The 230,686-nt window shown below is 53.2% G+C and carries 222 protein-coding genes, 1 tRNA gene, 1 pseudogene and 2 riboswitches (1 of these 226 cut by a window edge); of the genes and pseudogenes, 172 read left to right on the top strand and 52 right to left on the bottom strand.

Going from position 1 to position 230,686, the window contains the following annotated elements:
• Positions 1-143: 143 nt before the first annotated feature.
• The 5 genes from CHM34_RS07155 to CHM34_RS07175 all read right to left on the bottom strand — a co-directional run bounded on the left by CHM34_RS07155 (position 144) and on the right by CHM34_RS07175 (position 1,952).
• Entirely contained in the window at positions 144-362 is a 219-nt protein-coding gene (locus CHM34_RS07155) for a hypothetical protein (protein ID WP_094263930.1), read from the bottom strand.
• Positions 359-592 carry a DUF7667 family protein gene (locus tag CHM34_RS07160; RefSeq protein ID WP_094263931.1) on the bottom strand — a complete coding sequence of 78 codons (234 nt, stop codon included), beginning with the start codon at positions 590-592 and terminating at the stop codon, positions 359-361. Before CHM34_RS07160 ends, CHM34_RS07155 begins: the two co-directional genes overlap by 4 nt.
• Before the next feature lie 218 nt (positions 593-810).
• Positions 811-1,335: a helix-turn-helix domain-containing protein gene (locus tag CHM34_RS07165; protein WP_094263932.1), complete on the bottom strand. Its 525-nt coding sequence runs from the start codon at positions 1,333-1,335 to the stop codon at positions 811-813.
• Positions 1,336-1,407: 72 nt separating this feature from the next.
• Positions 1,408-1,713, bottom strand: a complete 306-nt coding sequence (locus CHM34_RS07170) for a helix-turn-helix domain-containing protein (RefSeq protein ID WP_094263933.1) — start codon at positions 1,711-1,713, stop codon at positions 1,408-1,410.
• Positions 1,713-1,952, bottom strand: a complete 240-nt coding sequence (locus CHM34_RS07175) for a helix-turn-helix domain-containing protein (protein ID WP_094263934.1) — start codon at positions 1,950-1,952, stop codon at positions 1,713-1,715. Before CHM34_RS07175 ends, CHM34_RS07170 begins: the two co-directional genes overlap by 1 nt.
• Before the next feature lie 172 nt (positions 1,953-2,124).
• Between CHM34_RS07175 and CHM34_RS07180 the strand changes: the two genes are divergently transcribed.
• The 3 genes from CHM34_RS07180 to CHM34_RS07190 all read left to right on the top strand — a co-directional run bounded on the left by CHM34_RS07180 (position 2,125) and on the right by CHM34_RS07190 (position 4,338).
• Positions 2,125-2,448: a helix-turn-helix domain-containing protein gene (locus tag CHM34_RS07180; protein WP_094263935.1), complete on the top strand. Its 324-nt coding sequence runs from the start codon at positions 2,125-2,127 to the stop codon at positions 2,446-2,448.
• A gap of 104 nt (positions 2,449-2,552) precedes the next feature.
• Complete coding sequence (locus tag CHM34_RS07185; protein ID WP_094263936.1) at positions 2,553-2,999, top strand: ImmA/IrrE family metallo-endopeptidase; 447 nt, start codon at positions 2,553-2,555, stop codon at positions 2,997-2,999.
• A gap of 190 nt (positions 3,000-3,189) precedes the next feature.
• Entirely contained in the window at positions 3,190-4,338 is a 1,149-nt protein-coding gene (locus tag CHM34_RS07190; RefSeq protein ID WP_206093763.1) for a site-specific integrase, read from the top strand.
• A gap of 100 nt (positions 4,339-4,438) precedes the next feature.
• Here CHM34_RS07190 and CHM34_RS07195 read toward each other — a convergent pair.
• The 5 genes from CHM34_RS07195 to guaB form a co-directional block, all read right to left on the bottom strand.
• Positions 4,439-4,528 (bottom strand) — tRNA-Ser (locus CHM34_RS07195).
• 136 nt (positions 4,529-4,664) lie between these two features.
• Positions 4,665-5,939, bottom strand: coding sequence for a serine--tRNA ligase (gene serS, locus CHM34_RS07200; protein WP_094263938.1), 1,275 nt, complete (start codon positions 5,937-5,939; stop codon positions 4,665-4,667).
• Positions 5,940-6,443: 504 nt separating this feature from the next.
• Positions 6,444-7,037 (bottom strand): pyridoxal 5'-phosphate synthase glutaminase subunit PdxT, encoded by a 594-nt coding sequence (pdxT, locus tag CHM34_RS07205; protein ID WP_094263939.1) that lies wholly within the window; start codon positions 7,035-7,037, stop codon positions 6,444-6,446.
• Positions 7,038-7,391: 354 nt separating this feature from the next.
• Positions 7,392-8,585: a D-alanyl-D-alanine carboxypeptidase family protein gene (locus tag CHM34_RS07210; protein ID WP_169713640.1), complete on the bottom strand. Its 1,194-nt coding sequence runs from the start codon at positions 8,583-8,585 to the stop codon at positions 7,392-7,394.
• Between the two features lie 243 nt (positions 8,586-8,828).
• Positions 8,829-10,286, bottom strand: a complete 1,458-nt coding sequence (gene guaB / locus CHM34_RS07215; protein WP_094263941.1) for an IMP dehydrogenase — start codon at positions 10,284-10,286, stop codon at positions 8,829-8,831.
• Between the two features lie 299 nt (positions 10,287-10,585).
• A riboswitch (Lysine riboswitch) is annotated at positions 10,586-10,773 on the top strand.
• A 176-nt stretch (positions 10,774-10,949) separates the two neighbouring features.
• On the opposite strand from guaB, the gene CHM34_RS07220 reads away from it, so the two are divergent.
• Together CHM34_RS07220 and CHM34_RS07225 are read left to right on the top strand one after the other, a co-directional pair.
• Positions 10,950-12,407, top strand: coding sequence for an amino acid permease (locus tag CHM34_RS07220; protein ID WP_276207688.1), 1,458 nt, complete (start codon positions 10,950-10,952; stop codon positions 12,405-12,407).
• A 322-nt stretch (positions 12,408-12,729) separates the two neighbouring features.
• The gene (locus CHM34_RS07225; RefSeq protein ID WP_094263942.1) at positions 12,730-13,803 is read left to right on the top strand and encodes a YaaC family protein; all 1,074 of its coding nucleotides are present in this window, start codon (positions 12,730-12,732) and stop codon (positions 13,801-13,803) included.
• A 329-nt stretch (positions 13,804-14,132) separates the two neighbouring features.
• Here the strand turns inward: CHM34_RS07225 and gyrA are convergent, their stop codons facing one another.
• From gyrA to dnaA, 7 genes are all read right to left on the bottom strand, one after another.
• Entirely contained in the window at positions 14,133-16,583 is a 2,451-nt protein-coding gene (gene gyrA, locus CHM34_RS07230; RefSeq protein WP_094263943.1) for a DNA gyrase subunit A, read from the bottom strand.
• A 35-nt stretch (positions 16,584-16,618) separates the two neighbouring features.
• A complete protein-coding gene (gene gyrB / locus CHM34_RS07235; protein ID WP_094263944.1) occupies positions 16,619-18,532 on the bottom strand; it encodes a DNA topoisomerase (ATP-hydrolyzing) subunit B in 1,914 nt (637 codons plus the stop codon).
• A 42-nt stretch (positions 18,533-18,574) separates the two neighbouring features.
• A complete protein-coding gene (gene remB, locus CHM34_RS07240; RefSeq protein WP_094263945.1) occupies positions 18,575-18,847 on the bottom strand; it encodes an extracellular matrix regulator RemB in 273 nt (90 codons plus the stop codon).
• Positions 18,848-18,851: 4 nt separating this feature from the next.
• Positions 18,852-19,964 carry a DNA replication/repair protein RecF gene (gene recF, locus CHM34_RS07245; RefSeq protein WP_338048651.1) on the bottom strand — a complete coding sequence of 371 codons (1,113 nt, stop codon included), beginning with the start codon at positions 19,962-19,964 and terminating at the stop codon, positions 18,852-18,854.
• A 24-nt stretch (positions 19,965-19,988) separates the two neighbouring features.
• Positions 19,989-20,204, bottom strand: coding sequence for a S4 domain-containing protein YaaA (yaaA, locus tag CHM34_RS07250; protein ID WP_094263947.1), 216 nt, complete (start codon positions 20,202-20,204; stop codon positions 19,989-19,991).
• Positions 20,205-20,243: 39 nt separating this feature from the next.
• Positions 20,244-21,380 carry a DNA polymerase III subunit beta gene (dnaN, locus tag CHM34_RS07255; RefSeq protein WP_094263948.1) on the bottom strand — a complete coding sequence of 379 codons (1,137 nt, stop codon included), beginning with the start codon at positions 21,378-21,380 and terminating at the stop codon, positions 20,244-20,246.
• Between the two features lie 297 nt (positions 21,381-21,677).
• Positions 21,678-23,024: a chromosomal replication initiator protein DnaA gene (gene dnaA, locus CHM34_RS07260; RefSeq protein ID WP_094263949.1), complete on the bottom strand. Its 1,347-nt coding sequence runs from the start codon at positions 23,022-23,024 to the stop codon at positions 21,678-21,680.
• Positions 23,025-23,633: 609 nt separating this feature from the next.
• Here dnaA and rpmH point away from each other — a divergent pair.
• The 8 genes from rpmH (at position 23,634) to rsmG (ending at position 30,405) form a co-directional block, all read left to right on the top strand.
• Entirely contained in the window at positions 23,634-23,768 is a 135-nt protein-coding gene (rpmH, locus tag CHM34_RS07270) for a 50S ribosomal protein L34 (protein WP_094263951.1), read from the top strand.
• A gap of 109 nt (positions 23,769-23,877) precedes the next feature.
• Positions 23,878-24,267, top strand: a complete 390-nt coding sequence (gene rnpA / locus CHM34_RS07275; RefSeq protein ID WP_094263952.1) for a ribonuclease P protein component — start codon at positions 23,878-23,880, stop codon at positions 24,265-24,267.
• Entirely contained in the window at positions 24,264-24,473 is a 210-nt protein-coding gene (gene yidD / locus CHM34_RS07280) for a membrane protein insertion efficiency factor YidD (protein WP_094263953.1), read from the top strand. Before rnpA ends, yidD begins: the two co-directional genes overlap by 4 nt.
• 116 nt (positions 24,474-24,589) lie before the next feature.
• Entirely contained in the window at positions 24,590-25,327 is a 738-nt protein-coding gene (gene yidC / locus CHM34_RS07285) for a membrane protein insertase YidC (protein WP_439116315.1), read from the top strand.
• Positions 25,328-25,357: 30 nt separating this feature from the next.
• Entirely contained in the window at positions 25,358-25,987 is a 630-nt protein-coding gene (gene jag / locus CHM34_RS07290; RefSeq protein WP_094263954.1) for an RNA-binding cell elongation regulator Jag/EloR, read from the top strand.
• A 320-nt stretch (positions 25,988-26,307) separates the two neighbouring features.
• Positions 26,308-27,684 carry a tRNA uridine-5-carboxymethylaminomethyl(34) synthesis GTPase MnmE gene (gene mnmE / locus CHM34_RS07295; protein WP_094263955.1) on the top strand — a complete coding sequence of 459 codons (1,377 nt, stop codon included), beginning with the start codon at positions 26,308-26,310 and terminating at the stop codon, positions 27,682-27,684.
• Positions 27,685-27,702: 18 nt separating this feature from the next.
• Positions 27,703-29,589 (top strand): tRNA uridine-5-carboxymethylaminomethyl(34) synthesis enzyme MnmG, encoded by a 1,887-nt coding sequence (gene mnmG, locus CHM34_RS07300; RefSeq protein WP_094263956.1) that lies wholly within the window; start codon positions 27,703-27,705, stop codon positions 29,587-29,589.
• 96 nt (positions 29,590-29,685) lie between these two features.
• A complete protein-coding gene (gene rsmG / locus CHM34_RS07305) occupies positions 29,686-30,405 on the top strand; it encodes a 16S rRNA (guanine(527)-N(7))-methyltransferase RsmG (RefSeq protein ID WP_094264225.1) in 720 nt (239 codons plus the stop codon).
• A 102-nt stretch (positions 30,406-30,507) separates the two neighbouring features.
• Here rsmG and CHM34_RS07310 read toward each other — a convergent pair whose 3' ends face one another.
• The 3 genes from CHM34_RS07310 to CHM34_RS07325 all read right to left on the bottom strand — a co-directional run bounded on the left by CHM34_RS07310 (position 30,508) and on the right by CHM34_RS07325 (position 35,502).
• Positions 30,508-32,163, bottom strand: a complete 1,656-nt coding sequence (locus tag CHM34_RS07310; RefSeq protein ID WP_094263957.1) for an FAD-dependent oxidoreductase — start codon at positions 32,161-32,163, stop codon at positions 30,508-30,510.
• A gap of 270 nt (positions 32,164-32,433) precedes the next feature.
• Positions 32,434-33,624 carry a ParM/StbA family protein gene (locus CHM34_RS07315; RefSeq protein ID WP_094263958.1) on the bottom strand — a complete coding sequence of 397 codons (1,191 nt, stop codon included), beginning with the start codon at positions 33,622-33,624 and terminating at the stop codon, positions 32,434-32,436.
• Positions 33,625-35,223: 1,599 nt separating this feature from the next.
• On the bottom strand, positions 35,224-35,502 hold the full coding sequence (locus CHM34_RS07325) for a hypothetical protein (RefSeq protein WP_094263960.1): 279 nt from the start codon (positions 35,500-35,502) through the stop codon (positions 35,224-35,226).
• Positions 35,503-35,681: 179 nt separating this feature from the next.
• Here CHM34_RS07325 and noc point away from each other — a divergent pair, with 179 nt between their 5' ends.
• The 6 genes and pseudogenes from noc to CHM34_RS07355 all read left to right on the top strand — a co-directional run bounded on the left by noc (position 35,682) and on the right by CHM34_RS07355 (position 43,219).
• Complete coding sequence (noc, locus tag CHM34_RS07330) at positions 35,682-36,497, top strand: nucleoid occlusion protein (protein WP_094263961.1); 816 nt, start codon at positions 35,682-35,684, stop codon at positions 36,495-36,497.
• Between the two features lie 1,402 nt (positions 36,498-37,899).
• On the top strand, positions 37,900-39,399 hold the full coding sequence (locus CHM34_RS07335) for a reverse transcriptase domain-containing protein (RefSeq protein WP_169713641.1): 1,500 nt from the start codon (positions 37,900-37,902) through the stop codon (positions 39,397-39,399).
• A gap of 263 nt (positions 39,400-39,662) precedes the next feature.
• A pseudogene (locus tag CHM34_RS07340) lies at positions 39,663-40,379 on the top strand (ParA family protein); the annotation flags it as partial.
• Positions 40,372-41,235 (top strand): ParB/RepB/Spo0J family partition protein, encoded by an 864-nt coding sequence (locus tag CHM34_RS07345; protein ID WP_094263964.1) that lies wholly within the window; start codon positions 40,372-40,374, stop codon positions 41,233-41,235. The pseudogene CHM34_RS07340 and the gene CHM34_RS07345, both read left to right, overlap by 8 nt.
• A 185-nt stretch (positions 41,236-41,420) precedes the next feature.
• The gene (locus CHM34_RS07350) at positions 41,421-42,584 is read left to right on the top strand and encodes an aminotransferase class V-fold PLP-dependent enzyme (RefSeq protein WP_094263965.1); all 1,164 of its coding nucleotides are present in this window, start codon (positions 41,421-41,423) and stop codon (positions 42,582-42,584) included.
• Positions 42,585-42,673: 89 nt separating this feature from the next.
• Positions 42,674-43,219 (top strand): DUF4446 family protein, encoded by a 546-nt coding sequence (locus CHM34_RS07355; RefSeq protein WP_094263966.1) that lies wholly within the window; start codon positions 42,674-42,676, stop codon positions 43,217-43,219.
• 150 nt (positions 43,220-43,369) lie between these two features.
• On the opposite strand, the gene yyaC is transcribed toward CHM34_RS07355, so the two are convergent.
• The gene (yyaC, locus tag CHM34_RS07360; RefSeq protein ID WP_094263967.1) at positions 43,370-43,972 is read right to left on the bottom strand and encodes a spore protease YyaC; all 603 of its coding nucleotides are present in this window, start codon (positions 43,970-43,972) and stop codon (positions 43,370-43,372) included.
• 98 nt (positions 43,973-44,070) lie between these two features.
• On the opposite strand from yyaC, the gene CHM34_RS07365 reads away from it, so the two are divergent.
• The 14 genes from CHM34_RS07365 to CHM34_RS07430 all read left to right on the top strand — a co-directional run bounded on the left by CHM34_RS07365 (position 44,071) and on the right by CHM34_RS07430 (position 55,728).
• Positions 44,071-45,111 (top strand): YkvI family membrane protein, encoded by a 1,041-nt coding sequence (locus tag CHM34_RS07365; protein WP_094263968.1) that lies wholly within the window; start codon positions 44,071-44,073, stop codon positions 45,109-45,111.
• A gap of 179 nt (positions 45,112-45,290) precedes the next feature.
• Positions 45,291-45,797 carry a lysophospholipid acyltransferase family protein gene (locus tag CHM34_RS07370; RefSeq protein ID WP_094263969.1) on the top strand — a complete coding sequence of 169 codons (507 nt, stop codon included), beginning with the start codon at positions 45,291-45,293 and terminating at the stop codon, positions 45,795-45,797.
• Between the two features lie 26 nt (positions 45,798-45,823).
• Positions 45,824-45,955 (top strand): hypothetical protein, encoded by a 132-nt coding sequence (locus tag CHM34_RS19970; protein ID WP_276207689.1) that lies wholly within the window; start codon positions 45,824-45,826, stop codon positions 45,953-45,955.
• A 5-nt stretch (positions 45,956-45,960) separates the two neighbouring features.
• Positions 45,961-46,155 (top strand): DUF951 domain-containing protein, encoded by a 195-nt coding sequence (locus tag CHM34_RS07380; RefSeq protein ID WP_094263971.1) that lies wholly within the window; start codon positions 45,961-45,963, stop codon positions 46,153-46,155.
• A gap of 162 nt (positions 46,156-46,317) precedes the next feature.
• A complete protein-coding gene (ychF, locus tag CHM34_RS07385) occupies positions 46,318-47,418 on the top strand; it encodes a redox-regulated ATPase YchF (protein WP_094263972.1) in 1,101 nt (366 codons plus the stop codon).
• 258 nt (positions 47,419-47,676) lie between these two features.
• On the top strand, positions 47,677-47,970 hold the full coding sequence (rpsF, locus tag CHM34_RS07390) for a 30S ribosomal protein S6 (protein ID WP_094263973.1): 294 nt from the start codon (positions 47,677-47,679) through the stop codon (positions 47,968-47,970).
• 45 nt (positions 47,971-48,015) lie between these two features.
• The gene (gene ssb, locus CHM34_RS07395; RefSeq protein WP_094263974.1) at positions 48,016-48,465 is read left to right on the top strand and encodes a single-stranded DNA-binding protein; all 450 of its coding nucleotides are present in this window, start codon (positions 48,016-48,018) and stop codon (positions 48,463-48,465) included.
• A 38-nt stretch (positions 48,466-48,503) separates the two neighbouring features.
• Entirely contained in the window at positions 48,504-48,731 is a 228-nt protein-coding gene (gene rpsR / locus CHM34_RS07400) for a 30S ribosomal protein S18 (RefSeq protein WP_094263975.1), read from the top strand.
• Positions 48,732-49,152: 421 nt separating this feature from the next.
• Complete coding sequence (locus CHM34_RS07405) at positions 49,153-49,464, top strand: MazG-like family protein (protein ID WP_094263976.1); 312 nt, start codon at positions 49,153-49,155, stop codon at positions 49,462-49,464.
• Positions 49,465-49,472: 8 nt separating this feature from the next.
• A complete protein-coding gene (locus CHM34_RS07410) occupies positions 49,473-50,378 on the top strand; it encodes a DUF2232 domain-containing protein (protein ID WP_094263977.1) in 906 nt (301 codons plus the stop codon).
• 103 nt (positions 50,379-50,481) lie between these two features.
• Positions 50,482-52,437, top strand: coding sequence for a DHH family phosphoesterase (locus CHM34_RS07415; RefSeq protein WP_094264226.1), 1,956 nt, complete (start codon positions 50,482-50,484; stop codon positions 52,435-52,437).
• Positions 52,434-52,880: a 50S ribosomal protein L9 gene (gene rplI / locus CHM34_RS07420; protein WP_094263978.1), complete on the top strand. Its 447-nt coding sequence runs from the start codon at positions 52,434-52,436 to the stop codon at positions 52,878-52,880. The genes CHM34_RS07415 and rplI overlap by 4 nt, the downstream gene beginning before the upstream one ends.
• A gap of 79 nt (positions 52,881-52,959) precedes the next feature.
• On the top strand, positions 52,960-54,312 hold the full coding sequence (dnaB, locus tag CHM34_RS07425; RefSeq protein WP_094263979.1) for a replicative DNA helicase: 1,353 nt from the start codon (positions 52,960-52,962) through the stop codon (positions 54,310-54,312).
• 129 nt (positions 54,313-54,441) lie between these two features.
• On the top strand, positions 54,442-55,728 hold the full coding sequence (locus CHM34_RS07430) for an adenylosuccinate synthase (RefSeq protein WP_094263980.1): 1,287 nt from the start codon (positions 54,442-54,444) through the stop codon (positions 55,726-55,728).
• A gap of 56 nt (positions 55,729-55,784) precedes the next feature.
• Here the strand turns inward: CHM34_RS07430 and rlmH are convergent, their stop codons facing one another.
• From rlmH to CHM34_RS07470, 8 genes are all read right to left on the bottom strand, one after another.
• A complete protein-coding gene (gene rlmH / locus CHM34_RS07435) occupies positions 55,785-56,264 on the bottom strand; it encodes a 23S rRNA (pseudouridine(1915)-N(3))-methyltransferase RlmH (RefSeq protein WP_094263981.1) in 480 nt (159 codons plus the stop codon).
• A 110-nt stretch (positions 56,265-56,374) separates the two neighbouring features.
• Positions 56,375-57,556: a S1C family serine protease gene (locus CHM34_RS07440; RefSeq protein ID WP_094263982.1), complete on the bottom strand. Its 1,182-nt coding sequence runs from the start codon at positions 57,554-57,556 to the stop codon at positions 56,375-56,377.
• Between the two features lie 170 nt (positions 57,557-57,726).
• The gene (locus tag CHM34_RS07445) at positions 57,727-58,527 is read right to left on the bottom strand and encodes an MBL fold metallo-hydrolase (RefSeq protein WP_094263983.1); all 801 of its coding nucleotides are present in this window, start codon (positions 58,525-58,527) and stop codon (positions 57,727-57,729) included.
• A 155-nt stretch (positions 58,528-58,682) separates the two neighbouring features.
• On the bottom strand, positions 58,683-59,435 hold the full coding sequence (yycI, locus tag CHM34_RS07450; protein WP_094263984.1) for a two-component system regulatory protein YycI: 753 nt from the start codon (positions 59,433-59,435) through the stop codon (positions 58,683-58,685).
• Positions 59,422-60,792: a YycH family regulatory protein gene (locus CHM34_RS07455; protein WP_094263985.1), complete on the bottom strand. Its 1,371-nt coding sequence runs from the start codon at positions 60,790-60,792 to the stop codon at positions 59,422-59,424. Before CHM34_RS07455 ends, yycI begins: the two co-directional genes overlap by 14 nt.
• On the bottom strand, positions 60,789-62,600 hold the full coding sequence (locus CHM34_RS07460) for an ATP-binding protein (protein ID WP_094263986.1): 1,812 nt from the start codon (positions 62,598-62,600) through the stop codon (positions 60,789-60,791). Before CHM34_RS07460 ends, CHM34_RS07455 begins: the two co-directional genes overlap by 4 nt.
• Positions 62,601-62,605: 5 nt before the next feature.
• Positions 62,606-63,310, bottom strand: coding sequence for a response regulator YycF (yycF, locus tag CHM34_RS07465; protein ID WP_094263987.1), 705 nt, complete (start codon positions 63,308-63,310; stop codon positions 62,606-62,608).
• A 29-nt stretch (positions 63,311-63,339) separates the two neighbouring features.
• Positions 63,340-64,212 (bottom strand): gluzincin family metallopeptidase, encoded by an 873-nt coding sequence (locus CHM34_RS07470; protein WP_094263988.1) that lies wholly within the window; start codon positions 64,210-64,212, stop codon positions 63,340-63,342.
• Positions 64,213-64,418: 206 nt separating this feature from the next.
• Between CHM34_RS07470 and CHM34_RS07475 the strand changes: the two genes are divergently transcribed.
• Together CHM34_RS07475 and CHM34_RS07480 are read left to right on the top strand one after the other, a co-directional pair.
• Entirely contained in the window at positions 64,419-65,168 is a 750-nt protein-coding gene (locus tag CHM34_RS07475; RefSeq protein ID WP_094263989.1) for a YheC/YheD family protein, read from the top strand.
• A gap of 201 nt (positions 65,169-65,369) precedes the next feature.
• Complete coding sequence (locus tag CHM34_RS07480) at positions 65,370-66,101, top strand: hypothetical protein (RefSeq protein ID WP_094263990.1); 732 nt, start codon at positions 65,370-65,372, stop codon at positions 66,099-66,101.
• Between the two features lie 148 nt (positions 66,102-66,249).
• Here CHM34_RS07480 and murQ read toward each other — a convergent pair whose 3' ends face one another.
• Both murQ and CHM34_RS07490 read right to left on the bottom strand, forming a co-directional pair.
• A complete protein-coding gene (murQ, locus tag CHM34_RS07485) occupies positions 66,250-67,167 on the bottom strand; it encodes an N-acetylmuramic acid 6-phosphate etherase (RefSeq protein ID WP_094263991.1) in 918 nt (305 codons plus the stop codon).
• 72 nt (positions 67,168-67,239) lie between these two features.
• Positions 67,240-68,637, bottom strand: coding sequence for a PTS transporter subunit EIIC (locus CHM34_RS07490; protein WP_094263992.1), 1,398 nt, complete (start codon positions 68,635-68,637; stop codon positions 67,240-67,242).
• A gap of 339 nt (positions 68,638-68,976) precedes the next feature.
• On the opposite strand from CHM34_RS07490, the gene CHM34_RS07495 reads away from it, so the two are divergent.
• From CHM34_RS07495 to CHM34_RS07505, 3 genes are all read left to right on the top strand, one after another.
• Complete coding sequence (locus CHM34_RS07495) at positions 68,977-70,746, top strand: ATP-binding protein (protein WP_094263993.1); 1,770 nt, start codon at positions 68,977-68,979, stop codon at positions 70,744-70,746.
• A 74-nt stretch (positions 70,747-70,820) separates the two neighbouring features.
• The gene (locus tag CHM34_RS07500; RefSeq protein ID WP_094263994.1) at positions 70,821-71,318 is read left to right on the top strand and encodes a YwhD family protein; all 498 of its coding nucleotides are present in this window, start codon (positions 70,821-70,823) and stop codon (positions 71,316-71,318) included.
• A gap of 288 nt (positions 71,319-71,606) precedes the next feature.
• On the top strand, positions 71,607-71,840 hold the full coding sequence (locus CHM34_RS07505) for a hypothetical protein (RefSeq protein ID WP_094263995.1): 234 nt from the start codon (positions 71,607-71,609) through the stop codon (positions 71,838-71,840).
• Positions 71,841-72,098: 258 nt separating this feature from the next.
• Here the strand turns inward: CHM34_RS07505 and CHM34_RS07510 are convergent, their stop codons facing one another.
• Positions 72,099-74,156 carry a transglycosylase domain-containing protein gene (locus CHM34_RS07510; RefSeq protein WP_240511922.1) on the bottom strand — a complete coding sequence of 686 codons (2,058 nt, stop codon included), beginning with the start codon at positions 74,154-74,156 and terminating at the stop codon, positions 72,099-72,101.
• A gap of 334 nt (positions 74,157-74,490) precedes the next feature.
• On the opposite strand from CHM34_RS07510, the gene speE reads away from it, so the two are divergent.
• From speE to argS, 4 genes are all read left to right on the top strand, one after another.
• Positions 74,491-75,318 (top strand): polyamine aminopropyltransferase, encoded by an 828-nt coding sequence (gene speE / locus CHM34_RS07515; RefSeq protein ID WP_094264228.1) that lies wholly within the window; start codon positions 74,491-74,493, stop codon positions 75,316-75,318.
• A gap of 15 nt (positions 75,319-75,333) precedes the next feature.
• On the top strand, positions 75,334-76,206 hold the full coding sequence (speB, locus tag CHM34_RS07520; protein ID WP_094263996.1) for an agmatinase: 873 nt from the start codon (positions 75,334-75,336) through the stop codon (positions 76,204-76,206).
• Between the two features lie 117 nt (positions 76,207-76,323).
• Entirely contained in the window at positions 76,324-76,752 is a 429-nt protein-coding gene (locus CHM34_RS07525) for a YwiB family protein (protein WP_169713642.1), read from the top strand.
• A gap of 1 nt (position 76,753) precedes the next feature.
• Complete coding sequence (gene argS / locus CHM34_RS07530) at positions 76,754-78,475, top strand: arginine--tRNA ligase (RefSeq protein WP_094263998.1); 1,722 nt, start codon at positions 76,754-76,756, stop codon at positions 78,473-78,475.
• A 212-nt stretch (positions 78,476-78,687) separates the two neighbouring features.
• Here the strand turns inward: argS and CHM34_RS07535 are convergent, their stop codons facing one another.
• Positions 78,688-78,870, bottom strand: a complete 183-nt coding sequence (locus CHM34_RS07535; protein ID WP_094263999.1) for a hypothetical protein — start codon at positions 78,868-78,870, stop codon at positions 78,688-78,690.
• 265 nt (positions 78,871-79,135) lie between these two features.
• On the opposite strand from CHM34_RS07535, the gene CHM34_RS07540 reads away from it, so the two are divergent.
• The 9 genes from CHM34_RS07540 (at position 79,136) to kamE (ending at position 90,978) form a co-directional block, all read left to right on the top strand.
• Positions 79,136-80,419 carry a M14 family metallopeptidase gene (locus tag CHM34_RS07540; protein ID WP_094264000.1) on the top strand — a complete coding sequence of 428 codons (1,284 nt, stop codon included), beginning with the start codon at positions 79,136-79,138 and terminating at the stop codon, positions 80,417-80,419.
• 378 nt (positions 80,420-80,797) lie between these two features.
• Positions 80,798-81,667, top strand: coding sequence for an EcsC family protein (locus CHM34_RS07545; RefSeq protein WP_094264229.1), 870 nt, complete (start codon positions 80,798-80,800; stop codon positions 81,665-81,667).
• A gap of 72 nt (positions 81,668-81,739) precedes the next feature.
• The gene (locus CHM34_RS07550) at positions 81,740-83,131 is read left to right on the top strand and encodes a sigma-54 interaction domain-containing protein (protein WP_094264001.1); all 1,392 of its coding nucleotides are present in this window, start codon (positions 81,740-81,742) and stop codon (positions 83,129-83,131) included.
• Between the two features lie 186 nt (positions 83,132-83,317).
• Positions 83,318-84,382, top strand: a complete 1,065-nt coding sequence (kdd, locus tag CHM34_RS07555) for an L-erythro-3,5-diaminohexanoate dehydrogenase (protein ID WP_094264002.1) — start codon at positions 83,318-83,320, stop codon at positions 84,380-84,382.
• A gap of 16 nt (positions 84,383-84,398) precedes the next feature.
• Positions 84,399-85,745 carry a lysine 2,3-aminomutase gene (gene kamA, locus CHM34_RS07560; RefSeq protein ID WP_240511923.1) on the top strand — a complete coding sequence of 449 codons (1,347 nt, stop codon included), beginning with the start codon at positions 84,399-84,401 and terminating at the stop codon, positions 85,743-85,745.
• 1 nt (position 85,746) lies between these two features.
• A complete protein-coding gene (gene kamB / locus CHM34_RS07565) occupies positions 85,747-86,850 on the top strand; it encodes a lysine 5,6-aminomutase reactivase subunit KamB (RefSeq protein WP_094264003.1) in 1,104 nt (367 codons plus the stop codon).
• Positions 86,843-88,471 (top strand): lysine 5,6-aminomutase reactivase ATPase KamC, encoded by a 1,629-nt coding sequence (gene kamC / locus CHM34_RS07570; protein ID WP_240511943.1) that lies wholly within the window; start codon positions 86,843-86,845, stop codon positions 88,469-88,471. The genes kamB and kamC overlap by 8 nt, the downstream gene beginning before the upstream one ends.
• A 169-nt stretch (positions 88,472-88,640) precedes the next feature.
• A complete protein-coding gene (kamD, locus tag CHM34_RS07575) occupies positions 88,641-90,242 on the top strand; it encodes a lysine 5,6-aminomutase subunit alpha (RefSeq protein WP_094264005.1) in 1,602 nt (533 codons plus the stop codon).
• A complete protein-coding gene (kamE, locus tag CHM34_RS07580; protein WP_094264006.1) occupies positions 90,217-90,978 on the top strand; it encodes a lysine 5,6-aminomutase subunit beta in 762 nt (253 codons plus the stop codon). Before kamD ends, kamE begins: the two co-directional genes overlap by 26 nt.
• Before the next feature lie 243 nt (positions 90,979-91,221).
• Here kamE and CHM34_RS07585 read toward each other — a convergent pair whose 3' ends face one another.
• Both CHM34_RS07585 and CHM34_RS07590 read right to left on the bottom strand, forming a co-directional pair.
• Positions 91,222-91,770: a hypothetical protein gene (locus CHM34_RS07585; RefSeq protein ID WP_094264007.1), complete on the bottom strand. Its 549-nt coding sequence runs from the start codon at positions 91,768-91,770 to the stop codon at positions 91,222-91,224.
• 26 nt (positions 91,771-91,796) lie between these two features.
• The gene (locus CHM34_RS07590) at positions 91,797-92,309 is read right to left on the bottom strand and encodes a M57 family metalloprotease (protein WP_141201656.1); all 513 of its coding nucleotides are present in this window, start codon (positions 92,307-92,309) and stop codon (positions 91,797-91,799) included.
• 215 nt (positions 92,310-92,524) lie between these two features.
• On the opposite strand from CHM34_RS07590, the gene CHM34_RS07595 reads away from it, so the two are divergent.
• The 25 genes from CHM34_RS07595 (at position 92,525) to CHM34_RS07715 (ending at position 121,490) form a co-directional block, all read left to right on the top strand.
• Positions 92,525-93,097: an LOG family protein gene (locus tag CHM34_RS07595; RefSeq protein ID WP_094264009.1), complete on the top strand. Its 573-nt coding sequence runs from the start codon at positions 92,525-92,527 to the stop codon at positions 93,095-93,097.
• A 414-nt stretch (positions 93,098-93,511) separates the two neighbouring features.
• A complete protein-coding gene (locus CHM34_RS07600) occupies positions 93,512-95,614 on the top strand; it encodes a (Fe-S)-binding protein (protein ID WP_094264231.1) in 2,103 nt (700 codons plus the stop codon).
• A gap of 186 nt (positions 95,615-95,800) precedes the next feature.
• Positions 95,801-97,543: a VanW family protein gene (locus CHM34_RS07605; RefSeq protein ID WP_094264010.1), complete on the top strand. Its 1,743-nt coding sequence runs from the start codon at positions 95,801-95,803 to the stop codon at positions 97,541-97,543.
• Between the two features lie 293 nt (positions 97,544-97,836).
• A complete protein-coding gene (locus tag CHM34_RS07610) occupies positions 97,837-99,018 on the top strand; it encodes an acetyl-CoA C-acetyltransferase (protein ID WP_094264011.1) in 1,182 nt (393 codons plus the stop codon).
• Between the two features lie 153 nt (positions 99,019-99,171).
• Positions 99,172-100,029, top strand: a complete 858-nt coding sequence (locus CHM34_RS07615) for a 3-hydroxybutyryl-CoA dehydrogenase (protein ID WP_094264012.1) — start codon at positions 99,172-99,174, stop codon at positions 100,027-100,029.
• Between the two features lie 45 nt (positions 100,030-100,074).
• On the top strand, positions 100,075-101,217 hold the full coding sequence (locus CHM34_RS07620) for an acyl-CoA dehydrogenase (RefSeq protein ID WP_094264013.1): 1,143 nt from the start codon (positions 100,075-100,077) through the stop codon (positions 101,215-101,217).
• A 122-nt stretch (positions 101,218-101,339) separates the two neighbouring features.
• Positions 101,340-102,482, top strand: a complete 1,143-nt coding sequence (locus tag CHM34_RS07625; protein WP_094264014.1) for an acyl-CoA dehydrogenase — start codon at positions 101,340-101,342, stop codon at positions 102,480-102,482.
• A 175-nt stretch (positions 102,483-102,657) separates the two neighbouring features.
• Positions 102,658-103,170, top strand: coding sequence for a DinB family protein (locus CHM34_RS07630; RefSeq protein WP_094264015.1), 513 nt, complete (start codon positions 102,658-102,660; stop codon positions 103,168-103,170).
• Between the two features lie 85 nt (positions 103,171-103,255).
• Positions 103,256-104,215 (top strand): methylmalonyl Co-A mutase-associated GTPase MeaB, encoded by a 960-nt coding sequence (meaB, locus tag CHM34_RS07635; RefSeq protein WP_094264016.1) that lies wholly within the window; start codon positions 103,256-103,258, stop codon positions 104,213-104,215.
• Positions 104,212-104,856: a TetR/AcrR family transcriptional regulator gene (locus tag CHM34_RS07640; RefSeq protein ID WP_094264017.1), complete on the top strand. Its 645-nt coding sequence runs from the start codon at positions 104,212-104,214 to the stop codon at positions 104,854-104,856. The genes meaB and CHM34_RS07640 overlap by 4 nt, the downstream gene beginning before the upstream one ends.
• Position 104,857: 1 nt before the next feature.
• Positions 104,858-108,118 carry a fused isobutyryl-CoA mutase/GTPase IcmF gene (icmF, locus tag CHM34_RS07645; protein ID WP_094264018.1) on the top strand — a complete coding sequence of 1,087 codons (3,261 nt, stop codon included), beginning with the start codon at positions 104,858-104,860 and terminating at the stop codon, positions 108,116-108,118.
• Between the two features lie 231 nt (positions 108,119-108,349).
• Complete coding sequence (gene rpoE / locus CHM34_RS07650; protein ID WP_094264019.1) at positions 108,350-108,784, top strand: DNA-directed RNA polymerase subunit delta; 435 nt, start codon at positions 108,350-108,352, stop codon at positions 108,782-108,784.
• Positions 108,785-109,159: 375 nt separating this feature from the next.
• Positions 109,160-110,776: a CTP synthase gene (gene pyrG, locus CHM34_RS07655; RefSeq protein WP_094264020.1), complete on the top strand. Its 1,617-nt coding sequence runs from the start codon at positions 109,160-109,162 to the stop codon at positions 110,774-110,776.
• A 437-nt stretch (positions 110,777-111,213) separates the two neighbouring features.
• A complete protein-coding gene (locus tag CHM34_RS07660; RefSeq protein WP_094264021.1) occupies positions 111,214-111,585 on the top strand; it encodes a response regulator in 372 nt (123 codons plus the stop codon).
• A gap of 59 nt (positions 111,586-111,644) precedes the next feature.
• Positions 111,645-112,037 carry a 3-aminobutyryl-CoA ammonia lyase gene (gene kal, locus CHM34_RS07665; protein ID WP_094264232.1) on the top strand — a complete coding sequence of 131 codons (393 nt, stop codon included), beginning with the start codon at positions 111,645-111,647 and terminating at the stop codon, positions 112,035-112,037.
• Between the two features lie 83 nt (positions 112,038-112,120).
• On the top strand, positions 112,121-112,948 hold the full coding sequence (gene kce / locus CHM34_RS07670; protein WP_094264233.1) for a 3-keto-5-aminohexanoate cleavage enzyme: 828 nt from the start codon (positions 112,121-112,123) through the stop codon (positions 112,946-112,948).
• Positions 112,949-113,247: 299 nt separating this feature from the next.
• Entirely contained in the window at positions 113,248-114,102 is an 855-nt protein-coding gene (fba, locus tag CHM34_RS07675) for a class II fructose-1,6-bisphosphate aldolase (protein WP_094264022.1), read from the top strand.
• 61 nt (positions 114,103-114,163) lie between these two features.
• The gene (gene fsa / locus CHM34_RS07680; protein ID WP_094264023.1) at positions 114,164-114,817 is read left to right on the top strand and encodes a fructose-6-phosphate aldolase; all 654 of its coding nucleotides are present in this window, start codon (positions 114,164-114,166) and stop codon (positions 114,815-114,817) included.
• Positions 114,818-114,975: 158 nt separating this feature from the next.
• Positions 114,976-116,235, top strand: coding sequence for a UDP-N-acetylglucosamine 1-carboxyvinyltransferase (gene murA, locus CHM34_RS07685; RefSeq protein ID WP_094264024.1), 1,260 nt, complete (start codon positions 114,976-114,978; stop codon positions 116,233-116,235).
• A gap of 195 nt (positions 116,236-116,430) precedes the next feature.
• Positions 116,431-117,396, top strand: a complete 966-nt coding sequence (gene glpX / locus CHM34_RS07690; protein WP_094264025.1) for a class II fructose-bisphosphatase — start codon at positions 116,431-116,433, stop codon at positions 117,394-117,396.
• A 72-nt stretch (positions 117,397-117,468) separates the two neighbouring features.
• Positions 117,469-118,737, top strand: coding sequence for a transcription termination factor Rho (rho, locus tag CHM34_RS07695; protein ID WP_094264026.1), 1,269 nt, complete (start codon positions 117,469-117,471; stop codon positions 118,735-118,737).
• A 115-nt stretch (positions 118,738-118,852) separates the two neighbouring features.
• Positions 118,853-119,842: a M23 family metallopeptidase gene (locus CHM34_RS07700; protein WP_094264027.1), complete on the top strand. Its 990-nt coding sequence runs from the start codon at positions 118,853-118,855 to the stop codon at positions 119,840-119,842.
• Positions 119,843-119,990: 148 nt separating this feature from the next.
• The gene (gene rpmE / locus CHM34_RS07705; RefSeq protein ID WP_094264028.1) at positions 119,991-120,188 is read left to right on the top strand and encodes a 50S ribosomal protein L31; all 198 of its coding nucleotides are present in this window, start codon (positions 119,991-119,993) and stop codon (positions 120,186-120,188) included.
• Positions 120,189-120,417: 229 nt separating this feature from the next.
• Positions 120,418-120,978 carry a thymidine kinase gene (locus CHM34_RS07710; protein ID WP_094264234.1) on the top strand — a complete coding sequence of 187 codons (561 nt, stop codon included), beginning with the start codon at positions 120,418-120,420 and terminating at the stop codon, positions 120,976-120,978.
• Positions 120,979-121,007: 29 nt separating this feature from the next.
• A complete protein-coding gene (locus CHM34_RS07715; protein ID WP_094264029.1) occupies positions 121,008-121,490 on the top strand; it encodes an Asp23/Gls24 family envelope stress response protein in 483 nt (160 codons plus the stop codon).
• Between the two features lie 191 nt (positions 121,491-121,681).
• Here CHM34_RS07715 and CHM34_RS07720 read toward each other — a convergent pair whose 3' ends face one another.
• The gene (locus CHM34_RS07720) at positions 121,682-122,737 is read right to left on the bottom strand and encodes a CPBP family intramembrane glutamic endopeptidase (protein ID WP_094264030.1); all 1,056 of its coding nucleotides are present in this window, start codon (positions 122,735-122,737) and stop codon (positions 121,682-121,684) included.
• Positions 122,738-123,004: 267 nt separating this feature from the next.
• On the opposite strand from CHM34_RS07720, the gene prfA reads away from it, so the two are divergent.
• From prfA to CHM34_RS08015, 58 genes are all read left to right on the top strand, one after another.
• The gene (gene prfA, locus CHM34_RS07725; protein WP_094264031.1) at positions 123,005-124,072 is read left to right on the top strand and encodes a peptide chain release factor 1; all 1,068 of its coding nucleotides are present in this window, start codon (positions 123,005-123,007) and stop codon (positions 124,070-124,072) included.
• A gap of 130 nt (positions 124,073-124,202) precedes the next feature.
• Positions 124,203-125,111, top strand: a complete 909-nt coding sequence (gene prmC / locus CHM34_RS07730; protein ID WP_094264032.1) for a peptide chain release factor N(5)-glutamine methyltransferase — start codon at positions 124,203-124,205, stop codon at positions 125,109-125,111.
• A gap of 54 nt (positions 125,112-125,165) precedes the next feature.
• Complete coding sequence (gene spoIIR / locus CHM34_RS07735) at positions 125,166-125,864, top strand: stage II sporulation protein R (RefSeq protein ID WP_094264033.1); 699 nt, start codon at positions 125,166-125,168, stop codon at positions 125,862-125,864.
• A gap of 108 nt (positions 125,865-125,972) precedes the next feature.
• Complete coding sequence (locus tag CHM34_RS07740; RefSeq protein WP_094264034.1) at positions 125,973-126,437, top strand: GNAT family N-acetyltransferase; 465 nt, start codon at positions 125,973-125,975, stop codon at positions 126,435-126,437.
• An 81-nt stretch (positions 126,438-126,518) separates the two neighbouring features.
• Positions 126,519-127,601, top strand: a complete 1,083-nt coding sequence (locus CHM34_RS07745; RefSeq protein WP_240511924.1) for an L-threonylcarbamoyladenylate synthase — start codon at positions 126,519-126,521, stop codon at positions 127,599-127,601.
• Positions 127,602-127,717: 116 nt separating this feature from the next.
• Positions 127,718-128,278, top strand: a complete 561-nt coding sequence (locus CHM34_RS07750) for a manganese efflux pump MntP (RefSeq protein ID WP_094264036.1) — start codon at positions 127,718-127,720, stop codon at positions 128,276-128,278.
• A gap of 10 nt (positions 128,279-128,288) precedes the next feature.
• Positions 128,289-129,017 (top strand): ZIP family metal transporter, encoded by a 729-nt coding sequence (locus CHM34_RS07755; protein ID WP_169713643.1) that lies wholly within the window; start codon positions 128,289-128,291, stop codon positions 129,015-129,017.
• A gap of 68 nt (positions 129,018-129,085) precedes the next feature.
• On the top strand, positions 129,086-129,730 hold the full coding sequence (locus tag CHM34_RS07760) for a low molecular weight protein arginine phosphatase (protein WP_094264038.1): 645 nt from the start codon (positions 129,086-129,088) through the stop codon (positions 129,728-129,730).
• Positions 129,731-129,813: 83 nt separating this feature from the next.
• Entirely contained in the window at positions 129,814-130,263 is a 450-nt protein-coding gene (gene rpiB, locus CHM34_RS07765) for a ribose 5-phosphate isomerase B (protein WP_094264039.1), read from the top strand.
• 5 nt (positions 130,264-130,268) lie between these two features.
• On the top strand, positions 130,269-130,853 hold the full coding sequence (locus CHM34_RS07770) for a TIGR01440 family protein (RefSeq protein WP_094264235.1): 585 nt from the start codon (positions 130,269-130,271) through the stop codon (positions 130,851-130,853).
• A gap of 241 nt (positions 130,854-131,094) precedes the next feature.
• Complete coding sequence (gene glyA / locus CHM34_RS07775; RefSeq protein WP_094264040.1) at positions 131,095-132,342, top strand: serine hydroxymethyltransferase; 1,248 nt, start codon at positions 131,095-131,097, stop codon at positions 132,340-132,342.
• A 422-nt stretch (positions 132,343-132,764) separates the two neighbouring features.
• Entirely contained in the window at positions 132,765-133,394 is a 630-nt protein-coding gene (gene upp / locus CHM34_RS07780; protein ID WP_094264236.1) for a uracil phosphoribosyltransferase, read from the top strand.
• 303 nt (positions 133,395-133,697) lie between these two features.
• Positions 133,698-133,919, top strand: a complete 222-nt coding sequence (locus tag CHM34_RS18945; protein WP_169713644.1) for an AtpZ/AtpI family protein — start codon at positions 133,698-133,700, stop codon at positions 133,917-133,919.
• On the top strand, positions 133,919-134,422 hold the full coding sequence (locus tag CHM34_RS07785) for an ATP synthase subunit I (protein WP_169713645.1): 504 nt from the start codon (positions 133,919-133,921) through the stop codon (positions 134,420-134,422). The genes CHM34_RS18945 and CHM34_RS07785 overlap by 1 nt, the downstream gene beginning before the upstream one ends.
• Positions 134,413-135,147: a F0F1 ATP synthase subunit A gene (gene atpB, locus CHM34_RS07790; RefSeq protein ID WP_094264042.1), complete on the top strand. Its 735-nt coding sequence runs from the start codon at positions 134,413-134,415 to the stop codon at positions 135,145-135,147. The genes CHM34_RS07785 and atpB overlap by 10 nt, the downstream gene beginning before the upstream one ends.
• Positions 135,148-135,179: 32 nt before the next feature.
• Positions 135,180-135,398, top strand: a complete 219-nt coding sequence (gene atpE / locus CHM34_RS07795) for a F0F1 ATP synthase subunit C (RefSeq protein ID WP_240511944.1) — start codon at positions 135,180-135,182, stop codon at positions 135,396-135,398.
• Between the two features lie 94 nt (positions 135,399-135,492).
• Positions 135,493-135,978, top strand: a complete 486-nt coding sequence (gene atpF, locus CHM34_RS07800) for a F0F1 ATP synthase subunit B (RefSeq protein WP_240511925.1) — start codon at positions 135,493-135,495, stop codon at positions 135,976-135,978.
• Complete coding sequence (locus tag CHM34_RS07805) at positions 135,975-136,520, top strand: F0F1 ATP synthase subunit delta (protein ID WP_094264044.1); 546 nt, start codon at positions 135,975-135,977, stop codon at positions 136,518-136,520. The genes atpF and CHM34_RS07805 overlap by 4 nt, the downstream gene beginning before the upstream one ends.
• Before the next feature lie 28 nt (positions 136,521-136,548).
• The gene (gene atpA / locus CHM34_RS07810) at positions 136,549-138,069 is read left to right on the top strand and encodes a F0F1 ATP synthase subunit alpha (RefSeq protein ID WP_094264045.1); all 1,521 of its coding nucleotides are present in this window, start codon (positions 136,549-136,551) and stop codon (positions 138,067-138,069) included.
• A 43-nt stretch (positions 138,070-138,112) separates the two neighbouring features.
• Positions 138,113-138,982, top strand: a complete 870-nt coding sequence (gene atpG / locus CHM34_RS07815; RefSeq protein ID WP_094264046.1) for an ATP synthase F1 subunit gamma — start codon at positions 138,113-138,115, stop codon at positions 138,980-138,982.
• A gap of 96 nt (positions 138,983-139,078) precedes the next feature.
• Positions 139,079-140,488 carry a F0F1 ATP synthase subunit beta gene (atpD, locus tag CHM34_RS07820; protein ID WP_094264047.1) on the top strand — a complete coding sequence of 470 codons (1,410 nt, stop codon included), beginning with the start codon at positions 139,079-139,081 and terminating at the stop codon, positions 140,486-140,488.
• A gap of 25 nt (positions 140,489-140,513) precedes the next feature.
• A complete protein-coding gene (locus CHM34_RS07825) occupies positions 140,514-140,918 on the top strand; it encodes a F0F1 ATP synthase subunit epsilon (protein ID WP_094264048.1) in 405 nt (134 codons plus the stop codon).
• Positions 140,919-141,901: 983 nt separating this feature from the next.
• Positions 141,902-142,276: an NADH-quinone oxidoreductase subunit A gene (locus tag CHM34_RS07835; protein ID WP_094264050.1), complete on the top strand. Its 375-nt coding sequence runs from the start codon at positions 141,902-141,904 to the stop codon at positions 142,274-142,276.
• On the top strand, positions 142,267-142,785 hold the full coding sequence (locus tag CHM34_RS07840; protein ID WP_094264051.1) for a NuoB/complex I 20 kDa subunit family protein: 519 nt from the start codon (positions 142,267-142,269) through the stop codon (positions 142,783-142,785). Before CHM34_RS07835 ends, CHM34_RS07840 begins: the two co-directional genes overlap by 10 nt.
• A complete protein-coding gene (locus CHM34_RS07845) occupies positions 142,782-143,477 on the top strand; it encodes an NADH-quinone oxidoreductase subunit C (protein ID WP_094264052.1) in 696 nt (231 codons plus the stop codon). Before CHM34_RS07840 ends, CHM34_RS07845 begins: the two co-directional genes overlap by 4 nt.
• A 4-nt stretch (positions 143,478-143,481) precedes the next feature.
• On the top strand, positions 143,482-144,582 hold the full coding sequence (locus tag CHM34_RS07850; RefSeq protein ID WP_094264053.1) for an NADH-quinone oxidoreductase subunit D: 1,101 nt from the start codon (positions 143,482-143,484) through the stop codon (positions 144,580-144,582).
• Position 144,583: 1 nt separating this feature from the next.
• Positions 144,584-145,558 carry an NADH-quinone oxidoreductase subunit NuoH gene (nuoH, locus tag CHM34_RS07855; protein WP_094264054.1) on the top strand — a complete coding sequence of 325 codons (975 nt, stop codon included), beginning with the start codon at positions 144,584-144,586 and terminating at the stop codon, positions 145,556-145,558.
• An 85-nt stretch (positions 145,559-145,643) separates the two neighbouring features.
• Positions 145,644-146,075 carry an NADH-quinone oxidoreductase subunit NuoI gene (gene nuoI / locus CHM34_RS07860; protein WP_094264055.1) on the top strand — a complete coding sequence of 144 codons (432 nt, stop codon included), beginning with the start codon at positions 145,644-145,646 and terminating at the stop codon, positions 146,073-146,075.
• 14 nt (positions 146,076-146,089) lie between these two features.
• Positions 146,090-146,587: an NADH-quinone oxidoreductase subunit J gene (locus CHM34_RS07865; RefSeq protein ID WP_094264238.1), complete on the top strand. Its 498-nt coding sequence runs from the start codon at positions 146,090-146,092 to the stop codon at positions 146,585-146,587.
• Complete coding sequence (gene nuoK, locus CHM34_RS07870) at positions 146,587-146,892, top strand: NADH-quinone oxidoreductase subunit NuoK (RefSeq protein ID WP_141201659.1); 306 nt, start codon at positions 146,587-146,589, stop codon at positions 146,890-146,892. Before CHM34_RS07865 ends, nuoK begins: the two co-directional genes overlap by 1 nt.
• Before the next feature lie 43 nt (positions 146,893-146,935).
• Entirely contained in the window at positions 146,936-148,801 is a 1,866-nt protein-coding gene (nuoL, locus tag CHM34_RS07875) for an NADH-quinone oxidoreductase subunit L (protein ID WP_094264057.1), read from the top strand.
• Positions 148,801-150,327 carry a complex I subunit 4 family protein gene (locus CHM34_RS07880; protein ID WP_094264058.1) on the top strand — a complete coding sequence of 509 codons (1,527 nt, stop codon included), beginning with the start codon at positions 148,801-148,803 and terminating at the stop codon, positions 150,325-150,327. The genes nuoL and CHM34_RS07880 overlap by 1 nt, the downstream gene beginning before the upstream one ends.
• A 4-nt stretch (positions 150,328-150,331) precedes the next feature.
• On the top strand, positions 150,332-151,852 hold the full coding sequence (locus tag CHM34_RS07885; protein WP_094264059.1) for an NADH-quinone oxidoreductase subunit N: 1,521 nt from the start codon (positions 150,332-150,334) through the stop codon (positions 151,850-151,852).
• A gap of 573 nt (positions 151,853-152,425) precedes the next feature.
• On the top strand, positions 152,426-152,671 hold the full coding sequence (locus tag CHM34_RS07895; protein ID WP_094264061.1) for a DUF1146 domain-containing protein: 246 nt from the start codon (positions 152,426-152,428) through the stop codon (positions 152,669-152,671).
• A gap of 78 nt (positions 152,672-152,749) precedes the next feature.
• Positions 152,750-153,493 carry a YwmB family TATA-box binding protein gene (locus CHM34_RS07900; RefSeq protein WP_169713646.1) on the top strand — a complete coding sequence of 248 codons (744 nt, stop codon included), beginning with the start codon at positions 152,750-152,752 and terminating at the stop codon, positions 153,491-153,493.
• Positions 153,494-153,513: 20 nt separating this feature from the next.
• Entirely contained in the window at positions 153,514-154,815 is a 1,302-nt protein-coding gene (gene murA / locus CHM34_RS07905) for a UDP-N-acetylglucosamine 1-carboxyvinyltransferase (protein ID WP_094264063.1), read from the top strand.
• 130 nt (positions 154,816-154,945) lie between these two features.
• Positions 154,946-155,968 (top strand): stage II sporulation protein D, encoded by a 1,023-nt coding sequence (gene spoIID, locus CHM34_RS07910; protein WP_240511926.1) that lies wholly within the window; start codon positions 154,946-154,948, stop codon positions 155,966-155,968.
• Between the two features lie 136 nt (positions 155,969-156,104).
• The gene (locus CHM34_RS07915) at positions 156,105-156,788 is read left to right on the top strand and encodes a M23 family metallopeptidase (RefSeq protein WP_094264064.1); all 684 of its coding nucleotides are present in this window, start codon (positions 156,105-156,107) and stop codon (positions 156,786-156,788) included.
• A gap of 182 nt (positions 156,789-156,970) precedes the next feature.
• On the top strand, positions 156,971-157,264 hold the full coding sequence (spoIIID, locus tag CHM34_RS07920) for a sporulation transcriptional regulator SpoIIID (RefSeq protein WP_141201660.1): 294 nt from the start codon (positions 156,971-156,973) through the stop codon (positions 157,262-157,264).
• Between the two features lie 416 nt (positions 157,265-157,680).
• Complete coding sequence (locus tag CHM34_RS07925; protein ID WP_094264066.1) at positions 157,681-158,640, top strand: DNA-directed RNA polymerase subunit beta; 960 nt, start codon at positions 157,681-157,683, stop codon at positions 158,638-158,640.
• A 114-nt stretch (positions 158,641-158,754) separates the two neighbouring features.
• Positions 158,755-159,276, top strand: a complete 522-nt coding sequence (locus CHM34_RS07930; protein ID WP_094264067.1) for a CDP-alcohol phosphatidyltransferase family protein — start codon at positions 158,755-158,757, stop codon at positions 159,274-159,276.
• 50 nt (positions 159,277-159,326) lie between these two features.
• The gene (locus tag CHM34_RS07935) at positions 159,327-160,610 is read left to right on the top strand and encodes an NAD-dependent malic enzyme (RefSeq protein WP_439116317.1); all 1,284 of its coding nucleotides are present in this window, start codon (positions 159,327-159,329) and stop codon (positions 160,608-160,610) included.
• Between the two features lie 375 nt (positions 160,611-160,985).
• Positions 160,986-161,420 carry a 3-hydroxyacyl-ACP dehydratase FabZ gene (gene fabZ / locus CHM34_RS07940; RefSeq protein ID WP_094264069.1) on the top strand — a complete coding sequence of 145 codons (435 nt, stop codon included), beginning with the start codon at positions 160,986-160,988 and terminating at the stop codon, positions 161,418-161,420.
• A gap of 291 nt (positions 161,421-161,711) precedes the next feature.
• Entirely contained in the window at positions 161,712-162,776 is a 1,065-nt protein-coding gene (wecB, locus tag CHM34_RS07945) for a non-hydrolyzing UDP-N-acetylglucosamine 2-epimerase (RefSeq protein WP_094264070.1), read from the top strand.
• Between the two features lie 101 nt (positions 162,777-162,877).
• The gene (locus CHM34_RS07950) at positions 162,878-164,080 is read left to right on the top strand and encodes a glycosyltransferase family 4 protein (RefSeq protein ID WP_094264071.1); all 1,203 of its coding nucleotides are present in this window, start codon (positions 162,878-162,880) and stop codon (positions 164,078-164,080) included.
• Positions 164,081-164,234: 154 nt separating this feature from the next.
• The gene (locus CHM34_RS07955; protein WP_094264072.1) at positions 164,235-165,287 is read left to right on the top strand and encodes a Gfo/Idh/MocA family protein; all 1,053 of its coding nucleotides are present in this window, start codon (positions 164,235-164,237) and stop codon (positions 165,285-165,287) included.
• Entirely contained in the window at positions 165,284-166,393 is a 1,110-nt protein-coding gene (locus tag CHM34_RS07960; protein WP_094264073.1) for a DegT/DnrJ/EryC1/StrS family aminotransferase, read from the top strand. Before CHM34_RS07955 ends, CHM34_RS07960 begins: the two co-directional genes overlap by 4 nt.
• Positions 166,394-166,408: 15 nt before the next feature.
• Positions 166,409-167,728 carry a nucleotide sugar dehydrogenase gene (locus CHM34_RS07965; RefSeq protein ID WP_240511927.1) on the top strand — a complete coding sequence of 440 codons (1,320 nt, stop codon included), beginning with the start codon at positions 166,409-166,411 and terminating at the stop codon, positions 167,726-167,728.
• A gap of 11 nt (positions 167,729-167,739) precedes the next feature.
• Positions 167,740-168,480, top strand: coding sequence for an acyltransferase (locus CHM34_RS07970; protein WP_094264074.1), 741 nt, complete (start codon positions 167,740-167,742; stop codon positions 168,478-168,480).
• Between the two features lie 21 nt (positions 168,481-168,501).
• A complete protein-coding gene (locus tag CHM34_RS07975) occupies positions 168,502-169,965 on the top strand; it encodes a lipopolysaccharide biosynthesis protein (RefSeq protein WP_094264075.1) in 1,464 nt (487 codons plus the stop codon).
• A 6-nt stretch (positions 169,966-169,971) separates the two neighbouring features.
• Entirely contained in the window at positions 169,972-171,372 is a 1,401-nt protein-coding gene (locus tag CHM34_RS07980) for an O-antigen ligase family protein (protein WP_094264076.1), read from the top strand.
• 29 nt (positions 171,373-171,401) lie between these two features.
• On the top strand, positions 171,402-172,514 hold the full coding sequence (locus CHM34_RS07985) for a glycosyltransferase family 4 protein (protein WP_169713647.1): 1,113 nt from the start codon (positions 171,402-171,404) through the stop codon (positions 172,512-172,514).
• Positions 172,515-172,528: 14 nt separating this feature from the next.
• Entirely contained in the window at positions 172,529-173,803 is a 1,275-nt protein-coding gene (locus CHM34_RS07990) for a glycosyltransferase family 4 protein (protein WP_094264078.1), read from the top strand.
• Positions 173,804-174,087: 284 nt separating this feature from the next.
• On the top strand, positions 174,088-175,011 hold the full coding sequence (locus CHM34_RS07995) for an SDR family oxidoreductase (protein ID WP_094264079.1): 924 nt from the start codon (positions 174,088-174,090) through the stop codon (positions 175,009-175,011).
• A gap of 271 nt (positions 175,012-175,282) precedes the next feature.
• A complete protein-coding gene (locus CHM34_RS08000; RefSeq protein WP_094264080.1) occupies positions 175,283-175,936 on the top strand; it encodes a sugar transferase in 654 nt (217 codons plus the stop codon).
• A 433-nt stretch (positions 175,937-176,369) separates the two neighbouring features.
• A riboswitch (SAM riboswitch) is annotated at positions 176,370-176,484 on the top strand.
• Positions 176,485-176,554: 70 nt separating this feature from the next.
• Positions 176,555-177,547 carry a methionine ABC transporter ATP-binding protein gene (locus CHM34_RS08005; RefSeq protein WP_094264081.1) on the top strand — a complete coding sequence of 331 codons (993 nt, stop codon included), beginning with the start codon at positions 176,555-176,557 and terminating at the stop codon, positions 177,545-177,547.
• Complete coding sequence (locus tag CHM34_RS08010) at positions 177,537-178,193, top strand: methionine ABC transporter permease (protein WP_240511928.1); 657 nt, start codon at positions 177,537-177,539, stop codon at positions 178,191-178,193. Before CHM34_RS08005 ends, CHM34_RS08010 begins: the two co-directional genes overlap by 11 nt.
• Positions 178,194-178,230: 37 nt before the next feature.
• On the top strand, positions 178,231-179,034 hold the full coding sequence (locus CHM34_RS08015) for a MetQ/NlpA family ABC transporter substrate-binding protein (RefSeq protein WP_169713658.1): 804 nt from the start codon (positions 178,231-178,233) through the stop codon (positions 179,032-179,034).
• Positions 179,035-179,103: 69 nt separating this feature from the next.
• On the opposite strand, the gene CHM34_RS08020 is transcribed toward CHM34_RS08015, so the two are convergent.
• The 3 genes from CHM34_RS08020 to CHM34_RS08030 form a co-directional block, all read right to left on the bottom strand.
• A complete protein-coding gene (locus tag CHM34_RS08020) occupies positions 179,104-179,745 on the bottom strand; it encodes a YigZ family protein (RefSeq protein ID WP_094264083.1) in 642 nt (213 codons plus the stop codon).
• Positions 179,746-180,425: 680 nt separating this feature from the next.
• The gene (locus CHM34_RS08025; protein ID WP_094264084.1) at positions 180,426-181,520 is read right to left on the bottom strand and encodes an LCP family glycopolymer transferase; all 1,095 of its coding nucleotides are present in this window, start codon (positions 181,518-181,520) and stop codon (positions 180,426-180,428) included.
• 335 nt (positions 181,521-181,855) lie between these two features.
• Positions 181,856-182,815, bottom strand: a complete 960-nt coding sequence (locus CHM34_RS08030) for an LCP family protein (protein ID WP_094264085.1) — start codon at positions 182,813-182,815, stop codon at positions 181,856-181,858.
• A 123-nt stretch (positions 182,816-182,938) separates the two neighbouring features.
• On the opposite strand from CHM34_RS08030, the gene CHM34_RS08035 reads away from it, so the two are divergent.
• The 14 genes from CHM34_RS08035 (at position 182,939) to prfB (ending at position 198,022) form a co-directional block, all read left to right on the top strand.
• The gene (locus tag CHM34_RS08035; RefSeq protein ID WP_169713648.1) at positions 182,939-185,242 is read left to right on the top strand and encodes a S8 family peptidase; all 2,304 of its coding nucleotides are present in this window, start codon (positions 182,939-182,941) and stop codon (positions 185,240-185,242) included.
• 95 nt (positions 185,243-185,337) lie between these two features.
• Entirely contained in the window at positions 185,338-185,556 is a 219-nt protein-coding gene (locus tag CHM34_RS08040) for a hypothetical protein (protein ID WP_094264087.1), read from the top strand.
• Positions 185,549-186,751, top strand: a complete 1,203-nt coding sequence (gene metK, locus CHM34_RS08045; protein ID WP_240511929.1) for a methionine adenosyltransferase — start codon at positions 185,549-185,551, stop codon at positions 186,749-186,751. The genes CHM34_RS08040 and metK overlap by 8 nt, the downstream gene beginning before the upstream one ends.
• A gap of 182 nt (positions 186,752-186,933) precedes the next feature.
• Positions 186,934-187,374 (top strand): hypothetical protein, encoded by a 441-nt coding sequence (locus tag CHM34_RS08050; RefSeq protein ID WP_094264089.1) that lies wholly within the window; start codon positions 186,934-186,936, stop codon positions 187,372-187,374.
• Between the two features lie 347 nt (positions 187,375-187,721).
• Complete coding sequence (locus tag CHM34_RS08055; protein WP_094264090.1) at positions 187,722-189,431, top strand: DEAD/DEAH box helicase; 1,710 nt, start codon at positions 187,722-187,724, stop codon at positions 189,429-189,431.
• Complete coding sequence (locus CHM34_RS08060; RefSeq protein WP_094264091.1) at positions 189,428-190,150, top strand: ComF family protein; 723 nt, start codon at positions 189,428-189,430, stop codon at positions 190,148-190,150. Before CHM34_RS08055 ends, CHM34_RS08060 begins: the two co-directional genes overlap by 4 nt.
• Positions 190,151-190,269: 119 nt before the next feature.
• Positions 190,270-190,542 carry a non-specific DNA-binding protein Hbs gene (hbs, locus tag CHM34_RS08065; protein WP_094264092.1) on the top strand — a complete coding sequence of 91 codons (273 nt, stop codon included), beginning with the start codon at positions 190,270-190,272 and terminating at the stop codon, positions 190,540-190,542.
• A gap of 137 nt (positions 190,543-190,679) precedes the next feature.
• Positions 190,680-191,456, top strand: a complete 777-nt coding sequence (locus tag CHM34_RS08070; RefSeq protein WP_094264093.1) for a basic amino acid ABC transporter substrate-binding protein — start codon at positions 190,680-190,682, stop codon at positions 191,454-191,456.
• An 11-nt stretch (positions 191,457-191,467) separates the two neighbouring features.
• Positions 191,468-192,154, top strand: coding sequence for an amino acid ABC transporter permease (locus CHM34_RS08075; protein WP_094264094.1), 687 nt, complete (start codon positions 191,468-191,470; stop codon positions 192,152-192,154).
• Between the two features lie 4 nt (positions 192,155-192,158).
• Positions 192,159-192,881 carry an amino acid ABC transporter ATP-binding protein gene (locus CHM34_RS08080; protein ID WP_094264095.1) on the top strand — a complete coding sequence of 241 codons (723 nt, stop codon included), beginning with the start codon at positions 192,159-192,161 and terminating at the stop codon, positions 192,879-192,881.
• Positions 192,882-193,011: 130 nt separating this feature from the next.
• Positions 193,012-193,209 (top strand): cold-shock protein, encoded by a 198-nt coding sequence (locus CHM34_RS08085; RefSeq protein WP_094264096.1) that lies wholly within the window; start codon positions 193,012-193,014, stop codon positions 193,207-193,209.
• Between the two features lie 204 nt (positions 193,210-193,413).
• Positions 193,414-193,968, top strand: coding sequence for a ribosome hibernation-promoting factor, HPF/YfiA family (hpf, locus tag CHM34_RS08090; RefSeq protein ID WP_094264097.1), 555 nt, complete (start codon positions 193,414-193,416; stop codon positions 193,966-193,968).
• Between the two features lie 247 nt (positions 193,969-194,215).
• Positions 194,216-196,765, top strand: a complete 2,550-nt coding sequence (secA, locus tag CHM34_RS08095; RefSeq protein WP_094264098.1) for a preprotein translocase subunit SecA — start codon at positions 194,216-194,218, stop codon at positions 196,763-196,765.
• A gap of 128 nt (positions 196,766-196,893) precedes the next feature.
• Positions 196,894-198,022 (top strand): peptide chain release factor 2 gene (gene prfB, locus CHM34_RS08100; RefSeq protein WP_141201661.1). Its coding sequence is split into 2 segments (ribosomal slippage): positions 196,894-196,965 and positions 196,967-198,022, totalling 1,128 coding nucleotides; the frame shifts between segments, so codons are not numbered across the junction.
• A 305-nt stretch (positions 198,023-198,327) separates the two neighbouring features.
• Here prfB and CHM34_RS08110 read toward each other — a convergent pair.
• On the bottom strand, positions 198,328-199,122 hold the full coding sequence (locus CHM34_RS08110; protein ID WP_169713649.1) for a YwqG family protein: 795 nt from the start codon (positions 199,120-199,122) through the stop codon (positions 198,328-198,330).
• A gap of 322 nt (positions 199,123-199,444) precedes the next feature.
• On the opposite strand from CHM34_RS08110, the gene CHM34_RS08115 reads away from it, so the two are divergent.
• From CHM34_RS08115 to CHM34_RS08215, 21 genes are all read left to right on the top strand, one after another.
• Positions 199,445-200,590 (top strand): conserved virulence factor C family protein, encoded by a 1,146-nt coding sequence (locus CHM34_RS08115; protein ID WP_094264102.1) that lies wholly within the window; start codon positions 199,445-199,447, stop codon positions 200,588-200,590.
• Between the two features lie 326 nt (positions 200,591-200,916).
• Positions 200,917-201,702: an enoyl-CoA hydratase/isomerase family protein gene (locus CHM34_RS08120; protein ID WP_094264103.1), complete on the top strand. Its 786-nt coding sequence runs from the start codon at positions 200,917-200,919 to the stop codon at positions 201,700-201,702.
• Positions 201,703-201,884: 182 nt separating this feature from the next.
• On the top strand, positions 201,885-202,478 hold the full coding sequence (locus tag CHM34_RS08125) for a hypothetical protein (RefSeq protein ID WP_094264104.1): 594 nt from the start codon (positions 201,885-201,887) through the stop codon (positions 202,476-202,478).
• A 199-nt stretch (positions 202,479-202,677) separates the two neighbouring features.
• Positions 202,678-203,010, top strand: a complete 333-nt coding sequence (cccB, locus tag CHM34_RS08130) for a cytochrome c551 (RefSeq protein ID WP_240511930.1) — start codon at positions 202,678-202,680, stop codon at positions 203,008-203,010.
• 105 nt (positions 203,011-203,115) lie between these two features.
• The gene (gene argC / locus CHM34_RS08135) at positions 203,116-204,201 is read left to right on the top strand and encodes an N-acetyl-gamma-glutamyl-phosphate reductase (protein WP_094264106.1); all 1,086 of its coding nucleotides are present in this window, start codon (positions 203,116-203,118) and stop codon (positions 204,199-204,201) included.
• A 57-nt stretch (positions 204,202-204,258) separates the two neighbouring features.
• Complete coding sequence (argJ, locus tag CHM34_RS08140; protein WP_094264107.1) at positions 204,259-205,509, top strand: bifunctional glutamate N-acetyltransferase/amino-acid acetyltransferase ArgJ; 1,251 nt, start codon at positions 204,259-204,261, stop codon at positions 205,507-205,509.
• A gap of 71 nt (positions 205,510-205,580) precedes the next feature.
• Positions 205,581-206,393 (top strand): acetylglutamate kinase, encoded by an 813-nt coding sequence (gene argB, locus CHM34_RS08145; RefSeq protein WP_094264108.1) that lies wholly within the window; start codon positions 205,581-205,583, stop codon positions 206,391-206,393.
• The gene (gene argD, locus CHM34_RS08150) at positions 206,365-207,558 is read left to right on the top strand and encodes an acetylornithine transaminase (RefSeq protein WP_094264109.1); all 1,194 of its coding nucleotides are present in this window, start codon (positions 206,365-206,367) and stop codon (positions 207,556-207,558) included. The genes argB and argD overlap by 29 nt, the downstream gene beginning before the upstream one ends.
• A complete protein-coding gene (locus tag CHM34_RS08155) occupies positions 207,536-208,612 on the top strand; it encodes a carbamoyl phosphate synthase small subunit (protein ID WP_094264110.1) in 1,077 nt (358 codons plus the stop codon). The genes argD and CHM34_RS08155 overlap by 23 nt, the downstream gene beginning before the upstream one ends.
• On the top strand, positions 208,605-211,850 hold the full coding sequence (gene carB / locus CHM34_RS08160; RefSeq protein WP_094264111.1) for a carbamoyl-phosphate synthase (glutamine-hydrolyzing) large subunit: 3,246 nt from the start codon (positions 208,605-208,607) through the stop codon (positions 211,848-211,850). The genes CHM34_RS08155 and carB overlap by 8 nt, the downstream gene beginning before the upstream one ends.
• Positions 211,847-212,800 (top strand): ornithine carbamoyltransferase, encoded by a 954-nt coding sequence (argF, locus tag CHM34_RS08165; RefSeq protein WP_094264112.1) that lies wholly within the window; start codon positions 211,847-211,849, stop codon positions 212,798-212,800. Before carB ends, argF begins: the two co-directional genes overlap by 4 nt.
• A 302-nt stretch (positions 212,801-213,102) precedes the next feature.
• Positions 213,103-213,936 (top strand): 23S ribosomal RNA methyltransferase Erm, encoded by an 834-nt coding sequence (gene erm / locus CHM34_RS08170; protein ID WP_240511931.1) that lies wholly within the window; start codon positions 213,103-213,105, stop codon positions 213,934-213,936.
• Positions 213,937-214,204: 268 nt separating this feature from the next.
• On the top strand, positions 214,205-214,669 hold the full coding sequence (locus CHM34_RS08175; protein ID WP_240511932.1) for a hypothetical protein: 465 nt from the start codon (positions 214,205-214,207) through the stop codon (positions 214,667-214,669).
• Positions 214,666-215,067 carry a hypothetical protein gene (locus CHM34_RS08180; RefSeq protein ID WP_338048649.1) on the top strand — a complete coding sequence of 134 codons (402 nt, stop codon included), beginning with the start codon at positions 214,666-214,668 and terminating at the stop codon, positions 215,065-215,067. Before CHM34_RS08175 ends, CHM34_RS08180 begins: the two co-directional genes overlap by 4 nt.
• 50 nt (positions 215,068-215,117) lie before the next feature.
• Positions 215,118-216,314: a glutathionylspermidine synthase family protein gene (locus tag CHM34_RS08185; RefSeq protein WP_094264114.1), complete on the top strand. Its 1,197-nt coding sequence runs from the start codon at positions 215,118-215,120 to the stop codon at positions 216,312-216,314.
• 62 nt (positions 216,315-216,376) lie between these two features.
• Positions 216,377-216,814 (top strand): DUF350 domain-containing protein, encoded by a 438-nt coding sequence (locus CHM34_RS08190; protein WP_094264115.1) that lies wholly within the window; start codon positions 216,377-216,379, stop codon positions 216,812-216,814.
• Between the two features lie 400 nt (positions 216,815-217,214).
• Positions 217,215-217,517, top strand: a complete 303-nt coding sequence (locus CHM34_RS08195) for a helix-turn-helix domain-containing protein (RefSeq protein WP_094264116.1) — start codon at positions 217,215-217,217, stop codon at positions 217,515-217,517.
• A gap of 114 nt (positions 217,518-217,631) precedes the next feature.
• The gene (locus tag CHM34_RS08200; protein ID WP_141201662.1) at positions 217,632-217,928 is read left to right on the top strand and encodes a hypothetical protein; all 297 of its coding nucleotides are present in this window, start codon (positions 217,632-217,634) and stop codon (positions 217,926-217,928) included.
• A 35-nt stretch (positions 217,929-217,963) separates the two neighbouring features.
• Positions 217,964-218,179, top strand: coding sequence for a hypothetical protein (locus tag CHM34_RS08205; RefSeq protein WP_094264118.1), 216 nt, complete (start codon positions 217,964-217,966; stop codon positions 218,177-218,179).
• A gap of 172 nt (positions 218,180-218,351) precedes the next feature.
• A complete protein-coding gene (locus CHM34_RS08210; protein ID WP_094264119.1) occupies positions 218,352-218,984 on the top strand; it encodes a transposase in 633 nt (210 codons plus the stop codon).
• Between the two features lie 1,338 nt (positions 218,985-220,322).
• Complete coding sequence (locus CHM34_RS08215) at positions 220,323-220,589, top strand: metal-sensitive transcriptional regulator (RefSeq protein ID WP_094264120.1); 267 nt, start codon at positions 220,323-220,325, stop codon at positions 220,587-220,589.
• A gap of 46 nt (positions 220,590-220,635) precedes the next feature.
• On the opposite strand, the gene CHM34_RS08220 is transcribed toward CHM34_RS08215, so the two are convergent.
• From CHM34_RS08220 to CHM34_RS08250, 8 genes are all read right to left on the bottom strand, one after another.
• Positions 220,636-220,890 carry a metal-sensing transcriptional repressor gene (locus tag CHM34_RS08220; protein WP_094264121.1) on the bottom strand — a complete coding sequence of 85 codons (255 nt, stop codon included), beginning with the start codon at positions 220,888-220,890 and terminating at the stop codon, positions 220,636-220,638.
• Between the two features lie 31 nt (positions 220,891-220,921).
• Entirely contained in the window at positions 220,922-221,713 is a 792-nt protein-coding gene (locus tag CHM34_RS08225) for a sulfite exporter TauE/SafE family protein (protein ID WP_094264122.1), read from the bottom strand.
• A gap of 63 nt (positions 221,714-221,776) precedes the next feature.
• Positions 221,777-222,004 (bottom strand): sulfurtransferase TusA family protein, encoded by a 228-nt coding sequence (locus CHM34_RS08230; protein ID WP_094264123.1) that lies wholly within the window; start codon positions 222,002-222,004, stop codon positions 221,777-221,779.
• Positions 222,005-222,132: 128 nt separating this feature from the next.
• Positions 222,133-222,561, bottom strand: a complete 429-nt coding sequence (locus tag CHM34_RS19550) for an MBL fold metallo-hydrolase (protein WP_206093765.1) — start codon at positions 222,559-222,561, stop codon at positions 222,133-222,135.
• Complete coding sequence (locus CHM34_RS19555; protein ID WP_206093766.1) at positions 222,537-223,286, bottom strand: rhodanese-like domain-containing protein; 750 nt, start codon at positions 223,284-223,286, stop codon at positions 222,537-222,539. The genes CHM34_RS19550 and CHM34_RS19555 overlap by 25 nt, the downstream gene beginning before the upstream one ends.
• A 23-nt stretch (positions 223,287-223,309) precedes the next feature.
• A complete protein-coding gene (locus CHM34_RS08240; protein ID WP_206093767.1) occupies positions 223,310-223,705 on the bottom strand; it encodes a DsrE/DsrF/DrsH-like family protein in 396 nt (131 codons plus the stop codon).
• 23 nt (positions 223,706-223,728) lie between these two features.
• Positions 223,729-224,295 carry a sulfurtransferase TusA family protein gene (locus tag CHM34_RS08245; RefSeq protein ID WP_094264125.1) on the bottom strand — a complete coding sequence of 189 codons (567 nt, stop codon included), beginning with the start codon at positions 224,293-224,295 and terminating at the stop codon, positions 223,729-223,731.
• Positions 224,296-224,309: 14 nt separating this feature from the next.
• Positions 224,310-224,612, bottom strand: a complete 303-nt coding sequence (locus tag CHM34_RS08250; RefSeq protein ID WP_094264126.1) for a rhodanese-like domain-containing protein — start codon at positions 224,610-224,612, stop codon at positions 224,310-224,312.
• Positions 224,613-225,045: 433 nt separating this feature from the next.
• On the opposite strand from CHM34_RS08250, the gene CHM34_RS08255 reads away from it, so the two are divergent.
• Positions 225,046-225,531, top strand: coding sequence for a DsrE/DsrF/DrsH-like family protein (locus CHM34_RS08255; protein WP_094264127.1), 486 nt, complete (start codon positions 225,046-225,048; stop codon positions 225,529-225,531).
• An 82-nt stretch (positions 225,532-225,613) separates the two neighbouring features.
• On the opposite strand, the gene CHM34_RS08260 is transcribed toward CHM34_RS08255, so the two are convergent.
• On the bottom strand, positions 225,614-226,183 hold the full coding sequence (locus tag CHM34_RS08260) for a class I SAM-dependent methyltransferase (protein ID WP_094264128.1): 570 nt from the start codon (positions 226,181-226,183) through the stop codon (positions 225,614-225,616).
• Between the two features lie 222 nt (positions 226,184-226,405).
• Here CHM34_RS08260 and CHM34_RS08265 point away from each other — a divergent pair, with 222 nt between their 5' ends.
• Both CHM34_RS08265 and CHM34_RS08270 read left to right on the top strand, forming a co-directional pair.
• A complete protein-coding gene (locus CHM34_RS08265; RefSeq protein ID WP_094264129.1) occupies positions 226,406-226,933 on the top strand; it encodes a hypothetical protein in 528 nt (175 codons plus the stop codon).
• A gap of 151 nt (positions 226,934-227,084) precedes the next feature.
• On the top strand, positions 227,085-228,338 hold the full coding sequence (locus CHM34_RS08270) for an MFS transporter (RefSeq protein ID WP_240511933.1): 1,254 nt from the start codon (positions 227,085-227,087) through the stop codon (positions 228,336-228,338).
• A gap of 449 nt (positions 228,339-228,787) precedes the next feature.
• On the opposite strand, the gene srtD is transcribed toward CHM34_RS08270, so the two are convergent.
• The 3 genes in view from srtD to CHM34_RS08285 are tightly spaced (at most 28 nt apart) and all read right to left on the bottom strand, a layout consistent with a single transcriptional unit that may run on beyond the window.
• Positions 228,788-229,396, bottom strand: a complete 609-nt coding sequence (srtD, locus tag CHM34_RS08275) for a class D sortase, LPxTATN-specific (protein ID WP_094264130.1) — start codon at positions 229,394-229,396, stop codon at positions 228,788-228,790.
• A 20-nt stretch (positions 229,397-229,416) separates the two neighbouring features.
• Positions 229,417-230,130 (bottom strand): cytochrome c biogenesis CcdA family protein, encoded by a 714-nt coding sequence (locus CHM34_RS08280; RefSeq protein WP_094264131.1) that lies wholly within the window; start codon positions 230,128-230,130, stop codon positions 229,417-229,419.
• Between the two features lie 28 nt (positions 230,131-230,158).
• On the bottom strand, positions 230,159-230,686 hold the 3' portion of the coding sequence (locus tag CHM34_RS08285; protein WP_094264132.1) for a TlpA family protein disulfide reductase. Its footprint extends 96 nt past the window's final position; the window shows 528 of its 624 coding nt (coding positions 97-624); the start codon falls outside the window, past its right edge; it ends in the stop codon at positions 230,159-230,161.

The following is a 230,686-nucleotide window of genomic DNA, read 5'->3' on the forward strand; positions in this document are numbered from 1 at the left end:
TTGGAGCTTGAGTATTTCCGGTCGGTGCATCCAGAATCCGTTTGTAATCCACGGCCATGTGGCATTCCTCCTTGGAGATTTGATTTACGCGGCGGGTTGGGGCGGAATCGGCGGGAGAGGACGGGGGTTTCAATTACCGGCTTTCATCCTGACCCGGCTCCTTCCCCCGGGGACAGTTGATCCAGTAGGTCGTCCCGGATCGCCATCATCATGGCTAAATGGTTTTCATCATTCTGGGTCCAGGGGCGTTGCCTCATCAGTCCCAGTGCCTTTTTTCGGATCGTCAGCAACCGTTCCACTTCCAGATCCACAGCCTCCACCACATAACCCCATTCCTCTTTGTCAAACTGAACATTGATCATGTTTTTCCTCCCTCTCCCATTTCCATGAGCTTTTCATTTGCTTCCCGGGCCAACTTCGCATCACCGGCAATGAATGCAGCGGTCGTCAAATTCCTGTAAAAGGCGATCTTCCAGGCTCGGTTCATGATGTAGTCCTTGATGAGATCCATTTCTTTCTGTTCGGGTTTTGTGAGCGGTCGTTTCTTCTCGACAGTCCGGAGCATCGCCAAGCGTTGGATCGTGGGTAGCACTCCGGTTCCTCCTTTTGCTGTACGCTCTTGATGTGGTATTATTGGAGGTAATCAAATGTTTGTTTATCGGCCTGCTTTGTGGGAAGCAGGTCTTTTCTCGCCTCCGAAACGAACTTCCAAAATCCATTGGCGAAGTTCTTTTGGATAAGCTAGCCATTCTTGCGGCTTGATCCGCATGGACTCTCACCTCCTTCGTGTGGTATAATGTCTTTAGTCACTTATCGGGCGCCCTTCGGGGCGCTTTTCTTTTTGATGTAGCCCCGCTCTTCCAGCTTCCGCCGGTGCTCCCTCCACATGTCGGTCCAGGATAGACCGTATTCCTGACAGTAGACGGCGACCAAATGGCTAAGACACACGATAACGTCGATCGATTCGATCAGCGTATCCTTGATATCATCGTGCCGGCCACGGTCCGGTCGGTTCACCGAGCTCGTCGCTGAGATTTGTTCCATCGCTTCCTGCAGCTCCTCCAGCGCTTTCTCCCGGACGGCTGACCTGTGGAGGTCAACCCCGTCCAATTTAGGAATCCACCCTTCCCCCAATACTTCCTGAGCGGCTGCCATTGCATAGAACCCATCGTCCAATAACTTTGTCGCCTTCCTCACAACGTCTCTGGGCATCTTCCGCCGACCTGCCTCAATTTCGGATATCATTGATCGGCTCAGGTTCAACTCCTGCCCCAGTTCCTGCTGAGTGACACCGGCCTCATTCCTTGACTGTTTCTGAACAACTCCAAGTGTCATTTTTCTAATATTCCTCCTTTTGTGTCATTTACAGGATTCTACGTCACAACCCCATGTGTTACGGTTTACTTATCACCGACCTTCGCATTGTTGATGAAGCCAATTTTCCAACGCTTTTCTGGGAATTAGCTTCCGATGACCAACTGAGACCACCGGAAACCCTGGAATGTGTATCATTTCGTACAGCTTAGAGCGAGAAACGCCAAGTGCTTCCGCAGCCTGATCAATGCTGTAAACCAAAACATCGGTTTTCTCTTGCTCTCGCTGTCCTCGTTCTACCAGCTGTATCACCTGTTCGTTAAGATCGGCGATGGACTTCAATAATGAAACCAGTTGGTCGTCTTCTCGCTCCCGGTTAGGTAAGGGTGTGATGGTCATTAGATCGCCTCCCTATTTGCAGCGTTTTTTGTACGCTTAACGCGACCGTTTTGGGTATAAAAAAGAGCCATGTCGAACAATAATACAGATGCTATTCGATTCGCGACCTGCCCACTTGGATTTTTATAGCCAAGCTCGATTTCACATAGATAGTTATGAGAGATTCCTACAATTTCAGCAAGCTGTTTTTGAGTAAATCCAGCTTCAGTTCTCAGTTTAATAAGCCATTTGCGTTTCAAGAATGTTACCCCCTTCCATTCGCATATCGCGACCTTTTCAACATCATTATATTCTCGTATCGCGAACAATGTCAAGCTTTTTTTTTTAAAAAAATCGCGTTTCGCGAACTCGCTTTATGTTCGCGCTTCGCGACATTATAATAGAAATAAGATAATAAAAGGCGTGATGAAAATGATTGGAAAACGAATTGCTCAAGAAAGAAAACGAAAAAAGTTGTCTATGCAAGAAATGGCTGATCGTTTGGGGATCGCTAAAAGCACCTTTGCCGGATATGAATCGGATTACCGACAACCACCTTTAGAAATAGTGAAGAAGCTGGCTGATATTTTTGAAGTATCAACAGATTATCTTCTCGGAAGAATAGACAATCCAGAAGGATATGAAACGATTGCAGCCCACCGATCCGATGATCCCATGGATGATTTACCACCGGAAGCCCAACAGGATATTGAGAACTTCAAGGAATTTATACGTAAAAAATATGGTTTAGAGTGAAAGTGGACACAAAAACAAAACTCACTACGAACAATATTATAGACAGGGGAACATATGATCGCTTGTTTTGTAAGGAGACTCTCTTGAATTAAAGGAGGGAATGGATGACCTCAGACCTCTTTCAACTATCTCAACAAGAAGGGATTATCATCGAGTGGTTTAAATTTAGCTCAACACTTGAGGGATTATACTGGTTCACAAAAAACAAACGACCCGTTATCGGTCTTTCGGACTCCTTACAAAATAACCAACCCCGACTCCGCTCAGTTTTAGGCGAAGAATTGGGTCATCATTTTACCAGTATGGGAGAAGGGATTACGCAATCCCATTACCGTTATTCTGATCGATTAAATGTAAACCGTATTGAACACCGCGCCTTATGTTGGGCGGCAAGTTATCTTATTCCTTTGGACAACCTCTCTGATGCAATACATAGTGGTTTGACTGAATACTGGCAGTTAGCAGAGCATTTCGTTGTAACTGAAGATATGATTGATTTTCGGGTTCGAATGATGGATGTGAGAAGGCTATTTATATCAGGAGGCTTCTAAGTGATAAAACACATCTGTGACCAATGTAGGAAAGAAATCAACATTGGATATTTACCCGATTCCTGGTTGAAAATTATTCAACAAATTTCCGATGACCACTTTACTGATCTGCACTTTTGTTCATGGGAATGCTTATCATACTACCGGAAACAGGAACAAATTTAATAAATTGGTGCGTAGGAGGGGTTACATGCATGTCCGAAAACGAGGAAATAAATGGTGTTTTGTCTTAGATGTTGGTCGAGATCCTCAAACAGGGAAAAGAAAACAAAAGTGGTTCTCTGGTTTTAAAACAAAGAAAGAAGCTCAAAAGGCCATGACAGCAAAACTGCATGAATTGAACCAAGGGGCATATATTGAACCATCTAAAATTACTTTGGCAGATTACTTAAACCGATGGTTAAATGATTATGCTCGTATCAATTGTTCTCCCCGAACTCTCGAAGGATACGAATATATAATTGAAAAGCATTTGATACCGGATTTGGGAAATATCACATTAGACAAGCTGAAGCCTATGGATCTACAAAATTATTATGGGAATAAGTTAATCAACGGTCGGAAAGATGGTTCTGGGGGATTATCCCCCCGATCAGTACTTCATCATCACCGAGTACTCCACGAAGCACTTGAATACGCTGTAAGGTGGCAAGTGATAGCTATTAACCCTGCTAAAGCAGCCACACCACCCAAACCACAGAAAGCACAGGTGAATGTTCTTAACAAAGAAGAAATCCATCAACTCCTTACGGCATCCAAAGGAACTCCCTACTACGAGCCGATTTTTTTTGCCGTCAACACTGGTATGAGAAGAGGAGAAATATTTGGTTTAAGGTGGAAAGACATCAATTTTGAAAACAATATAATTAGTGTTCGTCAAACTCTACAACGTCTTAAAAGTGAGGGACTCAAATTTCGAGACACAACCAAAACCGATGGAAGCCGGCGAACAATTTTCGTTTCAGAATCAGTTATCGATATGCTTAAGAAACTGAAAACCAAACAGGCAAAAAACAAGATAAAAGCAGGACCTTACTACAAAAATTACGATCTTGTCTTTGCAAAGAATGATGGGTCGCCTATTGATGTTGATTACTTTTCTAAAGCATTTGGTTTACTGATAAAACGGATAAATCTTCCGCATATTCGGTTTCATGATCTTCGTCATACTCATGCAACACTTCTCTTGCAACAGGGAGAACATCCAAAGGTGGTATCTGAGCGGTTGGGCCATTCCACCATCGCGATCACGATGGACACCTACTCTCATGTCATGCCCAATATGCAAAAGGAAGCCGCCCAGAAATTGGACGACTTCCTTTTTAAAAATGGAGGATGAAAACACTTTATCATGATAAAGGTTTGCAATCTGTTTGCAATCCGTGCTTTTCCGAAGTATTTTCATCCTATCCCAAAAACGCTATAACCCTTGTCATTATTGGCGGAGAGGGTGGGATTCGAACCCACGGAGGGCGTAAACCCTCGGCGGTTTTCAAGACCGCTGCCTTAAACCACTCGACCACCTCTCCGTATGGCGACGGCTACGCCATGATATTATACGGTCGATCCCCCGGAAAAGTCAAGGGGGATCGCCGATTCGTTCTAGAGACGTTGTGATGGAGCACGTTCTTGGCGAGTCCGAAAAGAGGCTTTTTCACAACGCTTCTAACCGATCCGCTCCGATCCTCCCATATAAGGACGGAGAACTTCCGGGATCAGGATGCTTCCGTCTGCCTGTTGGCCATTCTCCATCAGAGCGGCTACGGTTCGGCCGACGGCCAACCCGGATCCGTTCAAGGTGTGGACGAATTCCGGTTTGGATTTTGTATCCCGGCGATAACGAATATGGGCCCGACGGGCCTGGAAATCCTCGAAGTTGCTGCACGAGGAGATTTCCCGGTAGGTTTCGGAGCTGGGCATCCACACTTCCAGATCATATTTTTTAGCGGCGGTAAAACCCAGATCCGCAGTACACATCAAGAGGACGCGGTAAGGAAGCCCTAACAGCTGAAGCACTTTTTCAGCATCCTCAACCAATGACTCCAGTTCATCATAGGAGTCTTCCGGCCGTACCAGTTTGACCAATTCCACCTTGTTAAACTGGTGATTCCGGATCAGCCCCCGGGTATCTCGGCCCGCCGAACCCGCCTCCGAACGAAAGTTGGCGCTGAAGGCGACAAATTTTTCGGGAAGATCCTTCCCATCCAGGATCTCATTCCGGCGATAGTTGGTCACCGGAACCTCCGCTGTGGGAATCAGATAATACTCCGTATCCTCCACAGCGAAGGAGTCCTCGGCAAACTTGGGAAGCTGACCGGTCCCCATCATGCTGCCCCGATTGACCATATAGGGAGGAATCATCTCCGTATAACCGTGTTGTTCGGTATGCAAATCCATCATCCAATTCATCAGAGCGCGCTCCAGTTTCGCTCCCAACCCCTTGTAAAACACAAACCGTGAACCCGTTACTTTGCCAGCCCGTTCAAAATCCAGCAGGTCCAACTCCTGGGCCAGATCCCAGTGGGGTTTGGCCTCAAAATCGAAGCGGGGAATCTCCCCCCAATAGCGGACCGGGACGTTGTCTTCCTCACTGTCTCCGACCGGCACACTCTCATGGGGAATATTGGGCAGGGTATAAAGGACTTCTTCCAGCTCCTCCTCCACCTGACGCACCTCTTCATCCAACGCTTTGATCCGGTCACCGACACGCCGCATCTCCTCAATTTCCGCCTCTGCGTCTTCCCCTGCTTTTTTCTTGCCGGCGATCTCCTTGGAAACCGTATTGCGCCGGTTTTTCAGCTGTTCCGTCTGCTGGAGCAGTTCACGGCGACGCTCATCCAGGCGGGTCACAGAATCCAGACCCCCGATGTCTTCTCCTCGATGTCGCATTTTTGCCCGAACCTCATCCATCCGGTTGCGCAACATCTTTAAATCCAACATCGCGTATCTCCTCCGATCCTTCAAAAAAATAGAACTCCCATCCCAAGGGACGGAAGTTCCGCGTTGCCACCCTCATTGACCGGACGGATCCACCGTCCCGGGTCCTCTCGAGAGCGGGATAACGACCGCCAACCGGAAGCGCTTCACGGCCACGCCGTTTTCACGCCCGGCTCCGAGAGGGATTCCCGGGACGGGCAGGGCGGTTTACACCAGCCACCGCCTCTCTGTAGCCGCCCAGTCCCGGTACTCTTTCTCATCCGCACCTTTGATCGAATCCAGCCATTCTTATACGGTCAGGTGTGTTAATTAACCATAGGCGGGGAGATCGTGTTCTGCCACGCTAGAGCCCCTTCAGGAAACTTTGATCTGTTTGATCCCTTGCTGGGAGTGGTCGGGTTGGTAGGCCGTCTCCGATCTCTTGCAAAAAACGCAAAGGATCTATGCCGGCCTACCACCCTCCCAACTTGATTATCAGATGGGGCACTAGTTAATCAACCGTCACTGTTATACGGTATTGGTCTTCTCCGTCCGGGATTCCTTCACCATCTCCGCAAAGTAGGAATGAAGCCGGTGATCCTCTGTCAGTTCCGGATGGAAGGACGCACCCAAAAAAGGACCCTGCCGCACAATGACGGTCCGGCCTTCCAGGGCGGAAAGAACATCCACTTCCGGACCCGCCTCGGAAATATATGGCGCGCGGATAAAGACCGCCTCATAGTCCTCCGCGACACCTTTCACATCGAGGCGGGCTTCAAAGCTTTCCCGTTGGCGTCCAAAGGCATTCCTCCGCACAGTAATATCCATCAGTCCCAGATGGGAACCTTCCATCCCTTCAATCCGCTTCGCCAAGAGAATCAATCCGGCGCAAGTTCCGAACAGGGGTCTTCCTTTCCTCCCCATCTCTTTCACGGGTTCCATCAGATCGTACTGATGCATCAGCTTACTGATGGTGGTCGACTCCCCGCCGGGTATGACCAGCCCATCCAGTCCTTCCAGTTCATGATTCCGCTTCACCGGAACGGCTTCAACACCGGATTGTTCCAGCATCCGAACGTGTTCCCGAACCGCCCCCTGCAGGGCGAGCACTCCGATTTTCAACCGCACATTCCTCCTGTCGTTCCGCTTACCGGCCCCATCCGAAGTCCGATCGACCCCAGCCATCCCAGAAAACGTCTCACTGGATCATCAGCCGCTCCAATAAAGGAAGCTTCCGTCCTTCGATATCTTCTCCAGTATTCCCGGTATCCTGTCATCGTAAAAATCATTTTTTTACTGGATCGCTAACGGTCTTGTATTTCGACACTCCATCCTAACTCATTTTAGCATAGAATGGGAGGGTTGGGGGGATATTGAGTTCCGCCGCGATTTTGCCCCCCAAAGAACCAGTGCCTGGAAATCCATTTGAGAGGACGATCAGTCGGCGGAACCCGATCAAAATCGCTTAAAGGAGTACTAAAACAGCGAAGCGAAAAAGTCACCGGCTCGGCGAAAGAAAAGCCGGATCCAGCCCGCCTTTTCCACATCCCGGCCGATCACCAGAGGAATGGGCTCCAACCCGGGAATTTCCTTTCCATTGTACAAAATTTTCGCCTTCCCCACCACCGTTCCCGCGGATAAAGGCGCTTGTAAATCGCCGGAGATCTCCACCTGATAACGGATATGTTCCTTATTTCCTTCCCTTACAGGAAGAACCAAGGATTCCTCCGCCAGGAGGCCGACTTCCGGATCAACGCCCCCGTCGACGGAAACCTTTCCATATCCGGGAATAGCATGATCCGCCTGAACGACTTTTTGCATTTCATATAGATCAAAACCATAATCCAACAGTTTCGCCGTCTCTGTAAACCGTTTCTGTTTGGAGGAAGTCCCCATTACGACAGAGATGAAGCGCATCCCATCCCGCTCAGCCGTTCCTGCAAAACCGTAACCCGCTTCCCGGGTGTATCCCGTCTTGAGACCGTCAATCCCTTGATAGGAGTGGGACAACCCCGGTACCATCCGATTCCGGTTCACGAGCACCATTTCCCGTTTTTCCCCAGGTCGGAAGGTGTAACGGGGTTGGGATATTTTATCCACTACATCGGGGTAGTCCAACAACAAGCGACGGCTCAGCCGTCCGATATCCTCCGCCGACATCTGATGCTCTCCCTTCACCTCGGGAGGCCGGGGGTAGCTGTGCCGGGGCAGACCGGTACAATTGACAAAATGAGTCTGTTCCAAACCCATCTCCTTCGCCTTTCGATTCATCCAACTGACGAACGTTTCCTCGCTTCCGGCGAAATGTTCCGCCAGAGCGACAGCGGCGTCATTGGCGGAATGAATCGCCATCGCGGAAAAAAGCTCCTCAACCGTCCGTGTCTCCCCTGTCTTCAGATAAACCTGCGACTCACCGATCCGGGCCACATTTCGGCTGACTCGGACAGGATCGTCCCATTCGGCTTGTCCTTGATCAATTTTCTCCAAAATCAGATACTCGGTCATAATCTTGGTTAAGCTGGCGGGTGCATAGGACTTGCCCGCATGATGTTCCGCCAAAATTAAGCCGGAATCCATCTCCATCAAAATATAGGATCGAGCTTCCAATTCCGGCAGGGGTTCCGCCGCTTCTGCGGGAACGGCGGAAACCATCCACAGCCAAACGATCAATAAGCAACAACCCATCGCCATCCATGGTTGAGGTATACTCCTCAACCATCCCCGTTTCCCGCTCACTCCTTAGGGATCACCTCTTTAAAAGGATAGAAAATGATACCACTTCCAACGACACATGAATAGTTTACCGAAAGGAAGACCGGTTGAAAACGGGGATAAAGCCGAGAACAAAAAACCGTAAAAAAAAGCCCCCCTTGCGCTAATAAGGGCAAGAGGGCTTTTTCAAAAGTCTTTCGGTCACAGGTTGTAATTGGGCGCTTCCTTCGTAATCTGCACGTTGTGGGGGTGGCTTTCCTGGAGAGAAGCACCGGTGATGCGGATAAACTGGGAATGGTCCTTCAACTCGTCCAGATTTTTGGTTCCGCAGTATCCCATTCCGGCCCGCAAACCGCCCATCAACTGGTAAACCGTGTCGACGAGGGGGCCCTTAAAGGGGACCCGGCCTTCAATTCCTTCCGGAACTAACTTCTGCTGGTTTTCCTGGAAGTAACGATCTTTGCTCCCCGCTTTCATCGCACCGATGGAACCCATGCCCCGGTACACTTTAAACTGGCGTCCCTGGTAAATCTCCGTTTCTCCCGGGGATTCCTCGGTACCGGCAAACATGCTTCCCATCATGACGGCGTCCGCTCCGGCGGCCAAGGCCTTGACAATATCGCCGGAAAAACGGATACCTCCGTCAGCGATAATGGGGACATTGTGCTTCCGGGCAACCCTGGCACAATCATAGATCGCGGTGATCTGCGGTACACCGATGCCCGCTACCACCCGGGTCGTACAGATGGACCCGGGACCGATCCCCACTTTGACGATGCTGGCTCCGGCTTCGATTAAGTCTGCAGTGCCTTGACCGGTAGCGACGTTGCCTGCCACAATCACCAAGCCGGGGTACTCCCGGCGCAGGTCGGCCACCGCGTCCAAGACTCCCCGGGAATGACCGTGGGCGGTATCTAACACCAATACGTCCACTTCCGCTTCCACCAAGGCGGCCACCCGTTCCTTCATATCCTGGGATACGCCGACAGCGGCTCCTACCAGCAGGCGGCCTTGCCCGTCTTTGGCGGACTGAGGGAACAAGGTTGCCTTTTCGATATCTTTAATGGTAATGAGTCCTTTGAGCACTTTCTCCTCATCCACCAGAGGCAACTTCTCAATCTTGTACCGCTGCAGGATTCCTTCCGCTTCCTGCAGGGTGGTGCCCACCGGAGCGGTTACCAAATCTTTTCGAGTCATCACTTCAGAGATCGGCGTGGAATAATCGCGGACAAACCGGAGATCCCGGTTGGTGAGGATTCCGATCAACTTCTCATCCCGGTCCACAATCGGTACCCCGGAAATGCGATACTTGGCCATCAGGGACTCGGCATCGGTTACTCGATGATCCGGATGCAGATAAAAGGGATTGGTGATGACGCCGCTCTCGGAGCGTTTGACCCGATCCACTTCCTCTGCCTGCTCCTGGATTCCCATACTCTTGTGGATGATACCGATCCCTCCTTGACGGGCCATGGCAATGGCCATCGGAGCTTCCGTCACGGTATCCATCCCGGCGCTCAACAGCGGGGTATTCAGACGGATCGTTTCCGTCAGGCGAGTGGAAAGATCCACATCCCGCGGCAATATCTCGGATTTGGCCGGCATCAGTAAAACATCATCGAAGGTTAAGCCTTCTTTAGAAAATTTATCCTCACGCATCGACATCCAATCCCCTTTACGTAAGATCCACTTTCTAATATTTTTGCCAGTCTAACAAAGCCCAAAAACCGTGTCAAGATGCGTCACTACGGTAATTGAAGCCGTTCAGACAACCGGGAAACCAAAGGATATTTTTCTTTAAAAACTTAAATGGAAAATAATATATAAAAAGGATTTTAAAGGGGTTTTTGATTTTGGCGGGGCAGGGTGTGAGCAATCTTTACCATTGTCGTCTTTCGATTTTTCCTTTATACTGAAACCATTGTAGATCAATCGAATATCAAATCCTCATCATCAAACGATGGGGTAGAGGTTGCGGCTTTCATCAGTATTCCGTACGAGGTGCGGAGAAGACTGTCGACTCCGGAAGAAAGGGAATGCCGCCGAAGTTTCCCCGTATTCTCCGAACGGGGAGGCTGGGTCTGTCACCGAAAGGGACAGGACTGTCACGTGACCGTTGCGGTACTCGTGATGCGCTATCTTCATGGAAGGTTGATGCGGATTTTCAGGGTACCGTCGAAAAAGGTTTTCGACGGTATTTTTTGTTTCCACTCCTTCCGCAGATGGCGACTCGATGCCGAGTGCCTGCCACCCACCACTCTCAAACCCCTTTTTTCGACCTGTTGTTGAATTCGTGGGTTGACTGCAAAGGAGTGACTTATTTTGAGCGATTCACCCAACCGGCTGAAGCGGAAGCTTCAGGCGCGACATCTATCCATGATCGCCATCGGGGGCTCGATCGGGACCGGACTGTTTCTCGGAAGCGGCAGCGCGATCCATACCGCCGGCCCCGGGGGTGCTCTCGCCGCTTATATGGCCGTTGGACTCATGGTTTATTTCTTGATGGCCAGTCTGGGAGAAATGGCCTCGTACTTGCCGGTCTCCGGGTCTTTCAGCACTTATGCAGCCCGGTTTGTCGACCCCGCCCTGGGTTTTGCCTTGGGCTGGAACTATTGGTACAACTGGGCGATTACAATCGCCGCCGAATTGTCCGCCGCAACCCTGATTATGAAGTTTTGGTTCCCGGACAGTCCTTCCCTCCTGTGGAGCGCTTTGTTTCTCATTCTGATCACAGGACTCAACTATCTGTCCGTTAAAGGGTACGGCGAATCGGAATACTGGTTTGCTCTGATCAAAGTGAGTACAGTCATCATCTTTATCGTCGTCGGGCTTTTGATGATCCTCGGGATCATGGGGGGCGAAGCCGTCGGATTCCGTAATTTCACCATCGAAGATGCCCCCTTCCACGGCGGTTGGCTGGCCGCTCTCAGTATTTTCATGGTCGCGGGATTTTCCTTTCAGGGAACGGAGATGATCGGGGTGGCCGCCGGGGAAAGCGAAAACCCGGGGAAAAACATCCCGAAAGCGATCCGGCAAGTGTTTTGGCGAATCCTTCTGTTTTACGTTCTCGCCATTTTCGTGATCGGATTGCTCATCCCTTACACCCATCCCAACTTGGTGAATGAAAGCATCACCAGTATCGCCGTCAGCCCGTTTACCATGGTGTTTGAAAAAGCGGGTCTGGCTTTTGCCGCTTCGGTGATGAATGCCGTTATTTTGACAGCGGTTCTTTCCGCAGGCAACTCCGGGATGTACGCTTCCACCCGGATGCTGTGGGTTTTGGCTAAAGAGGGGAAGGCTCCCCGTTTTCTGGCCAAGGTGAATAAGCGGGGGACCCCAGTGAATGCCTTGCTTGTCACCGCTTCCGTAGGAATGGTCGCCTTCCTCGCTTCCCTCTTCGGCGACGGAGCCGTCTATGTCTGGCTGTTGAACGCCTCCGGCATGTCCGGCTTCATCGCCTGGGTGGGGATCGCGATCAGCCACTACCGGTTCCGTAAAGCGTATGTCGCTCAAGGACGGGAGCTGAACACCCTGCCCTTCCGGGCCCGGTGGTTCCCCTTCGGTCCGCTTTTCGCATTCGCTCTCTGCACGATCGTGATTCTCGGGCAAAATTACTCGGGCTTTACCCAGGATCCGATCGACTGGTACGGAATCCTGGTCTCCTATATCGGACTTCCTCTCTTTCTGCTGGTATGGCTCTCTTATAAGTTCGTCAAGAAGACGAGGATCGTCCCCTTGCAGGATTGTCGTTTCGACGGAGAAGAGACCTCTGCGAAGTAGGGCCTGTCTAGGTGGATCAGCTCCTTTCGGCAATCGACCAGACACACCTTTAAAACCGATCAAACAAACGGCTCCGGCCACCCGTTCAGGGCGGCCGGAGTTTTTTTCGGCGAAAAAATGCTTCCCTCCTTTCGGTATGTCGGGGCGGTACTTTGCCTCATAAGTCCTTGGATTTCTTCACAATTTATATTCAGGTATGTTGATGACCCATATAACTTGGACGTGTCTAGTCATTCGCTTATAAGTAGCTGGCATGCGATTTCCAGTGCAGCAACCTTTACACTCTCAAGGGAGCACAAGTTAGCGGAGGAGGATCCGATCGGTGGATGTTCGCCCGATCCGGCGCATTTCCTGCGATTTTCCGGAACAAAAGATGTGGAATCTGTTTCTCATCCTGGAAAACGAGACGACTGTCAGACGGTTCCTGACGGAAAAGTATCGACGGATGGGGTTAGAACATCCGGAGAAGGCTTCCTTCCATACGGCCCATCCACTCATCTATTACATCAAACAAGGCCGGGATATCTACCGTTCCGCCGGTCACAGCGGGGTGTTCATCCGCCCGCTCCTCTCCTATTACGGAATGATGAATCTGGCCAAAGCATGGATGTTGTCCATGGATCCGGAATACCCCCGGAACACAGCAGTCTTGCGACACGGAGTATCCACCCGTAAACGGAAAAGAAGGGGGTTTTCCTTCCTTTCCGACGAAGTTCGGGTCCAACGGAACGGTCTGTTTGCTGAATTGGCCCGCTGTGTACAGGTTCCACCCTTAAACGGGGAAAGCTGGGCGATGAGGGATCTTTTTTCCATCCTGCCGGAACTGCAGGACGGCTACCGTCAGTTGTTCAGAAAGGCGACTCTCTTTCCCGTTGTCGTCCCCGATCCACTGTCAAAGAGGAACTTACGGGAGATGCCCTTCTTTTTGGAAGAAAGCATTCTGGACACGTTTCACCGAACCCCCCGCAGTTTGGTGGAATATCTGAACCGGAACCGATCCGATCCCGAGGTCTTTTTTTCCTGCGGGGACAACCCAGTCACCGGGGAAAAACTGTGCCTGAGCTGGCACCATCCCCGAACCGATCATGTCGACAGCTGGGAAAAGGGATTTTCCCACCCTTTGTTCCGGGAAGACGGAAAAGGCGGTTATTACCTGTTTTCCGGTAATAACCGCCTGTTATCCGCTCTGCCCGAAGCATTGGTCCATTATCTGATCCTGTTTGCTCTCAGTATGTTGTGCCGGTATGAAACCCCTCTTTGGGGGGAAATGATCTACGGCCTGGCCGCTGAAGACATGGTTTTGATCCAGGAGTTCCTGGATGTCAGCCAGCGTAAATTCCCCAACATGATCCTGAATCATCTGTTTGAGGAGAAATTGATCTTTACCTCTTCCTAGAAGCCTTGTGATTTAGCACGACCTTGGTGGGTCAGGGTGGGGTTCCACACACCGTTTCGTTGTTCTGACGAGCCAAAGGCACTCCGTGTTGAACCCCACCCTCCCGAACAGGGGACTTTTTCACCATGCTTCTAGTACCCCTTCAGGCAACTTTGATCTGTTTGATCCCTTGCTGGGGGTGGTCGGGCTGGCAGGCCGTCTCCGATCTCTTGCAAAAAACGCATAGTGAGACCGGGAAGCGGAGCGACCTTGGCGAGACTTGTGCTCTCCTGAGTGCAAAGGATCTACGCCGGCCTACCACCCTCCCAACTTGGTTACCAGATGGGGCACTAGGATTCCTCTCCCTCGGCTTCTTCTTCATGGGTAGCGACCCGGGCCACGGTGGCCACCTCTTCTTCGTCCTTGAGGGAAATCAGCTTGACTCCCTGAGCATAACGGCCCATGGAGGAAATTCCGGAAACATTCATCCGAATCACCACACCGGAAGTGGTGACGATCATCAAATCTTCTTCGGAAGAGACGACCTTCAGACCGACAACCTGTCCTTTGCGTCGGGTCACTTTTTGCGTCTTGATCCCTTTTCCGCCCCGGGACTGGGTTCGGTACTCGGACATCGGGGTCCGCTTCCCGTAACCCTTGGAGGTCACAATCATGACATCATTTTCAGCGTGGACGATATCCATGCCGACCACTTCATCTTTCTCCGCCAAGGCGATTCCCTTCACCCCGGTCGCGGTTCGGCCCATGACGCGGACATCGTGTTCCGGGAAGCGGATCGACATTCCCATCCGGGTTCCCATAATGATCTCCTCACGGCCGTCCGTGAGGCGAACGCCGATCAGTTCGTCGCCTTCTCGGAGATTAATGGCAAAGAGACCGTTCCGCCGGATATTTCCGAACTCTTCCAGGGATGTCTTTTTAACCACCCCGTGCTTGGTCCCGAAGAAAAGATAGCAATCCGAGGTGAACTCCTTCACTGGGATGATGGCCTCGATATACTCTCCCTGATCGATTTGGATCAGATTGATGATCGGCGTTCCGCGGGCCTGACGGGAGAGCTCCGGAACGTCAAAGGCCTTCATCCGATAGACCTTGCCTCTGTTGGAGAAGAAGAGCAGGTAATTGTGGGAATGAGTGACGAACAGGTGTTGAACAAAGTCGTCTTCCCGGGTCCCCATGCCGGAAACCCCTCGGCCTCCCCGTCGCTGCGCCCGGTAGCTGGATAAGGGCATCCGCTTGATGTAACCCCGGTGGGTGAGCAGAATGGCCACCTCATCCTCCGGAATCAGATCCTCGTCCGCAATCTCCTCGGTATTCAGCAGGATCCGGGTCCGGCGCTCATCGGCAAACTTTTTGCGAAGGGAAACGAGTTCCCTGCGAACGACATTCAGAATTTGCTTCTCGGAAGAGAGAATCTTTCTCAACTTGTCGATCGTTTTGAGAAGTTCGTTATACTCACTTTCAATCTTTTCCCGTTCTAAACCGGTTAACCGCTGCAGTCGCATATCCAGAATCGCCTGCGCCTGCTTTTCCGACAAACCGAAAGACTCCATCAGCCCGTCCTTGGCTTCCTGGGTCGCCCGGGAACGGCGGATCAATTCGATCACTTCATCGATATGATCCAGAGCGGTCCGCAGACCCTCCAAAATGTGAGCCCGCTCCTCCGCCTTTCGCAGATCATACTCCGTCCGGCGGCGAATCACTTCGATCTGATGTTGCAGATAATGGTGAAGCACCTGCTTCAGATTGAGTACGACCGGTTTCCCGTCCACCAGAGCCAACATATTCACGCCGAAACTGGTTTGAAGCGCGGTATGCTTGTATAGGTTATTCAGCAGGATGCGCGGATTAACATCCCGCCGCAGTTCAATAATGATACGCATCCCTTCCCGGTCGGACTCATCCCGCAGGTCGGTGATGCCGTCGATTTTTTTGTCGCGAACCAGTTCGGCGATCTTCTCCACCAGTTTCGCTTTATTCACCTGGTAGGGAAGCTCCTCCACCACGATCCGCATCTTACCGTTATTGGCTTCTTCGATCCGGGTTTTCGCCCGGATGCGAATGCTGCCCCGACCGGTCCGATAGGCCTTTTTGATGCCGTCCCGGCCCATAATCATTCCGGCAGTGGGAAAGTCCGGCCCCTTGATATATTCCATCAACTCATCGATGGTGATCTCCGGATTTTTGATCATAGCCAAAAGACCGTCAATCACTTCTCCCAAATTGTGAGGCGGAATATTGGTGGCCATCCCCACAGCAATCCCCGACGCCCCATTGACGAGGAGATTGGGGAAACGGGAAGGGAGTACCAGGGGCTCTTCCAGACGGCCGTCGTAATTGGGCCCGAAATCGACGGTCTCCTTCTGAATATCCCGAAGCAGCTCCAGGGTGATCGGGGCCATACGGGCTTCGGTGTACCGCATCGCCGCCGGGGAGTCCCCATCGATGGAACCGAAGTTTCCGTGTCCGTCCACCAGCATATTCCGGTAGGAAAAATCCTGGGCCATGCGGACCATGGTATCGTAAACCGCCACATCCCCGTGGGGATGGTAGGAGGCCAAAACGTTACCGACCACATTGGAGGATTTCCGGAAACCCTTATCCGGCGTCAGACCCAGCTCGTGCATCGTATAGACGATTCGCCGGTGAACTGGCTTTAATCCGTCTCTCACATCCGGGAGCGCCCGGCTGACAATGACGCTCATGGCATAGTCCAGGAAGGAATTTCGCATCTCCTGGCTGATATTGATCTCGTTAATCCGTTCCTTTTCTTCAGGCATGAAGCTTCCCTCCGCTTTATTCTAGGTCGCCCGCTTCAGATATCCAGGTTGCGCACTTGTTTGGCATATTCCTGGATAAACTCGCGCCGCGGCCCCACTTTATCCCCCATCAGGGTTTCGAAAACGCGGTCGGCATCCATGGCGTCCTGGAGGGAGACCTGCAACAGGGTCCGGCTCTCCGGGTCCATGGTTGTCTCCCAGAGTTGGGTGGCGTTCATCTCACCCAGACCCTTGTACCGCTGGATCTCCACCTTCCCTTTACCTGTCAGATTTTGAACAAATGCCTCTTTCTCCTGATCATTGAAGGCGTAAAGGATTTTTTTCCCCCGGGAGATTTTATACAAAGGCGGTTGGGCGATATAGACAAACCCTTCCTCAATCAAGGGACGCATATAGCGGTAGAAGAAGGTGAGGAGCAACGTCCGAATATGAGCGCCGTCCACGTCGGCATCAGTCATGATGATAATCTTGTGGTACCGGGCTTTCTTCAGGTGAAAATCGTCCCCGATCCCAGTGCCGAGAGCCGTTATAATCGTGCGAATCTCATCATTGGATAACGCCTTGTCCAGACGCGCTTTTTCCACGTTGAGGATTTTCCCCTTCAGGGGAAGAATCGCCTGAAACATGCGGTTTCGTCCTTGTTTGGCCGTACCGCCGGCAGAATCCCCCTCCACCAGATACAGTTCAGTCAGATCGGCTTTGCGGGAAGTGCAATCCGCCAGCTTTCCCGGCAAAGAACTGACTTCCAGGGCGTTTTTACGCCGGGTCAGCTCCCGGGCGCGTCGGGCCGCTTCCCGGGCCCGAGCGGCCATCACCGATTTTTGGATCACTTTTTTGGCGATATTCGGGTTTTCCTCCAGGAAGGTCAAAAAGTGTTCCGTAAACAGGGATTCCGTCGCTGTACGAGCCTCGGAGTTCCCCAGTTTGGTCTTGGTCTGCCCCTCAAACTGCGGATCCGGGACCTTGATACTGATAATCGCGGTTAATCCTTCCCGAGTATCATCCCCGGACAGGTTGCTATCGTTCTCTTTCAACAGATTGTACCGGCGGGCATAGTCGTTGACTACCCGGGTCAGGGCCGACTTGAACCCAGCTTCATGGGTCCCGCCCTCATGAGTGTGAATGTTATTGGCATAGGAATAAATGTTGCCGGAGAAACTTTCATTGTATTGGAGAGCGATTTGCACGACCATGGAATCCTTTTCCCCTTCGATAAAAACCGGAGGTTGGTGAAGCGTGTTCCGGTTCCGGTTCAGATGTTCTACAAAGGAAGCGATTCCTCCGTCATATTTGAACTCCTGGGACTTGCCTTCCCCCCGTTTATCATTCAGGTTAATTCGAATCCCGCGGTTAAGGAAAGCCAGCTCTCTGATCCGGTTTTCCAGGATATCATAGTCATACTCCGTTGTCTCCGTAAAGATCTCCGGATCCGGCTGAAACGTAACTCGGGTGCCCGATTCCTCGGTTTGACCAACCACCTTCAGATCGGCTTCCGGAATCCCTTTCCGATAACGCTGTCGATAAATGTTTCCTTCCCGATGGACTTCCACTTCCAGCCATTCCGAGAGGGCATTGACGACGGATACCCCCACACCGTGCAGACCGCCTGAAAATTTATAACCGTCTCCGCCGAACTTCCCGCCGGCGTGGAGAACGGTCATAACCACTTCCACTGCGGGCCGCCCCATCTTAGGTTGAATGCCTACAGGGATTCCCCGTCCGTTATCCACAACGGTGATGCTGTTGTTTTCATTGACGGTCACACTGATTGTATCGCAACGTCCGGCCAAGGCTTCGTCAATACTGTTGTCCACAACTTCCCAGACCAAGTGGTGGAGACCGCGACTGCTCGTGGAGCCGATATACATCCCCGGTCTCCGCCGAACCGCCTCCAGTCCCTCCAACACCTGAATCTGGGATTCATCATAGTTGGTCTTGTCTATGGTCACCTCAGGTCACCTACTCTTTTTCAGTCCTTTTTTTGTCGGCTGTCAGGATCTATTCCTTCCTAAAGACCGGTTGCCTCCCTGTTGAGCGCGTTTCATCAGTGTCAGGGATGAAATGGGGGAAGCATAGATCGCGGTCTCGGTTACGACATAGGATTTGATCTCTTCGACGGTGGAGATCACCTCCAGCCGACCTTGGCTGCGCCCTTCTTCCAAAAAGGGGGTCAGCGTTCCGGAAGATCGTCGGATTCCGGCATCCAGGATCGTAACGACTTCTCTGATGCGAATCATTTTATTGCCGCCCAAATGGATAAACACCGTCTCACCTCAGTTCGGAAATATTACCCTGTCGCACGCGGAAAATACGAGCCCTGTCAAGAGTCTCTTCATCAATCCCTTCCAATCCGGTGGCAGTGACAAAGGTTTGCACCTTGCCCCGGATCGCCTCCAACAGATGGGTTTTACGGGAATCGTCCAGCTCGGAAAGAACGTCATCCAGGAGTAAAATGGGATAAGTGCCGGTCTCCTGCCGGATCAGTTCGATTTCCGCCAGCTTGGTAGAGAGTGCCGCCGTCCGTTGTTGACCCTGGGATCCGAACGTGTGAAGATCCGTCCCGTTGACCGACAGGCGAAGATCATCCCGGTGGGGACCGATCAGAGTGCTTCCCCGGTGGATCTCCCGATCCCGAAGCTGTCCCAGCTCCTGTCTCAAAACGTCGGCATACATCTCTTCGTCCATGTCCGGATCCACTTCGGCGGAGGGAAGGTATTCCAGGCAAAGGGTTTCCCGCCCCTGAGTGATGGAATGGTGAATATCCCGAGCCCAATGGGAGAGTCGTCCGATAAATTGATATCGCCTTTTCCACAAGTGTGTACAATACTCGATCAGCTGCTCATCCAACACTTCCAACAAACCGGACTCTGGCCGCCGGTCTTTGGCCAGCTCTTTCAAAAGGCTGTTACGCTGGGTGAGCAACTTGTTGTAACGGGTCAGATAGTGGATATAAGCAGGATGGACCTGACCGATCTCCATATCGAGAAACCGTCGTCGAACCTGGGGGCTTCCCTTTACGATGGACAAGTCTTCCGGGGCGAACAAAACAGCGGTGAGGGAACCGATATATTCACTGAGGCGGCGCTGTTCCAAACCGTTCCGCACCACTTTTTTCCCTCGGGGATGGAGGCGGACTTCCAGCCGTTGAGACCGGTCCTCCCGCACCACCCTCGCCTGAAGGCGTGCGACGGATTGTTCCCACCGGATTAGTTCCTTATCCTTGCGAGTGCGGTGGGATTTTCCGATCGAGAGAACATAGAGGGATTCTAAAATATTGGTCTTCCCCTGGGCATTGGGCCCGACAAACAAGTGGAGCTCGTCCGGGCAATCCAGCTTCAGGCGGGAAATATTGCGGAACTGAAACAGTTCCAATTGCTCCACATACAATCGGATCCCCTCCCTCCGCTAAGAACGGACCAGCCGTACGGTATCAAACCCCTCGATCTCTATCGAGTCCTGTGGATAAACTTTCCTCCCTCGACGAGTCTCAAGTTCGCCGTTTACCCGTACCTGGTTTTCCGCCAAGTAAATTTTGGCCTGTCCCCCGGTGTCCAAGAGATTTAATTTTTTCAGCAACTGACCCAGGGTGATATATTCCGTATGAATCAAAATTTGCTGCACGCCATTCACTCCAAACCGTCCGAGACTAAAAAGAAACAGCTAGCGGGTCCGGATGGGGACAATCAAATGAAGAGCGTCTTCCCGATCTGCCGGTTGGATGACAAAAGGGGTCATCGTCCCCGTAAAATGAATTTGAATCTCGTCGGAGTCGACCGCTCTCAGAGCCTCCAACATAAATTGGGCGTTAAAGGAGATGCTCATCTCTTCCCCGTTCACTTGAGCCCCCACCTCTTCTAATACGCTGCCCACGTCTTGGGAGGCGGAGTGAACTTGAACCGTGTCTTCTCCCTTCATCGTCCATTTTATCACATTATCCTGGCCATCCCGACTGATTAATGCAGCCCGGTCCACCGATTGGAGCAATTCCTTCGTATTGAGGAGGACCTCCGTCTTTCCGCTGTTGGGAATTACCCGGTTGGTATCGGGATAAGTTCCGTCCAGCAGCCGGGAGAAAAAGAGGAGGTTGTCCGCTCGAACCATGACTTGGTTTTCAGAGAGGACAACATCGACCCATCCCGTCTGGTCCGCCAAAATCTTCCCTAATTCGGATAAACTTTTTCCAGGTACAACAACGTTTTCCACAGACAGGTCTTCCGGGGCTTCCACATCGGCTTGCCGCCGGGAAAGGCGGTGGCTGTCGGTAGCGACAAAGGTCAGTTTTCCCGAGGAGATTTGCCAAAGGACACCGGTCAATACTCCCCGTGCCTCGGAAGTAGAAACAGCAAAGCCGGTTTGACGGATCATGGATTTCAGTAAGTCCGCCGGTAAGCTGAACATCCGGTCTTCCCTGAGTTGAGGGAGGCGGGGATACTCCTCCGGATCGAGACCCTTCAGCTCAAATTGAGCCTGTTCCGATCGCAAGATGGTTTTCCACTGTTCATCCACAACCCAGTCAACGGATTTTCCGGGCAGCTTTCGCACGATATCGCTGAAAATCCGTCCGGGAAGGACGACACTACCTATTGTTTCCACTTTTACTTGTTCCTTATCATCCTTCTTAACGGGGACGCAGACTTGGATGGTCAAATCGGAATTACTCCCCGTCAGCCAAAGGCCGTCCTCGTCCACAGAGGCTTTAACCCCCGTCAGAATGGGAACAGTCGTCTTTTGAGACACCGCTTTAGAGACTTGAGAAACGGCTTCTACCAAAGCGGAACGGGAGATCCTGAATTTCATGGGAATCCTCCTCACCTTTTATCCACATTCGGCGCCCCTATGTCATTCAATCATTGAATCCACTGTCGGAAAAGACCCTGGAATCAAAATAGGACAAGAGGCGGAATCATAATCTCACGTATATTACATATATATTATATGTTAAGTGCCGTCGTCGTCGTAGTAGGGGCTGTGAATATGTGTATAACTGCCTTCAACCCAAGTAAGACAGCCTATACACGCTGTGGATAAGTTGTGCATAGGCTGGTCATAGTTGTCCACATTGTTCACAGGTCCATCGATCGAAAAAATATGAAGTCAGTACTGATTCAGTTTTTGTTGGATGTCGTGAATCGCTTTTTGCATGTTTTGATCCATAGAAAGTGTGCGGGAGATTTTTTCATGGGCGTGAATCACCGTAGAGTGGTCCCGGCCGCCGAACTCCTCACCGATTTTGGGCAGTGATGCGTCGGTCATTTCCCGGGACAGATACATGGCGATCTGCCGGGGAAGGGCGACGTTTTTGGTTCGTTTTTTTCCCTTCAAATCTTCCACTTTCATGTGATAGTAATTGCTGACCGTTTGTTGAATTTCCTGGATTCCAATCACGTTGGGACGGGAGTCCTCGATAATATCCTTCAGGGCTTCCGCGGCCAGCTCTATTGATACCGGTTGGTTCATCAGAGCGGAATAGGCGACCACCCGGATCAGCGCCCCTTCCAGTTCCCGGATGTTGGTGTCGATCCGGTCGGCGATAAAGGCCATTACTTCACTGTCGATATCCAAATGGTCGGCGATCGCTTTTTTGCGCAGGATCGCAATGCGCGTCTCCAGGTCCGGCGGTTGGATGTCGGTGATCAATCCCCACTCAAACCGGGAGCGGAGCCGGTCTTCCAGGGTGGGAATTTCCTTGGGAGGCCGGTCACTGGAGATGACAATCTGTTTGCTTTCTTCGTGCAGGGCATTGAAGGTGTGGAAAAACTCTTCCTGGGTCTGTTCTTTTCCGGCGAGAAACTGAATATCATCGATTAACAAGATATCCACATTCCTGTATTTATTGCGGAAGTCATCGGTTTTGTTGTCCCGAATCGAATTGATGAATTCGTTGGTAAACTTCTCCGAGGAGAGATAGACCACACGGGTATGGGTCGGGTTGGACAGGATGTAATTGCCGATGGCGTGCATCAGATGCGTTTTTCCCAATCCGACTCCCCCGTAGATGAAAAGCGGGTTATAGGCTTTCGCCGGGGCTTCCGCTACTGCGAGAGAAGCGGCATGGGCAAAACGATTGCCTGAACCGATGACAAAGGTATCGAAACTGTACCGGGAATTGAGTTGAGTATTGGGGGTGTCAGGCTGGGATGGAGGGTTTTCCACGGCTGCGGCACTTTCCTCCTCCGCGTCGGGCATCACTGCCGAATGAGTGATGAATTGTACGCCGATGACGGAACCCGTCACCTCCTGAAGGGTTTCCCGCACTAAGTTGGCATAACGGGATTCCAGCCAATCCCGGGCAAATTCATTCGGAGCGGAGACAATCAGTGTTTCGTCCCGGTAATCGACAGCCTCCGTTGCCTGGAGCCAGGTTTCAAAACTGGGTTTGGACAGGCGTTCACGGATCAGGTCGAGAGCATTTGCCCACAGTTCTTGAATGTGTGTATCCACAGGTATCCCCCCTTTCCGTTATCTATCGCGGTGATGATTTCGTTAAAAGAATCCACAGGGTTGGTTACGGAATCCACAGGGAATAGAGCCGTTTTCCACATTATCCACACCCTGTGGAAAACATCTATCCCCACCTCTGTGGATTTCGTTGTGAAGTTATCCACAGGGTGTGGATAATGAAAGGTGGAAACCGAGTTATCCACTATGGAAAGCATCAACATCATATCAAATTTGTCCGGACGTCACAACGATCGGGGAACTTTTATCCACAATCCACAGGGGTGTGGATATTTTTTGTCCACAGGGATGAATTTGTGGATAATATGGGGATAACCCCGTGGATAATTTTTTGGATAAAGGAATCCGATCCACATGTGGATAACAAATCTGTGGATCAAGCGGATTCCTCAGTCGGTTATCCACATGTGGATACTTCCTTCTCCTTTTCTTGACAACTGTTCGTTTACCCCGATATAATGATTGAGAATGTCATTCGTGCGAGCCATTATGCTCCATGAGAGATTTACTTTATTGGATAGAAGGGAGGGTGCCTGGTTACTGACTCGCTCCATTGAGCGAAACGGGTTGGAATAACCAGGTGATCAGTATATGAAGCGCACATTTCAACCTAGTAATCGCAAACGGAAAAATGTTCACGGCTTTCGCCAGCGCATGAGCACGAAAAATGGCCGTAAGGTGTTGCGCAACCGCCGTCGAAAAGGCAGAAAGATCTTGTCCGCATAGGCCACTTTTCTGAGGTGGCCTTTTTTCCTATGGAACGGACACGTTTATTTCCGCTCATAACCGACCCATACTGGAACCAGGGTATGGTTCCGGGAAAGGGGGGCTTCGGTTGCAGAAGGAGCATCGGTTAAAGCGGCGCAACGATTTCCGGCGCGCTTTTCGCACAGGTACGTCTACGGCCAACCGCCAGTTTGTAGTCTATCGTTCGGCGAGAAAGGAAACGGGTCCGGTTCGGATCGGGATTTCGGTCAGCCGCAAGGTCGGTAACGCTGTTGTCCGTAATCGAATCAAGCGGCTGGCCAAGGAGATTACGAGACAGTGGACCGATCATTTGCCGAAGAGCACGGATATTATCCTGATCGCACGGAAACCGGCGGCTCGAATGGATTATCACCAGATGAAATCCAGTCTGCGCCATGTTATGAAAAGAGCGAAATTGCTGCCGAAAAACTTTTCCGATTCAAAACCGGATTCCCCGCGCGAGGTGAACAGCCGATGAAGGTATTGGCGATTGGATTCATCCGTTTCTACCGACGTTTTCTCTCTCCGCTGACTCCTCCCACTTGCCGATTCGCTCCGACATGTTCCCAGTACGGACTGACCGCCATCTCCCGGTACGGCTTTTGGCGCGGGGGGTGGATGACGGTCAAGCGTATTTTCAAATGTCATCCCTTTCATCCCGGGGGGTATGATCCGGTTCCTTGAACCCGGTCTCCCGGGTATTCCACATACATCCTGATCGATCGCCTCTTCCGGTTGTTTCCCGCAACAGCTTAAGGGTTACACTCGGAAACAGGTTGGAATCGAAGGAGGAGTCCTTTTTGCTTAGACGACGTCTCATTCTGGGCATTGTTCTCATCGCGGCTTTCTTGACTTTGGCCGGATGTGCTCCGTCACCGGATCAGATGAAACCCATCGATCCCGAGACGGCGGGTTTTTGGGAAAAGTATTTTGTTCTGCCCTTATCCATTATCTTGGATAAAACGGAAAATATATTGGGCAGCTACGGTTTAGCGATCCTGGTGGTCACCATCATGGTTCGTCTCCTGGTCCTGCCCTTGACGCTCAAGCAGATGAAGAGTTCCCGAGCGATGCAGAAACTGCAGCCGGAGATGAACAAGCTGCGGGAAAAATATAAAAACAACCAGCAGAAGCTGCAGGAAGAGACGATGAAGCTCTTCCAGAAGCACAATGTGAACCCCTTGGCGGGGTGTCTTCCGATCTTGATCCAGCTGCCGATTTTGATCGGTTTCTATCAAGCTATTATGAAAAACCAACATATTGCCCAGTCAGATTTCCTGTGGCTGCAGTTGGGACATGCTGATCCCTACTATATCCTGCCGATCGTTGCCGCCGGGACGACTTATTTGCAGTCCGTCGTCATGGGGATGAGCGAGAACCCTCAGGCCCGGGCGTTCATGTTTATCATGCCGATCATGATTTTCGTGTTGGCATTCAGCTTCCCTGCGGCTCTGGCCTTGTATTGGGTGTACAGTAACCTGTTTACCATGGTCCAGTATTATTTCTTGGGTGATAAATTCAAGATGAAGCAGGGATAAATTCAAGGTGAAGCGGGAGGGTGCGACCCGTTGAAGAAGGTGACCGTGACGGGAAAGACGGTGGACGGGGCGATCGAGGAAGCCCTCGATCGCCTGAATACCACCCGGGACCGAGTAAAGGTATCCGTGTTGGAACAACCCAGTAAAGGATTTTTGGGTCTGATTGGTGTGCGTCATGCCAAAGTGGAAGTGGAAGTGCTCCCCACACCTGTGGATGAAGCGGTCCGTTTTCTCGAAGATGTTCTGTCCGCGATGGGGCTTGATGAAGTGCAGCTTGCTGTTGAACATCGTTCGGATCACGTCCTTATTAATTTCAAGGGAAACCAGCTGGGTATCCTGATCGGCCGTCGCGGCCAAACGCTGGATTCTTTGCAATACCTGGTCAATATCGTGGGTAATCGCTCTTCCGGCGAATACGTCAGGATGGTTCTGGATGCGGAAGGTTACCGGGACCGGCGCAAGGAAACACTGAGGGAGTTGGCGGACCGCATCGCAAAACAGGTGATGCGAACCAAAAAGCGGGTGACTCTCGAACCGATGAACCCGATGGAACGGAAAGTGATTCACAACCAGATCCAGAAATACGACCCGCTGACGACATTCAGTGAAGGCAACGAACCCAGACGCAAAGTGGTCATCGCGTTAAAGTCCGGCCGATGATCCGGATGAGTTTGTCACCAACTCCCGCCAGGGGAGTTTTTTTGCATGAGTAAACGGTATGATATGATGCAAGTTGAGGAGATTCTATATTAGTGCCCCATCTGGGAACCGAGTTGAGAGGGTGGTAGGCTGGTGTAGATCCTTTGCACTCAGGAGAGCACAAGTCTCGCCAAGGTCGCTCCGCTTCCCGGTCTCACTATGCGTTTTTTGCAAGAGATCGGAGACGGCCTACCAGCCCGACCACCCCCAGCAAGGGATCGAACAGACCAAAGTTGCCTGAAGGGGCACTAGTAAAGCCGGATGTTTTCGAGGTGAACGGGATGGAAACGGATACGATTGCGGCCATCTCCACTCCGGTCGGTGAAGCCGGGATCGCTGTGATCCGGGTCAGCGGACCGGAGTCGATCCCGATTGTGGATACTTTGTATAAAGGAAAGGCGTCGTTGAAAGAAGCCGACACTCATACGGTTCATTACGGACACATTTTGGAACCGAAGAGCGGAGATACGATTGATGAAGTGTTAGTCACGGTGATGAAAAAACCCCGGACGTTCACCCGGGAAGACGTGGTGGAGATCAGTTGTCACGGGGGAATGGTTCCAGTGCAGGGAGTGTTGGAGGCTCTTCTCTCTGCAGGGGCGAGACTGGCGGAACCCGGAGAGTTTACCAAACGGGCTTTTTTAAACGGTCGTATCGATCTGTCCCAGGCGGAAGCCGTGATCGACCTGATCCGTTCCAAAACGGACCGTGCCGCCCGAGTGGCGATGCATCAGGCGGAGGGAAGGTTATCTCGGTTGGTTCGGCGACTGCGCCAGGAGATTTTGGAGATGCTGGCCCATTTGGCGGTGAATGTGGATTATCCCGAATACGACGCGGAAGAGATGACTGCCCAGTTGTTGTTGGATCGGGTGCGTTCGATCGGAAAGGAAATTGACGGGTTATTGGTTACGGCCCGTCAGGGAAAGATCTTTCGGGAAGGAATCGCCACCGTGATTATCGGGCGGCCTAACGTAGGGAAGTCCTCCCTGCTGAATGCCCTGGCTCAGGAAAATAAGGCGATTGTAACGGAAATTCCCGGAACGACCCGCGATGTGATTGAAGAATATGTTAATGTGAGAGGGATCCCCCTCCGCCTGGTGGATACTGCCGGAATTCGGGAAACGGAAGATGTTGTTGAGCGAATCGGTGTGGAACGATCCCATCAGGCGTTAAACGAAGCGGATTTGGTGTTGCTTCTTCTCAACTATGCGGAGCCTCTCGACGAAGATGACCGTCAACTGCTTCGTCTGATTCGGGAGCATTCAGCGATTGTCGTCGTGAATAAAACCGACCTGGAACCGGAACTGGATGTGGGTGAAGTGAAGGAATTGATCGGGGATCTTCCTCTGATCACGACTTCACTGAAGGAAGAGAGGGGATTGGACCAGTTGGAGGAGGCCATCTCCGATCTCTTTATGGAAGGGAAAGCCCGGTCTGCCGATGCCACTTATGTGAGCAACGCCCGTCATATCCATCTGCTGCAGCAGGCTCGCCAAAACGTGGATGATGCCATTCGGGGGATTGAATCAGAAATGCCCCTTGATATGGTGGAGATCGATTTGAAAAATGCTTGGGAATCTCTGGGCGAGATTATCGGGGATGCCGTGGCGGAGGATTTGATCGATCAGATTTTTTCCCAGTTTTGTTTAGGAAAATGAGAAAAAGGAGGGAACAAGATGCCCCGTTCAGGTGATAACTTTGACGTGATCGTGATCGGTGCGGGTCATGCGGGGTGCGAGGCGGCATTGGCTTCCGCCCGGATGGGCTGTTCGACGCTCCTGTTGACCCTCAGTCTTGACACGATCGCCTATATGCCCTGCAATCCTTCCGTCGGAGGTCCGGCCAAGGGACACGTTGTCCGGGAAGTGGACGCTCTCGGCGGTGAAATGGCCAAAAATATCGATAAGACTCATATCCAAATGCGAATGCTGAATACCGGTAAGGGACCGGCGGTTTATGCACTGCGGGCTCAGGCGGATAAAGTTCTGTATCAGCAGGAGATGAAGAAAACCCTGGAAAGCGAACCCCATCTGGTTCTCCATCAGAATATGGTGGAGCAGTTGATCGTCCGGGACGGGGTTTGTTCCGGGGTGAAGACGCGAACCGGAGCCGAGTACTTTTCTAAGACAGTCGTATTGACGACTGGGACTTACCTTCGGGGGAAAGTGATTATCGGGGACCTGACCTATGAGAGCGGTCCCAACAATCAACAGCCGGCAATCAATCTGGCTCACAATCTGCATGAGCTCGGTTTCGACACCGTCCGCTTCAAGACAGGAACCCCGCCCCGGGTGAACAAGAATACCATTGAGACGGATCGGATGGAAATCCAACCGGGAGACGATGAACCCCGGGCGTTTTCCTACGAAACGACTAATTATCGGATGGATCAGCTGCCTTGTTGGCTGACCTACACCAATGAAAAGACTCACGACTTTATTCGTGACAATCTGCACCGAGCTCCGATGTACTCCGGCAAGATCGAAGGGCAGGGTCCGCGCTACTGTCCTTCGATCGAGGATAAGATCGTACGCTTTGCCGATAAGAACCGGCATCAGATTTTTTTGGAGCCTGAAGGGCGAGAGACGATGGAAATGTATGTCCAGGGCCTCTCCACCAGTTTGCCGGAGGATATCCAGCAGTCCATTCTCCGCACGATCGACGGATTGGAGAAGGCGGAGATGATGCGTACCGGATATGCGATTGAATACGATGCCATCGTTCCGACTCAATTGTGGCCCAGTTTGGAAACGAAGCGGGTGGAAAATCTGTTTACGGCCGGTCAGATCAACGGAACCTCCGGTTATGAGGAGGCGACGGCCCAGGGGATCATGGCCGGGATCAATGCCGCTCGCAAAGTCCAGGACAAAGATCCGGTGGTTCTTGATCGATCTCAGGCTTATATCGGGGTGTTGATTGATGATCTGGTGACCAAGGGAACCAACGAACCCTACCGACTGCTTACCTCCCGGGCGGAATACCGGCTTCTCCTCCGCCATGATAACGCCGATTTGCGGTTGACGGAGCTGGGCTATGAGATCGGCTTGATCTCCGAAGAGAGATACGCTCGCTTTACCGCCAAACGTGAGGCGATCGATGAGGAAATTGAACGTCTGCGGCAAACCAAGGTGAAGCCGACCCCTGAGGTGCAGTCCCTGCTTCGGGAGCTCGGTTCCAGCGAATTGGATAATGCCGTAGAGCTGTCCAAACTGATTCGGCGGCCGGAGATCAAGTATGAACACATCGTCCGGATGGCGCCCCCCGAACGTCCAGTGGCCCCCGATGTGGCGGAACAGGTGGAAATTCAGTTGAAGTACGAAGGGTACATTAAAAAGTCGCTGCAACAAGTGGAAAAGATGAAAAAGATGGAGAATAAGCGGATTCCCGAATGGGTGGATTACGATCAGGTGACAGGAATTTCTTCGGAAGCCCGGGAGAAATTGAACCGGGTCCGTCCCTTGTCTCTGGGGCAGGCCTCCCGGATCTCCGGGGTGAATCCGTCGGATATTTCCATCCTGCTCGTCACGATCGAGCAGGGCGGGACGTCCCGCGCCAGCGTTTGATTGGTAAAGGTTCCGGCTCGGTCTTCGACGGCCGGGCCGGTTTTTATACAGGCTCTTCCTGGTCCTGTAAAAGCCTGCGCATACGAGGAGTTGGATATGGATTACCGATACGAGCTGGGTGAGCAAATGTCGAAGTGGGGGCTTCACTTGTCCGATGAACAGTGGGACCGGTTTGCTCTTTATTTCAGGCGGCTCACCGAGACCAATCAAAAAATGAATCTGACGGCGATTACAGAGGAAAAAGAAGTTTATATCAAACACTTTTATGATTCGTTAACCCTGGTTTCCCGCTTGCCGATGGATGAAATCGATTCGGTGATCGATGTGGGGACAGGGGCGGGTTTTCCGGGTCTCCCCCTGAAGATCGCTTACCCCCGGATTCGTCTGGTGTTGCTTGATTCGCTCAAGAAAAGGATCGTCTTTTTGAAGGAATTGGCCCAGGAGCTGGAGTTGGAGGATGTGGAGACGATTCATGGCAGGGCGGAGGAGACGGCACGCGACCCCCTGTTTCGTGAACGCTTCGATTTGGCCACCGCTCGAGCCGTTGCCAAACTGAATGTGCTGTCGGAATACTGCTTCCCCTTTGTCCGTGTCGGAGGTCGGTTTGTAGCGATGAAGGGACCGGATGTGGAAACGGAAGTGCAAGGAGCCAAGAGAGCGGTGCAAAGGTTGGGCGGAGGGGGGATCCACACGGTTTCCTTTTCCTTGCCTGAGGAGATGGGGAATCGGAATATCCTGATTCTCCCGAAAGAGAATCCGACGCCAAAGGCCTATCCCCGGAAGCCGGGAACCCCCCTTCGTCAACCGTTAACATAATCGCTAACCCGTTGCTCCCCCTTCAGTGGGGGGAGCTTCGTTTATAAAGTGGCAGTACTTTGATTCCGTATAAAGCCCCCTCCATCAGAGGGGGCAGAAAGATTAACCCAGGTTGTTGATCAAGTTGTGGAGTCCGCGCAGAGCGATCTTTCTCCTTTCCACTTCTTCGCTCTCGGGATTGCCGGAGGAAGAGCTGAAGGGACCCATAAATTCTTCGTAGGATTGGCCGAAAGGGTCTTCAATGTCGATTTCATCTCGTTTCAACGTGTCTGAACTGCTGTTTCGCAGCACATTTCGTGCCGCTTCCTGTTCCGTGAAAGGAGAAGATTCCCGCCGATGGCCTTTAGCCTGACTGAAGGGTTGAAGCCCTTCGGAGGAAGGCTGTGGTGTCTCCGCAGGTTTGGAGGGGGCGGGTGCGTTTTGTAAACGGTCTGAGCGCCGTAATCCCTGGGGCGGTTTGGCCGGTTCCTCGGTGGAGGTATCTGTTCGTTCCTGCTGGACGGAACCGGTTTTTTTCTTCGCAGCAAGGGGTTTCTCCCGCTGGGATCGGTTTTGTTCAGGGAGATCCGCTTCTTTTGGACGTTCCTTTTGAAAAGGTTCATAGGTGATAGGGGGCCCGGAGGCCTCTTCCTTCCACTCTTTGGAACGGAGGGGCCGCTGTTTTTCTTCACGAGTCTGTGAAGGGTCCTGGGCCGGTTTTTCCTTTGCTTCCCAAACGACAGAACCGGGGATTTCGGAGACGTTTTTTCGCTTATGCTGATGAAAGGGTTCCAGTTTGCCGGTATTTTGGCGGGGGGCTTCTCTCTTCTTCGCCGCACGGCGATTTTTTAACCGGCTTTGGTCCATGGGAATCACCATATTGCTGGAGCCTTTTTGAAAGGGTAATACGGTTTCCCGCTTTTTTTCATCCGGTTTTTTGTCCGGTTTGGGTATCACCGGGTTTTGTTCTTTTTCCGTTTCCTCTGCGGAACTTTCCTTTTCTTTCGGCCTCTTATCCTCAGGTGGAGAAGAAGTTTTGGCCGAAATTCGATGTCCCCGGGTCATTTTCCGACGCCTTTCGATTTCCCGTTCTCGGAAAGGGGAGGATTGCCAAGGCGATTCCGAAGGAGACTCTGTTTCTTCTTTTACATCCGGTTCAAAGGATGAATCTTCCCGGGATGGTAAAGGAGAACGGTGCAGCATTTTTTTCCGTGTGAACATTTCCCGTTCCCTCAGCATTGGATGGTGAACCGGCCGGTTAATGATGTTTTCCGTCTCTTCGGAGGTCTGCTGGACCTCTTCCGGTTCATCCGATTCGGATAGCTCCCCTTGGGAGGACGGTATCCGGTGGTCCGAATCGGGTGTTTCTGCGGAAACGGGAGTTTTTTCTTCCGCTGTGGACTCTGGTTGATCTGCGGAATCAACCGTCTCCTCCAATGGCTCCGGGCTGTAGAGATCCGGTTCCAATTCGGATTCCGTTCCCTGCAGGATATAGACGGAATGGTGGGATTCAACGTTGACTTGTTGCGTTTGAACGTCTTCGTCTGCTTCTACCGGGTCTTCCGCCGGCTGAATCAATTGTGCCTCCAGTTCTTCGACGGGTTGTCCGTGGGGGGATCCATGAGTGGATGAACTGCACATGACAGATGCGATCGCCCCCGGGTTCAACTTTAATAATAGAGCGGTTTTTCCCATGCGAGCGGCGTGTTCTGCGGAGGATGTTCCCGCTTGGCCGTTACTGATGATAATGATGTCGTAATCTCCGCCCGAGTATGCCATAACTGTCCCCCTCCATTTTCTGCTCTGGTTTGGGTCCAGATCCAGCGGCTCCTGGCGGAAGCTGAATTTTTATCGGTCGGCGTTGGCCGTGCGGAACATGTGTGGCACGATTCAACCGATGGCGATCCAGACCCGGTCTCGGACAAAAAAAGCGATTCTTCGACGTCTTCTTCGATAAAATCGCTTTAAAAAATCAAAAGCTATGTACTATGTAAGCCCCCAGGATGGAAAGCCCTGGGGGTTTTGTACAAGAGAATCCGTGATTCGGAATTATTTTTTGTTTCGTTTCCCGCGGTTGACCGGTTTTTCTGCGTTATTGGGTACTGTAAACTCTTCCTGAATGGTGGCGGCCACTTCCTGCTGAGTTTTCAGCGGTACCGACTTGGATTTGGATTGGGTGAATTTGCAAAGACCGAAGGCATTGGCAAACTGGGCTTCGATTCCATAATCCTCTGCAAAGATCAGCTTATCTCCGAAGCGATCCCGGTAGTGGTTCTTGAAGGGGATGGAGGATCCGCCGGTCAGAATGATATAGGTGATATCATCGGCGTAATCCAGACGGGTCCAGACTTCATCAACCAACGAGGAGCCGACTTCCTGGATGCATTCTTTGACGATCTCGGAGACGTCGTATACTTTTCCTTTGAAACTGATTTCCCCGGAGCGGATCACCCGGTTGAGACTCCAAATGGGATATTCTTTGCCTGAGCTTTCGGAGTCGACTTCCCGGGAAAACTCGGTCAGGCGTTTGGAGAGCAGCTGGTAGACATTGATCATCGCATGGCGGGAAGTGAAGCTCTGTCGTTTGATGATCGTTTCCCCGTGGAGAGTTTCCACATCGGAGGTACCGAAGCCCAGGTCGTTAATACTGACTTTTTGAATGAACAAGTCTTCGTTGAGAAGCTGACCTTCCCGGTCCAGGGCGATGTGAAATAAAGTAGCCATCGGTTGGCTGATCACGTACAAATTTTCGCGCTTGATTTCGAATTCGATTTTCCGGTAGGGGAGGTTGCCCTGTTTGATTTCAAAACTGTGCTTACCGACGAGGCGGCGTTTCAGTTCTTCCTTGTAATCGATGTAGCTGTCGGTCGGGAGAGCGACAGAGACGACGGGTTCGTTACCTCCGTTTCCTTGAAGCATCAGTCCGGTACTGACGCGGAACATGATCAGATATTCCTGTTCCCGGAACCAAGTGGGACTGAAGAGGCGGCGTTCATGGGAGTCAAACAGTTCATCGTCGGCGGATTGCTCGATGGCGAGCTTACCGACGAACCATTCCCGGCTTCCCTCTTTTTCCCGATAAATAATGTTGTGGGGATCGTTATTGTAAGTGATCTCACCCACACGGTTCGGGACGACCATGTTCCGGATAAACATCTTGAGGAATTTGCCGTTGTTTTGGCTGACCACTTTGGTACCGTAATATCCTTGGTCGTTTCCTATGTAGATCGGTCCGCTCATTACCGAATCCTCCTATTTTTTTGTCGAAAGACGTCATAATTCTCTCCATTGATTTTATCAAGCAAAGTGGACAAGGGTCAATAAAAACCCGGTGAGGATTCCCCCCCATTTCCGGTGCTTTTAAGCGAGTTTTTGCGATGGATGGCGGATCATGTCGGGAAATGTCTTTTTTATCATTCTCGGAAATGAAACATTCACAATAGAACGACCAAGGGAACCATACTATTTATTAAGAACGAGTCGGTGCAGATCCGTATCGGAGTGTTCCTGTATGAGGAGTTGACCGGCCTTTTTCCCGCTTCCTTGAAGGTTGCAAAAAACGAATGCAGCCCCCCCTACAAGGAGAAGGGTGTCCCGCCCAGTCGCAACGCTTCTTGCCCTCACTTCCATGGCTTCGCTTTCGTATGACGCTACCGACCGGCAAAAATGCAAAACTGGTCGCCTCGAAAAATAATCCGTTCGGTAGTGTCGTAAACTTGCTGTTGTTGAACCCGCTGCCCGCTTTCTGTCCCCATCTGATTTCCTCACTGAGCAAGCGGGCGTTGCGATTTCGATCTTCGTGTCATATATCATCGGATCTGTCATGTTGCATCAAGTCGTTTGATTGGGCCAATAATCCTTCCCGTGCCGCTCAACCCCGACCGATCAAAAACGCACTCAGTCACAACGCTTCTGGGGCGTATCGGATCATGAATGATTCCGGTTCCTCTCTTCGCAGATGGTAAACGGTCCGTGACCTTTTCTGCGGAGGAAACCAACGACCAAAGAAAAACAAAGTGTTCCTTGAAGCATTGTGAAAACAATCAAGCGGCGTTGGTCCGAAACCGCTCTGATGGCGTCCTGCAGAATGTAGTCACTGGCCGCTTAGAAATCTTCCTGCTATGGACAGGGGACAACGCCTGTGTACATGTCCCTGCAGGCTGATTTTCCGCTGAGTGGGCAGGACAGCAAAGTCGCTATTTCGGGTAAACGCTTCCCCTCTTCTCAACATTTCAATCACCACGTTTCTAGACGGCTTGGCTATTCGAAAACTCCGCCGGCTCGGTCAGACATATGGCGGCGAGGCGAAAGTGTGGGATTTATGTTCTACCGAGTGCCCATATGGTTACACTGGAGGCCGGCACCCATACCTTTTCGGCGATTGACCAGACATGCCCCGGAAATGTTTCACGTGAAACATTCGGTTGTCACGATTCTGATATGGTATTCGTCACTGCATAGGGGATTTATCTTTGCGACCGCTTTCCCCTGGAGTTTATCTTTAGCAGATCTTAAGTGAAGGGAAAATTACATGGAAGATAGCCAATTCCCACCATTTTCGCTATACTTTATGTATGGGAAAAAAGAACATGAAGCATGCGAGAACCTGAGAAAGGGGGAGGCGGATGCTTCGTATCTACTAATTCCTCGACTTTATCATCGAACGGTGCGGCCGTTGTACAATCACCTTCCGACGAGTGGATTCATCCTTGTGACTTTGTGACAAAAGCCATGCATGATCCCGGTATGGACAAACTATCCAAGATCCGCTCGGGAAAAGGGTGATTCCGGATTTGTATGGAAAAATGACAGATCAGTGGAAAGATGATGCACGTGCGATCAGTCATGACAGGCGAGGCGATCCCCTTTGCAGATCTGGACGTACAGAGGATGGTCAAGAATCATGCCTGAGGAAAAAACATGGTGGTTCTGGATGGGGAAAAACGGGTCCCATGCACGACTGATAAGGGTGAGAGTGCCGGTGAACGTGTTGTCCAGGTCAATTCCTGTCAAACCGGCCAACGATGCGTAAGTTGTGTTGAGATCGTCAAAAACATGGCCGAACGAGTGAAAAGAAATGGGATGTCCATACGGCCATCGATATTCTACCACTTGCAAGACAAGCCTCTTAAAACTGGATTGGGCCCGGAGTGGGCCTTCGTGGAGAGTACGGCAGGGGTCGGCTCGATGAAACGAGAAGCTCGCTGATTTTAATGGCGAGAGGTTCACGTCAAATAGAGAATACACACGGGAGTTGTCCGCGTGAACTTCCAGTACAATTAGGTGGTGTCCATGAAATGAAAGAGCCGTTTCATCGGTTGTTCGGCATGGTTGAGAAGGAAGAAAATGATGAAGTAAAACAATTGTCGGCGGATATGATTCGGCCCAGCCCTTATCAGCCGCGAACCATTTTTGATGATGAACGCATCGATGAGTTGTGTCGGACGATTCGCATCCATGGAGTGATTCAGCCGATCATGGTTCGACACGTTCATGGAGGTTATGAACTGATCGCCGGAGAACGCCGTCTCCGTGCCGTGAAAAAGTTGGGGATGAAGTCGATTCCCGCAGTTGTTCGGGAGATGAGCGATACCGAGGCGGCTTCTGCCTCCCTGATTGAAAATCTTCAGCGGGAAGGGTTGACGGCGATTGAGGAGGCGATGGCTTATCATAAACTGATCGAATTACACGGTTTGACACAGGAAAGCTTAGCCCAGCGGTTAGGAAAAGGTCAGTCTACAGTTGCCAATAAGCTGCGTCTCCTCTATCTTCCTGAGGACGTGCAAAAGGCGTTGCTCAACCGGGTCATTACGGAGCGTCATGCTCGAGCTCTTCTCGGTCTTAAAGATCAGGAATTACAAAAAAAATTATTGAAAGAGATTGTGGAAAAGGAACTGAATGTAAAACAAACCGAAGAACGGGTCCGAAAGTATACAGAGCAGAAAAAGAAAGCCCCCAAGCCGAAGAGGAAGTCCTTTTCCCGGGATGTTCGGATCGCGATGAACACGATTCGTCAATCTGTCGATATGGTGAAGGAGACAGGATTGGTGGTATCGACGGATGAGCAGGAAACAGACGAGTTTTATGAAGTGTTGATTCGGATTCCGAAGTAACAGCTGAACATGGTTCGTCGATGCAGAAAGCGGGTCACCGGTTTGGGTCATAGCGAGTTTTACCCACATCGAGGTGAACCCTTTCGGAGTGGACCGATTATATATCTTTACGGGTTGCATAGCGTGACACGGGAGCGACCCGAGCGATCCTTGTATGAGAATGTGTATAACGGAGTGAATGGGCAAGGTTCCGACCGACGTTTTCTGCCATGCTTCCAGGGCGTGTCTGGTCAATCGCCGAAGATGCGGAGGGGGCTCCAGCGCAGCGATTTTATACTCGGGGGAGCAGTCTTGCCTGGGCCGCTTCGCTCCTCGGTCTCGATGCTCAACCACCCCGCGGAATTTTCGGGGGGTCGTATCGTTATAGCGGCCACCTTGCTTTTCTTTGGTCGGCGGTTCGGTCGGAGAAAAGGTCGGGGACCATTTACCTTCGGGAAGTCCATCCGGCGGAGTTGGGAACCGCTCCCGCACTCTGTTGTCGCTCATGATCAGACACGCCCTAGAAGTCCGGTGAAAAAGCCCCTTTCAGGGAGGGTTGGGTTCCACACGGAGTGCCTTTGGCTCGTAAGAACAACGAAACGGAGTGTGGAACCCAACCCCGACCCACCAGGAACGCATTTAATCACCAGTCTTCTAGTCAAGTGAATGTCATGGGATCAAGCGGTGATTGACAGCAGTAAAAGGGTGGTTGGTGGTCATTGTTTTTCATGGATCCAATTCCTTTTTAAGCGGCTGTCCGCTGGTCTAGAGAGCCTGACGGTTCGGTAGTAAATAAAAGGAAACGAGGTGTCAATCATTGAGTCGAGTTGTCGCGATTTCCAATCAGAAAGGCGGGGTCGGTGTGCGTCCGTAAGGGACTGTGAGTAATGCCTCCATGGAGGTTGGGATTAGAGAGAGATCCCATGGTCCATCGGCTTACCCGAGGTGGAAACGCCAAAGGGGAACATAGCATGCCGGTAAAGCCCGTCGGTTGAGAAATCAGCGATTAGCCGGATGGGCAAGACCAATGAAGTGATACGGTTAAGGCTACACTGCCTGAAGCCCAGTCTCTTGGCCCTAAGCCGCCGGGGTGTGCGAAAGCTGATTGAGACGTACACGGAAAGGAATTATAAAGGATTTATCTGCGTCCTTTGTACTCTCTATTCCTTTCCCAGCGCATCGGAGATGCGTCAAAGAGACGAACGGGAACCTAAGTCACTTCCCTGGTGCTCACGGATCCTAAACGGAGATCGCCTAAGGCGGAATGCTCATCGAAGAGCTATGGGCAAATGGACCTCACCCAAGGGTTCCCTGAATATCCGCTAAGGCGACGGAGCCCCCGTAGTAGTCTGGGACAGGGAGAGCCTGTTACATGGCGAAGGGGGGCAGGTCGTTCCAACGGTGGATTATGGAGGTATGCGAAATGCAGAGAGCCGAAATAATCTTATCGTTGCTGAGTCGGAAAGCGCGAAACGATGAAAACTTTGTCTTCCGAAGATTGTACCGTCATTTGTTTAATCCAGACTTCTACCTGAATGCTTACCATTCGATCATCCACAGTAAACCGGAAAACAACATGGTCGGGGTGAATGGTAAAACCATTGACGGGTTGAAGCCCGCCGTGGTGAACGCGATCATCGACAGGATGAAAACCGAGACCTATCATCCCCAACCGGTTTGGCAATCCGGCATCCCGAAGAAAAACGGCGGACAGAATCGCATGGCAGTCCCCACTTTTGAAGACCGGTTGGTTCAAGAGGTGTTGAGGAGCATATTGGAGGCGATCTACGAGCCTTGCTTTTTGGACACATCGCACGGTTTCAGACCCGATAGAAGCTGTCAGACGGCTCTGCATGCGATTAAGGCATCCTGCCGGGGTTCGAATTGGATCATCGAGGGCCACCTCCAACGTTTCTTCGACACCGTCAATCATGATAAACTGATGGAACTCCTCTTCAGGAGAATCGATGACGGGAGATTTCTGGAGCTGATTCACCGGTTTCTCAGAGCAGGGTATTTTCAGTTGGGACGGGTTTATACTTACTCCACCGTCACAGGCACTCCTCAAGGAGGAGTCCTCAGTTCCCTGCTGGCCAATATTTATCTCCACGAACTGGACAAGTTCATGCAGGACTTATCGTCTCCATATACCGAGAGGGAAATAAAAAAGAGGAACCGGGAGCACCGGCGGCCGAAGGATGGTGGCTGCACCCGGGTGGGATATACGAGATATGCCGATCATTTTATGGTTGGTATCATCGGTTCAAAGCAAATGGCTCGAACGATCCGGGAGGATATCCGGACTTTCCTCAAGGATTCACTCAATCTGGAGTGGAATCCGGAAAAGTCCCGAATCACCAACCTTGCGGAAAAAAGAGCAAGGTTCCTGGGATATGAGATCACCCGATCGATCAGCCGGAGTCAGCTGATTGGGAGCTCTCCGGGGGTTAAGAAGAGAAGGGCTCTGGAAACCATTCAACTGTTGGTACCGGGGGATGTGATTCGTGAACAGATCCGATCGTTCAGTAAGAATGGGAAGCCGATCCATCACAAGGCCAGAATTCATCGGTCGGTGCCCGATTTAATCCGCCAATACAATGCTGAAATTCGGGGATTGTACGATTACTACCGTCTGGCGACGGATGTGAGCGCCAAACTGGGAAAGTTCAGGTATTTCCACTATTATAGTCTGGTGAAAACCATTGCCCGCAAGGAGAAATCTTCGGTTAAGAAGGTTTTGGACAAGTACGGGATGGACGTAAAACGGAAGCAGGGTACAGGGACAAAAAAGCTTCTCGGAGTCACGATTCAGAGCAAAGACGGCAAGAAAAAAGTTCTGACTTACTTTAATGAACCGTTGCAGAAGAAGGATGATCCGATCACTGTCGGTGTATCTAAACGTTACGATCTCCGGAGGGAGTAAGAAAACCCGAGACAGGTTCCGGACATCTTGAATTGTGCGGCTATCGAGCAATCATGGTTAGTATTTATGGCCAAAAGGGAAAACCATTCCTCCATAATGAGATGGTTCTGAGAAGCCCGGACAGGGAAAGTTCTCATCGTTTGCGACTGATCCCTCGGGAACGGCTGGAGAGCCGAATACATTGAAAGGTGTACGTTCGGTTCGGAGGGGGGGCACAGAAACCTGCCATGGTGACATGGTAAGGCGCTGGGTTCCTACCCTACAAAACGACGACAGCGATCAACTTGGGTGCCTGTATCGCGAATCAAGGGAAGAAAACGCTGATCGTTGATATCGATCCGCAGGGAAATACCACTTCCGGTCTGGGGGTTAACAAGGCGGATGTGGACGATTGTATTTACGATGTTTTAATCAATGAACATCCGGTCTCGGATACGATCATTCCATCGGGGATTCATCAGTTGGATTTGGTTCCTGCCACTATCGAACTCGCCGGTGCGGAGATTGAACTGGTGCAGACGTTGTCCCGGGAACACCGATTGAAACGGTCGTTGCAAAAGATACGGAGTCAATACGATTATATCTTGATCGATTGCCCGCCTTCTCTCGGTGTCTTGACGATTAATTCCTTAACCGCTTCGGATGCGGTTTTGATTCCGATTCAGTGTGAGTTTTATGCATTAGAGGGGCTGGGACAACTTTTGAATACCATTCGTATCGTTCAAAAACATTTAAACAAGAAGTTGGAGATCGAAGGGGTTCTCCTAACCATGTTCGACGGCCGAACCAATTTGTCTGTCCAGGTGATGGATGAGGTGAAGAAGTATTTTCAGCAAAAGGTATACAATACTGTGATTCCGCGAAATGTTCGCCTGAGTGAAGCACCGAGCCACGGTATGCCGATTCTTCATTACGATGCGCGCTCCCGCGGTGCGGAATGCTATAACGATCTGGCGAAGGAAGTGATTCGAAATGGCTAGCAAGGGCTTGGGGAAGGGTTTAAGCGCCGTATTTTCCAGTACGACCGTCGAAGATGGCGATGCGGTGGATGAAGTATCCATCGATGAGCTTCGCCCGAATCCCTATCAACCGAGGAAACAATTTGACCCCTCAACATTGGAGGAACTGGTCTCGTCCATTAAAGAGCATGGTATCGTACAACCTTTGGTGGTTCGAAAAAGTATCCGCGGGTATGAAATTGTGGCTGGGGAGCGCCGTTATCGGGCCGCCAAAGAGATTGGACTTTCCGGGATTCCCGTTGTCATACGGGAATTTTCCGATGAGCAGATGATGGAGATTGCACTAATTGAAAATCTCCAGCGGGATGATCTCAATGCCATTGAAATCGCCAATGCTTACAAAAAATTGATGGATCATTTTTCCATCACGCAGGAAGAATTATCCCAAAAGGTCGGAAAAAGTCGCCCCCATGTGGCCAATTTTCTGAGATTGTTGCAGTTACCGGAACCGGTTCAAGAGAGTGTTTCACGTGGAACATTATCGATGGGACACGCTCGAGCTCTTCGAGGAATTAAAGACAGGGATCTTTTGCTGAAGCTGGCTAAAAAGGCGGAAAAGGAAAAAGCCAGTGTCCGTCAACTGGAGGAGTGGGTGCAGAAAATCGGCGAATCCCGGTCCAAAAAGAAGAAAAAGCCGGGGCAACGGTCCAAGGACCCTGCCTTTAAACGATATGAAGATATGTTGCAAGAAACCTTTAGTACTCCAGTTCGAATCAGACAAGGACGGCGAAAGGGGCGTATCGAAATCGAATACTTTTCCCAGAGGGAGTTGGAGCGCTTAATTGAACTGTTGCAAAGGGATCAGATTTTGGATTGAGTAAAGGGAAGTCCTTTGCAAAAGTTGCCGGCGGGACCGTCGGTTTCTTGTCTGGTGAAACCAACCCGGCCTGGGCATCGATGAATCCCCATGAGGTGCTTAAGGAAAGGAGTCGATCCGATGCCAAGGCTGGGTTTGCTGTTCCTATGGTTCGGTGGTGTCCATTTGGCTCAGGGAATTGAACAATGGAGTGTGAGAGCGTGATTTATCTGGACAATGCCGCCACGACATGGCCGAAACCGGAAAGTGTGGCGGAGGCGATGAAACGGTGTGTAGCAGAATATGGAGCCAACCCGGGACGGGGAAGTTACCGGTTATCCCGTCAAGCGGGGGAAACCGTGGAAAAAACCCGGTCTTTGCTGGCTCGGTTGTTTCGGGTCGATGACCCGAACAATATCTTTTTTTGCGCCAATGGAACACATGCCATCAATCAGGCACTGAAGGGGGTACTGAATCCGGGAGACCATGTAATTACCACCTGTTGGGAACACAATGCCGTTACCCGACCCCTGGAAATACTCCGAAAAGAAGTCGGGATCGCAGTAACCCATGTCCCAGCGGGGAAAGAGGGAACGGTCGATCTCGCAGAAGTGGAAAAGGCCGTACGACCAGAGACCCGGATGATCCTGTCCACCCATGCTTCCAATGTCACAGGAGCGGTTCTACCCATTGAATCCCTGGGCCGAGTCGCCCGCAAAAACGGTGTCTGGTTCTTGGTGGATGCGGCACAGACAGCCGGTGTCCTGGATATCGATGTCCAGCAAATGGGGATCGACCTGCTTGCTTTTCCCGGACACAAAGGGTTGTTCGGCCCTCAGGGAACCGGTGGTCTCTATGTAAATCCGGAGATTCCGATGGTTCCTGTATTCCAGGGTGGAACGGGGATCCGATCGGAATCGGTAGAGCAACCGTTCGACCGTCCAACAGGATTTGAAAGCGGGACGGTGAATACTCCGGGGATCGCCGGTTTGGGAGCGGGAATTCAGTTTTTGCAAGAGACCGGCATTGAAAGAATTCACCGCCATGAAATGAAGGTGGCGGAGCGGTTGCGGGAGGGACTGAAGGAGATTCCGGGCGTTACTCTTTATCCCTCCCATTCTGTTACTCTGCCGCTCATCTCCTTCAACATGGAAGGGCTGGACGGGAATGAAGCGGCGGTGATCCTGGATCAACACTATGATATTGCTGTTCGGGCGGGTTTTCACTGTGCGGCTGTTGCTCATCGCACGCTTCAAACGGAAGTGTTCGGGACGATCCGGGTCAGTCCCGGTTATTTCAATACGTTGCAGGAGGCAGAGGCGTTTTTGGAAGCGGTTCGTGAGATTGGAGAGGCTTTTGCCGGTGTTTGACAGGGATTTGGACTGGTAATGCCACAGCGTTCCCCTTTGCAGAAAAAAGCCTTGCAAACGGGGTACCAAACTGAGAAAGGTTGTTTCGATTGGAATCGATCAAAATGTTATGGACGACACATTCGGCGGAAATTGTACTCGGAATCGCGGGGATGCAAGCTTTTCTGCTGGTCTTATCGTTGATCGTCTTGATTCGGTTGAACGGACAGAAAAAAACGCTGCGAATCCTGTCAGGAAAGTTGGAGGACGGAGAAAAACTGAAAGAGCTGCTGGAATCAGAGGAATTCGACGGAGAGGATATTCGGTCTTATTTGCGTCATCTGCACAGCCAAACCCGGCGGTTGAAGGGAAAGGTCGGGCTGATTCGCTACAACGCCGTCGGGGAGAGAGCTTCGGATATGAGTTTTTCTCTGGCGTTGCTGGATGAGCAACAGGACGGAGTTGTCATCAGCAGCCTTTTTAGCAGTCAAGGCCCGTCCTATATTTATGCCAAGCCTGTTCAAGGAGGTCGCTCCTCCTATCGGCTTTCCTCCCACGAAGAACAGGCGATCGAACAGGCGATGCATTCTTCTCAAGAGCCGGCGCCTTTAGAACCAAGTAAAAGAGAGGAACCTCAACTGGTGACCTCCCGTTAAATGCGATGACTTTCCGTACAAAAAAAGCGCCTCACGCGGGGCGCTTTTTTTGTGATCAGTGGACGGTGAATGGTTTCTAAAACGTATTTTCGGTGGGAAAGAGAATGAGTTGTTGCCTTTTTGTCGCCCTGAGGATGGGGAGAACGAATCTCATCGGTCGGATACCGATTTTTCGTTGCTACCCGTTATCCGGGCAATAGCCAATATAGCGGAGGAGATGATGTTGGCCATTTTCATCACCACAGACAGCCGGGTGTTTTGTAAAACGAAATACTCCATAAATCCGGCCACGTTTACGATTCCGGTAACATGGACCTGACCTACCTCCGGCAGATCTTTGTTGACTCCTGCTCCCGGTCGCAGAGGACCGTTACCCACTTGAATCCATCCGACGCTGGACAGTTGCCCCAAGCAAGCATCTACTGCGATCACCCGCGGATTGTTCAGCTCGTTGTGCATTTGTGACAGCGTCGACCGCAGATTGACGGCGTGTACAGGCTCGTCCAATGTACCGTATATATGCATGTGGGGAGGTGCCATCTTTTCCAGTTGGGATCCGACTAGGGGGCCCAGGGAGTCCCCTGTGGAACGGTCGGTCCCGATACAGACACAAGCCAGTTCCTGAGCGGCGGGATACAGGCCGATCATATGGGACAACCACTCGGTGCATCGTCCTTTGGCACCGGGGTGGGTAAATTTGATACGGGGCGGGACGGTGGAAAAGGATTCCGGAACGGGAACCGGCTCACGCATGGCAGTCGACCTCCGAAAGGAAAAGGTGATCCTTACCAGTATACGGATAGCAAACACCAAATATACATGTAAGGACAGCCCGGACAAGGGGGATCGCAATGCGTTTTCATCTGTGGCATTCCGTCAAAATAAGCATGACCGTCGTGGGTACGACGATCGGGGCGGGCTTCGCATCCGGGAGGGAGATCTGGGAGTTTTTCGGTTCCTACGGGGAGGGAAGCAGTACCGGGGTTCTCCTGTCGATGGGCCTCTTTTTTGCGGCGACGGTGATTATTCTTCGGATCAGTTGGGAGAAAAAGACCACCCATTATTCCGAATTACTGGCCCACGTGATCGGAACTAAATTGGCTAAGGGATTCGACGGTGTGGTCTTGTTATTTCTTCTTACCAGCACTTTGGTTATGGTAGCGGGCAGTGGAGCCACCTTTCAGGAATGGAACAGCTCTTTTTTAACCGGAGTCTGGGTAATGGTCGGGGCAGTGATGGTGATTGTCTGTTTTGACTTGAAAGGGCTCATGTCAATGAATGCGGCGATCATCCCGATTATGACAGCGGTATTGGTATTGGTTTGTCTTCATTTTTTGAACAGCGGAAGCCCCTCCGGACTGTGGACGGGCTCGGAGACGGAAGTGCTTCCGGTGTGGCCTTCTGCCATTACCTACGCCGCTTTCAACATGATTTCCCTGTTAGCGGTCTTGTCCACGATGGGCCAACAGATCCGCCATGTCGGGGAAATTTGGGTGGCAGGAGGGATCAGCACCCTTTGTCTGGGTCTGATTGCTTATCTGTATAATTATTCGTTGATGCGGGTGGAAAGTCTGATCTCTCAATATGAGATTCCCCTTTTTGCTCTGGTTCGGGATTACTCCCCGGTCTGGGTGATCACCATTTCCTTGATCTTATGGTTGGCGATCTATACAACCGCCGTCAGCAATATCCACGGCTTGATTTTCCGCGTGTCCGGTTATGTTTCTCTTCCCCGTTGGGCGGTGGGAGGGGCTGTCCTTTTGTTGTTAGTTCCCTTGAGTCGGTTGGGTTTTGTCAACCTGATTACCTTTCTTTACCCTTTATACGGTGTGATCAATCTGTTTCTGCTCACGATGCTTCTCTTGTACCCCTTTTCCCGGGAAAAGGAATAAGGCGTTCAGAGAGAAGAGAATCCGGATGTAAAAAAAAACGTTGCCTGGGACACTCCGTTGCAGTTTCAGGTACAAAATCTTCCCCGGACCCTTCCGCTTCCGGGATTGCTGAGTCCTCGAAAGATGTAACATCCCTCCGTTACAATAAAAGAGATGACCGATAGACAGGAGGGGTTCCGATGATCTACGGGACGGCTAAAAGGCTGGTTCAAACGGTTCTCCGGCTGTATCACCGCGTGGAAGTGGAGGGAATGGAACGGGTGCCGGAGGTCGGCTCTCTCATCCTTGTGGGGAATCATGTAAGTTATCTGGACCCTTTTTACATCGGAGCTGTTTTGCCGCGAAAAGTTCATTATATGGCGAAAAAGGAATCCTTCTCGCGTCCCTGGACCTGTTGGTTTCTCCGCCGCGTGGGGGCATTTCCCGTCAATCGGGAAAAACCGGATATCCGCTCTCTCAAAACGGCCTTGAATCGCTTAAAAGAGAAGAACATGGTCGGTATTTTTCCGGAAGGGGGACGAAGAGAAGAGGATCCGATGCAGTCGTTAAAAAACGGAGCAACTTACCTGGCTTTGAAGGAAGGTGCCCCGATCCTGCCGGTCTATATTGAGGGGACGGACAAGGCTTTGCCCCGACAGGGCAAATGGATCCGTCCGGCCCGGATTCGGATCCGTTCGGGGAGTTGATCCGGCCCGGGGCGATGGAGGGGCGGGTGAAGGAAGAACAGGAACGGATCAGCCGGGATATCGTCGATTCCTTTCACCGCATGGCCCGTAAGAAGCGAATTCCGTTGAAACCGGTCCTTGGGCTTTTTATAATGAAGGATAAAAGAGAGGTGGGCTGAGGTCGATGGAGCGAAAAACCTTCCAATTGGGAGATGTCATTGAAATGAAAAAGCCTCATCCCTGCGGTACCAACGCATGGAAGGTGATCCGCATGGGGATGGATATCCGGATCAAATGCACGGGGTGCGGACATAGTGTGATGTTACCCCGTTCTCGGTTTGAAAGGCGAATGAAAAAGGTGTTGAAGCAGGCGGAGTAACCCGCTTTCGGTCGGCGGCGATGCTTTGGTATCCATCGGAGTACCGTTAAAGGTGCTTTGGCTGCGTTTCATGACTTTTCGGCCCGGTTTTGCTATCATGGACGAGGATTGGATGGCGGCGGAAACGCAACCATGACGACTGACCGAAGGAGATGAACGAGCATGCCGTTGACGACGGGCATTGTCGGCCTGCCCAACGTAGGCAAGTCGACACTGTTTAACGCGATTACCCGGGCCGGGGCGGAGTCGGCCAATTATCCGTTTTGTACGATCGATCCCAATGTGGGGGTTGTCGATGTGCCTGATGAACGCTTGGGACGATTGGCGGAAATGTTTAACCCCCGACAGATTCTGCCTACTTCCTTTCAATTCGTGGATATTGCCGGCTTGGTTCAAGGAGCCAGCCGCGGTGAAGGGCTGGGTAATCAGTTTTTGGCCCACATCCGGGAAGTGGATGCCATTATCCACGTGGTACGCTGTTTCGAAGGTAATGAGATTACACATGTATCCGGGTCCGTGGATCCTGTAAGTGATATGGAAACGATCAACCTGGAGTTGATATTGGCTGATTTGGAAACGGTGGAGCGGCGGATGGACCGTGTCGCCCGCCAGAAGAAGAGCGGCGATAAACAGGCGATGCAGGAATATGATGTGTTACAGCGGCTTCAGGAAGCTTTGGCCGATGAAAAGCCGGCCCGTCACCTGGACTTGGAAGAAGAGGAGATGGAACGGATTCGTTCACTCAATCTGCTCACTTTGAAGAAGGTATTATATGCCGCCAATGTGAGCGAGGAGGATGCGGCGAATCCCGACCAAAATCCCCGGGTGCGGAAGGTGATGGAACAGGCCGCCGCCGAAGGTGCCGGGGTCGTTACCATCAGTGCCCAATTGGAAGCGGAGATCGTGGAATTGGACGGAGAGGAGCGAGAAGCGTTCCTGAATGAAATGGGGCTGGAATCTTCCGGGCTCGATCGGTTGGTGGCGGCGGCGTACCGTTTATTGGGGCTGATCACCTATTTTACTGCCGGGGAAAAAGAAGTCCGGGCCTGGACGGTCCGGGAAGGGGCGAAAGCGCCGCAGGCGGCAGGAGTGATTCACTCCGATTTTGAACGCGGATTTATCCGCGCGGAGGTTGTCAGTTATGAGGATCTGATGGAGGCGGGTTCCATGGCCCAGGCGAGGGAACGGGGACTGCTCCGTTCCGAAGGGAAGGATTATGTCGTTCAAGACGGAGATGTGATTCATTTCCGATTCAATGTCTAGGAACGTTGTGAAATAGCCCTTTTTCGGGAGGGTGGGGTTCCACACGGAGTGCCTTTGGCTCGTCAGAACAACGAAACGGAGTGTGGACCCCACCCCGACCCGCCAAGGACGAACTCCATTATAACGCTTCTAGTCCTTTCGATGTGAATTCTTGTCAAAGGGTCGTTCTTCTGATAGAATATAGAATCGTGAATGCAGACATTCACTCCTTGCCCTGCTTTCAAGGGGCCGTTACAGTCCAGGAGGAGGTGGAAAACGATGCACAAATATGAGCTGATGTTCATCACTCGTCCCGATTTGGACGAAGAGAAACTGAACAGTATCCGTGAGAAGATTGAAGGTGACATCACGGCAAACAACGGTGAAAACGTGGAGACGGAACATTTCGGTAAACGTCGACTGGCTTACCTGATCGATAACTACCCGGAAGGTATTTATACCGTTGTCACCTTTAACGGAAACGATGACACCGTGAAAGGATTGGATCGCCGGATCAAGCTGAACGATGATGTGATCCGTCATATGGTAATCAACATCGATGATAAAAAGTAAGGGCATGCCGCGGAAAGAAAATCGGCCCAAAGGGAGAGGTTGCCGATGTTAAACCGGGTGGTTTTGATCGGTCGTCTGACGCGGGATCCGGAGCTCCGTTATACCCCTAACGGCGTGGCTGTTACCAGCTTCAATCTGGCGGTCAACCGCCGGTTTACCAATCAACAGGGGGAACGGGAAGCGGACTTCATCGATATCGTCGCTTGGCGGCAGTTGGCGGAAACCGTCGCCAACTATATGAAAAAAGGGCGTCAGGTGGCTGTCGAGGGGCGTCTTCAGATCCGTAAGTTCGAAAATCAGGAAGGGCGCCGAATAAAAGTGGCCGAGGTTGTCGCGGAGAACGTTCAGTTTTTGGAGCCCCGCTCCAGCTCCGGATCTTACAATCAGGGTTACGACAACAGCGGCGGATTCGACTCGAACCGGAGTTCGTCCAACGATCCCTTTGCGGATGACGGAAAACCGATCGACATTTCCGACGACGATTTGCCCTTTTGATACAGAACCGGAAAATAGGTTGAGAGGGGGTTTTTGCCATGGCGCGTCGCCGCGGAAACAAGCGCCGTAAGGTTTGTTACTTTACGGTAAACAAAATCGAGTACATCGATTACAAAGACGTCGATCTGCTGCGGAAGTTCATCAGCGAGCGCGGCAAGATTCTGCCGCGCCGGGTCACCGGTACTTCTTCCAAGTACCAACGCCAATTGACCCGTGCCATCAAGCGGGCCCGTCAGATGGCCCTGTTGCCGTACGCTACGGACTGACAAATCCAGATAAGGCGCATCGTCGTCGAAAGGAACGGAAAAACCCTGCACTCCAACGAGTTGCAGGGTTGTCTTTCATATCAGGCCGGCGACCTGCAGCATGCGCTCTTCCCTGCTCAATATTTGGTTCATCAACGACAGTTTTTTTTTCAAACCTCTCAATCACAATGCTTCTAGTGGATGGACAGAGAAAAAAGATGGTATCCGGGAAAAGAAGGAAATCAGCCTGCTTGTGTTGAACATACCTCCTAGTCGATGTTGCGGACGGGCGTCCCCGCTGAAGGGTTGAATAAGAGTCACCCGTCCGCCTTCGCTTGTTCAACGTCGTTTTCCCTCTCTGTTCATCATACACAGAGGGCTCGGTTCAGATAAAACACTTCCGGACAGGGAGCCCGAGCCCCTTTTAAAGGAGTGCTGATTGATGAGCCGGCCGGAGCGCAGCGTACATATCGCCAAGAGTGTCAAAGTGATTGAATGGTTGAAGACGGAGTTGTTGGATCAAGTAGCCAACCTGTTTAAGGGGCTGCATTATGCGAACCAGTCTTTGATATCCGACAGCTTGGCCAGTCTGGTCGTCGCCACCTATGTCCTCGCACGGCGGGTCGGCTTTTCTTACCGGGAAGTGGATCAAGCCGTCACTCGCAAATTGCGGGAACATACCCGGGAACGGCACCAGCTGGAGGATTGGTATGGGGATTTATCCCAGCTGGAAGAATATATTGGCAAGAGGTGACGGTTGTTTTGTCCCGTTTCTCCGATATTCGTGACGGGCTGATGGCATCAGGCCTGTTTCTATTACTGCTGCTTTTGCTGATCACTCCGTTATCGCTGATCAGTGTATGGTTTCTCCCTCTTCCCTTCCTTCTGGTGACGGCCAGGAACGGGTGGCATTCCGTCCTGTTTTCTGCCGCTCTCTGCAGTTTCTTCTCCTTGTTGTTCACCGGACAACCCCTGTTTTTGCTCCTGGTTTTTTTCTCCGTTATGACAGGAGGGGTTATGGGTTTTCTCTATCGCAAAGAGACCTCTACCGGAACCGATGTCGCCCTGGGGGGATTGGTGGCGGCCTGGGTCGGGCTGTTGCTGTCGGGGTTGGCCGTGGCTTTTTTCACCGACGTTTTGGCCCATATTCAAACCATCTGGCGGGAACAGTGGGAAATGACGCAGGAGATGTTCCGTTCGGCCGGAGTGGATGAGCCTTTCGATCCGGATGCCGTCAAGATGGTGATCCCCGGGGTCTCCATGTTGTTCACTCTTCCTTTTCCGTTGCTCAACCTCGTTTTGGGCCGCCGTCTTTTGATGAGGAAGGGATTGCCCGGGAAATACCTCCTTCTTTTTCGAAAGTGGAGGCTGCCTCGCGGCTTTTTCTATTTTTATCTTCTCTCTCTGGTGGTCCTGCTTCTGTTCAGTGAATCGGAATCAGTAGGGATCGCCTTTGGAAATATCGTGATCGTCTTGTATCTCCTTTTTTTCATTCAGGGACTCGCTTTCACCGTATTTTTACTGCACCGTTTTCAACGGGGAAAGGGTTGGGCCTTTGCTGCTGTTTTTTTGTCCTTTCTTCTCCCTCCAGTCATGGTGGCGGTTCATTTCCTGGGCATTCTGGATACTGGAACCGCTATACGCAACCGGTTGGAGGAAAAGAGGTAGCGGGGATCGCCTATGAATAAGTTGTCAGCTGGGGTAAAATAGAAATCAGATGCGCATATCATACGGTGAGTAAGCAAAAAGGGTTTCGGGGTTGAGGGATGTTATGCCGAACTTCATTACTAAACGTTGGCACGGTTATCACATGATATTTGCCATGTGCTTCAGTTTGATCCTGATTGCGGTATTGGCCACATTTGATTGGCATTATGCTTTGCTGGGGCTGGTCGTGTTCCTGTTCCTGGCGTGGATTCTGTATGAAGCGGAACAGCGTTTTCGCAAGGAGTTCGTCGATTACGTTCTCACATTGTCCTATCGCGTCAAGGGCGCGAACCAGTCCGCCGTTGACCGGATGCCGATCGGGATCCTTTTGTATGACCGAAATGATCGAGTGGAGTGGCATAATCCCTTTGTCAAGGAGATGACGGGCCGGGATCAGTTGGTCGGTGTTTCCGTTCCCGAAGTCTTTCCCCAGTTAAAAGGGCGCAAGAGTGCTCCTGAACGGATGGAAGTGGGTGAACGAACCTATCAGGTGATCCACCGCAGTGAAGAGCGCCTTTATTTCTTTCGCGACATTACCCGCCTGGAAAAATTGGAAAAGCGATATGAAAGGGAACAGGTGGTTATCGGCTTTCTCCATATGGATAACTATGAGGAAGCGGGAAGCGGAATGGATGATCAGGAACGGACTCTGCTTTTAACCAATGTGACCACAGCCATCACCCGCTGGGCTCAAAAATACGATATCAGTTTACGCAGTTTTGATTCCGACAAGTTTTTCATGGTATTTCAGCGGGAATCCTTGGAACGGTTGATCGACAGCCGCTTTGATATTCTGGATGTTGTTCGGGATATGACCCGACAGAACAAAATTCCGATTACCCTGAGCATCGGAGTGGCGGCCGAGGGGCCGTCCATGGTGGAACAAACCCAATCGGCTCAGGCATCCTTGGATATCGCCCTCGCCCGGGGCGGGGATCAAGCGGCCCTTCAGGACGGAGATCGAACGGTCTTTTTCGGGGGGAAATCCAATGCCGTGGAAAAACGGACCCGGGTTCGTGCCCGGGTGATCTCTCATGCCCTGTCCAATCTGATACGGGATAGTGAACGCGTTCTGATCATGGGTCATGATCAGCCGGACATGGATGCTCTCGGATCGTCGATCGGGGTGCTGAAGGCCGTTCGAAATGTGGGGAAGGAAGGCTATATCGTGATCGGGGATTCCAATCCCTCCATTGACGGATTGGTGGAAGCGATCCGGGGTCATGAGTTGGAGGAGGCCCTGGTCAGTCCGGAACGATCTTTGCAATTGATGAATGAAAATACCCTGTTGATTTTGGTGGATACACATAAACCGGCGCTTACCATTGAACCCCGGTTGGTCGATAAGGCGGCGCGGGTGGTTGTGATCGATCATCATCGCCGGGGAGAGGAATTTGTCCGCGATCCGGTGTTGGTTTATCTGGAGCCCTACGCTTCCTCCACCAGCGAATTGGTAACGGAGCTGTTGCAGTACCAGGATGAGCGGATGACGATGGACACATTGGAAACCACGGCTCTGATGGCAGGAATTGTCGTGGATACCAAGAGTTTCGCCTTCCGATCGGGTTCCCGCACCTTTGAAGCGGCGTCTTTTCTCCGCCGTCACGGGGCGGATCTGAGTTTAGTGCAGTCCCTGTTGAAAGAGGACTTGAACCGTTTTGTCAAACGGGCCGAGATTGTCAAAAATACCGAAGTATTATACGATAAAATTGCGATCGCTGTCGGGGAAGAGGGAGAGAGTTACAACCAACTCGTGATCGCCCAGGCAGCGGATACCCTGCTCAATATGAAGGGGGTCAGCGCCTCTTTTGTGATCGGGCTTCGGGCCGACGGAAAAGTGGCGATCAGTGCCCGGTCCCAGGGAGAGATTAACGTTCAGCTGATTATGGAGGAACTGGGAGGCGGGGGGCATCTGACCAATGCCGCGGTCCAATTGGAAGAGGTGACGCCGGAACAGGCCCGCCAACAGCTGGAGGACGTATTGAGGCAGGCATACGAGAAAGGGGGCGACACCGGATGAAAGTGATCTTTCAACAAGATGTTAAGGGGAAAGGAAAAAAAGGGGAAGTCAAGGAAGTAGCCGAGGGTTATGCCCGTAACTATCTCCTCCCCCGCAAACTGGCCGTCGAAGCTTCTTCAGGAAATATGAAAGCACTGAAGGAACAGCAGCGGCGGGAAGAAGCCCGAAAAGAGGAAGAAAGGGCCGAGGCGAAACAACTGGCTGAAAAACTGGAAAAGGTGGATTTGACGCTGCGGATGAAATCCGGGGAAGGCGGTCGCCTTTTCGGTTCGGTGACGTCCAAGCAGATCAGCCAGCACTTGAAAAAAGAGCACGGGATCTCTGTGGACAAGAAAAAAATTCAATTGAGCGAACCGATCCGTACCCTCGGCGTTACTCAAGTACCTGTCAAGCTGCACCCGAAAGTGACTGCGACGCTTTCGGTTCAGGTTTTGGAAGAATAGACCGGGATGACATCGACGGCGCTCCACCCGGGGTGGGGCGCCTTTTTCAGTGCCGGACGGTTGGAGAGGATGATGGAAGATGAGCGAACTGTTTGCGGATCGGATGCCTCCCCACAACCAGGAAGCGGAACAGGCGGTACTGGGTGCCGTTCTGATTGAACCCTCCGTTCTGGTGACGGTGACGGAACGGGTTCGGCCTGAAGACTTCTACCGTCAAGCTCATCAACGTCTGTTTCAGGTCATGATCGATCTGTCGGAAGAGGGACAGCCGGTGGATCTGGTGACCCTGACTTCTGAGTTGCAGAACAGGAAATCACTAGAGGAAACAGGCGGTGTGTCATACCTGACGGATTTGGCTTCAGCCGTGCCCACCGCCGCCAATGTGGAATATTACGCCCGGATTGTGGAGGAAAAAGCCATTCTTCGGCGCTTGATCCGAACGGCGACGGAGATTGCTACCTCCGGGTACACCGGAGGCGAAGAAGTGGCTACGGTGATTGATTCCGCGGAAAAGAAAATACTGGAAATTTCCCAACGCCGTATGCGCCGCGAGGGATTTATCCCGATCCGGGATATCCTGATGGATACCTTCGAGCAAATCGAATCCCTTCACTACAATCAGGGTAAACTGACAGGTCTCCCTTCCGGGTATACGGATTTGGATCGGATGACATCCGGATTTCAGAGTGCCGATCTGATTATCCTGGCGGCGCGTCCCAGTATGGGCAAAACCGCCTTCTCCCTCAATGTCGCCCAAAATGTTGCCGTCCGATCCGGACAGCCGGTCGCCATATTCAATCTGGAGATGTCCGCTCCCCAGCTGGTACAGCGGATGCTGGCGGCGGAAGGGAACATCGATGCCCAGGTATTCCGTACCGGACATCTGGAGGAGGAGGACTGGGAGAAGCTGACCATGGCGATCAGCACATTGTCTGAGGCGCCGATCTATATCGACGATACCCCGGGGATCAGCGTATTCGACATCCGGGGCAAATTGCGCCGGCTTCAAGCGGAGCACGGCCTCGGATTGGTCCTGATTGATTATCTGCAACTGATTGAAGGTCGGGGACGGGACAGCCGCCAACAGGAGATTTCGGAGATATCCCGTTCGCTGAAATTGTTGGCCCGGGAACTGAATGTCCCCGTGATCGCCCTTTCCCAGCTTTCCCGTGCCGTCGAACAGCGGCAGGATAAGCGTCCGATGCTGTCCGACCTGAGGGAATCCGGATCCATCGAACAGGATGCGGATATCGTTTCTTTTTTGTATCGGGATGACTACTACAATGAAGAATCGGAGAAAAAGAATATTATCGAAGTGATTCTGGCCAAGCACCGGAATGGTCCGATCGGTAAAGTGGAACTCCTTTTCCTCAAGAATTACAATAAATTTCTCAGCTTGGACCTCCGTCACGGTCAGGAAATCGAGGCGTAAAAACGAATAATAAAAAGGATATTCGTTTAATTGTTCGTTTTTTCGTTGACATTCCCACCGTTTCCCTGTAAACTGGAGGAGGATTCGACGATGAACGGATGAATGAACCGCCGTGAAGGAGGACTGCCCATGTCGTCGGTGGTGGTTGTAGGTACCCAGTGGGGTGACGAAGGAAAGGGGAAAATCACGGATTACCTGGCGGAAAAGGCGGAAGTGGTTTCCCGATACCAGGGGGGAAACAATGCCGGACACACGATCGTATTTGCCGGCAAGCGGTACAAGTTGCACCTGATTCCTTCGGGAATCTTTTACCCGGAAAAAGTGTGTGTCCTGGGGAACGGGATGGTCCTCCATCCCGAAGCGTTGGTGGAGGAGCTGACCTATCTGCGGTCCCATGGGGTTTCCCCCCAGAACCTGCGCATATCGGATCGGGCCCATGTGATCATGCCCTACCACATTAAGTTGGATATGGCGGAGGAAAGCCGCAAGGGAGCGGGCAAGATCGGAACAACCGGGAAGGGGATCGGACCGGCCTATATGGATAAAGCCGCCCGTACCGGAATCCGCATTTCGGACCTTTTAAACCGGGATCGGTTTGCTGAGAAGCTGGAGAAGAATTTGGAGGACAAAAACCGTCTGTTGGAACGGGTTTACGATACGACGGGATTCACTTTTGAAGAGGTGTACGAGCGGTACTTGACTTGTGCCGACCAAATCCGCCCGTATGTGACGGATACTTCCGTGGTGCTGAATGATGCCGTCGACCAGGGGCGGCGGGTTCTTTTTGAAGGAGCACAGGGAGTCATGTTGGATATCGACCAAGGGACCTATCCTTTCGTCACTTCCTCCAACCCTGTTGCCGGCGGGGTTTGCATCGGTTCCGGCGTCGGCCCGACCAAGATTCATCATGTGATCGGTGTGGCCAAGGCTTACACCACCCGTGTCGGCGATGGTCCTTTTCCCACGGAATTGAAGGATGAAGTCGGTGATCAGATCCGGGAAGTCGGGCGGGAGTACGGGACGACCACGGGTCGGCCCCGCCGGGTCGGCTGGTTCGACAGTGTCGTCGTTCGGCATGCTCGCCGGGTGAGCGGAATTACCGGCCTCTCCCTTAATTCTTTGGATGTGCTCACCGGTTTGAAGACGGTCAAAATCTGTACCGCCTACCGGTACCGGGGGAGAAAGCTTGAAAATTATCCCGCCAATCTGGATGTGCTGGCGGAATGCGAACCCGTCTATGAGGAGCTTCCCGGTTGGGATGAAGATATTACTGGGGCGCAGGCACTGAGTGACCTTCCTTTGGCGGCCCAACACTATGTGGAACGGATCACCCACCTGACGGGAATCCCCCTTTCTCTCTTCTCTGTCGGTCCGGGCCGCGAGCAGACGATCCAAGTGCGGCCGGTGTATGCATAAATACGGAGAACGAAAAGCGATGGCCGATCGCGGAATCCGCGGGCCATCGCTTTTTATTACTTATGGTAGGTTTCTCCCCGGTTGATCTTAAAAGACCGGTAAAGTTGTTCCACCAGGATCAACCGCATAAGCTGGTGGGGGAAGGTCATTTTGGAGAAAGAGAGTGTAAAGTCGGCGCGTTTGATCACTTCTTTGGATAAGCCGTAGGAACCGCCGATGATAAAGGTTAGTTTGCTGCGGCCGTAGGTGGCCAGCTGATCAATGTGGTTGGCCAGTGTTTCCGAAGAGAGGGTGACTCCGTTAATGGCTAAGGCTATGGTATAGGTGTCCGGGGAGAGATAACGCAGGATGCGTTCTCCCTCTCTATCGAGAATCTGTCTCACTTCATTGTCACTAAGCGGTTCCTGACCCTTTTCCTCGTGGATTTCTTTCACTTCCGTTTTGGCGTAGGGGGTGAGCCGCCGGATGTATTCTTCCACCCCGGTACGGAGATAACGTTCTTTTAGCTTTCCGACGGCGATAATTTGTATCCGCATGGGAATCCTCCAATCCGTTCTCCGGTTGCTCGTTCAGTTTAACACGGAAGGCGTTTGAAAACGAAGAAGCCCCGCCGTTCCTTGACGGCGGGGCTTTCAGTCTCCGTGTATTAGTCGGCTTCTGTCAATTCGACGGTTTTGGTCAACTTCTTTCCATCCCGATAAAGAGTGATCTTGATCGATTCTCCGATCTCTTTTTCCTTCCACAGGTAGGAGCGAAGTTCGGAACTGCTCCGGATCTTTTGATCATCCAAAGCGACGATGACGTCGCGGGCTTCCAATCCGCCCTTGTCGGCGCCGCTGCCGGGGACAACCTCCAGCACCACGGATCCCTTGGTGACGTTATCCGGCAAGTTAAGCTCCGATTCCCAGGCCTGACGCGGGACCGCTTCCAGGTCTTCCAGCCCGATTCCCAGATAGGGACGGCGCACTTCTCCATAACGGATCAAATCGTTGATAATCGGTTTGGCATCATTGGCGGGAATAGCGAAGCCAAGGCCTTCAATTCCCTGTTGAGCGATCTTCAGGCTGTTGATCCCGATGACCTGACCGGCGGCGTTTACCAGGGCCCCTCCGCTGTTCCCGGGGTTAATGGCGGCATCCGTCTGGATCACATCCATGGACATGGTGTCGGAAATGCGGAAGTTGCGTTGAGGGGAACTGATAACACCGGTCGTGACGGATTGGGAAAATTCAAGGCCCAGGGGGTTTCCAATCGCGATAGCCGGTTCACCGGCTTTCAGTTTGTCGGAATTGCCGAATTCGGCGACGGTATCCACTTTATCGTCCGGCATTTGCAGAACCGCTAAGTCGGTCGCTTCGTCACCGCCCAGCACTTCCGCCTCGACGGGCTTCCCTTCGTTGTTTTTTTTCGGGATGACCACCCCGACTTTACTGGCCCCTTTAATGACGTGATAGTTGGTAACGACCAAGGCTTTGCCGTCTTCTTTTCTAAAAATGATGCCGGATCCCGTTCCCTGCTGTTCAGGTTCCTGGCTGAAGGGATCGCGGTTCTGAGTATAGTTGATGACTCCGACCACAGCGGGTCGTACTTTTTCCACTGCTCGGGTGATATCGTTGTCGACATTGACGCTGACGGTCTTTTCGGCTCCTTTCTCTTCTGCTAGAGAAGGGCCTTTGCCGAGAAAGAACTGCTCCGGGAGAACTCCTGCTCGCACAAGGACCGGTGATACGGTCAGGACCACCATTCCGCCGATGACGGCGGAAACGAGGGCGGTAATGAATATCACCACTCCGCGGCGGATACGGTCCGAATGATCATAATACCCCACGGCTTCATGCCTCCTCGCTTCACATATCAGTCGGTCAATTCCCTCTTCATTATGCGAATAGGCTATACATATTATACTATTTCCCGAAGGGGAAGTAGGCAAGTGGCTGACCGTTCAAAAATGTGTGACAAAGTTTTGTCCGCCCCGTAACGGCAACCTGGTGATGCGGGTTATCGTTTGGGGCGGATCCTGCGAAGAGGGGTGGCCCGGGACGGGTAGGTGTCCCGAAGATGGATATCGGTTCCCACTTTGAGTCCGTGTTCTTCCAGAATTCCTTTGACTGTGAGATGAGCCAACTCCGTCAGGTTGTTATCCTGGCTCAAATGAGCCAAGAAGACATCCTCTCCGTTCCCTTCGATGATTTCCAACAACCCTTCAGCGGCGTCCTCGTTGGACAGGTGGCCGACATCGCTCAAAATGCGCCGTTTTACATTCCAGGGATAGGTCCCCATCCGCAACATGTCCACATCGTGATTGGATTCAAAGATCAAAGCGTCAGCCGCCTTCACTTTTTCGATGATCCGCCGATTGATGTACCCGACATCTGTCACCAGTCCGAGGGTGCATTGTTTGTTGTGAAAACAGAAACTCATCGGTTCCGCCGCGTCGTGGGAAATGGGGAAAGATTCCACCGTCAGATCCCCCAGTTCCAGGACAGAGCCGGTGGCGAACACATGTCGCTGGGAATCGTCGATATGGCCGACACTGGAAGGCAGATGAGACCATGTGGCCTCATTCGTATAGATCGGCAACTCGTATCGGCGGGCGAAAACTCCCAGTCCTTTCACATGGTCGCTATGTTCGTGGGTAACGAGAATCGCATCCAATTGAGCGGGGTCGGCTCCGACGGAGCGGAGCAGCTTTTCCAGCTGTTTCCCACTCAACCCCGCGTCGATTAAAATCCGGATGTGTTCTGTCTCCACATAGATGGCGTTTCCTGTACTCCCGCTGGCAAGTATGCTATACCTCATCCCGTTTTCTTCCTCTTTCTCTAAAAGCTTTGTGATTGAGCACGTCCTTGGTGGGTCGGGGTGGGGGTCCACACTCCGTTTCGTTGTTCTGACGAGCCAAAGGCACTCCGTGTGGAACCCCACCCTCCCGAACAGGGGACTTTTTCACTATGCTTCTAAGGCTTTTTGGTGTTCATCGCCGTGTCGCTTCCACCGGTCAGAGCATTGACATAGTAGGTTTTGTCCACGGTTTTAATCCGCCAGACCGGGTGAAGGATGCGCACCTCCGCATCGTATGACGGACCGTGGTAGCCCAATTCCATACTGGTAATGGTAGATCCTTTTTGTATCCGGCGGTTTTCGATCAGACTGAGCAGAGCGGTGTGGGAGGTCACCCCCTGCTGAGGTGAACTGTTTTCGTCATTGATTTTAAAGCGGACCAGGTGCAGGGATTCCACCCGGTCCCCCTTCATCCGCACTTGAAGGCGGGCATCGAATAAGGGGCGGTCCCCCCAATACTGATAATAAACTTTGCGATCGGACGAGGATTCTCCGGGGTCGTACTGGAAATCATCGAAGTGATCCACATATCGGCGGAGCAACCTGTTTAGCCGGTGGAGCGATGTCCCTGCTTCCGGAGCGGGTTGGAGGTTGCGTTCGTAGCTTCCGTCGGTGTTGGATTCCCAGTCGTTGTCCGGAGGAGCCGGTTTGGCTTCCAGATAAGTGACCCGGGGAGGTTCCGAGGGGAGGTCCGTGGTTACGGTGATTTCTTTGTCTTGAAGCAGCTGGGCGAGTTCCCGCCGAGTGTCTTTGGCGCTGTTGATGTTGTCCGACTGTTCGTTTCTTGCTTGCAGCAGTTGCGCCGCTAGAAACAGATTTAAGGCGAGGAAAGCGAGGATCAGGATGGTTTTTGCTTTACTCCAGTCCATCGGTCTCTCCCCCCGCTTCCGCTGTCGGGATCATCTTACGCTCATCATCATTGAGAACGATCACCCAGCACGGAATCAATTGGACTCGGTCGGATTTGGACACCGCTTGGTAACCGGGGTGGATCCATCGTATATCCAACAGATCGATTCCTTTTTCCTGCAAGGCATCCAGCAGTTCCTCCTGGTTGGGAAGTTCATCGATGTTCTGTTTTGGATCGGTGGACAGATAGCGGAGCGAGCGCTCATAAGCCGTGATCCCCTTGCCCGTGGTGCTTAAACGGATGGTACCGGGATTGCTGCTGTCTTTGTCGGACCAGTACACGGGGGAATGGTCCACGAACAGACGGAAAATATAATCGGGCAATCCGCTGTTTTTATCCAGTTCCACGGTGTCCAGCAGATAATTGCCGGTCCAGCCGCTGTGTCGGTTCATAAACTGGTTGATGGCGTTCAGATCTTCCGTCAGGGTGGACTTGCGGTTGGTGTTGGTCGCCGGGTCGTTATAGACCATGTTTCCTGTCCGGGTATTGTGTTGCAGGTTACTGCGCCCGTCTGTATAGATGTAGGTGTTGTCCAAAACCAGACTTTGACGGGCCAAGTCCGGATCGCGAAACAGAATCTGTTTCATGTGTTCCGGCTTAATCGGTCCCTTGAGACGGAAGGTGTAGCGGTTCATCGCCGGTCGGTTTTCCGGAAGATAAAAAGGACAAGGGATGCCTTGATTCTCTTTGTCCCACTCGGAGCCCCCATCGGAAAAAACGGGTTCCAACGGGCCGCCGGTTTCATTCCCCATGGTTCTGATCCAGTCGTCGAAGGACTGGACCTTTATCGTAGTCTGCATGACTTCCTGTTCCCGGTCGGAGATGAACCAGGCGAACAATTCCTTCGACTGGTCTTCTTCAAAGATCCAGATGCGGCTGACGGATTCCAATTCCGGCAGTTGGGTGTTGAAAAGGGTTTGAACCGTTCCCGGGGGAAAGTCATGGTTGAAGCGAAGCTCAAGCCCTGTCCGCTTCTCGATCATTTCCTTCCAAAGAGAAGGGGAAGGATCGATGAGCTCGGCACTTTCGGTCTCCGCACGATCCAACTTTTCCAAAAGAGACTCGTATTTTTGGCGGTCCCCCTTTGGAAGGACTTTTCGGTGTTCTCCTTTTTGGTGAAGGATGAACTCCTGAGGAGCGGCCAGTTCATAAGCCTTTTCCTTTTGGAATTTTTCACTTCCAATCGGAGGCGGTTTCAGATAGTAGTTTTGACGGCTTTCCTCATAGGAAGGGGAGCTGTACCACAATAAACCTGTCTGAACGAAGCTGGCCGCCACCAATAACACCAGCAGGGCGGATTTGGCGTACTTGATCATCGAACCACCTCCGGTTCACAAGGGGGAAGGGTAAAGGAGACGGTGGTTCCTTCACCGTATTGGCTTTCGATTCCGATTTCCCCTCCATGGCCTCGGATCATTTCCCGGGCGATGGACAGCCCCAGACCTGTTCCCCCCATACTGCGGGATCGGGCCTTATCGACACGATAAAAGCGGTCAAAAATTCGTTCCAGATCTTTTTTCGGAATCCCGATCCCGGTGTCGGCGACGGAGACGGTGATAAACCCGTCGCTCCGTTTGCGGGCGGACAGTGTGATACTGCCCCCCGCTTGGGTGTATTTGACGGCGTTGGAGAGAAGGTTATCCAACACTTGGTCCACCTGATCCCGGTCGGCATAGACCCGGGGCAGGCGGTCGGAGATGGACAGGGTGAAATCGATCTCCTTTTGTTCACATTGAACGGAGAAGCGATCCGCCGCGTCCTCCAACACTTCAGACAGAAGCAGGGGTTGTTTGTGGAAGCGGACCTTTTCCGCGTCCAGGCGGGAGAGTTGGAGCAGATCGTGGATCAGCCGCGTCATCCGTTCCGCTTCCTGACGAGTGACCCGCAGGAAACGGGAGGCCAGTTCTTTCTCTTCCATCGCTCCTCCCTCATCCAGGGCCTCCAAATAACTTTTGATGGTGGTCAGGGGCGTCCGAAGCTCATGGGAGACGTTAGCGACGAACTCCTTGCGTTGTCGGTCCAGCTTCTCCTCTTCGGTCACATCCTGAAGAACGACGATAAGCCCTACCGTTTCCCGTCCGGGTCGGCGGATCGGGGTGAAAGTGAGTTTAACTACGGTCAGATGTTCATCCTCTGAGTCATTCAGTTCCAGATATGTCTCCCGCTCTTCCGCCAAGGGCGGGGTTAGGGGTTGAGCCAGAGGGAGGACTTGGTTGATCGATTCTCCATGTTGAAAGGATCGGTTGAGAATCTCTTCGGCACGGCGATTCATCACAATTACCCGCCCCCGGCGGTCGGTGGCGATGACACCGTCGCTCATGTTGGCCAGGACGGATTCCAGTTTTCCTTTTTCCTCTTCCTTTTGTGAAAGGGCTTCCCGGAGGTGATGGGCCAGGTGGTTGAAGGAGGAGGCCAGTTGGCCGATTTCGTCCTGGCTTTTTACATCCACTTTCCGGTCGAAATTCCCCTCCGCCATCACCGTCGCCTGTCGGGTGATTTCCTTGACGGGATTGGTAATCGTTCGGGCCAATACGACTCCCAGGATACCGGTACCCACCAGGGACACCAGGGTAATTTTGATCAAATAATTATTGATCGTACGGATAGTCTTATACATTTCTTCCATCGGGGCTTCGATATAAATCGCCCCGATGACCAGTCCGTCCTCCATGACCGGGTAACTCACCAGCATTTGGCGCTGGCCGTTGGGGCTGGGACGGATTTGCACGTCGGATTGAACATCTCCTTGCAGAACCCGGGAAACTTTGACGTTTTTCTGACCGACCAGGGATTTATTATCGGAACTGGTGCTGAGAACGATTCCGTCCTGGTCCACGACTTGTACGACATCGGTCTTGTTGTCCAGTGTGAACAGCGCCTGAATCAGTTCGTCGATTTTTTTGCGCTGGTTTTGGCTGTTTTCCCGACTCCCCATCGCATCCGCCACTTTGTCTTGAAGCAGTTCGGCCTGGGTCTGAAGCCGGTTGCGGAAGTTGCCCTCATAGTACTGTTCCACGTTGCGGAAGAAGTAGACCCCGATCAACTGAACGGCGATCAAAAGCAGTAAAATATAGATGATCACTACTTTCCACTGAACGCTGTTGAAAATTCGCAGCCATTTCATGGGGGTCACCGTTCAGCGTCAGGATCCCGCATGGTATAGCCGATGCCCCGCCGTGTGATGATGTACTGGGGTTGGCTGGGATCGTCTTCGATTTTTTCCCGCAGGCGCCGGATCGTGACATCCACTGTGCGCACGTCGCCGAAATAATCGTATCCCCACACCGATTGCAGGAGATGCTCCCGAGTCAGCACCTGATTGATATGCTTGGCCATGTACAGAAGCAGTTCGAATTCCCGGTGGGTCAGGTCGACGGGATTTTTGTGTTTGCTGACGATGTAACTGTTTTGGTCGATGGTGAGGGCGCCGACGGCGAGGGTGTCGTCGGTGGAGGGCGGTTGGCTCCGGTCTCTGGACCGCCGCAGATTCGCCTTGATTCGAGCCAGTAACTCCCGGTTGCTGAAAGGTTTGGTTACATAGTCGTCAGCTCCGATTTCCAGCCCCAACACTTTATCCACTTCCGAATCTTTGGCCGTTACCATGATGATCGGCATCTGATGGACTTGGCGCACCTTGCGGCAGACCTCGATCCCGTCCGTTCCGGGCAGCATCAAGTCCAACAGAATCAGATCGGGAGGCTCTTCAGATACGCGGGTGAGAGCCTCGTCCCCATCATAGACGCACTCCACTTGGTAGCCTTCTTTACTTAGATTAAACTGCAAAATATCCGCAATGGGACGCTCGTCTTCCACGACGAGGATTTTGATACTCATGGCGGGGTGCCTCCCATAGGAGAGTTTTTCTAACGGACGAATCGCTTCCAATGTCGGTAGGATTCCTCGGTCGACTCGCCAAAAACTTGTTCCCAGGCGGCATCGAAGGAATCCCCCCGGGAAAGTCTCCGGTGCAGGTCGCGAAGGCGGCCTTCTCCTTTTCGCTCCACTGTGGTGCGCAGAAGTAAAAAGGCTTGGCGGTAAGCCAGAGATTGATTGGGCAATTGTTCAAACCGATGGACCAAATCCTCGTAACGGTAAGGGGATTGCCCATTCAGTCGGTTGGCGGGGGTGGCTCCTTCGTATCCCAATTCCCGGTATTCCACCCACTGAGCGTAAGCTTCCGTATACCATATCGGGTAATTCCCGCCGGTAGCCTTATCCAAGTACAGGTGGGCGATTTCGTGATAGAGAGGGCCTTTTTCGCGGAAGAGCCGGGCCCATTTTTCCGGGGCCTTTTTGGCCGAGGGGAATCCTTCATGCCAAACCTCGGGGTTTAAAAGATAAATCGCCCCGGAAAAATAAACACCGGTTGCACTTTGCTTTTTTTTCCAGGAAAAATGCGATTGAAGAGAGTCGCGGTCAGGAAACAGAAAAACGGGCACCGGATGATTCAGTTGGAAGTGAACCCGTTTTTCAAAGGTTTTAAGCATCTGTTCCGCTTCCCGGGAGATCAGCCGGGCCTGGGTCCTCATCGCTGATGGATAATAGATCTTGACCCGGGTGGTTTCCAGTACTTCACCGTCCCGAAACCGCCAAGCTTCCAGCCAATGATTTCCCTGATGAAGGACCGGTTGAGCGATCACTTGTCCCTGATGACTCCACCCAAAGAAAAAGAGAAGGGTAAAGGATATGAAAAAAAGGAACAGACTTCGGGTCGATCGGTGAATGGTCGCATTCATTTTCGCACAATCCCTTTACAGAAACAATCCAAGGCTTCAGCTCCTATTTTAACACATTAAAAAGGCGGGACCATCCGGCGCTTTTTGCCGAAAAATAGGCTTTCCTTGCTGGCTCCTGTTTCCGAGTGAAGGAATAGACTGTAAGGGGTTGAATCCGACGGTTCGATTCCGGACGAAGGTATTTACGAAAAACGGAGGCATCCGGTATGCGCAGATATCGTCAAATCGCCAGTAAAGCGCTGAAAACAAAAGTGATGTTGGAGAACCCGATTCTTGCCCCATATATCCCTTTCACGACTTGGTATTCCGAAGCCTCTCTGAAACGGATGCTTTCCTCTTATCCTACGGTCTTTGTCAAGCCGGACAAGGGGGGCGGAGGAGCAGGGATTATCAGAGTCCGTCGGGTGACGGAAAGAGGGTATCAGGTGAATTTTCACAGGACCGGCCGTATGGTTGATGCGGAACATCTTCACGCTGTAATCAGCCGGTTGCAGCGAATTGACAAGAGATATTTGATTCAACAGGGAATCGATTTGGCCCGAATCAACGGGAGGCCGGTGGATATCCGGGTGTTACTGCAAAAGCCGGGCCGGCGCTGGATCGTCAGCGGAATGATCGCCAAGGTGGCGGCCCGGGGCCAGTTTGTAACCAATCATTGCAAAGGGGGACAACCGATTTCCGTGGAAAGGGCCTTGTCTTTGTCAGGGAATACGGGGAATCCCCTTCCGTCCGACCGGACAGAGGAATTGGAAAAAATGGCTTTGCTGACGGCATGGGTATTGGATTCCCGGTTTCCGGGACTCAGGGAACTGGGGATCGATGTAGGTGCGGATCAAGAGGGGAAGCTGTGGATCTTTGAAGTGAATACCCGCCCTCAGTTCCAGATGTTCCGGAAAACCGAAAGAAAAAAAGAGTACAGGAAAATTTTAAACCATCATCGCAGGCTGGTCCGTTAGAAGAACGGAAACTTGTCCAAATTCGACAAAATATTCCGTTGACGGTGAAGGCGGGCGTTGATACTATATTTGGCAAAAGAAGGATTTGCATCCGAAATGAGAGAAAAAGATGCGGTGCTGCCTTGCCTTTTGGTTCGCCTCTATCATTTACCGGCCATGTTTGAAAGCGCATTTCACTTTTTCTGAAGGGTGGGTTCAAGCATGACGATTACTGTAGGTGTTTACTTGGGAAAGAAAGACCGTTTTCTGCGCAACTGGTACGATATTCTCCCCAGAGGGCAGTTTCCCCTATTGGTCAAGTACTGTATCCAGTCGTATCTGAAAGGGGTTTATTTCCCCCTGGATACGATCTGCGACCGGGAGAGTTTCAAGGAAAGGATGCGCCTGTTGAAGGAGTTGTCCCCCACTCAGCGAAATGTCACATTTACTCCGGAAGACGGTCCGGTTTACCAATGGGTGGATGGAGTGGACAACGGGTATCGGAGCGAAGAGATTAAGAGCATTCTGAAAGATACGATCATACATACCCTGTTGGACGAGTTTGAGCGAACGCCTCTCGCTTTCCAACATGAGCGAAGGCGTTACGGCGGATATTGGAACGGTTCTCATGAGGGGACGCCTCCTTACATGTACATGCGGGAAAGGGATAAAAAATCCCCTCGCTATGAAGGCGTCTGGGAAGGGAGAGAAAACCGTCTGCCTTCCGAAGGCAGAGAAAGTTGGGTGGCCGATCGTTTCCCCGAAGAGGAGAAGGTTTCCTATCCGGGCCTCAAGCGGGAAGAACCGGTTTTGAGGAGGGATCCGATCGAGATCGAAGAGATGTACCGATCCGAGGAAGTAACCCAGCGATCCTCCGCGGATGATCATTCCCTCGACGGAAAAAAGGAAGCGCCTTACCGGGGCTTTCACCATTGGGTGGATCGCCTCGGCTAAGGCGTGTCTGAACTCCCGACTAATCAACGACCGGCGATTGGCTAACCGGGTGCAGGAGTCGATTTTCGATTTTGCGCCGGGTGGCTTCTGCGGATGTGATGCGGTCCGCGCCCTTTTCTACGTCCAAGGGCTTTAAATGACAACGCTTCTAGTCCCGGGTTTCGTTGTCGAGGTCCAGAGCGAGGCTGACTCGTCCTTCCGCCTGATGCAGCCGTTTTCTCGCCGTTTCCGGGTCTGTTCCCGTCAACAGCGTAACGATGGCGGTTTTGGTTTCTCCTTCACAGGCCCGGTAAGCCTGTTCCACCTCTTCCCGAGTCGCTCCGGTGGCGATGCGGATGATCCGCCGGGAGCGCTCCTCCAGCTTTTGGTTGGACGGATTCAGGTCGACCATCAGATTTTGATAGGCTTTTCCCAGACGAACCATGGTGGCTGTGCTCAGCATATTCAGGATCATCTTCTGCGCGGTTCCCGATTTGAGGCGGGTGGAGCCCTGTAATACTTCCGATCCGGTATCCACTTCAATCGCCACGTCTGCCCACTGTCCCATCCGGGAGCCGGGGTTGCAGGTGATCGAGGCGGTTCCGGCACCGATTTGGCGGGCATATTGAAGAGCTCCCAAAACATAGGGAGTTCTCCCGCTGGCGGCGATCCCCACCAAAAAGTCGCAGGAAGAGAAATTCCGGGACTGAAGATCGGCTTTCCCCCGGTCCATGGAATCTTCCACACCTTCCACTGCGAACCGAAGGGCCTGTTCGCCTCCCGCGATGATTCCCTGAACCAGTTCCGGGTCGGTGCTGAATGTCGGAGGGCACTCCGAGGCGTCCAAAATTCCCAGACGTCCGCTGGTTCCCGCTCCGATATAGAAGATGCGTCCGCCGCCTTTGACCGTCTTTACCATTTCTTCGACGGTCCGGGCCACCTGAGACAGGGATTTCTCCACCGCCTGAGGTACCCGGAAGTCCTCCCGGTTCATCGCCTGGACGATTTCCAGAGAGCTCATACGGTCCAGATGACGAGTCGATTCGTTGATCTGTTCGGTCCTCAGGTGAGATAAATCTTTTTCCATTGGGTTCTCCTCCTTGCCACAGCGGGACCCGCCGGCCTTGAAAACAGCCAGGCGGGTTTTCCTCTCGTCTGATTAGGATGAAGGGTTCGGTTTGAAACTTGTCGTTGTTTGATTTCCATAACCTTGATCGATTTCCCTATTGAAGCCAAAGAGATAAGTGAACAGGAATCCGGCCCCGTAGGCGATGAGAACCCCGGTAAGGTAGAGCAGAACCTGGCCGGGGGCGATTAGAAGGGCGGCGGGCAAACCCGATACGCCGATGGCGACGGTGGCGATTCCCAGGGCTCCTTGGAAAGCTCCGCCTACTGCCGCACCGAGGCAGGCGGTGATGAAGGGGCGTCCCAGGGGAAGGGTCACCCCGAAGATAAGGGGTTCGCCGATCCCCAGGATACCGACGGGTAATCCGCCTTTAATTACATTGCGAAGGGTTTGGTTCTTGGTTTTGATGTAGACGGCGATCGCCGCTCCTACCTGTCCGGCTCCTGCCATCCCCAGGATGGGCCAGAGGGGATCCAGCCCGGTTTGATCCAACAGCTGCATGTGAATCGGGGTCAGCCCCTGATGCAGCCCTGTCATGACTAGAGGCAGAAAGGTTCCCGCCATGACGGCTCCAGAGACGATGCCCCCGACAGCGCCACCCGTTTCCAGAAGGGCTGTCAAACCGCCGGTGATCAGGTCGGACACGAATCCCCCCACCGGTTGAAACAGGATGTAGGTGGCGAATCCTGTGATCAGGACCGATACCGTCGGTGTTACAATGATATCGATCACGGACGGGACAAACTGGCGGACACTCCGTTCCACCACCGAAATGAACCAGGCCGCCAGTAATGCACCGATCAACCCTCCCCGTCCGGGAAGGAGGGATTCGCCGAAAAGGGTGATTTCGGAGATATCCGGCAGGATGATCAATCCCCCCGCTACGCCTCCGAGTGCCGGTGTGCCGCCGAATTCCCGGGCGGTATGGATCCCGACGAAGACAGCCAGGTATGTGAAGATCACTTTACTGATAGCGGACAGCATGACGACCCATTGGTTTTTGTCGCTGACATCGAAGGAGTAAACGATGACATTGGTCAGACCCATGATCATTCCGCCGGCGACGATGGCCGGAATCAAGGGAATGAAAATGTTGGCCAGCTTTCGCAGGAAGAGTTTAAAAGGAGTCTGGTTCTTATCCTGCACAGCCGCTTTGTAGTCCTGGACTTCCCCCGCGGGGATGCCTGTCTTTTGGGACAGGATTTCAGCCACTCGGGTCACGGTTTTCGGACCGAGGATGATTTGTAGTTGTCCGGACTGCTCCACAACCCCCATGACCCCCGTCATGGATTCCAGTTCTTCCCGGTGAACATGTTCCGGATTCTCCAGGGTGAGGCGAAGTCGGGTCATGCAATAACTCAGAGAGGTGATATTCCTCTCCCCGCCGACCTGTTCCAGGATCGCATCGGCCAACAGCTGTTCTTGTTTCACACGACTGTCCCTCCTGATTTTGTGATCACATCCATTGCTAAATGGTACGGGGGGTTCGCATAAAAGATGACACCAGGTCCTATCGGGAGTGGAATATCCGTTGTGTGAATTTTAACATGAAAAAAATTCTGAGGTTTTATCAGGATTTGATAGATTTTGTCGAATCGGTGTTCTCAGGGAGGAATTTTGAAGAAGATCATGGAACCCTATCGTTATTTTCATATGACATATCGTGTCTATCTGTCTGATCATTCATTCATTTCTCGGTGGGGCATTCCCTTCCGCCGATTTCGGGAATGTACAGGTTGGATGGAGGGTGAAATGGGGGGGTAAAAACCGTTGACCGAATGGCTAATCACCCTGGTTGAAGGATTGAATCGGTTTTTTTCCGATCCGGCGGCGCGTTGGACCGGTATCATCCTGTGTGCTTCGGCGTTGCTGGTACTATTATTTGGGAGCCGTTTTGCGGACAAGGTGCCCTTTTATCTGTATCCGGTATTCGTGTTGCTGTTATTGACCGCTCTGGATGTCTTGACCGGTGATTGGTCGATCCTCTGGGTGTATCTGGTGTCGCTGGGATTGTTAAATAAGCACCTGACAAGGGAGAGGGCCATCTTGTCCACCTTGGTCTTTTTCGGCGTTTACATGTGGGTGCAATCCGGGGGAAGCGTTTGGGAGCCATGGGGACAGCCGCAAAATCTGGTGAATGATGCGATCCTCTTTGTCTTTTTCGGCTGTCTGGGCGGTTTTCTGCGGAGAACCCGCAAGAGAACGGAAGAGATTCAGGGTGAGAACCGGCGTTTGGTCGAAAAAGTGGATGAGGCCCAAAACCGGATGCATGAATATATCGATGAGCTGGAAGAGACATCCCGTCGGGACTACCTGACCAGTTTATACAATTTCAGCGGTTTTCAGGAACAGGTGGCGAGGAGTTTGTCCCGATGCTGTATCGAGGGTCATTATTATCACGTGATCTGCGTGGACCTCGTCGATTTTCAGCAAGTGAATATGAGAGAGGGAATCGATGCGGGGGATCAATTGTTGGTGCAGATCGCCCGCCAGTTAAAGCGGAAACTCCCTCCGTATGCCCAGGTGGCTCGGTATGACGGGGATCAATTCGCTGTCGGGCTGACCGGGGACGATTCGGCGATGCGCCTCTGCTTGGAGACAGTGGAAAAGGTGATCGGGGGATTAAGGGCAGAACGCTCTCTGGTCAACTACTGTATCGGTTCGGCCTCTTATCCCGGAGACGCCCACAATGCTACAGAACTGATCCGGTTGGCGGAGAGCCGCCTTTCTATTGAACAACGGCGAATTCGCCACCGTGAGGAGGAAAGAAGGCGTCACCTGGAAAAGCTGTCCGCCGTGGGACAGCTGGCAGCCGGCTTGGCCCATGAAATCCGCAATCCATTGACATCGATCCGCGGCTTTATCCAGATATCTGCCTCGGAGTCACCGGAAGTGAAAAAGTGGGAATCGATCATCCTGCCGGAAATCGACCGTATCAATGACTTGTTGAAGCAGTTTTTGCATTTGTCCGAGTCGCGTCCGGCCCGTCACACCCTGTTCAATCTGGATCGCCTGATCGACGATGTCCTTCAATTACTCCACCCCAAGGCTATTTTGATGGGACACGAGCTGACACCGAAGCCGCCTTCTTCACCGGTTATCATCGAGGCCGACGCGGAGCAACTGAAACAAGTACTGATCAACCTGGTTCAGAACGGTCTTGAATCTCTGAACGACAAAGGTGTGGTTTGTGTGCGGTGGAAAGAGTTGCGAGACCGGATCAGTATCCGGATTCAGGATACGGGGGCCGGCATTCAGCCGGAGCATATGTCGCGGATCTTCGATCCTTTCTTTACGACAAAGGGGGATGGGACCGGGATGGGCTTGTCCATCTGTCACCGGATCATCTCCGAACACGGAGGGCAGATTCATGTGACGAGTCAACCCGGTCGGGGAACGACCTTTAATATTCATCTCCCGGTCCGGCAGTTGACCCATAAGGATACGTCCGAGGAGGATTTGGATTCCGAGCGCCGGGAGGTGGGTCTGGCTCGGGAAGAGGCCGCGGAGCGGGTGAGTTTGCTGAAAACCCTTCAATGACGGATATCCCGGCTTTTGCATGAGATTCCTCTTCTGAGATACAATGATGGAGAGATAAAGGGGGGCGATTCGTCTTGAAGAAAAAGAATTCCGGATTCAATATCATCAGCGGAGATTCAACCACCCACGGCGGTTATTATACAGGGACGCTCAACCTGAGCAATCTTTCCTCCGTTCTGATCGACGGGGACACGGCCAAGATTGATCTCGGTCTGATTCACGCTAAAAGCTCCGTCGAGCGCCGGATCAAATTTATTCCCGACAAGGACGAAGTTCCCGATGGAAAGGACTACTGGGTGGTCTGGGTGGCGATCGACCGGGATGAAAACGGACTCCGCTACGCCGGAGCCGCGGCCTGTTACATGCTGATCGACAGGGAAGCCAAACGCGGGTGGAAGAACCTGGCGGATCATGTCAATCGGATGGATGATGCTTTAAAGCGCCGAATCAAGTTGGATCCTTTGGGAGAAAAAGAGAAAAAAGCGTTGAAAGACCTTTTAATCGAAAACAATGAAGACTTATGGAATAATTCCTCAGAGGAACTGAAAAAAGCCTTGGCCGCAGAAAAATGAACGCTGTGTGAACAAATGGGGCTTTGCCTTGCCCCTGTATCAGACCTGGGGTAAACTTAGATCCAGGTTTACGGAACCGCCCACAGTGGATATCGTGGGAAAAGAGGGCGTTGTCCGAATCGTAAACGAATGAGGACATGAAAGCCTGATCAAGGAACCGATTTCTAGGACATCCAAGTAGCGGGCCCAGTCGGCCCGCTACTTGGATTTTTCAAGATAAAGACGGGTGAATCCCCCATATTCCTTTCCTCCATGGTACACCCTAAGGGCTGAAAGGAGGGGGTATCGATGATCGAAGGATTTCAGGGGGAGGAGCATTACGCCCGCCATGGCGGGACCCGCTTTTCCCCGAATGCTCCTGCGGAGGAGATCAATCAGTTCGTCAGAGAACTTCCGGAGGAACGGAAGGAGACTTTTTACGAACTGTTGAAGGAACTGAGTGAAGCCGGTCTGATCACCCTGCATAACGACGGCGTTCTCGCCGATGGAGAGGGGGAAGTCGGAGGCAGCGACGAGTGCTAGGGCGTGTTTGGTAAATGGCCGAAAGTAGCGCCGAGTCGGAAATCGGCTCCCGCTCCAGTTATCGTAATGATCAGATAGGCACTAGAAGCGTTGTGACCAAGCCCCTGTTCGGGAGGGTGGGGTTCCACACGGAGTGCCTTTGGCTCGTCAGAACAACGAAACGAAGGGTGGAACCCCACCCCGCCCCACCAAGGATGTGCTAAAATCACAACGCTTCTAGGCCCTGTGAGAAGTCCCTCATACAAATGGTGGTCCGGATTAGCCGGACCACCATTTTTTAATGCGTTCCCACAGGGAAGGGGATTTCGAAGGTTGCTCAGGTTTTGCCGGATGGAGGGAGCAGGCTTGTGTCGGCTCTGTTCCGCGGATGAAATAGGTTTTTACGGAATGGGGGCAGCTGTTGGTAGCCAGACTTTCCGTTTCCGGGTCCACCTTGACGGAGACGACTCCCTTCGGAGGTGAAAAGGTTCTGGGTGGGGATCCTTTCAGCGCTTCCCGCATATAGGTTCCCCAGATGTTGTGGGTTTGGCGGGAAGTCCCCCGGGGGAGCGGCCTGGCTCGATCGTAGCCGATCCAGACGGTGGTGGCTAAATCCGGTGTATAGCCCGAAAGCCAGGAATCCCAATCCGTACTGCCCGTTTTTCCCGCTGCCGGTCGGGGAAGCATCTGTTGGATTCGGGAGGCGGTTCCTTCCGGGGAGAACACTTTTCGCAACATATGGGTGAGTACGAAAGCCGCCGGTCGGGGGACCGCTTGTACCGCCCGGCTCCGGGATTGGGCCACCAGGTTTCCGTCAGCGTCTTCGATTCGTAAAATCGCCGTTGGAGGATGATAGACTCCACCCGCCGCCAGTGTGGTGTACACCTGGGCCATTTCATAGGGGGAGACGGCACTGCTGCCTAGAGCCAGGGAGGGAACCGCCTTCAGGCGGCTCTTCATCCCCATTCGCTTCGCGGTCTTTACGACTGCCTTCTCCCCGAGAGAGAGGTGGGTGTGTACGGCGTAAATATTGTCGGAGGTGGCCAGGGCCTCCTCCATGGTGATCAGCCGGTTGGCGTAACGGTTATGGTAGTTTGTCGGGCGGTAGACTCCGCCTTCATATCGAAAGGCTGTGGGTTTGCTCTCAAACCGGGTGATCGGGGTGAAACCCCGCTCCAGAGCAGTCAGATAAAGGATGGGTTTAAAGGTGGAGCCGGGCTGTCGCTTTCCGAAAACTCGGTTATACTGGGAGCGGGAATAATCTTTGCCTCCCACCATCGCTCTAATCTGTCCTGTTCCGGGTTGGATACTGATCAAGGCTCCCTGCAAACTCCCTTGATCCCCCAAATATTGGTCGAAGGCCTGTTTCGCCTTTTTTTGCATTTCCAGATCCAGTGTCGTATAGATGTTGAGTCCTCCGCTGCGAACTTGCGCCTCGTCCAGGCCGAACTGGCTGATGGCTGTTTGTACGACATAGTCCCGGAAATAGGGAGCTTTGGCAGGAGTCGGTTCAGGCGGTTTCGCATAGACAAGGGTTTGTTGTTTGGCCTTGGTCGCCTCTTTCTCGGTGATGGCGCCCGACTGCACCATTTGATCCAGAATGGCATGTTGACGCTTGGAAGCTCGGCGGGGATTTTCCAGCGGAGAGTACCATTTGGGCCCTCGGGGGATTCCGGCCAGCATCGCACTTTCCGCTAATGTCAGGTCGCCGGCTTTTTTGCCGAAGTAGGTTTGGGCCGCCCGTTCCGCACCGTAAGCTCCGTTGCCGTAGTAGATTTTATTGAGATACATTTCCAGGATTTCATCCTTGGAGTAATGCAACTCCAACTGGGCGGTTAAAGCCGCTTCTTTCAGTTTACGGGAAAAGGTCCGATCGTGAGTCAGGTACAGATTGCGGGCCAGCTGTTGGGTGATCGTGCTGGCTCCCTGGGTGACTTGTCCGGACTTCAGGTTGGCCCAGGCCGCCCGAAGGATTCCTCGGGGGGAAAACCCCCAGTGCTCATAAAACCTCCGATCTTCCACGGCTAGAGTGGCGTCAATCAGAGAGTCGGATACCTGGTCCAGCCGTACAGGCTCCCGGTGTTCTCCTTTATCCAGATGGTCGATCACCTGACCCCGAATGTCATAAATCTGGCTTGTCATCCGAATTTCCGGTGGGGGGAGGGGTTTCGACTGAAGATAAAGAATCGTGATCAGAGCCATCGCCGCCGTGGCGAGAAGGGTGATAAGGATCCATCGGGCGATCCTTTTGCCCCGGTTCCACCAACGGACGAAGGGTATTTCCTCCCAATGCCGGGAGGAATCCGGCGGCAGGGAACGGTCCATATCATCGCCCATCCCGACTCACCCCCCTGTCTTATGGGTTCATCTGCGAAGCAAAACGGGTAATCCGAGCTGACGGATGACAACAGCAGAAATGATTCGGACCTACATTTTCCTGTATCATACGGCTCTTTCAATCTCTTAGTATGGTTGAGCTTGCGAGGGGATATACACCCTGCATTTCTTTCCGAAAGAGAGGGTTTGTGTCCGGTCTTCAGTTGGATTATCCTATAGGGAGGTTTATCGTGCCGCACCCCCGGAGATAGGGATCAAACAGATTCAAGTTGCTTGAAGAGGCCATGGATTGGGACCATCGGACAAGTTGGAAGGGAAGAGTTGAACCATGGATATGGAATTGTGGTACACAGAGAAACAGACACCGGATTTCGGTATGACTTGTAAAATCAATCGAACACTGCACCATGAACAGACGGAATATCAAACCTTGGATGTCATCGAAACCGGTCAGTTCGGCCGCATGCTGGTTCTGGACGGCATGGTGATGACGACAGATCGGGACGAATTCGTCTATCATGAGATGCTGACTCATGTAGGGATGGTGACCCACCCTCATCCGAAGCGGGTTTTGGTCATCGGCGGCGGTGACGGGGGAGTGATCCGCGAGGTGTTGAAACATCCCGCAGTGGAAGAGGCGACCCTGTGTGAAATCGATCGCCGGGTGGTGGAAGTCTCCCAGGAGTACTTTCCGGGCATCGCCGGAGCTCTCTCCGATTCCCGGGTCAACCTATGTTTTGAAGACGGAGTCCAACATATCGAAGCTCACTCGGACACCTATGATGTGATTCTGGTGGACTCGACAGAACCGATCGGACCGGCGGCGGGTCTGTTTCAAGAGTCCTTTTATCGCGGAATTTACCGGTCTTTGCGCCGGGATGGTGTGATGGTAGCCCAGACGGAATCCCCCTGGTTCAACCGGGACCTGATCGCCCGCGTTTACCGCGATATTTCCGGCTTGTTTCCGGTTACCCGGTTCTATACTGCCAGTATTCCCACCTATCCCAGCGGTTTGTGGAGTTTTACCCTGGGATCCAAGGAACGGGATCCTTTGGCTGTGGATCCAACGGAAACAGCACCGCCGGAGACGAAATATTACCATCCATCCATGCACCCATCCTTGTTCCAGCTGCCCCGATTTGTAGCGGAACTGACGGAATAAAGGGAGGAAGAGACGATGCGGTTTGACGAAGCCTACTCCGGTAACGTGTTTATCGGAGCCACACCGAACTTGGAAGAATCGGATACGGTGATATACGGAATGCCGATGGATTGGACGGCCAGTTTCCGCCCCGGCTCCCGTTTTGGACCGAAACGGATCCGCGAGTCCTCTCTGGTGCTGGAGGAATACAGTCCGTCCCTGGATCGGGATTTATCGGAGCTGAAATATTACGATGCCGGGGACATTCCGCTCCCCTTCGGGAATCCAGAGAAGAGTATCGCTCAAATCGGCGGTTTTGTGGCCGAAGTGCTGAAACAAAAGAAGATGCCGGTGGGTCTTGGCGGGGAACACTTGGTGACTTGGCCCGCAGTGAGGGAGGTCCACCGAGTTTATCCGGAGCTGGCCGTCATCCAGCTGGATGCCCATGCCGATCTTCGGACGGATTACGAAGGAGAGATTCTCTCCCATGCGACACCGCTCAGGAAAATCGTCCAACTTTTGGGTGCGGAGCATGTCTTTCAATTCGGGATCCGCTCCGGAACCCGAGAGGAATTCCAATACGCCGAAAAGGAGAAGATCCCCTTCTATCCCTTCGAGGTGCTGCGTCCTCTGAAGGAAGTGCTTCCCCGTTTGCGCGGACGTCCCGTATACGTCACCGTGGATATCGATGTCCTGGATCCCGCCTTCGCCCCGGGAACCGGAACCCCGGAACCCGGAGGGATTACGACGGTGGAATTGCTGAAATCGATCGAGGCCATCGCCCGTTCCGGTGCGGAGATTGTCGGAGCCGATCTGGTAGAGGTGGCTCCGGGCAGCGATCCCACTGAGCAAACACCGGTGGTGGGAGCGAAAGTACTGCGCGAGATGCTGTTGGGTTTCAGCCGGTGACTGTAAAGACGGAGTGAGTGGATTCGCTTCCCTCCGCTTTTGGAAGGGAAGTTTGTTGTTCATTGGAAGCAGAGGGGTTGTCGTGGTAAACTACAATACATCGGAAAGGAGCGCCCGTTGTTGATACCGATCCGTCTGGAGATTCAATCCTCCATTGATCCCGGGGAAAGGGAGGATGTCCAGTCCATCGAGCAAGATCTGAAAGGACATTTTGAAAAACGGGACAAACACTGGGTTTTGCGATATACGGAGAAACCGGGTACCGAGGAAGAGGTACGCACGACGGTCAAGGCCGGGGAGGAAGAGGTCGTGGTAATCCGGCAGGGAATGGTCGCTTATCGGACGACTTACCGGCCGGGCTCAAGGACCTACAGCCTGATTGAAACCCCAGGCGGCACGTCGGAGATGGAAATCAATACCCTGGACTATCAATGGACCGGGGACGAGGGGAGCGGATCCATCCGCTTTTCCTTCCAACTGCGCATGGAGGGAGAGGAGATGGGCCGCTACCAGCTACAGATCCAGTGGACGGAGGTGCCCGCTTAGAATGAATGCATTGGAACGGATGAAAGAAACGTTGAAACAGGAAATCCGGGATGCGGTGGTAAACGCCGGCCTGGCTGCTCCGGAACAAGTTCCGGAAGCCGTGTTGGAGGTGCCTCGGGAGAAGTCCCACGGGGATCTCGCTACCAACATGGCGATGCAGCTGGCCCGGATTGCCAAAAAAAATCCGCGGCAGATCGCCGAGGAGATCATTTCCCAAATCGATCGGGATAAGGCCTTCGTCAAAGAGATTCAGGTCGCCGGCCCCGGCTTTATCAATTTTTTCATCAACCGTTCGTATCTGACGCAAGTGTTGATAGAGATGGCGGAAGCGAAGGACCGGTATGGCCGGACGAACACTGGCGAAGGGGAACGGGTGCTGGTGGAGTTTGTCAGCGCCAACCCCACGGGAAATCTCCATTTGGGCCATGCCAGGGGTGCCGCCATCGGGGATGTCCTCTGCAATGTCCTGGAGACGGCCGGTTATGATGTGACGCGGGAATACTATGTGAACGACGCCGGGAATCAGATGAACCTGATGGCTCTCTCTCTTCAGGCCCGTTATTTGGAAGCCTTGGGCAAGGAGGCTCCTTTTCCCGAAGACGGGTACCGCGGTCAGGATATCGCAAAAATCGGCCGAACATTGGCGGAGGAAGAAGGCGATCGGCTGGTCCGAATGGACGAGGAGGAGCGCCTTCATTACCTGCGGCAGTACGGATTGAATCACCTGCTGGCTAAGATCAAAGAGGACTTGGGCCGCTACCGGGTTCATATCGACAGTTGGTTTTCCGAAACTTCCCTTCACGAATCGGGGGCTGTGGAGGAAGTGACGAAGGAGTTGTCCCGGCGGGGAAAGACTTATGAAAAGGACGGGGCGCTCTGGTTGAAATCCGCGGAATACGGAGACGACAAAGACCGTGTTCTTATCAAACAGGATGGGGCCTTTACCTACATTACCCCGGACATCGCTTATCACCGCGATAAATACGAGCGGGGCTTCGACCGGATCGTCAATATCTTCGGAGCGGATCACCACGGGTATGTTCCCCGGATCAAAGCGGCGATGGCCGCATTGGGTTTTGATCCGGACCGGATGGCCTTCCTGATTACGCAGATGGTGAAGCTGTATCAGGGCGGCGAACGGGTAAAGATGTCCAAACGGACCGGAAAGGCGATCACGATGGTCGACTTGATGGAAGAGGTCGGAGTGGATGCTACTCGCTACATTTTTGCGATGAGAAGCCCGGATTCTCATCTCGACTTCGATATGGATCTGGCTGTCTCTCAGTCCAATGAAAATCCGGTTTTCTATGTACAATACGCCTTCGCCCGGATCAACAGCGTTTTCCGCCAGGCTTCAACGCGGGGGATTCCCTTGGAGCAGAGTGTGATCCGGGAATCAAACAGCCATGGAACGATTTCGATTCCTCGGGTGGATCCGGACAGTCTCTGTGCTCTCCGGGAGGAGCAGGAATATGACCTCCTGCAAAAACTGGCGGAATTCCCCGGCGAGATTGCCGTCGCCGCAGAGCAGATGGCTCCCCACCGGGTGGTTCGTTACCTGCACGAACTGGCGACTCAGTTCCACAGCTATTACAATGCTCACCGGGCCATCAGTGAAGACGAGCGACTGACCCGGGCCCGCCTGACCCTTTTCGCCGGAGTGGCCCAGGTATTAAGCATCGGCCTCGCCATGATCGGTGTCAGCGCCCCGGAAGAGATGTAAAAGGCATCAATAAGCAATCCCCAAATGCAGTATCCGCTTTGACAAGGCGGGAATATCCCGAGCCCCTGGGGTCTCGGGTTTTTTATGTACGTAAATGGAGGAAGATTCGGTCATAAAAAATCCGCCGAACATTTGACGTCGGCGGAAATTCCGATGCTTCTATCTATCTCTCAGTCCGGTGTATGAACAGTCCTCCTGTCAGGTGTGCGCGATCAGATGCCGAAGAACAACAGTCCACAAGCCATAAACGCACCTGCAACCGCAAAAGAATAGATCAAAGCAATCACCTGGTTGTCGCTGGACATTTTCTTTCCCACCTTCTCATCTTCCTTCATCCACTCCATGAAGGGTTTGGTCACTGTCCGATACAGGAGTGGGGTCGCTGAACAGCCCATCGAATCATAACATCTTCTTCCCGGGATTTCAAAGAGAAAATGACTCCCCTTTTATAGACGGTTCATGGGGAATGATAAAAATTTTGAATCGATCAGTAGCCGAGAAAATAAAGAGGATAAAAGAAGACGGAATTCATTGAAAAGTTAAATCGATTCCATATATGATCAATAGTGGACAAGGTGGTATCCAAAATGGGGAAAACCGTTCGCTCGGGTTTTCTCGGAAGGCGAACAGGTGATCCGCAGACGAAAGGGGAGGAGATCGATGAAAGTCAGGCGATGGACAGCGGTAGGGGTGGCCTTCCTGTTGGCAGTCGTTTCGATGCCCCTGGCGGCGATGGGGGAGGAGTCCAGTCCTTCATCGGAACCGAAGGGGGAGAAACGCAGTTTTTATCGGGTGGATGGAGTGGATACCCGGGAGGAGCGGACGGAGTTGGTCCGCGCCGGGCTTGCCATTGAGGAAGTCGGGGATGACTACGTCGTCGTGATGGCGAATTCCAGAGAGGCGAAGAAAATCAAAGGGCTGGGTTTTGAGCCTGAACTGCAGATGATGCCGATGGACTTCCCGCCCGGTGATTCGGAATACCACAACTATGACGAGATGGTGGCGGAAATTCAGCGAACGGCCCGGGAGCACCCCGACCTCGTCAAAACGTTCAGTATTGGACAATCCTATGAAGGACGTGAATTGTGGGCGGCGAAAATCAGCGACAACCCGGACCGGGACGAAGACGAGCCGGAAGTGCTCTTCGTCGGTCAACATCACGCCCGGGAGCATTTGACGGTGGAGATGGCTCTGTACATCCTGAAGTTATACACCGACTCCTACGGCAGTGACTCCCGCATTACCGATCTGGTCGACTCTCGTGAGATTTTTGTGGTATTTAGTGTGAACCCCGACGGAAGCGAATACGATATCCGGGATGACAGCTACAGCTACTGGAGGAAAAACCGGCAGCCCAACGGAGGTTCCCGTTATATCGGTACGGATTTGAACCGCAATTTCGGCTACAAGTGGGGGTGCTGCGGCGGTTCCAGCGGTTGGCCGAGCAGTGAGACCTATCGCGGCGATTCCCCCTTTTCGGCTCCGGAAACCGCCCGTCTTCGGGACTTTATTCAGAGCCGCGTAGTGGACGGTGAACAGCAGATCAAGACAGCGATTACCTTTCACACCTACAGTGAGCTGATTCTTTGGCCCTATGGCTACACTTATGATGATACCCCGTCGGATATGTCTGCCGACGACTATGCTGTTTTTGAGACGATGGGCCGGGCCATGGGACGGACGAACGGATATACGGCACAGCAGTCCAGCGATTTGTACATCACCGATGGCGATATGGTGGACTGGGCTTACGGTGACCAAGGCATTTTCGCCTTTACTTTCGAAATGTATCCCAAAACGTCCAATCCAGGCTTTTACCCGCCGGATGAAGTCATCGATCGGGAGACGAGCCGCAACCGGGAGGCGGTTCTTTACCTTACCGAACAAGCGGAGTGTCCGTACCGGACAATCGGAAAAGAAGGTCAGTATTGCCAGGCCGAATAAAAAGGAATCCATAGATAGCCAATGGGGAATCCCGTAACCGGGGTTCCCCAAGTTAATGAGGCAGACCCCCTGCCCAATATCTAGTGTCCCATCTGGTAACCAAGTTGGGAGGGTGGTAGGCCGGCGTAGATCCTTTGCACTCAGGAGAGCACAAGTCTCGCCAAGGTCGCTCCGCTTCCCGGTCTCACTATGCGTTTTTTGCAAGAGATCGGAGACGGCCTGCCAGCCCGACCACCCCCAGCAAGGAATCAAACAGATCAAAGTTTCCTGAAGGGGCACTCGTTGATTTCAACTGACTTGCAATCAAAAGGAATTTCCCGCCGAATCGTCGAAAACGATTTTGAATCTTTTTCCGAGGTGATCAAACTGAACCGGCCGATGATCATCGAATCCGAAGAATGGTTGGAAACGGAACTGAAGCGAATTCAACGATGGGAAAAGGAGCAGAAAGACCTCTGGTTTTGGGAGAAACTCCTTCGACTTCCCTTTTCGTTGCTGGATCGAATCTTGCCCGGGCGGATTCACCATTGGGCGGGAAATTTGCTTGACGAACTGGGAACTTATATCCAGACTGGCGGTCAGTACCTGATTACCGACGACCATGTACTTAACCGACTGGCCGCTCGCGCATCTTTACCGGAGGGGACTCTGACCTTGTACAGCGCTTCCAGTCTGCCGATTCGCTGTATGAATGAAGTATCTGAAGAGCTGAAAACATCCCGCGGTCGGATGGCCAAATACCAGGGAGCGACGACAGGGGTCGGCGGCGTTTTTACTTTGGCCGCGGACATTCCCACTCTTCTCGGTCTGTCATTGAAAGTGCTCCAGGAAATGGCTCTCGCTTACGGTTATGATCCGCGTCGAAAGGAAGAGCGGGTGTTTATTATCAAATGCCTGCAGTTCGCATCCTCGGATTATGTGGGGAAGCAAGCGATCCTGAAGGACTTGTCCGCGTTTCACCGGGGAGGTGCCGAACGGGAGTTCATCGCTCGACTTCAGGGATGGAGAGAGGTGATTGCCACCTATCGGGATCATTGGGGATGGAAAAAGATGTTTCAAATGATCCCTGTCGCCGGGATGATCTTAGGAGCGTACATCAATCGGTCAGCGGTGGAGGAAGTGGCGGAAACCGGACAGATGCTTTATCGGAAACGCCGAGTGCTGGAAAAAATGGATACTATCAGGGGGGAAAGGGATGCTGGAGAAAAGGGGGTCCCGGAGAATAAAGAGAAAGAGGGTGGGCGGTGACCGGCATCAAAAGTGACAAAATTCCGGCATGGGGATGAAAATTCGGCAGTTTGTCCGGAGAGAGGGGTCATCATGTCCGACTTCTTTTTAAATGAAGGGATTCTTCGGGAAATTTTACATAGCATCGATGAAGGGATCCATGTAGTCAATGCTGAGGGAGTGACTGTTTTTTATAATGATGTCGCCTCCAGACTGGATAATTTGGCGGTGGAGGAGGTATTGGGGACGCATGTGCTGGAAGTGTTTCCTTCTCTCACACCGAAAACGAGTACACTGCTGAAAGTACTGGAGACGCAGGAGTCGATCCGAAATCAGCAACAGACATATACCAACCGGTACGGGAAACGGATTGTGACCATGAACACCACCCGCCCTTTGAAAATGGGGGGACGGTTGATCGGAGCTCTGGAAGTATCCAAAGATATCACCCGGATTCAGGAGTTGTCGGAACAGGTGATCGATTTGCAGACCCGGATGCGGGAAACCGGAGGAAAAGGCAAGGAACAGAGGCCGGCGCTGTACCGGTTTGAACAGATTGTTACCCAGGACCCTGTCTTGTTGCAACAGATTCGCCGGGCAGAGAAGGCGGCGTCCACTCGTTCTCCGGTATTGGTGGTCGGGGAGACGGGGACAGGGAAAGAACTGATGGTACAGTCGATCCACACTCGCTCCCCCCGCAGAGATCAACCTTTTATCGCCCAGAATTGTGCCGCGATTCCTTCCTCGTTGCTGGAGGGAATTCTGTTCGGAACGGTGAAGGGAGCCTTTACCGGGGCTGAAGATCGTCCGGGATTGTTTGAACTGGCGGGCAACGGGTCATTGTTCCTGGATGAAATCCAGGCGATGCCGATCGATCTACAGGCCAAACTGCTTCGAGTACTGGAGGATCGAGTGATCCGTCGGGTGGGCGATGTGCAAATGCGCCCGGTCGATGTCCGCATTCTCGCCGCCATGAATGAGGACCCGGAGAAAAGCGTGAAGGAAGGGCGACTTCGAGAAGACCTTTACTACCGCATTCACGTCCTCCGCCTTCAATTGCCGCCTCTGAGAGAGAGGAAGGGGGACATCCCTCTGTTGACCCGCTATTTCCTCAAAAAGTATAATTATCGGTTTGAGAGGCTGGTCACAGGGATTTCCCCTGAAGTGGAGAAACGCTTCCACCAGTATGATTGGCCGGGGAATGTCAGGGAACTGGAGCATACGATCGAAGGAGCGATGAACTTGGTGGAGGGTGATCGGATTGATTTGGAGCACCTTCCGCGGTATTTGGAGCCCGGAGGCGACTCCGGCGGTGGAGATTTCATCGACCATGATCTTCCCCTGCCCCGGTTGGTCGCTCAATTTGAGGAGAAGGTGATCCGGAAAGCGATGGACGCCTGTGACGGAAATATTCGCCAAGCCGCGATCCGACTGGGAGTCCCCCGACAAACGCTTCAGTACAAACTGCGGAAATGCCGCGGTTAGTAGGTGGAACGCTTCCCTTCGGTTTGTTGCCAATCAAAGCGGGATACACCCTCCGATTTTACTGAAGTGCCGAATATTCGGCACTTTTTTTATGGATGGGGACCGGAATTTCCTGCGATATCCGGGTGCTCCCATTTGGCACACTTTTTGCAAAAGAAAGGAGGGTGAAAAGAAGGGGGTGACCAGTTGGAAAAGACGGCAAAAGAGAAACGGGGACACCTCTACGGTTTGCACCGGGTGCTGAACCCGAAGGGAGTACTTCCCCAACCGGCTTGGAAGTTGGATGCATCGCCCGAGTGTTACGACAATGAGTTAACGATCGATGTATCTTATCTCAACATTGACTCCGCTTCCTTTACCCAGATAAAAGAGGAATGCGGCGGAGATCCGGAGGGAATCAGGGAAAAAATACAGACCATCGTGGCGGAACGGGGAAAAATGCATAATCCGGTGACGGGTTCCGGGGGGATGTTAATCGGGAGCGTTGATCGGGTGGGATCGGCTTTTCCCGATTGCGGCGTTCGGCCGGGGGACCGGATCGCCATCTTGGTATCTCTGTCGTTGACTCCGCTTCACCTGGATCGCGTCGAAGAGGTGGACCTGTCCACCGGCCAGGTGAAGGTGCGGGGGAAAGCCGTTCTCTTTGCGAGCGGTCCGTTTGCCCGCTTGACTGAGGATCTGCCGGAGGGGTTGTCACTCGCGGCACTGGATGTCTGCGGGGCTCCCGCGCAAACGGCGCGGATCGTCCAGCCGGGGCACCAGGTGGTCGTACTGGGGGCCGGAGGGAAGTCCGGATTGCTTTCCCTTTATCACGCGAAAAAAAAGGCCGGCTCCCAGGGAAAGGTGATCGCTCTGGAAGCGAAACCGGAAGCCTGTAAGGATCTGCGCACTTTAGGGTTTGCCGATGAAGTGATCGAGGCGGATGTGCGGGATCCCGTCGGTCTATTGTCTCGGGTGGAGCAAGCGACGGCAGGGGCTTTGGCTGATGTCACCGTCAACTGTGTCAATGTCCGAGATACGGAATTGTCCGCCATTTTGGCCACCCGTGAAGGGGGGACGGTCTACTTTTTCAGTACGGCGGTTCGTTTTACTGCCGCCGCCTTGGGGGCCGAGGGGGTGGGAAAGGATGTTCACATGATGATCGGTAACGGATACGCACAGGGACACGCGGAACTTACCCTGCAAACGCTTCGGGATTGCCCGCCGTTACGGGAGTTGTTTGAGTCCAGATATGCAGGAGGCGGGCTGTAGGAGGCCTGGGAGCCGGATGATCGGGTTCATCTTCAACCATGGAAAGGAGAGGAAAGCCATGCGGGATTGGCGCGAAGTGGAGCTGTGGAAGGATGTTACGGAGGAACAGTGGAATGATTGGCTCTGGCAGCTGACGCATACGATTCGCAACCTGGAAGACCTGCAAAAGGTGATCAACCTCAAGGAGGAGGAAGTAGGGGGCGTCGGCATCTCCCACCGGACGATCCCCTTGAATATTACGCCCTATTATGCCTTGCAGATGGATCCCGACGATCCGAAGGATCCGATCCGGATGCAGTCGGTGCCTATCTCCACCGAGTTGGAACAGACGCGCTACGACATGGATGATCCCTTACTGGAGGATACGGATTCTCCGGTTCCGGGCCTGACCCACCGCTACCCGGACCGCGTCCTCTTCCTGGTGACCAACCAGTGTTCCATGTATTGCCGCTATTGTACCCGCCGCCGTTTTTCCGGGCAGATCGGAATGGGAGTCGGGCGCCCTCAGATGGATGCCTGCATCGATTATATCCGCCAACACCCTCAAGTGCGGGATGTACTCCTTTCCGGCGGAGACGGTCTTTTGATCAATGACCGAGTGCTGGAGTATGTTTTGAAACACCTGCGGGAGATTCCTCATGTGGAGATCATCCGGATCGGAACCCGGGCTCCGGTGGTGTTTCCGCAGCGGATCACGGAAAACCTGTGCCGCATTCTTCGCAAGTATCATCCGGTATGGCTCAACACCCACTTCAACCATCCCAAAGAACTGACTCCGGAAGCGAGACGATCCTGTGAGATGCTGGCGGATGCCGGTGTTCCCCTGGGGAACCAAGCAGTGATTCTGGCGGGGATCAACGATTGTCCCCATATTATGAAAAAGTTGAATCATGAACTGGTGAAGACTCGGGTTCGACCCTACTATATCTACCAGTGCGACCTGTCTGAGGGGATCGGCCACTTCCGTGCCCCGATTTCCAAAGGACTTGAAATCATGGAATACCTTCGGGGGCACACTTCCGGCTATGCGGTTCCCACCTTTGTCGTGGATGCACCCGGTGGCGGCGGAAAGATTCCGGTGGCGCCCAACTATATCATTTCCCAAAGTTCCGGCAAGACGATCATGCGCAACTTTGAAGGGGTGATTACCTCCTATCCGGAGCCGGAACATTATGAAGAACACAATGCCGATCACTGTGAGTACTGCCAGGAAGCCGAGGGGAAAAATGTCGGGATCTCCTCTCTGATGGCCGACGAGCGGATCAATCTGGAGCCGAAAGTGTTGGACCGGGAGGATCGGCGCGGGGATTTCGAACGGAAAAAGAAAAGGGTTCGTGAACCCTCCACGGCATCGAAAGTGTAAGATGCTGAAGCAGCTGGCAGAGGAGGGAGTGCGTTCCCTGGCCATCTTCGGCTTGGCGAAAAACGCGGGGAAGACGACGGTGCTTAACGCACTTACACAGGAGGCTGAAGATGTTGGTCTCCCCTTGGGGGTTTTGAGTGTCGGTGTGGACGGAGAGGAACGGGATGTCTGGAGTTTGAAGGAAAAACCCGCTGTCCGGGTCACGGCTGGGACCCTGGTTGCAACCGCTTCTTCCCTGTTGGACTTTCAGGCGGGGGGATGGGAGTTGCTGGAGAGTCTCCCCTTTCACTCTCCCTTGGGGAGGGTCACCGTCGCCCGGGCGCTGCGCCCGGCCAAAGTCAAATTGGCGGGAGTCACTCGGTTGGAGGCGGTCCGAGAGGTGAACCGGTGTTTCCGTCTTCGGGGAGTGCGTTTGACATTGATAGACGGAGCGTATGACCGGAAGGCCGCGGCAGAGCCCGGGATCAGTGATGCGTCGATCAGTGTGGCAGGAGCGGGAATGGCGAAAACCCTGGAAGGGGTGGTCCGGAAAGTGGAGACGTTTATCGGGATCTTCACCCTGCCGGACAGCGGCGAAGACGAGACCTTGCGGGAAGCCGGCCTTACGGCTCTTCGGGAAGGGCGGTTGGCCGGGGTGTGCGAGGGGAAAGTGGAGACACTCCCCTTTTCCTCTCTTCTCCTGCGCTCGGATGACTGGGAGGAGTTGATCGGCCGGGGTGCATGGACGGTGCTGGCTATTCCCGGTTCCCTGACGGACGCAACGCTGGAGCGGATCGCCGCCGCATCCCCTCTCACATTGCTTTTGCCCGATCCCACTCGGTGCTTCGCTTCTCTATCCGCTGTCCGCCGTTATTATCGGCAGGGAGGGGAGATTCGTTACCTTTCCCCGGTTCGTTTGGCTGCAGTGGCGGTGAATCCGGTTTCTCCGGAGGGGCACGCCTTTGATCCTTCGGAGTTGAAGGAGCGTGTCAGCGAGGTCTGTAATCCGATTCCGGTGGTGGATGTCCTCCGGGATGATTTGACCGCTCATTCTCCGTTCAGGAAAGGTAAAACCGGGAATAGCGGAGAGCCGGCCGCGGGGGGTGAGCTCAGTGTGGATGGATGAACCGACGGAAAAGGCGCTGCTGTGGCACCGGGTGTGGTCCCGCTTCCAGCCTTCCACCCCGATGGGGCAGCAGGCCAAAGGGTTGCTGTCCCCTTTTATGCCCGGGGAAGAGCGGCAGTGGCAAGCGTCCCTGTCGGAACAGGAGCGGATCATGGAATGCAGGAAGAAACGCCCCGACTGGGCCAGCCGGGTGGAGGCCCACCTGTGTCGCCTGCCGGATATCCGACCGATTTTAAAACGGATGCGTCGGGGAGGGACTCCCGGGGTGGCTGATTGGTTTCGGGTGAAACAGTTTCTATGGGAGGGTCGGGCCTGCCGGCGCCGGTTGGCGGAAGCGGGGTTGGAACGCGCTCTTCCCGGGGATGAAGGGCGCTGGGAAGCGGTTTTGCGCCAACTGAATCCGGAATCGAGACTCCATCCCTCTTTTTCCCTGAGCGACGCTTATGATCCGGAGCTGGCCGATCTCCGAAATCGCTGGTCGGAGTGGGACCGCCGCTTCCGGGAGGCGGGGGAACAACAGGCGGACAATGTGGAACGGGATTATGGAATCCGTCGCAACCTGGAGGGGGAGTGGGTGGTGGACCGAAGGTTTGCCGACCTGCCCCGTCTGCAGGCGGACCCCCGCTTACGGATGGTCAGGGGGACCCCTTTTGAATGGATTTTTCAACCGGTGCAGACAGAAGAGGAAAAAGAGGCCGGCGCCTGCAGAGAATCGTTACAGCGGCGGCTGGAGGAGAAAGAAGCGGAGGTACTCCACCGCCTCGCCGATCGTTTGAGAGCGGAGACGGATTTTTTGGAGCAGGCGGTGCGGGAGGTCAAGCGGTTCGATTTGCAATGGGCCCGGGTACGGGCCGCGGAGACGTGGGAGGGGACCTGCCCCACCCTTTCTCAAGGGGAGTACCGGCTGGAAGGAGGGGTTCATCCGGCGGTTCAGGAGTCTTTGCGGGAAGAAGGGGACGGCCTTACCCCGGTGGACATCCGGATACGCCCGGGAGCGACGGTGATTATCGGCCCGAATATGGGAGGGAAGACGCTGGCCCTGCAAACTCTGGGTGTCGTGGTGGCATTGGGGCAGTACGGGTTTCTGGTTCCGGCGCGTTCCTTGGCGATGCCTTTGGTTCCGTGGATGGCCGGAGTCATCGGGGAGGGTCAGCAGGCGGAGGCGGGATTGTCCACTTTTGGTGCGGAAGTGGACCGTCTGGCGCGGCTGTTGAATCGACCGTCCTCCGGTTTGCTTCTGTTGGATGAGATCGGCCGGGGGACCAACCCGGTGGAGGGGGCGGCCCTTTCCGCCGCTTTGACCTGCTATCTGGCGGAAAATCGCCATTGGGCGGTCCATGTCACCCATTATCAAGAAGTGATGCAGGTGGAGGGAATCCGGGCGTATCGGGTCGCCGGGCTGAAGCAGGATGATCTACCCGAGCCGGGGGAAGGGGAGTGGAAACGGGAACTCCGGTCCCGGATGGATTATCGGCTTCTCCCTTGGTCCGAAGGGGACGAGGTGCCCCGAGAAGCATTGGGTATCGCCTCTCTCCTCGGTCTGCCTGAGGAGATCATCGAAAGCGCAAGACAAAGCATGGAAAGAGCCGGAAGGGATGAAACCGGAAACCCGGACTATTGATCAACTAGTAACTGGGGTGGAAATAGGGGGGCGTGTTTTGCCATAGCGAGACCGGGGAGCGAAGCGACCCTAAGCGTGACTTGTGCCCTGGGTGCAACGGGAGCATGGTAGAACACGATCTCCCCGAGATATAACTCATCCGAAGGATCCATGGAAGGGGGGATGGGCGATGGAGAAATTGAGGATCGATCCGGAGAAAATCGCCTGTGCGCGTCAGGCGGCGGGTCAAATCGCCGCCGATGTGGACCGCTATATCGGAGAGCGCACGACAGTAGCGGTGGAGCGGACCGTCCTTCGCCTGATGGGTGTGGATGGAGTGGATGCCGAAGGGGTGCCCTTGCCTAATGTGGTCGTGGACCATTTAGAGGAAAAGGGTGTATTAGGATTGGGAGCCGCGTACTGGGTGGTCAATGCCTTGATCCAGGACGGAGGGAGTCCACAGAAGATGGCGGAGCGAGTGGCGGCGGGACGGTTGGATCTGACGGAACTGCCTCGTGAGGAGGAAGAAACGCTTCGCCGGCGGGGGGAAGAATTGGCCCGGGAGGGGCTGAACCGGGTACGGGCCCGTCGAATCCAGAGAGACCGGCTGGTCGGCGAATGGGGGGAAGGGCGGCAACCTTATCTGTACGTGATTGTGGCTACCGGAGACATTTATGAAGATGCCATTCAAGGAAAATCCGCCGCTCGCCAGGGAGCGGATATTGTCGCCGTCATTCGCAGTACCGGTCAGAGCCTGATCGACTACGTTCCCTACGGAGCCACCCGGGAAGGATACGGAGGGACCTACGCCACCCAGGAGAACTTTCGCATCATGCGTAAAGCGTTGGATGAAGCGGGAGAAGAGGTGGGCCGTTATATCCAGCTGTGTAATTACTGTTCCGGGTTGTGCATGCCGGAGATCGCTGCCATGGGCGCATTGGAACGGCTCGATGTCATGCTGAACGACGCTTTGTACGGAATCTTGTTTCGGGACATCAATATGCAGCGGACCTTGATCGATCAGGCCTTTTCCCGGATGATCAACGGGTATGCCGGAATTATGATCAATACCGGCGAGGATAACTACCTGACTACCGCTGATGCCGTGGAATCCGCTCACACCGTGTTGGCTTCCCAATTTATCAACGAACAGTTTGCTCGTCTTTCCGGCCTTCTTCCCGCACAGATGGGACTGGGCCACGCCTTTGAGATCAATCCGGATCTGGAGGACGGATTTCTGCTGGAACTGGCCCAAGCCCAACTTTCCCGGCAAATATTTCCTGAAGCGCCTCTCAAGTACATGCCGCCCACCAAGTATATGACAGGCAATATCTTTAAAGGGCATATCCAGGATGCGATGTTTAATCTGGTCAGTATTTTGACGGGGCAAGGGGTGCAATTGCTGGGGATGATGACCGAAGCGATGCACACTCCGCACATCCACGACCGGAAACTGGCTATCGAAAATGCCCAATACATCTTTAACAACGCCCGCCATCTCGGGGAAGAAATTCAGTATCGGCCTGGGGGGCGCATCGAGGGACGGGCGGAGGAGGTTTTGGAGCGAGCCTTATCCATGCTGGAGGAAGTGGAAAAAATCGGCTTGTTTCAGGCTTTGGAGCGGGGAATGCTGGCCGATGTGAAGCGGAGCATCACCGGGGGCAAAGGACTTACCGGGGTGTTAACCAGGGAAACGGGATACTATAACCCTTTTGAAGAGGAATTGCGGCGGCGGGTGGGACTTCCGCAACGGGAGGGTTGGTTCCATGAACGTGGACTTCACGCGGATTAAACCCTATGGGGATACGATGAACGATGGAGCGGTCCAGCTGAGCTTTTCCCTCCCTGTCCCCTGCGGGGAAGAAGCCCGGGAAGCCGCCCGCAGGCTGGCCTCCCAAATGGGGTTGGAGGAACCCCAAGTCTACCATATGGCGGATTTGGGGGAGAACTTCACTTATTTCATTGTATACGGAGCATGTATTCATACGGTTGATTTCTCTTCGATTCGAGTACCTAAAGTGGATTCAAAACAGATGGATTATTACCGGATTAATCAATTCATCCGGGAACGGATCGGGCGTAAAGTGGTGGTGATCGGAGCCTGCACCGGCACGGACGCCCACACGGTCGGCATCGATGCCATCATGAACATGAAGGGATACGATGGGGAATACGGTTTGGAACGATACCCGGAGATGGAAGCTTACAACCTGGGCAGCCAGGTACCCAACGAGGAAATGTTGGCCAAGGCGATGGAACTGAATGCCGATGCTCTGCTTGTGTCCCAGGTGGTTACCCAGAAAGGGGTTCATATCGCCAATTTAACCAACTTAGTGGAATTGGCCGAGGCGGAAGGGATCCGGAACCGGCTCCTCCTTATTTGCGGCGGACCCCGCATCAATCACGAAATGGCTCTGGAACTGGGATACGACGCCGGTTTCGGCCCCGGCTCCCTCGCCCCCGATGTCGCCTCCTATATCGTTCACGAGCTGGAGCGCCGAATCAGAGAAAAAGCTAAAGCCCGGTAACCGGTGAAAAACGGAATTCGAACATTTGTTCTTGTATCAGAGAGATGGATGTCGTATAATGAATGTATCTTCTCACTGTTGGACCTTCCGGAATAGAGGTTTGACAGCTCCTTTCACTTTTTGATCCTGTTTATTTGTTAAATGGCTTCGGCCATTTTCTTTTTTTATAAAATTTTATTGATTTAGAGACACCCCGAACCAGAAAAGGCTCAGGGTGTCTCAGTGTACGAATCGTCGGATCCCTTATTTTTTGATGTCGGTGATCAATTGGTTTTTGCTTTGTAATCCGGCCAATCCTTTTTCCACTTCTGCAGGAGGTGTCACGCGTTGGCCCTCCACTTGAAATTTTCCCTGGTAAGCACCGACGATCACATAACTTTCCTCATTCGTGACAGGTCCTTCGTAGGTTCTCAGGAAGAGAACATAGTCCTGTTCTTTTTCCATCACCCGGTTGTGTTCGACGGTCCAATGTTTCCCCTCACGCATTCCGCCGGTTTCCAATACGCGAATCACTTTGGACTTCGGCTTTCCGGCGAGGATGGAACCAACCTTTACCCGGCTCAGTGTAAACGGAACACCCTGATGATTCCATGTCCTTTTGTTCAGGGTCTTTCCTTCGATAATCAAATCGGCTTCTTTTTTCAATTCATCAACATCGGAATAGGTATGGGGGATCGAAACCCCCATGTCCACTTCCTTCGGGGCGAAAAAGGAAAAGTAGACGCCCCCGATCAGTAAGGCTCCCAAGAAGAAAACAGCGAGCGGATACATCTTTCCTTTGATGCTGTCCATCATCGGTTCCTCCTTTTTTTCTGCGGTTAATAGATGGCGTTGACCCCGGCGATGTCGTCACGGGTGGGGCTGTAGACCGTGCGTCCGTCATTGGAGTACATCACAGCTCCGCCCCGTCCCAAGCTGTCTTCGTGGGCCAGACCGATCGCATGCCCCAGTTCGTGAGTAATCACGCCCTTTCGTTGGAGCGAGGAGTAGCTGTCAGTGTAATGCGTGTTGATTTGGATGTCCGCTTTCAGAATGGTACGGCCGGATACCTGACTCAAGTTGCACAATCCGCTCCAGGAAACGTTTCCGAAATTCCCGGCGGTGGTGGTGATCCCCGCGTTGGATCCGCCGTAGGTGAGATTGACCGGTGTCGACCGGTTCCAATCGTTTTTACCGTTTTCGCATTGGGTGGTGTAATCCCCGTGCATGTCGCATTCGTAGGAGATGGAGGTGCTGGACCATTGGTATCCCCACAGATTGTAAGCGAAAGCGGGGGTCCAGGAACCGAAGACGAGAACAGCCAAACCAAGCAGAAGGGTCAGTTTTTTCATGAAGAATACTCCTTTACCTATTTTTCCTACATTCGAATAATTCCTTATAAGGAATCTCAATCCTTCCCGATGAGATTTTTTATTAAAAAAATAAAAGGTAATAAAAAAGAAAGAATATTGGTTTTTCTCCCTGTTTGTTACATTTACGTTTCCGATCACCCTTTCTATAATGGTTGGGGGCCCAAGGGTTCTCGGATTTCAACGGAGGGATGATAATGGAAAGCATCGGTGTGTTTTGTGGATCCAGTTCCGGGTCGGCTCCTGTCTACACCCAGGGTGCAAAAGATCTCGGCAAAGCATTGGCAGAAGCCGATACAACACTGGTTTACGGTGGGGCCAGTGTCGGCTTAATGGGAGTCCTTGCGGATACCGTCCTCGAAAATGGTGGAGAGGTTATCGGAGTGATTCCAAAGAACCTGGTGGACCGGGAGATCGCTCATACGAAATTGACCGATCTGCATATCGTCGATTCGATGCATGAACGGAAAGCCTTGATGTCGGAGCTCTCCGATGGGTTTATCGCGTTGCCCGGCGGGAGCGGAACGCTGGAAGAGTTTTTTGAAGTCTATACATGGGCGCAATTGGGCCACCACCAAAAACCTTACGGATTGCTCAATATCCATGGCTTTTATGATCCTTTGATTCAATGTTTGACCCATATGACCCGGGAAGGATTTTTGAAGGAAGCGTATCGAACCATGGTCCTTTCTGAAACGGAACCCCGGCGGCTACTCAACCGGTTCGATCAATATCAGGCTCCTGGAGTGGTGAAATGGGTGGACGCGTGAGCCATTTGTCACGAAAAGTAATTCGCCTACCGGTTGGGGAGCCTGGGGCGGATTACTTTTTTTGGATCCGATGCGGGGACTCGACATTCTTTCGATCGGACAGTACGATGGAATGGGTGCCTTTTGGACATGGTCCGATCCCTCGATTTCAAAAAACGGAATGTTTTGATTGAATGCAGATAACTTTCGGCCCGCCTGAAAAAAATGAATGAATACCCACTCATTTTGTGTTACAATCATTGCAAACCGATCATTGCCAAGGTTCTGTCAGCATCCGTTGAAACCGCTGTCAATCCGTTGGGTTCGGTGCCGCAGAGGATATGAAAACAGCTTCGCTCTTGAAAAGTTCGGGGCGCTTTCCCAGTGGAAGGACGCTCTTTTCAGACAGAAATCCGAGTAAAGGAGTGGAAAACGGTGGATGCTTGGCAAATCGCCAACCTGATTTTATTTATCGCTGTTGTCGGATACGGGGTATACCTATTCGCCCGGGTGGTATACACCCGTTACATGTACGTTCGTCTAGGAAAGCCAGTGGACTTTTCCGGGGATATGAAAGCCCGTTTCAACGAAGTTTGGGTGAATGTGTTCGGACAGAAGAAACTTTTAAAGGATAAGAAGAGCGGGTTCATGCACGTGGTTATGTTTTACGGGTTTATCATCATCCAGTTTGGAGCGATTGACCTGTTTATCAAAGGGTTGGCTCCGGGCAGCCATTTGCCTGTGCCCGCTTATCCTGCCTTCACTTTTTTACAGGAGATTACGACCTTTGCTGTTCTATTGGCGACGGGTTACGCTTTTTACCGCCGATTTATCGAAAAATTGGCCCGCCTCAAAAGAGGATGGAAAGCGGGATTAGTTGTGATTTTCCTGACCGCTTTGATGTTCACCATTCTGATGAGTGCCGCCTTTGAACAGCTGTGGCTGGGTCATCCGGTTTCCTGGGCGACTCCGATCTCCTCCGCGATCGCCGTCCTTTTTACCTGGATGTCCTCGCAAGCGGCCGGTGTGATGTTTTATATTTTCTGGTGGGCTCACGCTCTGGTACTGCTGGCCTTCGCGGTGTATGTGCCTCAGTCGAAGCATTTTCACCTGTTGGTGGCACCGATCAACGTCTTTTTGAAGCGGCGGGAGGCTCCAGCTAAGCTGAAACCGATCGATTTTGAAGATGAGTCACTCACGGAGTACGGCATCGGCAAGATTGAGAACTTCAACCAAAAACAGCTGATCGATTTGTATGCCTGCGTGGAGTGCGGCCGTTGCACCAATGTCTGTCCCGCTTCCGGGACCGGGAAAATGTTGTCTCCGATGGACCTTTTGGTTAAGATGAGGGACCATTTGACGGAAAAAGGGGCGGCGATCACTTCCCGTTCCCCCTGGATGCCCTCCTTTGCTTTCAGCGGACCCAACGCGGCGGCGGAAGTGGCGGCAACCAGGGAAGAAGACGGCTCCTACGAGTACCCCGTGGCATTGATCGGCGACGTGATTACCGAAGAGGAGCTCTGGGCCTGTACCACTTGCCGTAATTGTGAAGACGCTTGCCCCGTCGCCAACGAGCACGTGGATAAAATTATCGATATGCGCCGTCATCTGGTTCTGACTCAAGGGAAGATGGATGCAGAGGCGACCCGTACTTTCCAAAACATTGAACGACAAGGAAACCCCTGGGGAATCAGCCGCAAAGAGCGGGATAAGTGGCGCGACGGATTGGACGAAGAGATCAGGGTTCCGACGGTGAAAGAGGAGAAGGATTTTGAATATCTGCTCTTTGTCGGCTCGATGGGTTCTTATGACAAGCGAAGCCAGAAGATCACCCGGTCCCTGGCCCGATTGTTAAACCATGCCGGCGTCAAATTCGCCATCTTGGGCAACAAGGAGAAAAACTCCGGCGATACCGCCCGCCGGATGGGCAACGAATTCCTGTTTCAGCAACTGGCGACGGACAATATCGCCCTGTTCCGGAAACATAAAGTGAAAAAGATCGTGACCCCCGACCCTCACGCCTATAACGTTTTTAAGAACGAATATCCTGATTTCGGGCTGGAGGATGCGGAGGTATACCATCACACCCAACTGCTGGCCAAACTGGTTCGGGAAGGGCGGATCCGCCCGAGCCGGGAAGTGAAGGAACGGGTCACTTATCACGATTCCTGTTATTTGGGTCGTTACAACGAGGAATACGACGCTCCCCGATTCCTGTTCCAGTCGATCCCCGGCATCGAGCTGGTCGAGATGGAACGCAACCGGGAAAACGGTATGTGCTGTGGAGCCGGCGGCGGGATGATGTGGCTGGAGGAGGATTCCGGTGTACGGGTGAACACCGCCCGGACGGAACAGGCCCTCTCTGTCGAGCCGAGCCTGATCGGCAGTGCCTGTCCTTACTGCCTGACCATGATGAGTGATGGGACCAAAGCCAAGGAAATGGAAGACGATGTGAAGACGATGGATGTGGCTGAAGTGTTGGCCCTCTCCGTCGACTTCGATCAAAAACCGGATCCGGTGGCTGAGGGCGTTCGGTGACGATCGTTCAATCCTCCAAAGGAGGCTTTCTCCTTTGGAGGATTTTTCATTTTATAAGTAGGCCCTTGGTCCTGTTTTTATATTGGATCTGATTTTTAAATTGATGCCGTCTGGGGGGTGTGCTAGGGTTGGGTGGGGCAATCCTTCCTTTTCGCCTGAAAATCCAGCATAGGATAGGTTCCCATCATGAATGATCACTACAGGGTGCTGGGTATCGACCGGGATGCATCCCCGGATGAGTTAAAAAGGGCTTATCGCCGGCTGGTGCAAACCTATCATCCGGATGTGAACCCGTCTCCGGAAGCGGAGGAGAGGTTGAAGGAAGTCCGTGAAGCTTACGAGGCTTTGAACCGTATCGGTCCGGAGGAGACAGAGTGCGGCAACGGGATGATGGATGAGAGCGGATTTGCCTTCGAAACAGCGGGAGAGAATCGCTCCTTTGAACGTGACGGATCGGCGAAAGGGGCTTCAGAGGCTGGGGAATCGGGTGTAAATCCTTCAGATGGTTTCGATATATCCGATCGAAAAAGACAGAAACCGACGGCTGTGGGAGGGGCATTTATTTTATTATTCGTTTTATTAACGGCCTGCGGTCTCTATGTTCAGTTCTTTTCGGAATCGAACCATCTGGTTTTGACCCGTGAAGGGCGGCAATGGAAGCTGGATCTGAATCAGATCGGATACGATGGGGAGAATGCGTCCAGTATCGACGAAAAACAGTTTGATCGTTGGTTGGACCAGGTTCGGAAGGAGGTGGACCGGCCGGCTGAAAACGCTGAAGTCAAGCGATTGGGGGATCCGATCCGGCCGGGGCGCAAGGGAAAAGTCATGGATGTGGAGATGATCCGGGAGAAGTGGTTGCCGATCCTGCCGAAACTGGTTAACCGGCCGCAGTCCATTCCCATGAAGGTTGATAGGCCGACGGTGACGAAAAAGGATTTACAGCGAGTGGACCAAAAGCGGTTAAGCTCTTATACGACCTATTTTGATGGAAGCAATCAGTCCCGGATCCACAATATTCGCCTTTCCGGGAAGGCTTTAAACAATCGTGTCCTCAATCCCGGCGAGATTTTCTCATTTAACCGGGAGGTGGGGCCCCGAACCAGGGAGCGGGGCTACCTCCCCGCCCCTTCTGTTGTCGAAGGGAAGTACTGTAGCGGTGTTGAGGGGGGCGTTTGCCAGACTTCTTCCACTTTATTCAACAGTGTGGATCGGGCAGGATTGACGGTTGTTTCCCGCTTTTCGCATTTCAATACAGACACTTATGTATCGGCGGAACGGGATGCTACGGTATCCTGGGAACGTCTGGACTTTCGTTTTCGCAACCCCTTGCAGGAACCCATCGTTCTGAAAATCCAGGTAAAAGATGAGTCGATCACCGTCCAGGTATACTCCACCCCGGAAGCGAAAACGGAGATTCGCCACATAAAAAACGCTCCTCGAACTCCCGAATATGCGGGCCCGGACCAACCTTCGGCGGAACCTGATTCGGATGACAGCGAAGGGGGCGATTCCCGTGATGAAGATGAAAATGGGGACGGCGAGGCATCCGGCGAGGAGGAAAGAGAAGCAAGCTCCTCCACTGGAGGAAGCAGGACCGGTTCATCCACCGGGGGCGATTCCGACGATGCAACGGAAGGCCGTAATGAAAACGGCGAATCCGCCAACGGGGACGAAGGCGACACGACGCCCGATGAGAATGACGATACCGGTTCCACCGGCGAAGACAGCGGTGGAGAGTCCGAAACCGGCGGTGAAGGAGGTTCCGATTCCGGAGAAGATGACGGTGGGGCTTCCGAAGGTGATGATGAAAACCCGGATGGCGACCGTGATTCCACCGGCGGAGATTCCGGTACGGATAACCCGGGGAGTGACGCCGATGATTCAGAGGGTACGGCCGCCTCGGATCCATCACGTCAGACCTGTTGAGAACTGAAAACAAAGTCCGACACGGCTTCTCGACCATGGAGCGAAGCCCGGAACCAATCCCCGAGTGACGAAAAGTCTCTCGGGGATTTTTGGATCGTGTTGCTTACCCCCGTAAGGGTGGCAGGCCGACGGAGATCCCCAAGGAGCATCATGATTTCCAATAGAAATTACCGAAACATTCTTGTCAATCGGGAACAAACAGAGTAATCTTTATATTGAAAGCGTTTTTATTTTGTCGGTAGTCCGAACGAGCGCTCGATAGGAAACGGAGACTTCCGTGGAGGTGCTTGCAAGTGGAAGAAACGGTGGTGTTAGGCGGTGCCAGGACTCCCTTCGGAAAATTCGGAGGTGCGTTGAAGGACGTGACCGCGGCGGAATTGGGTGGAACAGCGATTCGGGGAGCTCTCGACCGGTCCGGAGTTCCGGATGAAGCCGTGGAGGAAGTGATCATGGGGATGGTGTTACAGGGAGGGGCGGGGCAGGTCCCGTCCCGGCAGGCGGCTCGCCATGCGGGCTTGTCCTGGGAGGTACGGTCGGAGACGATTAATAAGGTTTGCGCTTCGGGAATGCGCAGTGCCACTCTGGCCGATCAGATCATCCGTTCCGGCGGAGCCGATGTTGTAGTGGCCGGCGGGATGGAGAGCATGTCCAATGCTCCTTACATTCTGCAGGGAGCCCGGTGGGGGCAGCGGATGGGAGACGGGAAAATGGTGGATCTGATGATTCACGACGGTCTATGGTGCGCTTTCGACGGGGTGCACATGGCGGTTCACGGCAGCCATACAGCGGCGGAATACCAAGTCACCCGAGAGGAACAGGACCAGTGGGCTTGGCGCAGCCACCAACGGGCAGTGGCCGCTATAGACTCCGGAAAGATGGCGGAAGAGATTGTTCCGGTGTCGGTTCGGGGGCGTAAAGAAGAGGTTATGGCAGAGGTCGATGAAGCGCCTCGGCGCCATACGAGCTATGAGAAGCTGAGCACCCTGAAACCCGTTTTTCTGCAGGATGGGACGGTTACCGCCGGGAATGCCCCCGGAGTGAACGACGGGGCTTGCGCCATGATTCTCGCCTCCGGAAAAAAAGCACAAGCTTTGGGAGTGAAGCCGGTCGCCCGCATTCTCGGGCATGCGGCCATCGGTCTCGAAGCCAAGGACTTTCCGGTGACTCCGGCCTACGCGATTAAAAAACTGTTGCGCCAACAAGATCTCACACTGAATCAGATTGACCGGTTCGAGGTGAATGAGGCCTTTGCCGCCGTAGCGCTGTCCAATGGCAAGATCCTGGATTGGGATGAGGAAAAAGTGAATGTGAACGGGGGCGCTGTGGCTCTCGGACACCCCATTGGCGCCAGCGGTGCCCGCATCGTCCTTACCCTGATTCACGAACTTCGCCGTTCTGGAGGCGGGCTGGGCATTGCCGCTATTTGCAGCGGTGCGGCACAGGGGGACGCCGTCCTGGTCCGTGTAGACGGTTAGCACCTCGTCTGATTTCCAGGGAAATAAAGTTGCCGCCCGGAACGGGACGTCCTTTTAACCCGGGCAGTTTGTTTCAAAACAGATTTTAAAAGAGAGAAAAAAGCGGATAAAATCCGCCGGAGAGAAACCGACAGGGAACGGAGGAGGATGAGTATGAACATCCAAAAAGTGACCGTCATCGGTGCGGGACAAATGGGCAGCGGGATCGCCCAGGTGGCGGCCGGAGCGGGTTTGGATGTCAAGCTTCACGACATTGAAGAAGAGTACGTACAAAAAGGCTTGCAAAGGATCGGTAAAAACCTGGCTCGTCAGGTGGAAAAGGGGCGCTTGACGGAAGAGGAGAAAGAAGGGGTTCTGGGACGGATTCAGGGGACCAACCGCCTGCAGGAAGCGGCGCGGGAAGCGGATATCGTGGTGGAAGCGGTGGTGGAGAATCTCCATGTGAAGACGGAGCTGTTCCGCCAACTGGACCCACTCTGTCCGGATCACGCCATCCTTGCCAGTAACACCTCTTCCCTGCCGATCACAGAGATTGCGGCAGTGACTCAACGGCCGGAACGCGTGATCGGAATGCATTTTATGAACCCTGTCCCTGTCATGAAACTGGTAGAAGTTATCCGCGGGCTGGCCACCGGTGAAGAAGTTTACCGGACGGTGGATGAGCTGGCTCGCAGGATGGGGAAAAGTCCGGTGGAGGTGAACGATTATCCCGGCTTTGTCTCCAACCGGATTTTGATGCCGATGATTAACGAGGCCATTTACACCGTTTATGAAGGGGTTGCGGAGCCGGAGGCCGTCGACCAGGTGATGAAGCTGGGGATGAACCACCCGATGGGCCCCATCACTTTGGCGGACTTCATCGGATTGGACACCTGCCTTTACATCATGGAAACGCTGTACGAAGGGTTTGGCGACCCGAAATACCGCCCTTGTCCCTTGCTTCGCAAATACGTGAAGGCGGGATGGCTGGGCCGGAAAACCGGACGCGGTTTTTACAACTACGAAAGGTGACACCCCGTGTCCCAAGGACAGGTTGTCGATTAGGGAGAGATGAACATGGAATTTCAATGGACAGAAGAACAGAAGATGATGTGGAAAACGGTACAGGAATTCGCTCGCGCCGAAATCACTCCTTACATCGAATCCATGGATGAAGAAGATCGCTTTCCCCGGGAAGTGTTGCGGAAGATGGGTGAGCTCGGGTTGATGGGGATTCCCGTCCCCGAAGAATGGGGAGGGGCGGGCTCCGATTTCCTCTCCTACATTCTCGCCCTGGAGGAAATCTCCAAAGTGAGTGCCACGGTCGGAGTGGTTCTGGCGGTTCACACATCGGTGGGGACTTTTCCCATCCTTCGTTACGGCACGGATGAACAGCGCAAGAAATATGTGACCCGGCTGGCTTCCGGGGAGTATCTGGGCGCTTTTGCCCTCACGGAGCCTCATGCCGGCTCCGATGCTTCCCAGATCCGGACCCGGGCGGTTCGGAACGGGGATCGCTACATTTTGGACGGAAGTAAAGTCTTTATCACCAATGGCGGGGAGGCGGATACCTATATCGCTTTCGCTGTGACCGATCCGACAGCGGGGGCCAAAGGTGTGACCGCTTTTATCGTGGAAAAGGGGACCCCCGGGGTGACGGTCGGTAAAAAAGAGAAAAAAATGGGTCTGGGTGGCTCCAGTACCTGCGAAATAATTTTCGATCAGGCGGAGATCCCCGCGGAAAACCGGTTGGGAGAAGAAGGGCAGGGGTATGAGATTGCGCTGTCCAACCTGACCGGGGGGCGGGTCGGAATCGGGGCTCAGGCCTTGGGAATCGCCGGTGCGGCTTTGGAAGCGGCCACTTCCTATGCGAAAGAACGAAAGCAGTTCGGCCGTCCACTCGCCAAGCTGCAAGCGATCCAGTTCAAGCTGGCGGATATGGCGACCCGGATTGAAGCGGCCCGTCTCCTCGTTTATCGCGCCGCTCTTTTGCATCAGGAGGGACATGATTGCAAAAAAGAGGCCTCCATGGCCAAAAAGTTCGCCTCCGATGCGGCGATGGATGTCACTACGGAGGCGGTCCAGATTTTCGGGGGTTACGGATATACCCGGGAATACCCGGTGGAACGTCTGTTTCGGGATGCGAAAGTGACCCAGATTTATGAGGGAACCAACGAGATTCAACGTGTGGTTGTGGCTAAGGAACTGTTGCAGGACTGATAAAGGCCGTCTGTTGAGGAGCATCCGGAGGAAGGGATCGGCGACGGTCGGATGACAGCGGGTTTTACTGCTCCCGCTACCGGCTGCCGCAGCACACAACGGGTAGGAGGAGCGTTGGGCCGATGCAATTTCAATTGAGTGAAGAGCACGAAATGATGCGGAAGATGGTGCGGGATTTCGCCGTCAAGGATGTGTCTCCGACAGCGGCGGAACGGGATGAAAAAGAGGTTTTCCACCGTTCTATTTTCGATCGGATGGGTGAATTGGGTTTGGCCGGAATCCCGTGGCCCGAGGAAGTGGGAGGCGCCGAGTCCGACTTTTTGAGTTATGTAATTGCCGTTGAGGAGTTATCACGGGTATGCGCCTCCACCGGGGTTACCTTATCCGCTCATATCTCCCTGGCGGGATGGCCGATTTATACATTCGGCACCCGGGAGCAGAAACAGCGTTTCCTGCGTCCGATGGCGGAAGGGAAAAAGCTGGGGGCCTACGGATTGACGGAGCCGGGTTCCGGTTCCGATGCCGCCGACATGAAGACCTTCGCCGTCCGGGATGGAGACGATTATATCTTGAACGGAAACAAAATCTTTATCACCAACGGAGGAGAGGCGGAAATTTATGTTGTTTTCGCCGTTACCGATCCGGATCAAAAGCATCGCGGTATTACCGCCTTTATTGTAGAGAAGGGGACTCCCGGTTTTTCCATCGGCAAGAAGGAGAAGAAACTGGGCATCCGCTCCTCTCCGACGACAGAGATTCTCTTCGAAGACTGCCGGATTCCGGCTGAAAACCGGCTGGGTGAGGAAGGTCAGGGCTTTAAGATCGCGATGATGACCCTGGACGGAGGCCGTAACGGAATTGCAGCCCAGGCGGTGGGGATCGCTCAAGGGGCCTTGGATGCGGCCCTGGATTACGCCAAGGACCGGAAGCAATTCGGTCAGCCCATCGGCCGATTACAGGGAATCCAGTTTAAACTGGCGGACATGGCTACCCAGGTGGAGGCGGCCCGGTTGCTTACTTATCAGGCCGCTTGGCTGGAGAGCCAAGGCCTTCCCTACGGAAAAGCCTCCGCCATGGCCAAATTGTACGCCGGCGATATCGCGATGGACGTGACCACAGAAGCAGTGCAGGTATTCGGCGGTTACGGGTATACCCGGGAATATCCGGTGGAGCGCATGATGCGGGATGCTAAAATCACCCAGATCTATGAGGGGACCAATGAAATCCAGCGGGTTGTCATCGCGAACCACCTGCTCCGGGATTGATGGAGAAAAGGCGGTTTCTCGGTGATCGAGTCATCTTTGACCGGGGGCGGGGATTCCCCATTCCAGGTTCTACACGGAGTGCCTTTGGCTCGTCGAAACAACGAACGGAGTATGGAACCCCACCCCGACCCATGAAGGACGTTCTAAATCACAATGCTTTTAAAAGGAGGAGTCGATGCGATTCGATTTACATCCGGATGAGAGGATGGCTCCCACTGTCGGCCTGTTACACGCTGCGGTGAAGGATACCTATCAGCGGTTAAAGCGGCTGGTGGAAGACATGAACCAGGAAGAGATCGATGATCGAGGACCCTTCGGCGACCAAAACAGCACCGGTCAACTGTTGCGGCATCTGGCGGTCGTCGATCTGCATTGGGTTTACCGGATCAAAGGGGAGCCGGTTCCCGCTCATTTGAAGGATGTCTATGGACCGATGAAGGACGATCAGGGCCGGCTGCCCCTGGTGAGCGGAATCGCTCTGGAGGAGCTACTGTCCCGGTACGACCGGGTGCAGGAGATGTTTCGGGAGGCCTGTCTCGGCCTTTCTGACGCTGACCTGGCTCGAAAGGTTCCCTACGAAAATGGAGCGGATGCCACCCTGCGCTGGGGCATCTGGCATATTGCCGATCACAGCCGATACCACCAGGCTCAAATCGCTTGGCTGAAAAAGCGGAAAAGGCAGGACTAGGGTTAGGGATCAAACCGATCAAAATGCCCGGAAGGGGATGTCGATTTCCCGATAGCCAAAGCCGGACCGAAAGGGGGGGGGAGCCGTGCGGGAATGGGCGGAACGGATCCGCCGGGGGGATCGACGAAAAATCGCCCGGGCGATCAGCTGGATTGAAAACGGGGACGAACGCAAGGAGGATTTACTGGAGGCGATTTATCCCTATACGGGAAATGCGTATCTCGTCGGAGTGACCGGATCACCGGGAGCGGGAAAAAGCTCTCTGGTCGACCGGCTGATCGGCTTGCTCAGAGAAGAGGGGATGAGTGTCGGTGTGATCGCTGTCGATCCTACCAGTCCGTTTACAGGAGGAGCTCTGTTGGGTGATCGAGTTCGCATGACCCGACATGCTCTTGACGAGAAGGTGTTCATCCGAAGCATGGGAACCCGGGGCAGCTTGGGCGGTTTGGCCCGGGCGACGAAGGAAGCGGTCCGGGTATTGGATGCGGCGGGGACCGATGTCGTCTTTATTGAAACCGTCGGCGTCGGCCAGTCGGAGATTGAGATCATGCATATGGCGGATACCGTCGCCCTCATTCTTACCCCGGGCAGCGGCGATGCTGTTCAGGTGTTTAAGGCGGGGATCATGGAGACGGCGGATCTGTTTGTGATCAACAAAGCGGAATTAGACGGAGTCCGCAAGCTGGTCCGCGACGTGGAGGAAATGCTTCACCTGGCCAAAGGAAATGAGGACTGGATGCCCCCGATTGTAAAGGCTTCCAGCAAAGAGGGACTGGGGATTGATCAGTTGTGGCGGGAATTGGGTCGCCACCGGGATTATCTTCGGCATTCCGGCCAGTGGAGGATCCGCCGCCTTTCCCGGTTGCGCCGGGAGGTGCGGGAAGTGATGGAAGGCCAGTTGCGACGCCGTCTGGCAGAGAAGATGACAGACCCTGCTTTTCTGCGGGATCTGGATGCGGTTCAGTCCCGGGAAAAAGCGCCCCACCGAGTGGCTCGGGATTGGTTGGACACCCTGTTCAGGGGAGAAGGGGGAAAAGAAGAGTGACCCGGAATTCAGAGAAAATTCCCTCGATGATTAAAAATCGGCGTCTGGTAGAGCGTCGACGGCAACAGATTATCCAGGCGGCATGTGATCTGTTTGTACGAAAGGGCTTTCACAAGACCACCACCCGGGAGATCGCCCGGGAATGCGGTCTCTCGATCGGGACGATGTACGAATATATCCAGACGAAGGAAGACGTTCTTCATCTGGTTTGCGATTTTATCCATTCGGAACTGGAATCCCGGCTGCGGGAAGCCCTTGCATGGACCGGAACCGGCCGGGAAAGTTTGACAAGAGCTGTCGCCCAACACTTTAAGGTGATGGAGGAGATGAGCGATTACGTTCTCCTGATCTACCAGGAGACGAAATCCCTTCCCAAAGAAGCAATGCGATCCATCCTGAAGCGGGAAGAGGAGATTACTGCCCTGTTTGAAGAGGTTTTGTCCAAAGGAGTCGGTGATGGAACGCTGAAGCTGGCCCCTTCCTCTATCAAGCTGATGGCTCATAACATCGTCGTCCTCGGGCAGATGTGGACCTTTCGGCGTTGGGCTCTGTCCGGCCATTACACCTTAGAGGAATATACGGAACGGCAGACGGCTCTCTTGTTACATGAGATGACTGACGAAAACGAGGGAGGCGAATGAGATGAACCCGGAGGTGTATCGACCGAATCATCCGGTGCGCTTCGTAACGGCGGCCAGTCTGTTCGACGGGCACGATGCATCGATCAATCTGTTTCGCAGGCTGTTGCAAGCCGGCGGAGCGGAAGTGATTCACCTGGGACACGACCGGTCCGTTGACTGGATCGTGAACGCCGCGATTCAGGAGGATGTTCAGGGGATTGCCGTCTCTTCCTACCAGGGGGGACATATGGAGTTTTTTAAATATATGATCGACCGGCTCCGGGAGAAAGGTGCGGATCACATCCGCGTTTACGCCGGCGGTGGAGGAGTGATCGTTCCCCGGGAAATCCGGGAGCTGGAAGATTACGGAGTGGCCAAGGTCTTTTCCCCGGAGGATGGTCGACTTATGGGGTTGCAGGGGATTATCAACCATATGGTGAAGGAGTGCGATTTTCCGACGGTTCGCGAAGCAACCTGGGAGCCGGAAGAGGCGTTGCGGGGAAATGAACGGGCAATTGCCCGTCTAATCACGGTGGCGGAACGGGCGGCCTCCGAGGACTCCGCCCGGGAGGCAGCGGCGGCGGCGCTAACGGCACTGTCCGAAAAGAGGGAAGAGTGTGGGAAAGTGCCGGTAATCGGCTTGACGGGAACCGGAGGAGCCGGAAAAAGCTCTCTTACCGATGAGCTGGTCCGGCGCTTTCTGGAGGATTTTCCGGAGAAGAAAATCGCCGTTCTCTCCATCGATCCTTCCAAACAGAAAACCGGGGGAGCGCTGTTGGGCGACCGCATCCGAATGAATGCCGTGCATCACCCTCGGGTCTACATGAGGAGCCTCGCCACGCGCCGAAAGCGTTCAGAGCTTTCCGGGGCGATCGAAGATGCCATTTCCGTCGTGAACCGTGCGGGCTTCGATCTGATCCTGGTGGAAACCAGTGGGATTGGTCAGGGGGACGCGGATGTCATCGAAGTTTCCGATCTCTCCGTTTATGTCATGACCTCGGAGTTCGGAGCCCCTTCCCAGCTGGAAAAAATCGAAATGTTGGATTATGCCGATCTAATTGCGATCAACAAATTCGACCGCAAGGGCTCCGAGGATGCTCTCCGGGACGTTCGTAAGCAATATAAGCGGAACCACCATCTGTTTCACGCCCCCGACGATGAGCTTCCCGTCTACGGGACCATGGCCAGCCGGTTTAACGATCCCGGTACCAATCTCTTTTACCAGGCAATGATCGATCGCCTGTCCGCCAAACTGGACTTAGGATGGGAATCCTCCATGGATGTGTCGGGGCAGAAGATGGAAGTGCTTCATATCATCCCGCCGGAACGGACCCATTACTTGCGGGAGATTGCCAACACGGTCCGCCGATATCAAGAATATGTCGAAGAACAAGCGGGATCGGCCCGGGAATGGTACCGGTTGAAGGGTGCCCGGGAGCTGTTGGAGAGCGAAGGAGATGGGGAGGAAGCGACAAAAAAGCTGGAACAGATGGAAAAACAGGTGGAGGAAAAACTGGACCCGGAGAACAAACGCCTCCTGGAAGAATGGCCGCGAGTGAAGGAAAGATACCGGCAGGAAGAATTCATCATCAAGATCAGGGACAAGGAAATCCGTTCCCCTCTCTTTACCGAAACCCTCTCCGGCAACCGGGTTCCCAAGATCGCTCTTCCCCGCTACGAAGACTGGGGAGAGATCCTTTCCTGGAGGATGAAGGAGAATGTTCCGGGTGAGTTCCCCTTTACCGCCGGGGTTTTCCCTCTGAAGCGGAGCGATGAGGATCCGAAGCGGATGTTCGCCGGGGAAGGGACCCCGGAGCGGACCAACCGGCGTTTTCATTATTTATCCGAAGGGGAACCGGCCAAACGGTTATCTACGGCTTTTGACAGTGTCACCCTCTACGGGCGCGACCCTGATGAGCGGCCGGATATCTATGGTAAGATCGGGGAATCCGGGGTCAGCATCTGTACCTTGGAGGATATGAAAAAGTTGTTTGCCGGGTTTGACCTATGTGCGCCGAATACGAGTGTTTCGATGACCATCAACGGACCGGCCCCGATCCTTCTGGCCATGTTCCTCAATACAGCCATCGACCAACAAATGGACCGGTTCCGGGAAAAAGAGGGACGAAAGCCCCGTGTCGAGGAAGCGGAGGCCATTCGGGAACAGGCTTTGTCCACTGTGCGGGGGACGGTACAGGCGGATATTCTAAAGGAGGACCAGGGGCAGAATACCTGCATCTTCTCCACGGATTTCGCGCTGAAGATGATGGGGGATATCCAGCAATTCTTCATTGACCATCAAATCCGCAATTATTACTCCGTCAGTATCAGCGGCTACCACATCGCGGAGGCCGGGGCCAATCCCATTTCCCAGCTCGCCTTCACCCTGGCCAATGCTTTTACCTATGTCGAGTATTACCGGAGCCGCGGAATGGATATCGACCGGTTCGCTCCGAACCTCTCCTTCTTCTTCAGCAACGGGCTGGATGCGGAGTACACAGTGATCGGCCGGGTGGCCCGCCGCATCTGGTCCGTCGTGATGAAACGGTTGTATGGGGCCAATGAACGAAGCCAGAAGCTCAAATACCACATCCAGACCTCCGGACGCAGTCTTCACGCTCAGGAAGTGGACTTCAACGACATCCGTACTACCCTGCAGGCGTTGATCGCCATTTACGACCAATGCAACTCCCTGCACACCAACGCCTATGACGAAGCGATCACCACCCCGACAGAAGATTCCGTTCGCCGGGCGATGGCGATTCAGATGATTATCTCCAAGGAATTGGGGCTGGCCAAAAATGAAAATCCCCTTCAGGGTTCCTTTATCATCGAAGAGTTGACGGACTTGGTGGAAGAGGCCGTCCTTCAGGAATTTGAACGAATCAGTGATCGGGGCGGGGTGCTGGGGGCGATGGAGACCCAGTACCAACGGGGTAAAATTCAGGAGGAGTCCCTTTATTATGAGACAAAAAAGCATTCCGGGGAACTGCCGATCGTGGGAGTCAATACCTTCCTCAAAGAGGAACCCGGGGAGGGAGAACCGGAATACGAACTGACCCGGGCCACACCGGAGGAAAAGCAGCTGCAGATTCACAATCTCCGCCGATTCCAGGAACAAAACGAAGAGCGGGCGAGAGAGGCTTTATCGCGGTTAAAACGCGTCGTCCAGGAAAACGGCAATATTTTCGCCGAGCTGATGGAAACGGTCCGATTCGCCAGTCTGGGGCAGATCACGGATGCTCTCTTCGAAGTCGGCGGTCAATACCGGAGGAATATGTAGGAATCAGCGTCCGATATCCTTTGGAAAGCGTAAAAGGTCGGGCTTTTTCCCCTGCCGTCCCCAGAGGGGTCTGGGAACGGCAAAGGCCCTCCCCCGGAAGTCATCTTTTCTCCGGGGCGGGGGTCTTTTTCCATTCTGATCCTCTCCATCTGGTTGACTTCCCTTATGTTTTGGTTAAAATAGACATACGTAAAATGATAAGATATCGGATGATGGAAGGATGTGCCTGCAATGCCTGGTCATTTGGCTGAAAAACTGTCCGACGAAGAGGTTCAGGAGACCGCGATGGTCGACTTGGCATTTCATATATTGAAGGAAAAAGGGGAGCCGATTCTTTATCGGAACCTGATGGAAGCCGTTTCGGGGCTGAAAGGGTTTTCCGAAGAGGAAGAGAAGGAATATATGGCTCAACTCTATACCGAAGTCAACATCGACGGTCGATTTATCTGTGTCGGCAAAAGCCTGTGGGGACTCAGACGTTGGTATCCCACGGAACAGGCCACCGATTCCGCCGTTGCCCAAAACGTGAAAGACGATGATTCCGCTGAGGAATTGGAAGCGGAGGAATTATACGAAGAGGGTGACGGGGATTCCCCCGAAGACTTTGACGAAGACTTTGAGAATGACGGGGATTATGACGCTGTTGACGAGGAAGACCGAACTTGACAAAGGTTGGGCGGATCGTTAAACTATCAGATGGGCTAAAAGTGATTCTGTCAAACGAAGGATAATGCTCCACTTTACCCGAAAACCTTTATGGGTTTTCAGGGTGAACTTTATTTTTGTAAGGATAAAGTTCGGGTAGCGGAACACAGTTACTGGAGCGTAAACAAAACGGTTCGGAGCCGATGGTCCGAATACCGATTTGGGAGGAGCCTTCGGGAGGCGACCCTTTGGGTCGTCCAGATGAGACGAGAACCCGCTCGATCGACGGGTTAACGATTTACACACCAAAGTGCCCCCTAAGCACAGGGAGGCACTTTTTTTCATTTCAGCGCAATCATTGGGAATCTTAATGGAAGAACTGGAGGAGGCCGAATCATGACTAAGTTTATTTTCGTTACCGGCGGTGTCGTCTCATCCCTGGGCAAAGGGATTACCGCGGCATCCTTGGGCCGGTTGCTCAAAAATCGGGGATTGACGGTTACGATTCAAAAATTCGATCCTTATATCAATGTCGATCCGGGCACCATGAGCCCTTATCAGCATGGGGAAGTTTTCGTTACCGATGACGGTGCGGAGACGGACCTGGATTTGGGCCATTATGAACGGTTTATCGATATCAATCTATCGCAAAATAGCAATGTCACCACCGGAAAAGTTTATTCCGCTGTGATTAACAAGGAACGGCGCGGAGACTATCTCGGCGGGACGGTACAGGTGATCCCCCACATTACCAACGAGATTAAAGACCGGGTTTTCCGCGCCGCCCGGGAGGCCCGCCCTGACGTGGTCATCACCGAAATCGGAGGGACCGTGGGGGATATCGAAAGCTTACCCTTCCTGGAAGCGATTCGTCAGATCAAAACCGAGGTCGGTCGGGATCATGTGATGTATATCCATTGTACCTTGGTTCCCGAATTATCGGCGACGGGCGAGTTGAAGACGAAACCGACCCAGCACAGCGTCAAGGAGTTGCGCGGCATCGGTATTCAGCCGAACGTGATCGTCTGTCGGACGGAACGAAAGTTGTCCGAAGACATCCGGCGGAAACTGGCCCTCTTCTGCGATATCGATCCCGATGCGGTGATCGAGTGCCGAGATGCCGAGACCCTGTATGAAGTGCCGTTAATGCTGCAATCCGAAGGATTGGACCGGATTGTGGCGAAGCACTTGGACCTGGACGGCGGCGAAGCGGATATGAAAGAGTGGATCGATCTGGTGGATCAGGTGAAAAATCTGACTCACCGAACCAAGATTGCGATTGTCGGCAAATACGTCGCTTTGCGGGATGCTTATATGAGTGTCGTGGAATCCCTCAATCACGCCGGTTTTTACAACGATACCGAAGTGGATCTGATGTGGGTCAATGCCGAAGAGGTGAACGATACCAATGTTAGTGAAGTATTGAAGGATGCCGACGGCATTCTCGTTCCCGGAGGCTTCGGTGACCGGGGAATCGAGGGGAAGATCGCGGCGATCCGTTTTGCCCGGGAACAGCGGATACCGATGTTCGGGATCTGTCTGGGAATGCAAGTGGCCTGTGTAGAAGGAGCCCGCAACCTGCTGGGGCTGGAAGGAGCCCATAGTTCGGAATTTGATCCGGAAACTCCTCATCCGGTTATCGATCTGCTTCCGGAACAGAAAGATATTGAAGATCTGGGCGGTACGATGAGATTGGGACTCTATCCCTGCAAGCTCGCTCCGGAGAGCCGGGCCCAGGAGGCTTACGGGAACGGACTGGTGTATGAACGGCACCGTCACCGGTACGAGTTTAACAATGAGTACCGGGAGAAATTGGCGGAGGCCGGGTATGTTTTTTCCGGGACCTCTCCCAATGGACGTCTGGTGGAGATTGTGGAATGGAAGGATCATCCCTGGTTTCTCGGGTGCCAGTTCCATCCCGAGTTCACCTCCCGCCCCAACCGGCCGCAACCTCTGTTCCGGGACTTTGTCGCGGCGGCGTTGAGTGTAAAACTGAAAACAGCCCAAGTATAAGGAAGACGTTCCGATTTTCAGAACACCCGCATGAAAACGTGCGGGTGTTTTGCGTCGCTCTTCATCAGAAGTTTTTAATCCGTACTATTGAGGATCCAGTATCCCTGGAACCCAACCCCGACCCACCCGGAGTCCACTCAAATACAATTGCTTCTAGAAACATTTTTAAGGGTGGAAAAAGAATGGTTCGGGGAAATCCTGCTCGGTGATCAGATATCAAGAAGTAGTCCGACGGCGTTTTTTAACAGAAAAGTGCAGGAAATCGGTTGTCTCGTACGAATTATAAGTAAAGAGGGCAGACGGGATCGGTTGATGTTGATCAGGCGCACACTGTACCCGAGAAGTGGACGGTTTATGCTGTCCATCAAAGTTTCACGATCAGGGAGGGGATTGTTATACGAGGGTTACAAGGGGATCTTCAAAAAGGAGGAAGTGAGATGTCGCTTTCCGACAAAAAGGTATTGGTTGTCGACGACCAGTACGGAATCCGGGTCCTGCTGAAAGAGGTATTCTCCAGAAAGGGCTTTCAGATTTATCAGGCCGCCAACGGAAAAGTGGCACTTGATATCATCCAAAAGGAAGATCCGGACTTGATTCTTTTGGATATGAAGATGCCGGGAATGGACGGGTTGGAAGTATTGCGGCATCTTCGCCGGGAGGACAGGGCCACCAAGGTAATCATGATGACGGCTTACGGTGAGCTGGACATGGTAGAGGAAGCGTCGGAGCTGGGAGCGCTGGCCCATTTTACCAAACCTTTTGATGTCGAAGAATTGTGTAGCGAGGTCGTTCGGCAGTTGTCGCCCTGAAGGCATTTCGGATGGACTTATACGCGTTTTACGATTTGAACGGAACGGAGGCGAGGCTGATGAACGAAGCTAAAATACGTCTTCGCATGAATCAGGCGGATGCTCACTACGGAGGTCATTTGGTGGACGGAGCCCGGATGATGGCTCTTTTCGGGGATGTGGCAACGGAGCTTTTGATTCGCCATGACGGGGATGAAGGCTTATTCGTGGCCTATGACAATGTGGAATTTACCGCTCCGGTCTACGCCGGAGACTACATTGAAGCGGTGGGGCGGATTGAAAAGGTGGGCAACACTTCCCGCCGCATGGTTTTCACTGCGTATAAGGTGATTGAGGCCCATATCGATCCCGACTCCCCTTCGGCGGCGAGAGTCCTGGAACAGCCGGCGGTGGTCGCCCGCGCCTCCGGTACCTGTGTAGTCCCGAAAGAGAAGCAACGGTTTCACTCCTGAACGAATCATCTTTCATGCCGGCGCAACCGGTCCCATACCGATGGGAAGAGAAAGAGGAAACGGGAACAATGGGAGGGACTCGGATGAATCCTTTGATCATCACCGCCGCCTTGGTGGGAGCGGAAGTCTCCCGGGAGGATACACCCCACCTTCCGGTAACCCCAGAAGAAATCGGAGAGTCGGCGGCACAAGCCCGGGAAGCAGGGGCTTCCATCGCTCACATTCATGTCCGGGATAAAGCGGGCCGGCCCAGTCAGGATCGGGAGCTGTACCGACAAGCGATCCGAGAGATCCGCAAACGCTGTGATATCATTATCCAGGTGTCCACCGGCGGTGCTGTCGGGATGACGGCGGAAGAACGATTGCAGCCGGTCACTTTGCAACCGGAGATGGCCACGCTGACAACGGGGACGGTGAACTTCGCCGATGGAGTGTTTTACAATCCCCCTGGAGATATTCGGCGGTTTGCGAAGGAAATGCGGCATTACGGGGTGAAGCCGGAGTTTGAAATCTTCGATGTGGGAATGGTGGGGACAGCGAAGCATTTAGTCGAAAAAGGATGGGTAACGGGTCCCCTTCACTTCGACTTTGTCATGGGGGTTCCGGGCGGGATTCCCGCCGGAGGTAAGCATCTGTTGCACTTGATCGATCAGTTGCCGGAAGGATCGACCTGGTCTGTGGCCGGTATCGGTCGCTATCAGTTGCCTATGTCCGCTTTGGGTATCGCTCTCGGAGGACATGTGCGGGTCGGTCTCGAAGACAACCTTTATTACCGCAAAGGGGAATTGGCGACCAATACCCAGCTGGTGGCCCGGGTTCAGCGGATCGCTTCGGAACTGGAACGGAAAACAGCCGTTCCCGAGGAGGCCCGTTCCATTCTGGGTCTCCCGTCTCTCAAAGAGGTCCGTTAATGTAGTTTCTTCACCTCATCGTACTTTTGCATTTTTCCGGGTCTTTCGCGAGGGGACAGTGATTTCCAATTGATGGATGACTATCGGAACCCTGGCGACAGTGTTATAATGTCAAGATAAGTGGTGGGCTCTTACGCTTTCCATGGGACCGGGTTGAACGGATGCGAGTACATATCGCGGGCTTGCCGGGGGTAACGCGAAACGTTCACATCCGTTTCAGGGAGACGGTCAGGGGGTGAGGCAGAACCGCCTGAGCGTTGAAACCGGAAAGAATTTATTACTTCTAGGAGGAACAACCTATGTCTTTAGTACCGATGACAGAATTCTTGCCCCGCGCGAAAAAGGAAGGATTTGCGGTCGGACAGTTCAATATGAACAACCTGGAGTTTACCCAGGGGATTGCCGCGGCGGCTAAAGAAGAGAAGTCTCCCTTTATCTTCGGGGTGTCCGAGGGAGCCATGCGCTATATGGGCTTGGAGTACGTCGTGGCCATGGCCGAGATCGCAGCCAAGGAATCCGGTGTTCCCGTCGCGTTGCATCTGGATCACGGAAGCAGCTTTGAAGTGGCGATGAAATGTATTCAAGCCGGGTTTTCTTCGGTGATGTTTGACGGATCCCATTATCCCTACGAGGAAAATATCCGCCTCACCCGGGAAGTCGTGAAAGCGGCTCATGCTGTCGGTGTTTCCGTCGAAGGAGAGCTGGGCACGATCGGCGGAGTGGAAGATGATGTCGAGGTGGATGAAGAAGATGCCGCCTTGGCTAAACCGAGCGAAGCGATCCGCTTTTGGGAGGAGACCCGGGTGGATGCCATGGCTATCGCAGTGGGAACCGCTCACGGAATGTACAAAGGCGAGCCGAAAATCCGCTTCGACATTATCGATGAAGTAGCGAAACAGATCGATGCGCCGATCGTTCTGCACGGTGGTTCCGGAGTACCTGATTCCGCAATCCAGGAATCCATCGTTCGCGGAGTGGGCAAAATTAACGTAAACACAGAAAGTCAAGTGGCTTGCACCAACAAAGTTCGTGAATTGCTGGATTCCAAACCGGAAATGATCGACCCCCGCAAATACCTGGGACCCGGCCGGGACGCGATCAAGGAGACGGTCATCGGCAAAATGCGTCTCTTCGGAAGCTCCGGAAAGGCTTAATCACCGTCCGTTCCGTTCCCTGGTGTCTGAAGAGGTCCGATCGACAGGAGGTGTAGCCGAGATGAAGTTTTTCATCGATTCGGCGGATGTAGAACAGATTCGTAAAGTCCATGAACTGGGGATATTGTCCGGCGTGACGACGAATCCGAGTCTGGTGGCCAAATCGGGGAGAAAATTTACCGATGTCTTAAAGGAGATCGTGAACATCGCGGAGGATGTGGAGTCGGTCAGCGCGGAGGTGCTGAGCGACGATGTTGACGGTATGCTGAAGGAGGCGGAACCGCTCACGGCGATCTCCGATAAGATTACGATTAAAGTCCCCATGACCTTGGAGGGGTTAAAGGCGGTTCGCCGGTTTTCCAAAAAGGGAATCCCCACCAATGTCACTCTCGTGTTTTCCGCCAATCAAGCCCTGATGGCGGCAAGGGCCGGAGCCACCTATGTCAGCCCCTTTCTCGGCCGTCTGGACGATATCAACCACGACGGTGTGGAGTTGATTGAACAGATTTCGCGTATTTTCGTGTTTCACGATTTGGATACGGAGATCATCGCCGCCAGTATCCGCCATCCGTTACACGTTTCCCAGGCGGCGGAAAGCGGCGCCAATATCGCAACATTGCCGTATGCGGTCATTGATAAGCTGGTGTCTCACCCCCTGACCGATCAGGGAATCGAACGCTTTAAACGGGATTGGGAACAAGCCCAACAAGGCTGAGGATCAGACGAGAGTGATCCGATTTACCGGGTTTCCGGCAGTGTAAACCGTGAATGGCTGCCGGTTTCCCGTTTTTTTAAAAGAAATCATGGTCTTTTTTAAAAAAGCGGCGATTCGGTAAAGGGAAGACGAGCGCAGATCGGAAAGGAAGTGTCTGCGTGGAGAAGTTGATGATTAGGGGTGGTCGCCCCCTTTTTGGGGAAGTGACGGTGAGCGGAGCGAAGAACAGCGCTGTAGCGTTGATTCCCGCGGCACTGCTCGCTCCATCGACGACCGTGTTGGAAAATCTCCCCCATATCCGGGATGTGGAAATCTATGAGGAGATTCTGAAGGAAATGGGGGCGGAAGTAGAGAGTCGAGATGGGGAACTCCACATCGATGCCGCCGACCTGACCAACCTCCCGATAGCCGACGGAAAAGTGCAACAGCTCCGTGCCTCTTATTATTTGATGGGGGCGATGTTGGGCCGTTTCGGCGAGGCCACCGTCGGATTGCCCGGAGGATGTAACTTGGGCCCCCGCCCGATCGACCAGCACATGAAAGGGTTTGAGGCTTTGGGTGCGGAAGTGAGCCACAAAGATGGAGCGATCTATCTGAGTGCTCCTGAACTGGTCGGTGCCCGGATTTACCTGGATGTCGTCAGCGTAGGGGCTACAATCAATATCATGTTGGCGGCGGCTCGGGCCCGAGGTCAGACGGTGATTGAGAACGCGGCCAAAGAACCGGAAATTATCGATGTGGCAACCCTGTTGACAGCGATGGGAGCCCGAATCAAAGGGGCGGGAACGGACGTCATCCGCATCCTGGGAAATCAGCAGCTTTCGGGATGTCGCCACTCCATCATTCCCGACCGTATCGAAGCCGGTACCCATATGGTCGCCGCAGCGGCCACCGGCGGGGAGGTGACCATTCATCATCTGATTCCCAAACATATGGAACCGGTCACCGCTAAGCTAAGGGAAATGGGGGTTTCCATCGACGAATGGGACGAATCCTTACATATCCGGGGCGGCAGTTCATATCAGTCTATCGATATTAAAACATTGCCCTATCCCGGATTTCCGACGGATTTGCAGCAACCTTTTACCGCCTTGCTCACCCGAGCGGAGGGAACCAGTCTGATCACAGACAACCTTTATTCTTCCCGTTTTAAGCATGTTGATGAAATGTGTCGTATGGGGGCCGACATTCGAGTCGAAGGACGAACCGCCGTGGTGGAAGGAGGCCGTTCTCTCCGAGGAGCCGAAGTGCAGGCATCCGATTTGCGGGCCGGTGCCGCTTTGGTAGTGGCGGGTTTAATGGCGACAGAAGTGACAGAGATTACCGGCCTGGAACATATCGATCGCGGATATGAGAAATTGGAAGAGAAGCTGAAAGCCCTCGGTGCAGAAATCTGGAGGTTGTCCGAACCCGACTAAAGGAGGTCTGTCCTCATATTTCCTTCCCGGTTGTCTTCACTCTCTCAGGAAGAATAGTGTAACATATAGGAGTAAATATGTTGTACTTTTGAGAGGTTTAACGGTGGGAAAGAGGGTCGAAATCGGCATGACGGGGATTCAGACCGCCGATGGACCCCTCTATTTTTTGAGAATGGAGTAACCGGAGGGATCGGAATGGAAAGAAGTTTAACGATGGAATTGGTTCGGGTGACGGAGGCGGCGGCGCTGGCTTCCGGTCGGTGGATGGGATTCGGTAAAAAAGATGAGGCGGATGATGCGGCTACAACGGCCATGCGAAAAGTGTTTGACACGATTCCGATGCGAGGAACCGTCGTGATCGGAGAAGGAGAAATGGATGAAGCCCCGATGCTCTACATTGGCGAGCGCTTGGGATTGGGGTATCTGCCGGAAGTGGATGTGGCCGTCGATCCCCTGGAAGGGACCAATATCGTCGCCAAAGGCTCCTGGAACGCTTTGTCTGTCGTGGGGGTGGCGGATCGGGGGCACCTTTTGCACGCTCCTGACATGTATATGGATAAGATTGCCGTGGGGCCCGGAGCGGTCGGACATGTGGATATCAATGCCCCAGTGGAGGAAAACCTGACGGCAGTGGCCAAAGCTCTGGGGAAAGATATGGGGGATTTGGTAGCCGTGATTTTGGACCGTCCCCGTCACGCTCAACTGATTGAAGAGGTGCGAAAGACAGGCGCCCGGATCAAACTGATCTCCGACGGAGATGTGGCGGCGGCTATCAATACGGCTTTCCCCGATACCGGTGTCGATATCCTTCTCGGGTCCGGGGGCGCACCGGAGGGTGTTTTGGCCGCTGTTTCATTAAAATGTCTGGGTGGCGAAATTCAGGGCCGCCTTTTGCCGGAAGACGAGGAGCAATATGACCGTTGCCGCAAGATGGGTCTGGAAGATCCTCGGCAGGTCCTCCACATGAAGGATCTAGTCAAAGGGGATGACGCTATTTTTGCCGCCACCGGCGTTACCGACGGGGAACTTCTGAAAGGTGTTCGATATAAAGGGACCCAAGCCGCCACCCATTCCCTCGTGATGCGCGCAAAAACCGGAACGGTGCGTTTTATCGACGGCAAGCACCGGTTGGAGAAGAAGCCCAACCTGGTCCTGGAATAAGCCCTATTTGAACCGGTTATCATGGATAGGGCAGAACGAGACTCGGAAAAGATAGTGTGGTGAAGGAAATCGATGGAGCTCTCGCTGAGCGATCTAGAACATCGACGATTAACGGAATTATACAAGCTGGCTAAAGAATACCACATCTCTTACTACAGCCAGATGAAAAAAAGAGAATTGATCTTTGCGATTTTGAAAGCGAAAGCGGAAAAAGCCGGCCTCTTTTTCATGGAAGGGGTTTTGGAAATTCTCCCTGAGGGATATGGGTTTTTAAGGCCGATCCATTACTTGCCTTCATCGGAGGATATATATATTTCCGCCAGCCAGATCCGACGATTTGACCTGCGGACCGGAGATCTGGTTTCCGGGAAAGTCCGTCCTCCCAAGGAAAATGAGCGGTACTTCGGCCTCCTTCATGTAGAGGCCGTCAACGGAGAGGACCCCAATTCGGCGTCGGAACGCCTTCATTTCCCCGCGTTAACCCCTTTGTATCCCCAGCGAAAATTGACTTTGGAGACAGAACCGGATAAGTTGTCCACCCGCATCATGGATTTGATCGCGCCGGTAGGTTTGGGTCAGCGGGGTCTCCTCGTCGCTCAACCCAAGGCGGGAAAAACGATGTTGCTTAAGGAAATCGCTAACAGTATTACGACGAATCATCCCGAGATCGAATTATTCGTTCTCTTGATCGACGAGCGCCCCGAAGAAGTGACGGACATGCAACGGTCCGTTCAAGGGGAGGTGGTCAGCTCCACCTTTGATGAGATGCCGGAAAACCATATCAAGGTGGCGGAACTGGTTCTGGAACGGGCTCAGCGACTGGTGGAGCATAAGCGGCATGTGGTGATCCTGATGGATAGTATCACCCGGTTGGCCCGTGCTTACAACTTGGTGATTCCCCCCAGCGGGCGCACTCTCTCCGGAGGGATTGATCCGGCGGCTTTCCACCGACCCAAACGCTTCTTCGGAGCCGCCCGAAACGTGGAAGAGGGAGGAAGCCTTACGATCCTGGCCACCGCCTTGGTGGAAACGGGTTCGCGGATGGACGATGTCATTTATGAAGAATTTAAGGGCACGGGAAACCTGGAGTTGCATCTGGATCGAAAACTCTCGGAACGGCGCATTTTCCCCGCCATCGATATCCGCCGCTCCGGCACCCGCCGTGAAGAACTGCTCCTGACGCAAACGGAATTGGAAAAGCTGTGGGTCATGCGCAAATCGATGACCGACGGCGCTGACTGTACCGAAGCCTTCCTGCGCAAACTGGCTCATACCCAAACCAATGAGGATTTCCTGGCTACGCTGGAATCCCAGCCCCGCCGTTCATCCAACGCTTCGTAAGCCCTTTCGGATGTTCCGACTGGTTTTGTTCCGGAAAGAACATATCGGCAGATCCTTCCGCATAGGATGAAATCGGATCGGTTTTTCGGTCCTAAATCCTATGTGAGGTGGTGTGATGCCGAAGAAAAAACCGTGGGTGGCTTCTTCCCTTTCCTTGGCGACAGCTTCATTGTTCGTCGGAAACGGGACAGAGACCGCTCAGGCCGAGGAAACGGTAAAAAGGACGGTTCCGGATTGGGAGAAGGAACAGATCGCTCAAGACGTGTTGTATCAGTATCTCACTCCCATCTCTTCCGTATCCGAGGGGAACCTGGCTGTTGATGCGGAGAAGAAACCGCTGATCCACAAGGTGAAAGAAGGGGACACCTTGTATGGAATCGGAAACCGGTACGGTGTCGACAGTCAAACCCTGGCCTCCTACAATAAGATCGAAGATCCCCGAAAGCTTCAGGTCGGCCAGCGGGTAAAGGTTCCGGTGGAGCTGAATCGGATCCGTGTTAAAGAAGGAGAAGGGCTTACCTCAATCGCCCGGAGGCACAGCGTCTCCGTCAGCACTCTGAAAAAGGCCAATCCCGATTTAAAATCGACGAATGCCCTGTATGTGGGGCAAGTTCTCGTCGTTCCCAAACCCTTTGAGCCGAAGATAGAGAAGCAACCTGAGCAGTCGGAAAAGAAAAAACAACGGGTGACGTTGGCTTCCGATTCGTCCTCCGATCAGCCATCCAACCAATCCCATTCCTTTCGATGGCCGGTCAAAGGCGAGATTACCAGCGGTTACGGGTGGCGTAACGGAAAAATGCATCAAGGGATCGACATCTCCAATACAAAACAAAAACAAAACGTGATTCGCGCCTCTCTCGGAGGTGAAGTGGTACGAGCCGGATATGCCGGAGGTTACGGAAACCTGGTGGTCCTTGACCACGGAAACGGGTGGACGACCTATTACGCTCATCTCAGTGGAATCAGCGTCAGCAAAGGGGAGTCTGTTTCCGCCGGCGGGGACTTGGGACATATGGGAACAACAGGGAATTCCACCGGTGTGCACCTTCATTTTGAGATCCGCCGCCATGATCAACCGATTAACCCATTATCCGTTCTTCCTTAAAGCGGTCGGATCAAACGGCATTATTTTTGATTCCATGGTAAAGAATCCTCGCCTTCTCTTGCATTTCCTTCGGCTGAATGCTATAATGTTTAAGTGTTTGCATTGAAACGTCTATTAGGCAACCGGATGGAAAAGAGGTGAGGAATCGATGAAAGCGGCAATTCATCCTGAATACAAGAAAACGACCGTAACCTGCGCGTGCGGTAATACTTTTGAAACCGGGTCCACCAAGGAAAACCTGCGCGTCGATATCTGCTCGGCATGCCATCCCTTTTTCACCGGGAAGCAAAAATTGGTCAGCGCAGGCGGTCGCGTGGATCGGTTCAAAAAGAAATACAATCTGTAAACGGCAAGCTTGATATAGATACGGATCGGAACGAACAGGCAGGCATGAATGGTGCTTGCCTGTTTTTATGTGTGCCGGACTTTTTGAAATCCCCTTGATTCATGATCCCAGAGGATTGTTTTTGTGCTACAATGTCTGTTGATGTTTGGATAGCTTAGGGGGAACGAGAGTGACAAGGAATCAATCCAATACCCAGGGTGAAGGCTGGATCGAGGTGATCTGCGGGGGGATGTTTTCGGGGAAAAGCGAAGAATTGATCCGCCGCATCCGTCGAGCCCGGATCGCCAGACAGGAGGTGGCGGTATTCAAACCCAGTGTGGACAGCCGTTACCGCCCGGAGGCGATTACTTCCCACAACGGTGTACATACAGAGGCTGTTTCCGTTGCCGGGGCGGCGGTGATCCCGGAGTATGTCGCCCCGGAAGTGACCGTCGTTGCCATCGATGAAGTCCAGTTTTTTGACGATGCGGTGGTGGAGGTGGCGCAAACCCTGGCTGATCGAGGTGTTCGGGTTATTTGTGCAGGTCTGGATCAGGACTTTAGAGGCCGACCTTTCGGGCCGACACCGATTTTAATGGCGGTTGCTGAATATGTAACGAAGCTTCAGGCGATCTGCATCCAGTGCGGTGGGGCGGCGAGCCGGACACAGCGGTTGATCGACGGTTTTCCGGCGGAGGAGGATCAACCCACCATTCAAGTGGGAGCTTCCGAACAATATGAAGCCCGGTGCCGCCATTGTCATCAGGTAACCCGGCGGCAATCATTACCGAAAAACTTTTCACCTTCTTGACGCAAACTATCGTCAGGGAGGTGTTTTTTTTGACTCGAACTGCGGCATGGTTTGGGGCTGTTCTCGGATTGCTTCTTTTGTTTTCGGCCTGTACGGGTCCCCTCCAGCAAGGGAAAGAGGTTTCGCCGGGGACGAAAAACGAAAAGGGTTACCGGTTTCGAACGGATAGCTATCGATATATGCATGATGACGGGGAATTCGGGGTCAAAAACTCCAACCCCAATCTGGCGATCGGAGAGTGGTCCAATTCCTCGAAAGGGGATAATCCGACACGTCGGATGAGGCAAGCGGCGGAGCAGGTCGAAGGAGTTCAAGACGTTCGCGTGAATGTGACCGGCGGGCATGCGGCTCTTCAAGTCACTCCGGAAAGGAATGTCCCTTCGGAAAGGTACGGGGAACTACAGGAGAAAGTGCTTCGAAGAGTCAGCTTTGAAATGCCCCGCTACGAGATTCGGGTTCGGGTGGGGCGAAGCAAGTGGAACCCGTTGCGATACCTTCCCTTTGCACAGTGAATACACAAAATGCCCGACCTCCCCGGGCCGGGCGGGACAGGGGTTAAGGGGTGTACACCTTAACCCTGTTTTCTTTCTTATTCAGCTCCGATCTTCACATCTTCCCACTCGATATCTTTTTCCCCGGCTTTGATTGTTTTCGACGGTGTACCGGGCGACTTTCCACGTTTCATCCGTCTGTTCCAGGTCAATCATAAGTAACTCAACAGACCCAGTGTCATATTGTAGGTCGCATGGACGAACATCGTGGTGGATGTATTGTAACGCTGTCGCATCAAACCGAGGACGAGTCCGACCAGAAAGACGACGAGAGTGGAGATGCTGAAACCGTAGTTGCTGTGAACCACGGAGAAGAGAATGGCAGTCAGGATCAGGCCGAACCGGGGTTGAAGCGCTCCCCGGAAGATCGCTTCTTCACCCAGAGCGGCGGAAAGACCCAGGGTGAGGATCCCCAGAACGGAACCGAACAAGGGGCCGATCAGCTGTTCCGTCAGCTTTTCCACGTTGGGATCGCCGGCGATCCCCGCTGTCTGGGCGATCGTTTCCAACAGGAGGGCACCCCCCACCAACAAGAGACCGGAACCGATACCGATGAGGGATTCTCTCAGTGTCGGCCGAACGAGTCCAAGGCGGTTGAGTGTCTCTTTCCAGCTTCGTCTCCAGGAAAGCCAACCCACACCGATCAGAGCGATGATGAAAAAGGTGATCTGCTGAGCCCACAGTGAGGGGATCGGATTGCCCATTTCCTGGGATTCGGTCCATTGGGCCAGGTTCTGGATACCGACAGCCACAAAAAAGAAAAAATAGATCCAGATCAGCATCGATGAGGAAAGGGCGACGGTGTGAACCCGGTTTTTCGGATCGATGGGAATCACCCGGGAAATCCAGCGCCGCAGGGCGGGAATCAAAAGGAGAATTCCAAGCAGGGACGGAATCCAGATGCTGAAACCGACAAAGGGAAGCACGTCGACCATTCGCTGGATGAGGGCGGGGTCCACTCCCGCCTCCGGGACGGGAGTCGTCCTCACCTCCCCGGCGGATCGGGCGAGAAGGCCGAATAAACTGAGCAGGATACCCGCCAGAATAAAGATGCCGTACATCAAGGAAAGGATCACATAGGCGGTAATGGCTAAACCGGTTCCCGTCCGAGCATGTTGTTCCGATTGTTTGAGGTTCTCCGACAGGTTGGCCAGCCACAAAAGAAATAATAACGGAAGAAATTGAAGGACGGTCGCGATGATCTCCATAATCAGTCTCCTCGCAATCAAAGCATGAGGGCTTATCGTTCCGGTTTTCCCTCGGCATTACGCGATTTTTCTGTCCTTTACCTAAGCATTATCATAACATAATCAAGGGAATGAGAAATGGATTCAAGGGAAATCGGCTCCGTTTTGACGAAAAAAAGGAAATCACCTATAATAGATACGTTATCCAGATGTAAGGATTTCAAGCGGGTTTCCCGCCTAGTCGGAGAAGAGACTGTCCCATTTTAAGGGATGACGGGAGTGAGCGGTGTGCTGGAGCGATTGGAATCGATCCGGAAGCGATACGAAGAACTCAACCAACTGCTTAGCGATCCCCAAGTGATTGGCGACGCGGAGAAATTGCGTAAATACTCTAAAGAACAATCGGATCTGGAACCGAAAGTTCAGGCGTATCATGAATATATGGATGTGACCGGCCAGCTGAAGGAGACCCAGACGATGATGGAGGAAGAATCCGACGCCGAGATGCTGGAAATGGTGAAGGCGGAGCTGGATAGCCTCACCCGGCGCAAGGAGGAGCTCGAAGAGGAGATCCGTCTGCTTCTGTTGCCGAAGGACCCCAACGATGATAAAAACGTGATTGTGGAAATACGGGGCGCCGCCGGAGGGGAAGAGGCCGCTCTCTTCGCCTCCAATCTCTACCGGATGTATTCCCGGTATGGTGAAAGACAGGGGTGGAAGACGGAGATCCTGGATGCCAATACTACCGGTCTGGGAGGGTTTAAGGAAGTCGTCTTCTCAGTCCAGGGGAAAGGGGCATACAGCCGTCTCAAATATGAGAGCGGTGCCCACCGGGTACAACGCGTTCCCGCGACGGAATCCGGCGGCCGGATTCATACCTCCACCGCCACGGTGGCTGTTCTGCCGGAAGCGGAAGAGGTGGAGGTAGATATCCAAGAAAAAGACCTCCGCATCGATACGTTTTGTTCCAGCGGCCCCGGGGGGCAAAGCGTCAATACGACGCAGTCGGCGGTACGGATCACCCATTTACCGACGGGGATTGTCGTTTCCTGTCAGGATGAAAAATCCCAGATCAAAAACCGCGATAAGGCGATGCGCGTTCTCCGTGCACGGATTTTGGATAAAATGCAACAGGAAGAGGCCGCCAAGTTGGCTGACGCCCGAAAAAATCAGGTAGGCACTGGAGACCGAAGCGAGCGGATTCGCACCTATAATTTTCCTCAAAGCCGGGTTACCGATCACCGGATCGGTCTCACCCTGCATAAACTGGATCTGGTGTTAGACGGAGATCTGGATCAAATTATCGATACCCTTACGCTGGAAGAGCAGTCGGAGCTTTTAAAGAAAGCGGAGTAATTAACGTATGAATCAACGTGCCTGTCAACAATGCATAGGATCAGACAGCTCCAGTGAGCCGGAGCAGCATGCGCGGATGAAAGAACCGGTCTTGCCTGTTTTCTGAAGGAGGACAAAGAACTTGCCAAGGATGGATACCGTCGGGGAAGCCTATCGTTGGGCTTCCTCTTTTTTGGATAAAAATGGTGTGGAAAGCTCCCTTTTCGAAGCGGAACTGCTGCTTCGTACTGCATTGGGCTGGGATCGAACCCGCTTTTTTACGGAATGGGATGCTCCTTTGAACCGGGAAACGTTTCAGCGGTTTCGCGAATGGGTGGAACGCCGGAAACAAGGTGTTCCTTTACAGTATTTGACGGGAGAGCAGGAATTTTATGGACGAACGTTTCGCGTCAATCCTTCGGTATTGATTCCCCGCCCCGATACGGAAGTGTTGGTGGAGGCCGCGTTAAAGACCATGGATCAGAAGGGTCCGACGGGAAGAGCTGTGGATATCGGGACGGGAAGCGGGGCTCTGGCAGTGACCCTGGCGGCGGAGAAGCCGGATTGGGAATGGTGGGCTCTGGATCGTTCGTCCGAGGCTCTTGCCTTGGCCCGAGCCAACGCGGAGTTTCACGGCATGGAAGAAAAGATCCGCTGGTTGCAGGGGGACTGGTTGACCCCTCTCATGGAGAGGGAAATGATGGTGGATGTGATCGTATCCAACCCGCCTTATATTCCTTCGGCGGATATCGACGGTTTGGAAAGACAAGTCAAGGATTATGAACCGCGGTTGGCACTGGACGGAGGAGAGGACGGTCTTGACCCTTACCGCCGTATTTTGGAGCAGGTACCGGATGTTTTGAAGTGCCCGGGTTGGATCGCTTTGGAAGTGGGTGAGGGGCAAGGTGCAGCGGTGGCCCGTTTGTTGCACCGACTTCCGGGAGAAGTCCAAACTTCGGTCATTCCCGATCTGGCTGGGCGAGATCGGGTGGTGACGGGACGAGTCGATGATTCGCCGTTGACATTCGGTTCCGCAGCGATTCCCCATGGAGGGGGTTAAACCTTCTTCAGCCTGTCCATACTGAATGGTAAATCGGCTGAGGAGGTATGAATGATGCGGGTCGGTACTTATTCGGTTCTCCTTTTTCTATCTATCGGGTTTTTCTTATTGATCCAATCCGTCTCAGGCGCTGGATCGGGCATCGTCTCGTATGCCGCTGCCGGGGCACAGAGTGAAGGCGGGGGACAGAATATCCCCGACGAGGCGATTCGTCTGCGTATTTTGGCTAACAGCGACCGTTTGGAAGACCAGGCGTTGAAGCGCCGGGTACGGGATGCCGTATTGGCGGAGATCAAGGCTTGGGCGGACAAGCCGGACACGATCGGTGAGGCGCGCCGGCAGGTTCGTTCTCATCTGTCCGATTTTCAAAAGATCGCTGATCGGACAGTTCGTCAACAGGGGTATGATTACGAGGTCCAAGTGGATTACGGGCGGATTCCTTTTCCGACAAAGCTCTATGGGGACCAGGTGTATCCCGCCGGCAAATATGAAGCGTTGCGGATTACGATCGGGGAAGGGAAAGGGGATAATTGGTGGTGTGTTTTGTTTCCGCCTCTCTGCTTTGTCGATATGAGCAACGGGGATGCGGTGCCCAAATCTGAACAGCGCACCGCTTCCGCGGAAGCGGTTGCCGCCGAACAGGCGCTGGCGGCCCCGGAACGTTCCCGACAATCTCCGCAGGGGAAGCCGGTAGAAGTGCGGTTCTTTTTCCTGGATTCCCTGAAAGATTTTTTCTCCGGATTGTTTGATTAATTCTCCGGTCGACCCGTGTGGTCGGCTTTTTTTGTAAAGACCGTACTATTCACCGCTTTGTCCGCATACGATGGAAAAAGAAAATCCGATTGCGGGAGGCGGTCGAAGATGTTCACTGTGAGAAAAGCGACAGCGGAAGATATCGAGTCGATCACGCATTTGCTCAGAACAGCGGGAACGAACGATGAAGGCGTGGACAAGCATCTGGACCATTTTCTCATCGTAGAGGATCCCCGGGTTCAGCCGCCTCGAATCGTGGGTACGGCGGGGATCGAGATTTACGGAAATCGGGGGCTCCTGAGATCCTTTGTGATGAAAACGGACTCCTGGAATGCCAAGGTGGCACTCGAATTGATCGGTGTCATTCTCGCCCATACCGGCCGGTCGGGCCTGAAAGAAGTCTATTTGATGGCGGGGATCGCCCAACATATTTTCGAACATTTCGGCTTCCGTTCCGTGGAGTGGGAGGATCTGCCCGAGTCGATCCGCCGGTCGGATCATATCCAAAAGATGGAGAAAGAGGCGGCGGGAAGACCCATGGTGTATTGCAACCGTCAACAGGACGGGGCCTGACGGGAAACGAAGGCCGGGCGGTGAAAAGTTTTCCGATGTGGTATCATGATAGGTAAACAGGTTGGAGTAGGTGAAGCGCCGTTGCAGAAACAGACGCAGTGTTGGAGGGTGAAGGAAAGCAAAGAAGGGAAATCCCTCAGGGATCATCCCGGAATACAAAAGGCCGCCGCCATGATCCGGGAGGGTCGGTTGGTCGCTTTTCCCACAGAAACGGTCTATGGTTTGGGAGCGGATGCCACCTCCGGAGAAGCGGTAACATCGATCTTTCAGGCGAAGGGGCGCCCTTCGGATAACCCGCTGATCGTTCATATCGCCGGGGCGGATCAGTTGGACGAGCTGGTCTCGGAAGTGCCTTCGACCGGGAAGCAGCTGATCAGGCGGTTTTGGCCCGGACCTCTGACGGTGATTCTGCGTCACCGCGGAACCGTCGCCCCTCCAGTAACCGCAGGACTGGATACCCTGGGCGTGCGTGTACCGTCTCATCCCGTTGCGCTGGCTCTGTTGCGGGAAGCACAGCGGCCTGTGGCGGCGCCCAGCGCCAATCGCTCCGGAAAGCCGAGTCCCACCCAAGCGGAACATGTCTGGTATGATCTGTCCGGAAGGATTGATGCTTTGCTGGACGGGGGGCCTACCGGTGTAGGGGTGGAGTCCACGGTCGTCGATGTCACCCGGGAGGTGCCCGTTCTCCTTCGCCCCGGTGGAGTCACGTTGGACATGATCCGGGAAACAGTGGGGGAAATCAGGGTGGATCCGGGGATCCGGCGAGAAGGAAGGGCTCCCCGCTCTCCGGGGATGAAATATCGCCATTATGCTCCCCGGGGGGAGCTTTGGGTGGTCGGCGGCTCCGGAAAGGACCAGATGCAAAAGGTACAGGCCTTGGCAGATCAGGCCCGCCGGGAGGGGCGGAAGGTGGGTATTCTCACGACCGATGAACACCGGGAGGCTTACCGGGCCGAATGGGTTTTTTCCTGTGGACGGCGAAGCGAACCGGAGACCGTCGCCCGAGGACTTTATGGCTGTCTGCGCCGGTTTGATGAGGTGGGAGCCGAATGGATCGTGGCCGAGGCCTTCCCCCCTACAGGGGTGTTTTTCTCCGTGATGAACCGGCTGATGAAAGCGGCGGAAGGTCAAGTGCTTTCTTCCGGGGAGGAAAGAAAGGCGTAACCTCTAGAAGTAAATCGGGTTTACAAGCAGACTCCTTTCCGCCTGGGACGGGTTCTTTTTCCTCGTTTCTCCGCATACCCTTGTCAAAGACAAGCTTTCGCGGAGGAGGAGCCGAGATGGAACTATCCCTGCCTCAATGGGGGCAACTGTTCACCCTGCTGATGATAGCGATCGCCTTGGGTATGGATGCTTTCTCCCTGGGTGTCGGGGTGGGGGTGAGAGGAGTCCTGATGCGGCAGGTATTCGCTATGAGCGGTATCATCGGATTTTTTCATATCATGATGCCTCTGCTCGGGATTTTGATCGGTCACGTGTTGAGCTCCCTGGTGGAAAACATCGCGGTGATGGCCGGGGGAGGGCTTCTCTGCTTTTTAGGGGGCCATATGGTGGTTCATGCCCTTAAAGGAGAAAACGAGTCCATCCTCAGCGCAACCACCCCGGGCGGGATTCTTCTGTTCTCCTTCAGCGTCAGCCTGGATTCCCTGTCCGCGGGACTTTCTCTGGGTCTGTTCGAAGCGGATGCCCTGGTGGCCGCCTCGATGTTTGGAATCATCGGCGGGCTGATGAACGCAGCCGGACTGCTCCTGGGCCGCCATGTCGGAACGTGGATCGGAGAATACGGGGAAGCGGTGGGAGGAATCATCCTCATCCTCCTCGGTCTCCGGTTCCTGCTGTGAGGCGGCGATCATGACCGAGGCGGTTCTGTTCAGCGCCTTATCCGGATGTGCCACCTTGATCGGCAGTTTGTTGGTTCTTTGTTTTCGAACGCCGTCCCCGTCGATGATCGGTCTGTCCCTGGGTCTTTCCGCTACAGTCATGCTTTTGGTCGCTCTGTTCGATCTTTTGCCCGCGGCTGTGTCGATTCAGGGAAGCTGGGCTCATGTCATGTTGGGAATGGCCGGCGGCTTGTTGGCGATGGTTTTGATCCACCATACGGTTTCGATGCCGGAGCGAGGGGAATATGAAAATCGATCCGAAGATTATCGGCGGTTGGGTCTTTACCTGGCAGTGGCGATTATTGCTCATCATACACCGGAAGGTGCCGCAATCGGAGTCGGCTTCGGTACCGATCGGGAATTGGGTCTGATGCTGGTGCTCGCCATGGCGATTCACAATATCCCGGAGGGAATCGGGCTGGCCGCCCCTTTGCTGGCCTCCGGCCGACCGACTCTGTCGGTGGTAGTGATCAGTCTTCTGTCGGGGGGTACTCTGCCTTTGGGAACCTGGTTCGGGGTTCATTATCTGACAAATTCTCCGGATATTGTGACCGTCGGACTTCTGTTTGCCGCGACGACGATGATTTGGGTGGTCACCCAAGAGGTTTGGCCGAGGGCCTTTCATGTCCATCGATGGGCAGCCGGTATCGGTGTTGGTTTGGGCTTGTTGTTGACGATACTGATTCACGGTATTCACTGACGGGACGCATGTCCCGGGTCTCTGACGGCGATACTGAAAAAGATTCCGTATGTGGAGGTGGTCCCATCATGAAGGTGTTGTTCGTCTGTACCGGGAACACCTGCCGGAGCCCGATGGCGGAGGCGTTGCTTCGGAAGATGGCCCGGGAAGCGGATTTGCCTCTGGAAGTCCGTTCCGCAGGTGTCGCTGCTGTCCCGGGGGCGAAGGCTCCGGAGCATGCCGTCACCGTGATGAAAGACTGGGAAATCGATCATGCTTCCCATCGTTCGCGCCCGGTTTCTCAGCAATTACTCCAGTGGGCGGATTTGGTGCTTACCATGACGGCCGGCCATCGTCGGATGATGGCTCAGGCATATCCCGACTATATGGACAAGATGTACACCCTGAAGGAATGGGTTCACCGGGAAGGCGGGGAGGATTCCCTGGAAAAGATGGACCGTCTCCAGGCGGAGATCGAAACCCGGAGAGCCTTACTGTCATCGGCTTCTTCCGAGGAAGATGAGGCACGGGTAAGGCGATTGCAAAAAGAGTTGCAAGATCTGGAGGCGAAACGAGAGGTCTTGTTACAGGAGACAAGCCTGGCGGAAGGAACGGAAGACGTGGTTGACCCCTTCGGCGGCGATGAACAGACATACCGCCGCTGTGCAAAGGAGCTGGCACGCCTGGTCCAGGCTTTGGTTGACGGTTGGGAAAAGAGAGGGAGCGGCCGCTGATTGGAAGCGGTGTTTTTTTCTTTTTACTCAAACCTTCTCCAGGGTTTATACTGTGAAAAGAATCAAGGGAAGGGAGCGGTAGGATGCGAGTGGTGATCGGATCGGACCATGGAGGTTATCAATTAAAGCAATCGATTGTGTCGGTGTTGAAGGAGATGGGTATTTCATACGAGGATGTGGGTTGTGATTGTCCGGATTCCGTCGATTATCCGGATTATGCTCTCCCGGTGGCGGAACGGGTGGCCAAGGGGGAATCCGATCGAGGCATTCTCGTTTGCGGAACCGGGATCGGAATGTCGATCTCCGCCAACAAGGTGAAGGGAATCCGGTGTGCTGTTGTCAGCGATGAGTTTTCCGCCCGGATGAGCCGGGAGCACAATGATGCCAATGTATTGGCCTTGGGAGAGCGGGTTGTCGGTCCCGGACTTGCGGAAGCGATCGTCCGTACCTGGCTGGAGGCGGAATTCAGCGGCGGGCGTCATGGACGCCGGGTAGAGAAGATCGGCGCCTTGGAGGGAAGTGAGACCTCATGACGGGAATGGCGGATGTTAAAGTCCGTCAAGTGCGCCAACAAGTGGAACGGGTGATCCGGGAACTTCTGGAGGAGATTCCCTTGACGGAGCGTCATCTGCTGGTTGTTGGGGTTTCCACCAGCGAAGTGGCCGGCCGGCGCATTGGGACCTCCGGTAGTGACGAAGTGGCCGCCGCTGTTTTCGAAGGGATATCCTCCCAACAGCGGAAGTCCGGCTGCCACATCGCCTTTCAATGTTGTGAGCATCTGAACCGGGCCCTGGTGGTGGACAGAGGGACATTGGATGCCTTCGGCCTGACAGAAGTCAGCGCTGTTCCCGTCCGCCAAGCGGGGGGAGCGATGGCCTCCTACGCCTTTCGCCATCTGAGGGATGCGGTTCTGGTGGAGAAGGTTTTCGCCGATGCGGGGATTGACATTGGCGATACCCTGATCGGCATGCATTTGAAGCCGGTGGCGGTACCTGTGCGTCCTTCGGTGAAAAACATCGGAAAAGCTCATGTTACCATGGCTAAAACCCGTCCCAAACTGATCGGGGGCGCCCGGGCGGTCTATGTGCGGGACTGTGAAGAAACATCCGGACAGGATCGGTGATGAAAACAGGGAGTAAGGCAAGCGAGCCCCCAATCTGCTCCGTAAGGTTCTTAGAACAAACTCGATGGTTGATTCACTCATAACGGGGCGTGTGCAACCGGAGTGTGGCAGAACATGATCTCCCCGCCTACAGAATAAAGTTATCGGGGGCACGAAACAGGATGTGAATCCAACGAAGGATTCGAGTCGTTTTGTTACAATGAATAGGTAAACGGTGTCTATGTAAAGGAGGAATCATTCGTTGGAACACGTCAAAAAAACGGATTCGGAAGTGGCTGCCGCAATTGCTAAAGAGCTTGGGCGGCAACAGGAGAAAGTGGAACTGATCGCATCAGAAAACTTTGTCAGTCCAGCGGTTTTGGAAGCCCTGGGTACGGTACTCACCAATAAATATGCGGAAGGTTATCCCTCCAAACGGTATTACGGAGGGTGTGAATATGTGGACGAAGTGGAGGAGCTGGCTCGCGAACGGGCGAAAGAGCTCTTCGGTGCAGAACATGCCAACGTGCAGCCTCACTCCGGTGCCCAAGCCAATATGGGCGTCTATTTCTCGGTCCTTGAGCCGGGAGATACGGTATTGGGTATGAATCTGGCCCATGGCGGACATTTGACCCACGGCAGTCCGGTCAACTTCTCCGGTAAAATGTATCATTTCGTCGCTTACGGTGTCGATCAAGAAACCCATCGCATCGATTACGACGAAGTTCGCAAACTGGCATTGGAACACCGGCCGAAATTATTGGTGGCGGGGGCCAGCGCCTATCCCCGGGAGATCGACTTTGCCCGGATGAAGGAGATCGCCGAGGAGGCGGGCTGTCCTCTGATGGTGGATATGGCCCATATCGCCGGCCTGGTGGCTACGGGACACCATTCCAATCCCGTCCCTCATGCCGACTTCGTCACGACGACCACCCATAAAACGCTGCGGGGACCCCGAGGCGGGATGATCCTTTGTAAAGAAAAGGATGCCAAAAAGATTGACAAATCGATTTTCCCCGGTATTCAGGGTGGGCCGCTTATGCACGTGATTGCGGCAAAAGCTGTCGCTCTGAAGGAAGCCTTGGGCGATGGGTTTAAACAATATTCCCAACAGGTGGTGGACAACGCCGCTCATTTGGCGAAATCCCTGTCCGAACGCGGAATTGAACTGATCTCCGGCGGAACAGACAACCACTTGATCCTGATCGACGTCCGCAACTTGAACCTGACCGGGAAAAAGGCGGAACATCTCCTGGACGACGCGGGGATTACCGCCAATAAAAACGCTATCCCCTTTGATCCGGAGAGTCCCTTTGTCACCAGCGGACTCCGGATCGGTACCGCCGCAGTGACCTCCCGTCGAATGGGGGCGGAGGCCATGGAAGAGATCGCCGATATCATGGCCCTGGTGCTCAAGAATCCCGACGATGACCAAGCCCGGCAACAGGCGCAACAGCGAGTGGCCTCCCTCACCGATCGGTTCCCGCTGTATGCAGGGGTGAAAGTGTAAAGAATCCAGCTCATCGATGGCTCCAAGAAGCCCGCTCCCCGACTCCGGGAGCGGGCCTTCCTGTTAAAGACGGCATCTTCTAAGTATGATCCAAATGATTTTTAATTTTGATCATATGCATTCTCCTTATAGGAGTCATGGCACGATAAAATAAAAAGACTATCCTCAATACCGCGTTCTGATGCCAATCCGACCTCTTGAGGGTCGGTTTTTCATGACCGGTGGCCCGTGGACAATTGGGACAAAGACCAGTACAATGTTTGAGGTTGCAATAATGTATCCCCAATCTTCCGGCGAAGGACAGCCATCCGCCTTTTTCAAAGGTTGTTTAGAGAACCCGCTTTGTTCCATTAGCCGAATGAATCGCGCGGAAAAGGGTGGGGGAAGATGGTTAAGGAATCTGTGGAGGGAGTGTGCCGATGATGGGCCATGTATATGTTTTTGATCATCCGTTGATCCAGCACAAATTGACGTACATCCGGGAGAAGAGTACGGGAACCAAAGAATTTCGCGAACTCGTCGAAGAAGTATCGGCGCTGATGGCCTACGAGATTACCCGAGAGATGCCTTTACAGGAAGTTACCGTGGAAACACCGGTTCAAAAAGCCCAATGCAAGGTACTGGCCGGGAAAAAGCTCGGACTGGTTCCGATCCTGCGAGCGGGACTGGGGATGGTGGACGGAATCCTGCGCCTGATTCCGGCGGCCAAAGTGGGTCATATCGGACTTTATCGGGATCCGGATACCTTGGAACCGGTTCAGTACTATGCTAAAATGCCGTCGGATATCGGGGAGCGGGAACTGATTGTGATCGATCCGATGCTGGCGACAGGCGGATCGGCGGCAGAGGCGATTCAAATGATCAAAGACATGGGTGCGAAAAACATCAAACTGATGTGCCTGATCGCGGCTCCGGAAGGGGTTCAACGGGTACAGCAGGCCCATGATGATGTGGATATTTATGTCGCCGCTGTCGATGAAAAATTGGATGAAAAAAGCTACATTGTTCCCGGACTCGGGGATGCGGGGGATCGCCTGTTTGGAACCCGGTAAGGAAGGCGGGCCCTCCGGCCCGATACGGCGGCCGCGGAAGAAGTCTTTACAAAGGGAACACAAAAAGTGGCTTCCATATCGTTTGATCCCAATTCCGTTCACTTTTGCACACTTTGTTCGGGACTCGAACATGATGTGACAGATTGTTCAACTTTGGTTTTTAGAAAGCGTTGACATCGCTTGCTGGGATTTGTAGTATTTAAACCGGGAGTAGCTAGGTTTTAGGGTTATTTTGCGCGAATCAATCCTTTTTCGCGCTAAAGCGAACCACCGCCGGAGATGGGAAGCGGAGGTCGGTTATTTGTGAAGAAAAGCACAGATAACCCATGGAAAATGATCGGCTTGATCGGATCTGTCGGCTTGGAAGTATTCGTTCTAATTGTCGGCGGAGCATGGTTGGGCCGGAAGTTGGATGCCCATTTTCAAACCGAGCCGGTCTGGCTGGCGGTTGGTGTACTGGGCGGCCTGATCATCGGAATGATCAGTGCGGCTATCACCATTCGCACACTCGCGAAAAAGATGTGATGCATGCTGGAAATCCCCTGAACCCGGCTCTCGTTCTCCGCGGTGAATCCTCTACCGACGAGGGAGGGTGCCAACTGAGCCGGAAACCTCACCTAGACGCCATTCATGAAAGAACTCGCCGCGTCACCCTTCTCACTTCCGCCGTACTGACGGTGATTTTGCTCCTCTGGGCGACGACGCCTGCTAAACCTTTCTTTGCCGGTATGTTTCTCGGCGGTTTGGTCAGTCTCTACAATATTCTCCATATCGCCCGAAAACTCCGTCAGGTCGGAGAACGTATGTTGACGGGGGATGGACGGCGGTCGGGGATCGGGATGGCCAGCCGATTCCTGATGTTGGTTCTCCCCGTCGCACTCGCAATCCGCTATCCGGAATGGGTCGATGCCCGTTCCATTTTCCTGGGTTTACCCATCGGCTACGCGGTCGCCGTTGTGGTAGAGTATAGGAGACAAGCCAGAGGAAAAAACATCGGGGAAAGGGGTGAAAATGACGGATGGAATTGACGCCGAAAGTAGAGTTTATGAATCTCACCTTTGATGTTACAGTGATGATCGGAACCTTATTCACCGCCCTTATCGTCTTCTTGGTTGCGATCCTGGCCACCCGGAGCCGGAAATGGAGGCCGACCGGCCTGCAGAATGTGGTTGAGATGCTGATCGACTTTTCCCGGGGCATGACCCGTATGGCCTACGATGATAAAACCGCGGAAAAGTACCTCGCCTTTACGTTCACCCTGTTCCTCTTCATTTTTGTCGCCAATGAGATCGGAGTGCTGTTGATGGTGACGGCGGAGGCCCATCAGCCGATCCCGTGGCTCGGCCTTACGGAAGAGGCTTTGGAAGAGAATCACGGGGTGTCTTGGTTCCGATCTCCGACGGCGGATTTGAACGTCACCCTGGCGATGGCGATTGCAGTCGCCCTGTACAGCCACTTTGCGGGGATTCGCTCCAGCTTTAAGAACTATGTGGGCCATTATCTGAGTCCGCTTCTCCCCATTCATCTGATTGAGGAATTTTCCAAGCCCCTCACTCATGCGATGCGTTTGTGGGCCAATATCTTCGCCGGGGAAATCCTGATCACGGTCATGCTGACGATGGGGTCCCCCTGGATTACCGGAGCACCACTTTTGGTTTGGATCGGATTCTCCCTCTTCGTCGGAGTGATCCAGGCCTACATCTTTACCGTGTTGGCAAACGTATACATCTCCCAAAAGCTGGCTCATCACTAATTGAAATATTAAGGAGGATTATTCACATGGATTTGAACTTTCTCGCAGCGGGTATTATGGTCGGTTTGGCTGCCATGAGTGCAGCGATCGGTAACAGTCTGTTGTTCAGCAAGTACATTGAAGGGATTACTCGTCAACCGGAAGCCCGGGGAACTCTGTTCGGCCAAACCATGATCCTCTTCGGTTTGATCGAAGCTCTGCCGATCATCGGCGTCGGTCTCGGCATCATGGTGTTCTTTGGTCTGCTTTAATCACAGATTGTAAAAGAGTGGCGGGGAAGACGATTCCTTCCCCGCCACCTGTTCGATTAATATGGATATTCGGGTTTGAAGGGAGTGACTCGGATTGGAATTTCACTTGGGAACGATGTTGTTCCAGGTCGTCGTCGTCATCATCCTGATTTTTTTGATCGCCCGCTACGCCATGCGCCCGATGCTGAATGTGATGAAAGAGCGGCAGGATCACATCGATCAGCAAATCACCACCGCCGAGGAAAACCGGGCGGAGGCGGAAAAACGGGCCGCTGAACAGCGGGAAGCGCTGACGGAAGCGCGCCGGGAGGCCAAGCAGATCATCGAGCGGGCCAAGGCGCAAAAGGAGCGCGAAGCGGAGGAGATCATCAGCAAAGCCCAAGAACAGGCCGACCGGATGATTCAAGACGCCACTTCGGAAATTGAGACGGAAAAGGAAAAAGCCCTGAGCGAGCTTCGGGACGAAGTGGGGCGGCTCACGGTGATGCTGGCGTCCAAGGTGATGGAAAAAGAGCTGGATTCCAAAGAACAATCCAGGCTGGTTGACAGCTATCTGAAACAGGTAGGCGAACTGCAATGAGCCAGACAATCGTAGCGAAACGTTACGCCCGCGCACTGTTTCAAGCCGCTTCGGAACGGAAGAAAACGGCTGAGGTAGGGAAGGAATGGTCGGAAGTGGCTGCGGCCGTCAATGCTTCGAAGGAATTGAGAGCATGGTTGGCTGATTCGGTTGTAACCGCCGATCAAAAAAAAGAGGTGCTTCATCAGCTTTTTCCGAAGCTCTCGGAGTTGCCCCGCAACCTGCTCTTTCTTCTGATCGACCGACGCCGGGAAGGGTTGATCCAGCGGATTGAAACGGAGTATACCGCCTTGGTCCATGAATCGGAAGGTGTCGCGGAAGCGGAAGTGATTACCGCTCAACCGCTGAAGAAAAAAGAAGAGAAAGAATTGGCCAAGGTATTTCAACAGCGGATCGGTAAAAAACTGGTGATTACCAATCGAGTGGATGCGGAGATTTTGGGCGGCATCATCGTCAAGGTCGGCGATCGTCTGTACGACGGCAGCCTGTCCGGCAAACTGGACCGATTTCGGAAACAGTTGGCTGAATCCCGTGTAGGATAGATTCGGATATGAGGCTAGGGGTGAAATCATGAGCATCAAGCCTGAAGAGATCAGTTCTCTGATCAAACAGCAAATCGAGCAGTACCAAGGTGAAATCGAGGTCGTCGATGTGGGTTCGGTCATCCAGGTGGGTGACGGGATTGCCCGCGTTCACGGCTTGCAGAACGTGATGGCCGGAGAGCTCCTCGAGTTCCACAACGGCGTGATGGGTATGGCCCTCAACCTGGAGGAGGATCATGTCGGGGTGGTGATTCTCGGGCCTTACGAGGATATTCGCGAAGGAGATCAAGTGAAACGGACCGGTCGTATCATGGAAGTTCCGGTAGGGGAATCCCTGCTGGGCCGGGTCGTGGATCCCCTCGGTCAACCCCTGGACGGAAAGGGCCCCATCGAAACGACGGAATACCGTCCTGTGGAATCCCCCGCTCCCGGCGTCATCGACCGCAAATCCGTCCATGAGCCGGTACAGACCGGAATCAAGGCGATTGACTCCATGATCCCGATCGGCCGCGGTCAGCGGGAGCTGATTATCGGCGATCGCCAAACGGGTAAAACGACGATCGCCGTGGATACGATCATCAATCAAAAAGATCAGGACATGATCTGTATCTATGTGGCGATCGGGCAAAAACAATCCACTGTGGTCGGCATGGTGGAAAAACTTCGGCAAGCGGGGGCCCTGGATTACACCATCGTCGTTTCCGCCAGTGCTTCGGATCCGGCACCGCTCCTCTTTTTGGCCCCCTATGCGGGTTGTTCCATGGGTGAACACTTCATGCACCAAGGAAAACACGTTCTCTGCGTTTATGACGACCTGTCCAAGCAGGCCGCCGCATACCGGGAGCTTTCCCTGCTCCTGCGCCGCCCGCCGGGCCGCGAGGCTTTCCCCGGGGATGTTTTCTATCTCCACTCCCGTTTGCTGGAACGGGCGGCTAAGCTGTCCGACGAACGGGGCGGAGGATCGCTGACCGCACTGCCCTTTATCGAAACCCAGGCCGGCGATATTTCCGCTTATATTCCGACCAATGTGATCTCCATCACAGACGGTCAGATCTTTTTGGAGTCCGATTTGTTCTATTCTGGTGTGCGCCCGGCGGTGAACGTCGGTACATCGGTTTCCCGGGTGGGCGGCGATGCCCAGATTAAAGCGATGAAAAAGGTATCGGGTACTCTGAAGCTGGATTTGGCCCAATACCGAGATCTGCAGGCCTTCGCCCAGTTCGGTTCCGATCTGGATAAAGCCACTCAGGCCAAACTGGCCCGCGGGGAGCGGCTGGTGGAGATTTTGAAGCAGGATGAGAACCAACCGTTGCCGGTGGAAAAGCAGATTATCTCCATTTATGCGGCGACACGCGGGTATCTGGATGATATTCCGGTGGAGGATGTCCGCCGGTTTGAGGCTGAGCTTTTCTCCTTTGTGGACAGTGAACACACCGACGTCATGAAGCAGATCCGGGAGAAAAAAGTGATGGACGAAGAGATCGAAGAGGGCATGAAAAAAGCGGTTTCGGAGTTCAAGAAGGGATTTGCACCCTCTGACCGACAATAAAGGCTGGATCGGATAGACAGGGCGGAAAGGCGGTGAATAAGCGATGGCAGAGAATATGCGGGATATCAAGCGGCGGATCCGTTCCGTCCAGAACACAAAGCAGATCACCAAAGCGATGGAAATGGTGGCGGCGGCCAAGTTGCGCCGGGCCCAGGAGCAGGCGGAATCCGCCCGTCCCTATGCCGACAAGATGAAAGAGGTTATCGCCTCCGTCGCCGCGGGAACAAAAGGGGCCCAGCATCCGATGCTGGTCTCCCGTCCCGTTCAAAAGACCGGGTATCTGGTGATCACCTCCGACCGGGGCCTGGCCGGAGGTTTTAATGCAAACCTCCTGCGAAACCTGGTACGTGATATCGCCAAGCGTCATCAGAGCCGGGACGAATACGCCATCTTCGTCGTCGGTCGAAAAGGGCGCGATTTCCTGAAGCGTCGGGGTTATCCGATCATCGAAGAGGTGACGGGTCTTCCCGATTCGCCGCTTTACCGGGACATTCAACCGATCGCCCGGAAAGCCATCGGGCAATATGCGGAGGAAATCTTCGACGAGCTGTACTTGGTCTACAACGAATTTATCAATCCGATTACGCAACGTCCCGTGGAAAAACGCCTCCTTCCCCTGAGCGACTTGGACGGGGCTGAGGAGAAGGGACTGAAAACGCTCTACGAATATGAGCCCTCCGCGGAGGAAGTGTTGGCGGATCTGTTGCCCCGATACGCGGAGACTTTGGTATACAGCGCCCTGCTGGAGTCGAAAGCCAGCGAGAACGGTGCCCGGATGACGGCGATGGGAAGCGCGACCGACAATGCTACAGAAGCGATCGATACGTTGACCCTGCAATACAACCGGGCGCGTCAAGCGTCCATCACCCAGGAGTTGTCCGAAATCGTCGGCGGCGCTAATGCACTGGATTAAACCATCGACCAGCCAGTTGAAACAACGAGCAGCCGGTCCTCAAAGGACAAAAAAGCCGTTGATTGGATCCGAGCTGCAGCTTAAGGAGGGAATCGGATGAGCACCGGACGCGTCATTCAGGTGACGGGGCCTGTCGTCGATATCCAGTTCGAACAGGGCCACCTGCCTGAAATCAACAACGCGATCACGATTGAACACAAAGCCGAATCGGAGAGTGAACAGGATATCGACCTGACCGTGGAAGCGGCCCTCCACTTGGGGGACAACGCGGTTCGCTGCGTGGCCATGGGTTCCACCGACGGATTGGTCCGCGGCATGAAGGCCGCAGATACCGGTAAGCCGATCACGGTCCCGGTGGGACGGACCACCCTGGGCCGGGTCTTCAACGTGTTGGGTGATCCGATCGATGAAGCGGGCGAAGTGAAAAAAGGGGATACGGCCCCGATTCACCGCTCTGCACCGACCTTTGAAGACCTCTCCACTCAGGAAGAGATCCTGGAGACGGGGATTAAAGTCGTCGACTTGCTCGCTCCCTACGCGAAGGGCGGTAAGATCGGTCTCTTCGGAGGAGCGGGTGTCGGAAAAACCGTTTTGATTCAGGAATTGATTCACAATATCGCCCAAGAGCACGGCGGTTTGTCTGTCTTCGCCGGCGTCGGTGAGCGAACCCGTGAGGGGAACGACCTTTACCACGAAATGAAGGACTCCGGCGTCATCGACAAGACGACGATGGTGTTCGGTCAGATGAACGAGCCGCCGGGGGCGCGGATGCGCGTCGGGTTGACCGGTCTGACTATGGCCGAACACTTCCGCGACGAAGAAGGGCAGGATGTGTTGTTCTTCGTCGATAACATCTTCCGCTTTACCCAGGCCGGTTCTGAAGTGTCCGCCCTGCTGGGCCGGATGCCCTCCGCCGTGGGTTACCAGCCGACACTGGCCACGGAAATGGGCCAACTGCAGGAACGGATCACCTCGACGAAGAAGGGCTCCGTCACTTCGATTCAGGCGATTTACGTCCCTGCTGACGACTATACCGACCCGGCGCCGGCGACTACTTTCGCTCACTTGGATGCTACGACCAACCTGGACCGGGCATTGGCGGCTAAAGCGATTTTCCCGGCAGTGGATCCTCTGTCCTCCACCTCCCGGATGTTGGCTCCGGCAGTCGTTGGACAGGATCAATACGAAGTGGCCCGGGGTGTACAGGAAGTGCTTCAGCGATATAAGGAGTTGCAGGACATCATCGCGATCCTGGGGATGGATGAACTGTCCGAAGAGGATAAGTTGACGGTGGCCCGTGCCCGCCGCATCGAGAAGTTTCTGGCCCAGCCCTTCCACGTGGCCGAACAGTTCACCGGGATGCCCGGTAAATTCGTACCGGTTAAAGAAACCGTGCGCAGCTTCAAGGAAATCCTGGATGGAAAACATGACGAGCTGCCGGAAGACGCCTTCTATATGGTAGGCAGCATCGACGAAGCTGTGGAAAAGGCGAAAGAACTCGCCTAAAGCGGGGTAGAAGGAGAGAGTGTCCGTGAGTACCATGCAGTTGGACATCGTGACACCCGAGCGGAAAGTCTACTCGGAGCAGGTGGAGATGGTCGTCGCACGGGCCCTGGAAGGGGATATCGGCATTCTTCCCAATCACGCACCCTTTATCAGCCCGCTCCAAGTCACGGCGCTGAAGGTGAAAAAGGATGGGGAGGAAGTTTTTATCGCCATCAACGGCGGCTTCATGGAAGTTCACGATAACCGTGTCACCATTCTCGCCGAAACCGCCGAACTGCCCGGCGAAATCGATATAGACCGGGCTCAAGCCGCCAGGGAACGGGCAGAAGAGCGATTGGCGAAGGATAAACAGGAAGATATCGACTTCAAACGGGCCCAGCTGTCCCTGCAACGGGCGATGGTTCGCATCCGTGTCGGACAGAGCCGGTAACGGCGATGCCTTTCCGGGATGGGAATCCGTTCAGGGGAGCGGAAGGCTTCCATCAGAAACAAAAGGCTGTCGACTCAGAAGGTCGGCAGCCTTTTTTGTATGACACAGGACTGTTGAAAAGCAGGTGTCGTGTTCTGCCATAGCGAAACCGGGAGCGAAGCGGTTCAGGGTAGACTTGTGCTCTTTAAGTGCAATCGGGAGCGGCTTCGGGTCAATGCCGCCGTTCATTATTTCACAATACTTCTAGAAGCATTGTGAAAAAAGTCCCCTGTTCGGGAGGGTGGGGTTCCACACGGAGTGCCTTTGGCTCGTCAGAACAACGAAACGGAGCGTGGACCCCCACCCCGACCCGCCAAGGACGTGTTCAATCACAATGCTTCTAGGGGGCAGAGTGCAACAGGAGCGTAGCAGAATACGGTCCTCTTGGGACATCTATAGTCCATCAGCATCCTTATTCGCATCTAAGGCTTATGGCGATGATAGGTCCAAAGAAGGATGGATTCCCCGTATGGACGTAGACTGCGTCTGTGGTACAATGAAAATGCAGAAAGCCCCTGGGAACGTTGTGAAAAAGCTCTTTTAGGGAGGGTTGGGTTCCGCCTGAAGTGCCTTTAGCTCGTAAGAACAACAAAACGGAATGCCGAACCCAACCCCGATCCGTCAAGACGTGTTCAATCACAACGCTTCTGAAGGTCGGCAATTTTGAAAACGCTGTCATGATGCTGTTGAATCACCGGAAACAGGGCCTTTTCCCGGTGGAGACGATTCTTTGTCAAACGGCCCGTGATTCGATTCCCCTATGGTAGGAGGAGGAATCATTTGGTATAATCACTTGGTGGGAACCATAAAACTTTTGGCTGTAGTTGATTGCATTCGAGTGAATCCTTTCGGCAGTTTGAGAAATCTGATTAATCGAGTTTTCCTTACCCTTCCCTCACAGGGGAAGGGTCACTGTTCTGCATATCGGGGACGGGGGGACGTCGATGGATTATGCTGAGAGTTATGTAATCGTGACCGTCTTTATCCTGTTGGGTGTGGCTTTACCGGTGGCCGCTTTGACGATGGGGCGCCTTCTGAGACCCCATCAACCGACGACTGATAAAGGGATCAGTTATGAGAGCGGAGTGGACCCTACCGGTGACAGTTGGATTCAGTTCAATGTGAGGTATTATCTGTTTGCATTGCTGTTTGTCATTTTTGATGTGGAAACGGTCTTTCTCTACCCTTGGGCGGTTGCTTATAACGATCTCCGCACCGATGTGGGTCTGTTCATCCTGGTTGAAATGCTGATTTTCGTCTTCTTCTTAGTGATTGGCTTACTTTACGCCTGGAAAAAGAAGGTGTTGGAATGGACGTAAAGTTGGAAAACATTCAACCGGAAGCGGAAAATGAACTGCAACGAAACGTGTTCACTACGACTTTGGAAAATGTAAAGGCCTGGGCACGAAGCAATTCTTTATGGCCCATGACCTTTGGGCTGGCTTGTTGCGCCATCGAGATGATGGGGACCGGGGCTCCTCATTATGACCTGGATCGCTTCGGTTCCTTTTTCCGGGCATCGCCTCGGCAGTCCGACGTCATGATTGTGGCCGGGACGGTGACCAAGAAGATGGGCCCGCTTTTGCGCCGCCTTTACGATCAGATGCCGGAGCCGAAATGGGTGATCGCCATGGGCTCCTGTGCCACGGCTGGAGGTCCTTATATCAAATCCTACGCTGTAATCAAAGGGGTGGACCAGATCGTACCGGTGGATGTCTATATCCCCGGCTGTCCTCCCAATCCGGCGGCACTGATTTACGGGATCCATAAGTTGCAGGAAAAGATCCGCTATGAAGCGAGAACCGGGAAGAGGGTGACGAATCGGTGACCGATCGAGAGAGAAACGGGCAACGGGATCGGGGGGAACGGGAGAATCCAACTCCAAAAGAAGCCGGCAATCGCGAAAAGGATGCCGGCGAGGCGAAAACAAAAGCCGCCGCTGCCGCTAAAGCGAAAGCCGCCGCCGCTGGTAAGGCGAAGGCCGCAGGAGCCAAACGCCCTTCCCCGCGAAAAAAAAAGAAGGAAGAGCCGCTGGAGCCCTCTCCAAAACAGCCGTTGCTGGATCAATACGTCCAAACGGTAACGGAGAAGGTTGGGAAGGAAACGGTGGAGGAGTCCTACATCAACCGTCCCAACGGTCACTTGCCGAGTATGGTCATTAAAAACGACCGCTGGGCGGAGACCGCCCGGCTGCTCAGGGAGGAGGAAAGCTTCGCCTTCGATTATCTGCAAAATCTATCCGGCGTAGACTATGAGGAGCACATGGAGGTGGTTTACCACCTTTACTCCATGAAGCATCGTCAGGGACTGTGCATCCGGGTAAAGACGGATAGAGAAGGCGCCAGTGTTCCCTCGGTGACGGAGATCTGGCCTGCTGCCGGTTGGAATGAGCGGGAGGTTTACGATCTGTTGGGGATCGACTTTCCGGGTCATTCGGACCTTCGGCGCATCCTGATGCCGGACGACTGGGTGGGCCACCCTTTGCGAAAAGATTATGAACCCTACGACAGGGAGGTCTGATGCCGTGATCCGAACCGAAGAGATGCTCTTGAACGTCGGTCCCCAACATCCGAGTACCCATGGTGTCTTTCGCCTCCTGGTTAAAATCGACGGCGAGAAAATCACCGAAGCGGAGCCTGTCATCGGTTATCTGCATCGGGGGACAGAAAAGCTGGCGGAAGATCTGACCTATACTCAAATCATTCCTTATACCGACCGGATGGATTACCTGTCGGCGATGACCAATAATTACACTATTGTCCATGCGGCTGAAACATTAATGGAAGTGGAAATTCCGGAACGAGCGGAATTTCTCCGGGTGATCGTGATGGAATTGAACCGGATTGCCAGCCACCTGGTCTGGTTCGGGACGTACCTGCTGGACCTCGGGGCGGTCAGTCCCTTTCTGTATGCCTTCCGGGAGCGGGAGGAAATCTTGGATCTGTTTAACGAGCTGTGCGGTGCCCGGATCACCTATAATTACATGCGGGTCGGAGGCGTCAAATGGGATGCCCCCGAAGGATGGATCGACAAGGTGAAAGCTTTGGCCGATAAGATGAAGGAAAAGACAGAGGAGTATGACCGCTTGGTATCCGGCAATGAGATCTTTATCAACCGCACCCGGGGAATCGGGGGTTACAGCGCCGATGACGCTTTGGCCTACGGGTTGTCCGGGGTGAACCTTCGGGCGGCGGGAGTGAAATGGGACTTGCGCAAGGACCGGCCCTACTCCATTTATAATCGGTTCCAATTCGATGTACCCGTTGGAGAAACGGGTGACCTGGAGGATAAATACCGTTGCCGGATGGAGGAAATTCGCCAATCGATCCGTATTTTGGATCAGGCCGTGGAGCACTTTCCCGAGGCCGGTCCCGTTATGGCCAAAGTGGGCCGCGTGATCCGCGTGCCGGCAGGGGAAGCGTATACCCAAATCGAATCTCCGCGAGGTGAACTGGGCTGCTATCTGGTCAGCCGGGGGAAAGATAAGCCTTATCGGCTGAAATTCCGCCGCCCTTCCTTCAATAATCTGCAAATTCTTCCCAAATTGCTGAAGGGTGAAAATGTGGCTAATCTAGTCGCCATCCTGGGCGGTATCGACATCGTATTGGGGGAGGTGGACGCTTAAAATGAGTGCGATGACTTTTCTCGGCCCGGTCGTCCTCCTGTTGCTCGTCCTTGGATTCGTTACGATAGCGATTCTGTTCGAGCGGAAAGTACTCGGCTGGATGCAGGGGCGGGTCGGGCCCGTGCAGGTCGGACCCTGGGGGCTTTTGCAAACCGTTGCCGATGTCTTGAAGCTCCTGCTGAAAGAGGATATTATCCCGGGTAAAGCGGACCGGATTCTGTTTAAAATCGCGCCGGTGATCGCTTTTGTTCCGGCGTTTGCCGTCCTCGCCGTCATTCCCTACACCGACCGGATCGTTTTTGCTGACATCGGGGTGGGGCTGTTGTACTTTATCGCCATTTCCAGTATTACGACCATCGGCATTTTGGTCGGGGGCTGGTCTTCCAACAACAAGTATGCCTTGTTGGGTGCGATGCGTTCCGCCGCTCAGATGATCAGTTATGAGATTCCCTTGGTGATGTCGGTAGTCGGTGTCATTATGGCCGCCGGTTCCCTCAATCTGACAGAGATCGTCAAAGCCCAGGAAAGCTTGTGGTTTATTCTCCCCCAATTGATCGGGTTTGTGGTCTTTTTTGTCGCATCGCTGGCGGAGTTGAATCGGACGCCCTTCGACCTGCCGGAGGCAGAATCGGAGCTGGTGGCGGGATATCATGTGGAATACACCGGGTTCCGTTTCGCCTTCTTCATGTTGGCGGAATATGTTTATGTCTTCGCCATGGCCGGATTGACCACGGTTCTCTATCTCGGAGGGTGGAACCCTCTGTTCGGCTGGACGTTCCTTCCGCCGATCGTCTGGTTTGCGGCGAAGTTTTTGCTTATCGTCTTTATCCTTTTCTGGATTCGGGCGACCCTCCCCCGGATCCGGCTGGACCAGCTGATGCAGTTAGGGTGGAAGGTCCTGCTCCCTCTGGCTCTCGTCAACATCTTTTTATCCGCGCTGTTCAAGGAAGTGTCCGGGATCGGAAACTTCTTTTAGGTGTTTGAAAAAGGTCGGAACCGCCAATGGAGGACTGTTGATTATCCAGCAAATGGTGTGTAGAAAGCGATTGGAGGAATTCCCCATGATGGGTTTGCTCAAGGGGATGGGTGTCACCCTGAAAACGATGTCCAAGAAGAAAGTCACCTATCAATATCCGGATGAACCGGTGGGAATGCCGGACCGTTTCCGGGGAGTTCAGCACTTTGACCCGGAAAAGTGCATTGTGTGTAACCAATGTGTCCGTGTCTGCCCTACGGATTGCATTACGCTCACCGGACGTAAACACCCGGATCCGGGTAAACGGGGTAAAATCATCGACACCTATGATATTAACTTTGAGATTTGCATCCTGTGCGATTTGTGTACGGAAGTCTGTCCGACGGAAGCGGTGGTCATGACGAACCATTTCGAGTTGGCTGCTTACAGTCGGGATGATCTGTTCAAAAACATGGAATGGCTCCACGAAAACAATACGGAAATCCGGAGCGAGAACAACGTCAACGCAAAGAGGTGAACCGAGTGATTTCAATGAACGGCGAATTTATCGCCTTTTTCCTCCTGTCGGTCATGGCCATCGCCGGGGCGGTGTTTATGATCAACTTCACACGGGTCGTTCACATGATTCTGGCGTTGGCCTTCACCTTTCTCGGAATCGCGGGCATCTTTGTAACCTTAAACGCCGAATTTCTAGCAGTCGTTCAAGTCCTGATCTACACCGGGGCTGTCTCGATCCTGATGCTCTTCGGGATCATGTTGACCAGACACCGGGATGAGACCCGGGACGGAGGCCGCCCTTGGCACGCTTTTCTGTGCTTTTTGGGTGTGGGTGGTTTTTTCGCCCTCTTGATGCGGATTATTTACGGAAGCCCCTTCAACGGGGAGACAGCGAAAACGGAAACCTTCTCCGTATCCGGGCTGGGGGAGTCGGTGTTCAAGCAGTACGTGATTCCCTTTGAGGTGACCTCAATCCTTTTGCTTGTCGCCTTGGTCGGAGCCATCATCTTGGCCAAAAAGGAGCGATCCTGATGCCGGTTTCATCCTACCTTGCCCTGGGTGCGATCCTGTTTTGTGTCGGGCTCTACGGGGTACTGACCAAACGAAATGCCGTCATGGTCCTGTTCTCCATCGAACTGATGTTGAACGCGGCCAATATTAACCTGGTCGCTTTTTCCAAATACGGGCTTTATGCCAATCAGACCGGACAGGTGTTCACGTTGTTTACGATTACCGTGGCCGCTGCCGAAGCGGCGGTGGGGATCGCCATTTTGTTCGCCCTCTACCGCAACCGAAGTACGGCGGAAGCGGACCGGTTCCAGTCGCTGAAGGGGTAAGCGCCCCGGATTTGAACTTTACTAACGAAGGACGGGTGATCCCATGTTGGAAAATGCGTGGACGATACCCCTCTTTCCCTTGGTCGCCTTTTTCCTCCTTCTATTCGGCCGGAAATCATGGGGGGAAAAAGCGGCGGCCTGGGTCGGCAGTCTGGCGGCATTCGCTTCCCTGGCCGTCTCCGCCGGGGTTTTGGCGGAGCGTTTAAGCGGAGCGGAAAACAGCCTGCTTTCTTTTTCGTGGCTGACCCTGGGAGAAACGGTCATTCGTTTCGGGATCGAGGTGGATCCACTTAACGCCCTCATGCTGCTGATCGTCAGTCTGATCAGCTTTCTGGTTCACGTCTATTCCTACGGTTATATGAAAGGAGACGGACGGGTTCCCGTTTTTTATGCCTACCTGAGCCTGTTTACCTTTTCCATGCTAGGCTTGGTCGTATCCGCCAACCTGCTCCAGCTCTACATCTTTTGGGAGTTGGTCGGGGTCTGTTCCTTCCTGTTGATCGGTTTTTGGTATTTCAAGCCGGAGGCGAAGCAGGCCGCTAAAAAAGCTTTCGTTGTCACCCGGATCGGGGATATCGGTTTGTTTCTGGCATTACTGCTCGCCTTTTGGTATACCGGGAGTTTGGAGTTGGGCCCCATCTTCGCGGCTGTGGAAGCGGGTCAGGTACCGGCGGAGATGGTGACACTGATCGCCGTGTTGATCTTCGTCGGTGCTATCGGTAAATCAGGCCAGTTTCCCTTACATACCTGGTTGCCTGATGCGATGGAGGGACCGACCCCCGTCAGCGCCTTAATCCATGCGGCGACAATGGTGGCCGCCGGAGTGTACTTGGTCGCCCGGACCTTTCCCCTGTTTGAGGCGTCTCCGGTCGCATTGGATACAGTCGCTTATGTAGGGGCCTTTACGGCGATTTTCGCCGCCTCCATCGGTTTGGTGCAAAACGATATCAAGCGGGTGTTGGCCTACTCCACCGTCAGCCAGCTGGGTTATATGATGCTGGCTCTCGGTTCGGCGGGTTATGCGGCGGGCGCTTTTCATCTGATGACACACGCCTTTTTTAAAGCCCTTCTCTTTCTCGCCGCCGGGGCGGTGATTGTGGCTTTGCACCATCAGCAAGACATTCGTAAAATGGGTGGGCTGTGGTCGACTCATCCGGGAATCGGTTGGCTTTTTTTGATCGGTTGTCTGGCGATCTCTGGGATTCCCCCTTTCTCCGGGTTTTTCTCCAAGGACGAGGTGTTGGCTTCCGCCTGGATGGACGGACGGCCGGGTGTTTTCGCCGTCGGTGTGGTTGCCGCTTTTTTCACCGCCTTCTACATGTTCCGCCTCTTTTTTCTGGTCTTCACCGGTTCCTTTCGCGGGGAAGGAAACCGGGGATCTGTGCCCAAATCCATGCTCTGGCCGATGGGCATACTGGCGGTTCCGGCTGTAGCGGCAGGTTTTGTTGAATATCCGACACCTTTTTTCAGCCGCTGGTTGACGGAGGGAACCGGTCTCGCCGCAGAGGCGGGGGGAACAGTCCCGCTGTGGTTGCCCGTATTGGCGACGCTGGCCTCCTTGGCGGGGGTAGCGCTCGCATGGGCGATGTATGTCAAACGGGTGCTTCCGGCGGATGACTTAACCAAGCCCATCCCATGGGGGTACCGTTTGTTAAAAAACAAGTATTTTATCGACGAGATCTATGCAAAAGGAGTGGTCCTTCCGTACCGGTGGCTGGGAGCCTTCCTTCGCGGTTTTGACCGGTTTGTAGTGTCGGGTCTGGTCCGATTTTCCGCCGGGATTTTCCGTACCGTCGGCAGGATCGGCTCGGCGATCCAAAACGGTCAGGCGCAGACTTACGCCCTTGTCAGCCTGGTCGGTCTGGTCCTTCTCATTATCGGCTTGACAGCGGGGAGGTTGTTTGGATAATGGATTCCCTCATCAAAATACTTCCCACATGGATCGCCTTTTCTCCTCTGCTCGGGTTTTTCTGTCTGCTCTGGGTACCCCGGAATCGGAGCGGATGGGTAAAAGGGGTCGGGATGTTGTCGACTCTCCCTCCTTTACTCCTGTCCCTGTTTTTATACCAGAGGTTTGACTTTGCTTCCCGAGAGGTGCAGTTTTCCCATACCTTCGATTGGTTTCACATTCCTCTGCCTCAGGGGCAGACATGGAGTTTTTCCTACAGTATGGGTGTAGACGGTTTGTCCATGCCTCTGGTGGTGATGACTGCGGTCATCGCCACCCTGGCCGCAACGGCCTCCATGTATGTCAAGAAACGGACCAAGGGTTACTTTCTCCTGTTCACGCTGTTGGAGGTGGGGATGCTGGGCGTGTTCATGGCCCGGAACCTCCTTCTCTTTTTCCTTTTCTTTGAGGTGACCCTGGTGGCTACTTTCTTCTTGATCGGGATCTGGGGTCTGGTTCACCGGGAAAAAGCGGCCAACCAGTTCCTGTTGTACAACGGGTTGGGATCGGCTTTCATGCTGATCGCCTTTATCGGGATCATGGTCCTGTTCCAAACCCTGGATTTTTCCCGGTTACAAATGGTGTTGAACAATCCCCAGACCCAGATGGCACTGGCATCCCAGCCGCAGTTTCAAACCCTGATCTGGGGCATTTTCATCGCCTTGGTGATCGCCTTTGGCATCAAATTGCCTATCTTTCCCTTCCATACCTGGATGCTGAAGGTACACGCGGAAGCACCGCCCTCGGTGGTGATGATTCATGCCGGAGTATTGTTGAAGATGGGCGCCTACGGATTGATCCGGTTCGGGGTGGAACTGTTTCCGTCTCAGCTGAGGGAAGCCGCTGTGGTCTTGGCTGTGCTGGGCCTGATCAATATTCTGTATGGAGCCGTCTTGGCCTTTGTTCAGCAGGACTTGCGCCGCGTGTTGGCTTACGCTAGTGTCAGCCACATGGGAATCATCCTCTTCGGGATTGCCTCTCTCAACGTGGAAGGACTGTCGGGAGCGGTTTTCCAGGCGGTTTCTCACGGTTTTATTTCCGCCTTGATGTTCTTTTTCATCGGCAGTTTATATGAGCGAACCCGCACGACGCGGATCGAGGAGCTGGGAGGGCTGGCCCGGTCCATGCCTGTTCTCTCCGGCGTTTTCCTCGCCGGGGGCTTGGCCCTGTTGGGCTTACCCGGCATGTCCGGCTTTGTTGCCGAGTTTCTGGCCTTTCTCGGTCTGTTTCAGACCCAGCCGATCCTGGCCGCCTGCGGGGCGATCGGTTTGATTTTGGCTGCCATTTATACATTGAGGGCGGTGCTTGGTACCACCTTCGGCCCGGATCGCGGGACATGGAGCGGTCCGGCCGATATCCGGACGTATGAAGCGGCTCCGATGTTCATCCTGCTGGCTCTGATCGTTCTGGTCGGCGTCTATCCCGGAGTGTTGGGAGACCCGATGCAGACCACGCTGCAATTGATCGTGTCCAGGATAGGAGGGTAGGGAAATGGAAAAATATTTATTGGATTACAACTGGACCGTGATGGCCCCGGAACTGATCATCGCCGGTGCCGCTGCCCTGCTCTCCATCATCGATCTGTTGATGAAAGAAAAGCAGGATAAGCGGGTATTGGCCAGTCTCGGTTTTGTAGCGGTATTAGGGGCCCTCTATTTCACTGTCTCCCGGTTTGGACAACAACCCTACGAAATCCTGGGAGACACCTACCGGATTGACGATTTTGGCCTCGTGTTCAAAACACTTCTGCTGACGGGGACGGCCCTGGTACTGGCCGTTTCCCTTCAGGAAGCGAAGCGGAAGGAGATCACTGCCCAGGGGGAGTATTACTACCTTCTTCTTACCGCTCTTCTCGGGGGGATGATCCTCACCTCCTCCGCCGATTTGATCACCCTATTTGTCGGTCTGGAGCTTTTGTCCATCTCTTCCTACATCCTGGCCGGGATTCGCAAGCGGCGGACGGACTCCAATGAGGCCGCATGGAAATATGTCGTTCTCGGCGGGGTGTCTTCGGCCTTTATCCTGTACGGGATGTCCTTTGTCTACGGGTTGGCCGGGACGACTAACCTGTATACCGCCCAGGAACGAATGGCGGAAGCAATGGGCAACGGGATGGAGTCTTTTGTCTATCTCTCCCTGTTCCTGATGCTGTTCGGATTCGGATTTAAAGTGGCCTCCGCTCCTTTCCACATGTGGGTACCGGATGTGTACCAGGGAGCCCCCACTCCGGTTACCACTTTTCTGGCCGTCGTCTCCAAAACCGCCGCCTTCGCTTTGATGATCCGGGTGATCCTGGGGGGATACCTGTTTCTGTTCAACAGCCGGACCGCCGAAGGACTGGAACTGCTGACGACGGCGCTGTTGGTCCTGGCCGGTCTGTCCATGGTGATTGGCAACACCGTCGCCCTTCGGCAATTCAACAACAAACGGTTGATGGCCTACTCCAGCATCGCCCATGCCGGGTATACGCTCGTACCCTTGGCCACTCTGGGACCGATGCTGTTCGAAAGTACCGTCTATTATCTGACGGCGTATCTGTTGATGACTTTGGGGGCTTTTACCGTGATCGGCATTGTGGAACGGAACGCGGGTACCGGGGATATTTCCGCCTTTGCCGGTCTTTCCCGGCGTTCCCCCCTGACGGCGGCGGCCATGACGATTTTCCTGATCTCTCTCTCCGGAATTCCGGTCACCGCCGGGTTTTTCGGCAAGTTTTACATCTTGATCAACGCCGTCGCTACTCAGCACTTCTGGATTGCCGCCATCATGTTGGCCACCACCGTCGTCTCCTATTTTTACTACTTCGGGATCGTTCGAATGATGTATTTCCGCCCGCCTGTCCTTGAAGGAAAGGTGAAGGTTCCACCGGCATCAGCCCTGGTGATCGCTGTCGCCATGATCGGTACGGTCGTATTGGGAATCACTCCTCAGTGGGCGTTGGAACAGCTCGGTGAGGTCAATTGGGCCGCCGCTCTCTCTCCTCTGAACGGAGGAGCGCCTCCAGCACAGTGAAATCAGTTCCTGCACCCCGTTAATCGTTCTGTTAAAAATCGATTATCCGCCGTAACATGCGGTGGGTAATCGATTTTTTATGATTTAAAACCTCTGGCGGCCCGACCGTTTTTGACAACAGGAAATCCTCTCTTTTGAAAAAATTTTATATTAAGTTTTGAAATTTCCCCTAAATATCGAATGAATAGCGGATTTGCCGGATCCACTTACGCTCCTGAAAAAAGGGTTTTTGTGTTCGGCATCGAATATTTATATCGGGAAAAGGAGGGATGAAAGAAGCACCGATTTTTGCAGTAACAGGAGTGAGACGGAACGCATCCCCTTGCCCTAGAAGCGTTTTGAAAAAGCCTCTTTTCGGGAGGATTGGGTTTCACACGGAGTGCCTTTGGCTCGTCAGAACAACGAAACGGAGGGTGGAATCCTATCCCGGGCCACCAAGGACATGCGCTCAATCACAACGCCTCTAGAGAAATTAACCGATCGATGGATCAGGGAAAGGGGACGTTGCTTTCAAACGCGTTTTAAGGTAGCATAGGAATATCGTGAACTTACTATCAAAGGAGTGCATACGTTATGGATGAAGCGACAGGCTTCTTCGGAGTCACTGCACTCATTAATATCCTGCTCTCCCTGGCCAGTATTGGATTTAGTTGGTGGGTCCTGACCAACCTGCGGCTGGACCTGTTCCTCAAAGAACCGAAAGGAGCGCAAGCCAAGGCGCTGTATATCATCCTTTCCATTGTCCTGGGACATTCCCTGGCCTCTTTTCTCATCGATTATACGAGCTGGTCCCGGATGGTCGGCCAACTATTCGGTTGATCGATCCCCCTTCATCCTGTATATCCTCTCTTTGTATCGTGAACAATGGATGGAAAAGATACGGGGAGAGGATCAGCGATGTGGAAAAAGAGAGGACTTACGGGAATTATTATTCTGTCCATTCTGACAACCTTTCTTGTGGGATCTTCACCGATGACCCGCGAGGAAAGGATCATCGTCCGTGCTCTCGAGGAGGCAGGGGCGAAGCCGTCGCTGTATATGTGGCACCATGGCGGCCGGACAAAAGACTTTTACCCCAGGGAATCAGTCTCCACATGGGTAGATGCGCTGACCGACGATTTGGACATCGAGTCGGCCCGACGGGTGACAGAGGCCGATGGCCAACGTTGGACCGCTTCGGGGGTTTGGAAGCGAAACATACACATAGAATTAAACGTTATCAACGATAGGCCGCGGGAACGTTTTGTACAACCATATATATCCATCCGGCTGATGGGTCGCGGTCTTTCTGACGCTCATCTGTTTCGCGCTCGGAATCATCTGATTCGCGTTTTGCAACAACATCATCTTGAACCTCGTACTCATTTTTCTGTTCAAGGAACGATTCAACCGCCAACGAGAAGAGAGTCCCTTCGAAAAGAAAAGATTATCGCCCGGGTATTGATGCGGCTGGGAGCCGATGAAGTCGAATCAATGAAGTCGGAACGAACAACCAGTGTGTCCGCGTACACCCCTCTTTTTAACGGGGGTTTGGAAACGAGGGGTGGAACCATGAATATTCAGGCGGCCGTTAAGACCGGTACCGATGAGAAAAGTGTTATTTTCACCCTCGGAACCCCGATCATCACGATAGAATATTAGTTGACGCGGAGGGAAGTCATTTGGAAAAGATCATTGTACGGGGCGGTAATCGCCTGAAAGGGCGGGTCAGAGTGCATGGGGCGAAAAACGCCGTATTGCCGATTATCGCCGCATCCATTTTGCCGTCTCGCGGGGAGATCCTGATTCAGGACATTCCTTTGTTGGAGGACGTCAAAACGATCACCCAGCTTTTGTCCAGCTTGGGGATCTCGACTGAACTGAAGGAGGATTGCGTGCGGATCGACGCCCGGCACGTGGAGACCACGGAAGCCCCTTATGATCTGGTTCGTAAAATGCGGGCCTCGTTTCTTGTAATGGGGCCGCTTTTGGCCCGCAAGAAGCACGGTCGCATCCCGTTGCCCGGGGGTTGTGCCATCGGGAGCCGACCCATCGACCAGCACTTGAAAGGACTGGAAGCGATGGGAGCGGAGTTCGAAATCGGGCAAGGCTATATCGAGGGCCGAGTGCCGGACCGGTTGCGGGGAGCGCGTATTTATCTGGATGTGGCCAGCGTCGGTGCTACGGAAAACATTATGATGGCTGCTGCCCTCGCCCAAGGCCGGACTGTCATCGAAAACGCTGCTTGCGAACCGGAAATCGTTGATTTGGCCAATTTTATTAACGCCATCGGCGGCAAGGTGCGGGGAGCCGGGACGGATACCATCCGCATCGACGGTGTGGACTTTCTGCGCGGAACGGAGTACTGCGTCATTCCCGACCGGATCGAAGCCGGAACCTATATGGCCGCAGCAACGATTACCCGGGGGGAAGTTTTTGTGGAAGGAGCCATCTCCGAACACCTGAATCCCTTTATCGCTAAACTGCGCGAAATGGGGGTTCAAGTGTTGGAAGGGGAAAATGGCGTCCATGTCCGCGCCGAAGGGGAACTGAAACCGGTAGACGTAAAAACCCTGCCGTATCCCGGATTTCCGACGGATTTGCAATCTCAGATGATGGCCATCCTGATGACGGCGAAAGGGAACAGCCTGTTGACGGAAACCGTATTTGAAAACCGGTTCATGCATGTGGAGGAAATGAAACGGATGGGCGGCAAGATGAAGATCGACGGACGATCCGTCATGATCGAAGGAGGGCAGACGCTCTCCGGTGCCAGGGTGAAGGCGACGGATCTCCGTGCGGGAGCTGCTCTGGTGCTGGTCGGTTTAGTGGCCAACGGCGTGACGGAAGTAACGGAACTGCGTCATATCGACCGGGGTTATGTCCGGCTGGTGGAGAAGTTACAGGGATTGGGAGCGGATATCGGACGTGTGACCGAAGAGGAAGAGGAGCAAAGCCTGAATATCGAGCACTCATATGCCTAATCCATCACAGGAGAACCGCGGGAAAACCGCGGTTTTTTTTATCCCTCAACGGTTCTATCATCTTTTTTTTCACCATAGGGTGATAGGGAGGTTGTCCTCTCTGGATGAATGGAACAGGAGGCGGGGTTTTGTGCACAAAGGGATGATCCTGTTGGTTGCCCTTCTCATCAGTGTCATGATCGCTGTTCCGGCTGTGCTAGTCAGTCTGGACTCTTCTTCCGGGAGCGAAGATCGGCGGATAACCGAAGATCCCGGTGGAGGGACGGGTCCTGATGTGAAGGTGTACCTGACGGAGGAAAAGAGAGTGGTCGAGCTGCCCCTCGAGGAGTATATCCGTGGAGTGGTGGCGGCGGAAATGCCCGCCGATTTTCATCTGGAGGCGTTAAAGGCTCAGGCCCTGGCTGCCCGGACCTATATTGTGGACCGGCTGAATCGGGGGGACTTCTCCGATATGAAAGAGTCGGGGGCTGACGGGGCACAGGTAACGGATACCGTTCAACACCAGGTGTTTAAGACCGACGAACAGCTTCGGCAAAACTGGGGGGATCAATATGACGAGTTTTCCCGACGCATCGATGAGGCGGTCCGGGCAACCCGGGGAAAAGTGATCCAGTATGACGGGGAACCGATTTACGCCGCTTTTTTCTCCACCAGCAACGGTCGCACGGAAAATTCCGAGGATTACTTTGCTGAAAGTTATCCCTATCTCCGCAGTGTTCCTTCTCCTTGGGACGAGAAGTCTCCCAAATACAAGGATCAAAAAAAGATGTCAGTGAAGGAGTTTTTGGGAAAATTGGAAGAGGAGTCGGGGAATGAGTTGGCGCTTCCCGCTTCCGGTGGAAGCAAATGGATTCAAGTGGAGAAAAAGACGGAAGGAGGGCGGATCGGAGAGATTCGTGTCGGAGATCAGACTTTTACCGGCCGCCAGATCCGTGAGGCTCTCGATCTCTCCTCCACCGATTTTTCCTGGAACATTCAAGGGGATTCCATCACCTTGACCACCCGGGGTTACGGCCATGGAGTGGGGATGAGCCAATGGGGGGCCAATCTGATGGCCATGGAAGGAAAAAAGGCGAAGGAGATTGTTCAGTACTACTATCAAGGAGTCAAGATCGGAAACGCTTCTTCCATTCTAGCCAAAAAAGAGGAATAATCAGGAGAGACGGAGAGGGAAAAACGAACCCATGTTTTTCCGCTTCCGACTGGTGTGAGAAAATACGAAAAAATGTTCGGAACCGGGTATAAAAAGAATTTTCCGTGTCGAGAATGGTTTCTGAGGTGATAACCCAATGAAACCTGAAGACAATCGACCGGTAAAACCGGTGAGAAAAATCTCCAGTCTCAAATGGAAGCGGTTATTCGCCAAGAAGTGGTTTTTCCCCGCCGTCTACTTAGCTGCTGCAGCACTCATCCTAAGCCTGGTATGGTGGTATCAGGGTGCCCAGGATTCCGGGGTGACCAAACCGAATACCGGGTTGGAGGAAATCGAGCTGCAACAGGAACCCCACCCCGGGGAGGATGCGGAGGAGTTGAAATCACCGCTTGCCGGAAATGCCGATGCCGAACAGACCATGGGATTCTATGATGAGTCGGGTTCAGAAAAGTCGAAAGAGGCATCCCTGGTCCAATATGCGAACACCTACTGGCCGCACACCGGAATCGACTTTGCGCGGAAAGACGGAAAGACATTCGATGTCGTTGCCGCCATGAGCGGGAAGGTGCTGCGGGTGGAGGAAAATCCCCTGACCGGACACCAAGTGGAAATCCAGCACCCGGACGGATGGGTCACGGTATACCAAAGCTTGTCCGATGTTCAAGTGAAACAGGGGATGGAAGTTGCCCAAGGGGAACCGATCGCCAAAGCCGGTCGGAACAACTTTGAAAAAGAAGCCGGAAACCATCTTCACTTTGAAGCACGGAAAAACGGCGAATCGGTCAATCCCGACCGGTATCTGAAAAATAACGACGAATAATTTTTCATATGATTGAAGAGCACCGTCTTTGATGAAGACGGTGTTTTTTTCGCCTTGGACGATCAGACAGAAAAATACGGCAAAAAACGAGCGATTGGGCTTGTCACGGCTTGTTAGATGAGAATAACCGGCCAAACCGCTCATATAATGTACCAGACATTGAGAAGAGGGAGGCGAGGGGAGTGCACGACTACATCAAAGAGCGGACGGTTAAAATTGGGCGATACTTCGTGGAAACCCGAAACACGGTCCGCAAGATCGCCAAGGAGTTCGGGGTTTCCAAAAGCACAGTGCATAAGGATCTCACGGAGCGGTTGCCTGAAATCAATCCTGAATTGGCTAATCAGGTAAAGGAAATACTGGAATATCATAAGTCGATCCGACACCTTCGTGGAGGTGAAGCGACAAAAATCAAATACAGAACGACGCAACCGGAAAAAGAGAGAAAAGTACTGGAAACAACCGTGAAAATGTGAAGGCTTCCGCATGGAGCACACCCCGCCGGTATCGTATGAAAAACCCGTGATGTGCACAAGCCCCCTACATATCGCCGAGGGTTGGAACCGGGTTCAGCTTTCACCCTGCGATTTTCAAGCTGTTAGACACGATCAATATGGATTGGGTGGAAGGTTGTGGGGTTCCACCTGGTTTCTTTTTGGCGGATTCATCCTATTTCTAGAGTGTATCAACGAACTTCTTTCCTGAATTCCGTTTACATAGAGTAGACTTCACTGACCAGTTACGATATATTCTATCTATAGAGGAAGGTTTGCTGGTTTATATATTAAAGTTTGTACATATATAGGAACGATGGTGTTTGGGGTTTTTCGCATGGACGAGCCGATAGTCGTCACGGCCCAAAGAAAATGTTCCTCGGAGAGGATAAGACATCATGCAGCAAAAAGATGATCAAAAGAAACCCTTGGAGTGGGAAAAAGACAAGGAAAACAGCCCCCGGGAAGAGGGAGACCAGGTGAGAGAGGGGTCTCCCTCCAAAGAAGGAGCGGAAGAGCAGAGATTCGATTCCGACCGGGAGAAGGAAATCTCACCCTCCGGTCGGGAAGCTCCTGAAGGGGGGCAGGAAACGGATCGGGACCCTAGCTCTTCCGCCGGGGATTCGGTTTCGGATCAATCCGGTGAGGGAAAGGAAACCTCCGGAGTCGCCGCGGAAAAGAGGCCTGACTCCGGCAATCACCCTGAAGAACGGGGACAAAGCGGAAAAAAAGCGGCGGATCAGGACCAAGGGAGAACGCGTGCAAACCGGTCGAAGCCCGAGAAGGGGATCCCGCCGGCGGAGGATTCCGGCCGGGGGGACACCCAGCAGGCACGGGTTGACCGGAAGGATGAGGTCCCTTCGGAAAATCAAAAAGATCCTGACGGAGGGAAGTTGTCGGCCAAAGAGAGGGATAAAAAAGAGCCGGATGGGTCAGCCTTTGTAAATAACCGTTTCAAGGATTCCGATGCAAAGGGAGAATCCGATCCACCCCGGAAAAAACCGGCGGGAGAGCTGATATGGCGGAAAGAGGGTTCTGTACCTGCTGCCGAGAAATCTGAGCAGGAAGACCAGGATCCGGTGACGGACAAAGAACAGGCGCCGAGTTTATCGGAATCCCGGGATGAAGTGAGCGAGTCGGAACAGGAAACGATACGGAAAGAGGACGAATCCGAACCGCGCAAAAAATCCCTCCGTCAGCGGGTATTATTCTACGTTTTTTTGATTGTCCCCGCCGCGAGCCTGGTTGCGCTGGTGATTGGACTGATGATCGGTTACAGTGTTGTGGGTGACGATCCCGCCTTTGAAGTGTTTACCCGGGATCTGTGGGAGCATTTATACAATTTAATATACGGGTAGAAGGACCCGTCCCCGCCGCCATTTGCGGCGGCTTGGCGGGGTCTTTCACGTTATGATCGATCCAAAACGGGATACCGGGTATAATACCTTAGGAAGCCAAAGGAGGGACCCCGATTGAACTTGCCCAACTTGCTCACTTTATTTCGTTTTATTTTGATCCCCCTATATTTGGGATTGTTTTTCTCCGATGTGCCCCATCGGATGTTGTGGGCGTTCGGGGTCCTGCTTTTGGCAGGTCTGACCGATGTAATCGACGGGTATTTGGCGAGGAAAAACGGTCAGGTGACACAGTTGGGGATCATGTTGGACCCCTTGGCGGACAAATTGATGATGTTGGCGGTTTTTCTTTCCCTGCTCATATCCGGCAGGATCACTTTAACCGCCGCGGCAGCCATTTTTATCCGGGATCTCGGTATGATTATAGCTTCCGCTATTTTCCACTTCCGCGGAAAAATCACAGTGCCCGCCAATGTCATGGGAAAACTGACAACGGTCCTATACTATGTTGCGCTGTCCCTGCTCATATTCGATGTTCCCGATGCGGAAAAATTCCTCTGGGGAGTTATCGCCTTTTCTTTTCTGACCTCCCTCATCTACCTCTTCCAATTTAAACTGATTAACCAGCGATCGATGTAATGGATTTCGGAGGTGTCCTTGTGGTTGATAAAAATATTATTCGGGCGTTGATGGTGGAGACTCCCTCCATTCCCGGCAACTTGGGAAGGCTGGCGACGGCGATCGGTATGGCCGGAGCGGATATCGGGGAGATCGAGACAGACCAGGTGGGCCCGACGTCGACCATGCGCAAATTTACGGTTCACTGTGAGGATGACGACCAGCTCAAGGACGTGTTAAAAGCGATTGAAGAACTGGGGGGCGGCATTCGGCTTCATGCCGTCTCCGACGATGTTCTTCGGGCTCATGAAGGCGGCAAGATTCAGATGAAAAGCCGTTTGGATGTGCGTTCCCTATCCGATCTGCGCCGGGTGTACACCCCGGGTGTCGCCGATGTGTGCCGTCTGATCCAACGGGAACCGCAAAAAGCGCAAATTTACACCAGTATCGGTAATACGGTGGCCATTGTTACCGACGGAACCGCGATTTTGGGGCTGGGCGACATCGGGCCGGTACCCGGGATGCCGGTGATGGAGGGAAAAGCCGCCCTTTTTGATCGATTTGCCGGCGTAAGCGGGGTTCCGATTCTGGTGGATACGAAAAATCCCGACGAAATCATTCAAACTGTCAAACATATTTCCTCTGGGTTTGGCGGCATTCTTCTGGAGGATATCGGTTCTCCTCACTGTTTTGAAGTGGAGGAGCGTTTAAAGAACGATCTGCAAATCCCGGTGATGCACGATGACCAGCATGGAACCGCCGTTGTCACGCTGGCCGCTGTCATATCCGCCTGCAAAAGTGCCGGTGTCGACCTCAAAGATGCAGAGGTGGGCCAGATTGGCTTGGGGGCGGCGGGTTTGGCGATCTGTCGCATGTTTATGGCTTATGGAGTGAAAGAAGTGTACGGCGCGGACAAGTCCGACATGGCCAAAGAGCGTTTGATCGGATACGGAGGGCATGTGTGCGATTCACTGGACGAGCTGATGGAGACTTGCGATATTGTGATCGCTACCACGGGAGTGCCGGGTTTGATCAAACCCGAACAAGTGCGGAAAGGACAGGTTCTTTTGGCTTTGTCCAACCCGAAGCCGGAAATCGAACCGGAGGAAGCCCTGAAGGCGGGAGCCGCTTATGCGGCTGACGGACGTTCCGTGAACAATGTTCTCGGGTTCCCGGGGATTTTCCGGGGAGTGCTGAATGCCCGTTCCGGCCAAATCACACATCCGATGCTGGTGGGAGCGGCTGAAGCCATTGCCGGGTGCACCAAACCGGGGGAGTTGGTTCCTCATCCCCTGAACCCCCTCGTTCATGAGGAAGTAGCCCAGGCGGTGGAAGCCGTAGCCATTCGATCCTAAAATCAAAAAAGAGCACCAAAGGGAATTCCTTTGGTGCCTTTTATTTGAACCCCCTGTCACTAGTAAACAGGGGGACATTTTTTATTGTAATGCGGAGATTTCTCTTTCATACATAAAAAACGATCGACAAATAACAATCTTTGGCCGGCTCCGGCGCTGTTTTCAAAAAACCTTCTTCTTTTGTGATACAATCGGGAATGTCTCGAGGGACGGCTTTCATTACCGTTGGCCCAAGCGGTACGGCCTTTAGGGCCGATCCGAGAAGAACTTTTTCATTTTCCAAAAATGGGATTGAAATCCTTGGTTAATTGTGGAGTGAAAGCTTTCCTTTGTTATAATGGAGACGCATCAATTTGATGGGAAGGAGCAAGCAGCATGGAGATGGATGTAAACCGGATTCAAGAGATCATTCCCCATCGATCCCCTTTTCTGTTGGTGGACAAGATTCTGGAGTGCGAAGAGGGTCAACGGGCGGTGGGTGTGAAAAACGTTACCGTCAACGAACCCTTTTTTGAGGGACATTTTCCCGGATACCCGGTCATGCCCGGTGTTTTGATCGTGGAGGCCCTCGCCCAAGTAGGGGCTGTCGCCGTGCTGGGAATGGAAGAAAACCGGGGAAAGTTGGCCTTTTTTGCCGGCATCGACCAACTTCGTTTTCGCGGACAAGTCCGCCCCGGAGATGTGCTTACTCTGGAAGTGGAGATGCTGCGCCTCCGGTCCTCCTTGGGAAAAGGGAAGGGAACAGCCCGAGTGGGAGACCGTACCGTCGCTGAAGGAGAACTCCTCTTTGCTCTCTCGGATCGCGACTGACACGGATACCGTCCGCATCCCGTTATCGTGAATGATCAGACCGACCGACTAAGAGCGCACTCGATCAGAACGTTACGCTTCCAGCAAACCAATGAAGAGCGATGAAGAAAACAGGAAATCGGAGTGAGCGGCAACGATCCGGATCTGCTATGGGAGTTTCGTACCTTTTTATAAAGGGTTTGTAAAGGGCGCAACTTCTCCTGACAGCTTTGCGTTTTCCTTTATCAGGGCCGCTTTTTCGAAGTATGGCCCTTCGGAAGGGAAACTGCACTGTTGCAGGAGGGATCGAACATGAAAGTGGTTACGGTGGTCGGTGCCCGACCTCAGTTCATCAAAGCGGCCCCCGTTTCCCGGCATTTGCGGGAGCGCGCGCAGGAGATCCTGGTTCATACAGGCCAGCATTACGATACGGCGATGTCCGATATCTTTTTCGATGAATTAGAAATACCTTCTCCGGATTACCACCTGGGGATCGGTTCCAAGTCCCACGGAGCACAAACCGGGGAGATGCTGACCAAGGTGGAAGAAGTGCTGGAAAAAGAGACCCCGGATTGGGTGTTGGTCTACGGGGATACCAATTCCACCCTGGCCGGGGCCTTGGCGGCCTCCAAACTCCACATTCCCGTAGCCCATGTCGAGGCTGGGTTGCGCAGTTTTAACCGTCGCATGCCTGAGGAGATCAACCGGGTCTTGACGGATCATATTTCACGAGCGCTCTTTTGCCCGACACAGACGGCGGTGGACCACCTGGAAAAGGAGGGCATCCGGCAGGGGGTTCATTTCGTCGGGGATGTGATGGTGGATGCTCTCCGTTTCAACCGTACCCTGGCACAAGAGAGATCCGATCTTCCGAATCGGCTCGGCTACGGTTCGGGCTCCTATATCCTGGTCACTCTGCACCGAGCTGAAAATACGGATCATCCTCGACGGCTCAAGGAGATAGTAAACGCACTTAATGAACTCCCCCTGCCTGCTGTGATGCCGCTTCATCCCCGTACCCGGGGCCAACTGGAGCGTTATGGATTCACCATCCGCAATCCGTCGGTTCACGTGATCCAGCCGGTGGGTTATCTGGACATGGTGGCACTGGAAGCCTCCGCGGGCAAAATCCTGACGGATTCCGGCGGAGTGCAGAAGGAAGCTTTCCTGATGGAAATTCCCTGTATCACGATGAGAGATGAAACCGAATGGACGGAAACGATCCGGCAAAAAACCAACATACTGGTGGGAGCGGACAAGAGGAAAATACTCGAGGCTGTGGAGAACTTTACAGTGAGTTTTTCCCTTGTCGAGCCGGTCTTCGGCGACGGAAAAGCGGCGGATCGCATCGTTAAACAACTTCTGAATGAACCGTGAGGCCAACCTATGTTGCGGCCCCGGCTTCCGAGGAAAGGCCCTGTATGGTCTTTTCTCCGAAGCCGGGGTTTGCGGCAGGAAAGGAAGATTGTTGAACCGCTATGAGTCTAAAAGTACTCGTTATTTCTCACATGTATCCCAATCCGTGCAATCCGACGGCGGGGATTTTCGTCCACAACCAGATCAAATCGATGGCGGACGAAGGGGTCGAATGCCGGGTCGTTTCCCCGATTCCCAGGTTTCCGTTTTATCCGAAATGGAGGCGGTATCGGGAATTTCCCCGAACGGCCACAATGAATGGAATTCCGATCCGTTACGTGCCGACGTGGATGTTCCCCGGCGGCCTGTTTTTTTTCGGTTACGGGTACCTTTACTATAAAGCGTTGGTCGGTACCATCGCCAAAATCAGAAAAAGCTTCCCCTTTGATCTCATCCACTGCCATACCATTTATCCTGACGGTTACGCCGGAGCGATGCTCAAAAACATCTTTTCCGTCCCGGTTGTCACTACAATCCACGGCTCCGATGTGAAGCTGTATCCCTATCGGAGCGACGGCGTTTATCGGCGGACGGAAGAAGCTTTGCGGATGAACGATCATATCATTACCGTGAGTGAGCAGTTGAAGCGGGACGCCCTAAAAATCGCGGCGGGAGTGGAAGTAACGACTATCTACAACGGGTTTGATCCGCAGTGGTTTTATCCCCGGTGCCGGGAGGGAGCAAGGAAAAAATTGGGTCAATCCGAAAACGGTCCATCGATTCTGTATGTGGGTAATCTCTATCCGGTGAAAGGGGTGGATTACCTGCTGGAGGCTTTTGCGCGGGTGGTTCCCTACCATGACGATGTAACCCTTCATCTTGTCGGAGACGGCCCTTTACGTTCAGAGTTGCAAAAACAGGCCAGGGAAAAAGGAATCGCCGATCAGGTCCGCTTTGTCGGGCGAAAGCCGCACGAAGAAATCCCCTGGTGGATCAATAGTTCCGATATTGTCGTTTTATCCAGCCTCAGCGAAGGGATGCCCTCGATTCTGCTGGAAGCGATGGGTTGCGGGAAACCCGTGGTAGCTACGGATGTCGGGGGAATTTCCGAAATTCTTCAGCACCGGCGGACCGGTTTTCTGGTAAAGCCCAAGCAACCGGAGGAAATGGCCCGCTTTCTGTCAATCCTGCTGATGGAAGACGAAGGATTGGTATATGACATGGGGGAACGGGCCTTTACGGAATCGGGTGCCCTCACTTGGAAAAGAAACGCCCAGCGAGTGAGGGAGTTGTACATACGCGTTCTCGAAAGAGGAACAGATTGAGATTTTGTTAAGACTGGTTAAAGAGTCATTAGAAGGGATACCCAGGACATTTCAATTGTGTTACATTGAAACTGATATTTGTAATCTGTTTGTAACAATGGAAGTGCGACTGGGAGATCCTGAAGAGAAACCGGACGAGAAATGAGGGACTGGTGTGATACGATACGGGATCGTCGGCTGCGGCCACATCGCAAAGAAGCATGTGAACGCGATTCGTGCCGTTGAAGGAGCAGAGCTCGCGGCGGTTTGCGACAAAGATCCCGACCGCCTGTCTTTCTGGAACGAAGAGGTGGCGGGTTTTACCGACATGGAAGCGATGTTGTCTGCGGTACAGCTGGATGTTGTGAATATCTGTACCCCCAGCGGTTTGCACCCGTCGCTCACCATTCAGGCGGCAGAGGCGGGAAAGCATGTGGTGGTGGAAAAGCCGATGGCCCTCACCCTGAAAGATGCCGATGCCATGATCCGAGCCTGCGAGCGGAACGGGGTGCGGATGGCCGTGGTGCATCCCAACCGTTTTCGGCCGGCCATGCGGGAGTTGCGAAAGCGCGTCGAAGCAGAAGCCTTCGGTACTTTCAGCCATGCCAATGCTACGGTCCGATGGAACCGGGATCAGGAATACTATGACCAGGCCCCCTGGCGGGGGACCCGGGCCATGGACGGCGGTGTATTGATGAATCAGGCGATTCACAATCTGGATCTCCTGTTGTGGATGATGGGAGAGGTAGAGGAGGTTTTCTCGTATCAGGCCACCCGTCTGCGGAATATCGAGTCGGAGGATACCTCCGTCTCCGTCCTCCGCTTTAAAAACGGTGCCCTGGGTGCGATTGAGGCGGCAGTCACCCTTTATCCCCGCAATCTGGAAGAATCCCTCGCTCTGTTCGGGGAAACGGGGACCGCGGTGATCGGTGGACCGACGGCCAACTGGATTCAGACCTGGAAATTTGCCGACGAGACGGATAGCCGAGCGGCGGAGACCATCCACCGAATCAATGAGGATCCCTATGGAAAACCGGGGCACCAGTGTCTGATCGAGGATATGACAGAAGCGGTCCGTACCGGCAGACAACCGGCGGTGACAGGATCCGACGGGCGCCGTGCTCTCGCCCTCATCGTCGCTTGCCAGGAGTCCGCCCGGACGGGACGACCGGTCCAAATGGATACATGGCAGGGAAAGACCGTCGCCGAGGAGGGGAGCGGCAAATGAGGAAGACACCGTTGTTGGACTTGAAGGCCCAGTATCGGACGATCCGCCGGGAAGTGGAGCAGGCGGTGATGGGTGTGCTGGAAAGCGGACGCTATATCTTGGGTCCGGAAGTAGAGGCCTTTGAACAGGAGGTGGCCCGCTTTACCGGAACTCGATACGGGATCGGTGTGGCCAACGGAACCGATGCTCTTCTTCTCACACTGGATGCCGCAGGAATCGGTCCCGGGGACGAGGTGATCACATCCCCCTTCACCTTTTTCGCTACAGCGGAAGTGATTTCCCGGCTGGGGGCGAAACCGGTTTTCGTCGATATCGATCCAAATACCTACAACCTGGATGTCTCGCAACTGGAGGCGAAACGAACGGAAAAGACCCGAGCGATTGTTCCAGTCCATATCTTCGGCCAGCCGGCGGATATGGATGAAATCAACCGCTTTGCTGAAGCCTGCGGTCTTTTTGTTTTGGAGGATGCCGCGCAAGCTTTCGGTTCCGATTACAAGGGGCGAAAAGCCGGGTCCCTGGGGCATGCCGCCACTTTCTCTTTCTTCCCGACCAAAAACCTGGGAGGTTACGGAGACGGAGGGATGGTGGTCACTGATAATGAGGAGCTTACGGCAGGAATCCGGAGCCTGCGGGTTCACGGCCGCAGTCACCGATCGAAATATCACAATGCCCGGATCGGATACAACAGTCGCCTGGACGAATTGCAGGCGGCGGTGTTGCGGATAAAGCTGAAATATTTGGAATCCTGGAATCGCGCCCGCCGCGAAAAGGCCCGCCTCTACGATCGAATGCTGAAGGGGCTGCCGGTGGTTACCCCGACGGCCCGTGAGGACCGAACCCATATCTATCATCTTTACATCGTTCAATCGGAGGACCGGGATGCTTTGCTGAAAGGCCTGCAGGAAAGGGGAATCGGTGTCGGGTCCTATTACCCCGTTCCGCTCCACCTGCAGGAAGTGTATCGGGATCTGGGGTATCAGGAAGGGGATCTTCCCCGGGCAGAGGCCATTTCCAAACGATCCTTCGCTCTGCCCCTTTATCCGGAGATGGATGAGGAGATGCTGCAAGGTGTGGTCGAGGCGGTAAAAGCCTTCTATCGATAAGGAGGTCCGGGGATCATGGCCGTGGGCATGGAAAGCGCGTTGGCAAAAATCAAAGACAAATCGGCGATTATCGGCGTTGTCGGATTGGGTTACGTAGGGTTGCCCCTGGCAGTGGAAAAAGCAAAAGCGGGTTACCGGGTGATCGGTTTTGACGTTCAGCAGAAGCGGGTGGACATGGTTAATCAGGGGATTAACTATATCGGAGACGTCGTCGATGAGGAGTTGGCCTGGATTGTGGATCAGGGTCAATTGCAGGCGACTACGGATTACTCCGAAATGAATCAAGTGGACGTTGTTGCCATTTGTGTTCCCACTCCCCTGGATCCGTACCAACAGCCGGACACCTCCTATGTGGAAGCCTCCACCCGGGAAATCGCGCAACGTTTGCACCGGGGGGCCCTGGTGCTTCTGGAGAGCACCACTTATCCCGGTACGACCGAGGAAGTGGTCCAGCCAATTCTGGAGGAAGGGGGACTGAAGGCGGGAGACGATTTCTACCTGGCCTTTTCCCCGGAACGGGTTGACCCCGGCAACAAAGTGTATAACACGAAAAATACACCCAAAGTCGTGGGCGGGGTAACCCCGGCCTGTACGGAGGCGGCCGCCGCTCTCTATCGCAACGTACTGGAAGGGGAAGTGTTTGAGGTATCCAGTCCCGCAGTGGCCGAGATGGAAAAGATTTTGGAAAACACGTTCCGCAATATTAATATCGCTCTGGCCAACGAGATGGCGATTCTGTGCAATAAGATGGGGATCGATTACTGGGAAGTGATCGAAGCCGCCAAGACCAAACCCTACGGATTTATGCCCTTTTATCCCGGCCCCGGACTCGGGGGGCATTGCATCCCGATCGACCCCTATTATTTGACGTGGAAGGCCCGGGAGTACAAATACCATACCCGATTGATCGAACTGGCCGGAGAGATCAACAATTACATGCCGGACTTCGTCGTGGAACGGACGATGAAGATTCTGAACCGGTACGAGCGGTCGATGAACGGTTCCAAGGTTTTGGTTCTCGGAGTGGCTTACAAACGGGACATCGACGATATGAGGGAATCACCGGCGATCGACATCATCCGTCGCTTGGAGAAATACGGAGCGGAAGTTCGAGTGAACGATCCCTACATTCCTGCTTTCCAAATCGACGGAAAGTCCTATGAAAGCGAGAAAGTGACCTCCGGCTTACTGAAAGAAGCGGATATCGTCTTAATCACTACTGATCACAGTATCTATGATTATTTCTTAATCGCCGAGCAGGCGAAGGTGATTTTCGATACGCGCAATGCATTGAAGGGTTTGGCGGAGATCCGCGCCGACTACGAAAAAATTTGAGGGGTGCCGCGATGAGCCATATCATCCATCCGACTGCGAAAGTTGGCGATGGGGTAGCGATCGGTCATTTCTCTGTTATTGAAGAAGGTGTGGTTTTAGGTGATAATGTGACCGTCGGCCATCACGTGACGGTCCATGCCGGGACGGTCATCGGATTCGGAACGGTGATCGCCGACCATGCCGTGCTCGGCCGCTCTCCCCGTCCGGCCGCAACGAGCACGGTCCAAGTGGATCCGGCTCTCCCGGTGCTGGAAATCGGGGACAAGAATACCATCGGGGCGGGTGCGGTTCTCTACCGTGGCAGCCGGTTGGGCCACGATACCCTGGTGGGTGATCAGGCATTTCTGCGAGAGGAATGCATCATCGGCAACCATGCGCTCATCGGGCGCGGTGTGGCGGTGGAAAACCGGGTGGAGATCGGATCCCATACAAAAATCCAGACCGACGCGTACATCACCGCCTATACCCGTTTGGAAGACCATGTCTTTATCGCGCCGGGGGTGGTCACGACCAACGATAACTTTATGGGCCGAACCGAGAAGCGTTTCCGTCATATTCGGGGCCCTACGGTGCAGCGGGGGGCCCGGGTGGGGGGAGGAGCGATCCTTCTGCCCGGCGTGGTCGTGGCTGAGGAGAGCTTTATCGCCGCCGGCGCGTTGGTCAACCGGGATACGGAACCGGCCTTTGTTTATGCCGGGATTCCCGCTAAACCCCTGCGGCCGGTTCCAAAGGAGGAGATGCGCGGAGGTTAGAGAGAGGTAAAGGGGCAAGGTATGCTAGCGAAAATTAAACAACTGTTCTCCGACTCGACGGCTTTTGCCATCGCTTTGATGGGGAACAAGATCATCAGTTTCCTGTTGGTTCCGGTTTATACCCGTCAGTTGGCTCCGTCGGAATTCGGGGATTGGGATCTGACCAACACGATCGCCATGGTTCTTACTTATTTCTGTATTTTGGGGACGGATACCGCCTTTGCCTTCTATTTCTTCGAAGCGAAGGACGATAAGGACCGGCAGGGCTATTTTACCGCCGCTGTCTTTTTCCCTGCTTTGATCAGCCTGATTTTTCTCCTTGTTATCTTTGCGATCAGCCCGACGACCGCCGGTTGGCTTTACGAAGATCCGAGCGGATACCCGCATCTCCTGACACTGGCGGTCCTTGTGATTGTCTTTAACGTGATCATTCAGCAGACTTTGGCCTATGCCCGCTACGACCGTCGAGTATGGACCTTTAATATCGGAAGCATGAGTTTTGTGATCGGGTCCAGCCTGGCCAGTGTCTACTTCGTCGTCGTGGAACAGATGGGCGTAGTGGGGATCTTCTACGGACAGATCCTGGCCCAGTCGATCGTGGCGGCGGTTCTGCTCTGGCATTTCCGGGATAAATTCACCCGGTCGGTCCAGCAAAAGCATTTGCGGGACCTGTTGAGCTATGGCCTGCCACTGTTGCCGGCTTTGATCGCCTTCTGGGTGATGAATGCCGTCAGCCGGCCGTTGATTTACCACTTGGTTTCCTCCGAGGCGGCCGGGGTGTTCGGTTTGGCGATCCGTTTCGCCAGCATTATCGCTCTTTTGACAACTGCTTTTCAACTGGCCTGGCGCCCTTTCTCCGTTTCGATCAAGGATCGGGAGGATGCCAAGTTGATCTACAGCTTACTGGGCCGGGCTTTTCTGGTGGTGGCCACTTTCTGTATCCTGTTCCTCACATTCTTCATCGAACCGATCATCCGGATTGTCGCCGGAAAACCGGAGTACTTCGGGGCTTATCCCTATGTCTGGATGCTGGCGACGGGAACGATTCTTAACACGATGCACCTGCTCGTCGGAGTCGGGTTGATGATCCAGAAAAAGACCAAGGAAGTCTCTAAGACATTCCTGGTGGCCGCCGTTCTCTATCTGGCAGGCAACTTTGCTCTCATTCCCCTGATGGGGCCCTGGGGGACTGCGGCTATGAACGTCGTCACCTATCTGTACGCCGTGCTGTCCATTTATCGAAAGGGACAGAAGGTATATCCCGTCGACTTTCGGTTCCGCTCGATGCTGATCTATTTCGGCGTCTATGTGACCGTTTTGTCCGGAATCACTTATGCTCAAGTGAATGAATGGACCGGTTTGTGGATCTACTATCTGGTAGCGGTTCTTTTCATGGTTGCTGCGGTATTCCTGACAGGGCTGTTTAATATGGAGTCGATCTCCTATTTGCGCAGCCGGTTGCCGAGTATCGTACGAAAAAGGTGAGTGCCGATGAGTTCACTGCTTCTGCCGGGACAACGACAATTGAATCGTCTGTTTCATTGGATGGTGGTGTTTGCGGTATTGGGGCCGACGCTGGGTTTTCCGTTACCGGGGTCGGAATATAAGATGACGTTGTTCCGGATTGCTTTCATTCTGCTGGCGGCCGGTTTAACCGTCCGATGGGTCCGGGAAAACAGTCTGCCCTCCTCCCATATGTATCCTGTTCGCTGGTATCCCGCCTTTTTCGCCTTTTGGCTGATCTATGCGGCGGTTTCATTAACCTGGGTGGGTCATATGGGATATGGACTGCGTTATGTCATCTTTCTCGGGATGATGTTGCTGTTATGCTTGTCCTTCCCCTATTTCCTGAAGACGATCCAATACATGCAAAAAATGGCCAAGGTGCTGTTTGGAGTCTTTGCCACCATCGTTGTCTACGGATTGATTGAAGCAGTCACTTATTGGCATTTGCCCGCTTCCCGCTATGAGTTCGGGGAAGTCTCCCCGAATCCGACTTCTTTTTTTACCAATCAGAACGATTTTGCCACAGCCATTACCCTGGGGCTTCCCTTTTTGGTGACGGGGATGTACATGATCCCGATACACCGGAAGACAAAGGGATGGATCTATGCCACGGGAATCATCGCCCTTTGTTGTCTGTTCCTAACCGGTTCCCGGAGCAACAGCGGGTTTGCCCTGCCCTTGGCCGCAGTGGCTTGGGCGGCACTCGTTCCCGTCTCAGTGGAACGAAAAAAACTGAGCACAAGGAATGTGCTCCGAGGGCTGACGCTTTTATCCCTGGCCGCCGTTATCGTGTCGGCGCTCCTCTCTTCTGTTTTGTCCCAACAAACCCGGGATAAATTGGAGAGTACCCGGGGGATTTTCCAGGATATCCAGGGATCCTGGGAACTTCCCGAAACCGGGGAGAAACCGGGGTTTGAGGAACCGGCCTCCGAGGACAAAAGCATTTCGATCCGGGTTTTCCTGATCCGAAACGGACTGCAATTTTTGCAGAACAGCCACTTTTTGGGTGTGGGCGCCGGTAATGTTGAATATTACATGAAAGGGGCCCCCGGTGTGGAGGACAAGAAGAACATGCACAACTGGTGGATGGAAATTCTGGTCAACTTCGGAATCCTGATCTTTGTCCTCTACATGGCTTTCTATCTCTGGATGTTGTGGCGGCTCTTTCGGCTGTCCCGGGTGAAGGTTTATCCGGAGCTGTCCCCTTTTGTCCGCTGGGGGGCGGTCTCCAGCCTCGTTGCCCTGGTCGGCTATGTGTTCGGGGGGATGTCTCCCAGCACCGCCATTCACTTTACCCCGATGTGGATCGTTTACGGATTTGCACTGACGGTGATCGCTGTGGGAGAGAGGCAGAAAGAAAAGCGGGGATGGAATGCTCCCGCATAATCATCCGCAGCAGGGGTGAGAGCCCGGAGATGAATGAAAAAGTAATGATTCTCAGTTCCGTACACGGATACAACGATTCGCGGATATTTTACAAACAGGCGGTCTCATTGGTTCGGGCGGGTTATCAGGTGGAACTCCACGCCCGGGCCGATTTCGGAGAGCGGGTCGAACAAGGGGTGCGGATTGTGGGAATGCCTCCACCCCGGAACAAATGGGATCGTCTGCTGGGAGGGTGGCGTCTCTTCCGAAGAGCCTTGGCCAGCGGAGCGGATCGATTCCATTTTCACGATCCGGAACTGCTTCCCTGGGGGGTGTGGCTTCGTTGGAGAACCCGGCGGCCGGTCATCTACGATGCTCATGAAGATCTGCCCAGGCAGATTCATACCAAGCCGTGGATTCCCGGACCTCTGAAGGGGATTCTGTCCAGAGTGGCCCATTGGGCAGAGAAGGGGATGGCTCGACGCCTTTCCGCCGTGGTGACGGCGACAGAGTCCATCGCTGATCAATTCACCTCCGCTCCCCGGGTGGAAGTGGTTAAAAACTATCCCCTGCCTTTTGAGATCCCTGCCGGGGAGGAAAACGACGGAACCAACAGAATCCTGTATATCGGAGGGATTTCTTATCTCCGGGGTTATCGGGAGATGATCGCGATGATGGATCATCTGCCTGAAGGTCTGGAGGCAGAGCTGCACCTGATCGGCCCGTTGCAACATATCGATCCGGATAACCGGGAGAGGGACCGGTTAAGGAGAAAACGGATCTACCTCCACGGTCGGATTCCGTTCCAGGAGGTGCAGAGCTGGCTGGCCCGAGGCAAGGTGGGGTTGGTCTGTCTCCACCCTGTGGACAATTATAAGGAATCGCTGCCGATCAAACTGTTTGAATATATGGCCGCCGGATTGCCGGTGGTGGCGACGGATTTCCCCCTTTGGCGACAAATCGTCGTTGAGAGCGGGTCCGGTTGGATGGTGAATGCCCTGGACCCCCGGGACATCGCCGAAAAGGTGACCGGGATCCTCACGGATGATCGGTTGCGGCGACGGATGGGCGAGAACGGCTGCCGTGCCCACCGGGACGTTTATAACTGGTGGAACGAGGAAAAGAAGTTGATCGGCCTGTATCAGGATCTATCCGGAAACTAAGGAAGTGAAATGCGTTGCGTATCTGGATGGCTAACCACTATGCTGTACCGCCCAATCTCGGAGGAATTACCCGACATTATGAAATGGCTCGGGAATGGACGGGGAAGGAAGGAGCCGAGGTGACGCTGTGGCTTTCCTCCTTCAATCATTCCCGGCGCCGGTTCATTGACAAGGAGTCCAAAAGGGAGCTGGAGGAAGTTCCGGTTCCGGGTTTTCATCTGCGGTGGCTTTGGTCTTTTCCGCATATCCGCAACGATTTTCGGCGGGTGCTCAATATGGTTAGCTTTGCTGTGCTCTTCTTCTGTACCGGCTTATTCCAGGCGCGGCCGGATTTGATTTTCGCTTCCTCCCCCCATCTGTTGACCCCTTTTTCCGGTTGGCTCCTCTCCCGTTTCAAGCGGTGTTCCTTCGTCCTTGAAGTACGGGATTTGTGGCCCGACACCCTGATCAAGATGAACGGACTTCAAAACCCGATCGTCATTAAACTACTTAACTGGATGGAGTCCTTTTTGTACCGGCGGGCGGATAAAATCGTTGTATTGACGGAATATCAGCGTAAATTCATTACGGCCAAAGGGATCGACCCTCGAAAGATTTCCCTGATCCCCAACGGGATCGCCGTTGATTCCTGGAAGGAAGAAGCCCCCCGTGTCCAGGAATACCGTCGCCGGATGGGTATAGCCCCGGATCAGTTTACGGCGCTTTACGCCGGCGCCCACGGTCCTGCCAATGCACTGGAACATGTCGTCAGGGCCGGTGCTTACCTTCCTGACGGCTATGCCCTTGTGCTGATCGGGGACGGACCGGAAAAGGAACGATTGAAGCGGATCCAAGAGGAAAACGGCCTTGATCGGGTACATCTGCTGGATCCCGTCCCGAAAAGGGAGATTTATCATTACATCCGGGCCGCCGATTGCGGGATCATATCCTTGGCGGACAATGAAATTTTTCGCGGGGCTCGGCCCAATAAATTGTTTGATTACATGTTTATGGGCCGGCCGATCATTACCACTGTAGATGGAGAAGTGCGGGAAATCGTGGAGGAAAACGGTGTCGGAGTCTTCAGCGGCGCTGAAAACCCTTCCGGTCTGGCTGAGGCCATGATGCGATTGCGGCATGCCCCCCGGGACGAGAAGGAAGCGATCGCCAAAAACGGCCTTCGTTATATCGAACGGTTCGGCGATCGGAGCAAGTTAGCCCATCACTTGTATACAGAACTGAAGGTGTTGGTAGGATTTTCGGTATCCCGCGGGATTCAGTCCGCCTCCAGAGAGGGGAAAGAATGGTAAGTTTGTCGCAGGGAGAACCTTACCGGCGGGAAATCCGTTATCCTTAAAGGAGGCCGATTCCGTAAACCGTTTCGTGCCTCTTCAGGCAACTTGGATCCCTTGCCGGGGTCAGGCTGGCAGGCTGTCTTCGATCTCGCAAGTCAATGCATCATGAGATCCGGATCAGAGGAGTGCGAAACGTTGCCCCCTGAGCCGGCCTGTCGCCTTCCCCGCTGGGTTTCAACCGGGGCACTCGGTACCTGAGAATCGGATGATGATGGATCCGGTGAGAGGGAGTTATAACAATGAAAGTATTGGTGACTGGAGGAGCGGGCTTTATCGGCTCCCATATTGTAGATCAATTGTTGGCCGGCGGATATCGGCCTGTAGTCGTGGACAACTTGAGTACGGGCAGCGAGAATTACCTGCGTTCGGAAGTCCCTTTTTATCGAATGAATATCCAGGATGAGCGCTTGTCGGAAGTATTTCGGGCTGAGCGGCCGGATGCAGTGATTCATCAGGCAGGGCAATCGTCGGTTTCACTTTCCATTGAAAATCCGGCAGGGGATGCTGAGACCAATATTCTCGGTACGATACGCCTGCTGGAAGGGTGCCGCCGGTATGGAGTGAAAAAATTGGTTTATGCATCCTCCGCGGCTGTCTACGGGAATCCGCAGTACCTGCCGATCGATGAAAAACACCCGGTTTCCCCTTTATCCCCCTATGGTATTTCTAAATACACTCCGGAAACATATCTTCAGGCGTACCGCGATTTATACGGTTTGTCGTATACCGTGTTCCGGTATGCCAATGTATACGGAGTTCGCCAGGTCCCTCACGGAGAGGGGGCTGTCATTTCCATCTTCATTGATAAACTGCTTCGTGGAGAACCGTTAACCATCTTTGGTGATGGGGAGCAGACCCGGGATTACATCTATGTGGAGGACATCGCTTCGGCCAATGTGGCGGCCTTGGAAAAGGCGGACGGCGAAACCCTCAATATCGGAACCGGAATCAGCACCTCCATCAATGAACTGATCCGCGTTTTCGAGAAAACGTTAGGCCGGAAAATCGATCGAGCGCATGGAGCGGAGCGGCCGGGGGATATTAAGTACAGTTATTTCGATAACACTCGTGCACTTCGCCTGTTGGATTGGGCTCCCAAAACCGATTTGGAATCAGGCTTAAAACGGACTTTCGAATACTACAGTCAAGCCTGTATGCAATAGTTCGGTCACTTTCCCGGATGTGAAGAGACGGCGGTACGGCAGAAGTGATCCGGCCGCTCCGGTGTTTCTGTAATCTCCGTGTAAAGTTCCTGTAAAATACATGTCCAAATGTATTGTAAATCCCGGCTTTCTACAGTATACTTGATATCAGTTAAGATTGATGGAACACGGAACAGACGGAGCTTAATCCCGGGTTGAAACGCTTGTCATGCTTCGCGCGGCATCGCGGGATTCGACATTCATATTCACATACGGCAGGGGTGGTTTGCGGATGCCTTCTAATGCCGAGGCTTTTCATACGGATTCGCAAGCGCAAACCGACGGTTTGCGGGATACATCTTCATCCGGGTTTTATTCGGTGGCGAAACGGAGCTTTGAGCTCATCTTTTCAATTGCACTTTTATTGTTTACTCTCCCCGTACTGGTATTGACCGGGTTGGCCATAAAATTGGAGTCGAAGGGACCTGTTTTTTACAAACAGGAACGTATAGGCCTTAATGGGCGGCGCTTTCATATCGTCAAACTGCGTTCCATGCGGATCGACGCTGAAAAAAACGGTCCGCAGTGGGCTTCCAAACAAGATCCCCGCGTAACGCGGGTCGGACGTTTTATCCGTAAAACGCGGATTGACGAGGTTCCCCAGTTGATCAATGTGATCCGCGGGGATATGAGCCTGATCGGCCCCCGTCCGGAAAGGTTCGTGTTTATCGAACAGTTTTCCAAAGAAATCCCCGGATTTAGGCAGCGCTTGTCGGTCAAGCCCGGATTGACGGGCTGGGCACAGGTTAACGGCGGGTATGACGCTACGCCGGCGGAAAAGTTTTCGTTGGATATGTACTATATTCAGTGTCGGTCTTTTACCCTCGATATGAAAATCCTGTACCGTACGGTCTGGGTCGTTCTCTCCGGAAGCGGAGCCCGTTAAGAAACAAGGGTTGCCCATTGAGGGCAACCCTTTCCTTACGCTCTATAATCAAAAGTTCATCCCTTGTTGGATCAATGGAAAACAAGGGGATTTTTAGCTCTTAAAAAATCATACGCAGGGACAGGAAAAACAACATCCAGAGAGGAATGCTCATCAGAGCGGCGTTGAAAATGCCCAACCATAAAGTTTTCCCAACTACGGTGTAGTTCATTTAGGGCACCCCCGAGTACCTCTTAGTGATTCTTATTATACGGCAATCCGAGGGTGAATAGTGGAGTTTTCGTCATTTGTAAACGAAATGTAATGTCGGAGTTAAATTAGTAACAATTGAGTAGGGAAACTCCTTGGATATTTTATTTAGATAATTTTTCTTGTTGACGCTGTTTTCGGTTTCGTGCTACGATTTCCTTTGAACAACTTTAAACGTCGTGTTCTCTTATCTAGAGAGGTGGAGGGACTGGCCCGATGAAGCCCGGCAACCGACCGTGGGGATTAAAAAACGGTTAAGGTGCCAATTCCTGCAGAACCGGAGTTCTGACAGATGAGAGAGGAAACAGCATTCCATTCCTTTCTGCATCTGGCGGAAAGGATTTTTTATGTATAGGCGGTGATGATTCCATGATTCATCTGAAGGATATCAACAAAACGTTTCAATCGAATAGAGACACGGAGCCGGTAACCGCCTTGTCCGATGTCAACTTGCACATCGAACCGGGTGAGATTTACGGCATCATCGGGCGCAGCGGAGCGGGGAAAAGCACACTGTTGCGGCTGGTCAACGGTCTGGAGACACCCACCTCCGGTGAGGTGTGGGTGGGAGGCCGGGAAATCTCGCAGATGAAGGAACGGGAATTGCGTACAGCCCGGCAAAAAATCGGTATGATCTTTCAACATTTCAACCTGTTGTGGTCTCGGACCGTCTGGGATAATGTAGCCTTCCCTCTGGAAGTGGCGGGAAAGTCCAAGGCTGAGATCAAGAGGAAAGTCGGCGGACTCCTGGATCGAGTCGGTTTGTCCGAACGGGCCGGATCTTATCCCTCCCAATTGAGCGGAGGGCAAAAACAGCGTGTGGGAATCGCCCGGGCCTTGGCCAATGAACCGGATGTCTTATTGTGTGATGAAGCCACTTCCGCTGTGGATCCGGAGACGACCTCTTCCATTTTGCAGTTGCTTCGGGAGATTAACCGGGATACCGGAATTACTTTATTGCTGATCACCCATGAGATGAGTGTCGTCGAGGCGGTCTGTCAAAGGGTGGCTGTGATGGAATGGGGCCGTATCATCGAAACCGGGGACGTCCAGGAGATCTTCAGGAATCCACGTCATTCGATCACCAAACAGTTCGTGAAACAGACACTGCTCGAGTCTGAAGACGGGGACCGGAAGGACGACGAAGGCGTTGTGGTTCATTGCTCCCTGTCCGTTTTCACTGAAAAATGGAGTCAACTGGAATCCCAAAAGGGACTATCGGTTCATGTGTTGGAAGGTGAGCTTTCCTCCACCGACGGGATCGCTCTTCGGCTGGCAGGCCGTCGGGAAGAAGTAGAGAAAGCGGTAGGAATTCTTAAAGGAGAAGACGCGGGAACGGAGGTGATGGCCGGTGTTCAGTGAAGTAAACTGGGACTTGATATGGGAAGCGACTGGACAGACAATCTATATGGTGGGAATCTCCACCCTGTTTACGGCACTAATCGGGATTCCCTTGGGAATCCTGCTGGTCATTACCGACCGGGGCCGGATTTGGCCGCAGCCTTGGCTGCAAAGAATCGTCGGAACCGTTGTCAACTTATTCCGAGCGGTTCCCTTTATTGTTCTGGTCCTCTTTTTGTTTCCGGTCTCGGAGTTCCTCGTCGGGTCCACCCTGGGGGCTACTGCCGCCACAGTTCCTCTGATCGCCGGTGCTGCTCCCTTTTACGCCAGAATGGTGGAGACGGCGATTCGGGAAGTGGATAAGGGTGTGGTGGAGGCCGCCCAGTCCATGGGTACGACCCGCTTTCAAGTCGTAACCAAGGTTTTGCTTCCGGAATCGACCCCGGCCCTCGTCTCCGGCTTAACAGTCACCTGTGTCACACTGGTCAGCTTTTCGGCCATGGCCGGTGTCGTCGGCGGCGGCGGGTTGGGAGACGCCGCTTACCGGTACGGTTTTCAGTCTTTTAACCAGGGGATGTTGTACGTTTGCGGAATCCTGCTGGTGATCATGGTTCAGATTGTACAATGGTTCGGTGACTGGATCGCCCGCCGCTTGGATAAACGGTAAAATCTCAAATGAAAGAAGGAGGCGTCATGATCCGATGATCAAACGAATCGCCATGATCGGTCTGTCCGCCGTTCTGTTGGCCGCATTGGCGGCCTGTGGAGGCGGTGCGGCCGATAATGAGAAGAAGACTTTGAATGTGGGGGCAACCCAGGTGCCCCATGCGGAAATTTTGGAACATGTGAAGCCGCAATTGGAGAAGGAAGGAATTCAATTGAAAATAAAAGTATTTCAGGATTATGTCCTTCCTAACAAAGCGGTGGAACAAGGAGAGTTGGACGCTAACTTCTTCCAACACCGTCCCTGGATGGAAGCGACCAATGAGGAGCAGGGATGGCATTTGAAAAAGGTGACAGGGGTCCATATTGAGCCGATGGGCGCCTATTCTGAGAAGATCGACAAACTATCTCAGCTGAAGGACGGAGCGACTGTCGCTCTGCCGAATGCCACCAGTGAAATGACCCGCGTACTTCTGCTGCTGGATAAAGAAGGCCTGATCCAATTGGATAACCGCAAAGGGGATAAAACCTTGAAAAACATTGAGGAAAACCCGAAAAAGCTCGATTTTAAACCCCTGGAAGCGGCAACCCTTCCCCGGGTGTTGGATCAGGTGGATATCGCCGTCATCAACACGAACTATGCCCTCCAAGCAAACCTGGATCCGCAAAAGGATGCTTTGTTCCTGGAGGATTCCGATTCCCCTTACGTGAACATCCTGGCGGCAAAAGAAGGGAACGAAGATAGCGAAGCGATCCAAAAGCTGTCCGAGGCCTTGAATTCACCGGAAGTGAAGAAGTTCATCGAAAAGAAATATAAAGGCGCTGTCGTACCCGCCTTTGATTAAATCAACACATCAGGAATAACCCCCCTGTACGCCATACGGCACAACAGGGGGTTGTCTTTTTCATCTCTTTCATTTTACGGTTCGGGGACGGTAATCCACTTCTCCGTATTCGACGCTCCCTCGCCCGCTGGTCTGCTCGGCGACCAAATCGATCAAGGGTTGTTCTTCCCCATTTGGGACCCATATTTTCCAACGGACCTGATCCGTAAACCGGGGCGGTTCCATCTCATATCCCGTAGCGATGAGTTCATGTTCCAACTTTCCCATGGCCGGGTAATCGGCGGTAATTTCCAAAGATCGGTGAAGATACCAATCCACTTGACCGGCTGCATCCAGGCCTTCCGTCGCTGCCCGGTTGTAGGCCCGGATGAGACCGCCGGCCCCCAGCTTGATTCCTCCGAAGTAACGGGTGACCACCACCGCCGTGTCTGTCAGACCGCGAGAGCGGATGGCCTCCAGGATTGGACGGCCGGCGGTACCGGAGGGCTCCCCATCATCGGAGGAGCGTTGCACTTCCGATAACCGGCCGACCACATAGGCGTAGCAGTTATGAGTGGCATCCCAATGGGTTTTAGCGATTCCCCGGACGAAGGAGGAGGCTTCTTCTTCGGAATCGACACGATTCACATAAGTGATAAAGCGTGATTTTTGAATCCGGATTTCGGTTTCCCCATATCCTTCGGGGGTCGTATATCGGTGGGTCGCTGCCATCGGTTGTTGCCTCCTTTGTCGAGAATGTTTGTTCCGGGTCATCTCTCCGGGAAGTCCCGCTTGATTTGGGAACCTTTGTCGAAAGGGTAGTCGCGGAGTTGATCCCTGATTTATGCTGGGAAACACCAACGGATACTTGTCCGGTTGAAAGGATGGATGGGATCATGTTATTTATGACCAGCATACCGCCGATTTACCGGGATTGCATCTTGATTCATCGATATACGGGTTGTTACCACGTGAAGTCTCCGATCGTCATGTGCGGCTTTCCCCCCAACGGAGAGAACGGGTTCGAAGAGAATCCCGCGGGATCCAGGGGGAACGGCAATGACCGTAAGATCGAGAGTCATCGGTTGAAGGCGGGATGGAGACGAGGGAAATACAAGGGCCCGCCAAACAAAAAAGGCCAATGTTCCATTGGCTCTGAATACCCATCCGGGCATTTAAAAGGAGTCGTATACCACCTAAGCGACTTTTGCCATCCTACCCAGCGTAGAATCTAGGGAGGGCGTTTAGGGGCAACATGCTTCCTTGTGACGCTTCCGAACGGCTTTTCCCCTGTCCGACCGGAAGGGAGCGGCCATCTCCTACTTCCCCGCAGGAGGGCAACGGGAGCCGTGGCGGTACACGATTCCCCCGCCCGAATGTGGCTAATCAACACGCCTAAAGATGGATATCGGTCAGTTGGGGTTCTGGGGTGATCGGTTTCCGGAAGGTGACGGTTGTTGTGTTGGCTCCGTTTCCTGTTCCACCTCGGGAGGGAGTTGAATCGGCTCGATCGGTTCCGGTTTCAGCTCCAACTGCTTCCTCAACAGGTTACTAACCCGTTGGCGTTCCTCGTCATTCACGATATAATACCAATGTTTCAGCCGCGTGTTTTTGCCTTTAAGGGTTACATTTTGAATGTTTTTCTTCGGGATTTCTTTGTAGATGGACTGAAGGTGAGGGATTTTTTTCGGATCGAATCCGATTCGCATGTTTTTACCCACGGCATTTAGCACATCATCGATTTTGGTCACTGTGTTCAGGCTGACTGCTTGATCCATCAGGTTGGTCATGACTTCCCGCTGCCGTTCATTGCGACCGAGGTCTCCCCGCGGATCTTGTTTACGCATACGGACATAGGCGAGGGCTTCGTTGCCGTTCAGGTGCTTGGGGCCCGGTTTAAAGGGGATGACCTCGCCCCCGAAATGGGCTTGTGAAAAGGCGAATTTCACGTTGACGTCAACGCCTCCCAAGGCGTTTACCACGTCGATGAATCCTTGGAAGTTCACTTTCATATAATAGTCCACAGGAACATGGAGGAAGTTTTCCACCGTTTCGACTGTATTCGTGACCGGGCCGGGTCCGTTTTTGTTCACTTTGGATCTACCGTAGTAGGCGGAGGCATTGATTTTGTGCATTTGTCCGTCAGTGTTGGCGATAGGCAGATACGTGTCCCGCGGGATGCTCACCATTTTGACCGAGTGTTTTTTTGGATTGATGGCGGCCAGAATGATAACGTCCGGTCGCCAGTTGTCTGAGGCTGTGCGGGAGTCTGTCCCCAGAAGGAGTATCGTAAAAGGGTCGTCCATCGTAACCGCTTGATCCCGTTTATCGGACTTTTCCCGGTTCAGAGGGTCGAAGGTTCCGGCAAAAGTGTTCCATATCTGCCAAAAGAAATAACCCGAAACGATGAGGACAGCAAACAGGCAGATCAGGATACTTCGGAATATCCATTTTTTCTTCTTTTTCTTTTTCACACGTCGGGATCGGCTCCATTCGATTCGGTCCATGTGATTCCCCACTTTAATACCTGCTATTGCCCCTTCAAGCAACTTTGAAGCCAGATGAGCAATACGGTTTCATCATACTATGATCATGGACAGCGACTCAAGTCGACGAGACAAGCCCTTGTGCAGCAGTCTCCGCGTGCGCGCAACAAAAGGGATATGTGTTGTGAAATAAGAGGAAGTCTGTGGATGGTTAACGAAGGGTTTTCGGTGGAAGTTTCGGTCTTAACCGTTTCTTTACAAACGCATGCCCTTTTCAAGTAACCTGATTTGCCTTGGATGAGTTTTCCGACGGGGGACTAAAAGCTGGGAGCGGGTCCGGAAGGGGGCGGCCCGCTTCACGAATGTTTCTCGTTGGTGTTCAAGTGGCGGAGAAAGATGTCACGGACCCGTTTTTTTTCCTCTTGGGACACGACGAAATAATACCGGTCCGCCCACTCGTCGGTCCCTTTCAACCTGATCACCTCCACTCCTTTTTCCTGCATTTGATTAAAAGCCGCGTAGATCTTCAAAAAATCACGGAACGTCATCGAAGTATCCACATGACGGGTTAGAATCCGCATGAAATCCCGCACTTTAAAGATGGAAGACGGACGGGTCGCTTTGCGCCATAAACTCTTCATCACTTGTTGCTGGCGGCGGTGGCGATCAAAGTCACTGCTGGCGGTTCGATCCCGTACATAGGCGAGGGCTTCGGCCCCGTTCAACGTCATCGATCCCTTTTGAAAATGATGCCCCTTGTAAGAAAAAGAGCGGTTTACCTGTACATCGACACCGCCGAACAGGTCAACCAGTTTGCGGAAACCGGCCATGTTCACTTTTACATAATCGTCGACAGAAACTCCGAGGAACGTTTCAACGGTGTCCACAGTGGAAGAGACCCCTTGTCCCAGGGCGTAAGCGTGATTGATTTTATCAAAACGGGATTGACCGTTTTGCAGTTGCAGCCGGGCTTTCGTGTCCCGGGGGATATTCAGTACTTTCATCGTTTTCTGCCGGGGATTGAGACTGATGAACATGAGGGCATCGGCTCGACCCTGGTCCTTCTTTCTCTGATCCACACCGATAAAAAGGAGCGTGAAAGGGCGTTCGGGAGGAGTGGGAAGAGCCGTTTTTCCTTTTTGAAGGACCGGGGGGCGTACAGATTCCGGATGATCGGTCACCCTGTCCGGAGATTTCCCGGAGTTCTTTCCGGGTGTCTCGAGGGGTAGAGGAAAGTAATGTTGCGTTCCAGTCCAGACGACGAAAAAAACAGCGATAATGGCTGCGATCCAGCCTGCCCGTATCGATGGACGCATGACGGCTGACTCCCCTTGTCCGGCGCATTTTTTTTATTATGAGTCGGTGTTAGCCATTTCATGCGATTTCATGGTAAGCTGAACCTATGGATCAACGATGTGCGGAGAGAGAGTTTTCAACTCATGAAAAAGATCAGTTTAACAGGATTTATCTTGATTTTGTGGATCACTTCTTTAACCGGTTGTCTGAATCAAGGGGAGCCTGGGGAACCTGCTCGGGAAAACCCTGCCGAGCCGACCAAATCGACGGGACAAAGGGAATGGGTGGTTCAGTGGAAGGAAGAGCCGGATCCGGACTTTCTGGAAACGGTTCAAGTTCTTCACGAAACGGAGGAAGAGGACGGCGGAATCACGATGTTGGTTCAACTGAACGAGGACGTGGATGAAAATCGTTGGGTGGATCAGTGGTCCGCACGGGGGGAAGTGGAATTCATTCATCCCAATCACAAATACAAAGTGGAGATGAGGGATGAAGCTTCCGCCTCAGATGCCGGGAATCGATACTATTTGGAAGGAATCAATGCCATCCGGGCCTGGAGATCAGTGGATTGGGTGCTGCAATCGGACCGCGACCCGGTGACGGTGGCGGTGGTGGACACGGGCGTTGATATGGAACACCCGAGTTTAAAGCCCTATTTGGTGGAAGGGGTGAATCTTCGCCAATCCGAACAACCGCCCCAGGATGAAATGGGACACGGGACACATGTTGCCGGGGTGATAGCGGAGGTGTGGAAAGGCTGGAGAAAGGAGAAGAATTCCCGTGTCCCCGGTCGGATTATGCCGGTCAAAGTGATGACCGACGGTCAGGACGGGGATGTATATTTTACTGCGGAGGGCGTTCGTGAATCGGTGCGCAGAGGAGCGGATGTCATCGTATTGGCCCAAGGCAGTTGGACTTATTCGGAAACAATGGCCGATGCGATCCGGTTTGCCGAGGAAGAAGGGGTGGTGGTCGTCGGTTCGTCGGGAAATGCCAGTCTCAATGAAGACGGTGACATTCGGTACAACCGTCCTCTTTATTATCCGGCCGCTTTGCCGACGGTTCTCGGAGTCGGTTCCGTGGATGAGGAACGGCGGGTGGTCATTACCTCCAACTCCGGTCCGGGGATTGATGTCGTGGCTCCCGGAGAGTCGATTTGGGCGGCTGTTCCGGGAGGGGGGTACGGCAGTGATTCCGGCACTTCCTTTGCCGCCCCTCAAGTGGCGGCATTGGCCGCGCTGGTGATCAAACGGCATCCGGAAAGTTCCCCCGCTGAAGTGCGCTCCCTGATCCGGCAGACAGCCCGTCCCCTGGAGGATGAGCGTTGGAATGAACAGTACGGATTCGGAGCCATTGACGTCCATGCCGCCTTGACGGAGGACTTGAAACCGGATATTTTCGAGCCCAATGATCAACCCTCCCGAGCGATGCCGATGTCTTTGGACCAAATGTATCATGCGACCCTGAAGGATCAACAGGACAGGGACTGTTTTCGCATCCATGCCCCCTACTCCGGGACTTTGCACCTCTCTTTAGGAGGGGATGCTCAACACCTGAGGCAGATGGTGTTGAAGGCCGAAGTGGAGAAAGGAAAAAAAGAGGTCCGATATAAGGGAAAGGAAGCCAAGAACGTCCATTTAACCGTTTCCCGGGGGGAAATGGTTGTTTGTCTGTCTTCCACCGGAAAAGGGAAGGGGCCGAAACCTTATACCCTTTCCAACTCATTTCGGCCGGCACCGGATGAATACGAGAATAACGATCATCAGTGGAACGCCTTTCCTTTGGAATTGTCGACAGGGTATTCCTCTCTTTTAGGGACATTCCACAAAAACCGGGACGATGACTGGTTTCGTTTGAAAATTCCCGAACCCGGCCGGCTTCGGTTGCGGGTGGATGTCTGGTCTCCCCGCAGCGATCCGGTGCTTTATATTCAGGAAAAGGGCGGATGGCAGGGTCGGAAAGTGGATGAGGGAGCAGAGGGAAAGCCTGAGACCTATCGGATGAACGTGAACGCAGGCAGCCTTTATGTTCGGGTTTCCGATTATGGGACTCACTCCGTTCCCGATCCATACAATCTCTTTATCGAATATGAGACTCAATCTCAGGATTCCTTCGAACCCAACGATACCTCAGACCAGGCGACCCGTCTGGTCGGGGAAGAGGCGTTAAAGGCACGGTTGGGAAACAGCTCCGACCTGGATTGGTATACCTTCTCCAAAGGCGACGAAAACCTGTCCATCGCCCTGTCGATTCCCGAGGAATGGGGGAAAGTGGAAGCCGTTCTCTACGATAAGGAATTGCGGGTGTTGGATCAGTTGCGGCTGTCTCCGGATCGGAGAAAAGGAACGATCACTCCGGACCTGCCACCCGGCGATTACTATATTCGCGTTCGGGGAAGCAAAGAGGAGACGGAAGGGAAATACAAACTTCGATTGGAAGCCGGCTAGAAGCGTGTGAAAAAAGCCTCTTTATTCCGCTGGGGTTGGGTTCCACACGAATCCTTGGTTTGTAAGAACAACAAAGTTACCTGAAGGGGCACGAGATGAAACGGCTGATGCTCATGCTATCTGGAGGGGCAGAAACTTCTATCGTTTTCATCCGCTGGAACTTGTCATGCCTTTCCGTTTCATGTATTCTTGAAATGGATTTTGCAAAAAACGGGTTGATCGTGTCGGATCATCATCTCTATCTTTCCTCTATCACAGGGGAAAGACCTTTTTGTATGGATGAAGGAGATACAAGGGGGGAGTCCATTGTCTGATCATACGCGTCGCAGTCTTTTCACATCGGAATCGGTGACGGCGGGACATCCCGATAAGATTTGCGACCAAATCTCAGATGCTATTTTGGATAAAATTTTATCGGAAGATCCCAATGCACGGGTGGCTTGTGAAACCTCCGTCACCACCGGTTTGGTTCTCGTTTCCGGGGAAATCTCCACCAGCTGCTATGTGGATATTCCCAAGCTGGTTCGGGATACCCTTCGGGACATTGGGTACACTCGGGCCAAATACGGGTTTGATGCGCAAACTTGTGCCGTTCTGACTTCCATTGACGAGCAATCCTCCGATATTGCCGCCGGAGTGGATGAAGCTCTGGAGAAGCGGGAAGGCCATATGACGGAAGAGGAGATCGAAGCGATCGGTGCCGGGGATCAAGGGCTTATGTTCGGATTTGCTTCCAATGAAACCGAAGAACTGATGCCTCTGCCCATTTCCTTATCCCACCGATTGGCCCGCCGCCTTCATGAAATCCGTACCGACGGGACGTTGGAATACCTTCGCCCCGACGGAAAAACCCAGGTGACGGTGGAGTATGAAGGGGATCGCCCGGTGCGGATCGATGCGATTGTCGTTTCCACACAACATGCGGATGAAATTCCCTTGGATCAGATTCAAAAGGATATCCGGGAAAAGGTAATCGCCCCGGTGGTTCCGGAGGAAATGCTGGATTCCGAAACCAAGTACTATATCAACCCCACCGGTCGTTTTGTCATCGGTGGTCCGATGGGAGACGCCGGTCTTACCGGCCGGAAGATCATTGTCGACACCTATGGCGGGTATGCCCGTCACGGGGGAGGCGCCTTTTCCGGAAAGGATCCGACCAAGGTGGATCGCTCGGGGGCATACGCCGCCCGATACGTGGCTAAAAATATCGTCGCCGCCGGCTTGGCGGACAAGTGTGAAGTTCAGCTGGCTTATGCCATCGGTGTGGCTCGGCCCGTCTCCATCCGCGTAGACACCTTCGGAACGGGACGAGTCGACGAGGAGACACTGGTGGGACTGGTACGCGATCATTTTGACTTGCGTCCTGCCGGGATCATTCGGGAGTTGGATCTGCGCCGTCCGATTTATCGCCAGACAGCGGCTTACGGTCATTTCGGCCGTACCGATGTGGATTTGCCGTGGGAAAAGACGGACAAAGCGGAGCTTTTGAAAAGGGACGCCGAAAGGTAAAAAACTTGGGGTATCAGAACCTGAGCGGTTCCATAACGGCCGTCGACTTCTTGTCGGCGGCCTTTTTCATGGCAAGATGAAAGGTGCACCAACCGGTATAGTAAGGCGGATCAGACCACCTCTCCACCCTGAACCCCCTCTGAAGCCCGTGCATATACTGAGGGCAAAGGAGGACAGATACGATGGAACAGGGGCTTTTTTGGGGGATCGTCGTATTTGCGGCGTTACGATTGACTGCACTTTTTATTGCCCGAATATTTTGTTATCCGATCCGCCCTGATGCCGCCCGACTGGTGATGGTGACTGAAAACAGCCAAGGGTCCGTCGAATGGGTGATTCGCTCCTTTTTCTTTTGGAAATTCCTGAGCGGACAACCGTGTCAGGTGACTTGTTTGGATACCGGTTCTTTCGATGATACTTGTCGCATTCTTTTCCGATTGCAAAAGAGTTATCCCGCTTTGACCGCCTGCGATGATTGCCGCAATCTCTCCGAGGATGAGCTGAGAGAGAAAATCGATCGGGTGGTGCAGAACGGAAACAGTTCTGCGGCGGTGATCGATCTGCGCCATCACACTTGGTCCGTGGCGGCGATGAATCATATTCGAAAATCAACGCTTCTGTGATCGGAAGCCTTTCCGATCGATTGGGTGACTCCCATTTTAAAAAGTGACAGAAGGAAAAGTGCAGTCTCGCGCTTTTCTTCCTGTCACTTTATTTTTCACCACAGGACAAAACCTGTTGTTCCAACTCCAATATTTTTTAGCATAGGATTTTTCCTGTTATTATAGAAAAATAAAGATGAAACCCTTAAAAGCGTTGTGAAAAAGTCCCCTGTTCGGGAGGGTGGGGCTCCACACGGAGTGCCTTTGGCTCGTCAGAACAACGAAACGGAGTGTGGAACCCCACCCCGACCCACCAAGGACGTGCTCAATCACAAGGCTTTTAAAGAGTGAACGGGAAGGAGTTCAGAATGTTGCAATTGGCCGTCTATGAGGTGAAGGATCGATCTTTCTTGACCCTGTCCTCCGATGTCGACGAGTATTTCTGGATGTTGCGGGGCCAACGAATGCGTCGTTTCCGGACATACTCATCCGTCGGACAAGCCTGGTTGGAGGCGGAAAAGAGGAACGATTCCTTCGTTGCGGGGAAATTATCCGGCCTCCTTGGACACCCGGTTCCAAGTATGCAATCGACCGATCAAATCGATGGATGGACAAATATGAAACAAAAGGCTGATTCTCTGGGCCGGATTCTCGGCGGTCGATCCTTGTTGTGGGAGGAAATCTGTTCACTATTACAGGGACGATGGGGCGGGTTTACTGATGAAAAGGAGTTGCGCCGGTTGTTGCAGGTGTTGCTGTTGACAAGGCAGGCCCGCCTTTTGCCCGGGGTTTATACACCGGGGCCCGCCGTCCACCGAAAATGCAATCGCTGCGGTGGGGGGGCGGAAGATTTGGAAGTCACCCCCTGTGCTCGTTGCGGCCGCTTCTGTGTGCTGTGCGACCGTTGTATTCTCCTGGGGAAAAGTCGCACGTGCAGTGGGTTCTTTCTTTTTGAACCGCAAAAACCGTTCGGTACACCCGACAAGAAGAACGTCCCCTTTGCCTCTGTTCCACTCACTTCGGCTCAGCGGGACGCCTCTGAGGCCAGTCTTCGGTGGTTGGACCAAAGCGGGGATCGGGATCTTCTCGTCTGGGCGGTGACGGGATCCGGTAAAACGGAGGTGCTGCTTCCCGTTGTACACCGCGTGCTGGAACGGGGAGAGAAGGTGTTTTGGTCTTCCCCCCGCACGGATGTTGTCCGGGAGCTCTCCGGGCGTCTGAAACGGGCGTTTCCCGCCACCCGGCTGGTTGCATTGCACAAGGGGAGCTCCCAGATTTGGGAAGAGGGAGACTTGTTCGTGGGGACGGCCCATCAGGCTTTTCGGCTTTACCATCGGTTTCAACTGGTGATCGTCGATGAGGCGGACGCCTATCCTTTATCCGCGGATACCGGCTTATCTCTGGCTTTAAAACGGGCCGCGGCCCCGGAAGGAATGAGGGTGCTGTTGACGGCCACTCCGCCTCCATCCTGGCAACGCCGCGTTCAAAAGGGACGGCTGGAAGCTGTCACTCTGCCTGCCCGCTATCATGGGTATCCTCTTCCTGAGCCGCATCTGCGGCGTGTCTGGAGGATGTGGCGCAAGGTCGATGCGGGCCGGCCGATTCCTCCCTTGGATTCCTTTTTGATACGGATGGAAGAGGTTGACGGACAAGCCCTTTTATTCATCCCGGGAGTTCGAGACGCCGACCGATTGCAACGATGGATGGAACGCCGTCATCCCCGGCTTTTTCGCCGTGTAGCCTCTGTATCGGGCAAGGATGCGGAACGGGCCTCACAGGTGAAAGCGTTTCGCGAGGGTCGCCTGCAAGCGCTGATTACCACTACGATCCTGGAACGGGGTGTGACGGTACCCCGCTGTCATGTCGCTGTTCTGGGTGCTGATCACCCAGTGTTTGACGGGGCTTCCCTGATTCAGATCGCCGGCCGTGTGGGACGTTCTCCGGAATACCGTCAGGGCAGGGTGTTCTTTTTTGCCTCAGAGAATACGGAGGGGCAACGCCGTGCTCTTCGGGAGATCCGAAAAATGAACCGCCTGGCAGTGTCCGGGGGTTATTTGAAAAAGGAGGTGGGATCGTGAAAAAGGGGTGGGATCAACTGTTTCCTCCGCCCCCTTCCTGCCGGCTTTGTTCGACTCCCGTATCCCCCGGTCTCGGTTCGGGGATTTGGGACCGAATCTGTTTTTCCTGCCGGAAAGGGCTTCCTCTGATTGCTCCTCCGTATTGCCGTCGATGCAGTCGTCCGCTGGGGGAAAGGAAGGAGGAGGATCTTTGTTCCGGCTGCCGCCGTTCTCCGCCTGACCCTTTGGATATGAATCGAAGTGTTCTGCGTTACACCGCTTTCCCCAAAGAATTGATCCGCCTTTACAAATACCGCGGCCGAGAACGATTGGCTCCCACGATCGCCGAATTGATGGCGGAAGTCTTGTTGCGCCAGGGTTGGCGCGGAGATGTGATTACGTTTGTGCCCATTCATCCCGACCGGTTGCGGGAAAGAGGTTTCAACCAGGCGGAACGTTTGGCAAAGGGAATCGCCCGTTTGGTTCGTCTTCCACTGCGGCCGGTCCTGGAGCGGATTCGTCCCACTTCTCCCCAGAGCCTGCGCAGTCGACGGGAGCGATTGGTCGCCCTGCGGGGAGCGTTCCGCCTGGCTCCCCCTCCGCGCCGCATTCGCCTTTCCAATCGCACTGTGATTATCGTCGATGATGTGTATACGACCGGAGCTACCATGGTAGAATGTGCCCGGGTTTTGAAAGAAGGCGGTGCCAAAGGGGTTCTGTCCCTAACCTTTGCCCGCTGACTAAGTAGAAAATATGGGAGATTCCTATGATAAAAAGAGTATAGAACCCTTGAAGTTGGGAAACACATGGAGATAGATATCTTCTAAATGAAAACTTTTAAAAAGGGAGCGTGAACCCTGTGAACAAGTCTCAACTGGTCGACCGTGTGGCCGAAGCGACAGGAAAAACCAAAAAAGAGTCCACCGAGCTGGTGGAAGCCGTATTGAATGCCATTTCCGATGCGTTGCAAAAAGGGGAAAAAGTCTCTCTGATCGGGTTCGGGAACTTTGAAGTGAGGGAACGGGCCGCCCGTACCGGCCGTAATCCTCAGACCGGAGAATCGATTCAGATCGAAGCCAGCCGGGTTCCCGCCTTCAAGCCCGGAAAACAGTTGAAGGAAGCAGTCAACTGATACCGCGTCAAAAAAGCCGCCGATCCGGCGGCTTTTTGTATGGGACAGGGAAAGTTTACATCCTCCGTTATCGGAATTATTTTTATTGAACCAATTTACAAATAAATATATACTCTTCGTTAAAGGGGGGTCTGTTTATGGTTAAACCTTTAAGCGGGATCATTCCTGCGATCTTATCCTTATTCTTGGTGATCACCGGTTGTGGGGCGGAATCGTCAAACGATACCGGCGAGGGTCATGTCTTGAAAGTGGGAACGGATGCCGCGTATCCGCCTTTTGAAAAGCAGGAGGGTGACGGAACCATTACCGGGTTTGACATCGAGGTGATGAAGGCGATTGCTGCAGCGGAAGGATTTGAAATCGAAGTGGAACATACTGGATGGGATCCCTTGTTGGAAGGGTTGAAAAATGGAAAGCTGGACGCGGGGATTTCCGCGATCACGATTACTGAAGATCGCAAGAAAAACTACGATTTTTCCGATCCTTATTTTGAAGCGAAACAGTTGATTTTGGTTCCTGAAAGTTCCAAATCCGACTCTCTGCAAGATCTGAAGGGGAAGAAAATCGGGGTACAAGCGGCCACCACCGGGGAAGAAGTCGTTAAAAAAGCCTTCGGTAAAACCTATCAAGGATTGCGGGGCTACGATAGCACCCCGGCCGCGATCGACGATCTCGGTAACGGCCGTGTCGATGCCGTCGTGGCGGACAATGGTGTGGTCAAAGAATATATGAAGCGACTCCCGGAAGGCCAATTCAAAATAGTCGAGGACGATTCCTTTGAACCGGAACAATACGGAATCGCCGTACAAAAGGGGAACCAAGAGGTATTGGACAAAATCAACTCCGGATTAAAGACGATTAAAAAGGACGGTACCTACGATCAGATCTACAAAAAATATTTCGGTGAAGAGTAAGGGGAGTGTATATGGCGTCGGATTGGTCGGTCATTATCGAATATCAAGATTATTTCATACGGGGGCTGATCAATAGCGCCCTTTTAACAGTCGTCGGAGTTTCCTTCGGCACGATGCTGGGATTAATCTTGGGACTGATGCGTCTTTCCCGACGCCGGTGGGTTTACATACCGGCGAAAATCTATGTGGATCTGTTCCGGGGAACTCCATTGATGCTACAGTTATTGTTCGTTCATTTTGCTTTACTTCCCGAACTGGCGGAGACTGTTGGAACAGAGCCCCCGGAAGCGGCGATTACTTCCGGATTTGTGGCTTTGGCTCTCAATGCCGGTGCGTATATTGCCGAAATCTTTCGCGGAGGGATTCAATCCATCGAAAAGGGACAGATGGAGGCCGCCCGTTCCCTGGGTATGTCCTACAGTCAAGCCATGCGCCTGGTAATCCTTCCCCAAGCTTTCAAACGGATGCTTCCTCCCCTGGGAAACGAATTTATCGCCTTGTTGAAGGATTCCTCTCTGGTGGCGATTATCGCAGTTCCCGATATCACTTATGCTGCATTCAACACGGCAAAGAGTACCTTTATCCGGGTGCCTCCCTATGTGATGGGAGCGATCCTCTACCTGATATTAACCTATCTGCTCTCCCGCTTTGTTTTCTATCTGGAACGCCGAACCCGCACAGATGCCGAAGAGAGGTGAGTTTGTGATTCACATCCAAAACTTGGTGAAAAGATTCGGACGGACGGAGGTGCTTCGGGGGATCGACTTACACATCAGGGAAAAAGAAGTCGTTTCAGTGATCGGTCCGAGCGGATCCGGGAAAAGCACCCTGCTCCGCTGTATGAACTTTTTGGAGCCGGTATCCGAGGGACGGGTTGTGGTGGACGGTTGCGATTTGACGGACCCCAAAACCGACATCGACAAAGTGCGCACAGAAATGGGAATGGTGTTTCAGCAGTTCAACCTTTTCCCCCACAAGCGGGTGATGGAGAACATTGTCATGGCTCCGGTCCGGGTGCGGGGTTGGTCCAGGGAAGAGGCGGAGAAGAAGGGATTAGATTTATTGGAAAAAGTCGGTCTGGAGGAAAAGGCCCGGGTATATCCGGAGCAGCTTTCCGGCGGTCAAATGCAGCGGGTGGCCATCGCTCGTGCCCTGGCGATGGATCCGAAGGTGATGTTGTTTGATGAGCCCACCTCCGCCCTGGATCCCGAAATGATCGGTGAGGTACTGACTGTGATGAAACATTTGGCGGAGGAAGGAATGACGATGGTCGTCGTGACTCATGAAATGGGTTTCGCCCGGGAGGTGTGTGACCGGGTCATCTTTATGGATGAGGGTGTGATCGTCGAAGAGGGAAAACCCCGGGAACTTTTCAATCACCCGAAGGAGGAGAGAACCCGATTATTCCTGAGTAAAGTTTTGTGATGGAAATTATTCTTTAAAGTTCAGTCGAATTTCCTTGACTTCGCCTAATTCCTAATGGTATATTGGATCTGCATGGAAGCGGTCCATTAGGTCAATTTCATGTGGATCAATTTATGAAGGGATTGTTATTATGCAAGGCAAAGTCAAGTGGTTCAACGCGGAAAAAGGTTACGGTTTCATTGAGCGTGAAGGTGGAGAAGACGTATTCGTCCATTACTCTGCCATCCAGGAGGAAGGTTTCAAGACGTTGGACGAAGGTCAAACCGTGGAATTTGAAATCGTAGAAGGGCCGCGTGGACCGCAGGCTGCCAACGTAAGCAAGTTCTAACGATAACGATTACGAATTCCCACCCCCTGATTCGGTTCAGGGGGTTTTAAAATGGATGCGGAAGTCGGAATTTGTCGAAAATAGATTGATTGATTTTTACAAATAACGGATTTCATTTCAGTTTGTAAGATGATAAAAAAAAGGAGGAATCATCTGCGAAAACGGGAATAGATACATAAGAAGGCGAAAAGGGGGATTCGCTTGATGAAGTACAACATTCGGGGAAACAACATTGAATTGACAGATGCGCTCCGGGATTATGTCGAAAAAAAGGCGAGCCGGATGGAGAAGTATTTTCACTCCACTTCGACCACGGAAGCCCATGTATCGCTGAGTGTTTTTCGCGACGAACACAAGGTGGAGGTGACGGTTCCCTTCCCGGGTGTCTTGGTCCGGGCGGAAGAATCCAGCGAAAATATGTACGCCTCCATCGACAAAGTCGTGGAAAAACTGGAGCGCCAAATCCGGAAGTACAAAACCAAAGTGAATCGCAAGTTCCGTCAGGACGGTACCCTTCGCGCCCAATTGGAAAATGGAGCAACTCTTTCCGATCTGGAAAGTGAGAATACGGAAGAGGAAGATTTTCAAATCGTTCGTACGAAACGGTTCAATCTGAAACCGATGGATACGGAAGAGGCCATTCTGCAAATGGATATGCTGGGCCACAACTTCTTCGTCTTTTCAAACGCGACGACAGATCAGGTCAATGTGGTCTATAAACGCAAAGACGGTCGCTACGGTCTGATTGAGCCAGAGTGATCGTGGATACACTTTCTGTTGCGGATCGACGGCATACGGGAACCATTCGGCAGCGTCCCGGCTGCCGTTTTTTTGTCGCACTCCCGAACACTTTGTGAAAAAGTGAAATTCCCGGGCTGTTTTTGTTAAACTAATAGTAAGTACCTGATATTGGACACTTCATGAACGAAACAACCGTTCGTTAAAGATATAAAGACCGATTTGTACGCGAGTGATTCAGAGCTTCATGGGAAGGGATGACGGCTGAATGCTAAATCTTTTGCGTAAGGTGTTACCCGATTCGAATGAACGCCAACTGAAAAAGTGCTACAAAACCGCAGACCGGATCGAAGCATTGGAGGCGGAGATCTCAGCCCTTTCCGACGAGGAACTCGCCGGTAAAACGGATACATTCCGGAAACGGCTGAAGGAAGGGGAGAGTCTGGACGATCTCCTGCCGGAAGCCTTCGCTGTGGTCCGGGAAACAGCGAAGCGGGTCCTGGGGATGCGCCACTTTTATGTGCAACTGGTCGGAGGTATCGTGTTGCATAACGGCGATATTGCGGAAATGAAAACCGGTGAAGGGAAAACACTGGTTTCCACCTTGCCGGCCTATCTGAACGCCTTGTCCGGCGAAGGGGTTCATATCGTGACGGTTAATGACTACCTGGCCCGCCGGGATCGGGAATGGATGGGACAGGTATTCGAGTTCCTCGGGTTGACTGTGGGGTTGAATCTGCCGGGAATGAGTCCGGAAGAAAAGCGGGAAGCTTACCAGGCGGACATCACTTTCGGGACGAACAATGAGTTCGGATTCGACTACCTTCGGGACAACATGGTGCTTTATCCGGAAAGGATTGTTCAGCGCAAGCTCAACTATGTCCTGGTGGACGAAGTGGACAGTATTTTGATCGACGAGGCGCGGACTCCCCTCATTATCAGCGGTCAAGCCAACAAGGCGACGGACCTTTATTACGCCGCGGATAAACTGGTCCGCCGGCTGAAGGAGGAAGAGGACTTTACCGTCGATATCAAAACGAAGAGCGTCACCCTGACGGAACAAGGTGTCGATAAAGCCGAAGCTTTTATGGGCATCGACAATTTGTACGATGCCAAGAATATCTCGATCAACCACCATATCGAGCAAGCCTTGAAAGCCCATGTCATTATGAAACGGGACAGTGATTATGTCGTCAACGAAGACGGGGTGGTTATTGTCGACGACTTCACCGGCCGGCTGATGCACGGTCGCCGCTATAGTGACGGTCTTCACCAAGCGATCGAAGCCAAAGAAGGGTTGCAGGTACAGCGAGAGAGTATGACCCTGGCTACCGTTACCTTGCAAAATTATTTCCGCCTCTATGAGAAGCGGGGCGGGATGACCGGTACGGCCAAGACGGAGGAGGAGGAGTTCCGCAAGATTTACGGCATGAATGTGGTCTCCATCCCCACTCACAAGCCGATGATCCGTCAGGATCACTCCGATGTGCTGTATAAAAACGAAGATGCCAAGTTCCGGGCGGTTGTGGAGGAGATCGTCAATCGTCACGCTACCGGTCAGCCGATCCTCGTCGGGACGATTTCCATCGAAAAATCGGAAAAGCTGTCCAAGATGTTGAAAAAACGGGGGATTCCCCATCAGGTTTTGAATGCGAAAAACCATGCCCGGGAGGCGGAAATCATCTCCCAGGCCGGCCAGCGGGGAGCGGTGACCATCGCTACCAACATGGCCGGAAGAGGAACCGACATTGTCCTCGGTGAGGGTGTGGATGAAGTGGGCGGTCTTCACGTCATCGGAACGGAACGCCATGAGAGCCGACGCATTGACAATCAGCTGCGAGGGCGTTCCGGGCGTCAGGGAGATCCTGGCTCTTCCCAATTCTATCTCTCCTTTGAGGATGAGCTGATGCGCCGATTTGCCTCCGACCGGGTGCAAGGGATGATGGACAGCCTGGGGTTGGAAGACGATGTTCCGATTGAGGGACGGATGTTTACCCGGGCCGTGGCCAATGCCCAGAAACGGGTGGAGGGAAATAATTTCGACTCCCGGCGCTGGGTCCTTCAATACGATGATGTACTCAACCAGCAGCGGGAGATTATCTATAAACAGCGCAGACAGGTACTGATGGGAGACGATCTGAAAGAGTTTGTGCTCCAGATGGGCAAAGAGCTGATCGAGCGAGGCGTTCAGGCCCATACGGCGGACGAGGATATCCCTGAAGAGTGGGATCTGGAGGCGATTGCCGAATTTGCGGGGACATCCCTCATGCCGGAGGGCGAAGAGGACGCGGTCACGGAGGATGATCTCAAGGGTCTGGAGCCCGACGAGATGGTGGACCGGATTTATGAAGAATTGGTTGAGCAGCTGAATGCCAGGGAAGAAACCGTCGGCTCCGAGCGGTTGCAGGAGTTTATCAAAGTCGTGATCCTGAGAGCCGTCGACCGGAAATGGATGGATCATATCGACGCTTTGGATCAGTTGCGCCAGGGGATCCACCTTCGGGCCTACGGACAGACGGATCCTCTGCGGGAGTACCAGTTCGAAGGTTATGAGATGTTCCAACAGATGGTCCAGGAAATTCAGGAGGAAGTTGTACGCTATGTGATGAAATCGACGGTGGAGGAGAACGTCGAACGGGAGGAAGTAGCGACCGCCAAAACCGCCTCCAGCGGCGGTTCGCCCCATCAGGACCAGGAGGCGTCCAAGAGACAGCCGATCCGCCGGACGGAAAAGGTGGGACGGAACCAACCTTGCCCCTGCGGAAGCGGAAAGAAATATAAACACTGTTGCGGAAGTGCTTCCGCCCAGACCGGGTGAACCCGGCTCTCGAGGAAATACAGTCCCGTTTCGGTTTCATTCGAAGGGTCCTGAACCGTTTGTTTTTTGCCGCGGAATTTGGTACCCTTCCCCACGTATATGAATGAAGAAAGAAGGAGTAATGATCGATGACTTTAAATGAGATTCGTCAGCAATTGACCACTTCAGCCGAACGTTTGGCGGACATCAGGGGGTCTCTTTGACCTCGATCAGAAAAAAGCGAGAATTGCTGAACTGGAACAGGAGATGACCTCTCCTGATTTCTGGGATCAACCATCCGAGGCACAAAAGGTGATCGATGAAAATAACCGCCTGAAATCGACAGTGGAGCGCATCTCCGAATTGGAGGAGATCCACGAAGAGGTTCAGGTGATGGCGGAATTGATCGCTGAAGAAGGGGATGAATCTCTGCTCGCGGAGGCGGAGCAGGAGTTGGAATCCTTCAAGGAAAAACTGGATGACTTCGAGCTTTCCTTGATGTTAAGTGAACCCTACGACAAAAACAACGCGATCCTGGAGCTCCACCCCGGCGCAGGCGGTACCGAATCCCAGGACTGGGCCCAGATCCTGCTGCGGATGTATACTCGCTGGGCGGAACAACAGGGCTATAAGGTGGAAACCCTGGATTACCTCCCCGGTGAGGAAGCCGGGGTCAAAAGCGTCACTCTTTTGATCAAAGGGAATAACGCTTATGGTTATCTGAAAGCGGAAAAAGGGATTCACCGCCTGGTTCGGATCTCTCCCTTCGATGCTTCCGGACGTCGTCACACGTCCTTCGTCTCCGCCGAAGTAATGCCGGAAATTGAGGATGACGTGGATGTCAATATCCGGACCGAGGATTTGAAAATCGACACCTACCGCTCCAGCGGTGCCGGCGGTCAGCATGTCAACACGACGGATTCGGCGGTACGGATCACTCACCTGCCCACGGGGGTCGTTGTAACCTGCCAGTCGGAACGCTCACAGATTAAAAACCGGGAGCGGGCGATGAAAATTCTGCGCGCCCGCCTGCTGGAGAAACAGCTGGAGGAGCAGAAAAAGGAGCTGGCTGAATTGAAAGGGGAACAACGGGAAATCGGATGGGGCAATCAGATTCGCTCCTACGTTTTCCACCCCTACAGCATGGTGAAAGACCACCGAACCCAGGTCGAGGTTGGCAATGTGCAGGCTGTGATCGACGGCGCACTCAATCGATTCATCGAGGCCTACCTGCGCCAGCAGGTGCAAGTGGATGAGTCAGCGAACCATCGTGGATAGTTGATCTTAGGAAATCGTTAAACCCAGTGATCCTCAGTTAAGGGTGCTGGGTTTTCCTTTTATCGGATGATCCGTGGGTGCTTTCGGGCGTGTCCGATCATGAACGATCACGGGGTGCAGGAGCATTTTCCGACTTCGCGCCGGGTTGCCCTTCCATGTTCAGACACGCTCTAGAAGCGTTGTGAAAAAGCTCCTGTTCGGGCGGGTGGGGTTCCACACGGAGTGCCTTTGGCTCGTCAGAACAACGAAACGGAGTGTGGAACCCCACCCCGACCCACCAAGGATGTGCTAAAATCACAACGCTTCTAGTGACTCTGCATCACCAGCCAGGACCGATCAAACCGTTTTTTCCGCAGATCTTCCCGGGCAATGCAGAAATAAAGCATCCCGAGGTCTCCCCATATCATTCCCATCTCTTCGTCGGAGTCGACTTGCAGCAGGAGGACCCAATCATCCGACGGATTCCCGGAATTGGCTTTGCATTCTTTAAAAACGTCCCCCTCCATTTGGAAGGGATCACCGAAGGCCTGATGATAGCCGGACTCCCGCTCTTCCAGCTGATACAGCTGATCCATCAGGTCGAAGTACACATCGTCCATTCCTTCGATGAATTCCACTTCGGGCAAGGTCTTTTCTACCGAGAGCTTCATTTTTCGCTCCTCGAAGAAGCCTTCCCGGGGCAGATCTTCCGGAAAAGGGACCGGTCGGAGCCGGGAGGGTTCCGTGTCGATATAAAAGACACTCCAGCCCCCTGGCTCCCCTTTTTCTTCCCAAACTGGAATATCCATCGCTGTTCCGCAGAAAAAGTAGAGCATTCCCTGGTCCGGCAGGGGACTCGAAAAGCCGGTCTGTTTCAGCTCAGCCAGATTGTACTGGGCGATAAAACTGAGGGGCCGGCCTTTCCAGCGGGGAAATTCCTCTCCCTCAGGCAGGTCGGGGAATCCACCGAATTTGGAAGTGCCGACGGGCAGGTCATCGGCCTCCACGGGGGTGATCGCAATGCAGGGGATCAAGGTTTCCAGGATATCCTCTTCCATGTCGGACAAGTCGTTGTCCTTCAGCAGCTTTTTGATCTGGTTTTCGATCGGAAGTTTTTTCATCAAACGATTCCTCCTCATCCGGTCTACCGTTATGATTCCTTTCCCTAAGAAGACGGTTGCAAACACCGTTCCGGCGAGATTTTATCATCTTCGCCTCTCCGGTGTCCTTATCTTTCTGTCGATTTCCTCCTTTTAGCGTTTTTCATGGTCGCGCGAACTTTTGTACCGTACCGGATGAAAGCACCGGGAAATTGTGTTAAGATCCTTTATAGCAAAGAAGGTGATCCGATTTCGCGGTATCGCGAAAACATACATGGATGACGGTTTTGCAGTGGATCGAAACAGGATTCGCGGTTCAATCTCACACAGAAGGAGGATGGATATGAAGCTTCTTTCCATCGAGCCGACTCCCAGTCCGAATTCCATGAAATTAAACGTGGATGAAAAGGTGTCCAAGGGAGAGACTTACACCCCTGAAAACAGCGGGGATGCACCGGATCCGATCTCTCGGCTGTTGGCCGTGCAAGGGGTTAAAAGTGCCTTCCGCGTCGCGGACTTCATCGCCCTGGAGAGAAACCCCAAAGTGGATTGGCAGCGGATTTTACCATCGGTGCGGGAGATTTTCGGTGAAGCGTCCGCTTCCGAAGCGGAACCCGACGGAGCGGAAAACGGTTACTCCCCGGATGAGGCCTTTGGCGAGGTGAAAGTGTTCCTTCAAACCTTTCGCGGACTGCCGATCCAGATCAAACTGGATGCCGGCGGAGAAGAGAAACGGGTTCCTCTGCCGGAGCGCTTCACTGAAGCGATCATGAAGGCTCAAAAGGCTTCCGATAACATGGTGATGGAACGGAAATGGGAAGAACGGGGCGTCCGATACGGCGATCTGAATGAAGTGGGAGAAGAGGTCGCTCAGGAGATTGCCGCCGCTTATGATCAAGCCCGTCTGGACAGCCTGGTGGAACAAGCTTTTCGGCAGGGTTCCGACGCATCGGCGCCGGAACGGAAAAAGAGTTTTTCGGTCACCCCGGAGATGCTGGAAGACTCGGATTGGAAAAAGCGTTATGCCGCTTTGGAACAGATGAATCCCACCTTGGAAGATTTGCCTGTGCTTCGCAAAGCGATGGCGGATGATAAGTCTTCCGTCCGCCGGTTGGCTGTTGCATACTTGGGCGGACTGGAGGACAAGAGGGTGCTCCCGGATCTTCACAAAGCATTGAAGGATCCGTCGGTGACGGTTCGCCGTACAGCCGGGGATTGCCTGTCCGATTTGGGAGATCCCGCTTCGATCGATCCCATGAAAGAAGCCCTGCGGGATAAGAGCAGACTGGTACGGTGGCGGGCGGCCATGTTTTTATACGAGACCGGGGACAAATCGGCGATTCCCGCTTTGAAAGCGGCTCAGGATGATCCTGAATTTGAAGTGAGCATGCAGGTAAAAATGGCTTTGGAACGAATTGAAAAAGGAGCGGAAGCCGGCGGTTCCGTCTGGCGTCAAATGACCCGCCGTAATCAGTCTCCGGCTGACTAGTGCTCCATCTGGTAACCAAGTTGGGAGGGTGGTAGGCCAGCGTAGATCCTTTGCGTTTTTTGCAAGAGATCGGAGACGGCCTACCAGCCCGACCACCCCCAGCAAGGGATCAAACAGATCAAAGTTTCCTGAAGGGGCACTAGAAGCGTTGTGAAAAAATCGAGAGCGGTATCCCCGCGGCCGCACCACGAATCGGTTCACGGGATAATCCCTCCGGAAGGGGAAAAAGGAGCTGTGGCTCTTTTTGTCGAAACAAGTAATGTTTTGGACCGACTGTGAAGTAGGCGGTACTCTCAGTCGGTTGAAAAAATCCGGAGGTGATCGAGATGGAATGGAATCATATCTCCGTTGAAAAACAAGAAGGGTGGGCTCTTCTCACCATCCAGCGTCCCGATGTGATGAACGCGCTCAATCGGGAAACCCTTCGCGAGTTGGGTCAGGCCCTGGACTGGGTGGAAGCGGAAGGGGATATCCATGCCCTGGTTATGACAGGAGCCGGTGATAAGGCGTTTGTCGCCGGTGCGGACATCAAGGAGTTGCGGCAGGTTCCCTCCTCTGAGGAGGCGGAACGGCTGGCGTCCCGTGGTCAAGCGCTTTTTTCCCGGGTGGAGGAGCTTCCGATCCCTGTGATTATGGCGATTAACGGATTCGCCCTCGGGGGAGGGTGTGAATTAGCGATGAGCGGTGACATCCTCCTCGCTTCTCAAAACGCCAAATTCGGTCAGCCGGAGGTCAACCTGGGAGTCCTTCCGGGTTATGGCGGAACACAGCGTCTGGCTCGTCTGGTGGGTAAATCAACGGCGAAATATCTGTGCTTAACCGGAGAGATGATAACCGCCGAAGAAGCTTTTCGCCTGGGTTTGGTCCAAAAAGTCTTGCCCTCGGATCAGCTGATGGATGAGGCGAAAAAGCTGGCCGGCTTACTGGCTTCAAAAGCCCCGAAGGCGATGAATTACATCAAAAAATCGGTCAACCGGGGAGCCGAAGTGGATTTGGCTGCCGGCCTCGACTTGGAAGCTTCCTATTTCGGTGTCGTTTTCAATACCCGTGATCGACTGGAGGGGATGGATGCTTTTTTGGAAAAGCGCAAGCCCCGTTTCCAAGGGGAGTAGAGAAAAGGCCGATCCCGGGATCGGCCTTTTCTGTTCTTTTGTATGTTGCCAACGAGCCTGGATATGTTGAAGTTTCGGATTGCGGAAAGAAGAACGAAGGGAAAGTCAAATGGAAGTTGAACAATCCCGAAGGTTGGTCGGTTGCGATTAAGAGGGTGGAGATTTGAGGAGGGATAGGCGAGATGGAAATGTTCATGGGAATCTCCCCTTTTGTATGGATCGTTCTGGGTGTGTCGGCGGTCGGACTGGTCTTGTTGTTTCTTTTCCTGAATAACCGGCGTAGTCGCGAGGTTGACGAGATGCAAAAAGCGTTCAGTCAACCCTATCATATGACAGAGGATGAGGACGAGGAGGATCAAGAGGATTCCACCCTTTCCGGCCCGGAAGAGGACCGGCACACGGAAGAAAAAGAAGAGAAGCCGCCGGAGAAACAGGATTCCTCCTTCCGAAAGCCTGACCCGGGGGCGGGAAAAGAGGAGACGGAGGAAGAAGGAAGCGTTGCCTCCGCTGAAAATGAAAAAAGCAAAGCAGGATCCCTTTCCCATAGGAACGAGTCAGCGGAACCGGAGAAGGAAAGCCGAAAAACAGAGGGTGAGGACTCCTCCTTCCGGGATCACTCCGATGCCGAAGCGGCACCGGAGGAGACGGCTGAGAAAGAAACGGCGGCTACCGGGGATATGACCGCCCTCGGCCCTCGAGGCCAGAGAGGAAAGGGGAAAGCAGCATCCAGTGGGTGGAAGTGGCGGCTCCGAAAATCGGGCCGCGGAAAAGACTGACCCTTGGATGAAGGATGGCCGGATAAGCACTCGATTGCATATCCGGCATTTTTTCGTGGAAAGTTAACAACCAGAGATTGGATTCATCCGGTATGATTAAAGGACAGCGGAAAAAAAGAATCACTTATGGATTTCAAACGATGGGATGATCGGACAGGTCTTTGTCAGACTGAAGATTTTGGTGAGAGGAGGCCCCTTTGTGAAAAGCAGGTGTTGGAAGTGGAGTTGGATCATGATCGTCTCGGTGCTCGCTCTGACCGGTTGCGGTCAGGGTGCGGATCAGGATGATCAGGGGGAGACGCAGGAACAGGCAAGCAGTCCTGACCAGATTTACAAAAATAATTGTTCCAGCTGCCATGGGCAAAATCTGGAGGGGAGTGTGGGTCCCAGTCTAGAGGAGGTGGGAGCCCAATATTCCAAAAAAGATATTGAGTTGATCATACAAAACGGTCGGGGACAGATGCCCGCTCAAAATCAGGTATCCAAGGAACAGCGGGCCACTTTGGCCGAATGGTTGGCGGAAAAAAAGTAAGCCGAAAAAGATGGGATCCGAACCAATCTCCGAAGTTGCTGGGTGACAGCAGCTTCTTTTTTTTGTTCAAAATCAGGATTGAATAATTATTATATAGTATGTATAATGATACAAAGATTTCACGGCAGAGATCTTTTTAACGGAAAAGGAGGGAGCACGTTGAAGGTGGCTGTTGTCGGCTCTACGGGGTATGGAAGCGCCGATTTGATTCGGATTTTGGAAAGTCATCCCTATGCAACCATCGGCGCTCTGATCACTTCGTCCCGGGCGGAGGAACCCTTGGGCCGCGTCTTTCCGCATCTGTCCCATCTGGGTTATTCCCTGGAGGAGATGAATATAGAACGATTGAGCCAAGAAGTGGAGGCCGTTTTCTTCGCAGCACCGCCGGGGGTGAGCAGTCGGTGGGTCCCCGAATTGGTAAAACAGGGTCTTCTCTGTATCGACTTGGCGGGGGACTTTCGATTGGATTCCGATGCTTACCGGGACTGGTACGGGCGGGAGCCGGCGGAAGAGGAGTGGTTGGAGAAGGCGGTGTACGGATTGAGCGAGTGGGTTCCCCACCGGATTGCTGAAGCGGATCTGATCGCTAACCCGGGCTGTTATCCGACCGCCGGACTGCTGTTGCTGCTCCCTCTGCTAAAGGCGAAAGCGGTGGATGAGGGTCCCTTATTCATCGATGCCAAATCCGGGGTATCCGGTGCCGGACGGGGGTTGAAACTGACTAGTCTCTTTTGCGAGGTAAACGAAAATCTCTTTCCCTATAAGGTGGGGCTGCATCAGCATACGCCGGAAATCGAACGATATGCTTCTCAAGAGGCGGGGCGCAGGATTCGGGTCTCCTTTACCCCTCAGATCGTGCCGATGAACCGGGGCATTTTGGTGACGATTTACGCGGCGGCCGCCAAGGGATGGAACAATCAACAGTTGTATGATTTATTGGCCGATACTTACCGCGACGCCCCCTTTATCCGGGTCCGGCCGACGGGGGACTGGCCCCGGACCAAGCAGGTTCAGGGAAGCAACTTTTGTGATATCAGTCTCCGACGGGATGATCGGACCGGTGCAGTGGTCGGGATGGTAACGATTGATAATCTGATGAAGGGAGCGGCCGGCCAGGCGGTGCAAAATCTGAATCTGCGGATGGGTTGGCCGGAAACCGCCGGTTTGAAAATGGGGCCTCAATACCCGTAGAAAACGGATTCCCATCATGGTTCCAAGAGTATGACGGGAGAGAGAGGGGAAGAAAGGATGAATCAGATACAGGAGCTCCGGCAGCGGGAGGATCGAGGTTTGTATCAAGTGGCCCCGGAACCGGAGATCACGTCGCCGAAGGGGTTTTCCGCCGCCGGTGTCCATTGCGGGATGAAACGGAGACGGAACGATATCGGACTCATTTTTTGTGATGTACCGGCCTCGACCGCTGCTGTGTACACGATGAACGGGTTTCAGGCAGCACCCCTGCAGGTGACACGGCAGGGATTGGCTGTAGAAGGACGGATGCAGGCGCTTCTGTGCAACAGCGCCATCGCCAATGCCTGTACAGGGGAAAAGGGATTGGAAGATGCCTTGGAGATGCGCAAGAAGACGGCGGACAGTTTGGGATTGTCGGAACACCTCGTCGGAGTTGCCTCGACCGGGGTAATCGGGGAATTCCTCCCCATGGAACGGATCAACCGTGCCATTCCTGCGTTGACAGGGGGATTGAGTGCTGAAGGGTGCGGGGATTTCAGTCAATCCATCCTGACCACCGATACGTTTACCAAGAATGCGGCGGTCGTCTTGACGGTGGAAGGAAAGGAAGTTCGGATCGCCGGAACAGCCAAGGGTTCGGGGATGGTTCATCCGCGTATGGCGACGATGCTCGCGTTTCTCACTACGGATGCGGTGATCGCCCCGGAATCCCTTCAAGAACTGCTTCATGAGGTGACGGACGAAACCTTTAACATGATTACCGTCGATGGGGATTGCAGTACCAATGATATGGTATCGGTGATGGCCAGCGGGAAGGCCGGCCATTCGCCCCTCACGCCGAATCATCCGGACTGGCCGGCGTTTCGTCGCGGATTCGCCCATGTGGCACGGGAGCTCGCCCAAATGATCGCTCGGGATGGTGAGGGGGCGACACGGTTGGTGGAGGTTCGCGTCACGGGAGCCGATACACTGACGGAAGCGAGACAGGCGGCGAAAGCGGTTGTGGGCTCCAGTCTGGTTAAAACGGCGATATACGGGGCCGATCCCAATTGGGGTCGAATCATTTGTGCGATCGGATATAGCGGTGCGGCAGTGGATCCCTCCACTATCGACATTTTTATCGGTGAGACTGGTGTAGTTCAAAAGGGGAGGGTGGCGGCTTTTGACGAGGAGGAAGCCCGGTCCTGTCTGCAGAGGGAAAAGGTGTTGCTGACCGTCGATTTGAACCGGGGGAACCATGAGGCGACGGCTTGGGGATGTGATTTGACATATGACTATGTCCGGATCAATGCCAGCTATCGGACCTGACGGCACTCCCGGGGCGGGCGGGGAAAAGCCCTTCGCCCCCTTTCCTTAGTAAACAGAAGGAGGAGAGAGGGATGAAAAGGCGGCCGGTCGTGATCAAGGTCGGCGGGAATGTATGGGACCAGCTTCACCCCGACTTTTTTGCGGAATGTACCCGTTTGTGGCGACAAGGCTTTCAACCGGTGATCGTTCACGGCGGCGGCCCGGAAATCAATCGGTTGGAGCGTCGCTTGGGGATCCAAACCACCTTTAAGAATGGCTTGCGGGTGACGGATGACCAAGGATTGCAGCTAGTGGAGATGGTGCTGGCGGGAAGGATGAACAAAGCCATTGTGTCCCGTCTGGAACGATCCGGGGCGGAGGCCGTCGGTGTCAGCGGCGTGGACCGGAGTCTGATCCGGGTACGGCGGAAAGCACCGGAACTGGGTTGGGTCGGCGAAGTGGAGCAGGTTCGAATCGAACTGTTGACGGTACTGATGGAGCACGGGTGGATCCCCGTTGTGGCCTCGATCGGGGTGGATCAAAAGGGCCGCCACTACAATGTCAACGCTGATACCGCGGCGGGAGCGGTCGCCCGGGCCCTCCGCGCGGAAAAACTGATCCTGGTGACGAACGTACCGGGGATCTGTGCAAAAGGGGAGGTTCTCGCAAAAGCCTCTTCCCGGCAAGTCGAACAGATGGTGGCGAACGGGCAAATCCGCGATGGTATGGTACCGAAGGTGACGGCGGCACTGAACGGATTGAAGGGATCCGTGGCAGAAGCGGCGATTGTGGATGGTCGTGTTCCAGGCAGTCTGGCCTTTGGTTCCGATCAACCCCTGTCCGGCACGCGGATTCGGTTGAAGGAGGTGGAGACGTGTGACGTTGTTTCCGACTTATTCACGTAACGGGATTCGCCCGGCTAAAGGGGAAGGAGCCTACCTCTGGGACGAATCCGGTCAACGCTATCTCGATTTTACATCCGGCCTCGGGGTTTGCAATTTGGGGCATCGCCCGCCCCGGGTCCAGGCGGCTCTAGCGGGTCAGCTGGATGCCCTGTGGCACGTGTCCAACCTGTTTGAAATTCCTCTTCAAGAAAAGGTGGCCGCCCGTCTCACAGAGATGAGCGGATTGTCCGCCGCCTTTTTCGGTAACAGCGGGGCAGAGGCCAATGAGGCGGCGATCAAGCTTGCCCGGCGCTACGGTCAAACAAAGAAGCAGGTGAAAGAGCCCGAGGTGTTAACGTTCCAATCTTCCTTTCACGGTCGGACTCTGGCTACACTGACCGCTACCGGTCAGGAGAAGGTGAAGACCGGATGCGGTCCCTATCCCGACGGTTTTCGTTCTCTTCCCTTCAATCAATTCTCCTCGGTCAAGGAGGCGGCAGGAGAAAACACCGTGGCGGTGATGCTGGAGATGGTACAGGGAGAAGGCGGCGTTCAGCCCGCAGACCCCGAATTTGTCAGGGAGTTGCACCGGTTTTGTGCGGAAAATGAGATCCTGTTGATGGTGGATGAGGTGCAGACGGGGATGGGCCGGACCGGATCTCTGTTCGCTTTTCAGCAATACGGGATCACCCCCGACGTACTTACCCTGGCCAAAGGCCTGGGCAACGGGGTTCCCGTCGGGGCGATGCTGGGGCGTGCGGATCTGATCGACTTTTTCGGCCCGGGCAGCCATGCCAGCACCTTCGGCGGCAACCCTTTGGCGATGGCAGCGGCTTTGTCAGTGATTGAAGAGCTGACGGAGACGGATACCTTGGCAATCGCCCGCCGGCAAGGCTTATTTTTCCGGGATTTCCTGCGGGAAAAGCTGTCAGATTCCCCTCTGGTCAGGGAGATCCGGGGCCGGGGCTTGATTTGGGGAGTGGAGCTGTCTGTTTCCGTCGCTCCCTTGGTTCAAACAGCCAGGGAAAAAGGCCTGCTCGTTCTGGCGGCGGGATCGAACGTGCTGAGGCTGTTACCTCCCTTGACGGTCACCCGGAGGCAGCTGGAAAAAGCGACAGACATCATCGCCGGGGGATTGGCGGAGTTGGAGGAGGTTTCAGAGCATGAAAGCGTATCTGGTATTTGAGGATGGAGAAGTATTCTCCGGGGAGTGGATCGGATCTCCCCGGGAAAAAGCGGGAGAGGTGGTCTTTACCACCGGAATGACAGGGTATCAGGAGGTGGCGACGGATCCTTCTTACGCCGGCCAGATCGTTACCTTCACTTATCCCTTGATCGGCAACTACGGCATCATCCCCGGAGAGGAAGAAAGCGCCCGGCCGCATTGCTCCGGAGTGGTGATCAGCGAGGGGTTCGACAGTCCGGGAGACTCCTTCGGCGAGTGGTTGGACTTCTGGGGAATCCCGGGGATCGTTGGGGTGGATACCCGTTCCGTGGTGAAAAAAGTGCGGGAGCGGGGAAGTCTGCGCGGATTAATCACTGCCGCTCCCGATTCGGCGCTGAACCGAGTGACATGGCCGGATCCGCTTTCCAGGGAATGGGTGGATCGTGTTGCGGTTGCCCAACCGGTGGCTTATCCGGAAACATCGTCTGCGTCTTGCCATATGGTACTCGTCGACTTCGGGTACAAACAATCGATGTTGAACGCTCTTTTGCGGAGGGGATACCGGGTCACTGTCGTTCCTTACCATTGGCCTCCGGAGCAGATTGCCGCACTGCAACCCGACGGCCTTCTCTTTTCCAACGGCCCGGGCGACCCCAAGGCATTAACTCCTTACCTGTCCGGATGGGTTCCCCTGTTTCGGAAAATACCCACGATGGGGATCTGTCTGGGTCACCAGCTGGTGGCTCTCGCCTTCGGCGGAGATACGGAACGCCTGCCTTACGGTCACCGGGGAAGCAATCATCCGGTCAAGGAAGAGGATACGGGGAAGGTTTGGATCACCTCCCAAAACCATGGATACACGGTCAAATCCGACTCTCTGGATCCCGCCGAATGGCGGGTGACCCACAGACATGTCAATGATGGATCAGTGGAAGGGATCATTCACCATTCCTACCCGGTCCGGGCGGTGCAATTTCACCCTGAAGCCCATCCGGGTCCCGGAGATGCGGAGGAATTGTTCGACCGTTTTCTCGATACAGTGTCCTCCGGAAAGAAGGTGGAAGCATATGGATGAATCGAAGGCATTTGCATTGGTTCCCGAAGAAATCCAATCCGTTTTGGTAATCGGTTCCGGTCCGATTGTAGTCGGTCAGGCGGCGGAGTTCGATTATGCCGGCACTCAAGCCTGTTTGGCTTTACAGGAGGAAGGCCTGCGGGTGATTTTGGCCAATAACAACCCGGCCACGATTATGACGGATTCCGAGGCGGCGGACGTCCTCTATATGGAACCTTTGAACGTCGACGTTCTAACCCGGATCATCCGACAGGAAAGACCGGATGGCCTCTTGGCCACGATGGGCGGACAGACGGGCCTCAACCTGGCCGTAGAGCTTCAGGAACGGGGAGTGTTGGAGTCCTTCGGCGTCCGCTTGTTGGGAACCCCCATCGATACCATTCGCCGGGGAGAGGATCGAGAGGCGTTTAAGCGTATGATGGAAGCGATCGGGGAGCCCGTCCCCCGAGGGGATACCGTCTCTTCTGTCGATGAGGCGCTGCGCTGGGCCGCCTCCGCCGGATATCCCGTTGTTGTGCGCCCGGCGTATACTCTGGGCGGTTTCGGCGGGGGCGTAGCAGAGGATGAAACGGAACTGAAGCGAATCGCCCGGCAGGGACTGGCCGCCAGCCCGATCGGTCAGATTCTGGTGGAGCAGAGCATCCTGGGATGGAAAGAGATTGAATACGAGATGATGCGGGACGAGGTCGACACCTGCATTGCTGTTTGCAATATGGAAAACATCGATCCTGTCGGTGTCCATACCGGAGACAGCATCGTTACCGCCCCGTCGCAAACCCTGACGGACCGGCAGTATCAGCGGCTTCGCTCCGTTGCCTGCCAAGTGATCCGCACTTTGAAGGTGGTAGGCGGATGCAACATTCAGTTTGCCCTTCACCCGGAGACGGGAGAGTACAAAATCATCGAGGTCAATCCCCGGGTCAGTCGTTCCAGCGCCTTGGCTTCTAAGGCAACGGGGTATCCCATCGCCCGCCTGGCGGCCAAGCTGGCGCTGGGTTACCGGTTGGATGAATGCCTGAACCCGGTGACGGGTCATACCTTCGCCAGTTTTGAACCGGCCCTGGATTATGTGGTCGTGAAAATCCCCCGCTGGCCCTTCGACAAGTTTCCTGAAGGGGACCGCCGTTTAGGGACCCGGATGAAGGCGACAGGGGAAGTGATGGCTCTCGGCCGCAATCTGGAAACGGCCCTTTACAAAGCGCTCCGCTCCTTGGATATGGATCGATTCACCCTGTTATCCCCGGAATGTCGGGAGTGGACGGTAGACGAACTGAAAGGGTATCTTCGCCGGCCTGACGACCAACGCCTGTTTGCCCTGGGAGAGGCATTCCGCCGGGGTTGGACTGTGGAAGAAGTGAACGGTCTGACTGGGATCTCCCCATACTTTTTGTACCAACTGCATGGAATGGTCCGACTGGAGCAGTCTCTGGCGGAATACAGATGGGAGACGGTTCCCCGGAGTCTGCTCCGTCAGGCCAAAGAGCGGGGAATGGCCGACGCCGCTCTGGCCCGGATATATGGTATCCCGGAAACAAAGGTGCGCAGTCGCTGGGCCGATCTCGGATGGAAGCCCTCCTACAAATGGGTGGATACCTGTGCCGGGGAATTCGTCGCTGAGACCCCTTATTACTATTCTTCCTGGCAGGGAGCGGACGAAGTGGACGCCGCCACCGGGGAGTTTCCGGTTTTGGTGTTGGGTTCCGGACCGATCCGGATCGGTCAAGGGATCGAGTTTGACTATTGCTCCGTTCACGCCGCCAAAGCCTTGAGGAAAGGGGGGGCGAGCTCCGTCGTCGTTAATAATAATCCGGAGACCGTAAGCACCGATTATGCGACTGCCGACCGGCTCTATTTTGAACCGCTGACGGCGGAGGACGTTCTCCATGTGGCTGAAAAGGAAAAGGTGAAGGGTGCCTTGGTCCAATATGGAGGGCAGACGGCAGTCGGATTAACCCGGGCCCTGGAAGAAGGGGGGCTGGCGGTGCTGGGCACCTCCGCTGACAGCATTGACCGGGTGGAGGACCGGGACCGGTTTTACGCCATGTTGAAACAGCTGGAGATCCCCCATATCCCCGGGGAGACCGTCGCTACCGGAGAGGCGGGCCTTCAGGCGGCGGAAAGGCTGGGCTACCCGATTCTGGTTCGCCCTTCTTATGTGATCGGCGGTCAAGGGATGCAGGTGGTCCGGGAAGAAGAGGAATTGGTTCGTGTCCTTCACTCCTTCCTCGATCGGAAAGGGGATCCGCTTTTGCTGGATCGTTTCGTGGAAGGACTGGAGGTGGAAGTGGACGCTGTCACTGACGGAAAGGACGTAGTCATCCCTACCCTGATTCAGCATATCGAGCGGGCGGGGATTCATTCCGGAGACAGTTGTTCCATTCTCGGAGCGCCGGATCTGACTGAGGAACAAAGACAAAAGGTCCTGGAGTACACGGAGCGGATCGCTCGTTTTCTCTCCCATGCCGGACTGCTCAATATCCAATTCGTTCTCGACGGCGGACAGGTCTATGTATTGGAAGTCAACCCCCGGGCTTCCCGTACGATTCCCGTCGTCAGCAAGGTGGTCGGGGTGCCCATGGTGGAATGGGCGACCCGGGTACAGCTGGGTGAGGCGTTGGCTTCCTTCGCTCCTGCCGGACTGATGCCTCCAGTGGAGAAATGGGCGGTGAAAGCCCCTGTATTTTCTTCCCTCAAACTGCCCGGGGTGGAACCGGCCCTGGGTCCGGAGATGCGTTCAACGGGGGAAGTGTTGGGATTGGGCGATACACCGGAGGAAGCGGCGGCCAAGGTGTTACCCTGGGCTGTCGGGGGTGAACTGCCTCGTCTGGAAAAGGGGACTTCCCTGCTTCTCTCCGTCGCCGACCCGCATAAAAGGGAGCTGATCGAAATCTTACCCGCTCTGGTTGAAAACGGGGTCCGGCTGGCCGCTACCCCCGGGACGGCTCAAGCGATCCGGGAAACCGGAGCGGCCCCGGTGGAGACGGTTTCCCCTTCCCGGTGGGATGAATGGTTTCGGGAGAACTCTTCCAAAGCCGTGCTCAACCTTCCCGCCCGGGGAGGAAACCCGGAAACCGACGGTTTTCAGTTACGGCAAAAAACCCTGGAATGGCAGGTCCCCTGTTTTACTTCCCTGGATACCTTCCAATGGTGGATTCGTGCCGCCGCCTGCCGGGAACCGGATTCCTGGACAGTGGCCCCTCTGAAAACGACTGTGATCAAGGAGGCGATGACGAGATGAGTCTATCCCCTGTCACCTTCTCGGATTGGACGGGGACGGATTGTCTCCGGCTGGCCGATTACTCGCCCCGGAAGGTGGAGACGCTGATTCGAAAAGCGGAAGAAATGAAGTTACAACACCAGCGGGGGACTCGCGATTTTCCCTTGATCGGCAAAACCCTGGCCATGATCTTTGAAAAACCCTCCACCCGAACCCGGGTCTCCTTTGAAGCGGGAATGACTCAACTGGGAGGATCTGCCCTTCCGCTGAACCGGCAGGAGTTGCAATGGGGACGGGGAGAAACGGCCGGGGACACCGCCCGGGTTTTGTCCGGATATGTGGACGGGATCCTGATCCGGACACACCGGCATACCACGGTGGAACAGCTGGCCAAGCACGCTTCGATTCCCGTCATCAACGGGTTGACGGACCTGCACCATCCCTGCCAGGCCCTGGCGGATCTCCTGACGTTAAAAGAGGTGAAGGGGGAGCTCACCGGACTACATGTGGCTTACATCGGGGACGGAAATAATGTGCTCCATTCCTTGATGGAGGCCGCCGCCGTGACAGGGATTCACCTTCGGGCCGCCTTTCCGCCGGGTTACGAACCGGATCCGGCGGTTACGGAGCAGGCGAAGGAGTTGTGTACTGCGACAGGCGGCAGTATCACCTTCACCGGTGATCCGGCGGAGGCGGCGGAGAAAGCCGACGCGGTGTATACCGATGTCTGGGCCAGTATGGGACAAGAGGAGGAGAAAGAGAAACGTGTGAAGAATTTTGCCGGTTTTCAGGTGGACAAAGCCCTGATGGATCGGGCAAAGACGGATGCTGTGTTTCTCCACTGTCTTCCGGCTTACCGGGGGTTGGAAGTCTCGGCGGAAGTGATTGACGGTCCCCAGTCTGTCGTTTTCCAACAGGCGGAGAACCGCCTTCATGCTCAAAAAGCGCTGTTAGACCTTTTGTTGGGGTGAAAGATGAATTCTTCACCCCTGTAAAAGATCCTGTATCCGACGGATACCCAGTATCAAGCGCAAAAAGCGGCATCCGACCTTTGCTTTGGAAGGTGCCTTGCAAATGAGGTTTACGGTTGCTATGATCAAGATGTATCTATAGGGAAGGAATTTGTCCGTTATGTGCATCTATTATTCCGGCATCTTTTTCATTCGTTTGCGGTAATGACAGGCACAGAACAATGAGGCTTGGCCGAAAGGGCCATGCCTATTTGTGCTGTGCCTTTTTCATTCCCCATCACGAATGAAAGAGGTGCTTTTTTGTGTCCAAAAAAAGAAGCCAACCTTTATATAGAAACTTGGGTCAACATTTGATGCACAATAAAAGAATGATCCATGATCTCATCCGAATGGCCGAACTCCATTCGGATGATCTGGTCGTCGAAATCGGTGCAGGAACCGGTTTATTGACGATACCTATGGCTGAAAAAGCGGGAAAAGTACTGGCTGTAGAAAAAGATCCCTTTTTGATTCAAAAGATGCAAAAAAAGATCAGAAAGGGATGCAACATTCGAGTGATTCAACAGGATTTTTTGCGGATAAATCTGCCCAAGCGTCCATTCTGTGTGGTGGCGAATATCCCGTACTCCATTACCACCCCGATTCTGAAAAAGCTTCTCGATCGGCCGTCAACCCCTGTTCAAAAGGCTGTATTGGTCATGGAAAAGGGAGCGGCCAAACGTTTTACCGCGAATCCGGTAAGGAATCCCCATATCTTGAAATGGCGCATATGGTTTGATATTCAAATGGGGCGAACCATCCCGCCCCATTGTTTTTCACCCCCGCCCCGTATCGATTCGGCTGTACTTCTCGTTCGAAAAAAAGAACAACCCGGGATTCCCCCCTGCCACCACGCCCGGTTGATGGCACTGGCCGCAACCGGCCTCAAAAATCCCGGTCTCCCGCTCTCCAGAGTGTTCAAGGGAATCTTCACGTCTTCTCAGATCACTCGTTTAGCAAGGGATCTGGACATCGACCGGGACATGCCGGTTCAATTTCTGAATGAACAGCAGTGGGAACATTTATTCCGAATCATGATGAAGTATGTTCCGCCTTTCCGGTGGCCGAAAGTGAAAAACCGAATGCACGGGAATTAGGGAAGCTCTGGGGACGACTGTACCTGATAGGGCTATTCCCGGATCCCTGACTCCCGCCGTGAGGCGGGGGTGTTTTTTCCCTTGTGGGGAAACGAAAACGGATCCAGCAGGGTGTGAGTACGGTTGGTAAAATGGTGACTGCCCTACCAGTCATGCATAGAATCCTTTCTTGTTTTGGCAAATAAACCTTTACTTTTAACGAATGGTCACGGTAACCTGAATGGGTAGAACTCATATTTCCATCCATTTTGACGAAGGGAGGGCAAGGATGGCGAGGCTGGAGTATCGGTTGGATCATTCGGAAAACGGATATCCCGTTCTCTACTATTATGAACCGATTGATGCCGAGGAGATTTCCACCCGGATGGTTTGTGATTATTTCGTCAAGGGGAAGCGGGTCTATGAAAAGATCTCTTGTACCGCCGGACGGAATCAATCGGTGATCCTGGTGAGAGAGGCGGAGGAAGAGGAAGTGTTAAGCTCAGAGATACTTCAACGTCCGGAGTGGAGCGGACTCCGTCTGGAAGTGCGCGAATTTAGGGAAGAGGCGGTCTATTATCCCGTCGTCCAAACCATGCATTTTTCCGATGCGGATCATCTCCGGACTTACCTCCAATCCGATGCGTTTGATGTGAATGGTCGACCCTGGCAAAAGACTTCGGCGGAAATCGATGAAAATCGGCGTGTTTACGTCCTGTACGCCATACCGATCAGCGAGGGGGGATCCCGGTGAAAGAGAAGGTCATCCCGGAGCAGGAAAAAGAGGTTCAAACGGACTTCGGTACCGGACGCACGGCGAAATTGGTCGGCATGTTCGCAGCGACGGCATTAGTGGTAGCAACGGGTTGCAGTCCCGACCGGACGGCGGAAAAGTGCCGGGACAGGGATAAAGACGGTTACTGTGACGAAGAAGTGTGTGAAGACGAAGATCAGGACGGTTATTGTGACGACGGCAGCGGACGAACCGGAAGCAGTCATGTTTACCGGAATGGTAAAAAAGTGTATAAAAAAATTTCCGGTGTCTCATCCGGTTCGAAATCCAAAGGAGGCGGCTCCGGTGTTTCTTCCGGCTCTAAATCCAAAGGCGGTGTCGGCAGCAGCAGTTCCGGCGGCTGGTTTAGCGGGGGTTGATCTCTCTGTCCACAGCCTACGCACAGCGGCGCCGCGAGTTGTACGAGCCTATGCGTCGGGAAGGTGTGTTTACCTGGGACTGGTTTTATGGAGAGGAATACGCCTTAGCCTCCATCCATACCATCCCGGCATCCTTTCAACGGGAGCTGGCCTTCGCGACGGAAGCGTTAGGCGGTATCTTTACCCGGATGGTTTCTGTACTCCGACAGGGAGAGGATGAACTGCTGGAGGAGTTGGGCTTGCCGGAACCGACTCGGAATGCGGTTCGTCTGTCCGTTGCCGAAGAGGTGCCGACGATCATCGGGCGGTTTGATTTTGCCCGTACCGCCGAGGGTCTCAAAATGCTGGAATTAAACAGTGATACACCGACCGGAATTGTGGAGGCCTTTTACGTAAACGGCCGGGTTTGTACCGCTTTCGGCATGGAGGATCCCAACCGGGGAGCCGAAGATGAGCTGGCCGCCGCGTTTCAGGAAATGGTGAGCGAATACCGCTCGAAGCATTATCCCGTCGATCATATCGTCTTTAGTGCCTTGGGTTGGCATGAAGAAGACGCCGGCACCACCCGTTACCTCATGAACCGGTCCGGACTTTCCGCCCGGTTTGTGCCTTTGGAGGATCTGCGGGTCAAAGGGGATCGACTCTACGCCGGCACTGGCGAGAAGAGCATCCCCGTCGACGTATGGTACCGGCTTCATGCTTTGGAGATGCTGGCCGAAGATGAAGATCGCGATGGTTATCCCACCGGAGTCCATATCCTGGATCTGATCGCCCGGGGAAAACTGGCGGTCATCAACCCCCCAGGGGCCTTCATCGCACAGACCAAAGCCTTGCAGGCCCTTATCTGGAATCTCCACGAAACCGGACAGTTTTTTACCCCGGAGGAGCATGAGATGATCGATACTTATATGCTTCCGACTTATTTGGAAAATCGGTTTCAGGGTCGATTCCCCTATGTCGTAAAACCCGTCTTCGGTCGGGAGGGAGGGGCCGTGGTCCTGTGCGACTCCGACGGTTCCGTCGCCGCCAAAGACGGAGAACCGGCCTACTGGGATCAAATGATGGTGTACCAGCGGCGGGTGGAACTGGAACAGGTGGAGACGGAGACGATGAAAGGGCTTTTCCGGGGGCATCGCCTCTGGGGCTCCTTCCTGGTCAACGGGAAGGCCTCTGCGATTCTCTCCCGGGTGGACGGCCCGATCACTGGCAACCTGTCCTATTATCTGCCGGTGGGAGTGGAAGGTTGACCCTCATGATATGACTGGAACGGAAGTCTTACGACTGTTGATCGAAAGGAGCTGTTTGATCCGTGGACGTTCAATGGCCTTATATCCTCAACTTTCTGATGTACCTGGGTGTGACCTTACCCTTGGTCATCCTGGGAACCATCCTTTTTCTCTTTACCACTCCCTATCGGGAGTACCGATTGATCAAAGAAGGAGCGGACACGTCCGACCCGCAAAAAAGGTCCGCCGCCAAAGCCGCCTCCTACGACCTGGGTGGAAAAATTCTCGGTTTGGCCCTCGTGCTGGCCTCTGCCATCTACCATTCCACCCACCTGGTCGATTTGATCATCTGGGGAGTGATCGGAGCGGTATTCCAAGTCCTCGTCTTCTACCTCTTTGAACTGCTCACTCCTTTTCGGGTCGTCTCCGAAATTCCCAAGGGAAACGTCTCCGTCGGTCTGTTCGCCTGTTTTCTAAGTGTCTCCACCGGCCTATTGATGGCGGCTCTGCTCAGTTATTAAGGCCTGTCTCATCACCTCAGCTTGGTCCCGAGCCGATGTGGTCGTCTATAATCTCCTAACAAAAACAAAAGGATTTCCGCCGACTACACCGGCCCTTTCTATCGCGGGGAAATTTGATCATGACACCCCCGGAAGGAATCCGATCCCATCGCGTCCGTCCTGGGGCGGGATGGGACGGGTTCCTTGATTTTTGGAAGCAGTTTTTGTTTTAAAAGTTTTAAACGATTAACTGTTTAATTGATGGTACACTTGCGGTCATTTTAAAATTTATTATATTGCAAAAACCTATTTTCTTTCCTCATCATATGATATAAAATGAATTTCGGAAAAATAAGTAACTTGGGTAGACGACTCTAAATCTTAAAGATATGAATGATAATATCTTTAATGAGGTGTTCCAATGAACATATCAGAAATTCAACAGATAGGTACAGTTGTCAGAAAGGTGCGAAAGGAGAGGGGGCTCCGATTGGGAGATCTAGCGGATGAAAATATATCATCTGCTACAATCAGTAACATTGAACGCAGTGTTCCTCATGTTCATGACTCCAAAGTTTATTACCTATTGGACAAGCTGAAAATCGGAGGGAATGAAGGATCGGAGGTCATGTATGAAGAAGAAAATATTCTAAGAAATTCACTTCTAAAATTAAAATTAGTATCTATACTGTGGAAATCCGGAAAGGCTGAAGCGGCCATTTAATTACTCAAAAAAATGAATATTGAGGATGAAAATATTTATTCGGCCTATTTCCACTATCTTATGGGACTCTGTTTTCAAGAACTTAAAGAAGAAGTCAAATCGGAACAGGAGTTTATGAAGTCTATTCAACTTTACAACCAAAACGATCTTGATAACAATCTTAAGGCGGATTGCTACAAGGAGCTTGGGCTCCTCAGTTATCTAGAAAATGATCTGGAAAAGGCCCTTGAACATACCGAAAGCGGAATTGATGCATTTGTGAAAAATGGGACAAACCAAAGGCTTAAGTATGTTCTCTATCGAAATAAGGCCGTTTATTTAGAAAAGATGGGAAGAATCAATGAAGGTATGGATATTGTTCAACAAATATGGGATTCCAAAGATGAAATCAATGAACCGGAGACTCTTTAAACTTTTATTGGTTGAAGTCGGAGTTTTCCCGCAGAATGAAAATTTATGATGTAGCCATTCAGTTAGCATTTGAAGGGCTTGAAATAGCAGAAAATAATACTCATTATAAGTATATCTTTGATTTTTGGACTCTATTGGGTGCCATATATACGGCTACTTCCAGTTTGGAAGAGGCGGAAGATTGCTTTGATACGGCTCTTTCAATGAAACACAAACTGGAATCGGAAAAAACTGCGACGACAACCGGCTGAACCAGGATCTAAACCGAGTCAAAGGGCGGATTCACAACTGGCTGGACCGGTATTTCCCTGAGTATCGGGAGGTCTTTAAAAGTTGGGAAGGCAAGGCGTCCATGATGGCGCTGAAGCACTTTCCCTTTCCGCAAGATGTAATTCAGCTGGGAGTCGACGGGGTGGTGACCCAGTGGAAGACCGAAGTGAAACGCGTAGTCGGAAAAAAACGGCACAAGACCTGGTCGAAGCCGCCGCCGACTCCATTGGCCTGACCGAAGGGGTGGAAATGGCGCGGGTCGAGCTGTCCATGCATCTCGAACAGTACGAGGGGTTCAGCCGCCAGATGGAACAACTGATGGAGTGGGTACAACAACTTTTGCAGGAGATTCCGGAAGCCATCCCGATGATGGCCATCCCTGGAGTGGGCATGGTGACCGTGGCCGGGTTTCTGTCGGAGGTGGGGGACGTGTCCGGTTATGAGTATCCGCAGCAGATCATCAAGCTGGCGGGGTTGAACCTGAAGGAAAACCGCTCCGGCCAACATAAAGGGCAAACCCGAATCAGCAAGCGGGGACGCCCGCGGTTAAGGTCCCTGTTATTCCAATGTACCTTGATACTGGTAGCCAAGAATCCCGAGTTTAAAGCCCTGCACCGGAACTGGACCACCCGGAGGGAGAATCCATTGAAGAAAAAACAATCGCTGGTAGCGTTATGCGGCAAACTCATCCGTGTGCTCTTTGCCTTGAGTCGGAAACAAACACCGTATGATGGGGCTAAAATGTTACGTGACCGAGAACGAGGAACGTTACAGGAAGTCACTTAAGACCTTTTGCATGATCTCGCTTGAAACCCTTTGAGGATTTCAGACAAACGAAGCACGGATGAGCCGGGAGTATTTTTTCCATACGGGCATGGGACCCAGCAAAGGAGCTTACCCGGCCTCCACCTCTTGACAGGCGGAACGAAGGAATGAAAGGGCCGATCATGGACTCTGTGAGACATGGGAGGGTATGCCTCAAGGGTGAAAGTGGAGATCCAATGGGTGACCATATGTTGGAGAAAGTCGAGAGGCGTTTCTTCCAACGACCCTTTCCATCCAGAAACACATTCCTTCAAAATAGAGTCGTAAGCTTGGAATGTCTGTGTCCCAAAATTGGAGAACGAGCGAGGAAAAGTGAGAAATTATTTTAATGAGGGAGAAGGTATGTAAAGTATATGTATGGAGGATCGAAATGGTTAAAATATCCATATGGTTTTGGGGATGATTGGATGGTACACTAAACTCCCACACACATATATTTTAGTTTCTCGCTTCAAGGGGTCACCGTAACAGGGGTAGAACCAGCAACTCTACGGTTAAACCCAAATTGGTGATTTGTGAATGACCTGGTCGGGATATAACACAACGCTGCGAAAACCGCAATAAGAGGTCACCTGACCATTTCGGGTGTACGATCCGCTAAACGCTCCTATTGTCAATTGTGATGGAGACCACTCACTGTAGACTGAAAGAGGACCGGCGCGGCGGCAAGGGATTATCAATTGGGCATCCTTCTTGTAGTACACAAATTTGTTTTACGTAACTGACTGATCAAACACATCCCATTGGGTTTAACTCATGGCCTCCTTTTCAATGGTAAAGATCGGGAAATCGTCTTTGCTTCATGGTTACGGGACAATCACAGTAAGCTAAAAACGGATCAGATATGAGTCATCCTCAATACCCGTATCTTGTCCATTTTTCCCCTCCTCTAACGGTAACACTAGATATCATTTTGGCTGTCCTGCTAGACAGCCCTTCTCTTTGCATAACCTCCCCGGATTTTATGCATACATTGTGGCACAAGCGGGAAAGGGGGGGGGTGAAAAAAACCTTTAACCCTAGAAAAAAACAAGGAGTTCCCACCCGTTTGTATAAATGTTATATGAAAAGCCCCCGGGACGCGTAAAACCTGAGGGGAACGTGCAAACCGCCTGAAACCCTTGTCGTTTAAAGGATAAAGGCGGTTTTTAAATAGGATCGATAACATTACTTTTGATATATGATACCTTGATCCGTTTTTATATGGAAGCCAATGAAAATAAATAATTGACATCCCTACATCCAATTCCTATAATACACATAGGTGTACAAGTATTTAACAAGGGGTTGTCCGAGGAAATGCAATACTCCGATGATATGAAACGCCGTCTGCGTCGAATCGAAGGGCAGATCGGGGGTGTTTTGCGGATGATGGACCAGGAAAAACCATGCAAAGATGTTGTTTCACAACTCTCGGCGATCCGTTCTGCCATCGATCGTGCAACTGCCTATACGGTTAGTCGCCACCTTGAACAATGCATTCGGGAAGAGTTGGAAAGTGATCAGGCAGGTGATACAGAAAAACTGGTCCAAGAGGCCATCAACCTACTTGTGAAAAGCCGATAACGACAAACAAGCGGGCCCCTCAGAAGGAATTACCCGCTTGTTTGTTTTAGCGACTTCTCACCAGAAGCCGGACGGCTTCATCCACTGGATTAGTCACAGAACTATCGGAATCGTTCGTAAGACATTCCTTCAGGTTGTCCGCTACCACCGCCGCTGCTGTACGATCCATTGCACTTCGGACAGCGGAAAGTTGTGCCACGACCTCTTTACAAGATTTCTCCTGCTCCATCATCCGAAGGACACCCCGGACCTGTCCTTCCACCCGGTGGATCCGGTTCATCTGTTCTTTCCGATATTTCATCTCCCATCCCTCCTCTCTGGAAGACTGTCATTCAAAACAGGATATCGTACCAGACTTTCACGGCCGTAAGCAGAATAAGGACGGCGAGTGTTCCCTGAAGGAAACCGCGGTTGGCCGTCTGCCCTACCTTGGCTCCGAAGGATGCCCCAAGGAGACTGCCGACGATCAGAATGGCCGATTCGAACCACAAAACGTGGCCAGCCATAATTTTACCGACCATTCCACCAATAGAGGACAAAAGGACGATGGCCAAAGAAGAGGCAATGGTCACTCGGAGAGGGATCCCCAAAAGGGAAACCATGATCGGGATCAGAATGAAGGCGCCTCCTGCCCCCACAATGCCGGACAGGATCCCGACAATAAAGGATGAACCAATCGCGATCACCCGGTTATAATGGAACTTTTCCCCTGTTTTTTGGCCGTCCCCATTTTCCTTTCGTCCGGGTTTCAGCATCATGACCGCTGCAACCACCGCCATGATCCCGTAGATCAAGTTGATGGCCTCACCAGGGGTGAATTTTGAACCATATCCTCCGATTAAACTCCCGATCACGATACTGACTCCCATGTCCAGTACCAGTCGTTTGTCGATCAGGTTGCTTTTCCGGTAAGCCCACACACCCCCCAGGGTGGCAAAGAAAACCTGGACCATGGCCAGGGCGGACACCTCTTGGGCGGTATAGACCGCCATCCCGAACAGGGGAGGCACATACAGAAGCAACGGATATTTAACAATCGATCCCCCGACCCCCAGCATCCCGGACAGAAACGACCCCAGGAACCCGATGAGGAACATGACCAAAATCAAACCGATAGAAAGCATACGGTTTCTCTCCCTCCTTTTATGAGAAGGGGGAAAGGATCCCAAACCCTTTCCCCGCTGTCTTCAGCCTTTTTTCACGTAAAAGGTGTAGACCCCGTTGTCTTCTTTAGTCTCCAGCAATTCGTGATTCGTTTGTTTCACCCAGCTTTGAAAATCATTAAGGGACCCTTTGTCCGTCGATTGCAGCTCCATAACCTGACCGGGTTTCAGTTCATCGATTCCTTTTTTCGCCCGAACAATGGGCATCGGGCAGGACAATCCTTTAGCGTCGATTACAAGATCGGCTTTCATCGCATTCCTCTCCTTTTTGCTTGATGGCCGGGGCAAGTTCACGGTTTGTTCATCCCCGACTTCTTTGTTTTACTGATTCGCTCCTGATCCGCTGACGTTCTCATCGGTCGGGAGCGTACAGTTTCACCTCAACCGTCATATGCTTGGGAAAGGGCGCAGATATTACGACCCAGTTCCAATTCGGAAGCTTTTTCCTCATCCGCTTTCAGAAGGCCCGTATTCACCCGTTTAATATCCACGTATTGGGACGGGAAGGTGGGTAAGTTGGACAGGATATAGTTCACAAAGGCCTCTTTTCCTTCCTGAACTTTGCGCAGACCTTCGTTGGTCTTTTTCAGCTCTCCCAGGGTCCCGACATAGAGCCCCTCTTGGTTGGCTTCTTTCGGACTGCTAAAGTGACCGGGAAGGACCATGGTTTCATCAGGCAGTTCCAACAGACGCTTGAGGGATTCATAGTGAACCGGAGCCCAGGTATCGCCCTTACCGCCCAGATCCGGGCGCGCAATGGACTGAAGGAAAATCGAGTCACCGCTTAAGAGGTGGCGGTCATTGACCAAGTAGGTGAAGTTACCGAGGGTATGGCCGGGGATGTGCAGGCCTGAATCCGGACCGAACCGACGGTAAATTCTTGGTTGGGCTTGACCATTTCATAGGAGAGGTCGGCCGGTAGCATGTCGATGGGATGAATACCGTCGTAGGGATGCAAGTAGTATGGTACGCCCAACTGCTCCGCCAAGGCAGGACCGCCGCTAATGTGGTCCGCGTGTCCGTGGGTATCCAGAACCGCGACTACCTTCAGCCCTTTTTTCTCCACGAATTGCAAGTAATTGTCGATATGGCGCAGCGGATCCACAATGATGGCTTTATTATTAGACGCGATGACGTAGCTGAGGCATCCCCGCGCCGGACGAATGACTTGGTAAATGCTTAGTTCAGCACTTTCGGCCACCGGTTGAAAGCTGTAAAAATTCCCCCAGGCTTGCATGCCCCCATTTAAAGAGGACACATCGTAACCTTGGTTTACTAACATTTCCGCTACCATTTCGGACGAGCCGCCCTTGGCGCAGACAACGACTACTTCAGTATCCTCGGATAGATGAGGCTCTGCCGCTTTTTCGTCGTCTAGAAAATCGAAATAGGGAATGTTCACGGTACGGATGGTTTTTCCTTCGATTTTCCAGTCCTCATAATCTTCCGGGTTACGCACGTCCAGAACCAGGAAGTCGTCTCCGTTCGCCATTTTGTCCTGTAACTCTTCCACAGTAATGGTTTTGAACGCCACATACATTCCTCCTTAACGTTTGATCAGAAACTGAGTGTGATATCGGCATCGAAGGCGAAATCGAGAAAGCTTACTGCACCGCCAACTTCGACCCCTTCGATCAACTGTTCCTTTTCCACGCCCATGACATCCATCGTCATTTGGCAGCCGATCATCTGGACTCCACCCTCTCGGGCCATATCCTGAAGCTCGCCAATGGAGGGAACTCCCGCTTTCTGAAACCCTTCGGCGAAGTGTTCCTTGCCGGGGCCCATCGTCAGTTGCTGACTCCCCTCCCGATGGATGATGTTCAGCCCTTCAAAGGTGAAGAAAATGCCCACCTCCGCATCGCTCGCCACAGCCGCCGTCGCAATATTCAAAGCTTTGTATGCTGTTTCCAAATCACCGTTGGACGCAATAATCGCCACTTTTTTTGCCATCAAACATTCTCTCCTTTTGCTCGTTAGTCGTTTTGCTCGGTGGGACCTTTCCAGTCTTGCATCCCGGGAACGACGTTCTTCACCTTAAATCCTTTTTCATGAAGCTTCTGGCTGGCCAAGTCGCTCCGGGAGCCGGACCGGCAAATCACCCAGGTCTCCTTTTCTGGATCCAATTCGGATAAGCGCTCCTCCAATTCCCCGAGGGGAATGTGTTTGGCCCCGGGAATGTGGCCGAAGGCGTATTCCATCGGTTCCCGCACATCCAAGACGGTCAGCTTGTTATCTGAATAACGATCCTCCAAATCCTTCAGATCAACCACATAGGGGAAACGTTGCTCAACCCCTTTTTCTCCCTCCGTGGCCTTTCTGATGAAGTGGTGGAGAACGCCTTCTTCTTCTTTGCTCCCCAGGTATTGGTGACCGGACCGTTCCGACCAGGCCTTCAAGTCGGCGAGGGAACCCCGATCGGTCGCTTCCACATGTAGCACCTCTCCAGGATTCAACTCACCCATCGCTTTTTTCGTCTTCACCACCGGCATCGGACAGGCCAGTCCTTTGCAGTCCAAGGTTTGATCCACTCGATCACTCATGTATGAACCTCCTTTTAGGCCCCGGTCCACTTTTTCATGCCGCCTTCCAGGTTCCATACCTTACCAAATCCTTGATCAACGGCATATTGGCAAGCTTTCCGGCTGCGGTTTCCACTTGCGCAAACAAAGATTGTCTCCACTTTGGGATCCAGCTCCGACAATCGAGCCGGGAGTTCTCCCAGGGGAATGTGTTTGGCTCCGGGGATCATCCCCGAACGGACTTCCCGCTGTTCACGGACATCCACCACGGTTAAGCTTTCCCTTCGGTTCAAACGATCTTCCAACTCGTTACAAGTTAACTTTTGGTAATCGACCATGGGGTGATCCCTCCTTTTTACATATACCCCTATACCTATATAATGGGGTCAAAAAAATAGGATTCATTGTAACACGGACCACAACAGAATGAGCGCTCCTCCCAGAAGCGCAACCCATGTTCCCGGTCAGGGAGGGGGACCGGTTGAGATGGGTCGGTGCCCGCCTCAGGTAGCGCCTGCACATTCCATCTTTCTGATCCCGGTTTTCATCGTGGATTGGATCCATAGAATCCCTCCAGTATGACTGTTTATGGGTGAACAGCAATATGGCCGGTTCACGATCCCGATTATATACCCCGTGGGGTATAAAGTCAACCCTTTTTCTTTAGGATAAGGGGTTTCCAGTTTTGAGGTTGACAGGTTCTGCACTGATACATATACTGGCATATGTATTATATCCTGAATTCATTAAACATGAAAGGAGGAGTTTCGAGTGGCCACGGAAGAAAATAATACGTCTATCGTCGTTTTCAGCGGCGATTTGGACAAAGCGATCGCCAGCTTTATCATCGCCAATGGTGCGGCCGCGATGGGTGGCAAGGTGACCATGTTCTTCACCTTCTGGGGGCTCAATATTTTGCGCAAGGAAAACTACGTTTCCCCCAACAAAAAAGGGTTCATGGAGAAAATGTTCGGCAAGATGATGCCCCAAGGGCCCAACCGCCTCGGCATCTCCAAGATGAATTTCGGAGGCTTGGGCAGCCGCATGATGAAAAAGGTGATGAAGGACAAAAACATCTCCACCCTTCCTAAACTGATGGAAATGGCAAAAGAGATGGACGTCAAGATCGTCGCCTGCACCATGTCAATGGATGTGCTGGGAATCGGGGAAGACGAGCTGATCGATGGTATTGACTACGGCGGTGTGGCCGCCTATCTGGGTGAGGCTTATGACTCCAAGCACAACCTGTTCATCTGAAAACGAACAACAATCACCCAACAAAAAAACGTCGCAGTCCTGCAGATGAAAGGATTGCGACGTTTTTTATTACCGACCTCATTCATCTCTTTTTGGCCAAAATCATATAATGATCCTCTGTGGGTGAACTGATCTGAACCGGTATCAATCCGACCGCTTCCATCGATTGCTCCATATTAGTCGATTTCACCCGATGATGAAGAGGAGGCCCTTCGTTACTTTCCTTTCGCTCCCATTCGAGACACAAACATGTTCCATTCGGTTTTAGGACACGTTTGATTTCTTTCAGTGTTTTTATTAAATCCACTTCATGCAGAACCAATGAAGCCAGGATGTGGTCTACTTCTTGCGTTCCCAATGGGATCTGTTGGATATCTCCCTTTAGGATCTTTACATTCTTGGCTTTGTGTTCTTTAGTTCGTGTGGCCAAAATATCCAGCATCTTCGGTTCGATGTCTAACGCATATACGGTTTCATCGGTTAACTGTGCAACCGGAAACGTGAAATAGCCGGTTCCCGCGCCCAGGTCCAACACTTTCTCCGATTTTTTAATCGGCAATTCTTTTAATATCGTCTCAGGAGGTAATTGGCGTTTGCGTTCAGGTGAATCGAGGCGGTCAGATTTATTGGGGTCAAATTTTCTATCGTCCATACAATGATTCCTCCATCTGTTGGATTCGTGCACATTATACACATACCCCTTAATGTATACAAGTTTAACCGATTCGATCAACAATAAAAACCCAATCGAACAGTTGTTGACATACATATACCCCTATATGTATTATGGGATTATCCGATCGGAAAGAGAGATGCGATTCCCGGGAAGATCGTTGATCTCTAAAAATACTTAATGAAAGGAAGAAAAGATCACATGAACACATGGTTTAAGGGACTGGGATTTGGCGCGTTGGCTATGGCTTTAACTTTTGCTGGAGGTGCTTTTTCTCCGTCCACGGTATCCGCAAACAATTTACAGACCGATACAGGGGTCGCGGTGACGTCTGAGGATGAAGACGAAAGTACCCATTTGCAAATTGGTGGTGGCTTAGACGCCTCATCTGAGGATGAAGAAACCAAAGGAAGCGCTGATATTGGAACAGCTATATCTTCTAAGGATGAAGGTGACAACACCGAGGTGAAAGCGGGGACCGGAGTGACCGCTACTTCTGAGGAGGAAGGCGATGCCACCGAAGTGAAGGCAGGCACCGGGGCCACCGCTACTTCTGAGGATGAGGGCGACAGCACCAAAGTAAATGCGGGCACTGGAGCTACCGCTACTTCTGAGGACGAAGGCGATGAAGATGGTGTAAGTCTAGACATCCTTCTTGATGTCCTGCTCGGTGAAGAGGATGGAAGTGACAACAATAATGACGACGACGATTCTCTTGGTTTGTTTTAATTAAGGAAACAAAAGATAAGGGGCGGACCTAAACCTCGATAGGTTATAGGCCCGCCCTATCTTTACTCCGAATTGGATTCATGACCAAAATATTCCCCTGCAATCCGAGAACCATAGGAAAACCAGAAAAAACAACAAGGGAAAAGGGCAGTTGGAGGAATTTCTCGTGCATGATGACAAAAACAAAGAACAAATAAAAATCGGATTAAAGGAAAATCTGCCCCTGTTTGTCTTACTGGTCGTAATTAACCTCTTTGTTGGATCCATGGTCGGGTTAGAACGCACTGTTCTTCCCCTTCTTGGAGAAAAGGTTTTTGGTTTAGCTTCTGCTAGTTCCGCCTTGTCATTTATCGTTAGCTTTGGGTTTACCAAAGCCATTGTGAATTTCCTGGCCGGACGCATTGCTGATTGGATTGGCCGAAAGAAAGTATTGATCACCGGCTGGATCGTGGGTCTCTTTGTTCCTTTGATTGTCATCTGGGCGGATTCCTGGTGGTGGATTGTCTTTGCCAACGTTCTCTTGGGAATCAGTCAGGGACTGACTTGGTCCATGACTGTCAATATGAAGGTAGATCTGGTATCGGCCAAACAACGCGGATTAGCCATCGGGTGGAATGAATTCGCGGGATATGTTGGCTTGGCAGGGACAGCAGCTATTTCCGGATACCTGGCAGCCCAATATGGTTTACGACCGGAACCTTTTTATTTTGGAATCGGAGTCGCTCTGCTCGGGTTGGTGCTTTCGCTGCTGGTAAAAGATACGGAGAGCTATCTGCAAGTACAAAAACAACATGCACCAACGGACGCGAAGAATTCCCCCTCAATAAAAACGATCTTTCACACAACAACGTGGAATAATCCCACGCTTTCAAGTTGCACGTTTTCCGGTCTGGTTACCAATTTAAAAGACGGAATGGCTTGGGGGTTGTTTCCGGTGTTTTTTACAACAGCGGGGCTGTCAGTGGGCAAGGTGGGATTCCTTGTCGCCCTCTATCCAGCAGCATGGGGGGTTTTTCAGCTCTTTACCGGTGGATTGAGTGATCGGTGGGGTCGAAAATGGATGATTGCATCGGGGATGTGGGTGCAGGCGTTAGCTATTTGGGGCATCTTAAGTTCCAATAGCTTTACCGGATGGGTGATCGGTGCCATATTCATGGGGCTTGGAACGGCGATGGTGTATCCCACGTTGCTGGCCGCGATTAGTGATGTGGCCCATCCCAGTTGGCGCGCGAGCTCGTTAGGCGTTTATCGCTCTTGGCGGGACAGTGGTTATGCCTTTGGGGCCTTATTAGCGGGAGTGTTGGCAGATCTGTTAAACATTGCATGGGCCATTGGATTAGTGGCATTATTACCTCTGATTGCTGGACTGGTTGTAGTCTTCCGAATGGCAGAAACCTTGAAGTAAGTAGAAAATAACCGCTCTCTACAGAGGGCGGTTATTTAATGGGATCGGTAACTATTTAAGAAAGGGTCAATTGGTTTTTACAGATTTGCTGGTTTTGTGCGTACAACAGATGTTATTCACCTCTTTATGGCCAAAATGCCTCCATGAGTTCACTGATCCGAACCGGCATCGGATCCGACCAAAATTCCATCGATTGTTCCATATTGGTTGATTAACCGATGAAGAAGAGCCCTTATATTACTTTCCTTTTCATGCGGAACCAATGAAGCAAGGATATGGTCCACTTTTTGCGATACCAATGCAATCTATTGGATATCCCCCTCTGGGTCGAAGGCGACGACACACCGAAGTGAAGGCAGGCACCGGGGGGGCCACCAGTACCTATTTCATGAAGTAAATGGACATAAAAACTCTGTTCGGTGTTTCAAATGGTCCGTTCATCAATACCTCTACTTGTTTTTGATATCCACGAGATCCGCACGGATAATATAGCGTTGCGGGGCACTTCCCACCATCTCAAAAGGATAACAGGTAATTAACGAAGCATCGGGCTGATCATGTCCCACGATGACCGATCGGTTGTCGTCATCTACAATGAAAGTCTTGCGAATCTGATACGTAAATACGCGCCCGTCGTTGGTTTTAACATAAAATTTATCCCCGTCTTTCAACTCTCCTGCTCGGCGAAAGGCCGTTTCTCGATGGCCGGCTAGTACTGTATGTCCCGTTTCTCCCGGAAGGACCGTCCCATAACCGATGTATTGCCCGACTCCCTTAGCCAATTCTTCATCTCCAGTTCCGTAAATAATCGGAACCACCACACCGATCCGTGGAACATAGAGTTTGCCGATCTTTTCCCCTCTTTTTGGATGACGGGGAGAGGAAATCCCTTGGGTCAGGGAAGGCTCCGGTGTTCGTTCAGCCCAGTTGTTCGCTATGCTCATGGCCAATTGTGGATCCTTCGCCACCACTTTCAGCTGATCCCATAACTGATACCCATTGTAGGTAATCATCGCTCCCCCAGTGACAACGAGTAAAATCGCCAAAACCCGAATCATCCTGAATTTCTCCTCCCTCCTTAGAAACCTGTAAATCCACCGAATAATCCCGTTAACCAGGAAATAATCAGGGTCATCTGGTTGGTATACAACAACACTCCGGAAACGACCATCAGGGCACCGCCCGCTTTCATCAACCGGGCGGAATATTTTAAGATCCAACGTGTGCGCCCCAGGAAAAACGCCATCACAAAGAAGGGAATTGCAAAACCGAGGGTGTAAGCGGTGATATAAGCCAGTCCGGCCGAGGGATTGGAAGCGGCAAGAGCCAGTACGGACACCAAAATGGGACCGACACAGGGGGTCCAACCCGCAGCAAAAGCCATCCCAACGGCGGAAGAACCAAAGTAGCCCCAGCGCTTAGTACCTACATCAAACTTTTTTTCTTTCATCATGAATCCCGGTTTAAAAATCCCCAGCAAAAACAGGCCCATCACGCCGATCAGTACCCCGCCGATCATGCGAATTAGATCCCGGTTTTCGCTAAAAAACGCTCCTACCCAACTGGCGGAAAAACCGAGGGCGAAAAAGATAATCGAAAATCCCAGAATAAAAAACAGGGTATGCATCATGGTAGCCCGCCGGATCTCCTTGGATTGGTTGTTATCCTGTAACCGTCTTACCGACATCCCGGTGATATAGGAGATATAGGAGGGATAAAGGGGAAGACAACAGGGGGAAATAAAAGAAAGGACGCCGGCGCCGAAAGCCAGCCATAAGGTCACATCCGCCATCGGTTTCTCTCTCCTCTCTTACTCGATTTTAGGAGGTGAGTTCCTTCATGATTTCCTGCAACTGTTCCTCCGTCATCGCTCCGGTGATCTTTTGAATCACTTCCCCCTTTTCATTGACAATGTACGTTTGGGGAATGGAAAACGCTTGATATTTCTCTCCCACTTCGCCGGATTCATCCAATAAAATCGGAAACGTAAACTTCTCCTTTTTCACGTACTGTTTCATTTTTTCTTTGTCATCCAAGCTGGTGAGGTTTACCATGCGGAAATTGACCTGTTCACCATATTTTTCATAAGCTTCCTGGATGTGCGGCATTTCCACCTTGCAGGGCGGGCACCAGGAAGCCCATAAGTTGATGAGCGTTGGCTTGCCGCCTGCCTCCGACAGGGTCACCTCGTCTCCCTTCAGAGTCTTCAGGGTGAAGTCGGGAGCCTGAAACCCTTCGGCTGCTCGTTGGTCGCGGTTCGGTCCTTTAGCCCCTTTCTGTGGATTCGTTTGGCTTTCACTTTCCTGGGCCGGAGTCGAACGGTCGGATTCGGAAGCTTTTTGCTCGGA

The sequence above is a fragment of the Paludifilum halophilum genome, assembly GCF_002245355.1.
Classification (GTDB): domain Bacteria; phylum Bacillota; class Bacilli; order Thermoactinomycetales; family DSM-45169; genus Paludifilum; species Paludifilum halophilum.

Bases quoted from the DNA above. Each gene is read 5' to 3' on its own strand.
- CHM34_RS08175 (WP_240511932.1), top strand. From the start codon at position 214,205: ATGGCGAGGCTGGAGTATCGGTTGGATCATTCGGAAAACGGATATCCC.
- CHM34_RS07960 (WP_094264073.1), top strand. From the start codon at position 165,284: ATGAGGAAGACACCGTTGTTGGACTTGAAGGCCCAGTATCGGACGATC.
- CHM34_RS07755 (WP_169713643.1), top strand. From the start codon at position 128,289: ATGACCGAGGCGGTTCTGTTCAGCGCCTTATCCGGATGTGCCACCTTG.
- CHM34_RS08220 (WP_094264121.1), bottom strand. From the start codon at position 220,890: ATGAAATATCGGAAAGAACAGATGAACCGGATCCACCGGGTGGAAGGA.
- CHM34_RS07885 (WP_094264059.1), top strand. From the start codon at position 150,332: ATGGAAAAATATTTATTGGATTACAACTGGACCGTGATGGCCCCGGAA.
- dnaN (WP_094263948.1), bottom strand. From the start codon at position 21,380: ATGAAATTCAGGATCTCCCGTTCCGCTTTGGTAGAAGCCGTTTCTCAA.
- yidD (WP_094263953.1), top strand. From the start codon at position 24,264: ATGAAGGTATTGGCGATTGGATTCATCCGTTTCTACCGACGTTTTCTC.
- CHM34_RS08265 (WP_094264129.1), top strand. From the start codon at position 226,406: ATGAACACATGGTTTAAGGGACTGGGATTTGGCGCGTTGGCTATGGCT.
- CHM34_RS07415 (WP_094264226.1), top strand. From the start codon at position 50,482: ATGCCGAACTTCATTACTAAACGTTGGCACGGTTATCACATGATATTT.
- CHM34_RS07155 (WP_094263930.1), bottom strand. From the start codon at position 362: ATGATCAATGTTCAGTTTGACAAAGAGGAATGGGGTTATGTGGTGGAG.
- CHM34_RS07170 (WP_094263933.1), bottom strand. From the start codon at position 1,713: ATGACCATCACACCCTTACCTAACCGGGAGCGAGAAGACGACCAACTG.
- CHM34_RS08035 (WP_169713648.1), top strand. From the start codon at position 182,939: ATGAAAAAGATCAGTTTAACAGGATTTATCTTGATTTTGTGGATCACT.
- CHM34_RS07545 (WP_094264229.1), top strand. From the start codon at position 80,798: ATGATCATCGAATCCGAAGAATGGTTGGAAACGGAACTGAAGCGAATT.
- nuoK (WP_141201659.1), top strand. From the start codon at position 146,587: ATGCCGGTTTCATCCTACCTTGCCCTGGGTGCGATCCTGTTTTGTGTC.
- CHM34_RS07835 (WP_094264050.1), top strand. From the start codon at position 141,902: ATGGATTATGCTGAGAGTTATGTAATCGTGACCGTCTTTATCCTGTTG.
- CHM34_RS07975 (WP_094264075.1), top strand. From the start codon at position 168,502: ATGCTAGCGAAAATTAAACAACTGTTCTCCGACTCGACGGCTTTTGCC.
- yycI (WP_094263984.1), bottom strand. From the start codon at position 59,435: ATGGACTGGAGTAAAGCAAAAACCATCCTGATCCTCGCTTTCCTCGCC.
- CHM34_RS08200 (WP_141201662.1), top strand. From the start codon at position 217,632: ATGAAGTCTATTCAACTTTACAACCAAAACGATCTTGATAACAATCTT.
- rpoE (WP_094264019.1), top strand. From the start codon at position 108,350: ATGCCTGGTCATTTGGCTGAAAAACTGTCCGACGAAGAGGTTCAGGAG.
- CHM34_RS08120 (WP_094264103.1), top strand. From the start codon at position 200,917: ATGGAATGGAATCATATCTCCGTTGAAAAACAAGAAGGGTGGGCTCTT.
- kamC (WP_240511943.1), top strand. From the start codon at position 86,843: ATGGATGAACCGACGGAAAAGGCGCTGCTGTGGCACCGGGTGTGGTCC.
- CHM34_RS08055 (WP_094264090.1), top strand. From the start codon at position 187,722: ATGTTGCAATTGGCCGTCTATGAGGTGAAGGATCGATCTTTCTTGACC.
- CHM34_RS07550 (WP_094264001.1), top strand. From the start codon at position 81,740: ATGTCCGACTTCTTTTTAAATGAAGGGATTCTTCGGGAAATTTTACAT.
- rplI (WP_094263978.1), top strand. From the start codon at position 52,434: ATGAAAGTGATCTTTCAACAAGATGTTAAGGGGAAAGGAAAAAAAGGG.
- CHM34_RS08050 (WP_094264089.1), top strand. From the start codon at position 186,934: ATGGAACAGGGGCTTTTTTGGGGGATCGTCGTATTTGCGGCGTTACGA.
- CHM34_RS08280 (WP_094264131.1), bottom strand. From the start codon at position 230,130: ATGGCGGATGTGACCTTATGGCTGGCTTTCGGCGCCGGCGTCCTTTCT.
- CHM34_RS07740 (WP_094264034.1), top strand. From the start codon at position 125,973: ATGTTCACTGTGAGAAAAGCGACAGCGGAAGATATCGAGTCGATCACG.
- rpsF (WP_094263973.1), top strand. From the start codon at position 47,677: ATGCACAAATATGAGCTGATGTTCATCACTCGTCCCGATTTGGACGAA.
- CHM34_RS07590 (WP_141201656.1), bottom strand. From the start codon at position 92,309: ATGAAAAAACTGACCCTTCTGCTTGGTTTGGCTGTTCTCGTCTTCGGT.
- CHM34_RS07370 (WP_094263969.1), top strand. From the start codon at position 45,291: ATGATCTACGGGACGGCTAAAAGGCTGGTTCAAACGGTTCTCCGGCTG.
- CHM34_RS07185 (WP_094263936.1), top strand. From the start codon at position 2,553: ATGACCTCAGACCTCTTTCAACTATCTCAACAAGAAGGGATTATCATC.
- CHM34_RS07540 (WP_094264000.1), top strand. From the start codon at position 79,136: ATGAAAGTCAGGCGATGGACAGCGGTAGGGGTGGCCTTCCTGTTGGCA.
- noc (WP_094263961.1), top strand. From the start codon at position 35,682: ATGAAAGAGCCGTTTCATCGGTTGTTCGGCATGGTTGAGAAGGAAGAA.
- rpmH (WP_094263951.1), top strand. From the start codon at position 23,634: ATGAAGCGCACATTTCAACCTAGTAATCGCAAACGGAAAAATGTTCAC.
- hpf (WP_094264097.1), top strand. From the start codon at position 193,414: ATGAAGTACAACATTCGGGGAAACAACATTGAATTGACAGATGCGCTC.
- argC (WP_094264106.1), top strand. From the start codon at position 203,116: ATGATACAAAGATTTCACGGCAGAGATCTTTTTAACGGAAAAGGAGGG.
- CHM34_RS07710 (WP_094264234.1), top strand. From the start codon at position 120,418: ATGTTTTCGGGGAAAAGCGAAGAATTGATCCGCCGCATCCGTCGAGCC.
- secA (WP_094264098.1), top strand. From the start codon at position 194,216: ATGCTAAATCTTTTGCGTAAGGTGTTACCCGATTCGAATGAACGCCAA.
- CHM34_RS07840 (WP_094264051.1), top strand. From the start codon at position 142,267: ATGGACGTAAAGTTGGAAAACATTCAACCGGAAGCGGAAAATGAACTG.
- CHM34_RS07915 (WP_094264064.1), top strand. From the start codon at position 156,105: ATGAAACCTGAAGACAATCGACCGGTAAAACCGGTGAGAAAAATCTCC.
- atpB (WP_094264042.1), top strand. From the start codon at position 134,413: ATGGAATTGACGCCGAAAGTAGAGTTTATGAATCTCACCTTTGATGTT.
- CHM34_RS08070 (WP_094264093.1), top strand. From the start codon at position 190,680: ATGGTTAAACCTTTAAGCGGGATCATTCCTGCGATCTTATCCTTATTC.
- CHM34_RS07985 (WP_169713647.1), top strand. From the start codon at position 171,402: ATGAATGAAAAAGTAATGATTCTCAGTTCCGTACACGGATACAACGAT.
- CHM34_RS07950 (WP_094264071.1), top strand. From the start codon at position 162,878: ATGAGTCTAAAAGTACTCGTTATTTCTCACATGTATCCCAATCCGTGC.
- CHM34_RS08125 (WP_094264104.1), top strand. From the start codon at position 201,885: ATGGAAATGTTCATGGGAATCTCCCCTTTTGTATGGATCGTTCTGGGT.
- CHM34_RS07785 (WP_169713645.1), top strand. From the start codon at position 133,919: ATGCATGCTGGAAATCCCCTGAACCCGGCTCTCGTTCTCCGCGGTGAA.
- CHM34_RS07935 (WP_439116317.1), top strand. From the start codon at position 159,327: ATGGTGGAGACTCCCTCCATTCCCGGCAACTTGGGAAGGCTGGCGACG.
- CHM34_RS07605 (WP_094264010.1), top strand. From the start codon at position 95,801: ATGAATGATCACTACAGGGTGCTGGGTATCGACCGGGATGCATCCCCG.
- yycF (WP_094263987.1), bottom strand. From the start codon at position 63,310: ATGAGTATCAAAATCCTCGTCGTGGAAGACGAGCGTCCCATTGCGGAT.
- rlmH (WP_094263981.1), bottom strand. From the start codon at position 56,264: ATGCGGATACAAATTATCGCCGTCGGAAAGCTAAAAGAACGTTATCTC.
- CHM34_RS07350 (WP_094263965.1), top strand. From the start codon at position 41,421: ATGGAGTGTGAGAGCGTGATTTATCTGGACAATGCCGCCACGACATGG.
- wecB (WP_094264070.1), top strand. From the start codon at position 161,712: ATGAAAGTGGTTACGGTGGTCGGTGCCCGACCTCAGTTCATCAAAGCG.
- atpA (WP_094264045.1), top strand. From the start codon at position 136,549: ATGAGCATCAAGCCTGAAGAGATCAGTTCTCTGATCAAACAGCAAATC.
- ychF (WP_094263972.1), top strand. From the start codon at position 46,318: ATGCCGTTGACGACGGGCATTGTCGGCCTGCCCAACGTAGGCAAGTCG.
- kce (WP_094264233.1), top strand. From the start codon at position 112,121: ATGAATCCTTTGATCATCACCGCCGCCTTGGTGGGAGCGGAAGTCTCC.
- CHM34_RS07900 (WP_169713646.1), top strand. From the start codon at position 152,750: ATGTGGAAAAAGAGAGGACTTACGGGAATTATTATTCTGTCCATTCTG.
- kamA (WP_240511923.1), top strand. From the start codon at position 84,399: ATGATCGGGTTCATCTTCAACCATGGAAAGGAGAGGAAAGCCATGCGG.
- CHM34_RS07770 (WP_094264235.1), top strand. From the start codon at position 130,269: ATGGCGGATGTTAAAGTCCGTCAAGTGCGCCAACAAGTGGAACGGGTG.
- CHM34_RS07310 (WP_094263957.1), bottom strand. From the start codon at position 32,163: ATGGCATACTCGGGCGGAGATTACGACATCATTATCATCAGTAACGGC.
- speB (WP_094263996.1), top strand. From the start codon at position 75,334: ATGCGGTTTGACGAAGCCTACTCCGGTAACGTGTTTATCGGAGCCACA.
- CHM34_RS07335 (WP_169713641.1), top strand. From the start codon at position 37,900: ATGCAGAGAGCCGAAATAATCTTATCGTTGCTGAGTCGGAAAGCGCGA.
- icmF (WP_094264018.1), top strand. From the start codon at position 104,858: ATGAACCCGGAGGTGTATCGACCGAATCATCCGGTGCGCTTCGTAACG.
- glpX (WP_094264025.1), top strand. From the start codon at position 116,431: ATGGAAAGAAGTTTAACGATGGAATTGGTTCGGGTGACGGAGGCGGCG.
- prmC (WP_094264032.1), top strand. From the start codon at position 124,203: ATGGATACCGTCGGGGAAGCCTATCGTTGGGCTTCCTCTTTTTTGGAT.
- speE (WP_094264228.1), top strand. From the start codon at position 74,491: ATGGAATTGTGGTACACAGAGAAACAGACACCGGATTTCGGTATGACT.
- CHM34_RS07970 (WP_094264074.1), top strand. From the start codon at position 167,740: ATGAGCCATATCATCCATCCGACTGCGAAAGTTGGCGATGGGGTAGCG.
- guaB (WP_094263941.1), bottom strand. From the start codon at position 10,286: ATGCGTGAGGATAAATTTTCTAAAGAAGGCTTAACCTTCGATGATGTT.
- murQ (WP_094263991.1), bottom strand. From the start codon at position 67,167: ATGGAAAAAGATTTATCTCACCTGAGGACCGAACAGATCAACGAATCG.
- CHM34_RS08115 (WP_094264102.1), top strand. From the start codon at position 199,445: ATGAAGCTTCTTTCCATCGAGCCGACTCCCAGTCCGAATTCCATGAAA.
- spoIIR (WP_094264033.1), top strand. From the start codon at position 125,166: ATGCGGGTCGGTACTTATTCGGTTCTCCTTTTTCTATCTATCGGGTTT.
- rpsR (WP_094263975.1), top strand. From the start codon at position 48,504: ATGGCGCGTCGCCGCGGAAACAAGCGCCGTAAGGTTTGTTACTTTACG.
- argB (WP_094264108.1), top strand. From the start codon at position 205,581: ATGAAAAGGCGGCCGGTCGTGATCAAGGTCGGCGGGAATGTATGGGAC.
- fba (WP_094264022.1), top strand. From the start codon at position 113,248: ATGTCTTTAGTACCGATGACAGAATTCTTGCCCCGCGCGAAAAAGGAA.
- CHM34_RS07620 (WP_094264013.1), top strand. From the start codon at position 100,075: ATGGAATTTCAATGGACAGAAGAACAGAAGATGATGTGGAAAACGGTA.
- argS (WP_094263998.1), top strand. From the start codon at position 76,754: ATGAATGCATTGGAACGGATGAAAGAAACGTTGAAACAGGAAATCCGG.
- CHM34_RS07455 (WP_094263985.1), bottom strand. From the start codon at position 60,792: ATGATCAAGTACGCCAAATCCGCCCTGCTGGTGTTATTGGTGGCGGCC.
- CHM34_RS08250 (WP_094264126.1), bottom strand. From the start codon at position 224,612: ATGGTCGATTACCAAAAGTTAACTTGTAACGAGTTGGAAGATCGTTTG.
- CHM34_RS08085 (WP_094264096.1), top strand. From the start codon at position 193,012: ATGCAAGGCAAAGTCAAGTGGTTCAACGCGGAAAAAGGTTACGGTTTC.
- CHM34_RS07345 (WP_094263964.1), top strand. From the start codon at position 40,372: ATGGCTAGCAAGGGCTTGGGGAAGGGTTTAAGCGCCGTATTTTCCAGT.
- CHM34_RS07700 (WP_094264027.1), top strand. From the start codon at position 118,853: ATGCCGAAGAAAAAACCGTGGGTGGCTTCTTCCCTTTCCTTGGCGACA.
- CHM34_RS07365 (WP_094263968.1), top strand. From the start codon at position 44,071: ATGCGTTTTCATCTGTGGCATTCCGTCAAAATAAGCATGACCGTCGTG.
- CHM34_RS08030 (WP_094264085.1), bottom strand. From the start codon at position 182,815: ATGCGTCCATCGATACGGGCAGGCTGGATCGCAGCCATTATCGCTGTT.
- kamB (WP_094264003.1), top strand. From the start codon at position 85,747: ATGCTGAAGCAGCTGGCAGAGGAGGGAGTGCGTTCCCTGGCCATCTTC.
- CHM34_RS07630 (WP_094264015.1), top strand. From the start codon at position 102,658: ATGCGATTCGATTTACATCCGGATGAGAGGATGGCTCCCACTGTCGGC.
- CHM34_RS07510 (WP_240511922.1), bottom strand. From the start codon at position 74,156: ATGGGCGATGATATGGACCGTTCCCTGCCGCCGGATTCCTCCCGGCAT.
- upp (WP_094264236.1), top strand. From the start codon at position 132,765: ATGGGCCATGTATATGTTTTTGATCATCCGTTGATCCAGCACAAATTG.
- CHM34_RS07760 (WP_094264038.1), top strand. From the start codon at position 129,086: ATGAAGGTGTTGTTCGTCTGTACCGGGAACACCTGCCGGAGCCCGATG.
- CHM34_RS08020 (WP_094264083.1), bottom strand. From the start codon at position 179,745: ATGGCAGCGACCCACCGATATACGACCCCCGAAGGATATGGGGAAACC.
- CHM34_RS07595 (WP_094264009.1), top strand. From the start codon at position 92,525: ATGGAAAGCATCGGTGTGTTTTGTGGATCCAGTTCCGGGTCGGCTCCT.
- srtD (WP_094264130.1), bottom strand. From the start codon at position 229,396: ATGATTCGGGTTTTGGCGATTTTACTCGTTGTCACTGGGGGAGCGATG.
- CHM34_RS07880 (WP_094264058.1), top strand. From the start codon at position 148,801: ATGGATTCCCTCATCAAAATACTTCCCACATGGATCGCCTTTTCTCCT.
- kal (WP_094264232.1), top strand. From the start codon at position 111,645: ATGAACGAAGCTAAAATACGTCTTCGCATGAATCAGGCGGATGCTCAC.
- CHM34_RS08245 (WP_094264125.1), bottom strand. From the start codon at position 224,295: ATGAGTGATCGAGTGGATCAAACCTTGGACTGCAAAGGACTGGCCTGT.
- CHM34_RS08155 (WP_094264110.1), top strand. From the start codon at position 207,536: ATGAAAGCGTATCTGGTATTTGAGGATGGAGAAGTATTCTCCGGGGAG.
- mnmE (WP_094263955.1), top strand. From the start codon at position 26,308: ATGGAAACGGATACGATTGCGGCCATCTCCACTCCGGTCGGTGAAGCC.
- CHM34_RS08215 (WP_094264120.1), top strand. From the start codon at position 220,323: ATGCAATACTCCGATGATATGAAACGCCGTCTGCGTCGAATCGAAGGG.
- CHM34_RS07470 (WP_094263988.1), bottom strand. From the start codon at position 64,212: ATGAATGCGACCATTCACCGATCGACCCGAAGTCTGTTCCTTTTTTTC.
- nuoH (WP_094264054.1), top strand. From the start codon at position 144,584: ATGAGTGCGATGACTTTTCTCGGCCCGGTCGTCCTCCTGTTGCTCGTC.
- yyaC (WP_094263967.1), bottom strand. From the start codon at position 43,972: ATGCGTGAGCCGGTTCCCGTTCCGGAATCCTTTTCCACCGTCCCGCCC.
- CHM34_RS07405 (WP_094263976.1), top strand. From the start codon at position 49,153: ATGAGCCGGCCGGAGCGCAGCGTACATATCGCCAAGAGTGTCAAAGTG.
- nuoI (WP_094264055.1), top strand. From the start codon at position 145,644: ATGATGGGTTTGCTCAAGGGGATGGGTGTCACCCTGAAAACGATGTCC.
- kamD (WP_094264005.1), top strand. From the start codon at position 88,641: ATGGAGAAATTGAGGATCGATCCGGAGAAAATCGCCTGTGCGCGTCAG.
- CHM34_RS08110 (WP_169713649.1), bottom strand. From the start codon at position 199,122: ATGAAAAAACTTCCGATCGAAAACCAGATCAAAAAGCTGCTGAAGGAC.
- CHM34_RS07865 (WP_094264238.1), top strand. From the start codon at position 146,090: ATGAACGGCGAATTTATCGCCTTTTTCCTCCTGTCGGTCATGGCCATC.
- CHM34_RS07895 (WP_094264061.1), top strand. From the start codon at position 152,426: ATGGATGAAGCGACAGGCTTCTTCGGAGTCACTGCACTCATTAATATC.
- CHM34_RS08025 (WP_094264084.1), bottom strand. From the start codon at position 181,520: ATGGACCGAATCGAATGGAGCCGATCCCGACGTGTGAAAAAGAAAAAG.
- rho (WP_094264026.1), top strand. From the start codon at position 117,469: ATGGAGCTCTCGCTGAGCGATCTAGAACATCGACGATTAACGGAATTA.
- CHM34_RS07190 (WP_206093763.1), top strand. From the start codon at position 3,190: ATGCATGTCCGAAAACGAGGAAATAAATGGTGTTTTGTCTTAGATGTT.
- dnaB (WP_094263979.1), top strand. From the start codon at position 52,960: ATGAGCGAACTGTTTGCGGATCGGATGCCTCCCCACAACCAGGAAGCG.
- fsa (WP_094264023.1), top strand. From the start codon at position 114,164: ATGAAGTTTTTCATCGATTCGGCGGATGTAGAACAGATTCGTAAAGTC.
- CHM34_RS08000 (WP_094264080.1), top strand. From the start codon at position 175,283: ATGCCTTCTAATGCCGAGGCTTTTCATACGGATTCGCAAGCGCAAACC.
- CHM34_RS07995 (WP_094264079.1), top strand. From the start codon at position 174,088: ATGAAAGTATTGGTGACTGGAGGAGCGGGCTTTATCGGCTCCCATATT.
- CHM34_RS08205 (WP_094264118.1), top strand. From the start codon at position 217,964: ATGAAAATTTATGATGTAGCCATTCAGTTAGCATTTGAAGGGCTTGAA.
- rsmG (WP_094264225.1), top strand. From the start codon at position 29,686: ATGGATTACCGATACGAGCTGGGTGAGCAAATGTCGAAGTGGGGGCTT.
- carB (WP_094264111.1), top strand. From the start codon at position 208,605: ATGGATGAATCGAAGGCATTTGCATTGGTTCCCGAAGAAATCCAATCC.
- CHM34_RS07480 (WP_094263990.1), top strand. From the start codon at position 65,370: ATGACGATTACTGTAGGTGTTTACTTGGGAAAGAAAGACCGTTTTCTG.
- CHM34_RS07660 (WP_094264021.1), top strand. From the start codon at position 111,214: ATGTCGCTTTCCGACAAAAAGGTATTGGTTGTCGACGACCAGTACGGA.
- ssb (WP_094263974.1), top strand. From the start codon at position 48,016: ATGTTAAACCGGGTGGTTTTGATCGGTCGTCTGACGCGGGATCCGGAG.
- argF (WP_094264112.1), top strand. From the start codon at position 211,847: ATGAGTCTATCCCCTGTCACCTTCTCGGATTGGACGGGGACGGATTGT.
- argJ (WP_094264107.1), top strand. From the start codon at position 204,259: ATGAATCAGATACAGGAGCTCCGGCAGCGGGAGGATCGAGGTTTGTAT.
- CHM34_RS07445 (WP_094263983.1), bottom strand. From the start codon at position 58,527: ATGAGGTATAGCATACTTGCCAGCGGGAGTACAGGAAACGCCATCTAT.
- CHM34_RS08195 (WP_094264116.1), top strand. From the start codon at position 217,215: ATGAACATATCAGAAATTCAACAGATAGGTACAGTTGTCAGAAAGGTG.
- CHM34_RS07380 (WP_094263971.1), top strand. From the start codon at position 45,961: ATGGAGCGAAAAACCTTCCAATTGGGAGATGTCATTGAAATGAAAAAG.
- fabZ (WP_094264069.1), top strand. From the start codon at position 160,986: ATGGAGATGGATGTAAACCGGATTCAAGAGATCATTCCCCATCGATCC.
- CHM34_RS07750 (WP_094264036.1), top strand. From the start codon at position 127,718: ATGGAACTATCCCTGCCTCAATGGGGGCAACTGTTCACCCTGCTGATG.
- CHM34_RS08185 (WP_094264114.1), top strand. From the start codon at position 215,118: ATGCGTCGGGAAGGTGTGTTTACCTGGGACTGGTTTTATGGAGAGGAA.
- CHM34_RS07460 (WP_094263986.1), bottom strand. From the start codon at position 62,600: ATGAAATGGCTGCGAATTTTCAACAGCGTTCAGTGGAAAGTAGTGATC.
- CHM34_RS07615 (WP_094264012.1), top strand. From the start codon at position 99,172: ATGAACATCCAAAAAGTGACCGTCATCGGTGCGGGACAAATGGGCAGC.
- CHM34_RS08040 (WP_094264087.1), top strand. From the start codon at position 185,338: ATGAAACGGCTGATGCTCATGCTATCTGGAGGGGCAGAAACTTCTATC.
- CHM34_RS07475 (WP_094263989.1), top strand. From the start codon at position 64,419: ATGCGCAGATATCGTCAAATCGCCAGTAAAGCGCTGAAAACAAAAGTG.
- pyrG (WP_094264020.1), top strand. From the start codon at position 109,160: ATGACTAAGTTTATTTTCGTTACCGGCGGTGTCGTCTCATCCCTGGGC.
- CHM34_RS08005 (WP_094264081.1), top strand. From the start codon at position 176,555: ATGATTCATCTGAAGGATATCAACAAAACGTTTCAATCGAATAGAGAC.
- atpG (WP_094264046.1), top strand. From the start codon at position 138,113: ATGGCAGAGAATATGCGGGATATCAAGCGGCGGATCCGTTCCGTCCAG.
- CHM34_RS08075 (WP_094264094.1), top strand. From the start codon at position 191,468: ATGGCGTCGGATTGGTCGGTCATTATCGAATATCAAGATTATTTCATA.
- CHM34_RS07585 (WP_094264007.1), bottom strand. From the start codon at position 91,770: ATGGACAGCATCAAAGGAAAGATGTATCCGCTCGCTGTTTTCTTCTTG.
- mnmG (WP_094263956.1), top strand. From the start codon at position 27,703: ATGCCCCGTTCAGGTGATAACTTTGACGTGATCGTGATCGGTGCGGGT.
- CHM34_RS08240 (WP_206093767.1), bottom strand. From the start codon at position 223,705: ATGGCAAAAAAAGTGGCGATTATTGCGTCCAACGGTGATTTGGAAACA.
- CHM34_RS07535 (WP_094263999.1), bottom strand. From the start codon at position 78,870: ATGGGCTGTTCAGCGACCCCACTCCTGTATCGGACAGTGACCAAACCC.
- CHM34_RS07980 (WP_094264076.1), top strand. From the start codon at position 169,972: ATGAGTTCACTGCTTCTGCCGGGACAACGACAATTGAATCGTCTGTTT.
- CHM34_RS07180 (WP_094263935.1), top strand. From the start codon at position 2,125: ATGATTGGAAAACGAATTGCTCAAGAAAGAAAACGAAAAAAGTTGTCT.
- CHM34_RS07315 (WP_094263958.1), bottom strand. From the start codon at position 33,624: ATGAGCGGACCGATCTACATAGGAAACGACCAAGGATATTACGGTACC.
- rpmE (WP_094264028.1), top strand. From the start codon at position 119,991: ATGAAAGCGGCAATTCATCCTGAATACAAGAAAACGACCGTAACCTGC.
- CHM34_RS07505 (WP_094263995.1), top strand. From the start codon at position 71,607: ATGATCGAAGGATTTCAGGGGGAGGAGCATTACGCCCGCCATGGCGGG.
- atpD (WP_094264047.1), top strand. From the start codon at position 139,079: ATGAGCACCGGACGCGTCATTCAGGTGACGGGGCCTGTCGTCGATATC.
- rpiB (WP_094264039.1), top strand. From the start codon at position 129,814: ATGCGAGTGGTGATCGGATCGGACCATGGAGGTTATCAATTAAAGCAA.
- gyrA (WP_094263943.1), bottom strand. From the start codon at position 16,583: ATGCCTGAAGAAAAGGAACGGATTAACGAGATCAATATCAGCCAGGAG.
- nuoL (WP_094264057.1), top strand. From the start codon at position 146,936: ATGTTGGAAAATGCGTGGACGATACCCCTCTTTCCCTTGGTCGCCTTT.
- CHM34_RS07965 (WP_240511927.1), top strand. From the start codon at position 166,409: ATGGCCGTGGGCATGGAAAGCGCGTTGGCAAAAATCAAAGACAAATCG.
- CHM34_RS08260 (WP_094264128.1), bottom strand. From the start codon at position 226,183: ATGGACGATAGAAAATTTGACCCCAATAAATCTGACCGCCTCGATTCA.
- CHM34_RS07165 (WP_094263932.1), bottom strand. From the start codon at position 1,335: ATGACACTTGGAGTTGTTCAGAAACAGTCAAGGAATGAGGCCGGTGTC.
- serS (WP_094263938.1), bottom strand. From the start codon at position 5,939: ATGTTGGATTTAAAGATGTTGCGCAACCGGATGGATGAGGTTCGGGCA.
- CHM34_RS07720 (WP_094264030.1), bottom strand. From the start codon at position 122,737: ATGGAGATCATCGCGACCGTCCTTCAATTTCTTCCGTTATTATTTCTT.
- kamE (WP_094264006.1), top strand. From the start codon at position 90,217: ATGAACGTGGACTTCACGCGGATTAAACCCTATGGGGATACGATGAAC.
- CHM34_RS08225 (WP_094264122.1), bottom strand. From the start codon at position 221,713: ATGCTTTCTATCGGTTTGATTTTGGTCATGTTCCTCATCGGGTTCCTG.
- CHM34_RS08230 (WP_094264123.1), bottom strand. From the start codon at position 222,004: ATGAAAGCCGATCTTGTAATCGACGCTAAAGGATTGTCCTGCCCGATG.
- CHM34_RS07925 (WP_094264066.1), top strand. From the start codon at position 157,681: ATGCAGCAAAAAGATGATCAAAAGAAACCCTTGGAGTGGGAAAAAGAC.
- CHM34_RS07430 (WP_094263980.1), top strand. From the start codon at position 54,442: ATGTCGTCGGTGGTGGTTGTAGGTACCCAGTGGGGTGACGAAGGAAAG.
- CHM34_RS07805 (WP_094264044.1), top strand. From the start codon at position 135,975: ATGAGCCAGACAATCGTAGCGAAACGTTACGCCCGCGCACTGTTTCAA.
- CHM34_RS07625 (WP_094264014.1), top strand. From the start codon at position 101,340: ATGCAATTTCAATTGAGTGAAGAGCACGAAATGATGCGGAAGATGGTG.